Annotated in this window: 147 protein-coding genes, 4 pseudogenes and 3 riboswitches (1 of these 154 running past the window's edge); of the genes and pseudogenes, 69 read left to right on the forward strand and 82 right to left on the reverse strand. The window is 70.0% G+C overall.

The window, feature by feature from the left end:
• Positions 1 to 1,776 carry the 5' portion of a SpoIIE family protein phosphatase gene (locus ACHBTE_RS14605; RefSeq protein ID WP_394724222.1) on the reverse strand. It extends 1,002 nt beyond the left edge of the window, so 1,776 of the gene's 2,778 nt are visible here — the first part of the coding sequence; it begins with the start codon at positions 1,774 to 1,776; its stop codon lies beyond the left edge, outside the window.
• Positions 1,777 to 2,118: 342 nt separating this feature from the next.
• Entirely contained in the window at positions 2,119 to 4,659 is a 2,541-nt protein-coding gene (locus ACHBTE_RS14610) for a SpoIIE family protein phosphatase (RefSeq protein WP_394724223.1), read from the reverse strand.
• Positions 4,660 to 5,033: 374 nt separating this feature from the next.
• On the opposite strand from ACHBTE_RS14610, the gene ACHBTE_RS14615 reads away from it, so the two are divergent.
• Positions 5,034 to 6,716, forward strand: coding sequence for a tetratricopeptide repeat protein (locus tag ACHBTE_RS14615; RefSeq protein ID WP_394724224.1), 1,683 nt, complete (start codon positions 5,034 to 5,036; stop codon positions 6,714 to 6,716).
• Between the two features lie 12 nt (positions 6,717 to 6,728).
• Here the strand turns inward: ACHBTE_RS14615 and ACHBTE_RS14620 are convergent, their stop codons facing one another.
• The 3 genes from ACHBTE_RS14620 to ACHBTE_RS14630 are packed head-to-tail and all read right to left on the reverse strand — an operon-like array spanning position 6,729 to position 9,921.
• Positions 6,729 to 8,012: a sugar ABC transporter permease gene (locus tag ACHBTE_RS14620; protein ID WP_394724225.1), complete on the reverse strand. Its 1,284-nt coding sequence runs from the start codon at positions 8,010 to 8,012 to the stop codon at positions 6,729 to 6,731.
• Positions 8,006 to 8,779 carry an ATP-binding cassette domain-containing protein gene (locus tag ACHBTE_RS14625; RefSeq protein WP_394724226.1) on the reverse strand — a complete coding sequence of 258 codons (774 nt, stop codon included), beginning with the start codon at positions 8,777 to 8,779 and terminating at the stop codon, positions 8,006 to 8,008. Before ACHBTE_RS14625 ends, ACHBTE_RS14620 begins: the two co-directional genes overlap by 7 nt.
• Positions 8,780 to 8,829: 50 nt before the next feature.
• Positions 8,830 to 9,921 (reverse strand): substrate-binding domain-containing protein, encoded by a 1,092-nt coding sequence (locus ACHBTE_RS14630; RefSeq protein ID WP_394724227.1) that lies wholly within the window; start codon positions 9,919 to 9,921, stop codon positions 8,830 to 8,832.
• 271 nt (positions 9,922 to 10,192) lie between these two features.
• Between ACHBTE_RS14630 and ACHBTE_RS14635 the strand changes: the two genes are divergently transcribed.
• The 3 genes from ACHBTE_RS14635 (at position 10,193) to ACHBTE_RS14645 (ending at position 15,239) form a co-directional block, all read left to right on the forward strand.
• Complete coding sequence (locus ACHBTE_RS14635; RefSeq protein WP_394724228.1) at positions 10,193 to 12,724, forward strand: SpoIIE family protein phosphatase; 2,532 nt, start codon at positions 10,193 to 10,195, stop codon at positions 12,722 to 12,724.
• Entirely contained in the window at positions 12,721 to 13,809 is a 1,089-nt protein-coding gene (locus ACHBTE_RS14640) for a substrate-binding domain-containing protein (RefSeq protein ID WP_394724229.1), read from the forward strand. The genes ACHBTE_RS14635 and ACHBTE_RS14640 overlap by 4 nt, the downstream gene beginning before the upstream one ends.
• Before the next feature lie 137 nt (positions 13,810 to 13,946).
• The gene (locus ACHBTE_RS14645) at positions 13,947 to 15,239 is read left to right on the forward strand and encodes a hypothetical protein (protein WP_394724230.1); all 1,293 of its coding nucleotides are present in this window, start codon (positions 13,947 to 13,949) and stop codon (positions 15,237 to 15,239) included.
• An 85-nt stretch (positions 15,240 to 15,324) separates the two neighbouring features.
• Here the strand turns inward: ACHBTE_RS14645 and ACHBTE_RS14650 are convergent, their stop codons facing one another.
• Both ACHBTE_RS14650 and ACHBTE_RS14655 read right to left on the reverse strand, forming a co-directional pair.
• Positions 15,325 to 17,160, reverse strand: a complete 1,836-nt coding sequence (locus tag ACHBTE_RS14650) for an ABC transporter ATP-binding protein (protein WP_394724231.1) — start codon at positions 17,158 to 17,160, stop codon at positions 15,325 to 15,327.
• A 333-nt stretch (positions 17,161 to 17,493) separates the two neighbouring features.
• On the reverse strand, positions 17,494 to 18,420 hold the full coding sequence (locus tag ACHBTE_RS14655) for a GNAT family N-acetyltransferase (protein ID WP_394724364.1): 927 nt from the start codon (positions 18,418 to 18,420) through the stop codon (positions 17,494 to 17,496).
• Between the two features lie 107 nt (positions 18,421 to 18,527).
• Between ACHBTE_RS14655 and ACHBTE_RS14660 the strand changes: the two genes are divergently transcribed.
• Complete coding sequence (locus ACHBTE_RS14660; RefSeq protein ID WP_394724232.1) at positions 18,528 to 19,352, forward strand: DUF817 domain-containing protein; 825 nt, start codon at positions 18,528 to 18,530, stop codon at positions 19,350 to 19,352.
• Between the two features lie 2 nt (positions 19,353 to 19,354).
• On the opposite strand, the gene ACHBTE_RS14665 is transcribed toward ACHBTE_RS14660, so the two are convergent.
• The 5 genes from ACHBTE_RS14665 to ACHBTE_RS14685 all read right to left on the reverse strand — a co-directional run bounded on the left by ACHBTE_RS14665 (position 19,355) and on the right by ACHBTE_RS14685 (position 24,170).
• The gene (locus tag ACHBTE_RS14665; protein ID WP_394724233.1) at positions 19,355 to 19,645 is read right to left on the reverse strand and encodes a hypothetical protein; all 291 of its coding nucleotides are present in this window, start codon (positions 19,643 to 19,645) and stop codon (positions 19,355 to 19,357) included.
• Between the two features lie 136 nt (positions 19,646 to 19,781).
• Positions 19,782 to 20,111 (reverse strand): antibiotic biosynthesis monooxygenase family protein, encoded by a 330-nt coding sequence (locus tag ACHBTE_RS14670; protein ID WP_394724234.1) that lies wholly within the window; start codon positions 20,109 to 20,111, stop codon positions 19,782 to 19,784.
• 127 nt (positions 20,112 to 20,238) lie between these two features.
• Positions 20,239 to 21,399 (reverse strand): S1 family peptidase, encoded by a 1,161-nt coding sequence (locus ACHBTE_RS14675; RefSeq protein ID WP_394724235.1) that lies wholly within the window; start codon positions 21,397 to 21,399, stop codon positions 20,239 to 20,241.
• A 206-nt stretch (positions 21,400 to 21,605) separates the two neighbouring features.
• The gene (gene mgrA, locus ACHBTE_RS14680) at positions 21,606 to 22,649 is read right to left on the reverse strand and encodes an L-glyceraldehyde 3-phosphate reductase (RefSeq protein ID WP_394724236.1); all 1,044 of its coding nucleotides are present in this window, start codon (positions 22,647 to 22,649) and stop codon (positions 21,606 to 21,608) included.
• 168 nt (positions 22,650 to 22,817) lie between these two features.
• Positions 22,818 to 24,170: a cytochrome P450 gene (locus ACHBTE_RS14685; protein WP_394724237.1), complete on the reverse strand. Its 1,353-nt coding sequence runs from the start codon at positions 24,168 to 24,170 to the stop codon at positions 22,818 to 22,820.
• Between the two features lie 465 nt (positions 24,171 to 24,635).
• Here ACHBTE_RS14685 and ACHBTE_RS14690 point away from each other — a divergent pair, with 465 nt between their 5' ends.
• Positions 24,636 to 26,477, forward strand: a complete 1,842-nt coding sequence (locus ACHBTE_RS14690) for a protein kinase (RefSeq protein ID WP_394724238.1) — start codon at positions 24,636 to 24,638, stop codon at positions 26,475 to 26,477.
• A 159-nt stretch (positions 26,478 to 26,636) separates the two neighbouring features.
• Here ACHBTE_RS14690 and abc-f read toward each other — a convergent pair whose 3' ends face one another.
• Positions 26,637 to 28,292, reverse strand: coding sequence for a ribosomal protection-like ABC-F family protein (gene abc-f, locus ACHBTE_RS14695; protein WP_394724239.1), 1,656 nt, complete (start codon positions 28,290 to 28,292; stop codon positions 26,637 to 26,639).
• A gap of 210 nt (positions 28,293 to 28,502) precedes the next feature.
• On the opposite strand from abc-f, the gene ACHBTE_RS14700 reads away from it, so the two are divergent.
• The 5 genes from ACHBTE_RS14700 to ACHBTE_RS14720 all read left to right on the forward strand — a co-directional run bounded on the left by ACHBTE_RS14700 (position 28,503) and on the right by ACHBTE_RS14720 (position 34,004).
• Positions 28,503 to 28,892, forward strand: coding sequence for a VOC family protein (locus ACHBTE_RS14700; protein WP_394724365.1), 390 nt, complete (start codon positions 28,503 to 28,505; stop codon positions 28,890 to 28,892).
• A gap of 119 nt (positions 28,893 to 29,011) precedes the next feature.
• Positions 29,012 to 29,839: a polysaccharide deacetylase family protein gene (locus ACHBTE_RS14705; RefSeq protein ID WP_394724240.1), complete on the forward strand. Its 828-nt coding sequence runs from the start codon at positions 29,012 to 29,014 to the stop codon at positions 29,837 to 29,839.
• Between the two features lie 135 nt (positions 29,840 to 29,974).
• On the forward strand, positions 29,975 to 30,691 hold the full coding sequence (locus ACHBTE_RS14710) for a FadR/GntR family transcriptional regulator (RefSeq protein ID WP_394724241.1): 717 nt from the start codon (positions 29,975 to 29,977) through the stop codon (positions 30,689 to 30,691).
• Positions 30,688 to 32,085, forward strand: a complete 1,398-nt coding sequence (locus ACHBTE_RS14715) for a hypothetical protein (protein ID WP_394724242.1) — start codon at positions 30,688 to 30,690, stop codon at positions 32,083 to 32,085. The genes ACHBTE_RS14710 and ACHBTE_RS14715 overlap by 4 nt, the downstream gene beginning before the upstream one ends.
• Positions 32,082 to 34,004, forward strand: coding sequence for a GMC family oxidoreductase N-terminal domain-containing protein (locus ACHBTE_RS14720; protein ID WP_394724243.1), 1,923 nt, complete (start codon positions 32,082 to 32,084; stop codon positions 34,002 to 34,004). The genes ACHBTE_RS14715 and ACHBTE_RS14720 overlap by 4 nt, the downstream gene beginning before the upstream one ends.
• A 63-nt stretch (positions 34,005 to 34,067) precedes the next feature.
• Here ACHBTE_RS14720 and ACHBTE_RS14725 read toward each other — a convergent pair whose 3' ends face one another.
• Positions 34,068 to 34,628 carry a PaaI family thioesterase gene (locus ACHBTE_RS14725; RefSeq protein WP_394724244.1) on the reverse strand — a complete coding sequence of 187 codons (561 nt, stop codon included), beginning with the start codon at positions 34,626 to 34,628 and terminating at the stop codon, positions 34,068 to 34,070.
• Positions 34,629 to 34,712: 84 nt separating this feature from the next.
• Entirely contained in the window at positions 34,713 to 35,012 is a 300-nt protein-coding gene (locus ACHBTE_RS14730) for a putative quinol monooxygenase (protein ID WP_394724245.1), read from the reverse strand.
• 143 nt (positions 35,013 to 35,155) lie between these two features.
• On the opposite strand from ACHBTE_RS14730, the gene ACHBTE_RS14735 reads away from it, so the two are divergent.
• From ACHBTE_RS14735 to ACHBTE_RS14760, 6 genes are all read left to right on the forward strand, one after another.
• Positions 35,156 to 36,115 (forward strand): GlxA family transcriptional regulator, encoded by a 960-nt coding sequence (locus tag ACHBTE_RS14735; protein WP_394724246.1) that lies wholly within the window; start codon positions 35,156 to 35,158, stop codon positions 36,113 to 36,115.
• A 168-nt stretch (positions 36,116 to 36,283) separates the two neighbouring features.
• Positions 36,284 to 37,699 (forward strand): MFS transporter, encoded by a 1,416-nt coding sequence (locus ACHBTE_RS14740; protein ID WP_394724247.1) that lies wholly within the window; start codon positions 36,284 to 36,286, stop codon positions 37,697 to 37,699.
• On the forward strand, positions 37,696 to 38,868 hold the full coding sequence (locus tag ACHBTE_RS14745; RefSeq protein WP_394724248.1) for a PP2C family protein-serine/threonine phosphatase: 1,173 nt from the start codon (positions 37,696 to 37,698) through the stop codon (positions 38,866 to 38,868). Before ACHBTE_RS14740 ends, ACHBTE_RS14745 begins: the two co-directional genes overlap by 4 nt.
• Before the next feature lie 162 nt (positions 38,869 to 39,030).
• Positions 39,031 to 39,702 carry a hypothetical protein gene (locus ACHBTE_RS14750; protein WP_394724249.1) on the forward strand — a complete coding sequence of 224 codons (672 nt, stop codon included), beginning with the start codon at positions 39,031 to 39,033 and terminating at the stop codon, positions 39,700 to 39,702.
• A gap of 200 nt (positions 39,703 to 39,902) precedes the next feature.
• On the forward strand, positions 39,903 to 41,108 hold the full coding sequence (locus tag ACHBTE_RS14755) for a glycoside hydrolase family 64 protein (RefSeq protein WP_394724250.1): 1,206 nt from the start codon (positions 39,903 to 39,905) through the stop codon (positions 41,106 to 41,108).
• A 187-nt stretch (positions 41,109 to 41,295) separates the two neighbouring features.
• The gene (locus ACHBTE_RS14760) at positions 41,296 to 42,447 is read left to right on the forward strand and encodes a ferritin-like protein (RefSeq protein ID WP_394724251.1); all 1,152 of its coding nucleotides are present in this window, start codon (positions 41,296 to 41,298) and stop codon (positions 42,445 to 42,447) included.
• 132 nt (positions 42,448 to 42,579) lie between these two features.
• Here the strand turns inward: ACHBTE_RS14760 and ACHBTE_RS14765 are convergent, their stop codons facing one another.
• Entirely contained in the window at positions 42,580 to 43,167 is a 588-nt protein-coding gene (locus ACHBTE_RS14765; RefSeq protein ID WP_394724252.1) for a dienelactone hydrolase family protein, read from the reverse strand.
• A 58-nt stretch (positions 43,168 to 43,225) separates the two neighbouring features.
• On the opposite strand from ACHBTE_RS14765, the gene ACHBTE_RS14770 reads away from it, so the two are divergent.
• The gene (locus tag ACHBTE_RS14770; protein ID WP_394724253.1) at positions 43,226 to 43,819 is read left to right on the forward strand and encodes an ArsR/SmtB family transcription factor; all 594 of its coding nucleotides are present in this window, start codon (positions 43,226 to 43,228) and stop codon (positions 43,817 to 43,819) included.
• A gap of 60 nt (positions 43,820 to 43,879) precedes the next feature.
• Positions 43,880 to 46,012: an NAD-dependent DNA ligase LigA gene (ligA, locus tag ACHBTE_RS14775; RefSeq protein WP_394724254.1), complete on the forward strand. Its 2,133-nt coding sequence runs from the start codon at positions 43,880 to 43,882 to the stop codon at positions 46,010 to 46,012.
• Positions 46,013 to 46,145: 133 nt separating this feature from the next.
• On the opposite strand, the gene ACHBTE_RS14780 is transcribed toward ligA, so the two are convergent.
• Positions 46,146 to 46,418, reverse strand: a complete 273-nt coding sequence (locus tag ACHBTE_RS14780) for a DUF6355 family natural product biosynthesis protein (protein WP_394724366.1) — start codon at positions 46,416 to 46,418, stop codon at positions 46,146 to 46,148.
• A 212-nt stretch (positions 46,419 to 46,630) separates the two neighbouring features.
• Here ACHBTE_RS14780 and ACHBTE_RS14785 point away from each other — a divergent pair, with 212 nt between their 5' ends.
• Positions 46,631 to 47,230 carry a 2'-5' RNA ligase family protein gene (locus ACHBTE_RS14785; protein WP_394724255.1) on the forward strand — a complete coding sequence of 200 codons (600 nt, stop codon included), beginning with the start codon at positions 46,631 to 46,633 and terminating at the stop codon, positions 47,228 to 47,230.
• 54 nt (positions 47,231 to 47,284) lie between these two features.
• Here ACHBTE_RS14785 and ACHBTE_RS14790 read toward each other — a convergent pair whose 3' ends face one another.
• The 3 genes from ACHBTE_RS14790 to ACHBTE_RS14800 all read right to left on the reverse strand — a co-directional run bounded on the left by ACHBTE_RS14790 (position 47,285) and on the right by ACHBTE_RS14800 (position 50,014).
• Complete coding sequence (locus ACHBTE_RS14790) at positions 47,285 to 48,280, reverse strand: BtrH N-terminal domain-containing protein (RefSeq protein ID WP_394724256.1); 996 nt, start codon at positions 48,278 to 48,280, stop codon at positions 47,285 to 47,287.
• On the reverse strand, positions 48,277 to 49,116 hold the full coding sequence (locus tag ACHBTE_RS14795) for a MerR family transcriptional regulator (protein WP_394724257.1): 840 nt from the start codon (positions 49,114 to 49,116) through the stop codon (positions 48,277 to 48,279). Before ACHBTE_RS14795 ends, ACHBTE_RS14790 begins: the two co-directional genes overlap by 4 nt.
• Positions 49,117 to 49,180: 64 nt before the next feature.
• Positions 49,181 to 50,014 carry an alpha/beta fold hydrolase gene (locus tag ACHBTE_RS14800; protein WP_394724258.1) on the reverse strand — a complete coding sequence of 278 codons (834 nt, stop codon included), beginning with the start codon at positions 50,012 to 50,014 and terminating at the stop codon, positions 49,181 to 49,183.
• 184 nt (positions 50,015 to 50,198) lie between these two features.
• Between ACHBTE_RS14800 and ACHBTE_RS14805 the strand changes: the two genes are divergently transcribed.
• Positions 50,199 to 50,993 carry an SDR family NAD(P)-dependent oxidoreductase gene (locus ACHBTE_RS14805; RefSeq protein ID WP_394724259.1) on the forward strand — a complete coding sequence of 265 codons (795 nt, stop codon included), beginning with the start codon at positions 50,199 to 50,201 and terminating at the stop codon, positions 50,991 to 50,993.
• A 34-nt stretch (positions 50,994 to 51,027) separates the two neighbouring features.
• Here ACHBTE_RS14805 and ACHBTE_RS14810 read toward each other — a convergent pair whose 3' ends face one another.
• Positions 51,028 to 51,507 (reverse strand): hypothetical protein, encoded by a 480-nt coding sequence (locus ACHBTE_RS14810; protein WP_394724260.1) that lies wholly within the window; start codon positions 51,505 to 51,507, stop codon positions 51,028 to 51,030.
• A 131-nt stretch (positions 51,508 to 51,638) separates the two neighbouring features.
• Here ACHBTE_RS14810 and ACHBTE_RS14815 point away from each other — a divergent pair, with 131 nt between their 5' ends.
• The gene (locus ACHBTE_RS14815) at positions 51,639 to 53,255 is read left to right on the forward strand and encodes a phospholipase D family protein (RefSeq protein WP_394724261.1); all 1,617 of its coding nucleotides are present in this window, start codon (positions 51,639 to 51,641) and stop codon (positions 53,253 to 53,255) included.
• 12 nt (positions 53,256 to 53,267) lie between these two features.
• Here the strand turns inward: ACHBTE_RS14815 and ACHBTE_RS14820 are convergent, their stop codons facing one another.
• Together ACHBTE_RS14820 and ACHBTE_RS14825 are read right to left on the reverse strand one after the other, a co-directional pair.
• Positions 53,268 to 53,813 carry a hypothetical protein gene (locus ACHBTE_RS14820; protein WP_394724262.1) on the reverse strand — a complete coding sequence of 182 codons (546 nt, stop codon included), beginning with the start codon at positions 53,811 to 53,813 and terminating at the stop codon, positions 53,268 to 53,270.
• Between the two features lie 416 nt (positions 53,814 to 54,229).
• Positions 54,230 to 55,846 (reverse strand): FAD-binding oxidoreductase, encoded by a 1,617-nt coding sequence (locus ACHBTE_RS14825; RefSeq protein WP_394724263.1) that lies wholly within the window; start codon positions 55,844 to 55,846, stop codon positions 54,230 to 54,232.
• Positions 55,847 to 55,986: 140 nt separating this feature from the next.
• Here ACHBTE_RS14825 and ACHBTE_RS14830 point away from each other — a divergent pair, with 140 nt between their 5' ends.
• The 3 genes and pseudogenes from ACHBTE_RS14830 to ACHBTE_RS14840 form a co-directional block, all read left to right on the forward strand.
• Entirely contained in the window at positions 55,987 to 56,589 is a 603-nt protein-coding gene (locus ACHBTE_RS14830) for a TetR/AcrR family transcriptional regulator (RefSeq protein ID WP_394724264.1), read from the forward strand.
• 270 nt (positions 56,590 to 56,859) lie between these two features.
• Positions 56,860 to 57,140: pseudogene (locus ACHBTE_RS14835) on the forward strand (ATP-binding protein); the annotation flags it as partial.
• Between the two features lie 21 nt (positions 57,141 to 57,161).
• Positions 57,162 to 57,610: pseudogene (locus ACHBTE_RS14840) on the forward strand (LuxR C-terminal-related transcriptional regulator); the annotation flags it as partial.
• Positions 57,611 to 57,766: 156 nt separating this feature from the next.
• Here the strand turns inward: ACHBTE_RS14840 and ACHBTE_RS14845 are convergent.
• The 3 genes from ACHBTE_RS14845 to ACHBTE_RS14855 all read right to left on the reverse strand — a co-directional run bounded on the left by ACHBTE_RS14845 (position 57,767) and on the right by ACHBTE_RS14855 (position 59,907).
• Positions 57,767 to 58,213: a subtilase-type protease inhibitor gene (locus ACHBTE_RS14845; protein ID WP_394724265.1), complete on the reverse strand. Its 447-nt coding sequence runs from the start codon at positions 58,211 to 58,213 to the stop codon at positions 57,767 to 57,769.
• Between the two features lie 388 nt (positions 58,214 to 58,601).
• Positions 58,602 to 59,039: a hypothetical protein gene (locus ACHBTE_RS14850; RefSeq protein ID WP_394724266.1), complete on the reverse strand. Its 438-nt coding sequence runs from the start codon at positions 59,037 to 59,039 to the stop codon at positions 58,602 to 58,604.
• Between the two features lie 28 nt (positions 59,040 to 59,067).
• The gene (locus ACHBTE_RS14855) at positions 59,068 to 59,907 is read right to left on the reverse strand and encodes a DUF1206 domain-containing protein (RefSeq protein WP_394724267.1); all 840 of its coding nucleotides are present in this window, start codon (positions 59,905 to 59,907) and stop codon (positions 59,068 to 59,070) included.
• Between the two features lie 255 nt (positions 59,908 to 60,162).
• On the opposite strand from ACHBTE_RS14855, the gene ACHBTE_RS14860 reads away from it, so the two are divergent.
• Complete coding sequence (locus ACHBTE_RS14860) at positions 60,163 to 60,906, forward strand: class I SAM-dependent methyltransferase (protein WP_394724268.1); 744 nt, start codon at positions 60,163 to 60,165, stop codon at positions 60,904 to 60,906.
• 178 nt (positions 60,907 to 61,084) lie between these two features.
• Here the strand turns inward: ACHBTE_RS14860 and ACHBTE_RS14865 are convergent, their stop codons facing one another.
• A complete protein-coding gene (locus tag ACHBTE_RS14865) occupies positions 61,085 to 64,459 on the reverse strand; it encodes a BTAD domain-containing putative transcriptional regulator (RefSeq protein WP_394724269.1) in 3,375 nt (1,124 codons plus the stop codon).
• Between the two features lie 199 nt (positions 64,460 to 64,658).
• Here ACHBTE_RS14865 and ACHBTE_RS14870 point away from each other — a divergent pair, with 199 nt between their 5' ends.
• Positions 64,659 to 65,546: an NAD(P)-dependent oxidoreductase gene (locus ACHBTE_RS14870; protein WP_394724270.1), complete on the forward strand. Its 888-nt coding sequence runs from the start codon at positions 64,659 to 64,661 to the stop codon at positions 65,544 to 65,546.
• A 136-nt stretch (positions 65,547 to 65,682) separates the two neighbouring features.
• On the opposite strand, the gene ACHBTE_RS14875 is transcribed toward ACHBTE_RS14870, so the two are convergent.
• The gene (locus ACHBTE_RS14875) at positions 65,683 to 67,107 is read right to left on the reverse strand and encodes a Gfo/Idh/MocA family protein (protein WP_394724271.1); all 1,425 of its coding nucleotides are present in this window, start codon (positions 67,105 to 67,107) and stop codon (positions 65,683 to 65,685) included.
• 468 nt (positions 67,108 to 67,575) lie between these two features.
• Here ACHBTE_RS14875 and ACHBTE_RS14880 point away from each other — a divergent pair, with 468 nt between their 5' ends.
• Positions 67,576 to 68,034 carry an SRPBCC family protein gene (locus ACHBTE_RS14880; RefSeq protein ID WP_394724272.1) on the forward strand — a complete coding sequence of 153 codons (459 nt, stop codon included), beginning with the start codon at positions 67,576 to 67,578 and terminating at the stop codon, positions 68,032 to 68,034.
• A 12-nt stretch (positions 68,035 to 68,046) separates the two neighbouring features.
• Here the strand turns inward: ACHBTE_RS14880 and ACHBTE_RS14885 are convergent, their stop codons facing one another.
• Positions 68,047 to 68,277: a hypothetical protein gene (locus ACHBTE_RS14885; protein WP_394724273.1), complete on the reverse strand. Its 231-nt coding sequence runs from the start codon at positions 68,275 to 68,277 to the stop codon at positions 68,047 to 68,049.
• Between the two features lie 236 nt (positions 68,278 to 68,513).
• On the opposite strand from ACHBTE_RS14885, the gene ACHBTE_RS14890 reads away from it, so the two are divergent.
• The 6 genes from ACHBTE_RS14890 (at position 68,514) to ACHBTE_RS14915 (ending at position 74,699) form a co-directional block, all read left to right on the forward strand.
• Complete coding sequence (locus tag ACHBTE_RS14890) at positions 68,514 to 69,677, forward strand: hypothetical protein (RefSeq protein ID WP_394724274.1); 1,164 nt, start codon at positions 68,514 to 68,516, stop codon at positions 69,675 to 69,677.
• Positions 69,678 to 69,879: 202 nt separating this feature from the next.
• A complete protein-coding gene (locus ACHBTE_RS14895; RefSeq protein WP_394724275.1) occupies positions 69,880 to 70,665 on the forward strand; it encodes a thioesterase II family protein in 786 nt (261 codons plus the stop codon).
• Complete coding sequence (locus ACHBTE_RS14900) at positions 70,662 to 72,251, forward strand: MFS transporter (RefSeq protein ID WP_394724276.1); 1,590 nt, start codon at positions 70,662 to 70,664, stop codon at positions 72,249 to 72,251. The genes ACHBTE_RS14895 and ACHBTE_RS14900 overlap by 4 nt, the downstream gene beginning before the upstream one ends.
• A gap of 41 nt (positions 72,252 to 72,292) precedes the next feature.
• Complete coding sequence (locus ACHBTE_RS14905) at positions 72,293 to 72,667, forward strand: acyl carrier protein (RefSeq protein WP_394724277.1); 375 nt, start codon at positions 72,293 to 72,295, stop codon at positions 72,665 to 72,667.
• The gene (locus ACHBTE_RS14910; protein ID WP_394724278.1) at positions 72,664 to 73,878 is read left to right on the forward strand and encodes a beta-ketoacyl-[acyl-carrier-protein] synthase family protein; all 1,215 of its coding nucleotides are present in this window, start codon (positions 72,664 to 72,666) and stop codon (positions 73,876 to 73,878) included. Before ACHBTE_RS14905 ends, ACHBTE_RS14910 begins: the two co-directional genes overlap by 4 nt.
• A 119-nt stretch (positions 73,879 to 73,997) precedes the next feature.
• Positions 73,998 to 74,699 (forward strand): bleomycin resistance protein, encoded by a 702-nt coding sequence (locus ACHBTE_RS14915; RefSeq protein WP_394724279.1) that lies wholly within the window; start codon positions 73,998 to 74,000, stop codon positions 74,697 to 74,699.
• Positions 74,700 to 74,964: 265 nt separating this feature from the next.
• On the opposite strand, the gene ACHBTE_RS14920 is transcribed toward ACHBTE_RS14915, so the two are convergent.
• Together ACHBTE_RS14920 and ACHBTE_RS14925 are read right to left on the reverse strand one after the other, a co-directional pair.
• Entirely contained in the window at positions 74,965 to 76,320 is a 1,356-nt protein-coding gene (locus tag ACHBTE_RS14920) for an MFS transporter (RefSeq protein WP_394724280.1), read from the reverse strand.
• Between the two features lie 321 nt (positions 76,321 to 76,641).
• Positions 76,642 to 77,418, reverse strand: coding sequence for a DeoR/GlpR family DNA-binding transcription regulator (locus ACHBTE_RS14925; RefSeq protein WP_394724281.1), 777 nt, complete (start codon positions 77,416 to 77,418; stop codon positions 76,642 to 76,644).
• Between the two features lie 323 nt (positions 77,419 to 77,741).
• Between ACHBTE_RS14925 and ACHBTE_RS14930 the strand changes: the two genes are divergently transcribed.
• From ACHBTE_RS14930 to ACHBTE_RS14940, 3 genes are read left to right on the forward strand one after another with little or no spacing between them, the layout of a single operon-like run.
• Positions 77,742 to 80,837, forward strand: a complete 3,096-nt coding sequence (locus ACHBTE_RS14930; protein ID WP_394724282.1) for an FGGY family carbohydrate kinase — start codon at positions 77,742 to 77,744, stop codon at positions 80,835 to 80,837.
• The gene (locus ACHBTE_RS14935; RefSeq protein WP_394724283.1) at positions 80,834 to 81,448 is read left to right on the forward strand and encodes a histidine phosphatase family protein; all 615 of its coding nucleotides are present in this window, start codon (positions 80,834 to 80,836) and stop codon (positions 81,446 to 81,448) included. Before ACHBTE_RS14930 ends, ACHBTE_RS14935 begins: the two co-directional genes overlap by 4 nt.
• 21 nt (positions 81,449 to 81,469) lie before the next feature.
• A complete protein-coding gene (locus ACHBTE_RS14940; protein ID WP_394724284.1) occupies positions 81,470 to 82,519 on the forward strand; it encodes a 2-hydroxyacid dehydrogenase in 1,050 nt (349 codons plus the stop codon).
• Positions 82,520 to 82,591: 72 nt separating this feature from the next.
• Here ACHBTE_RS14940 and ACHBTE_RS14945 read toward each other — a convergent pair.
• From ACHBTE_RS14945 to ACHBTE_RS14965, 5 genes and pseudogenes are all read right to left on the reverse strand, one after another.
• A pseudogene (locus ACHBTE_RS14945) lies at positions 82,592 to 82,786 on the reverse strand (diadenosine tetraphosphate hydrolase); the annotation flags it as partial.
• 33 nt (positions 82,787 to 82,819) lie between these two features.
• Positions 82,820 to 83,656: a carbohydrate ABC transporter permease gene (locus tag ACHBTE_RS14950; RefSeq protein ID WP_394724285.1), complete on the reverse strand. Its 837-nt coding sequence runs from the start codon at positions 83,654 to 83,656 to the stop codon at positions 82,820 to 82,822.
• Entirely contained in the window at positions 83,653 to 84,648 is a 996-nt protein-coding gene (locus ACHBTE_RS14955; RefSeq protein WP_394724286.1) for a carbohydrate ABC transporter permease, read from the reverse strand. The genes ACHBTE_RS14950 and ACHBTE_RS14955 overlap by 4 nt, the downstream gene beginning before the upstream one ends.
• Positions 84,649 to 84,650: 2 nt before the next feature.
• Positions 84,651 to 85,952 carry an ABC transporter substrate-binding protein gene (locus ACHBTE_RS14960; RefSeq protein ID WP_394724287.1) on the reverse strand — a complete coding sequence of 434 codons (1,302 nt, stop codon included), beginning with the start codon at positions 85,950 to 85,952 and terminating at the stop codon, positions 84,651 to 84,653.
• On the reverse strand, positions 85,949 to 87,190 hold the full coding sequence (locus tag ACHBTE_RS14965) for an aminotransferase class V-fold PLP-dependent enzyme (RefSeq protein ID WP_394724288.1): 1,242 nt from the start codon (positions 87,188 to 87,190) through the stop codon (positions 85,949 to 85,951). The genes ACHBTE_RS14960 and ACHBTE_RS14965 overlap by 4 nt, the downstream gene beginning before the upstream one ends.
• Positions 87,191 to 87,428: 238 nt before the next feature.
• Between ACHBTE_RS14965 and ACHBTE_RS14970 the strand changes: the two genes are divergently transcribed.
• Complete coding sequence (locus tag ACHBTE_RS14970; protein WP_394724289.1) at positions 87,429 to 88,130, forward strand: FadR/GntR family transcriptional regulator; 702 nt, start codon at positions 87,429 to 87,431, stop codon at positions 88,128 to 88,130.
• A 95-nt stretch (positions 88,131 to 88,225) separates the two neighbouring features.
• On the opposite strand, the gene ACHBTE_RS14975 is transcribed toward ACHBTE_RS14970, so the two are convergent.
• From ACHBTE_RS14975 to ACHBTE_RS14985, 3 genes are all read right to left on the reverse strand, one after another.
• Positions 88,226 to 88,666, reverse strand: coding sequence for an SRPBCC family protein (locus ACHBTE_RS14975; RefSeq protein WP_394724290.1), 441 nt, complete (start codon positions 88,664 to 88,666; stop codon positions 88,226 to 88,228).
• Between the two features lie 141 nt (positions 88,667 to 88,807).
• Positions 88,808 to 90,151 (reverse strand): carotenoid oxygenase family protein, encoded by a 1,344-nt coding sequence (locus tag ACHBTE_RS14980; RefSeq protein WP_394724291.1) that lies wholly within the window; start codon positions 90,149 to 90,151, stop codon positions 88,808 to 88,810.
• The gene (locus ACHBTE_RS14985) at positions 90,148 to 91,494 is read right to left on the reverse strand and encodes an MFS transporter (protein WP_394724292.1); all 1,347 of its coding nucleotides are present in this window, start codon (positions 91,492 to 91,494) and stop codon (positions 90,148 to 90,150) included. Before ACHBTE_RS14985 ends, ACHBTE_RS14980 begins: the two co-directional genes overlap by 4 nt.
• A gap of 152 nt (positions 91,495 to 91,646) precedes the next feature.
• Here ACHBTE_RS14985 and ACHBTE_RS14990 point away from each other — a divergent pair, with 152 nt between their 5' ends.
• Positions 91,647 to 94,433 carry an AAA family ATPase gene (locus ACHBTE_RS14990; RefSeq protein WP_394724293.1) on the forward strand — a complete coding sequence of 929 codons (2,787 nt, stop codon included), beginning with the start codon at positions 91,647 to 91,649 and terminating at the stop codon, positions 94,431 to 94,433.
• Here the strand turns inward: ACHBTE_RS14990 and ACHBTE_RS14995 are convergent.
• Positions 94,430 to 94,630: a hypothetical protein gene (locus ACHBTE_RS14995; protein WP_394724294.1), complete on the reverse strand. Its 201-nt coding sequence runs from the start codon at positions 94,628 to 94,630 to the stop codon at positions 94,430 to 94,432. The two genes, ACHBTE_RS14990 and ACHBTE_RS14995, sit on opposite strands and share 4 nt — an antisense overlap.
• A 245-nt stretch (positions 94,631 to 94,875) precedes the next feature.
• Here ACHBTE_RS14995 and ACHBTE_RS15000 point away from each other — a divergent pair, with 245 nt between their 5' ends.
• Positions 94,876 to 96,204 (forward strand): PP2C family protein-serine/threonine phosphatase, encoded by a 1,329-nt coding sequence (locus ACHBTE_RS15000; RefSeq protein WP_394724295.1) that lies wholly within the window; start codon positions 94,876 to 94,878, stop codon positions 96,202 to 96,204.
• 59 nt (positions 96,205 to 96,263) lie between these two features.
• On the opposite strand, the gene ACHBTE_RS15005 is transcribed toward ACHBTE_RS15000, so the two are convergent.
• Positions 96,264 to 97,073, reverse strand: coding sequence for a universal stress protein (locus ACHBTE_RS15005; protein ID WP_394724296.1), 810 nt, complete (start codon positions 97,071 to 97,073; stop codon positions 96,264 to 96,266).
• A 297-nt stretch (positions 97,074 to 97,370) separates the two neighbouring features.
• Here ACHBTE_RS15005 and ACHBTE_RS15010 point away from each other — a divergent pair, with 297 nt between their 5' ends.
• Positions 97,371 to 98,711 carry a ferric reductase-like transmembrane domain-containing protein gene (locus ACHBTE_RS15010; RefSeq protein ID WP_394724297.1) on the forward strand — a complete coding sequence of 447 codons (1,341 nt, stop codon included), beginning with the start codon at positions 97,371 to 97,373 and terminating at the stop codon, positions 98,709 to 98,711.
• Between the two features lie 43 nt (positions 98,712 to 98,754).
• Here the strand turns inward: ACHBTE_RS15010 and ACHBTE_RS15015 are convergent, their stop codons facing one another.
• Positions 98,755 to 100,266, reverse strand: coding sequence for a SpoIIE family protein phosphatase (locus ACHBTE_RS15015; protein WP_394724298.1), 1,512 nt, complete (start codon positions 100,264 to 100,266; stop codon positions 98,755 to 98,757).
• A 270-nt stretch (positions 100,267 to 100,536) separates the two neighbouring features.
• Between ACHBTE_RS15015 and ACHBTE_RS15020 the strand changes: the two genes are divergently transcribed.
• Together ACHBTE_RS15020 and ACHBTE_RS15025 are read left to right on the forward strand one after the other, a co-directional pair.
• Positions 100,537 to 101,091, forward strand: coding sequence for an ATP-binding protein (locus tag ACHBTE_RS15020; protein ID WP_394724299.1), 555 nt, complete (start codon positions 100,537 to 100,539; stop codon positions 101,089 to 101,091).
• Between the two features lie 36 nt (positions 101,092 to 101,127).
• Positions 101,128 to 101,496: a hypothetical protein gene (locus ACHBTE_RS15025; protein WP_394724300.1), complete on the forward strand. Its 369-nt coding sequence runs from the start codon at positions 101,128 to 101,130 to the stop codon at positions 101,494 to 101,496.
• Positions 101,497 to 101,516: 20 nt separating this feature from the next.
• Here the strand turns inward: ACHBTE_RS15025 and ACHBTE_RS15030 are convergent, their stop codons facing one another.
• The 3 genes from ACHBTE_RS15030 to ACHBTE_RS15040 form a co-directional block, all read right to left on the reverse strand.
• Complete coding sequence (locus ACHBTE_RS15030) at positions 101,517 to 102,416, reverse strand: NAD-dependent protein deacetylase (protein ID WP_394724301.1); 900 nt, start codon at positions 102,414 to 102,416, stop codon at positions 101,517 to 101,519.
• 34 nt (positions 102,417 to 102,450) lie between these two features.
• Positions 102,451 to 104,430 carry an NPCBM/NEW2 domain-containing protein gene (locus ACHBTE_RS15035; RefSeq protein ID WP_394724302.1) on the reverse strand — a complete coding sequence of 660 codons (1,980 nt, stop codon included), beginning with the start codon at positions 104,428 to 104,430 and terminating at the stop codon, positions 102,451 to 102,453.
• A gap of 387 nt (positions 104,431 to 104,817) precedes the next feature.
• The gene (locus ACHBTE_RS15040) at positions 104,818 to 105,858 is read right to left on the reverse strand and encodes a vWA domain-containing protein (protein WP_394724303.1); all 1,041 of its coding nucleotides are present in this window, start codon (positions 105,856 to 105,858) and stop codon (positions 104,818 to 104,820) included.
• A 326-nt stretch (positions 105,859 to 106,184) separates the two neighbouring features.
• On the opposite strand from ACHBTE_RS15040, the gene ACHBTE_RS15045 reads away from it, so the two are divergent.
• The 7 genes from ACHBTE_RS15045 to ACHBTE_RS15075 all read left to right on the forward strand — a co-directional run bounded on the left by ACHBTE_RS15045 (position 106,185) and on the right by ACHBTE_RS15075 (position 116,637).
• On the forward strand, positions 106,185 to 107,411 hold the full coding sequence (locus ACHBTE_RS15045; protein WP_394724304.1) for a Rieske 2Fe-2S domain-containing protein: 1,227 nt from the start codon (positions 106,185 to 106,187) through the stop codon (positions 107,409 to 107,411).
• A 122-nt stretch (positions 107,412 to 107,533) separates the two neighbouring features.
• Positions 107,534 to 110,047 (forward strand): Pls/PosA family non-ribosomal peptide synthetase, encoded by a 2,514-nt coding sequence (locus ACHBTE_RS15050; protein WP_394724305.1) that lies wholly within the window; start codon positions 107,534 to 107,536, stop codon positions 110,045 to 110,047.
• On the forward strand, positions 110,047 to 112,605 hold the full coding sequence (locus ACHBTE_RS15055; RefSeq protein ID WP_394724306.1) for an amino acid adenylation domain-containing protein: 2,559 nt from the start codon (positions 110,047 to 110,049) through the stop codon (positions 112,603 to 112,605). The genes ACHBTE_RS15050 and ACHBTE_RS15055 overlap by 1 nt, the downstream gene beginning before the upstream one ends.
• Before the next feature lie 18 nt (positions 112,606 to 112,623).
• The gene (locus tag ACHBTE_RS15060) at positions 112,624 to 113,661 is read left to right on the forward strand and encodes a TauD/TfdA family dioxygenase (RefSeq protein ID WP_394724307.1); all 1,038 of its coding nucleotides are present in this window, start codon (positions 112,624 to 112,626) and stop codon (positions 113,659 to 113,661) included.
• On the forward strand, positions 113,658 to 114,734 hold the full coding sequence (gene sbnB, locus ACHBTE_RS15065; RefSeq protein ID WP_394724308.1) for a 2,3-diaminopropionate biosynthesis protein SbnB: 1,077 nt from the start codon (positions 113,658 to 113,660) through the stop codon (positions 114,732 to 114,734). The genes ACHBTE_RS15060 and sbnB overlap by 4 nt, the downstream gene beginning before the upstream one ends.
• Positions 114,735 to 114,793: 59 nt before the next feature.
• Positions 114,794 to 115,810, forward strand: a complete 1,017-nt coding sequence (sbnA, locus tag ACHBTE_RS15070) for a 2,3-diaminopropionate biosynthesis protein SbnA (protein ID WP_394724309.1) — start codon at positions 114,794 to 114,796, stop codon at positions 115,808 to 115,810.
• Between the two features lie 194 nt (positions 115,811 to 116,004).
• Positions 116,005 to 116,637 (forward strand): 4'-phosphopantetheinyl transferase family protein, encoded by a 633-nt coding sequence (locus ACHBTE_RS15075; RefSeq protein ID WP_394724310.1) that lies wholly within the window; start codon positions 116,005 to 116,007, stop codon positions 116,635 to 116,637.
• Here the strand turns inward: ACHBTE_RS15075 and ACHBTE_RS15080 are convergent.
• Complete coding sequence (locus tag ACHBTE_RS15080) at positions 116,618 to 117,391, reverse strand: anti-sigma factor (protein WP_394724311.1); 774 nt, start codon at positions 117,389 to 117,391, stop codon at positions 116,618 to 116,620. The genes ACHBTE_RS15075 and ACHBTE_RS15080 overlap by 20 nt on opposite strands.
• Positions 117,388 to 117,999: an ECF RNA polymerase sigma factor SigK gene (gene sigK / locus ACHBTE_RS15085; RefSeq protein ID WP_394724312.1), complete on the reverse strand. Its 612-nt coding sequence runs from the start codon at positions 117,997 to 117,999 to the stop codon at positions 117,388 to 117,390. Before sigK ends, ACHBTE_RS15080 begins: the two co-directional genes overlap by 4 nt.
• Positions 118,000 to 118,203: 204 nt before the next feature.
• A riboswitch (cobalamin riboswitch) is annotated at positions 118,204 to 118,325 on the forward strand.
• Between the two features lie 59 nt (positions 118,326 to 118,384).
• On the opposite strand from sigK, the gene ACHBTE_RS15090 reads away from it, so the two are divergent.
• Positions 118,385 to 118,792, forward strand: coding sequence for a (2Fe-2S) ferredoxin domain-containing protein (locus tag ACHBTE_RS15090; protein WP_394724313.1), 408 nt, complete (start codon positions 118,385 to 118,387; stop codon positions 118,790 to 118,792).
• Between the two features lie 323 nt (positions 118,793 to 119,115).
• Here the strand turns inward: ACHBTE_RS15090 and ACHBTE_RS15095 are convergent, their stop codons facing one another.
• The 9 genes from ACHBTE_RS15095 to ACHBTE_RS15135 form a co-directional block, all read right to left on the reverse strand.
• Complete coding sequence (locus ACHBTE_RS15095) at positions 119,116 to 120,132, reverse strand: TerC family protein (protein ID WP_394724314.1); 1,017 nt, start codon at positions 120,130 to 120,132, stop codon at positions 119,116 to 119,118.
• 118 nt (positions 120,133 to 120,250) lie between these two features.
• Positions 120,251 to 121,075 carry an ABC transporter ATP-binding protein gene (locus tag ACHBTE_RS15100; protein ID WP_394724315.1) on the reverse strand — a complete coding sequence of 275 codons (825 nt, stop codon included), beginning with the start codon at positions 121,073 to 121,075 and terminating at the stop codon, positions 120,251 to 120,253.
• Complete coding sequence (locus tag ACHBTE_RS15105; RefSeq protein WP_394724316.1) at positions 121,072 to 122,187, reverse strand: FecCD family ABC transporter permease; 1,116 nt, start codon at positions 122,185 to 122,187, stop codon at positions 121,072 to 121,074. Before ACHBTE_RS15105 ends, ACHBTE_RS15100 begins: the two co-directional genes overlap by 4 nt.
• Positions 122,184 to 123,224, reverse strand: a complete 1,041-nt coding sequence (locus tag ACHBTE_RS15110; RefSeq protein ID WP_394724317.1) for an ABC transporter substrate-binding protein — start codon at positions 123,222 to 123,224, stop codon at positions 122,184 to 122,186. The genes ACHBTE_RS15105 and ACHBTE_RS15110 overlap by 4 nt, the downstream gene beginning before the upstream one ends.
• A 29-nt stretch (positions 123,225 to 123,253) precedes the next feature.
• A riboswitch (cobalamin riboswitch) is annotated at positions 123,254 to 123,437 on the reverse strand.
• Between the two features lie 90 nt (positions 123,438 to 123,527).
• A complete protein-coding gene (locus ACHBTE_RS15115; protein ID WP_394724318.1) occupies positions 123,528 to 124,277 on the reverse strand; it encodes a methyltransferase domain-containing protein in 750 nt (249 codons plus the stop codon).
• Positions 124,246 to 125,538 carry an MDR family MFS transporter gene (locus ACHBTE_RS15120; RefSeq protein WP_394724367.1) on the reverse strand — a complete coding sequence of 431 codons (1,293 nt, stop codon included), beginning with the start codon at positions 125,536 to 125,538 and terminating at the stop codon, positions 124,246 to 124,248. Before ACHBTE_RS15120 ends, ACHBTE_RS15115 begins: the two co-directional genes overlap by 32 nt.
• A gap of 34 nt (positions 125,539 to 125,572) precedes the next feature.
• The gene (locus ACHBTE_RS15125; protein ID WP_394724319.1) at positions 125,573 to 126,832 is read right to left on the reverse strand and encodes an ATP-grasp domain-containing protein; all 1,260 of its coding nucleotides are present in this window, start codon (positions 126,830 to 126,832) and stop codon (positions 125,573 to 125,575) included.
• Positions 126,829 to 127,851 (reverse strand): cysteine synthase family protein, encoded by a 1,023-nt coding sequence (locus tag ACHBTE_RS15130; RefSeq protein ID WP_394724320.1) that lies wholly within the window; start codon positions 127,849 to 127,851, stop codon positions 126,829 to 126,831. The genes ACHBTE_RS15125 and ACHBTE_RS15130 overlap by 4 nt, the downstream gene beginning before the upstream one ends.
• Positions 127,848 to 128,756: a hypothetical protein gene (locus ACHBTE_RS15135; RefSeq protein ID WP_394724321.1), complete on the reverse strand. Its 909-nt coding sequence runs from the start codon at positions 128,754 to 128,756 to the stop codon at positions 127,848 to 127,850. Before ACHBTE_RS15135 ends, ACHBTE_RS15130 begins: the two co-directional genes overlap by 4 nt.
• Positions 128,757 to 128,871: 115 nt before the next feature.
• Positions 128,872 to 129,077, reverse strand: a riboswitch (cobalamin riboswitch).
• Positions 129,078 to 129,336: 259 nt separating this feature from the next.
• Here ACHBTE_RS15135 and ACHBTE_RS15140 point away from each other — a divergent pair.
• Positions 129,337 to 130,323: a ferric reductase-like transmembrane domain-containing protein gene (locus ACHBTE_RS15140; RefSeq protein WP_394724322.1), complete on the forward strand. Its 987-nt coding sequence runs from the start codon at positions 129,337 to 129,339 to the stop codon at positions 130,321 to 130,323.
• A gap of 121 nt (positions 130,324 to 130,444) precedes the next feature.
• Positions 130,445 to 131,404 carry an RICIN domain-containing protein gene (locus tag ACHBTE_RS15145; RefSeq protein ID WP_394724323.1) on the forward strand — a complete coding sequence of 320 codons (960 nt, stop codon included), beginning with the start codon at positions 130,445 to 130,447 and terminating at the stop codon, positions 131,402 to 131,404.
• Positions 131,405 to 131,450: 46 nt separating this feature from the next.
• On the opposite strand, the gene lepB is transcribed toward ACHBTE_RS15145, so the two are convergent.
• The 7 genes from lepB to ACHBTE_RS15180 form a co-directional block, all read right to left on the reverse strand.
• Positions 131,451 to 132,110, reverse strand: coding sequence for a signal peptidase I (gene lepB / locus ACHBTE_RS15150; protein ID WP_394724324.1), 660 nt, complete (start codon positions 132,108 to 132,110; stop codon positions 131,451 to 131,453).
• Positions 132,107 to 134,050, reverse strand: a complete 1,944-nt coding sequence (locus ACHBTE_RS15155; RefSeq protein WP_394724325.1) for an ABC transporter ATP-binding protein — start codon at positions 134,048 to 134,050, stop codon at positions 132,107 to 132,109. The genes lepB and ACHBTE_RS15155 overlap by 4 nt, the downstream gene beginning before the upstream one ends.
• Positions 134,047 to 134,598, reverse strand: coding sequence for a thioredoxin domain-containing protein (locus ACHBTE_RS15160; protein ID WP_394724326.1), 552 nt, complete (start codon positions 134,596 to 134,598; stop codon positions 134,047 to 134,049). Before ACHBTE_RS15160 ends, ACHBTE_RS15155 begins: the two co-directional genes overlap by 4 nt.
• 114 nt (positions 134,599 to 134,712) lie before the next feature.
• Positions 134,713 to 135,249 carry a MauE/DoxX family redox-associated membrane protein gene (locus ACHBTE_RS15165; RefSeq protein WP_394724327.1) on the reverse strand — a complete coding sequence of 179 codons (537 nt, stop codon included), beginning with the start codon at positions 135,247 to 135,249 and terminating at the stop codon, positions 134,713 to 134,715.
• A 636-nt stretch (positions 135,250 to 135,885) separates the two neighbouring features.
• A complete protein-coding gene (locus ACHBTE_RS15170; RefSeq protein WP_394724328.1) occupies positions 135,886 to 139,953 on the reverse strand; it encodes a CHAT domain-containing protein in 4,068 nt (1,355 codons plus the stop codon).
• A gap of 152 nt (positions 139,954 to 140,105) precedes the next feature.
• On the reverse strand, positions 140,106 to 140,588 hold the full coding sequence (locus ACHBTE_RS15175) for a DUF488 family protein (RefSeq protein ID WP_394724329.1): 483 nt from the start codon (positions 140,586 to 140,588) through the stop codon (positions 140,106 to 140,108).
• Positions 140,589 to 140,661: 73 nt separating this feature from the next.
• Positions 140,662 to 141,057, reverse strand: a complete 396-nt coding sequence (locus ACHBTE_RS15180; protein ID WP_394724368.1) for a RidA family protein — start codon at positions 141,055 to 141,057, stop codon at positions 140,662 to 140,664.
• Between the two features lie 142 nt (positions 141,058 to 141,199).
• Here ACHBTE_RS15180 and ACHBTE_RS15185 point away from each other — a divergent pair, with 142 nt between their 5' ends.
• Positions 141,200 to 142,168 carry a helix-turn-helix transcriptional regulator gene (locus ACHBTE_RS15185; RefSeq protein WP_394724330.1) on the forward strand — a complete coding sequence of 323 codons (969 nt, stop codon included), beginning with the start codon at positions 141,200 to 141,202 and terminating at the stop codon, positions 142,166 to 142,168.
• Positions 142,169 to 143,229: 1,061 nt separating this feature from the next.
• Here the strand turns inward: ACHBTE_RS15185 and ACHBTE_RS15190 are convergent.
• Positions 143,230 to 144,048: an SAM-dependent methyltransferase gene (locus ACHBTE_RS15190; protein ID WP_394724331.1), complete on the reverse strand. Its 819-nt coding sequence runs from the start codon at positions 144,046 to 144,048 to the stop codon at positions 143,230 to 143,232.
• A gap of 256 nt (positions 144,049 to 144,304) precedes the next feature.
• Here ACHBTE_RS15190 and ACHBTE_RS15195 point away from each other — a divergent pair, with 256 nt between their 5' ends.
• Positions 144,305 to 144,940, forward strand: a complete 636-nt coding sequence (locus ACHBTE_RS15195) for a GNAT family N-acetyltransferase (RefSeq protein ID WP_394724332.1) — start codon at positions 144,305 to 144,307, stop codon at positions 144,938 to 144,940.
• Positions 144,941 to 145,645: 705 nt separating this feature from the next.
• The gene (locus tag ACHBTE_RS15200) at positions 145,646 to 147,706 is read left to right on the forward strand and encodes an RICIN domain-containing protein (protein ID WP_394724333.1); all 2,061 of its coding nucleotides are present in this window, start codon (positions 145,646 to 145,648) and stop codon (positions 147,704 to 147,706) included.
• A 453-nt stretch (positions 147,707 to 148,159) separates the two neighbouring features.
• On the opposite strand, the gene ACHBTE_RS15205 is transcribed toward ACHBTE_RS15200, so the two are convergent.
• Positions 148,160 to 149,452, reverse strand: coding sequence for a hypothetical protein (locus ACHBTE_RS15205; RefSeq protein WP_394724369.1), 1,293 nt, complete (start codon positions 149,450 to 149,452; stop codon positions 148,160 to 148,162).
• Positions 149,453 to 149,536: 84 nt separating this feature from the next.
• A pseudogene (locus tag ACHBTE_RS15210) lies at positions 149,537 to 149,914 on the reverse strand (hypothetical protein); the annotation flags it as partial.
• A gap of 1,586 nt (positions 149,915 to 151,500) precedes the next feature.
• Here ACHBTE_RS15210 and ACHBTE_RS15215 point away from each other — a divergent pair.
• A complete protein-coding gene (locus ACHBTE_RS15215; RefSeq protein WP_394724334.1) occupies positions 151,501 to 151,899 on the forward strand; it encodes a carbohydrate-binding protein in 399 nt (132 codons plus the stop codon).
• A gap of 206 nt (positions 151,900 to 152,105) precedes the next feature.
• Positions 152,106 to 152,921, forward strand: a complete 816-nt coding sequence (locus ACHBTE_RS15220) for a hypothetical protein (protein ID WP_394724335.1) — start codon at positions 152,106 to 152,108, stop codon at positions 152,919 to 152,921.
• Between the two features lie 323 nt (positions 152,922 to 153,244).
• On the opposite strand, the gene ACHBTE_RS15225 is transcribed toward ACHBTE_RS15220, so the two are convergent.
• Positions 153,245 to 154,237, reverse strand: a complete 993-nt coding sequence (locus ACHBTE_RS15225; protein ID WP_394724336.1) for a trypsin-like serine protease — start codon at positions 154,235 to 154,237, stop codon at positions 153,245 to 153,247.
• 494 nt (positions 154,238 to 154,731) lie between these two features.
• On the opposite strand from ACHBTE_RS15225, the gene ACHBTE_RS15230 reads away from it, so the two are divergent.
• A complete protein-coding gene (locus ACHBTE_RS15230) occupies positions 154,732 to 156,957 on the forward strand; it encodes a SpoIIE family protein phosphatase (RefSeq protein ID WP_394724337.1) in 2,226 nt (741 codons plus the stop codon).
• Here ACHBTE_RS15230 and ACHBTE_RS15235 read toward each other — a convergent pair.
• Positions 156,908 to 158,359, reverse strand: coding sequence for a hypothetical protein (locus ACHBTE_RS15235; RefSeq protein WP_394724338.1), 1,452 nt, complete (start codon positions 158,357 to 158,359; stop codon positions 156,908 to 156,910). The two genes, ACHBTE_RS15230 and ACHBTE_RS15235, sit on opposite strands and share 50 nt — an antisense overlap.
• A 731-nt stretch (positions 158,360 to 159,090) precedes the next feature.
• Between ACHBTE_RS15235 and ACHBTE_RS15240 the strand changes: the two genes are divergently transcribed.
• Together ACHBTE_RS15240 and ACHBTE_RS15245 are read left to right on the forward strand one after the other, a co-directional pair.
• Positions 159,091 to 161,175 (forward strand): MMPL family transporter, encoded by a 2,085-nt coding sequence (locus tag ACHBTE_RS15240; RefSeq protein WP_394724339.1) that lies wholly within the window; start codon positions 159,091 to 159,093, stop codon positions 161,173 to 161,175.
• A gap of 297 nt (positions 161,176 to 161,472) precedes the next feature.
• On the forward strand, positions 161,473 to 162,708 hold the full coding sequence (locus ACHBTE_RS15245; protein WP_394724340.1) for a helix-turn-helix domain-containing protein: 1,236 nt from the start codon (positions 161,473 to 161,475) through the stop codon (positions 162,706 to 162,708).
• 2 nt (positions 162,709 to 162,710) lie between these two features.
• On the opposite strand, the gene ACHBTE_RS15250 is transcribed toward ACHBTE_RS15245, so the two are convergent.
• Complete coding sequence (locus ACHBTE_RS15250; RefSeq protein ID WP_394724341.1) at positions 162,711 to 163,547, reverse strand: sulfurtransferase; 837 nt, start codon at positions 163,545 to 163,547, stop codon at positions 162,711 to 162,713.
• A 107-nt stretch (positions 163,548 to 163,654) separates the two neighbouring features.
• Positions 163,655 to 166,582 (reverse strand): AAA family ATPase, encoded by a 2,928-nt coding sequence (locus tag ACHBTE_RS15255; RefSeq protein WP_394724342.1) that lies wholly within the window; start codon positions 166,580 to 166,582, stop codon positions 163,655 to 163,657.
• A 166-nt stretch (positions 166,583 to 166,748) separates the two neighbouring features.
• On the opposite strand from ACHBTE_RS15255, the gene ACHBTE_RS15260 reads away from it, so the two are divergent.
• Positions 166,749 to 169,643: an ATP-binding protein gene (locus ACHBTE_RS15260; protein WP_394724343.1), complete on the forward strand. Its 2,895-nt coding sequence runs from the start codon at positions 166,749 to 166,751 to the stop codon at positions 169,641 to 169,643.
• On the opposite strand, the gene ACHBTE_RS15265 is transcribed toward ACHBTE_RS15260, so the two are convergent.
• The 5 genes from ACHBTE_RS15265 to ACHBTE_RS15285 all read right to left on the reverse strand — a co-directional run bounded on the left by ACHBTE_RS15265 (position 169,631) and on the right by ACHBTE_RS15285 (position 173,895).
• Positions 169,631 to 170,017 carry a recombinase family protein gene (locus ACHBTE_RS15265; RefSeq protein ID WP_394724344.1) on the reverse strand — a complete coding sequence of 129 codons (387 nt, stop codon included), beginning with the start codon at positions 170,015 to 170,017 and terminating at the stop codon, positions 169,631 to 169,633. The two genes, ACHBTE_RS15260 and ACHBTE_RS15265, sit on opposite strands and share 13 nt — an antisense overlap.
• An 86-nt stretch (positions 170,018 to 170,103) precedes the next feature.
• Complete coding sequence (locus ACHBTE_RS15270) at positions 170,104 to 171,888, reverse strand: sigma-70 family RNA polymerase sigma factor (RefSeq protein ID WP_394724345.1); 1,785 nt, start codon at positions 171,886 to 171,888, stop codon at positions 170,104 to 170,106.
• 210 nt (positions 171,889 to 172,098) lie between these two features.
• Complete coding sequence (locus ACHBTE_RS15275) at positions 172,099 to 172,365, reverse strand: hypothetical protein (RefSeq protein WP_394724346.1); 267 nt, start codon at positions 172,363 to 172,365, stop codon at positions 172,099 to 172,101.
• 235 nt (positions 172,366 to 172,600) lie between these two features.
• Positions 172,601 to 173,413, reverse strand: a complete 813-nt coding sequence (locus ACHBTE_RS15280) for a gamma-glutamyl-gamma-aminobutyrate hydrolase family protein (protein WP_394724347.1) — start codon at positions 173,411 to 173,413, stop codon at positions 172,601 to 172,603.
• A 110-nt stretch (positions 173,414 to 173,523) separates the two neighbouring features.
• A complete protein-coding gene (locus tag ACHBTE_RS15285) occupies positions 173,524 to 173,895 on the reverse strand; it encodes a roadblock/LC7 domain-containing protein (protein WP_394724348.1) in 372 nt (123 codons plus the stop codon).
• Between the two features lie 949 nt (positions 173,896 to 174,844).
• On the opposite strand from ACHBTE_RS15285, the gene ACHBTE_RS15290 reads away from it, so the two are divergent.
• Positions 174,845 to 176,485, forward strand: a complete 1,641-nt coding sequence (locus ACHBTE_RS15290) for a sigma-70 family RNA polymerase sigma factor (protein WP_394724349.1) — start codon at positions 174,845 to 174,847, stop codon at positions 176,483 to 176,485.
• 64 nt (positions 176,486 to 176,549) lie between these two features.
• On the opposite strand, the gene ACHBTE_RS15295 is transcribed toward ACHBTE_RS15290, so the two are convergent.
• The 5 genes from ACHBTE_RS15295 to ACHBTE_RS15315 all read right to left on the reverse strand — a co-directional run bounded on the left by ACHBTE_RS15295 (position 176,550) and on the right by ACHBTE_RS15315 (position 183,306).
• Entirely contained in the window at positions 176,550 to 177,926 is a 1,377-nt protein-coding gene (locus tag ACHBTE_RS15295) for a thioester domain-containing protein (protein ID WP_394724350.1), read from the reverse strand.
• Positions 177,927 to 178,067: 141 nt separating this feature from the next.
• Positions 178,068 to 179,111 (reverse strand): hypothetical protein, encoded by a 1,044-nt coding sequence (locus tag ACHBTE_RS15300; protein WP_394724351.1) that lies wholly within the window; start codon positions 179,109 to 179,111, stop codon positions 178,068 to 178,070.
• 278 nt (positions 179,112 to 179,389) lie between these two features.
• The gene (locus ACHBTE_RS15305; RefSeq protein ID WP_394724370.1) at positions 179,390 to 180,868 is read right to left on the reverse strand and encodes a S1 family peptidase; all 1,479 of its coding nucleotides are present in this window, start codon (positions 180,866 to 180,868) and stop codon (positions 179,390 to 179,392) included.
• A 397-nt stretch (positions 180,869 to 181,265) separates the two neighbouring features.
• Positions 181,266 to 181,493, reverse strand: coding sequence for a peptidoglycan-binding protein (locus ACHBTE_RS15310; protein ID WP_394724352.1), 228 nt, complete (start codon positions 181,491 to 181,493; stop codon positions 181,266 to 181,268).
• A 1,372-nt stretch (positions 181,494 to 182,865) separates the two neighbouring features.
• Positions 182,866 to 183,306, reverse strand: a complete 441-nt coding sequence (locus ACHBTE_RS15315) for an ATP-binding protein (RefSeq protein ID WP_394724353.1) — start codon at positions 183,304 to 183,306, stop codon at positions 182,866 to 182,868.
• A 1,248-nt stretch (positions 183,307 to 184,554) separates the two neighbouring features.
• Here ACHBTE_RS15315 and ACHBTE_RS15320 point away from each other — a divergent pair.
• Positions 184,555 to 186,807: an ATP-binding protein gene (locus ACHBTE_RS15320; protein WP_394724354.1), complete on the forward strand. Its 2,253-nt coding sequence runs from the start codon at positions 184,555 to 184,557 to the stop codon at positions 186,805 to 186,807.
• A 216-nt stretch (positions 186,808 to 187,023) separates the two neighbouring features.
• Positions 187,024 to 188,040, forward strand: a complete 1,017-nt coding sequence (locus tag ACHBTE_RS15325; protein WP_394724355.1) for a hypothetical protein — start codon at positions 187,024 to 187,026, stop codon at positions 188,038 to 188,040.
• Positions 188,041 to 188,263: 223 nt separating this feature from the next.
• On the opposite strand, the gene ACHBTE_RS15330 is transcribed toward ACHBTE_RS15325, so the two are convergent.
• Together ACHBTE_RS15330 and ACHBTE_RS15335 are read right to left on the reverse strand one after the other, a co-directional pair.
• Positions 188,264 to 188,761: a hypothetical protein gene (locus ACHBTE_RS15330; RefSeq protein WP_394724356.1), complete on the reverse strand. Its 498-nt coding sequence runs from the start codon at positions 188,759 to 188,761 to the stop codon at positions 188,264 to 188,266.
• A gap of 22 nt (positions 188,762 to 188,783) precedes the next feature.
• Complete coding sequence (locus tag ACHBTE_RS15335) at positions 188,784 to 189,194, reverse strand: hypothetical protein (protein WP_394724357.1); 411 nt, start codon at positions 189,192 to 189,194, stop codon at positions 188,784 to 188,786.
• Positions 189,195 to 189,946: 752 nt separating this feature from the next.
• On the opposite strand from ACHBTE_RS15335, the gene ACHBTE_RS15340 reads away from it, so the two are divergent.
• The 4 genes from ACHBTE_RS15340 (at position 189,947) to ACHBTE_RS15355 (ending at position 195,126) form a co-directional block, all read left to right on the forward strand.
• Positions 189,947 to 191,617 (forward strand): phosphodiester glycosidase family protein, encoded by a 1,671-nt coding sequence (locus tag ACHBTE_RS15340; protein WP_394724358.1) that lies wholly within the window; start codon positions 189,947 to 189,949, stop codon positions 191,615 to 191,617.
• 362 nt (positions 191,618 to 191,979) lie between these two features.
• A complete protein-coding gene (locus ACHBTE_RS15345; protein ID WP_394724359.1) occupies positions 191,980 to 193,224 on the forward strand; it encodes an ABC transporter substrate-binding protein in 1,245 nt (414 codons plus the stop codon).
• A 73-nt stretch (positions 193,225 to 193,297) separates the two neighbouring features.
• The gene (locus ACHBTE_RS15350; protein ID WP_394724360.1) at positions 193,298 to 194,257 is read left to right on the forward strand and encodes a carbohydrate ABC transporter permease; all 960 of its coding nucleotides are present in this window, start codon (positions 193,298 to 193,300) and stop codon (positions 194,255 to 194,257) included.
• Positions 194,258 to 194,340: 83 nt separating this feature from the next.
• Complete coding sequence (locus ACHBTE_RS15355) at positions 194,341 to 195,126, forward strand: carbohydrate ABC transporter permease (RefSeq protein WP_394724361.1); 786 nt, start codon at positions 194,341 to 194,343, stop codon at positions 195,124 to 195,126.
• Positions 195,127 to 195,220: the final 94 nt, after the last annotated feature.

Raw genomic sequence — 195,220 nt, forward strand, 5'->3', positions numbered from 1 at the left:
GGCCTGCGCCGGCAGATAGCGGTAGGCGATGTCCAGGGCGTTCTGCTCGGGCAGGCTGCGCGGCAGCAGACTGCGCTGGAGAGTCACCGCCATGCTGTGCTCGCGGGTGTACCGGCGGGCGTTGTCGATGGACACCGCGGCCCGGGCGACCAGCTCCTCGGCGAGCGCGACCTCGTCGGACTCGAACGGCTCGCCCTTCTGCGACCGCCAGAAACTCACCACGCCCAGCACCTGCGACCCGGCCCGCAGCGGCGCGGCGATCAGCGAGTGGATGCCGAACTGGACCACCTGCGCCGACCGCTCCAGGTCCTGGGCCTGCCAGCCCGGCGCCTCGGCCAGCCGCGGCTCGATGACCGCCTGCCCGCCGCGCAGCGCGCGGGACTGCGGAGAGGAGTCGACCAGCCGGATCTGCTGGCCCACCGGGTACAGCGGCGCGTCCTTGCGGACCCCGCTGGACGCCGTGCGCCGCAGCCGGGTCACCGACTCCGGCTGCCCGCCCGCGAGGACCGCGTCGAACAGGTCGACGGTGGCGTAGTCCGCGAAGCGCGGTACCGCCAGCTCCGCCAGTTCCTCCGCGGTACGGGTGACGTCCAGGCTGGTGCCGATGCCGACACCGGCGTCGTACAGCATGTTCAGCCGTTCGCGGGCCTCCTCGGCGCGGCCGGACAGGGCCCGCAGTTCCGTGGAGTCGCGCAGGGTGGCGACGCTGCCGGTCCGGCGGCCCCGCAGATGGGTGGGGCGCTGGTTGACCGCCAGCAGCCGGTCCTTGACGAGGTGCACCTCGTCCGTGGCCGTCCGGCCGGAGTCCAGCAGTTCGGCGGTGTCGGGGGCCAGGCCGAGGTCCAGGACGGGGCGGCCCTCGGCGTCGTCGGGCAGGTCGAGCAGACGGTGCGCCTCGTCGTTGGCGAGCAGCAGCCGCTGCTCGTCGCCGACGATGATGACGCCCTCCCGGACGGCGTGCAGGACGGCGTCGTGGTGCTCGTACATCCGGGTCATCTCGTCCGGGCCCAGGCCGTGCGTCTGCCGCAGCAGGCGCCTGCTGACCAGGGCGGTGCCGGCGGTGGCCAGGGCGAGCGCCGCCGCCGCGGCGGTCAGCAGCAGCGGCAGCTGCCGGTTGGCGGTGCCGCCCACGGTGGCCTTGGTGACGCCGGCCGACACCAGTCCGACGACCTTGCCGTCGGGGTCCTTGATCGGTACGACCGCTTGCACCAGCGGTCCGATGGTGCCGGTGATCTCCTCGGTGACCACCTTTCCGTTCAGCGCGGGTTCGATGGTGCCGACGAACTGCTTGCCGATGCGGTCCGGCTTGGGGTGGGAGTAGCGGATGCCCTCGGTGTTCATGACGACGATGAAATCCACGCCGGTCGCCTCGCGCGCCGCCTCGGCCCGCGGTTGCAGCACGGCGCTCGGATCCGGGTCGTCCAGCGCCTGGCGGGTGCCGGGCGCGTTCGCGAACGCCTCGGCGACCGCGACCGAACGATTGCGGGCCTCCTGCGTGGTGTCGAACCGCACTTGGAGCACCAGCGCCACGACCGCGGCGACGACCAGCAGCAGCACGATCACGACCTGGAACAGGAAGACCTGCCCAGCGAGGCTGCGCCCGCCCAGCGTCGAGCGCAGCCTCGCGAGCCTGCTGGTGCGGCGTCTCTCGGCGAGCACCCCGCCCGGCAGGGCCCGTTCGGCCACCGAGACATCGCCGTCTGGCGCACGGCGAGCACGCAGACCGCCGGGACGGCGGGCCGACCGGGCCCCGGATCGACCCCATAGTCGGACCATGTGCCCATGTCTACACTGCCGGGCCGCAGGAGGCGAGAGACGCCACAGACCGTGACAGGACCCACCCTCACTCCCACGGCACGATCACACACCGGAGCCATCTGGCCCCGGCAACTCCCGTCCCCGCAACAGGGTTACGACACATGCGGCACCTCCCGGCACACACCGACAGCCGCGTGACCGGGAGCCGTGGGGCGGGGCGAACGAGTGGGCCGACGTCACGCGCGGACGGGCGTGGGGGAGGGGGTGGGGAGGTGTGGGGGAGGGAGTGGGGAGGTGGGGGACGACCCGGATCCCTTCCGGCGTCCCGGCCGGTTGCCCGCGCGCCCGCCGGGCCGGGGCTCACTTCCGGTGCAGGGGGGTCGCGCGGCGGGTCGCGAGGAGGAGGGCGATGTCGTCGGGGCGGTCCGCCGTGTGCCGGGCCTTCGCGGTGAGCCGGTCGGCCACGCTCGCCAGTGAGCGCGCTCCCGCTCGGGCCGCGGGCGAGCCGGCCCTCGCCAGCGCCACCCGCAGCGCGCTGATGCCGTCGTCGATGTCGAAGCCGGGACGCTCCACCAGCCCGTCCGTGTACAGCGCCAGCACCGCACCGGCCTCCATGCGCAGTTCCGCCACCGGGTACTGCGCCTGCGGATCCACGCCCAGCACCACTCCGCCGGGCAGGTCGACGACGTGTGTGCGGCCGTCCGGGCGGCGCAGCAACGGCCTCGGGTGTCCGGCCACCGCGGCCTGCGCCAGCCCGGTCGCGGGGTCGAGCCGGATGTAGCAGCAGCTCGCGAACAGGCCGCTGTCGAGGTCGATGAGAAGACGATTGGTGCCGCTCATGACCTCGTCGGGCGGCCGGTCGCCGAGGGCGAAGGCCCGCACGGCGCTGCGCAGCTGACCCATGGTCGCCGCGGCCTGCACGCCGTGCCCCTGCACATCGCCGATGACCAGGGCCAGTCCGTCTCCGGCGGCGACGACGTCGTACCAGTCCCCACCCACCTCCATGCCCTGCGTGCCGGGCAGATACCGGCCCGCCGTCTCCATCAGCGGATGCTGGGGCAGCCGGCGGGGCAGCAGCACCTGCTGGAGCCCACGGGCCAGCGCGGCCTCGCTCTCGTAGCGCCGTGCCTTCTCCATGGCGTGCGCGATCAGCCCGGCCATGGCGGTCAGCACCGTCTGCTCCTCGGTGCTGAAGCTGCGCGGCCGGTCGAAGCCGAGGATGCAGGAGCCGACGGGCCGCCCGGAGGCGATCAGGGGCAGGAAGGCGCGGGCTCCTTCCGTCGCGTCGAGGGCGATGCCGGGATAGGCGTCGGAGAGCTGCTGCATCGAGTCGAAGAAGAGCGGACGCCCGCTGGTGAGCGTCTCCACGCCGGGCAGCCGCTCGTGCAGGCCCACACCCTCGAAGGGGGCGAGGAATCCTTTCGGGAAGCCGGTCTCCCAGGCCAGGAACAGATGCCGCTCCTGGAGCAGATAGATGGCCAGCCGACGGCCGCCGAACGCGGGTAGCAGCTCCCGCATCACCACGGCGGACACCTGACGGGCGGTGACCGCCTCCGTCAGCGCGATGGCGAGGACGATGGGCCGGTACAGGGGGGAGAGCGAGGGCGCGCCGGCCTGTTCCGGCTGCGCGTCCGGGAGCCCGGACGAGGTGTCCGCCACGTGATGCCCGGGGCGCAGTGTGCAGGTCAGCAGGTCCGGTCCGGGATACACGGACATGGCGAGCAGGTCGCCGTCGAGTGAGCTCCCGGCGGGCTCCCGGCCGGGCGTGGACGGTCTTCGGACATGGAAGTGCACCGGGTCCGGTGACAGCAGGGCCCCGCGCAGATGATCCTCGAAGGTCGGCTGGTTGAGCCAGGGGACGCCCTCCCACAGGGTCCGGCCGAGCAGTTCGCTGCGGGGCCGGCGCAGCAGCGCCGCCGCGCGCGGGTTGGCGTAGACGACCGTCCCCAGCCGGTCCAGGCAGAACACCCCCTCCGGCAGCAGATCGGCCGCCGAGTCCGCCACCGTCCCCGGACCCGGCTCCAGCACGGCACCCCGGACCGTCCCCCGGCCGGGGAGAGCCGCTTCTGCGGCCTGGGCCGAGTCGTCGTACGGCCCCCAGACCTCGACCAGCCGCAGCGCACCGTCCGCGGCGTGCACGCACAGCGGCAGGGCCGGAGGCCGACCGCCCGCCGCTTCCCGCAGCGCGGCCAGGATGCCTTCCGCGTCCCCCGGAGAGACGGCTCGCGCGAACCCCTCGACGGTGTCGCCGGCCGCTCCCGCTGCGGGGCCGAGGACGAGCTTCAGCCGCTCGTCGGTCGTCACCGTGCCCGTCACCGGATCCCACACGAATCTGCCCAGACGCCCGGTGGGCGGGCGGCTGGCCGGGGGCCGGACACAGACGGGTCCGCCTTCCCAGGACACCGCCGACGGCTCCTCGCCGTCCTGGAGCTTCTCCAGCGCCGCCCCCAGCTCCTCGGCCAGGCGCGCGAGGCGTTCGCGCACGGGCAGCAGCTCCGTGGCGTCCGGCGCCGGGGGCAGGAGCACGGTCAGGACACCGAAGACGCCCGAGTCGCCCGCGACCGGGATGTGCAGCGACCCGAACTGGAACGGCAGTCCGGCCGCGAACTGCGGATAGCGGCGCATCGTCTCCGTTGCGTTCGGCAGCGCGACCTCCACGCCGAGCCGATAGGCGTCCGCGACGGGGAACGGCCGGTCCACGTGCAGCCGCCACCATGGCCGGAACAGTGGTCCGGGCAGCCCCTCCAGCACCGCCAGACGCAGCAGTCCGGGCGTGCGTGAGCGCAGGTAGACCCCTCCGGCGTGACCACCGGCCGCGCTGATCGCCTCCGCCGAGGCATCGATCAGCAGCGCCGCCAGCCTGCCGGGCATCCGCTCTGCGCCCTCGGCGCTCCCAGTCATCGGCCCTACCTCGTTCGTACGCCCTCACGCGTGCGACACAGCAAGAATGCGCCACGAGGCACCTTGCCCGCACCCGGGGCAGCTTGACCAGAGGTGTGCGCGCCCCACGAAAACCGCCGCACGGCCGGCCGGGGCGTGCGCGGATCCCGCCGGCCGCCCCGCAAAACCGCCGATCCACCAGGCCACCGCCCGAGCGAACCCCTCGCCCGCACCGGCGGCCGTGCCCGACCGCGTACCCATTGCTCCGGCACCACCGCTCCCGGCCCCGGACCGCAACCGCACGACGGCCCACCCCGTTGTCGATGCGAGACCCCATGCTCTCGGGAAGACTCGGGAGCAGACACGCGGGCACTGCACAGGCAGGAGACAACGCGATGGACTACTACGATCTCGGCACCTATTCCCGCCCCGTGACCACGTCCTCCGTCCAGGCCCAACTCTGGTTCGACCGGGGGCTGATGTGGACGTACGCCTTCAACCACGAGGAGGCCGTCGCCTGCTACGAGGCCGCCGCCGCGGCCGACCCGGACTGCGCCATGGCCCACTGGGGCATCGCCTACGCGCTCGGGCCGAACTACAACAAACCCTGGGAGTTCTTCGACGAGCAGGACCTGACCCGGACCGTCGACCGCACCCACGCCGCCGTGGAACTGGCCCACGACAAGGCGGCCGGCGCCACCCCCGTCGAACGGGCGCTGATCGGCGCGCTGCGCGCCCGCTACCCGCAGGCCAAGCCCGTCGCGGACTGCTCGGTCTGGAACCCGCCCTACGCCGACGCCATGCGCGCGGTCTACGAGCTCGCCCCCGACGACCCGGACATCGCCACCCTGTACGCCGACGCCCTGATGAACCTCACCCCCTGGCAGCTGTGGGACCTGGGAAGCGGACTTCCGGCCCCTGACGCGCGCACGGTGGAGGCCAAGGCGGTCCTCGAGAAGGCCCTCGCCACCGATGCCGGGCGCGACCACGCGGGCGTGGTGCACATGTACATCCACCTGATGGAGATGTCCCCGACCCCCGAGGCGGCCCTGGCCGTCGCGGACCGGCTGCGCGGGCTGATGCCCGACGCCGGACACCTCCTGCACATGCCCTCCCACCTGGAGGTGCTCTGCGGCGACTACCGGCGGGTCGTCTCGGACAACACCGCGGCGATCGCGGCCGACGAGAAGTACCACCTGCGGGCCGGGGCGATGAACTTCTACACCCTGTACCGCTCGCACAACTACCACTTCAAGATCTACGGCGCGATGTTCCTCGGCCAGTCCGAGGTGGCCCTGCGGACCGCGACCGAGCTGGAGGCGTCCATCCCGGAGGACCTGCTGCGGCTGCCGAGCCCGCCCATGGCCGACTGGCTCGAGGCGTTCGTGGCGATGCGGGTGCACGTCCTGATCCGCTTCGGCCGCTGGGCGGACATCCTGGAGCTGCCGCTGCCCGCCGATCCCGAGCTGTACTGCATGACGACCGCGATGCTCCACTACGCCCGCGGTGTCGCGCTCTCCGCCACACACCGCGTTCCTGAGGCGGAGGCCGAACGCCGGCTGTTCCACGAGGCCGTCGCCCGGGTCCCTCAGACCCGCATGCTGTTCAACAACACCTGCGCCGACATCCTCGCGATCGCCTCGGCGATGCTCGACGGCGAGCTGGAGTACCGCAAGGGCGACCACGAGGCCGCCTTCGCCGCGCTGGAACGCTCCATCGAACTCGACGACAACCTCCCCTACGACGAGCCCTGGGGCTGGATGCAGCCCACCCGGCACGCCTATGGCGCGCTGCTCCTCGAACAGGGGCGCGTGGCGGAGGCCGAAGCGGTCTACCGCGCCGACCTGGGGCTCGACGGCACCCTCCCGCGCGCCCTTCAGCACCCCGGGAACGTCTGGTCGCTGCACGGCCTGCACGAGTGCCTGACGCGCCTGGGCCGGACCGGGGAGGCACAGATGGTGGCCCAGCAGCTGCGGCTGGCCGCGGCGCTGGCGGACGTACCGATCGAGGCCTCGTGCTTCTGCCGGCTCGACCCGCACCATGGTGGCGCCGCCGAGGACGCCTGCTGCGCCGACTGAGCGCGGCAGGAGTCAGGCCCGCCCGTGGGTCTCCTGTGAGCGCCGTGCCAGCGCGTCGATCACCACGGCGCCGAAGAGCACTCCTCCGGTGATCATGAACTGGACGGCGGTGGGGGTGTCCGTGATCACCATGCCCGAGGCGATCGACTGGATGACCAGCATGCCGAGCACCGCCGACCACGTCGTGCCCCGCCCGCCGAACAGGCTGGTGCCGCCGATGACGGCCGCCGCGATGGCGTTCAGCAGCAGGATGCCCGAGCCCGCCCCCTGGCTCACCGAGGTGATGCGCGACGCCAGGAACAGACCGCCGAACGCGGCCATCGTGCCGGAGACGGCGAGCACCGCCGTCTGCACCCGCGTCACGCTGAGGCTGGCGCGACGGGCCGCCTCGATGCTGCCGCCGAGCGCGTAGACCTGCCGTCCGTAGCGGGTGCGGCGCAGGACGATGTCGAGCCCGGCCACCACCACGAGGAAGATCAGCAGGGCGAGCGGCAGCCCCTGGAACCGGTTGAGCAGATAGGCGGCCGTGAACGCCACCGCCGCGAGCACGACCGTGCGCAGGACGATCCCCCGCAGCGAGCGGTGCCGCATGCCCATGGCGTGCCGGCGCCGCCGCTCAAGCCAGGCGACGAGGAAGACCAGGCCCGTGGCGACGGCGGCCACGGCGTAGGCGGCGGCGTCATGGGAGAAGTAGTGACTGGTCAGCCGGGCGACCAGCCCGTTCTCGTCGAGGTTGATGGTGCCGCTGGTGCCGAGGATGTAGAGCATCAGGCCGTTCCAGGTCAGCAGCCCCGCCAAGGTGACGACGAAGGCGGGCACCCGGGTCTTGGCGACGGAGTAGCCCTGGACGGTCCCCGCGACGGTGCCGGCCAGCACCGCGACGATCAGCGCGAGCCACTCCGGTACGCCGCTCTTGACGTTCAGGACGGCGAAGACGGCGGCGGCGAGACCGCTGATCGACCCGACCGACAGGTCCAGTTCGCCGAGCAGCAGCACGAAGACGATGCCGACGGCGATGAGGCCGGTGCCGACGATGTCCACGCTGAGGTTGGACAGGTTCCGGGGCGAGAGGAAGCTGTCGTTGAGCGACTGGAAGGTGATCCACACCGCGGCGAGGACCAGGACCACCGGCAGCGAGCCGAGTTCTCCGGCGCTCAGCTTGCGCCGCAGGGCGGCGATGCCCTGCTCCAGCCACCGGGTGACGGCCGGCCCGGCGGTCGGTCCGCGGGCGTCGGTGGCGGGTTCGGCCGGTGCCGTCCGCGTGCTGTCGGCCTTGCCGCGCGTCTCTTTCACCACCCTGCCTCCCGGTGGGCCATCCGGGGCGGCACGTTCTCCGTGGCACCGGTGATGGAGGCGATGATCTGCTCCTGGGACGCGGTGTTCACGTCGAAGAAGCCGTTGTTGCGGCCGAGGCGCAGTACGGCGGCACGGTCCGCGAGAGCCTTCACATCGCCCAGGTTGTGACTGATGAGCAGCACCCCCATGCCCCGGTCGCGCAGCTGTTCCACGAGGTCCAGCACCTCACCGGTCTGCTCGATCCCCAGGGCGGCGGTCGGTTCGTCCAGCAGGAGGATACGCGGGTCGCCGAGGAGGGACCGGGCGATGGCGACCGTCTGCCGCTGGCCGCTGGACAGGGAGACGACGGGCGCGCGCAGATCGGGGATGCCCCGGGTCAGCCGGTCCAGCAGAGCGCTGGTGCGGCGCTCCATCTCGACCTCGTCGAGGAAGCCGTATCTGCGGATCTCCCGCCCGAGGAAGAGGTTGCCGACGACGTCGAGGTTCCCGCACAGCGCGAGGTCCTGGTAGACGGTGGCGATCCCGAGGTCCCGGGCGTCGTGGGGGCGCCTGATGTGGACGGCCCGGCCCTCCCATTCGATGACGCCCCGGTCCGCGGGGGCGACCCCGGAGATCACCTTGATCAGGGTGGACTTGCCGGCCCCGTTGTCGCCCAGCAGCGCGACGACCTCGCCCGCGCGGACCTCCAGCTCGATGTCGTCGAGGACCTCCACCACGCCGTAGCGCTTGCACACGCCACGCAGCGACAGCAAGGGGGGATTCCGCACGAACGACCACTCCTTCCCCTGACCGGGCGGGCCGGCGCGGGACCGGCCCGTCAGGTGAGTCCGGCGCTCTCGCAGTCGGCGGCGAGTTGCGGGGTGCAGATCTGCCGGGCGGTGAACAAGCCGTCCTTCACCACGGTGTCCTCGATGGTGTCGGCGGTCACGGCGACCGGGGTGAGCAGGACGGCCGGAACCGTGTGACCGCTCTCGGTGCGCACCGTGTCCTCGGCGACCCGGTCGAGGTCCTCGCCGCGGGCCGCGGCCACCGCCAGCGCCGCCCCGGCGGCGGCCTCCGGAGCGAACGGCTTGTAGACGGTCATGTACTGCTCGCCGGCCACGATGCGCCGCAGCGCGCCGAGTTCGGCGTCCTGGCCGGTGATGGGAGGCAGCGGTGCGACCTTGTTGGCCTTCAGCGCCGCGATGCTGCCGGCGGCGAGGCCGTCGTTGGCGGCGTAGACGCCGTCGATGTTCCCGGCGCCGAGCGCGGAGATGGCGCCGGACATGTTCATGTGGGCGACGTCCGGCCGCCACTGGCGGGTCTCGTACTCCTTGGCGATGTCGACCTTTCCCTCCAGCACCGACATGGCGCCCTTCTGGAAGGACACCGCGTTGGGGTCGGTGGGGTCACCGTTCATCATGACGATCCGGTTCGCGTCGGGCGTCCTTTCGCTCATGGCCTTCAGCAGCGCGCTGCCCTGGAGCCGGCCCACCTCCTCGCCGTCGAAGGAGGCGTAGGCCGAGATCGGGCCCTCGGCGAGGCGGTCGTAGGCGATCACGGGGACGCCGGCCTCGTCCGCCTTCTCGACCGTCGGGCGCATCGAGGTGGCGTCGACGGCCACGAGGAGGATGGCGTCGACGCCCTCGGCGATCATCGAGTTCATCTGCGCCTGCTGGATGGCGACCTCGTTCTTGGCGTTGGCGTGCTGCACCGTGCACTCGGGGCAGCGGTCCTTGATCTCCCGGTCCAGCTGCTGCCGGTCGCGGGTCTCCCAGCGGGCCGTGATGGAGTCCGGCAGCAGCACGCCGATCTTCAGCTGGTTCCCCCCGGCCGAATCCGTGGCCCCGTCCTCCGAGCAGGCCGCGAGTACCACGGCCGTGGCAGCCGCGGTCACAACGGCGAGCGCCCCCCGTACGCGGGCCTTCATGTGCGAGACCTCCCCACGGGCGCGAGGTCCGGACGTCGACGCCGTGCGCTCGCTCGGCAGCAACTGGATAAAGGCGGCAAAGCCGACTATGTCGTAAGTGTGGCACCGGCCGAGGTGAACTGCGAACGCGGCCGAGCCCCGGACCGGGGCGAGGGTGAGCGCGGCATTCTTACTGATCTGTCGGCTTCATCCGCATATGAGACGCTGGTAGCCGAGCGCCCCGATCTCAAGCCGGAGGCACCTGTGGCCCGGGCGGGAGGAAGGTGCGGACATGCCTCATGACGGCGGTGCCCGGGCCGGCGTCTCGCAGCTGCGGGCATCTCAGTCCGGCGCCACGGGCACCGGTTCAGCGTCTCCGGCGCGAGCGGCCGTACCGGGGGAGCGGGCCCTGGCGTTCGCCGGAGCGGCGGTGGTGGCTGTCTACGCGCCCTCAGCCGGACAGGAGGAGCTCCGGCTGACGGAGACGGCCCCACGCGCGGCCTCCCAGCACGGCCTGCCCGAGCGCCTGCCCCTGACCGGCGGCTCACCCGCCGTGCAGGCCTTCCGCACCGACCGGCCCCTGTGGCTGACCCCGGCCGCCCTCGCCTCCTACGAGGACTGGCCCGCGGCACCGGGAGGCCGGACCTCGCTGGCCGCGCTGCCCCTGACGGCGGACGGCATGCGGCTGGGCTGCCTCGTCGTCGTGGGCGCCTCCGGGGACGGATTCGAGGCCGAGCAACGGCGCTTCCTGGCCCGGTACGCCGACGCCGTCGCCGGCATGCTGCGAGCCGACGCCGACCGCCCCAGCACCACCTCCGTGCTGGGCCGGGCACTGCGCTCGCTGGGCGTCGGCTCGTTCGTCCTGGTGCCCGACACCGGAGTGATCGACGCGGACGAGACACTGCTCGAACTGGTCGGCCTCACACCCGAGGAGTTCGACGGCAAGGCGGACAGCCTGATCGCGAACGCCCTCCCGGAGGACATGCACGCCCTGATGTCGGTCCTGGAGCCGTCCGCCCCGGCCTTCGCCCGGCGGGAGCTGGAGTTCCGGGTCCGCTGCCCCACCGGTGAGATGCGCTGGCTGAGCCTGCGCTGCCGGGTGCCGGCGGGCCCCGGCGACCGGCCGGAGCAGGTCCTCGGCGTCGTGACCGCCACCGCGGTCCAGCGCCGTGGCACCGACGACGTGTCCCGGATCCAGTGGCTCACCGCAGCACTCGACGACGCCACGACCGTCCAGGACGTCGGCCGAGTGGTCGTCACCGCACTGCGCGAGCCGCTCGCCGCCGACCGCGTCGCCCTCGCCGAACTGCGCGAGGACCGGCTGATCGTCATCGTGCTCGACCCGCCGCAGCCCACCGCCTGGCCCGAGATCTGGCGCTCCGAATGGCGCTCCGAATGGCCCGACGCACCGGTCCGCGCCCTGCCCACCCTGCAACTGGCGCTGCGCGACGGCCGGATGGACCTGTGGCCCGCCGGCACCGCCCTCGAACCCGGACTCGCCGGCGTCGGCGCCGGAGGACTGGCCGTCATGCCGCTGCCCGCCAAGGGCGGGATCGTCGGGGTGTGCCTCGTCGGCTGGGACCAGCCGCACGAGTTCGCCACCGAGGAGCGGTCCGTGCTCACCGCGACCGCGGCGCTGATCGGACAGGCCCTGGAGCGTGCGCACGCCTACGACGCCGAGCAGGAGCTCGCGACCCTGCTCCAGCGCAGCCTCCTGCCCAGGCGTTTGCCCGAACTGCCCGGCGGGACGGCCGTCGCCCGCTATCTGCCCGCCCGGCGCGGACTCCAGGTGGGTGGCGACTGGTACGACGTCATCGTCATCTCCGAGGACCGCGTGGCCCTCGTCATCGGCGATGTGCAGGGCCACAGCGCCGCCGCCGCGACGATCATGGGCCAGATGCGCACCGCCGTCCGTGCCTACGCCGTGGAGGGCCACCCGCCGGACGTCGTCGTCTCCCACGCCAACCGGCTGCTCGTCGGCATGGAGACCGACCTCTTCGCCACCTGCTGCTACGTCGAACTGGACCTGGAGGAGGGCAACGCGCTCTTCGTGCGGGCCGGGCACCTCGCCCCGCTGCTGCGCCAACCCGACGGCACCACACGGGAGGTGGAGGTCGAGGGCGGGCTCCCGCTGGGCGTGCTCGCCGAGGCCGAGTTCCCCATGACCGCGGTGGCGCTGACCCCCGGCACGGTGCTCGCCCTGGTCACCGACGGCCTGGTCGAGGCCGCCGACCTGCCGCTGGACGAGGGGATGGCCCGTACCCGGGATGCCCTCGCCACCGCCGACCCGGCAGATGCCGGCCGGATGGCCGACGAACTGCTCGGCGACGCCGGCCGCCGCGAGGACGACGTGGCGCTGCTGCTGCTGCGCTACGACGGCATGACCGACCGGCCGATCCGGACCGGCTGGGTGGTGTGGCGGCTGCCCGACGCCGTCATGCACGCCCGCCGCTTCACCGCCCGCATTCTGCGCCGCTGGCAGGTCGCCGAAGCGGCCGACGGAGTCCTGCTGGTCGTGTCCGAACTGGTCACCAACGCGCTCGTGCACACCCAGGGACCGGTCCGGCTCGATCTGATCCTGCGCGGTGACCTGGTACGCGTCTGTGTCAGCGACGGCTCGCCGCGCGCGCCCGCCAAGCCGGTGATCGTCGACTGGGAGTCGACCGGTGGCCGTGGCCTGATGCTGGTCGAGGCCATGTCGGAGTCCTTCGGCTCGGTGCCGGTGGCCGGCGGCAAGCAGGTCTGGAGCGAGATCCGGGTGCCGCGCCGCGAACCGGCGGCCACGGCCGCGACGCCCCGAGCGTGGAGCGGGAGTCCACCATGAACACCCGGATCCGGGTACGGCATCTCGTCGCCGCGGTCCTTGCCGCGCTCATGACGCTGTCCCTGACTGCCTGTGCGGACGACGAGGCAGGGGACTCCGAAGGCTTCGCCGTCGGCCTGCTGCTGCCGAGCCGGGCGGTACCGCGCTGGGAGCACTCCGACAAGCCGCTCATCGAGCAGCGCATCAAGGAGCTGTGTCCCGCCTGCACGGTCCAGTACGCCAACGCCGAGAACGATGCGTCGCGGCAGCGGGATCAGATGACCTCCATGATCACCAAGGGTGTCCGGGTCGTGCTCCTGGACGCGGTGGACTACAGGGCGCTGCGGTCCTCGATCCAGGAGGCGGACCGGGCGGACATCCCCGTCATCGCCTACGACCGGCTCGCCCAGGGCCCCATCTCGGGCTTCGTCAGCTTCGACGGCGCCGAGGTCGGCAGGCTCCAGGGCGAGGCGCTGGTGGAAGCGATGCGGGAGAGGGGGGACAGGCGCCCCGTCGTCATGATGAACGGGGATCCGTCCAGCCCCAACGCGGACTGGTTCCGGCAGGGTGCGCTGTCCGCCCTCCGGGGCAAGGTCGAGATAGGCAGGTCGTACCAGACCCCCGGCTGGAGCACGGACAACGCCCACGCCAACATGGCCGCCGCCATCGCCGCCCTGGGCCCGGACGGGATCGGCGGCGTCCTGGTCGCCAACGACGCCATGGCCGCCGGCGTCATCGCGGCCCTGAAGAACGCGGGTGTGCGGCCCCTGCCCCCGATCACCGGGCAGGACGCCGACCTCGAGGCCGTACGGCGCATCGTCAAGGGCGAGCAGTACATGACGGTCTACAAGCCGTTCAAGGCACAGGCGGACGCCGCAGCCACCATGGCCGTCGCCATGGGCCACGGCGAGGACATCGACGACATCGCCCCGACGACGGTGGACAGCCCCACGACCGACGACATCCCCTCCGTGCTGCTCACTCCGCGCGCGGTCACGGCCGACACCATCGAGCAGACACTCGTCAAGGACGGCGTCTACACCGTCGGGCAGATCTGCACCCCGAGCCTCAGGCCCGCCTGTGAGCAGGACGGATTGCTGCCGTGACGGGCGGGTGAAGGGTCGATCCGAGTCAAGTTCCGTGTCGCGTGCAACCGTTCGGCCCCGACGGAAGTCTCCTGTGTGGGGACGCGCGTTCCCCCACAGTTCATGCGTTCGTCACCACCGTTCGATCAGAGGATCCCATGTCCCGACCCGCTTCCGGCCGCCGCGTGTTCCGACAGACCGCGGGCGCCGTCGGCGCCATCGCCCTGGTCTCGCTGGGTGCCACGCCCGCCGTCGCCGACGACCCCGCTTACGGACTCGTGCTGAGTGAGTTCGGCCCGTACGAGGGAGTGAAGCCGGGCAGCAGCCTCGACGTGCCCGGCAGTTTCACCAACACCGGCACCGAAGCCCTCGACAAGGTGTGGCTGACCTACACCGTCAGCCACGGGCTGGGCCAGGGCGAACTGCCCTCCAACTGCACCGCCTGGAAGATCTGGGGCTTCGACGAGATCCCGGTCAGCACCCAGGCGGTCTGCGCGTTCGACCAGACGGTGAAGCCGGGCGTCGTGTACGCCCCCGACGGCGGCCTGCCGGTGAAGGTGCTGAACAGCGCGCTGTACGAGAGCCTCATGGTCGCGGTGACCGACGTCGACAACCCGCCGTCGGACGAGGCAACCTCGGGCCCCGTGAAGGGAACCGGTCCCGCGCTGAAGCTGGTCGAGCGGCCCGACGCCACCCCGGCCGCCCCCGGCTCCGCCGACGAGAAATCCAATGCGCGGCGCGTGCCCGTGCAGGCCGCGAACACCGCCGACTTCCAGGTGACGGGCGATCGCCTCAAGGGCCGGGTCGGGGAGACCGTCGACCTGAAGGTCAAGTTCACCAACGCCGGGCCGGCTTGGGTGAACTCGGGGACGATGGGCACCCCGTCCACCCGCGTCGTGATCAAGATGCCCGCCGGCACGAAGGTGACCAAGGCCGCCGGCTACTGCAACAAGGTGTCGTCCGGGACCTACGGGTGCGGGACCAGCCAGGTCTGGGTCGACGAGGGCGAGAGCCAGACGTACACCTTCAAGCTGAAGATCGAAAAGGCGGTGGCGGGAGCCAAGGGCTCGGCCGCGCTGGAGGGCAAGCCCCGGCCGTTCGACAAGAACAAGGACAACGACAAGGCCGGCATCGCGCTCGAGGTCGTCGGCGCCGGCGGCTCCACGGGCGGCAGTGGCTCGGCGGGCGGCGGCTCGACCTCCGGCTCCTCGACCGGCGGTTCCGGCGCCACCGGCGGCTCCGACTCCACGGGTGGTTCGTCCACCGGTGGCGGTTCCTCCTCCGGCGGCACCTCGACGTCCGGTTCCACCGACTCCAACGCCGTCTCCGGCGACCTGGCGAACACCGGTTCCGACGCCGCCCTGCCCCTCGCGGGCGCAGCCGCCGCGGCCGTAGGCGTCGGCGCGGGCGCGGTGCTGCTGATGCGCCGTCGCCGCGCGGCACGTCAGTAGCGAACGCTCCTGGCACAGGGGCGGCGGACACCTCCGCCGCCCCTCGGTCACCCGGCCGCCCCTCAGTTACCCGGCCGCCCCTCGGTCACCCGGTCCGGTCCGTGGCCCGGGGCACCTCGGCGGGCGCGGCTGCGTCGTCCAGGAAGCCGCCCGACTGGTGCTGCCACAGCCTGGCGTACGCCCCGTCCAGCGCGAGGAGTTCCTCGTGGCTGCCCTGCTCGACGATGCGTCCCCGGTCGAGGACGACAAGCCGGTCCATGGTGGCGACGGTGCTCAGCCGGTGCGCCACCACCAGTGCCGTCCGCCCGTCCATGAGCCGCCACAGCGCCTCCTGCACCAGGATCTCGCTCTCCGAGTCCAGCGCGCTCGTCGCCTCGTCGAGCAGCAGGATCGGCGCGTCGCGCAGGATCGCCCGGGCGAGCGCGACGCGCTGGCGCTGACCGCCGGACAGCTTGACGCCGCGCTCGCCCACCAGGGTGTCGAAGCCGCTCGGCAGCGCGTCGGCGAACTCCGTGACATGCGCCGCCTCGGCCGCGCGGCGGATCTCGGCGTCCGTGGCGTCGGGCCGGGCGAACGCGATGTTGGCCCGCAGGGTGCGATGGAACATCGCCGGGTCCTGCGGCACATAGGCCAGCAGACCGCGCAGATCGGACTGGCGCAGTCCGCTGATGTCCTGACCACCGATCAGGATCCGGCCGGCGTCGATGTCCGCCATCCGCAGCAGCAGCCGGGTGAGCGTGGTCTTCCCGCCGCCCGACCGCCCGACGAGGCCGTACTTCGCCCCGGCGGGCACGGCCAGGTCCAGGCCCTCGAACAGGGGCCGGCCACCGGCGTGGGTGAAGCTCACCCCCTCGAAGCGGACATCTGCGGGCCCGGGCAGCAGCGGCTGAGGCGACGGCGGATCGAGCACGGTCGGCGGCGTCAGCAGCAACTCCGTGAACTGCGCGGCCTCCGTCATCGAGCTCTCCAGCCGACGGTAGATCTGGTTGAACTCGAACATGATCCGCGTCGCGTTGCTGTAGTACGTGAAGGCCACCACGATCGCCTCCACACCGTGCTCGCCCCCGCCGAGCGAGACCGCGAGCAGCAGACCCAGCGCATTGGTCAGCACGGACATCGGCGCGACGAACGTGTCGATGCGCAGATTGCCGTAGTCCCAGGACCGCAGGGTGAGCCGCCGTGACGTCGCGACACGGGCGCGGTGCTCGGCGGCCTCGCGTCCCTCGGCCGCGAACGCCCGCACCGTGTCCATGTTCATCAGGCTGTCGGCGACATGGCCCGACACCCGGGCGATCGCCTCCTCACGCTGGTCGACGAGCGCCTGACGGCGCCGGATCAACGGCACCACGCACACCGCGGTCAGCGCGATCATCACCAACAGCCCGACGACCAGCAGCGGTTCATAGCGCCACAGCACCACCGCCCCGAAGGCCAACGGCACGAAGCCGCCCACGATCTGGAACGTCAGCGTGTCGACGAACTGCTCGAAACGGGAAGCGAAGCTCAACACCCGCTTCGTCAGCGACCCGGCGAAATTGTCGTGGAAGAAGGCGGCGTCCTTGGCGAACAGCTCGTCCATCCCGACCACATACAGATGCTCGATGCCGAGGGCGTCCAGACGGTTCAGGCAGTGCAGCGCGATCCGCCACAGTGCCTCCGCGACCAGCAGCACACAGGCGAAGGCGACGACGTACGGCAGCGCCGAGGCGACCGTGACGTCCTCGTCGCCGGCCAGGTCGCCGACCAGCTTGGCGACGATCAGCGGCGCCACATAGTTGATCCCGATGTTGCCCAGCGCCGAGAACAGCATCGCGGACACCGTCAGCCGGCGAAGCCGCGCCAACTCCCGTCCGTAGTACCGAAGTGCGAGAAGCACCGAGCGTCTGCCCGGCAGCACCCTGCGAGACTCGGGCTTTCCCATCCCACCCCTGGTGTTGTCCTGCGGCAGCCCGCACCGCGTCACCGCGGGCAGGGGCCGGCACCGCAACGGCCGTGTGGATTTCGGTTCGGGTCCGGCAGTGTCCCGCGCCGACGAGTACGGCGTCCAAGCGTTTTCCGGCCGGGCTCGCACGGAATGCGGGGCTGCGTCGGACCAGACTCACCCGTCCCTGGGAGGACTTCGCGCGAACTCCCGCCCCGCTCGCTCCCCGGCTCGACCACGGCCGCCTTCACCATGGGCGTGTACCACGCACCGGCCGCCCGCGCCGACGCCGAGACCCCGGCCGTCACCTGAGCCGCCGTATCACGGCGGCCGTCACGTCAGGACGGCCTCCCAGGTGTCGACGGCATAGTGGACGGCCATCCCGTGACGGGCGTAGAGGGCCGGAGCCCCGGTGGTATTGGAGGTGTCCACACCGAGCCCCACCGTGTCACGGCCGCGCGCGGCGAAGGCGGCGAAGGCGTTGCGCAGCAGCAGCCCGCCGAGGCCAAGTCCGCGCCCCGCACGGACGACGCCGATGCTCCGGATCCACCCCATCGCCTCACGGTCGTCCCGGGCGAGGAGAAACCCCGCGTCGCCGAGCTCCTCGGTGCCGGCGATCCACACCAGCGACCAGTCGAGCGCATCGGCGTCGACGTCGTGCAGCCACTGCTCGTAGCCGCGGGGCTGGAAGTCGAAGTGCTCGGCGAAGCTCGACTGGTACAGCGCGTGCACACGCGCCCGGTCCGCCTCGTCGGCGCACGAGCGCAGCCGGACGCCGGACGGCAGCTCGGGCACCACGTCCTCGGCGGCATCCACCGGCCGGCGCAGTACGTGATAGCGGCGTACGACGCCCCAGCCCCGCTCCTCGATCAGACGTGTGTCGAGCGTCGGCTCCGTGTTCAGGTGCAGATGCACCACCGCCCTGCCCGCCCCGTTCCCGCGGGCCCTGTCCAGTGCGCGGGCCTCCATCGCGTCCAGCAGGAGCTGCCCGGCGTGCTGATGGTCGGGCAGCACATAGTGGTCGATGTCGATGCGCTCGCCGCCCGACTCGTCCCACAGCAGGCCGTACGCCACCAGCCGCTCGCCGTGGAACGCCAGCCAGGAGTCGCGGTCCAGATCGACGTCGGGCCGCTTCAGATCGGCTTCGACGGTGTGCAGATCGGTCTCGGGCCGGCCTATCTCGATCCGGTCGACCTCGTTGAGCAGATCGGTGACTACGGCCGCGTCGGTGAGGCCGGCGGGGCGAACGCGGTAGGGCATGGGCGTGGGCATGGGCACAGCGTCCGGGGGAGGGGAACGTGGCCGCAACGGATTTTCCGCCCCCGCCCGGCAACCGAGGAGACCGCTGAGCCGTCCTCGATCACATCATGGTCACCACAAGCATCGCAGGCCCTCTGGCCTCATCGGTTCGTCAGCTGCTCGACTTCGCCTGGACCCAGACGCGGGCGTGCGCGTTCGCCATCGCCCTGCTGTCCGGCGTGGCGGCGTCCGCCTTGCTGCCCGGTCTGCCCGTAGCCCGCTACGACCTCCTCGTCGCGTACGGGGTGCTGCTCACCCTGCTGTTCTGGCTGCGCGGCTGGGAGAACGGCCGGGACGTCGCCGTCATCGCGGTGTGCCATGTCATCGGCCTGGCCTTCGAGCTGGTGAAGGTGTCCCTCGGTTCGTGGAGCTACCCGGAGCCGGCCGTCCTGAAGTTCGCGGGCGTTCCCTTGTACGGCAGTTTTCTCTACGCGGCCGTCGGGAGCTACGTCTGCCGGGCCTGGCACCTGTTCGACCTGGAGCTGGTCCGCTACCGCCCCCGGCTGACGGCCCTGGTCGCCGCGGCCGTCTACATCAACTTCTTCAGCCACCACTGGCTTCCCGACGCCCGCTGGATCCTGGCCGGCCTGCTTCTGGTTGTCACCGCGGGTACCTCGGCGCATTTCACGGTGCGTGGCGTGCGCCGACGCATGCCGCTCGCGCTGTCGTTCTTCCTGATCGGCTTCTTCCTGTGGGTGGCGGAGAACCTCGCGACCTACTTGGGCGCCTGGCGCTATCCCTATCAGCTCGACGGCTGGCAGCCCGTCGGCATGGACAAGATCGGTGCTTGGTCGCTGCTGATCAGCGTCACCGTCGTCCTGGTGGCGGTGACCCGGCAGCAGCACGGCAGGCAGAAGACCGAGGACGCGGCGACGGTTGTCGAAGGCTGCTGAAACTACGTGCCGCCGTCCTGTCGGCGGATGCGCACCGTCCCGGCGTCCAGGTCGACCTGGACGGGCGGGTCCGCCGCCGGTCTGACGTTCTTGCGCACACGTTCCTGGTCCATGGACCGCTTGAGGGCCTGCGCCCCGGGAGAGATCTCCTGCACGAGGTCGGAGCCGATGGACGACAGGGTCTTGGTCCTGCGCCAGTAGACCCAGCCCCGGGCTTCCATCGCCAGCATCACGCGATCCACCAGAAACGCCAGAAGCCCCAGCGCGACGACCCCCGCGGCGACGAACAGCACGGCCCGCACGGTCAGGTGCTCCGGAACAGTAAGAAGACGTCCATGCGCATGATCCTACTTGTCGCCGGTGGGTGCCGGTGAGGCCGGCTCGGCCCGGCGACGAGCCGGCCGGCCTCCATCGGCCTGAACCGCCGCGTCAGTTGTTCGTCGGTGCCGCCTGCTGGACGACCTCGAAGGACCACAGGGTGGAGCCGCTCGCCGCCGGCTTCGGACGCTCCGCGCTGTCCGCGCCGCCACCCTGGTGTGCTGCCTTCATGGGGCCCTCCATCCAGGCCTGGAAGGACTCCTCGTCACGCCAGCGCGTGTAGACGAGATAGTTGTCGGTGCCCTCGACGGGGCGCAGGAGTTCGAACCACTCGAACCCGTCGGAGTTCTCCACCGCATGCGCACGGGAGGCGAACCGCTTCTCGAGCGTCTCGCGCTGCTCGGCCGGGACGGTGAGTACGTTGATCTTGACTACGCTCATGGCCCTCATCCTGCCGTACGGCCGTCGCCCCAGGGGCGGCGGCTCGTCCTTGTGGCCCGGCACGCGCGCGACGCGGTGGTGGCGCCCCCGGCCGGGAGCGCCACCGACTGCCTCCCCGAGCCCGCGCTCAGGCCGTGTGCAGCGTGAGTCCGTAGCGCGCGAGGATCTCGTTGACGGGCTGGAACCATGTCTCGCCACCGCTGGAGCAGTTGCCCCAGCCGCCCGAGGTGACGCCCTGCGCCTGCTCACCGCTGATGAAGGAGCCTCCGGAGTCACCGGGCTGGGCGCAGACGCTGGTCTTCGTCATCTGGTGCACGGCACCCTGGCTGTAGTTGACCGTCTCGTTCTTGGCCAGCACGGTGCCGCAGTGCCAGCGCGTGGTGGAGCCGGAGCGGCAGACGGAGGCACCGACGGGCGCCTCGGCCGAGCCGCGCACCAGGCGGTCCGGGACGGTGCCCCAGCCGAGCACCACCGGCACGGTCCACCAGCCACTGCCGACGCTCACCCACGCGTAGTCGTTGCCCGGGAACGACGAGCCCTGGAACGTGCCGATGTGACTCCCGTCCCAGCCCCGGACGCCGGCGCCGGTCCCGCCGCAGTGCCCCGCGGTGATGAAGCCGCCGTGCACCGAGAAGCCTATGGAGCAGCGGACGTTGCCGGTGTAGTACGGGTCGCCGCCCACCGTGCCCGCCGCGAAGGTGCGCGGGACGGCGGCGACGGTGTCGACGGTGACGGGTCCGGCTTCCCGGGCGCCCGTCAGGAATCGCCGGACATCGTTGTCGGCCTGCCGGCCCCGGACGACGTTCACGACGACGGTGTTGGCGACCGGATCGACATGCCAGCTGCTCACGCCCGACGGCGCGGAGAGCCGGTCGATCCGGGCCTTGGCCGCGTCGAGTTCCCGCGCGCTGTGCGTGACGGTGCGCACGGTCGCCCCGGCGGCGCGGACCTCCCGCACGGTCGCCGGCGGGGCGCCGGCGGTGACGGCCACGGTGAGCCGCTCGCTCCGCGCGTCGAACCACGAGCCGCCGTAGGCGGATCCGGCCGCCTTGCGTGCCTTCGGCGCGATGTCCATGGCGGTGCGTTCCGCGGCCAGCCGTGCCGCGGCCCGCTCCTCGGACAGGCCGAGGTCGCGCTGCATGGCCCGGAGCAGTCCGTCGGAGGCGGGCGCGGTGCCGGCCGCCGTGGGGGAGTCGTCCGCGGTGGCCTGCCCGGTCCCGGCCGCTGTCCAGCCGCCGAGCACGAGGAGTGCGGCGAGACCGGCGTACTTGAGTCTGTTGCGTCTCACGGGAGTTGCCCTTCGTCGTTCCAGCAAGGTGGGGTGGAACAACCGCATTCTGAGAGCGCTCTCACTGGGTCGGGCAGAGCATAGCCAGGGCGGCCTGACAGGTCCATACCAAAAACCGGACGGAATGGTCCACCGAAAACGCCGCGCGCACTCCGGATGCCCCATGGGGCGCCCGGAGTGCGCGGAGGGTGGTGTGCGGCCGTGCCTCAGCCGAGCTGACCGGTCCTGGCCTCCCGCCACAGATCGACGCCGCCGTCGGTGGCGTACTTGTCGATCTCGGTCAGTTCCTCGGCGGTGAAGTCGAGGTTCTCCAGCGCGGCCACGTTCTGCTCCAGCTGCTCGGTGCGCGAGGCGCCGATCACCAGCGAGGTCACCCGCCGGTCACGCAGGGCCCAGGCGAGCGCCATCTGGGCGAGGCTCTGACCGCGCCGGGCCGCGATGTCGGCGAGCGCGCGCAGCCTGCCCAGCATGTCGTCGGACAGCCATGTCTCGTCGAACGACTTGCCCTGCGTCGCCCGCGAGCCGGCCGGAACACCGTCCAGATAGCGCCCGGTCAGCAGCCCCTGGGCGAGCGCGGTGAACCCGATGACCCCGAAGCCCTCCTGCTCGGCGGCGTCCAGCAGCCCCTCGTTCTCGATCCACCGGTTGAGCATGCTGTACGACGGCTGGTGGATGAGCAGCGGGGTGCCCATCTCCCGCAGGACGGCGACCGCCTGCCGGGAGCGCTCCGCGTCGTAGGAGGAGATTCCGACGTACAGGGCCTTGCCCTGGCGTACGGCCGTGTCGAGGGCGCCCATGGTCTCCTCCAGCGGGGTGCTGGGGTCGAGCCGGTGGGAGTAGAAGATGTCGACGTACTCCAGCCCCATCCGCTTCAGCGACTGGTCGAGCGAGGCCAGCATGTACTTGCGGGAGCCGCCGCCCTGCCCGTAGGGCCCGGGCCACATGTCCCAGCCGGCCTTGGTGGAGATCACCAGCTCGTCCCGGTACGGCGCCAGGTCCTGCTTCATCAGGCGGCCGAAGTTGAGCTCGGCGGCGCCGTAGGGCGGGCCGTAGTTGTTGGCCAGGTCGTGGTGGGTGATGCCGAGGTCGAAGGCGCGCAGGGCGATCTCGCGCTGGCTCTCGAACGGCTTGTCGTCACCGAAGTTGTGCCAGTACCCCAGCGACAGCACGGGCAGGTCGAGTCCTGAGCGTCCGGTTCGCCGGTACCGCATGGTGCCGTTGTAGCGCTCGGGATCCGCGACGTGGTTCATCGAGTGGTCTCCGCAGGGTGCAGTCGGGGTGGTTCGGTCCTGGTGAGGACGTGTTCACTGTGCTCCTGCCTGATTCTGACGTCCAACGCATCCTGTTCATCGGATTCAGCGATGCCGTTTCTGAAAGCCTCCTTGCCTGTGCATGCCCGCGGCTCGGGCGCGGCCGGTTCAGGGGCGCGAAGGCCGCAGGGTGGCGGGCATGGGCCCGTCGGGACGGACGGTGATGCCGTACTGCGTCTTCTCGGGGAGGGCGGCGAAGACCGGCGTGTGGGCCGGCAGCAGACGCTCCAGCAGGACGGTCGATTCACGCAGTGCGAACTGCAGGCCCAGACAGGCGCGGGGGCCGATGCCGAAGGGGTAGTAGGCGCCCGCGTGGCTGGGGCGGCCGTTCGGGGTGGTGAAGCGCCAGGGGTCGAAGCGCTCCGGGTCCGCCCACAGTTCGGGGTCGCGGTGCGTGAGGTAGGGGCAGACCATGACGTCGGTGCCCGCCTTCACGGTGTAGCCGGCGAGGGTGTCGTCCTCGGCGGCGTGGCGGGCGAGCAACCAGGCGGAGGGGTAGAGCCGGAGCGTCTCGTGCACCAGGGCCCGGACGGCCTCACGGCTGTGCGCCGAGCCCTCCTGGCCTGCCGCCAGGGCTTGTTCGCGGGCGGCGGGGTGCCGGTCGAGGAGGAGGTAGAGCCAGCTCAGTGTGGTGGCGGTGGTCTCGTGCCCGGCCGTGAGCAGGGTGACCAGCTCGTCGCGGATCAGGCGGTCGGTGTACTCGGGGCGCTCGGCGGCGTCGATCAGGACATGCAGCAGGCCGGGACCGTCGGGGCCGACGTCCCCCGCGCGGGCGGCCTCGATGGCACGCAGGGCGACCGCGTCGATCCGGGCGAGATCGGCGGCCACGGCGGACTCGGCGTCGGTGGCGTCCGCGGGCAGCGTCGGCAGCGCGGCCCCGACGACCCCCACCGCCTCCAGTTCGCGCTCGGTCTCGTCATCGAGGGCGTGGCCGGTCAGCGAGCGCCAGATGGCGTCCAGGGCGAACCGGCGCATCTCCTGTCCGACGTCGAAGGTCTGCCCGGTTCGGGCGTACGACGCCCAGCGCTCGGCCGTGGTCCGGGCCGCCTCGGTGATGCGCCGGTCGTAGCGGCGCATCCCGGGGCCGGTGAACTGCGACTGCAGCAACCGGCGTTGCCGCTTCCACGCCGCACCGCTCGCGGACAGGACGCCGTCGCCCACCAGGAGGCGGGCGCGGTGCGAGCGCTTGACGTAGCGGTCCGGGTGCCGGGCGAGTACGTGCTGCACCGCGTCCGCATCGGTGACCAGGACGGTGGGGTTCGGCCCGAGGCGGAAGGCGGCGACGCCACCGATTCCGGCACGCACCTGCGTCAGCAGCTCGACCAGCTGTCCGCCCTCCGCATGCCACCGCTTCACAAGACCGGGCCCGGCTTCGGGGACCGGCCGCTCCGTTCCGGGAACGTCCGTGACGTCCGCTCCGGGGAGGGACGGGAGGGAGCCGAGGCCGGCTTCGGTTTCCATGTGTGATTTTCTCCTGGTCGGACGCGGGCGCGAGGCGCGGGCGTCGGTGCTGGTCCTGCACCGCCGGGCGTGCCAAGGGCCCGCCGCGACACGGCGCTCGTGCCACGGACTGTACGGGAGCGTGCAGGTCCGGTGGCAGTGCGCACGGCGGCCGGGCGGACGCGGTCGCGCGCCGTGCGGTACCCGCCCAACAAGCCTTCTGCGCATCCCTGTTGAACCGCCGGTACCGATTCGGTCCGTGCGGCTTCACCCGAAGGTAGGAGCAGCGCAGCGTAGGCAGCGTGCGCACCGATCGGGGACGGGCGAGGTCGGTACGGAAAACGTCCCCGGGACGACGGGGATCGCACGAACGCGGACGGGGAGCGCGGTAGCCGGAGGGCTCTCCGCGCCGTGCGGTGAGTGCGCCGGTCAGAGCCGGTCCCGGGGGTGCGAAGGGCGTCGGCGGGGGCGGCTAAGCTCCCGCCCATGAGTGAGGGTGACAGAGGTCCCGGCAGACGCGTCGTCGACGGGCGCTTCGAGTTGGAGTCCCGCCTCGGCGGCGGCGGGATGGGGACGGTCTGGCGGGCCAGGGACCTGGCCCTGCACAGGCTGGTGGCGGTCAAGGAGGTCCGCCCGCCCGACGTGGACCTCGCCGAATACGATCCCGACAGCGCGCGGATGCTGCGCGAGCGGGTGCTCCGCGAGGCCAGGGCCCTGGCGCGGATCGACCATCCCAACGTCGTCACCGTGCACCACATCGTCGACGGCGGTGAGGGCACCTACCCCTGGATCGTGATGGAGCTGGTCATCGGCGGCTCGCTGGCCGACCGGCTGGCCCAGGGGCCGATGCTCCCGGCCGAGGCGGCCCGGATCGGCAGGGGAGTGCTGGCCGCACTGACCGCCGCGCACGACGCCGGCATCCAGCACCGGGACGTCAAGCCCGCCAATGTCCTGCTGCGCCCCGACGGGCGCCCCGTACTCACCGACTTCGGCATAGCCGCGATACGCGAGTCCACCAGCCTCACCGCCACCGGGTCCATCATCGGCACGGCCGACTTCATGGCACCGGAGCGCATCTCGGGGCACGAGGGTGGCTCCGCCTCCGACCTGTGGTCGCTGGCGATGATGCTGTACACCGCCGTGGAGGGCCACCACCCGCTGCGCCGCGGCACCACCCTGGCCACCCTCGCCGCGGTCCTCCACGAGGACGTGCCGCCACCGGCGCGCGCCGGCGCGCTGGGCGACGTACTGATGAGCGTGCTCGTACGGGATGTGTCGGCGCGGCCGTCCGCCGCCGCACTGGACCTGCGGCTGGCCGAGATCGAGTCGGGGCCGCCCCCTGCGCGGATCGGCGAGGAGCCCACCTCCTATCCACTTGCCCCGCCCCCCACCACGGCCTCTTCGTCGACGCCCCCCACCACGGTCCCTTCGCCGGCGTCCGCCACCTTCGGCGCACCTACCGGCTCTTCCGTCGCTCCCGGCCCTGCTGCTGCCCCATGGCCCACGGCCACGCCCCCCGGGTTCGGCCCGCCGCCGGTCCACCCGGGGCCGGGGCAGTTCCCGCCGCACGCGGGAGGCCGTCCGGGGCTCGGGCAGTTTCCGCCGTATGCGGCGACCGCTCCCGTGCGATCGGCGGGCAGCGGCGCCCGGCGCCCGTCGGTCCTGCTGGGCGCCTCGGGTACCGCGCTCGCCGGCGTCGTGGCCCTGCTGTGGTGGCTGCTGCCCCTCGGGGGCGACCCGGGCGGCTCGGAAGACCCGGGTGGCTCGAACAAGGGGGCCGGCTCGGCCTCGTCGTCCTCCACCTCGGACAAGAAGCCCACCGACACACCGACCGACGCCACCCCGGCAGCCCAGCAGCCGAAGGAGGCGGACGGCGCGAGCATGCTCACCCCGGACCGTATTCGCACCGCCATCGAGGCGATCGAGAAGGAGACCGGCCGGGACAGGTTCGGGGACTTCAGCGTCTACGACGACTATGTGTCCGCCAACGTGATGGTCAAGGGCAGCGACACCAAGTACGACTCCTACACCTACCGCCCCGGACAAGGTGTGGAGAAGGGCATCATCAGCAGCGCCCTGTCGGGAGGCGATCAGCCTTTCACCCCCGACGACTTCGACTGGGACAGGATTCCGGCGCTTCTCGAGGAGGCGCAGAAGAAGCTCAACGTCGATGATCCGAAGCTGCGTTACGTGCTGGTGAACCAGCCCAACGACACCTTCGGAACCCCGGCCGGAATGGCCGTCTACCTGAGCGACGACTACGCGTCCGGCTTCCTGGAGACCGACATGAAGGGCAAGGTGACTCGCGTGGTGCCCGCCGAGGACTGACCGGACGACCGGACGGGAGTCGACGGGCGAGGACTACCCGGGCGAGGACTGCCCGGGCGAGGGCTTACGTGCCAAGACCGACGGGCCGAAGACCGGCCGACCGCGCCGAGGACTGCCCCGCGCCGAGGACCGGCCCGGGAAGTCCCCGAGGCGACCCGGTCAGCGCCGGCGGCCGTCGCGCAGCTCCAGTCGCTCGCCCTCGAAACGCCGCCGGAAGTCGCGGTCGTGCGAGACCGCGACGACCGCTCCCGGGTAGGCGGCGAGCGCCTTCTCAAGGTCCTCCACCAGGTCCAGCGCGATGTGGTTCGTCGGTTCGTCCAGGACGAGGAGGTCCGCGGGCCGGGTCGCCAGACGCGCGATCTGGAGCCGCCGTTGCTGCCCCGCGGACAGCGCCTCGACCGGAACGCGCAGGTCCTCCTCGCGGAACAGCCCCAGCAACAGGAGCTGTTCGGCGTGCTCCTCCGGCAGCCCGGGCCGCCCCGCCGCGAAGGCGGCGAGCAACGGCAGCCGGGTGGAGCGGACGGGCAGCTCCTGCGCCAGGTATCCGATCCGGGCGGGGCGGGACACCGTACCCGCGTCGGGTTCGAGGTCGCCCGCCAGGACCCGCAGCAGGGTCGTCTTGCCCGCGCCGTTCTCGCCCGTGACCAGCAGCCGCTGCCCGGGCGCGATGGTCAACCGGGCGTCCAGGCACAGCCGTTCGCCCACGGTGACGCCGTCCAGCGCGGCGATCGGACGGTCGCTGTCGGCGTGGTGCTCGCCACCGGAGGCCGAGAGAACCGCCGTGAACCGCAGTGGCTCCGGCGGCGCCGCCACGGGGTTGCGCCGCAGGTGGGCCAGCCGCTCCCGGACCGCCCGCACCTGTCCGCCGAGCTTCGCCTCGTGCGAACGGCGGTGCTTGCCGAAGCCCTGTCGCGGATCCTTGCCCGTACCGGCCAGCCGGCGCCCGGCGGCGTCCAGCAGCTCCTCGGTTCGCGCCACGTCCTCGACCCAGTCGGCGTACTCCTGCTCCGCGCGGCGTCGGGCGGCGGCCTTCGCGGCCCGGTAGCCGGCCCAGCCGTCGCCGTACCGGTGCACCGTGCGCGCATCCCGGTCCACCTCCAGGATCGTGGTGGCGATGCGTTCCAGGAAGCCGCGGTCGTGGGTGACCGCGACGACGGTGCCGCGATGCGCGCGCAGGCGCTCCTCCAGCCAGCGCACGGCCGTCACGTCGAGGTGGTTCGTCGGCTCGTCCAGCAGCAGCAGCTCAGGGGCGGCGGCCAGCACGCAGGCCAGCGCCAGCCGCGACTGCTCACCGCCGGAGAGGGAGCCCAGCAGGCGATCACGTGTGACCCCGGCCAGCCCGAGCCCGTGCAGGGCGGCGTCGACACGGGCGTCGGCCTCATAGCCGCCCCGCTCCTCGTACGCCAGCAACAGCTCGCCGTACGCCGTGAGCTCGCCCTCCGGCGCCTCGCCGAGCCCTTCCTCAGCCGCCCGCAGCCGGCGTTCCATGTCGCGCAGGTCGGCGAGGGCCAGATCGACGGCGTCCTGTACGGAGCAGTCCGGGTCGAGGTCGAGGGTCTGGGCGAGGTGGCCGACGCCACCGGGGAAGCTCACGGTGATCTCCCCGGCGTCCGGTGCCTCGGCGGCGGCCAGCAGCCGCAGCAGGGTGGACTTGCCGGAGCCGTTCTCACCGATGACGGCGGCCTTGTCACCCGGGCGGACGGTGAAGGAGACCTGGTCGAGGACGGTCCGGGTGCCGTAGGACTTGGTGACGCCCTTGACGGACAGCTGCGCCACGGCAGCAGCGGGCGTGGTGATGTGTGCGCGTTCGCGCATGGTGACTTTCCCTGGGGATGCGAAGGGTCTACGGGCGGCGGAAACGGCGGCGTCGGCCGCGCCCGGACTCAGAGAAAGTAGAAGAAGTCCATGCGTCGACTATAACAAGACGATCCGTATCGTCTCAAGCCCTGGCTGTGGAACGCCTCGCGCTCCAGGGAGCGCTTTAGGCCACGATCTGGCCCAAAGCGCTCCGTTCCTTGCATCAGCCTGTCCGACACCGCTGCCAGCCTGGCCTTCTACGGCAAGCTGGGCTTCGACGCGGACTCCAGCACCGCCCGCCCGGGGGACGACATCCACACGCTCCTCTACAAGGGGGAGTTCGCCGCCATGATCTACAGCAACACCGACCTCAAGCAGTGGCTGCCCGTCCTCCAGGACCAGCCCCTCGGGTTCGCGGGGATGTTCTACTTCGCCGTCGACGATCTCGACGCGTTCTGCGACCACGTCTTGAAGCATGCCGACGTGGTCAAGGAGAAGACCACGGACGAGACGGGCCAGTGCATGTTCTACATCCGCGACCTGGACGGCTATGTCATCGGCTTCAACGACAAGGCGGCCCTCCGGGCGAGCGAGGTCGGGGGCAAGTACGCCGAGTAGGCCGATGGCGCAAGTGTGGATCGACGGGGCTCAAGCAGGGGTGGCCGGACGCCGATGGCAGGGGCATGGAAAAACGTTCTTTCGTCGCCGCGGAGCGTCCTCTGCTCCGGCGGTCGATCTTGACAGCAACCGGAATGCTCGGCGTCCAGTGGGCCGTGGCGCCGGCGGCGTCGGCGATGCCGGGCGCGTCGGCGGTACCCGAGGCCCCGGGGCTCGGCACCGCGCCGGCCGAGGCGTACTCGCCGCACCGCGCGGTGCATGCGGGTGAGGAGGGGCTGCGGGCGCTGTTCGGGTCGGAGAACCGCCGGGTCCGTACGCAGGAGCGGGTCGTCGCGGTGACCTTCAACGCGGCCTGGAACGCCGCTGGCCTGGAGCGCATCCTCGAAGAGCTGGCCGTCCGCCGCGCGCCCGCCACCTTCTTCCCGACCGGCGATTTCGCCGACCGGCACCGCGAGGTGATCAGGAGGATCGCGACCGCGGGGCACGGTCTGGGCAACCACTCCTACAGCCACCCCCACTTCAGAGAGCTGACCGTGGCCGGCAGACGGCGCGAGGTGCGGGCGGCGGACCAGGCCCTGCGCGCCGCCGGGGCGGGAGGGGCTCTGACGCCGTTCTTCCGGTTCCCCTACGGCGAGACCGGCCCCGCCGAGATCAGCGAAGTCAACGCGCTGGGGTTCGCGGACATCGAGTTCACCACCGACACCAACGGCTGGATGGGCACCGAGGGTGGCATGACGGTGGACCGCGCGGTGCAACGGGCCCTGGACGTCCTGCGCCCGGGGGCGATCATCCAGATGCACCTCGGCGCCTCCGGGGGCCGCACCGAAGTGCTCGACGCCCACGCCCTCCCGTGGATCCTCGACGGCATCGCGACCCGCGGCTACCGCGTCATCGACCTCCGCACCCTGCTCACCACGTCGGCCCACCCGGCACGTTCCCCGCGGTGACGCGGCCCCCGGCCGTGGCGCCTTGACGCCCGCCCCGTCCCGTACGACTTATTGACCCACAGTCAACTCCAGTGGTTCAGTGGCTCAGTCACTGAACCACCGAATCACCGAATCACTGAGGGCTGGGGGCACCGTATGGGCGCACTGCCACGCGAGAGCATCGTCGACGTCCTGGAGCAACGACTGCGTGAGCAGATACTCGCCGGCCGGCACCCGGCCGGCAGTTATCTGCCGCCGGAACGCGAACTCGCGGACGAGTTCGGGGTCAACCGCACCACGCTCAAGCACGCCTTCGGCAGGCTGGCGCACGCGGGACTGCTGGAGACACGGCACGGCGTGGGCACCCGTGTGCGGGACTTCCTGCGTCTCGGCGGTGCGGATCTCCTGCCGATGCTGGTGCGGCACAGCCCGGACTGGATCGGCGAGATCTTCGAAGTGCGGCGCAGCATAGGAGCGTTGATCGCCGAACGTGCCGCTGCCCGTGCCACCACCGCCCAAGTGGTCGAACTCCAGCGGCTGATGGCGGCTGTCGGGGAGGCGGACGACGGCGAGGGGGTGCAGCTCGCGGACGCCGAGGTGCACCGGGCGCTCGCCCGCGCCACGGGCAACCGGGTGTACGTCCTGCTGACCAACACCCTGTTCAACGCCTACCTGCCGGTGCGCGCGGCCCTCGTCGGGCCCTTCACCGACGCCCGTGCCGCGCACGACCGGCTGGCACCGGTGGTCGAGGCCGTGGCCGCGAGGGACGAAGAGGCGGCGCGCACCGCCGCGGGCGCCTATCTGTCGGCCACCGAACGCATCATGCTCGAGGGACTGGCGGGCTCCCGCACACGCGGGGACGGTGCCTCATGACCGCACGCGGGACGGTGTTCCGGGAGACGTTGCTGGGCCGCGTGCGCATGACCGACGAGGAGCACGAGCGCCCCGTACGACTCGACCTCGTGGCCCGGGCCGACACCGTGCTGCTGCCCCACCGCACGACACCGGCGCGACTGACCGGACGCGTACGGATCGCGGGGCGGGCGGACGACGCCGAAGCGGAAGGGGAGTTGGAGGTCTCGCCGCTGGCCCGCCGCCGGATCCGCTACCGGATCACGTTCGCATCCGAGGGCCGCCGACTGGTGCTGGACGGCTGGAAGTCGCTCTCGCCCGCACGTCCGGTCGCCTCGACCACCGTCCTGCCCTACACCCTCTACGAGGACGGCGAACGCGTCGGCGAGGGCACCCTGCGTTTCCCCCTCGCCACCGGCCTGCTCCCCTTCCTGGCGAGCTTCCGCTTCCCGCGCACGGCCCCGCCCGACGCGGACCGGCAGCTGGAGCCGCGCTGGGACGGCAGCCCGGGGCGGACGGAGGTCTGGTACACGACCCTGACCGACCCGGCGACCGGCAGCGGAGTCTGGCTGCACCATGAAGTGGTCGCCCCCACGGACGGCTCCGGCGCCTACGCCCACGGCTGGATCGCCGTCTTCCCCAAGGACGGCCCCGCCCGGCACACCCGCTTCGGCCCCGAACCGTTCACCGGTGAGCGGCAAGGCTTCACCGCCGACGGCATCCGCGCCCACCCCGGCCTGCTGGCCGGCACCGCCGGCTCGTTCACCTGGTCCCTCACCGAGACACCCGAGGGCGTGCCGCTGCACACCTTCCCCCGCTGGTCCTGGCGCCGCCCCTGGCTGCCGGCCAGCCACATGCTGCCGTACGCCCGCTGCCGCTACAGCGGATTCGTGCGGTACGGCGACGGTGACGAGCTGCGGCTCGACGGGGCCGTCGGGGCGAGCGCCCGCATCTACGGCCACGGCAACGCGCGGCGCTGGGCCTGGCTCCACGCCGACCTGGGCGACGGAGACGTACTGGAGGTCGTGGCCGCCGTGTCCATGCGACCGGGGCTGAACAGACTGCCTCCACTGGTGTTCCTGCGTCTGCTGCGCGGCGGACGGACCTGGCCCACGCGGGCGGAACGCACCGCCGTCGGCTGGGCGGGCCTCGGCCGGTTCCGGGCGGACATCGGCCTGCCCGAGTGGCGGGTGACCGGCCGCGCTGGCCGCCGCCGCATCCGCGTCACCGTGACCCAGCCGCCGGAGCGGACCTTGGCACTCGACTACACCGACCCCGACGGCTCACCCGCCGTCTGCCGCAACAGCGAGACCGCGGACGCGGTCGTGGACCTGGAGCGATGGTGGGGACGATGGCGGCGGGAAGCCGTATGGCGGCTCTCGGGCACCGCACACGCGGAGGTCGGCGACCGATGACACCCGCTCCTGCCTCCGCCCTCGCGGCAGTCGCCGCCGCACTCCTCGCCGACGACGGCACGGCCGAATGGACACGCGCCGTGCCACGCCGCCTGGAGACGCTGCTGGACGCCATGCCGGCCTCCGCACGCACGGCGATACGCGGCGCTGCGACGGCGATCGACGCCTACGCCGTGACCCGCACGGGCCGCCGACTGAGCACGCTCGGCACCGCCGAACGGGAGCACGTGATGGCCGCACTCGCCGCCCGACGCGCTCTGTTGCCCCTCCTGGACGCGGTCAAGGTTCCGGTGCTGCTCGCGGCCGGCACGGAACGCATGATGCACCTCAAGGACCGCGTGCACCACGCCCCCGCCCTCACGTCCTCAGCCCCCGGACCCGCCGGGCCCTCCGCACCCACCGCCGCCGGACGCGTCGCCCCCGACGACCCGCCGCTGGACTGCACCCCCTCCCACAGCTGGCCGACGCGTTCCACCGCCGACGCCGTAGTCGTCGGTTCGGGGGCGGGCGGCGCGATGGCCGCGCGCACACTGGCCCGGGCGGGCCTGCGCGTCGTCATCGTCGAGGAGGGCGAGCACCACACCACCGAGTCCTTCCGGCGCAGAACCCCGCTCGACCGCTTCACCGACCTGTACCGGGACGGCGGTGCCACCATCGCCCTCGGCAACCCGCCACTGGTCCTGCCCGTCGGTCGCGCTGTCGGCGGCACCACCGTCGTCAACTCCGGTACCTGCTACCGCACTCCGGACCACGTCCGCTCCCGCTGGCGGAGCCACTACGGATTCGCCGCCGCCGAAGACCTCGACGCCCACCTCGACGAGGTGGAACGCACCCTGCGCGTGGCATCCCAGCCACTGGACGTCCTCGGCAACAACGGACTGCTCGCACTCGCCGGCGCGAAGGAGCTGGGCTGGGCCGCGGCGCCGCTGCGCCGCAACGCCCCGGGCTGCCGCGGCTCCTGCCAGTGCGTCGTGGGCTGCCCCACCGGCGCCAAGCAGAGCGTCCAGCTGTCCGTGCTGCCCGAGGCGTGCGCCTTCGGTGCCCGGATCGTGACGGGCGCCCGCGTCCGGCGCATCCTCACCGACCGCGACCGGCCCGGCGGCCCACGAGCCGCGGGCGTGGTCGTGAGCCGCCCGGACGGCAGCGAACTCGAGATCCTCAGCCCCGTCGTCGTGGTCGCCGCGGGAGCCCTTCTCACCCCGGCCCTGCTGCGCCGCTCCGGCCTGGGCGGCCACCCCCGGACCGGCCGAAACCTCAGCGTGCACCCGGCCATCAGCGTGGCGGGCCGCTTCAGCCGACCGGTCACCGGCTGGGAGGGCGTCCTCCAGAGCGTGGGAGTGGAGGAGCTGCGCTCGGACGGCATCCTGATCGAGGCCACCGCGGCACCCCCGGGCATGAGTTCGTTCGTGCTGCCGGGTGTCGGACGTGCCCTGCGCCGCGAACTCGAGGAGACGCAGCAACTGGCGACACTGGGCGCCATGGTCGCCGACCGGCCCTCGGGCCGTGTCCTCGGCCGGGACCGCACGCTGCTGCGCTACGCCCTGGCGCCGCGCGACGCCAGCCGCCTGCTGCGCGCCCAACGCGCCATGGGCCGCCTGCTGTTCGCCGCCGGCGCCGAGGAGGTCCTGACCGGCGTACCTCACGCACCGCGTGCGGGCACTCCCGGCCAACTGGAGGTGCTGCTGGACATGGTGACGGTACGTCAGCGGCACCTGTCGGCCTTCCACCCCACCGGCACGGCAGCCGCGGGGGCCGACCCCGAGCGGTCACCTGCCGATCCGGAGGGGCGCCTGCGCGGCGTCCACGGCGTGCTGATCGCCGATGGGTCCGTGCTGCCCAGCTGCCCACAGGTGAATCCGCAGCTGAGCATCATGGCGGCAGCCCTCGCCGTCACCGAACGCTTCGCGGCGCGTGCGTGAGAACCGGCGTCGGTCCGGGCGGGTCCGGACCGCTGGGATTCGGACACCCGTCAACCCGCCCCGTCAGCCCGCCTCGGGCAGGGCGAAGACGGCGCAGGTGGCGGTCCCGTGGGCGTACAGCCTGCCGTCGTCCGCTCCCACGAGACGGGCCTGCGCGGTCGCCGTCGTACGGCCGACATGGACGGCCCTGCCCTCGCAGCGCAGCGTCGGAGTCGTCGCCGACACCGGCCTGACCATGTTCACCCCCAGCTGAACGGTGGTGTAGGCGCGACCGGCGGGCAGTGCGGTCAGCACGGCGGTACCGAGTGCGGAATCGAGGAGGGTCGCCATGTACCCGCCGTGGACCGAGCCCATGGGATTGAAGAGGTGTTCCCCCGGCTCCCCCTCGAAGGCGGCCTCGCCTTCCCCGACCGCGACCAGACGAAAGCCGAGCGTCCCGCAGATCGGGGCCTCGGGCAGCCGGCCGTCCAGGCTCATGCGGGCCAGTTCGAGGCCGGTGTGAGCACCTATGTCCGCGTAGCTTTTCGGTGGCTGCCAGGTGTGGGTGCGCGAGCGGTGGTTGCCGTGCGGGGGCACGGCTTCGTCAGCGGTGATGCTGTGGTGGTGTGGGGTGGGCGGTGCCATGGCTCTGTTCGTCCTTTTCGGTTACGGGATGCCGGGAGGGCCGGGCGGCAGCGCGCAACGGTGCGCTGCCGCCCGGCCGTGGGATCAGGGGAGCTTGACTGCCAGGAGGTCGACCGGCCGGATGTCCGGTGCCTCGCTGAGCATGGTCTCGGCGGCCTCCATCAGCGCGGCGGCGATGCGGCCCCGCAGATGTCCCTGCCGCCCCTGCTCGTCCTCGAAGGTGTCGAAGACTCCGAAGGTGGTGGCGCTCTGCCGGAACGCGAACCAGGTGACGGTGTGCTCCTCCTGCTCCGCCGGCTGCGCCGCGTCCCGCAGCAGGGCCTCGACCTTCTCGGCGTACTCCGGCTTGGCCTCGATGCGGGCCAGCAGCCCCAGCTTCGTCATGGTGCGCTCCTCTGTCTGTGATCACCGAATGAATGGGCGGTGCCGGTACCGGGCACCGGATGTCGTCCGGACCTCACTGAACCTAGGCCGCCGCAGCCGGCGCGCACAGTGTCGGAAACGATGCTTTCGATATCGTTTCCGTCATGGATGTGGCTGTGCTGACGTACGACGGTGTGTTCGACTCCGGGCTTGCCGCCCTGCTCGACGTGCTCGACGGGGCGAACGCCATGCGCGAGGAGCTCCCCGAGCCCCCTCCCGCATGGAACGTGTCCACGATCGGCTTCCGCCGCCGGATCCGTACGGGAGCGGGGCACGTGGTCGAGACACAACCGGCCGACACGGCCGAGGACGCCGATCTGCTGCTGGTGCCCGCGCTGGCCGAGCGGCGGCCCGACGCGCTGGTCGCGCATGTCTCGGGCCCGGACGCCGCGCCGGTGCGGCGCCTGGTGGCCGAGACCCGTGAACGCCGCATCCCTGTCGCGTCCGCCTGCACGGGTACGTTCCTGCTGGCCGAGTCCGGGGTCCTCGACGGGCGCCGGGCCACCACGAGTTGGTGGCTCGCGCCCTGGTTCCGCAAGCGCTATCCGGCGGTGACCCTCGACCAGACCCGTATGGTCACCACCTCCAAGGGGGTGACCACGGCCGGCGCGGCGTTCGGGCACGTCGACCTCGCGCTCGCCGTCGTCCGCATGACCAGCCCCGCCCTCGCGGAACTCGTCGCCCGCTACCTGGTCGTCGACGAGCGCCCGTCGCAGGCGGCGTACACGATCTCCTCCGCCCTCGCGCAGAGTGACCCGACGCTCGCGGCGTTCGAGCGCTGGGCCCGGACGCATCTGGACGAGCCGCTCTCGATCGCCGACGCGGCGCGCGCCCTCGGCGTCAGCGAACGCACGCTCCAGCGTGCCGTGCGCCGCACCCTCGGCACCTCACCCGTCCGCTTCGTCCAGGACCTGCGCGTCGAGCGCGCCTCCCACCTGCTGCGCACCACGGACCTGCCGCTGGAGGTCATCGCCCGCAAGGTCGGCTACGAACACGCCAACACCCTGCGCATCCTGCTCCGCGAGCGCACCGGGGAGACGGCGAGCGCACTGCGGGGGCGTTGACCCGCCCGAACCGCGGTCGGCGTCGCGGCGGAGCAGGCTGTGGTCCGGCGTCGGGCGGTGATCCGGCGTCGGGCTGCGCTCCGTACCAGGTCGGCCGACAATGGCAGTGGTCGCACGTCCGGCCCGCCCACGACGCCGCGGCGGCGTCGGCCCGAGAGGAACGTGCACATGCGTGCTGAGTCTTCGCCGGCCGCGCGGACGGGAGCATTCATCGCGGTGGCGGTCGCCCTGTTCTGCATCCAGCTCGACTTCTTCGCGCTGAACCTCGCCGTACCCGGCATCGCCGACGAGTTCGGCGTCACCCCCTCGGCCGCCCAGTGGACGCTGTCCGCGTACATGCTCTCCATCGGCTGCTGCTTCATCGTGGGCGGACGCTACGGCGATGTCTTCGGACGCCGGGGCGCCCTGCTCGGCGGCACCGCGCTGTTCGCCGCCGGATCGGTCGGCTGCGCGCTCGCGCCGGGGCTGTGGCCGCTGGTCGGGGCGCGGATCGTGCAGGGCATCGGGGCGGGCTTCGTCTTCCCGGTGTCGGTCTCGGTGATCACCAACGCCTTCCCGGACGCGACCCGGGCACGTGCCCTGGGCGCGGTGTTCGGGATCGCGAACGTGGGCACGGCGCTGGGGCCGTTCGTCGGCGGAGGTTTCACGGAGGGGCCCGGCTGGCGCTGGATCTTCTGGCTCCTCGCCCCGCTGAGCGTGCTGGCTCTGCTCCTGGCCCTCGTGTGCGTCCCCGATTCCCGGGATCCCACGGCCCCTCGCCAGCTCGACCTGACCGGCTGTCTCACCGTCGTGTGCTGCCTGGCCGCGCTCACGCTGGCCGTGGAGCGGGGGAGCGTCTGGGGCTGGGACCACGCCCGCACCCTCACGCTGCTGGCCCTCGCCGCCGTCGCGGGCGTGCTGTTCGTACGGCGGGAGCGGCGCGCCCGGCACCCCCTCATCGATCTGCGGCTCTTCCGCAACACGCCCTACGTCCTGGTGACCGGCACCGGAACCGTCACCAACATGGGCTACGCCGTCACCGTCTTCGTCTCGACGCTGTACCTCCAGCAGGTGCGGGGGCTCTCACCGCTCGAGGCGGGCGTGGTGTTCCTGGCCCCCGCCGTTCTCGTGGCGCTCAGCGGGCCGCTCGGCGCCAGGCTGTCCCCGCACATGCGGCCGACGGCGGTGATGGCACTGGCCGGCACGATCGCCGGAACGGGCATGATCGCGCTCAGCCTTGTCACCGCCTGGTGGCTGTACGTCCCGGTGTTCGCCTGGTGCGGACTGGGCCTCGGCCTGGGCTGGACCTTCGCCAGCGTCGCCACCCAGCAGGTCGTGGCGCCCGAACGAGCCGGCGAGGCCTCGGGCGTGCTGCTGACGTTCCTGGTCACGCTCGGCGGAGTGGCGCTGGCGGGCGCCGCGGCTGCCATCACGGCGATGGTGCCGGAACGCTCCCCTCAGGCCGCTTACGACATGATCCTCCGCTTCGGAGGCGCCGTGATCCTCGCGGCTGCCGTCGTCGTCATGGCCCTGCGCCACCGGCGCGCGGTACCGGACAAGGTGCCGGTCGATTCCCGGTCGTCTCATGACGGGCGGGCGCCGTGAGAGAAAGGACAGATCTCCGCCGGAACCTCCGCTCCGAACTGCGGCCCCCCGATCCGCGCGGGTGGGTGTGGTGGCTGCCGTTGGTCGCCGTGCTCGTGGACGTGCTCGCCGAACTGATCGTCAGGGGCCGTGAACCGGTGAGCTTCCTGCTCATCGCCGTACCGCCGTTGGCGGCGGCGACCCGCGGCCCGCGCGGCACCGCTCTGTCGGCGGTGGTGTGCCTGGGCCTGCAGATGTGGATGGCGGCCCGGCGCCCCGGCCATTTCGACGAACAGCACCATGTCGCCGTCTACGCGGCGATGACGCTCATCGGCATCGCCAGCGTCGCGCTGGCCGAGCAGCGGGAGCGCACCCGCCGGCATCTGATCCGGGCCAACTCCGTCGCCGAGGCCATGCAGCGCACCCTGCTGCGCCCCGTGCCCCGCCGGCTCGGTCCGGTGCGCGCGGCCGGGTTCTATGAGGCGGGGGAGGGCGGCACTCTGGTTGGCGGGGATCTGTACGACGTCTGCGAGACGCCCTTCGGGGTGCGGGCGATCATCGGTGATGTCCGGGGCAAGGGGCTGGGCGCGGTCCAGACGGTCGCCGCGGTGCTGGGCAGTTTCCGGGTCTCGGCGCACGAGTGGCAGAGCCTGACCAGCCTGGCCCAGCGACTGGAACTCAGCATCGCCCGCAACAGCCCGGCCGGCGAGGACGGCGACCCCGAACTGTTCGTGACCGCCCTGGTGCTGGAGTTCCCGCCGGGCGGCGACGAGGTACGGATCGTCGACCGGGGCCACCCCCCTCCCGTGGCGGTCGGCCCGCAAGGTGCCCGGCGGCTCGACACGGCGCCCGGGCTGCCCCTGGGCCTCGGCGCACTGGGAGCGGACGGCGACGACACGACGGTGCACCGGCTCGCACCCTCGGAGGTGCTGGTCCTGCACACCGACGGCGTGAGCGAGGCGCGCGACGCAGCCGGTGTCTTCTACCCGGTCCTGGAACGCCTCGGCGAACGGTTCACCGGCGAGCGCGCCCCCGACCCGGAGGCGGTCGTCACCTTCGTACGGACCGACGCGGACCACTGGTCGGCGGACTCCGACAACGACGACCGGGCCGTCCTCGCCCTCGCCCTGCGGGCTCCGGAAGAACGCGCAGGCCGCAGCGGCAGAACCCGTCGTGGACAGGCAAGTTGAGCGTTCACCAGTTCTGGTAATCAAATACAACTTTGCGATTTCTTGGTGTAGCTCGGCCGACGATTACGTGAGCCTCATGGGCACCAGGCGGTGACCGCGGCCCCGCCAGAACCGAGGGCACCACGGTCACCGTCCCCCCATGTACGGTGAGAGGCACCAACGATGAACATGAACCGCGCGCTGCGGTACGGCGGCCGTACGCTGGCGCTCACGGCGACCGCTGTCGGGATGATCGCGACGGCAGTGCCCGCAGCGGCCGAGGAACAGCCCACGGCGGAGCAGATCCTGGCCGACTGCGCTTCCGGCGAAGGCAAGTGCTCCTTCAACTCCCCCCAGATCGGCAAGGCTTACCTCGGCGAACCCCGTCAGGTCTCGGAACTGCTCTTCAACTGCACCGAATCGGCCGCGTCCCAGTCGATGGCCTGGGCCGACACCGTGGGCTCCTCCCACTCGGTGGGAGCCTCTGTCACCGTCGGCGGCGGCATCGAGGGCATCATCACCGCCAGCGTGACCGCGACGTACAACTACACCTGGCAGAGCTCGCGCACGGAGACCAGCACCTTCACCGTGTCCGTGCAGCCGGGTGAGGTGGGCTGGATCTCCCGCGCCCAGGTGATGCAGCAGATATCCGGCACCTGGCAGACCCACTACGACGACCCCAAGTGGGGCCACTACTACTGGTTCGTCCCCGACGTCGTCACCGGCCCCGCCCCGAACGGCACGGACGGCGTGCACAACGCGGTCGTGGTCAAGTCCCGCAAGATGACGGCCGACGAGAAGAAGCTCTGCTCGACGGGCTCCACGAAGAACGAGGTCTTTACCCGGGCCGGCTGATCCGGCCGCGGCGCCCAGGCCGACGCGCCGCCGATCCCACCGGATGCGAACACAGGGGCCCCGCCGCCGAGGAGAGCGCGGCGGGGCCCTTCCTGTATTTCTGTTCGACGCTCAACTCATTGACAGGTCCGGACCAAAGTGCAACGCTGAGAGCGCTCTCAGAACTCCCTGAACCGGCCACCGTCGAACGGAGAAAGAGCATGTTACGAACACTCAGGCGCCGCGCCACCGCCGCGGGGGTGTCCCTCGTGACGGCCGTCGCCGGCTCCCTGCTCGCCACCGGCGTGGGCGCGCCGGCCCACGCCGCCGTCCCCGCGACGATCCCCCTGAAGATCACCAACAACTCCGCCCGTGGCGAGCAGGTGTACATCTACAACCTCGGCACGGAACTGTCGACCGGACGGCAGGGCTGGGCCGACGCCGGCGGCACCTTCCACCCCTGGCCCGCGGGCGGGAACCCGCCGACCCCCGCGCCCGACGCCGCGATCACCGGTCCGGCGGCGGGACAGTCGATGACGATCCGCATGCCGAAGTTCTCGGGCCGCGTGTACTTCTCCTACGGCCAGAAACTGGTCTTCAAGCTCACCACCGGGGGCCTGGTCCAGCCCGCGGTGCAGAACCCGACCGACCCCAACCGGAACATCCTGTTCAACTGGTCGGAGTACACCCTCAACGACTCCGGCCTATGGATCAACAGCACACAGGTCGACATGTTCTCCGCGCCCTACTCCGTAGGCGTGCAGCGGGGCGACGGCAGCACCGCGAGCACCGGCCGGCTCAAGCCCGGCGGCTACAACGGCTTCTTCAACGCCCTCAGAGGCCAGCCCGGAGGCTGGGCCAACCTGATCCAGACCCGCCCCGACGGCACCGTGCTGCGCGCCCTGTCACCGCTGTACGGACTGGAGACCGGCGCACTCCCGGCCGGCGTCATGGACGACTACATCAACCGCGTCTGGCAGAAGTACTCCACCTCGACCCTGACGGTCACCCCGTTCGCCGACCAGCCGGGCACCAAGTACTACGGACGCGTCCTAGGCGGCGTCATGAACTTCACCAACAGCGCCGGGACCACGGTCACCACCTTCCAGAAACCCGACGCCTCCTCGGTCTTCGGCTGTCACAGGAAGCTGGACGCGCCGAACGACCTGGTACGCGGCCCGATCTCACGCACTCTGTGCGCCGGCTTCAACCGCTCCACGCTCCTGGTCAACCCCAACCAGCCCGACACCTCCGCCGCCGGCTTCTACAAGGACGACGTCACCAACCACTACGCCCGCAAGATCCACGCCCAGACGGTCGACGGGAAGGCGTACGCGTTCGCCTTCGACGACGTCGGCCATCACGAGTCCCTCGTGCACGACGGCAACCCGCGCCAGGCCCACCTCACCCTCGACCCCTTCAGCTGACCGCCCGCCCACCGGCCACCCCCGCCTCACCCGTTGGACCGACAGGGTGGAGGTCGCCGTACCGCTCGGCTTGTATGCCCAGGTGGTGGTCATAGCGGCTGCTAGCTTCGCCTGCTGTTGACAGCATCCGGGTTTCTGTCCAGTCGTGGTGAACCCATGACTTCGAGCCGAGGCGAAGGTGACGGGTATGAGCGAAGAGTCGGACGGCTCCGCGGTTGCTCCTTTCAAGCGCAGGAGCTTTCTGGCATCGGCGGCCCTCGCGGCCGGCGCGCCCGCCGTGGGGGCCGGTGCCGGGGAGGCCACCGCGGCGCCGGCCACCGCCTCACAGGCCGCGCCCGGCCTCGGCTCCGTGGCGCGACTGCTGGCCGTCCCCGAGAACGACCGCGGGGTCGCCTGGCTCGCATCGGCGCTTCAGGTGGCCGTAGGGCTCGAACTCGCCACCATTCCACCGTACTTGTGCGGCTGGTGGTCCATCAGGGACCAGGGCAGCCAGGTGGCACGGATGATCCGGCGCATCGCCGCCGACGAGATGTACCACCTGGGCATCGTCTGCAACCTGCTCGTGGCGATCGGCGGCAGACCGCAGATCAAGGCCGCCGCGCCCGTCTTTCCCGGCCCGCTGCCCGGCGGCGTACGGGCCGGGGTGACGGTCTATCTGTCCGGGCTGACGAAACCGTTCGTCCGCGACGTGATGATGGCCATCGAAGCACCCGAGGAATCACTGGTCAGAAACGCGCAGACGTCCCCGACCGTCGGTGAGTTCTACACGGACATGCTCAAGGCGTTCCACGCAGTGCGCCCCCGACTCACGGTGCACGGACAGGTGTCCGAGCACGTCGCCGGCGATGACCTGCGACCTCTGGCCGACCTGGAAGACGTCGAGCGGGCCATCGAGATCATCAGGGAACAGGGCGAGGGCACTGCCGGTTCCCCCGCCGAGTCGTTCGAGGACGATCACCCCGCGCACTACTACGCCTTCGGCGAGATCTACCACGGCCGCGAACTGCGCCGGACCGACGAGGGCTGGCAGTACGTCGGCGCTCCCGTACCCTTCCCCGAGGTCCGCCCGATGGCCCCGGTCCCGGTGGGCGGCTGGCGCAACCCCCCGGCCCGTGTCGGACAGCTCCTGTTCCGTTTCGACGCCACCTACAGCACCGTCCTGGACAAGCTCGACGCTGCCTGGTCCGGCGGCGGCCACCGCGCCCTGAACGCGGCCCTCCACGCGATGCGCGCCCTGGAGGACCCGGCCGTGGAACTGATGGAAACCAAGATCCCCCACGCCCCGGGCAACTACGGCCCGCAGTTCCGCGCACTCCCCAGGCCGACTCACGCATCGTGACACCGGCGCCTGCGCCGAGGACTCCTTGCAGGGCGGCCCTCAGCCGACCGCGCGGCTCTCGGTGTGCTCGACGAGCTCCCGACTCCACGGTCACCGGCCGGGCCGGGTCGCGCCTCGGTACGGCCCGCCATGTCATGCCCCGCCGAGAACCTCGCGCGAGCCCAGGAACTCGATCGTCCGACGCGTCAGGAGCCCCGCGGCATCCGGATCGTGGGACGGCAGCGAACCGTCCGCGAACAGGTGCTGGTCCCCGGGGTACAGGAACAACTCCGCGTCGGCGCAATCGGAGACGAACGCGCGGGCAGCGCCGATGTCCTCGGCGAAGAACGGATCGGCCTCCTTCGCATGCACCTGCACCGGCACCCGAGCAGGCCATGCCGGGCCGAACTCCGAGACGGGGATGCAGGCGTGGAACAGGAGCGCGCCCCGCGCGCCCGCCCGCGTCTGCGCCAGTTTCTGCGCGGGCAGCACACCGAGTGAGAAGCCTGCGTAGACGACGTCCTGCGGCAGGTGGTCGGCCGCGCGAACGCCGCGCTCGGTCAACTCGCCGAAGCCGATCCGCTCGACGTAGCCCTGACCCTCTTCGAGGGAGGCGAAGGTGCGTCCGTCGAAGAGGTCTGGCGTGTGGACGGTGTGGCCGACCGCGCGCAACTCGTCGGCGAAAGCGGCGACTCCCGACGTCAGCCCCTGCGAGTGATGGAACAGTACGACCTCGGTCATGCTCAAACTCCTTGCCCGGCGCATAGCGAATGATCCGGAACTTTAGAATAATCGAAGAGTGTCGATCAATCACCGTTTCCCCAACTACGACCTCTCCGACATCACAGAGGTGACTGCCCCGGCGCAGCTCCGCGCGCTGGCCCACCCACTGCGCAACGCCATCCTCGAACTGCTCCTCGAACGCGCCGCGACGGTGAGCGAACTGGCCGCCGCGCTCGACCGCCCGAAGAGCACGGTCGCGCACCACGTGAGCGTCCTGGTCGACGCCCAGCTGCTGAGGGTCGTGCGGACCCGCCGGGTGCGGGCCATCGACGAGCGCTACTACGGCCGTACCGCGCGCATCTTCCGCGTGGGCACCGTCAGCCCCACCGAGGCGGGCGACGCGCCGTACTGCACCAACGATCTCGCCACGGCGGCGGCCGAGTCGGCCGCCGCACACCAGGCAGACCAACTGTCCTCGATCGTGCGGCATGTGCGGATCCCGCGGGAACAGGCCCGCGAGTTCTGGGCGCGGGTCCTGGAGCTCGCCGACGACTACGCGCAGCTGCCGCGCGGAGGCGATGTGGTGTACGGCTTCGCAGCCGGGCTCTACCCGACCGATGGTCCGGCGCTACCGGAGGCCGAGTCCGCGGCCGACCCGGACCGGCCCTAGAACGGCGGCGGGAGCAGGCGTCCGGGGGCATTGTCAGTGGTGGCAGGCAGGATGACAGGCATGACAACACCTGTTGCGCAGATCGTGGACGCCGCCGCCTATGCGCGGGCCGTCGAGGACGTCGTGCGGGCCGCTGCCGCCTATTACACGGACGGCACCTCGCCCTTGGACGACGACACCTACGACCGGATGGTGCGAGGCATCACCGCGTGGGAGGCCGATCACCCCGACCAGGTGCTCCCCGACTCGCCGACCGGGAAGGTCGCCGGCGGTGCCGTCGAGGGCGACATACCGCACACCATCGCGATGCTGAGCCTGGACAACGTGTTCTCGCCCGAGCAGTTCACCGCATGGACGGCATCGCTGGCCCGCCGCCTCGGGCACGCGGCCGAGCGATACAGCGTCGAACCGAAACTCGACGGCCTGGCGATCGCGGCCCGCTACACACAGGGCCGGCTGACACGGCTGATCACACGCGGCGACGGGACGGCCGGGGAGGACGTCTCGCACGCGATGGGCACCATCGAGGGCCTGCCCGAAACCCTGGCCGAACCGGTCAGCGTGGAGGTGCGCGGCGAAGTCCTCATGACAGGCACCCAGTTCGAGCATGCCAACGAGGTGCGCACCGCGCACGGCGGTCAGCCCTTCGCCAACCCACGCAACGCCGCCGCGGGCACCCTGCGCGCCAAGGAGCGGGCCTACACGGTCCCGATGACCTTCTTCGGCTACGCCCTGCTGCCGTTGCCCGACACCGACGACGCCCTGGCCGCACGGCTGGACGACCTCGCCCACAGCGAACTCATGGCACTCGCGGCCGAACTGGGCGTCGACACCACCGCCACCACCGTGGTGCCCGGTGTCACCGCGGCCACGACCGACGAGGTGCTGACCCGGGTGCGGCACATCGCCGCACTGCGCGCCGAGTTGCCGTTCGGCATCGACGGGATCGTCATCAAGGCCGACCTCGCCGCCGACCAGAAGGCGGCCGGATCCGGATCGAGAGCCCCGCGCTGGGCGATCGCCTACAAGCTGCCCGCCGTGGAGAAGATCACCCGGCTGCTGGAGGTCGAATGGAACGTGGGGCGCACCGGCATCATCGCCCCGCGAGGCGTTCTGGAACCGGTCGAGATCGACGGCTCCACCATCACCTACGCCACGCTGCACAACCCCGCCGACATCACCCGGCGTGACCTGCGTCTGGGCGACCAGGTGATGGTCCACCGCGCCGGCGATGTCATCCCGCGCATCGAGGCACCCGTCGCCCACCTGCGCACCGGTGCCGAGAAACCGATCGCCTTCCCCGAGGTGTGCCCGCGCTGCGGTTCGGCCATCGACACCGGCCAGGAACGCTGGCGGTGCGAGCAGGGCCGCAACTGCCATCTCGTCGCGTCCCTCTCCTACGCCGCGGGCCGCGACCAGCTCGACATAGAGGGCCTCGGCGCCACCCGCGTCGTGCAGCTCGTCGAGGCCGGACTGGTGGCCGATCTGGCCGACCTGTTCACCCTGACCCGGGAGCAACTCCTCGGTCTGGAGCGGATGGGCGAGACCAGCACCGACAATCTCCTGGCCGCCCTCAGCACCGCCAGGACCCGGCCCTTGTCACGTGTGCTGTGCGCCCTCGGCATCCGTGGCACGGGGCGCTCCATGTCCCGTCGTATCGCCAGACACTTCGCCACGATGGACAACATCCGTGCCGCCGACGCCGAGCAGATCCAGCAGGTCGAAGGCATCGGAGCCGAGAAGGCACCCGCCATCGTCGCCGAACTCGCGGAACTCGCCGGGCTGATCGACAAGCTCGCGGCGGCCGGAGTGAACATGACCGAGCCCGGCGCCGTCCACGCACCGGTGGACGCCACCGATGCGGAGACCGAAGCCGGCACCGCCCTCACCGTGACCGCCTCCGAGCCCCCCGCGGGCCCCCTCGCCGGCATGGCCGTCGTGGTCACCGGGGCGATGACCGGCTCGCTCGAGAAACTGACCCGCAACGAGATGAACGAACTCATCGAACGGGCAGGCGGTCGCGCCTCCTCCAGCGTGTCCAGGAAGACCAGCCTCGTCGTCGCCGGGGAAGGCGCCGGATCCAAGCGCACGAAGGCGGAGAACCTCGGCATTCGCCTCGTCACGCCCGACGAGTTCGCCATCCTGACAGCCGACTACGTCGACCACGCCGACCACGCCGAACAGGCCGGCTAGGCCAACCACGCCGACTCATCCGTACGGACGGCGTATAGACGGTGGACCTCCGTCGGCAGGACGCCGAGGCCCGAGCATCCGCACTCGGGTCCCGGCGTCTCGAAGGCGTTCAGGCGGCCGGCGCGAGTTGCTGTCAGCAGGTGCGGCCGACGTAATGCGCACCCTGGATCTTGTCAGCCGAGCCCAGCCAGGTCCTGCCGGGTGCGACACACCGCTCGTAGTCGGCCGCGTAGGCGACCCTGACATGGATGACCACCCGTGAGCCGTCCGAGGTGCAGTGGTTGTAGTAGGCGTCGGCGCTCGTCTCGTAGAAGCCGCACGGGTCGGCTGCCGCGGGGCTGGACTGGGCGGTCACCGCGCCGAGGGAGGTGAGCACGAGGGCGGCGGAACCGAGCGCGCCGGTCACGATACGACGAAGACTCAAGGGGAACTCCTTTGCCGATCAGGTCGGTTGCAGGCACCAGAATGACCGCGCCCGCCCCTCGCGACTGAGCGAAGATCATGCCGTTCACCTGGTGAATCGTTCGCTCTGTAGGTCGTAGGGATGATCTTGCTCGGGTTGTGGGGCCGGCCTGAACCCGACCGTGTAGAGCCGTCCTGATTTGCGACGATGACCCTGTGGACAGCAACCCGGATTTCGGCGCGGACTGGCCGCAGGAGGTGTTCGACGCGGCGCCGACGCCCCGCTCGGCGGTGGCGTGGCTACCGCCGCCCGCGCTCTGGCCGCCCATCCAGGAGATCCGCTGGGAGCACGATCCGCAGGTACGGCGGTGGCCTCCGCATGTGAACCTGCTGTTCGGCTTCGTGCCGGAGGAGACGTTCGAGCGTGCCCTGCCGCTGCTCGCGGCCGGGGCCGCGGCGAGCAGCCCGTTCACGGCGCGTCTCTCCGGTGTGCGGTACTTCCGGCACCGGCACTACTCGACGGTCTGGCTCGATCCGGCCGCGGCGGAACTCGCACCGTGGACCCGGCTCCAGCGAGAGCTCCAGCTTCGCTTCCCCCTCTGCCGCGGCCGGGGTGGCCTCTTCACCCCGCATCTGTCCCTCGGCCGCACCCTCGACCCGAAGGGTCTGGCAGCCGAGTGCGCCGCACGGCTCGGCACGCTGTCGGCGGCGGTCGACGAGGTGGTCCTGCTCTCCCGCCGGGGTGAGGAACCGATGAGGCCCCGGGCCGTGATCGGACTGGGCACGGGAGAGGTCCGCCCTCCGCCCACGACCTGACAGAACGCGACCTGGCAGAACCCGGCCTGGCCGAACTCGACCTGACAGAAGCGGTCACGAGCCTCCCCCCAGGCGGCTGAGCACCTCCATGGCCTCGCGCTCCATGCGTGCGAGCTCGCCCAGCAAGTCCCCGGCCTCTTCGAGGCACCGGGCATCGCCTGATTCACCGGTGTTGGCGATCAGTGCCGCCACTTCCGTCCACAGGGTCGCTGCCTCGGCGTACAGCCTGTGCCCTGTGCGTAGATGCCCGCTGTCGAGCTGCTGGGCGCACTCGGCGAGGAAGTCGCGGTAGAGGTTGCGGAACAGGGCGCCGCCGGTCCCGGCCTTCTCCATCAGCCGAGCGGCCTGGGGCAGATCCCGCTGCGGGGCGTCGGTCCGCTGGAGCCAGGTACGTACGAGCTTGCCGGCCTTCTGGATGCCGCGGTGGCCGAGATTGGCGATGGGCGGGTCGAGAAACGCCTCGGCGCAGGCGGTGACGGCGGGAACGATCTGCTCGTACGGCTTGGGCGGGTTCCGCGGCGCGGTGAGGGTGAAGGACCGATGTCTGGCGGTCATCGGGCCGCGCGCGGCTCTGGCGTCGGCGAGGCTGTCCAGGCGGGTGGAGACCGCGCCGCCCTGCTGCTCGGTGTCCACCAGATACGCGTCCTGGTCGCCATAGCCGTACAGGGCGACGAAGTGACCGCCGAAGTGCACCTTCGAGGTGAAGTAGTCCAGGTGAAAGCTGTCGAGCTGAAGTCCGACGGGGCGGCCTGTGTCGATGGCGGCTGACACGTCCTCCCACGCCTTTCGGCGAGAGGTGGTCTCCCGGACCACGAGCTCGACCCCCAGCCTCGCGGCCGAGTTCTTCGTGAGCTGGAACGGCTTGACCCGGCCGCCCAGGAACGGGAAGTCCAGCTGCTTGCTGTCCCAGTAGACGAAGGACAGACCGGAGCCGAGCCCGAAGAGCATGGCCTCGGACAGGTCGATTCCTCGGTGCCGCAGCAGCACCCCCAGGGCTGTCGTCTCGCAGTGCTGTCCGCCGCGGGCGTCGATGCCCGGTACTCGTGTCATGCCGAGCCTTCCTCGATGGGAATGACCAGCCGGGTCATCAGCTCTTCCTGCGTGGCTTCGGCCGGCCCGACGAGATAGGACTCGCGGACGGGCGACCGCGGACGCAGCCCCCGCTCGTGGATGGCGGCGAAGAGCGCGTGGTAGGCCAGGGGCAGCTGAGTGTAGGGCCCGATGTGCACGGTCACGGCCACCGGCCCGCCGGGCAGTGCCGCGATGTCCACCGGCCCGCCGGGCAGCGCCTCGCCGTCCAGGCCAGGCAGTCCCTGCCCCTGCGGTGTCTGCGCGCCGACGGCGAACTCCAGCGGGTCCTGAAGATCCAGCGGGTAGAGCGCCCACAGCGGCGGCTCCCACGCCACCCCGGCCTCGCCCAGCGCGGGCAGCAGCCGGCCCACGCATTCCCCCACCCGTGCCCCGATCTCCCCGGGGGCGCAGACCGTGCGTACGACGGCCAGCCGCCGCTCAGGCTCCTGACCGAACGTCACGTCGTAGCCGGGCAGGCCGCCGCCCTTCGCCAGGCGTTCCAGCATCTCCATGCGCGCCTGGTCCTTGCTGACCCGTTCGGCCAACCGGTCCCGCTCGGCGCGAAGGATCTTCGCCCTCGAACCGGGCCCGGCGGCCAGGGCTTCGGCGATCACCGCCAAGGGGAGATCCATGTCGCGCAGCAGGGCGATGGTCAGGGCCTCGCGTGCCTGCTCGGGCGCGTAGTAGCGATAGCCGGTGCTCGCGTCCACATGGGCCGGCGCGAGCAGCCCCGTCTCGTCGTAGTGCCGTAGCTGTTTCACACTGAGCCGGCACAGTCGGGCGAAGCGTCCGATGGTGAGAAGTTCGTCGTGCACGCCTTCATGGTGGACTCTCCCACCGCGGGAGAGTCCAGTACCGTCGGGCAGGCTCCGAGTCGGTTCAGCGCTGCTGGTGCAGGAAGGCCATCAGCGCGGCCGTGAGTTCGGCAGGCGCGTCCTCCTGTACGAGGTGGCCCGCACCGGCGATCGGGTGCAGACGCGCGCCCGGGATACGGGTGACGAGCTCGCGCCCTTTCGCCAGGGGGATCCAGGTGTCGTGCTCGCCCCAGCACACCAAGGTCGGGAAGCCGATCTCGCCGTACCGGTCCTGCACTTCGTCGGTGTGACACTGGTCGGCCTGGGCGATCTGCCGGTAGAACGCAGCCTGGCCGAGCTCGCCGAGCCAGGGCTGGGTGAGCCGGTCGAGTACGGCGGGGTGCAGGCCGGGGCTGCTGGCGGAGCTCACGTACTCGCGCACCAGAGCGCGGTGCAGAGCGGGCGGCAGCTGTTCGAACACTGCGCTGTGCTCACCGACGAGCCGGAAGAAGGGCGACCCCCACGGGGCCAGCGCGACCGGGTCGACGAGGGCGAGCGCGCGGTAGCGAGCGCCGTGCAGCAGATGTGCGCGCAGGGAGACGGCACCGCCGAAGTCATGGGCGACCACCAGCGGTTGGTCAAGATCCCAGTGCGACAGGAGCTCGCTGAAGACCCGGGCCTGGGCGGCGAGGGAGACATCCTGGCTGGCGGACTTCTCCGAGGTGCCGTAGCCGGGCATGTCCCACACGAACACCTGGTGGCTCCCGGCGATCGCGCGGGCGACGGCCCGCCAGACGTACGACGAGAAAGGGGTGCCGTGCAGCAGCACGACCGTATCCCGGCCGGGCGTTCCGAGGCTGCCCCAGCGGACATCCCCGGACGTGCTGTGGAAGGTGTCGGTCAGGTGCCAATCACTCATGGGTGCTGTTCCTCCGGCAGTGCTCGAAGGGCGAGAGACCCCCACCGGCATCCTAATGCTTGCGCACATCCAATTCAGGCGAATGCGTGTAAGGCGCGTGTGCAACTGGTTGAGAGGGTACCTGTCGAGTCACATCCATAGGCGAATCCACAGGCGCATCCCATGCTTGAAAGGGGCTGTCGGCATGCAGATCGATCTGAACGGCCGTACCGCACTGGTCACCGGTTCCACCCAGGGGATCGGCGCGGCGATCGCCGCCGGTCTGGCCCGCGCCGGGGCCCGCGTGGGCGTCAACGGGCGTGACTCGAGGCGTGTGGAGCAGGGCGTCGCCGAGCTGGCCAAGGCGGTGCCCGGCGCCGAGTGGGTACCGGTCCCGGCGGACGTGAGCACATCGGAGGGCGCCGACCGGGTCGTCGAGAGGTTGCCGGACGTGGACATCCTCGTCAACAACCTCGGCGTTTTCGGCGCCGCGGACCCCCTGGAGATCAGTGACGACGAGTGGCGGCGCTACTTCGAGGTGAACGTGCTGTCCGCCGTACGGCTGACACGGCTGTTCCTGCCGGGCATGACCGAACGCGGCTGGGGTCGCGTGCAGTACATCGCCAGTGACTCGGCGATCGTCACCCCGGCCGAGATGATCCACTACGGCATGTCCAAGACGGCGCTGCTCGCGGTGAGCCGGGGGTTCGCCAAGCAGGCGGCCGGAACCGGCGTGACGGTGAACTCCGTCATCGCGGGGCCGACCCACACCGGGGGAGTGGAGGACTTCGTCTATGAACTGGTCGACCGTGACCTCCCGTGGGACGAGGCCCAGCGCGCCTTCATGCGGGAACACCGCCCGCAGAGCCTTCTGCAACGGCTGATCGAACCGGAGGAGATCGCCCACATGGTTGTCTACCTCGGCTCCGACTACGCCTCGGCCACCACCGGCGGCGCGCTGCGCGTGGACGGCGGATACGTCGACTCGATCCTGCCGTGACCGGCCTGACGGGTCGACAGGCGCCAGGACGCGGTCACTGTGAGCGTTCCAACTGGTCCAGACGAAGCCGGGCGGCGTGCCGGACGCGACGGGTCCTGCCCTCCTCGGCGAGCAGCCGTAGGGCATCGGATGAGGTGACCGCCGGTGTGGCGGAGGCCGCGCGCTGGAACCAGTCGGAGGCCCCGGTGAGCTCCCCGGCCGTCCATGGCTCGCCCAGGGCGACGGCTCTCAACAAGGTCCACTCGCGCAGCCGACGAGTGAGGAAGGCCCGCGCGTCGATCACCTCGGACATGGCCCGGGCCCAGGAGGTGAACCGGGGACCGGTCAGCAACTGAGCGGCCCTGCGGTCCAGATGACGTCCCACCGCGCCGTCCGCCATCACCGCGTCCTGGTCGGCCAGCACCGCGGCCACCAGGCCGGCCTCGTCCTCCTCGGCCACCGCTTCCAGCGCGCGCAGGTACTCGGCAAAACGCCGGTGTTCCGCCGGCTCTTCGTCCGGCCGGGAGCCGGTCATGCGGTCGTCCCTCCCGGCCGACGGCGTGCCGCCGGCCCGCTCGATGAGCACAAGTCCATCACCCGGACGGTACGCCGTTAAATGACAGGGACCGAACTGGGTACCCGTGCGCTGTCAGGAGGAGCGGTGCCGTGGAACTCACCGACTGGATGTTGACCTCGGACGAACGCGGCAACAGCGCCACCCGGCTGGACAGCCGCCGATCGGACCGAGCTGCTTGGTCGCACGGAAACCTGGTGCGCCCTCTCGTCCACGGCGCGACGTATTTCTCCGCGCTGCTCGACGCGATCCGTGCCCAGCGCGCCGGTGACCTGCTGCTGTTCACCGACTGGCGGGGCGACCCCGACGAGCGCCTGGACGGACCGGGCAGTCAGATCGGCACCGTCCTCAAGGAGGCCGCCGAGCGCGGAGTGATCGTCAAGGGGCTGCTGTGGCGCTCCCATCTGGACCGCTTCCAGTTCAGCGAGGCCGAGAACCGCCACCTCGGAGAGTCGGTCGAGGCCGGGGGCGGCGAGTGCCTGCTGGACATGCGGGTCCGGCCCGGCGGATCGCACCACCAAAAGCTCGTCGTGCTCCGCCACCGCGACCGCCCGGAACTCGACGTCGCGTTCGTCGGCGGGATCGACCTGTGCCACAACCGCAATGACGACGCGGCGCACCACGGCGACTCGCAGTCACTGCGCATCGCCGCCGCGTACGGACCGCACCCACCCTGGCACGACGTCCAGCTGGCCATCCGCGGCCCGGCCGTCGGCGACATCGAGGCCGGTTTCCGCGAACGCTGGGAAGACCCGGCGCCGCTCACCCGCAGCCCCCTGGTCCGCCTGCGCGAACTCGCCCACGGCGAGGACACCCACGCGGACTCGCTGCCACCCCAGGCACCCGACCCCGCGCCGTGCGGCACACACAGCGTCCAGGTCCTGCGCACCTATCCCAACCGCCTGCTGCGCGGCTACGACTTCGCTCCCGACGGCGAGCGCAGCATCGCGCGCGGCTACCGCAAGGCGCTGCGCCGGGCCCGGGCCCTGATCTATCTGGAGGACCAGTACCTGTGGTCCCCGCACGTGGTCGAATGCTTCGCCGAGGCCCTGACCGCCAACCCGGGCCTGCGCCTGATCGCGGTCATCCCCTCCGTCCCCGAGCAGGACGGCCGGATCACCCTGCCGATGAACCTGATCGGCCGGATCACGGCCCTGGACAGGCTGCGCCACGCCGGCGGGGGACGCGTCGCGGTGTACGGCCTCGAGAACCACGCCGGGACACCGGTGTACGTCCACGCCAAGGTGTGCGTGATCGACGACGTATGGGCCTCGGTCGGGTCGGACAACATCAACCTGCGCTCCTGGACCCATGACTCCGAACTCACCTGCGCCGTACTGGACGAGGCAACGGACCCGCGCGAACCGCGCGACCCCGGCGGTCTCGGGGACGGCGCGCGCGGCTTCGCGAGGGATCTGCGCCTGGAACTGGCACGCGAGCACCTGGACCTGGAGGCTCCCCGGGCTCCGCACGACCCCGACCCGCTCTGCGACCCGCTGAAGGCATTCGAAGCCTTCGCCTCGAGCGCCGCCGCACTGGACGCCTGGCACGACAACGGCCGCCACGGCCCCAGACCGCCCGGGCGCCTGCGTACATATCGCCGCCCGAGACTCTCGCGCACGGCCAGGACGCTGTACGCGCCGCTGCATCGGCTGCTCGTCGATCCGGACGGCCGCCCCTTCGTGCTGCGGCGTCGCAACGACTACTGACGGCTCGCGTGCCTACGGTCCGTCGCGGTGGGCGCCAGGGTGTGTGTCGTGGTGGGCGGTTGCCTCCGCGACCTGCTTGAGCCCCGACGTCGTGGCAGGGTCACCCACCTTGGCGGGCTGATCGTGCCTGCCGTTCTCGGCATGGTCGGGCTGGAAATGGGAGGGGGCCAGCCGATCGCCGGGGCCCTGGTCCTCCGCCGGGACGTCCGGGGATCTCAGGGAGGTGGAGGGGGATTCCGCGGCGCCGGGCCGGGGCCTGTCCCGGCCCGGTCCGTCCTGTTCCGCTTGCGCGCCCCGCTGGGGGCTCGGCTGGGTCAGCCAGGCCACGGCCGCCCCGGCGAGGGCCACGGGCCACTCGACCACGCCTGCCACGCCGAGCACTCCGGCTCCGGTGTAGACCGCGATCCGCCGGCCGCGGGGAGAGACCGCGCCGATCCGGTCCAGCGCCCCGTCGGCGACCTTGCTCACCTGGCCCGCTCCGGGCAGGCGGCGGAGTCCGGCGCCCAGGAACCGCAGCGGCTGAGGAAGCTCCGAAGACTTCGTCCTGACCTGGCTCATTTCGTACTCCCTCCGCGCGGACGACCTGGCGCGCGTCACCGACGGCCCTCGTCCGGGTTTCCCCTGACACGGCACATATGCGCTGTTCGTCAGCCGTACACCGATACGGCCGCTCGGAACACCTGGAAGCGGATCAGCCCGGCGAGGGACCCGAGGTGGCCGCGGCGCGGGAGCCGATGACGAAGCCGCCCGCCGGGTCTCGCGTGGCGGGCGGCTCAAGTCGTGGATGTTCAGAGATCGAGGTCGGCGACGGCACTGTAGGCGTCCTGGGCCGCTGGACGACACCGGCATGGCACCGGCGACGGGATTCGAACCCGCGTTACCCGCTTGAGAGGCGAAGTAGCCGCAGCCTGCGCACCTGAACAAGGCTCACCGTAGTCGAGGTTCCCGGGGACCGGCATCCGGTTTTCGGCGCCTCAGCGCGACGGCAGCAGCACCCCGGGATTGAGGACGCCGGCCGGGTCGAGGGCGGACTTGGCCGCGGTGAGCGCGGCGGCGAAGGGGGCCGGGCGCTGGCGGTCGTACCAAGGACGGTGATCGCGGCCGACGGCGTGATGGTGGGTGATCGTGCCGCCGCTCGCTTCGATCGCCTCCGACACCGCCGCCTTGATGTGGTCCCACTGGCCGACGATGCCGTCCCAGCGGCCGGGCGCGTACACGCTGAAGTACGGCGCCGGTCCGTCCGGGTAGACATGGGTGAAGCGGCAGGCGACCACCCCCGCCCCGGCCACCTCGTCGATGGCCCGCCGCGCCGCCTCGGTGACCGCGCGATGCAGTGCGCCGAACCGGTCCCAGGTGCAGGCCGTCTCGAAGGTCTCGGCGATCACCGAGTGGCGGGCCAACGCGTCCCGCTGATAAGGCATCCGCAGGAACGACGAGCGCCATGTCTCGGCGGCGGACCCGCCGCGGGTGCCGCCGTCCGACTCGCCTCCATCGTGGCCGTCGGACTCCGCCGCCGCATCGGCGGACGGCTCGCCGCCGTGGTCCCGGCACAGTTCCACCGCCCGTTCCAGGCCGGCCCGCACCGGGTGGTCCGCCGACTCGAAGGCGAGGACGAGGAGGCCGCCGCCGACGCTCACGCCCGCGTTGATCAGCGCCTCGGTCGCGTCCAGCAGACGGCAGTTCGCCGGGTTCAGCCCGCTCTGCGCGACGGCACGAGTGGCGGCCACCGCCGAGTCGTAGTCACTGAACCGCACGGACGTACCGGCACGCCAGCGCGGGCGCTCCCGCAGACGCATCCATGCCTCGGTGATGACGCCCAGCGTGCCCTCGCTGCCCAGGAAGAGCCGGTCCGGTGACGGACCGGCGCCCGAGCCCGGCAGCCGCCGTGACTCGCTGATCCCGACGGGCGTCACCACCCGCATCGATTCGAGCAGGTCGTCGATGTGGGTGTACAGCGTCGCGTAGTGCCCGCCCGCACGGGTCGCGAGCCAGCCGCCGAGCGTGGAGAACTCGAAGGACTGCGGGAAGTGACGCAAGGTCAGGCCGTGCGGCCTGAGCTGGTCCTCCAGGTGCGGGCCGAACACTCCCGCCTGGATCCGGGCCGCGCGGCTCGTGGTGTCGATCTCCAGGACCCTGTCCAGACGCTCGAGGTCGAGGGCGACGACGGCCCGGTGGTCGTCGCCCCGAACCTCGACACCGCCGACCACGGAACTGCCGCCGCCGAACGGGACCACCGCGATGCTCTCGCGTGAGCACCAGTCGAGCAGATCGGTCACATCGCGCTCATGGCGCGGGCGTGCGACAAGGTCCGGCACCTGCCGCAGGTCCCCGTGCAGATTGCGCACGACGTCACGGAACGCCTTGCCGTGTGCGTGCGCCGCCCGGTCGGCAGGATCGGCGGAGCACAGGGCGGCCAGGGAGGCCGGGGGAGTCGCCCGCGGACCGGGCAGATCCAACGAGGCGATGCTCGGCGGTTCGTGATCCGTCAACTCGCCCGGCATCACGGCCCGCACCCGCCCCAGCAGCGCGTCGAGCTCCGCGCCGCCGACCGCGTCCTCGACGTTGCCCCATCCCCACCACGATCGCGTCATGCCGCCCGCTCTCCCGTCGTCCGTCCGTCGTCAGCACGTGTCCGGCGTGCGTCTGCCCCGGGCTCACCCACGGAACTGACTCATGGAATTGACCTATGGGTAAATTACTGCCTGGTCATATGTTGGCTAGGATGGGGCGCATGGGCAAGGCCGGAACCAAAGGTGTCTCCCGAGCCGACCGGGAGCGGCAGATCATCGACGTGGCCGTGGAGGAGTTCGGCCGACATGGCTACGCAGGCGTGTCCGTCGCCGCCGTCGCCCGGCGCGCGGGGATCTCCAAGCCGCTGATCTACAGCTACTTCGACTCCAAGGACGGCCTGTACCTCGCCTGCGTCCACCATGTCGGCGCGCTCCTGGTGAACTCGGTGGCCGCCGCCCGGACCCGCAGTGGATCGGCCGCTCATGCCGTCGACACCCTCACGGCGATCTTCACCGCCGTCGAGGACTGCCGGTACGCCTGGTCCGTCCTGTACGACCCGGCTCTGCCGCCCGCCGGGGAGATGCGTGACGCCGTGAATTCCTACCGTGAGCGTCTCGCCGCCATGGGCGCCGCCGGTGCCGCGCAGCTGCTGGCCGGTTCTGGAGACGGCGATCCGCTCGACCACGACCTGCTCAACCATGTGTGGCAGTACACCGTCACAGCCGTCATGCGCTGGTGGTTCGAGCACCCGGACCAGAACACGTCCCAGATGGCAGCCCGTTGCTCCCGCCTCCTCCTGGCCCTCGGCACCGACAGGGCCTAGGGGGTGTTTCGAAAGTCCCGCACAGCACCCACGGCGCCCGGCACGCACCCTCGCCGCACCGGCCAAAGGCCCAAGTACGTCCAGTACGAGGGCCTTCGTCCGGCACGCCGAGGGCACGCACCGGACACCGCGGGCACCGCACGAGACTTTCGAAACACCCCCTAGCTGTATCGACCCGGAGCGTTGTTCACGCGGCTGATGGGTGGCCGGCCTGCGAGTGCGGTGTGGCAGCGGTGGTGGTTGACGCCGGTGTCGTCCGACCCGCGCGAGCTGCGCATCGCCCAGGGAGCCCTGGCCAACGTCCGCGAGCACGCCGCCGCCGACCACGCCGCCCTCACCCTCACCCTCCTCGACGACGCCGTCGTCCTGGACGTCACCGACGACGGCCACGGCTTCGACCCGCCGCGCCTGCCGACGCCCCCGGCGCGGAACGGGGCCACGGCCTGCCCGCGATGCGGGCCCGCCTACGTGCCCTCGGCGGCTCCCTGACCGTGGAGTCCGCTCCCGGCGAGGGCAGCGTCCTGTCCGCCGCCGTCCCCCTGGAGGCGCCCGATGAGCCCCGACCGCGTTCCCGGGGCATCGACGGCGTGGAAACCACCCGCCGCCTCACCGCCGCCCCGGCCCCGCCGCCCATGTCCTGGTCCTGACCACCTACGACACCGACGCCGACATCACCCGCGCCACCGAGGCGGGCGCCACCGGTTACCTGCTCAAGGCCGAGCGCCCCGACGAGCTCTTCGCCGCGATCCACGCCGCCGCCGAGGGGCGTACCGCCCTGTCGGCACCGGTCGCCGGCCGCGTCATGGCCGACCTGCGTCGGCCCCGCCCCGCCCTGACCGGCCGCGAATACGACATCCTCGCCCAGCTCGCCCGGGGCATCGGCAACCGCGACATCGCCCGCGCCCTGTTCATCAGCGAGGCCACGGTCAAGACCCATCTGCGGCGCATCTACGACAAACTCGGCGTCGACACGCGCGCGGGCGCGGTGGCGGTCGCGAAGGAGCGACGGCTGCTGCCGTGACCCGTGGTCCGCGGAGCCGGCACGGAGCTGCGCATACGGAAGGGGCGGGCCGCCCCAGAAGTGCGTCCCGCCCCATCGAAGTGCGGCTCTACCTTCGGCCGTGAAAGCTCATGTGATGAGTCGCATGATGCATCACGTGATGCCTCACATGATGCCTCAGAAGGAAAATGCCGCAGCCGCCTGAGTTTCCTTGATGCAAGGATTGGCGAAGGTGTGCTCGTAGTTTATCCGTGTACCACGCCATACACCCTGGACGGTGACGACAATGGGGCGGTATTCCCTGGTGCAGGGCTGCCCCGCGTCATTCCCCCGGAGTGTGGCCAGACGGTCGAGCTCGCCGTTCACGCGGTCCAGGTCCGCACAGGCCTGGCGCGGGTCGGGGTGCGTCCCCGTGGTGGTGTACGCGCAGTTCAGCGTCACCGCGCGCGCCGGTGCGGTGGTGGCCGCACGTTCCCCGTGGCCGGTGGTCATGACCAGCGCCGACGGGGCGTACAGGGAGGCGGGTGCGGAGGCGGGGGCGCTGTGTGCGGGCATGCTCAGGGGGCCCGCGACGGCCGTGGTGACCAGGGCTCCTGTCATTGCCCAGCGTGTCATAGGTCGCATGGTGTAACTCCCTTCTGTTTGCGGTGTTCGATGCCTCGAAGTACCCGCCTTGTTGCTGTCGTACCAGGACGTTAGAGCGGAATTCTGTGCCGCCATTGGAATTCGGACCCTATTGCCTGTTCAAGCAGTGGCCTGATCGGGGGAGTGGTTCTCATGGTCGAGGAGGTGAGAGGACTTTCATCGCATGCGCCGGTGCAAGGCGTGGCCGATGTGCCTGGGGTATGAAATGGCCTGATATTTGTGAGTGCAATTTCAGCCCCGACGTATGTCGCGGGGAGGGCTCGTGGGGGCCCGTGGGCGTCGCTGGACAGCATCAGGCCCTGGCCGTGGGGCCAGGGCCTGAGACTCGATGGGGTCGGGGAACGCGGTCGCTCGGGACCGCTGTGGCTCAGAAGTCGGTGGGCATGCCGCTCACCTCGGCTATGCCCCGTAGCTCTTCGGTCTCCCTGTGTCGTTCCTTGATGTAGTCGGCGATGGCGGCGAGCCGGTCGGGATCGGACGCGGTGGTCGCGTCCGTGACGATCCTGACCGGTCCGGAGTCGTCGTCGACGTCGAGTTCGATCACTTCGTTGTCCATGCGGCCGGTGACGGCGGTGGCGATGACGAGGGCGGCCTCGTCACGTACCTCCTGGGGGGTCTCGTCGTCGGCTCCTGGGTCGAGCGCGAGGTCGAGGCTGGAGAGGCGCTCCTCTTCGATCGCCTTGAGAACCGGTTCCACCATGCGCAGCAGAAGGCGGTAGTCCTCCGTCTCCATCCGGATGCGCAGGAGGTCCAGGTACACGTCCACGGGCCGGCCGTCGCCATTCGGAATCTCGGATTCGCTCATCCGCACCGTGTTCCCCCTGTGCGGCCACTCAGACCCTTCGCCAGCGAGCCATGGCGAACGAGAACAGTCCGAACAGCACCAGCCCGGCCGCGACGCAGACCAGCAGCCATGGCCCGAGCGGCGTGTCCGCGAATGTACGCAGCGTGTCGTCCAGCCCCTTGGCCTGCTCGGGTTCGTAGTCGATGGCCGCGCGGACGGCGAAGACGCCGGCTACGGCGAATACCAGTCCACGGGCGGCGCCACCGGCGACGCCGGTGACATCCACGAGCTGCCGGGTCCGATGGCTCATCTGACCGAGCCGGAGCTTGTCGTGGTACTTGCGCAGCACGGCCCGTACGCCGATCCAGCCGCCGGCCACGACGATGGCGATCCCTGCCGCCCCGACAATCCACTGACCAGCGGGTATCTCCAGTGCCCGGGCGGTCGCGTCCCGGGACTGCCGGTCGCTGGATCCACCGCCGCTCTGGTTCCGGCTCGCCGCGAACGAAATCACCGAATATGCGACAAACACGTAGAAACTGAAACGAACGAGCGCCAGCAGCCGCTTGCGCGCGCTGCGGCCGTCCTTGCCGACCGATCCGAAGACCGCCTCGGACAGCCGCCACAGCGCCATGCCGACGAGTCCGATGCCCAGTGCCCACAGCAGCACCGCGCCGAACGGCTTCTGCGCCAGTTCCTCCAGGGCACCGCCACGGTCCGCCTGCTTGTTGTTGTCGCCGAAGGCGATCTGCAGTGCCAGCGCACCGACGAGCAGGTAGATCACACCCCGGGCGGCCAGCCCGGCCCGCGCCGCCCCCTCCGTCACCGAACCCCGCGCCGCTCTGCGCGCCCGGAACCGGCCGGTCCGTGTCAATGCACTCGTGTCCATGAAGACCTCCCGGCAATCCGGATGCCCCGGCTCGGCCGCCACACACTCGGGCCCGCCGACCCGAGGACCGGTTCCGACAACACACACTGTTGGTCGATGAGAGGTGCCTAAGCCGACTTCTCTGTGTCATCTGCCAGTACGCCCCGCGAGAGCGGGCGGTAAAGACTCACTGCCGCGACCACAGCCGGCGTGCTCCGTTCCCGGAGTTCCGGCATGTGGCGCGTACGGGAGACGAAGCACAGAAGGGGGCGTCACATGAGCGTGCAGCAGTACGACCAGATCGGTGAGGCGTTCGAGGGATTCAAGTCCCTGCCGCTGATGCGTTACGGGGAGGTGCCGAGCTTCCTGGCCATGGTGGGCGATGTGCGCGGCAAGTCCGTTCTCGACCTGGCGTGCGGCACCGGTTTCTACAGCAGGGAGTTCAAGCGGCGCGGCGCCACGGATGTCTTCGGCGTCGACATCTCCGTCGAAATGATCGCCGCCGCGCGGGAGATCGAGGCACGCGACCCGCTGGGTGTGCGCTACGAGGTCGGCGACGTGACCGAACTGCGGTCTCTCGACCGGCTTTTCGATGTCGCGTTGGGAGTGCAGTGTCTCAACTACGCCGCGGACATCGCGGAGATGGAGCGGATGTGCGGCAACATCCACCGCAGCCTGGTGCCGGGCGGCGAGTTCTTCGTGCTGGCCCAGAAGCCTGACTACCAGTTCGACTGCCCATCCCTGGACAAGTACGGCTTCATCTGCGAGCCGACCGGGGAGGAGATCGAGACGGGTCCCCGCGTACGTGTCACGGCCCTGCTCGATCCGCAGCCCATCAGCATCGTCAGCTCTGCCCCGCGCCGCGAGGTCTACGAGCAGTGCCTGCGGGCGACAGGGTTCAGTGAGGTGGAGTGGGTGCCGCTACGGGTGTCCGAAGCCGGCATCCGCGAGTACGGCGAGGACTTCTGGGCGGACGTCCTCAAGAGCCCGCCGCTGGAGCTGCTCCGCTGCCGCGCCTGACCGGGCGACGGCCGGGGTGACGGCCGGGGTGACGAGCCGGGCGAGGGCCTCGGGGTCGGCGGCCGGGCGACGGGGCCGCCGACTGGCCCCGTCCGACGGGCCGGGTGACAGGGTGGGGCGACACACATGTGCGGTCCGTGGCCGGCTGGAGCCACCGCAGGAGTGAGCGCCCCGCCCTTCATCGACCGCCGGGCACCCCGGTCGCCGGGCGGACCGCGAGCAGCGCCTCCGCCCTCGCCACGGCCTCGTGGTCCGACTCGGCGCCCAGCGCGAACTCGCGGGCGTAGACGGCCTCGCCGACCCTGTCGCGCAGTCGGGCGGAGATGCGCTCGACGTCGCCCCGCTCCGCACGGGGGTGCGCGGCACCGGCCCGTGCCCTGGTCGCCGCCGCCGTACCGAGCAGGCGGATCGCCCGTTGCGCGCGCCCGGTCAGGGAGTAGGCCCCCGCCAGACCTTCGAGCGCGAGCGCGATCGAGCGGGGGTCCTTGGTCGTCATGGCGGCCTGGACACCCTCCCGGTGGTGGGCCAGGGCGCGCTCGGCGTCGCCGCTCTGTTCGGCGATGAAGCCCAGCTCGGCCAGTACCAGCGCCAGGCCGGGGCCGTCGTCGTGCCGCCGGTTCCAGGCGAGCCAGGGCCGCAGCCACTCCTCGGCGGCGGCCGGCCGGCCCTGGCGTCGGGCGCTCAGCGCGAGGCCCAGCGCGGCGAACTGCTCCGCCGGCTGGTTGCCCTGCTCGACCGCGAGCCGCTGAGCGCGTGTGTGCAGCTCATCGGCCTCGTCGTAACGCCGGCCGAGCAGGGCGATCCTGCCGAGCCCCGACAGCTTCACCGACATCTCGGGCCATGTCTCCAGGGCCTGGGTGATCCGCAGGCCCTCCTTGTGCAACCGGGCAGCCAGGTCGTAGTCGCCGTTGATCTCGGCGAGCCTGCCGAGCAGGTCGGCCGTCTTCAGCCGACCCCACAGGTCGCCCAGTTCCGCGAAGTGGGCTCGGGCCTCCTCGGCGTCCGCGCGCACCCCCTCCAGGTCACCGCGGGCCAGAGCGAAGCAGGCTCGTGTGGTCAGCGAGGCGGCCGTTCCCCACGCGTCGCGCAAGGTGCGGAAGCGCACCAGAACCTGCTCGAGCCGCCGCTCGCCCTCGGCGAGCGCCCCGACCGTCCACTGGGCGTGCGCCAGGAACCAGTGGGCCCGGGCGAACTCCGGGCCGGATACGGGCAGGTGCCCCTCCACGGCATGGTCTTCCAGTGCGTCGCGTTGCGCGGCGTCGCGCTCCAGGGCGCCGTACCTTGAAGTGGCGCACTCCAGATCGTGCTCGCCGAGCAGCAGGCGGATGCCCGAGTACCAGAGCTCCGCCTCCACGCGCTCCTCCGGTGCGGCGTCGCCCGGTGTGTCCAGGGCCGTGGCCAGCGCCCTGCGGGCCTCGGCCAGCCGACCCCGGACGTACCAGTACCAGGTCAGTGAGTTGACCAGGCGCAACGCTTCCCGCGCGGCACCGGTCCGGGCGGCCTCGGTGAGCGCGCGCTGCACATTGGCCGCCTCCGAGTCGAGGTCCTGAAACCACCGGGCCTGCTCCCGCTCGTGCAGATGCGGCCGGGCAAGCTCGGCGAGGCGCACACAGTGGCGCAGATGCCGCGCGGCGGTCTCGGCGTACTCGCCGGACTCCACCAGCCTGTCACGCGCGTAGACCGCCACGGACTCCAGCAGCCGGTAGCGCGAACCCCGCGCTCCCTCGGTGCGGACGGTCAAAGAGCGCTCCACGAGCAGGCTCAGCGCGTCCAGGACGTCGCCCGAGGACATGGCGCCCCCGGAGCACACCTCCTCGGCGGCCTGGAGACCACACCCCTCACTGAACACCGACAGTCTGCGCAGCACTGTCTGCTCCCGGACGTCGAGCAGGCCCCAGCTCCAGTCGAGGGTGGCCTGGAGCGTCCGATGCCGTGAAGGCGCGTCCCGGTAGCCGCTGTTGAGCACGCGGAAGCGGTCGTCGAGACGGTCGTGCAGCTCCCTGAGGCCCAGCGACCGTACGCGTGTGGCGGCCAGTTCCAGCGCGAGCGGAATGCCGTCCAGGCGCCGGCACACGTCCGCGACGAGAGGGGCGGTGGTGGCGTCGAGCACGAACGAGGGGTCCATCGCGGTGGCCCGGTCCACGAAGAGCCGCACGGCGCCCGCGCCGGCCAGCGTGTCGAGGTCCGGCCCGGCCTTCGAGGCACCCGTCGGGGGCAGTGACAGCGGCGCCACCGGATACACCGTCTCGTCCCGGGTGCGCAGCGGTTCCTGACTGGTGGTCAGAATGCGCAGGTGCGGCGTCCGGCCCAGCAGCACGGCGGCCAACTGTGCGACGCCCTCCACGACATGCTCGCAGTTGTCCAGCACGAGCAGCAGCCGCCGTCCGGCCAGCACGCTCGCCAGCCGGTCCGTCGGACGCGTGAAGTCGCTGTCCGAGAGGTTCTCCCGGATCCCCAACGTCGCCATGACCCGCTCGGCCGACGACTCCACGCCGGCGAACCGCTCCGGGCGCCCGCCGTCCGCGAACTCCACCAGCCAAGTGCCCTCTTCGAAGGCATCGGCGAGGCTCTGCGCCACGGTCTGGGCGAGCCGGGTCTTGCCGACCCCTCCCGGACCGGTGAGCGTCACCAGTCGGCGCTCGGTCAGCAGCGTCCGGATGGCCCGGACGTCCTGGTCACGGCCGACCAGCGGCGTCGGCGAAGCCGGACCGGTCAGTCCCGGCGCCGGGCCCGTCCCCGGTCCCGGTCCCAGCCCCGGCGGCCCTCCCGCGCCCGGCTGCGCGGGTGGCTTCGGCCGGGCAGCCAGGACCGGGTCGTGACGAAGGATGGCCTGTTGCAGTGCCGCCAGCTGCGGGCCGGGCGTGAGCCCCAGCTCCTCGTCGAGCCGGCGCCGCACTTCGTCGAAGTGGTCGAGCGCGTCGGAGGAGCGGCCCGCCCGGTACAGGGCCCGCATCAGCGCGCCCCGCAGGCCCTCCCGCAGGGGGTGCTGCTCCACCAACTCGGTCAGCTCACCCAGCACCAGATGGTGTTCGCCCAACTCCAGCCGTACGTCGGTGAGTTCCTCCACGGCGGTCAGGCGCTCCTCCTCCAGGCCCGCCGCCGTCGGCAGCACACCCGGCCGGTCCGCGAACTCGGGGAAGGCGGGGCCGCGCCACAGCGCCAGCGCCTGGATGTACAAGTCGGCCCGCGCCACCGGGGCCTCGACCGCCCTGGCCCGGGCGACCAGTTCGCGGAACCGGCCGGCGTCCGACGCGCCTGCGGGGATGTCCAGGACGTATCCGGGCGGCCGGTGCACGACCAGTTCGCGGCTGCCGGGCTCCGCGTCCTCCAGCGCGCGCCGCAGCTGGGACACCTTGGCCTGGAGCGACGCCGCCGGCCGTGCCGTGAACGTCGACCCGCCCCACAGATCCTCGATGAGCCGCTCTGCCGGAACGACCTGCCCCTGATGGGCGAGCAGGTCCGCGAGAAGCAACCGGACCTTGACTTCGGGGACCCGAACCACACTTCCCTCTGCCGTGCTCACCTCCAGCGGCCCCAGCACCCCGAATTCCATGATCTCAGCGTAACCGGCCGTCGGACGAGGCGATGTGCGGCGAGAGGCCCGCTCACCGGGCGCCGACCCGGGCGCTCGCGCAAGGCCCCGCAGCGCGCCCGAAGTCGTCCGAAGCGAATCCGAAGCGCGACCTGCCAGCCTTCCTCGAAAGGCTCAACTGCGAAAAACGGCACCGCCGTTGTACTGGAGGAATTGATTCATGGGTGACAACCACACTTCGGTGTCGGTGCTCGGCCTCGGCCTGATGGGGCAGGCGCTGGCCGCCGCCTTCCTGAAGGCGGGTCACACCACCACCGTGTGGAACCGTTCGGCGGACAAGGCCGACGGCCTCGTCACGGACGGCGCGGTCCTGGCGCCGAGCCCCGCCGACGCCGTCGCCGCGAGCGACCTCGTGGTGGTGTGCGTGTCGACGTACGACGTGGTGCACGACGTCATCGGCCCGCTGGGTGACGCCCTGCACGGCAAGACCGTCGTCAACCTGACCACGGGCTCCTCCGAGCAGGCCCGGCAGGCCGCCGAGTGGGCGGACAGGAACGGCGCTCGATACCTCGACGGCGCCATCATGATCACCCCGCCCGGCATCGGCGCCGAGACCTCCGTCCTCTTCTACGCCGGCGACAAGGCTGTCTTCGACACGCACGAGCCGGTGCTGAAGCTTCTCGGAGGCGGCACCACGTACCTCGGCACCGACCACGGCAAGCCGGCCCTGTTCGACGTCTCGCTGCTCGGCCTGATGTGGGGTGCCCTCAACAGCTTCCTGCACGGCGTCGCCATCGTGGAGACCGGCGGCGTGAAGGCGCAGGAGTTCCTGCCGTGGGCGCACATGTGGCTCGACGCCATCAAGATGTTCACGGCCGACTACGCGGCACAGATCGATGCCGGCGACGACGAGTTCCCGGCCAACGACGCCACCCTCGAGACGCACCTGGGCGCGCTCAAGCACCTCGTCGAGGAGAGCCAGGCGCTCGGGGTCGACAGCGAACTGCCCAGGTATTCCGAGGCGTTGATGGAGGCCGTCATCGCCCAGGGCCATGCCAAGAACAGCTACGCAAGCGTCGTGAAGGCATATCGCCGCGCCGACCAGTGACAGGGTGCCGTGTGCGCGGTACCCCCTGACGAAGGGGCAGGGACCGAATCGCGGTTCGGAACCGGCCCCTTCCGCGTGCCTGTCGAAATCCACCCCCCGGGGGCCCCGAGGTTTCGGTGGTGCAGCGCGGCAGTGCTCAGCCGACGGGCGGCATGTCCGTGGGGGTGGAGTCGAGGCCGGGCCGTTTGCCGGCCCAGTTGCCGCGGGTGAAGTCCGGGATCTCGACCGGCCGGCCCTTCCTGGCCAGGGACGCGGCGCTCAGCGGGACCGCCGAGCACCAGGCGGCCGAGTCGTACACGTCGATGTCGGGCACCAGCCCGGCCCGCATCAGCTGGACCGTGCGCCATTGCAGGACGTAGTCCATGCCGCCGTGCCCGCCGTTGTTCGCGGCGTCGTCTCCGACCTTCTCCCACAGCCAGTGGTCGTACTCCTTGCGGTAGTCGGCGAAGTCGCGCCAGCTGTGGCCGCCGTGGTCCGGTTCGAGATAGACACGCGCGCCGGTCGGGCCGGGTCCGGTGTAGTCCTCGACGATCCCGCGGCTGCCGGCGAGGGTGTTGATCCTGCTGTACGGCCGGGGCGAACTCACCTCGTGCTCCGCCCGTATGACCCTGCCGCGCTCGGTCTCGATGAGGCAGGTGACCAGATCGCCGTTGATGTACGTCTCCTTCCAGGACGGGTGGTCCCGCGGGATGAAACGCTCGCGGTAGTCCGCCAGTCCCTTCGGGGCCGTCGCGGTCGCGCGCAGCGTGGTCATCCGGTCGCCCCGGTTGACGTCCATGGCGGCAGCGATCGGGGCCAGTCCGTGCATGGGGTACAGCGACGCCGTGCTGCGGGTGTGCCACAGCCGTCGCCAGGAGTCGGTGTAGTACGTGTCGGAGAAAAGAAGTTCACGCAGGTCGTGGAGGTAGCCGCCGTGGCCGTTGGTGATGTCGCCGAACAGACCGGCGTGGGCCATCCGCAGCATCGCCAGTTCGTTGCGACCGTAGCTGCAGTTCTCGGCGAGGAGCAGATGCCTACGGGTGCGTTCGGAGGTGTCGACGAGGTCCCACAGCTGGCGCAGCTCGGTCGCGATCGGGAGTTCCACCACGGCGTGCCTGCCGCTGCGCAGCGCGGCTCTGCCGTGTTCGTAATGGAACTCCCACGGCGTCGCGACGTACACCAGGTCGATGTCGTCGCGCTGGAGCATCCGGGCGTAGGAGTCGGCTGATCCGCCGTATTCGGCAGGACGGGGCTCGCCCTTGCTCACCAGCCGGTCGGCGGCGCGTCGGGCGCGGTCGGCGCGGATGTCGCAGACGGCGGTCACGGTGCAGCCGGGCACGGCGGCCCAGCCCGTGACCATGCCTCCGCCACGGTTGCCCAGGCCGATGACAGCGACGCGGACGGTTCTGTGGACGTCGAACGGCACACCGATCATCGACTTCTGTCCGGGGCGGCGGCGCGGCGCCTGCCCGGTCGCGGCGGACGCGTCCGGGGCGGCGGCGGTCATTCCGGCCGCGATCGCGCCGGTGGCGACGGCTCCGCCGAGGAGCAGTCGGCGTGAGACAGCGGGTGTTTCGGACATGACGGCAACACTCCTCGTGGGGTGGCTTGCATCACTGCCGGGGCACTGTCGGGACTGGCGGGACTTTCGGGGCATGACTCTGCGGGCTTCGACGCGTGCGTGTCAATACGTGCTCGATAGATAGCTGTTTCGAGCAGGATCGAGCATCTAGGATCAGCGGGCGGGGCGGCTGACGGCTCGAGGTGATGGGGACTCGCAGTGACGGTGCGGGAGCTGACGCTTCGACAATCCCGCGCCCCGGCCCCGTTCGGGTGATACGGCGGGACGCTCACCGCCGCGCCGTCCGTCTCGCCGGACGCCCGGCCGTTCCCTAGAGTCCGAGGTGCCCCTGCGCCGACACGGGCGGCGCGGCTCCTCGCGCGCTCACGAGGCGTTCCGCCGTCCATGGCTCAGCCATGTCGGTGGATGTCGTGCGACGGGGTCGGGGGCGCGCTGTGACTCTGCGGCTCAAGCGATCGAGGAGTGCTCATGTCAGGACAGTTCGAAGCGACGGTCGACATCGATCGGCCTGTCGAGGCCGTGTTCGACTACTTGGCCGACGGACGCAACGACCCGCAGTTCAGCCCCCGCGTGCTCGGGATCGAGAGGGTGCCGGACGCCCCGACCGCCGTCGGCACCGTCTTCCGGAGCACGGTCAAGGACGCCGGGATGAAGACGGCCAGGGAGTTCCGCATCACCGAACTCCAAGCCCCGGTGAGGATCCGGTGGGCCGAGGTGTCCAAGAACAGCGTCACGGCCGACGAAGGCGGGTACGACCTGGAGTCGCTGGCCGACGGCAGGACTCGCGTCCGGATCTTCAACGTCCTGGAGGGCCACGGCCTGGGCAAACTCATCGTCGGACTGGCTCTCACCGCCGCCCGCAAGGACGCTCCGAACTTCGGCGCCCGGATCAAGGCGGCGGCGGAAGCAGCGATCGACAAGGGCTGACACGGCCGGGCCTCACCGCCGGATGCAGAGGGCGACGATGCCGGCGAGGGCGGCGAGCGCGCTCATGACGGCGGCTCCTACGCCCAGGGGCTGGGCGAGTTCCGGGTGTGCGTGGGCGAGGTAGACGGACGCGCCGGTGATCAGCAGCCCCACGACCAGGGCGAGGAGGAGCACTGCCAGGCGCAGTTGCGTGTGGTCGGGGCCCTGGGGGCGGGGCGCGTCCGTGTCCGTGTCCGTGGTCATGAGTGGTGAGGTCCTTCGTCGGCCGGGTGTTGAAAGTCCGACGTCAGGTGCTGAAATCCGACGTCTCGCCGTTGAAACGGCGGCGGCATGCCATCTGGTTGCCCTGCGTTGCCATTGCGTTGCCGGCGCTGCCTCCGCACCGCCATTCCAGCGGACGCCTACCACAGCGACCGGACAAAGGTCGGGGGGTTCCAAAGCCGGTCCGTCTCGACCGCGGGCGCCGCTAGCTTCGCGCCATGCCCTCCAGCGACGGCCCCAGCGCGGCCGACCAGCAGCTCATCGATCACGCGGCGGCCCACGGCTGCACCGTCACGGCCAAGCAACTCGCCGGCTGGCGCCGGGCCGGCCTCCTGCCCGGAAACATCCCCGGCGGAGGGCTCGGCAGGGGCCGGGGCAGCACCTCCACGCCGCGGCCCGAGAGCTTCGAACTGGTCGTGGCGCTCGCCCGACTCGCCGGGCGTGGAAAGCGGCCCACCGACTTGGCGCTGCTTCTGTTCGCCGACGGGCTCCCGGTACCGGAGGCCACGGTCCGATCCGCTTTCCGTACCGCCGTGGACGCGGTGGCCCTCCCCGATGAGCGCGACGGCACCGAGGCCGCGACGGACCGGGAGGAGCGGCTGGACAACCTCTCCCACCGTCTCCGTGGCAGCGATCGAACCATGACCCTGGTCCCGGCCCGGGCGCGCCGCATCGACGAGGCGATCGCCGGTGTACTCGGTGAACTGCCCGCCGAACTCGCTGAGTTGGATGCGAACGACGCGCCGTCACGGCTCACACCGCAGGACGCCTCGCTGACCGCGGTGACGGCGATGCTCGGCGGGTCCGTCTCCGTTCAGGACATCGGGGCTCTGCTGCGAGCCATGAGCCCCGCGATGCCGTCCCATCCGATCGCTTCCCTCGTCGAGACCACGCGCGAGGACGTCCCGGAGGTCGCCGACCAGGTCCTCGACGACGGGGACTCACTCACGTTGATCCCGACGACCGACGCTCGCGATCTCTTGCGCGGCATGGCCGACACGGCGCCAATGGAAGACCTTGCCGCCGGCTGGCGTACGGCACAGCGGGTACATGAGTGGGCGCTGGACCTGTGCCGACGCGTGGAGGACGAGCTGGCGTCCGGCGAGATCGGTGAGGCCGTCTCGGAGTGGCTGCACGGCAGGCAGCTGCTGTCCGGGCTGTCCGTCCTGGAAGCCCTGCGCGAGCGTCGCTGGGCGCCGTCGAGCCACGCGCTCTCGACCCTGACCTTGCTGTTCCAGCGGCAGGTTCTCGCCTTGCTCGACGGTGCGGTGCCGGGCTGCCAATGGCTCGTTCTGGAGATGCCGGGGGTGCTGCCGCCGCCCATGCGCGCTCTGATCCTCGACGGCGTGACGCGCTCGGGTGGACCGGTGGGGCGATCCTGACGGACGCGGGTCGCAGCCGGGAGGCGAGGCGTCGGGTGTGACGATGCCTCATTTCAGTGAATGTCGTCCGGCCCGCGGCGCGCTGGTCGTCCGTTCGTATTGTCATGCGGAACGATGAATTCCGACTTCCGCCTCCCGACTTCCAGACGCAGCGCCTGGGCGGAGATCGCGCGTGTACGGCGAGCGGATGTGGACGGTTGGCGTGGCTGGTGAACTGACGCGGGTTGTACTGCGGGAGCGTCCCAGGGCGGCGGTGCGGCTGTACTGCCTGCCGCCTGCGGGGGCCGGAGCGGGGTTCTTCGCGCCATGGGCCGAACTGCTGCCCGAGTGGGTGGAGGCGTGCTCGGTGAGCATGCCGGGCCGGGGAAGCCGGGCGCAGGAGCCGTCGCTGACGGACACGGCCGCGGTGGCCGCACTGGTCGCGGGGATGGTGGACGACGAGGCCGACCCGCGGCCGTTCGCTGTGTTCGGGCACAGTGTCGGGGCTCTCGTGGCCTTCGCGGCCGTACGCCATCTGCGGGCCTGCGGTGGTCGTCTTCCGTCGTGGGTGGGGATTTCGGCACTGTGCGGTCCGCAGGACGACGCGTACGCGAAAGGCATGGTGCCGCTGCTGGCGGGGGGCCTGGACGGGCTGGGGCAGCTGGTGGGTGGCCCCATCCCGCAACGGCTGCTCCAGGACCCGGTGTCGATGGCAACGGCATGCACACCGCTGCTCGCCGACTGCCTGCTGCTGTTGCACCACCGGCACCGCGACGAGCGGCCCCTGGACGTACCGCTGGCCCTGTACGGCGGCGCGCAGGACCCCACTACGAGCGTGCGGCAGCTGCTCGGATGGAACGAGCTGTTCGCCTGCGCCCCGAGCATGCCGGCGCAGCCGCGGCTGTTCGAGGGCGGCCACATGTACCTGCACGGGCAGTTGGAGGCGCTGGTGCGCCAAGTGGTGGCCGACCTCGGCTCGGTGGTCAGAGAGGCGGTGCCCGCCGCATGACGGCACGCACCGGTGAGCAGGCGGATCCCCGGGTCCGACGGGTATGGGCGGCGGGCGTGGTGTGCCTCGGGCTGTTCATGCTCGGCATGGACCTGACCGTCCTGAACGTGGCCGTGCCGCAGTTGCGCGAGGCCCTCGGGGCCACCACGGCCCAGGTGCAATGGATCGTCGACGGTTACGCGCTGATGCTGGGCGGCAGTGTCCTGGCCGTCGGAGCGGTGACCGACCGGTGGGGGCGACGGCGGTGCTTCGTCCTCGGCCTGGCCGTGTGCGGTGCCTCCTCGGTGGGCGGGGCGCTGGCCGGCGAGGCGTGGCAGGTGATCGCGGCCCGGTGCGGCATGGGGGCCGGGGCGGCGTTGCTGATGCCGGCGACCCTGGGCGCGCTGCACCACATGTTTCCCGAGCCCGAGTTGCGGCGCCGTGCGATCGCCGTGTGGGCGGCGGTGGGCGGGCTGGGCGGGCTGAGCGGTCCGGTGATCGGGGGCTGGCTGGTCGAGCACGCCTCGTGGCGGGCCGCGTTCTGGATCAACCTGCCGCTGACCGCCGTGATCATCGCCGCGGCCTGCCTGGTGGTGCCCGAGTCGCGCGGACATCGGTCCGCCGCCTTCGACGCCGTCGGCGCGCTGCTGTCGACCGCGGGGCTGCTGGCCCTGGTCTGGGCGATCATCGAGGGCCCCCACCAGGGCTGGACCAGCGGGCCGGTCGTGACGGGCTTCGCGCTCGCCGCGCTGGTGCTGGCCGCGTTTCTCGCCTGGGAGCGGCATGTGCGGGCGCCGATGCTGCCGTTGCGCCTGCTGGCGCGGCCCGGCATCGGAGTCGCCGCGGCGGCATTGGCACTGATGTCCTTCGCCCTGTTCGGAGCCTTGTTCGTCCTCACTCTCTACTTGCAGGGTGTGCTCGGATACAGCCCGGTCGAGGCAGGGGTGCGCACCTTGCCGCTGCCGGCCGGTCTGGCCGTGGGGGCGGCGGTGGCCGTCGTGGTCCAGCGCAGGCTGGGCATCAGGATCACCGTGGTGAGCGGACTGCTCGTCGTCGCCGTCGCGTTCGGGATCTGGGCCACCACCACGGACCAGTCGGGCTACGGGCATTGCGCGCTGTTCCAGGCGGTCGCGGGCGTTGGCGCCGGACTCGTGGCGGCGGCGGGCACCGAGTCGGTGATGGAGTCGGTACCCACCGAGCTGGCCGGTCTGGGCTCCGCCATCAACGACGCGACCCGGCAGGTCGGCTCCGCTCTCGGCGTAGCCGTACAAGGCTCCCTCCTCACGGCCCTGTTCACCTCCCGCTTCCTCGAGACGCCCGCCGTCACGGGCACCGTGCCCGCGGTGGCCGAGGCCGCACGGCACAGCCTCCTCTCCGTGCCGGACCAAGCCGGCTTCCTGCCGCCGGCCGAGCGCATCGCCGTACTCTCGGCGGCCCGTCACGCATTCGTCGACGCCATGACGCTCACCGCGTCGACAGCGGCGGCCGTCGTACTGCTGACCGCCGCGGTCACCGCCCGCTGGCTCGCCCCACGCCCGGCGCCGCTGCTGCGACCGCGCACCCACCCGGGACCGCTCACGGAGACGGGTACGCCGCTTTCCGACTGACCACCCACCCCGCTGACCCCCACACGCTTCTGGAGGCACGCATGGCGACGACCCTGGACACCATCACCGAGGTGCTCACGCAGACCTTCCCGATCGACGCCGCGGACATCACCCCCGAGCGGACCTTCGAGGACCTCGGCCTCGACTCGCTGGCCCTGCTGGAGATGGGCCTGGCGGTGCAGGAGAGCACCGGAATCACGCTCAACGACACAGAGCTGCCGAAGACGGTCGGCCAGTTGGTCACCCTGCTGGACGCCGCGCGGGCGCACGTCGAGGACGCGGGTGCCGGGCACGCGGGCGCCGGGCATGCGGAGGTGGGGCATGCAGAGGTTGGGCATTCAGACACGGCGCCGTCGGCCGCCACCCCGCCGCAGGCCCGTACGGCTGCCCTGTCGGCTGCGGACACCGACGCATGACCCGTATCGCGGTCACCGGCCTGGGGATCGTCAGCCCGGGTGGCCTCGATGCGCAGAGCACCTGGCAGACCCTGCTCCAAGGAACCTCGACCGCGACGTACGACGAAGAACTGGCCGGACTGCCCGTCGACATCTCCTGCCGGGTACCCGACTTCGACGCCCGCCGCCTCGTCGGCTCGTCCGCCTGGCGGCTGGACCGGTTCACGGCCATGGGCCTCCTGGCCGCCCGCGAGGCCCTTGCCGACGCCCGCCTGGATCCTCGGACATGGGAGCCGCCGCGGGTCGGCGTCGTGATCGGTTCGGGCACCGCCAGCATGGAACGCTACGCCCTCGAATTCGCCAAACTCGCCGACAACCGCCCCCTGGACATCTCCCCCCTCGCCATCCCGCGCAGCGTGCCGAACATGTCCGCCGCGGAGATCGGCCTCGACACCGGTGCCCGTGGACCGAACTTCACCGTGTCCACCGCATGCGCGTCCGGAGCCACCGCCATCGGCACCGCCCGCGACCTGCTCCTCGCCGGGACGTGCGACATCGTGCTCGCGGGCGGCGCGGAATCCGTACGCCACCCCATCCCCGCGGCCTGCTTCCACCGGATGGGCGCTCTCTCCCAGCGCACCGAGGACCCGGCCCGGGCCAGCCGTCCCTTCGATTCGTCCCGCGACGGATTCGTCCTGTCCGAAGGCGCGGCCGTACTCGTCCTCGAACGATCCGAACACGCCCGCGCCCGCGGCCTCCAGCCACGCGCCTACCTCGCCGGCTACGCGGCAAGCTGCGACGCCCACCACTACGCGGCCCCCCATCCGCAGGGCCGGGGCGCGGCCGAGGCGCTCACCGCCGCCCTCGCCGATGCCGCCCTGGAGCCCGTCGACATCGGACACGTCAACGCCCACGGCACCGCCACCCGTCTCAACGACCTGGCCGAAGCCCGCGCCCTCAACGCCGTGTTCGGGACGCCCCCGGCCGTCACATCGCTCAAGGGGGCGCTCGGCCACGCGATCGGTGCCGCGGGCGCGATCGAGGCGGCCGTCACCGTCCTGACCCTCCAGCACGGACTGATCCCGCCGACGGCCAACCACGAGGACACGGCTCTCGACATCGACCTGGATGTCGTCGCCAAGGCCCCCCGCACGACGCACGCCAGGGCCGCGGCCAGCACCTCCTACGGTTTCGGCGGCCAGAACGCCGCCCTGGTGTTCACAACGGGCTGACCCACCGCACCCCGACGAATCGCACCGCCTGCGCCTGCGTCTTCGCCTTCATCTGCGCCCGCGTCCGCAACACACACCCTTACCCCCCTTACTATTCAACTTTGACTAGACTGACGGCCATGGGCGAGAAAACAATTCCGATGCTGCCGTGCCAGACCCTTCAGCCTGTACTCGACTTCTACACCGTCCTCGGCTTCGAGGTGACCTTCCAGCAGAAGAGTCCCAATCCGTATGCCGTCGTGGAGCGCGGAGGCATCCAGCTCCACTTCTTCGGGATGAAGCAGTACGAGCCGACGGAGTCCTACAGCAGCTGCTACATCCGCACCGACGACGTCGATGGCCTGCACCAGACCTTCCGATCCCGCCTCAAGGCGGCGTACGGAAGAATCCCGAGCCGCGGGCTGCCCCGCATAGGGCCGCTGAAGCACACCTCGCACGGCGTACGCCAGTTCCTCCTGACCGATCCAGGGGGCAATTGTCTGCGCATCGGGCAGCAGACCAGTCAGGACCCCCACCACCGGCCCGCACCCGAGGACACCTTCTCCCGAGCCCTGCATCACGCCTCCCTCTTCGCGGACTCGAGGGACGACCCGGCCGCGGCTGCGAAGGTCATCGACCGAGTGCTGCGCATCGAGGACGAGCGGCCCACGCCAGTGCAGCTGTTCCGCCTCCTGGCACTCCGAGCGGACGTCGCCGACCGCCTCGGAGACGCGGCCACCGCGACCACCGCGCTCGCCCGTGCCACCGCGGTCCGACTCACCACACAGGAGCGCGACTCGGTCCGCGACGACCTCGAACGCCTGGGGGAGTTGAGGGGTTGACCCAACCAACTGAGGAGTTCACCAGTGCGGTCGAAGTCGTCGGGGTGGATCTCCTGCCGACTGGTAAGAGCCCAAGTGGCGAACGGCGTCCTCTGCCTGCGAACCAGGGTCGAGACAAGTGCGCCGCTCACCTTGGATGCCTCGCCGCTCATGCGGTTCCAAGTCGACCTGGAAAAGCCGGCCTGCGCGGGTGAGCGCGGGCCGGCTTCGTCTGCCACGGTCGATCAGCCGTACTCGAGGAAGTGATCCCCGTCGGATGCGGCCGTCATGACTGATGCTCGGCAGTCCGCCTCTCGGTGATTTCCGCAGCACTTCTCTCGGACGGCGGCTCGTGCGGCCCCGTCCTCGGCGCGTCGCCCCGGGGTAGGGTGAGGAAGACCGTCATCAGCGCGCTCGCCAGGTAGAGCAGGGCGAAGGCCCACATCACACCTTGGACGCCGAAGGGGCCGAGAAGGAGACCGACCACGGCCGGGCCGAGGAAGGTGCTGGCGCCGGCGCCGAGGTTGAGGGCCGACATGGCCTGGCCCTTGTGCCGAGGCGCGAGCGACGGCATCAGGGCGGACAGCGGTACGTAACCGGCGAGGGTGGCGCCGAAGAGGCTGACCAGCAGCAGGGCGAGGGGGTAGTTGTGGCCTGCGGCCATGGTTCCGTAGTAGAGCAGCAGTGTGGTCACCGCACAGCCCACTCCGCCGCACCAGGCGACCGTGCGCTGCCAGCCGATGCGGTCGCCGAGGAGGCCGAAGAGCAGGTTGAAGAAGATGTTGGTGGCGAACATCGCCGAGAGGAGTTGCAGCCACTCGGTGAGGGAGAAGCCGAGGGTGTCCGTGAAGAAGACCGGCAGGAAGACCAGGAACCCGAACTGCGCCGCGGTGTTGATCGCGCGGACCACGGCGCCGACTCCGATGCGCGGGTTGCGCCAGACGATCGTGAGCGATCCGAGCAGAGTGGCCACCGGGCGTTCACCCGCGGGCGCGAGGCGCCTGCGCCCCGTCGGCTCGCGCACCAGGATCAGCGCGATGAGCCCGCCGACCACGACCAGTGCGAGTGAACTCCACAGAGTGGAGTAGGCGCCGATCTGCGGAATGGTGACGCTGGCGAACAGGGAGCCGAGGGTGGGCAGGCCTCCGGTGAAGGCGAACCAGAACCAGCCGACCGCCGAGCCGAGCCGGTGTTTGGGGGTCACAGCGGAAACCCAGACCAGGAAGCCGTAGGCGAAGAGCGGGTAGCCGAAGCCGCGCAGGCCGTAACTGACCAGCAGTAGGTTCATGTCGGCGGTGGGTACGGCGGCTGTGAGGAACAGGACCTGGAAGGCCGCCCAGATGCCGAGGCCGAGCATCATCACGCGTCGGGGGCCCCAGAGGTCGGACAGGGCGCCGGAGAACCAGGCGGCGATGCTGGCTGTCAAGCCGTAGACGGTGAACAGCAGCGCCACTTGGTCTCGGGCGATGCCTTGATCGATGAGGTAGGGGGAGAGGAATCCGGACTCCACACCGTCACCGATCATGAAGATCAGGACGCCCAGAAACCCCCAGGCGAGCGTTTTTGGAATGCCGATGCGTTCCAGCGACAGGCGGGACCGGGTTTTCTCGGGCGGGGCGGATGCATTCGGGGTGACGGTCACGGCGAACCACCTTCTCGGGGACGGGGAAGTCGAGTGCCGTAGGGCGTCACGATGAAAAGGCCGTGCAGGAAGGCGGTCAATCCGTCGGTGCGAAGACCTCGCGGAGCCGGTGAGTCACTGTGTGAAGTCGGAAGGGGCTGAATTCGGCCACGAAGTGGGATGGGAGCTGTCTGAGCAGGTCACAGGGGGTGTGCGTGGGAAGTCGTCGGCATCACGCTCGGGTGAAATCGATGCGATGTTCACGTGACGTGATGAGCGCTGGGCGGGGTTCCTGGGAGTTCGTGGCGGCTCGCAGTAATGGCCCTGGGGGAGAGTGGCTGGTCACCGCGGGACGACGCGCACATTGACGCCGCGCTCGCGCAGCTTGTGCACCTCCCCGGCCGGTGCCGAGTCGTCCACCAGGACCAGGTCGAAATCGGTGAGAGGGGCCAGGGCGTACAGGCCCTGGTTGGCGAACTTCGTGTGGTCGATGAGGAGCACACGGCGTGCCGCAGCCGCCATCATCGCCTGCTTGACCTGCACTGTTTCGGGCGACATGTGGTAGCAGCGGCCCGCGGTGACAGCGGTCGTGGACATGAACAGCACATCGGCGCGGAAGGCGGCCATGCTGTGTGCCGTGTGCGGACCCATGAACGCGTCGTACGCCGGGAAGTAGGCGCCGCCGAGGGCCACCAGAGCCACTCCCGGCTCCCTGGCGAGGGCGGTGACGGCGGGCAGCGAGTTGGTGATCACGGTGATCGGTGTGTGGGCGGGCAGGTACTGGGTCAGGCCCAGGCAGGTCGTGGAGTCGTCGACGACCACCACTTGGCCGGGCGCCAGCTCTTCGGCCGCCGCCCGAGCCAGCCGCTGTTTGACCTGTGTCATCGTCGTCATGCGCTCGCCGACACTGCCGTGGAACTGCGTCGACGGCAGGCAACTCGCGCCGCCCCGCACCTTGCGCAGCCAGCCCTGCGCCTGGAGCGCGTCCAGATCGCGGTGGACGGTCATCACGCTCACGTCGAACTCGGCCGCCAAGTCGGAGGTGCGCACGAACCCCTTCGTCGTCACCAGTTCGCGCAACTGGCGGCGTCGCTCCTCCTGCCCCTCCACACGGGTCATGACCGACGGCCCCTTCCGCTTCCCCGCACCGGCGCTGTCGTCCGACGGGCGCCGGCATGCGACATACGCATGTGAAACTCACACGAACATAACACGCTGACGGCAAGCCACATCCCATGTGCGCAGGGCAGGTGTCCAGCGAGATCGCACGATGCCATGAGCCGGTTGCGGGATATTTCGCGGCCCCGATTGACGCGGCTTTCTTCCGGGCGATTCGCTGGGTCCGTTGGCGCAGAAGTTCCAGCCGACGGCGCCGGCGCAGCGGAATCCATTCCGCGAGGACGCCACGCTGCGGCCTTGGTGAAAGAGCAGGTATCCCGGTCATGTCGGTTCTCACTGTCGATGTCGGCACCTCGGTCATCAAGTCGGTCGTGTTCGACGCCGAGGGCAGGGAAGTGGCGGTCTCCCGCATCGGAACCGAGGTCCTGCGACCGCAGCCCGGTTGGGCCGAGCAGGACATGGAAGCGGTGTGGAACGGGGTTGTCTTCACCGTGCGCAGCGCTCTGTCGCACATGGGTCCCGACACTGAACCGGTGTGGCTGGTCGCGTTCACCGCCCAGGGGGACGGCTGCTGGCTGGTCGACGACGACGGCAGGCCCACCGGGCCGGCGGTCCTGTGGTCCGACGGGCGCACCGGTGATCTGCTCGCGCGCTGGCAGAGCGACGGTGTGCTGGAGCAGGCGTACCGCCGCAACGGCTCCCTCACCTGCACGGGCATGCCCAACGCGGTGCTCACCTGGCTCGCCGAGCATGACCCCGAGCGGCTGGAACACTCCCGTGCCGCGCTCACCGCCGCGGGCTGGCTGTTCCTGAAGCTCACCGGAGTCACGGCGATCGACGCCTCCGACGCGTCGGCGCCCTTCCTCGACCACGCCACGGGCGACTACGACCCGGAGATCGTGGACCTGTTCGAACTGTCGTGGGCGCGTCGCCTGCTGCCGCGCGTCCTGGGCCACGACGAGTGCATCGCCGAGATCACTCGGCACGCGGCAGGCGAACTGGGCCTGCCCGCCGGTCTCCCCGTCGTGATGGCGCCGTACGACATCGCCGCCACGGCCCGCGGGGTCGGCGTCGTCGATCCGGGGCAGGCGTGCGCCATCCTCGGAACCACCCTGTGCACCGAGGTCGTCCGCCCGAACGTCGACACCTCCGGTGAGCCGTCCGGCATCAACATCGCCTTCGGTGGCCCGGACCGCCTGCTGCGTGCCCTTCCCACCCTGTCGGGCACCGAGGTACTGGACTGGGCCTGCCGGACGCTCGCCGTCGAGGGCCCCGCTGCCCTGGGGGACCTCGCCTCCGCGTCCCGGCCGGGCGCCGCCGGGCTGGGCTTCCTGCCGTATCTGTCGCCCGCCGGAGAACGCGCACCGTTCCTCGACCCGAGGGCCCGCGGCACCTTCTGGGGCCTGTCACTCGATCACACACCCGCGGACATGGCCCGAGCCGTCTTCGAGGGCCTCTCCCTGGTCGTGCGGGACTGCCTGCGGGCTTCCGCCACCGAGGTGCACGAGCTCCGGCTCTGCGGCGGCGGCGCCACCAGCGACCGGTGGTGCCGGCTGATCGCCGACACCACCGGCGTCCCGACCGCACGCAGCACCGACACCGAACTGGGCGCAAAGGGCGCCTTCCTGACCGGACTGGTCCTCACCGGAGCCGAGAAGGACCTGCGCCAGGCTGCCGCCAAGTACGTTCGGATGGGCTCCAGTTGGGAGCCGGACCCGATCCGGGCGGCTCTGTACGACGAACTGTCCGCGGCACACCTGGCCTGGCGGGACGCGGCTCGATCCCTGGGCTGGTCACCACTCCGTACGCCCACACCCCCACCCGCCACCGCTGAGCAACCCCCCGCCCACCCCCTGCGGGAGCACCGGGGTCCACCGCCCCGGCACCTGCTGCCACCCCCCGCCGCAACGACACCCGTCCGGAAGACTCGCATGCCTGACGCCCTCAGCCCCGACGCCGTCCACCTCGGTCTCGATCTCGGTACGCAAAGCGTGCGCGCGATCGCCATGGACGGCACCGGACAGCTGCTCGCCGCGGCCTCCCGCCCACTGACCAGCCACCGCGACGGCCTCCGGCATGAACAGGACCCCGACCAGTGGTGGTCCGCTCTGAGCGACGCCTGCCGCGAGGCACTGGACGGCATCGACACCCGTCGGGTGCGGGGCCTGGCGGTGGACGCCACCTCCGGGACCATCCTGCTCGCCGACCCCTCCGGCACCCCCCTCACACCGGCCCTGATGTACGACGACGGGCGCGCCGCCCGACACGCGGAACGGGTCAACACCGTCGGCGCAGCCGTATGGGAAAAGCTCGGATACCGCACCATGCAGCCGTCCTGGGCCCTGCCCAAACTGCTCTGGCTCCTCCAGCACACCGAAGCGCCGCGGGGAACCCGGCTGCTGCACCAAGCCGACCTGATCACCTGGCGGCTCACCGGACGCCGTACCCCCACCGACTCCAGCCACGCTCTGAAGACCGGCTACGACCTGCTCGCCGAGCGCTGGCCCGTCGAGGAACTGACCGCCCTCGGCGTCCCCGACGACCTGCTGCCCGACGTCGTACGGCCCGGCACCGTCATCGGCAATGTCTGCGCACAAGCCGCAGCGGCCACCGGCATCCCTCCCGGCGTACCCGTCGTCGCGGGCATGACCGACGGCTGCGCGGCACAGATCGGCGCGGGCGCTCTCACCCCCGGCGCCTGGAACTCGGTGCTCGGTACCACCCTCGTGCTCAAGGGCGCCAGCCTCCGCCCCGTGCACGACCCCGCGGGGGTGGTCTACTGCCACCTCGGGCCCGGCGGCACCTGGCTGCCCGGCGGAGCATCCAGCAGCGGCGCCGGCGTCCTCTCCCGCCGGTTCCCCGGCGCCGACCTCGATGCCCTCACCGAGCAGGCCGCCACCACCGATTCCACGGCGGTCGTCTACCCGCTCGCCGGTGCACGAGGTGAGCGGTTCCCGTTCCGCGCCCCCGACGCACACTCCTTCGTACTCGGCGAACCGACCGGCACGGCGGAGGAGTTCCACGCCTGCCTGCTGGGCGTGGCCTGCCTCGAACGGCTCTGCCTCGACCACCTGGACCACATCGGCGCCCCCGTCGACGGCCCGCTCAGCCTCACCGGCGGCGGCGCCCGCAACCGGTACTGGTCGCAGCTGCGCGCCGACCTGCTCGGCCGGCGGGTGACCCTGCCGGAGCAGGCCGAGAGCGCCGCCGGCATGGCCGTGCTCGCGGCCACCGCCTGCGGCGTGCCGCTGGAGCAGGCCGCGGCCGCCATGGTGCGATCCGGGACCGAACTGCACCCCGACTCCTCCCGCACCCGACGACTCCTTCCCCGCTACCTCGGCTTCGTCGACGAACTGACCCGCCGGGGCTGGCTGGATCCGCAGGTGGCCACCCACGCCCACAGAAAGGCCCAGCAGTGACCGACTTCGTCCTCGTACGGCACGGAGAGACAGAGTGGCACGCGGAGAACCGCTATGCCGGCCGCTCCGACGTGCAGCTCACCGAGCGCGGGCACAAGCAGGCCGCCGCACTCGGCGCCTGGGCGGCCGGCCGGCAACTGGACGCGGTGCTCAGCTCACCGCTCTCCCGTGCCCGGCTCACCGCCGAGCCCACCGCCAACGGCCTCGGCCTGCCGTTGCGTATCGACGAGCGACTCCGCGAAGTCGACTTCGGGCACGGCGAGGGACTCACCCGAGCAGAGATGCGGGAACGGTTCCCGGCCGAACTGGCAGCCTTCCTCACGGATCCGGTCGCCCACCACCTGCCCGGAGGCGAGGACCCGGCAGCAGCCGCCGCTCGCGCCATCGCATGCCTCACCGACGTCGAACAGGACCTGCCCCACGGCCGCGTCCTGGTCGTCGCCCACTCCACCCTCGTCCGCCTCGTCCTGTGCAGGCTGCTCGGCATCCCCCTCGCCCACTACCGCCAGGTGTTTCCCAAGCTGGACAACGGCGCGCTCACCGAACTACGCCTCCAGGCCGGACGAGCATCACTCCTGCGACTCAACGTCCCCACGCTGACCACCGACTGATTCACTTCCCGGAGAACCACCGTGCCCACCACAGTCCTCGCCGCGGGCGATCACTTCGTGCTGCCCCGGCTGCTCACCCAAGAGCTGCGCGACGCCGTACCCGAGCCGGCCGCGCTCGACATCCGCGAACTGCAACTGCCCTGGCCGCACACACCGTTCGGCAAGGTCGCCGAGGTCGACGAGGCATCCGGCAGCGAAGACGACATCATCGAGGCACTGCGCGGGAAGCAGATCTGCGTCACCCAGATGGCGCCGCTCACCGAACGTATCCTCACCGCCTGCCCCGACCTCGAACTGTTCTGCGTCAGCCGCGGCGGACCGGTCAACGCCAACCTGGACGCCGCCACCCGCCACGGTGTCGCCGTCTGCTACGCCCCCGGCCGCAATGCCGTGGCCACCGCCGAACACACCCTCGCGCTCATCCTCGCCGCGGCCCGCGGCATCGGCGACGTCCACGCGGACCTCAAGCAGGGCGCCTGGCGCGGCGACTACTACGACTACGCCAACTGCGGCATCGAGATCGACGGCTCGACCATCGGACTCGTCGGCTTCGGCGCCATCGGCTCCCGCGTCGCACGCGTACTCGCGGCCATGGGCGCCACCATCCTCGTCCACGACCCCTATGTACGCCCCGAGGCGGTGCGGGGCCTGGCCCAGCTCGTGACCCTGGAGGAACTGCTCGACCGCTCCCGCATCGTCTCCCTGCACGCCCGGGTCACCGACGAAACCCGCGGCATGATCGGCCGCGCCCAGATCGCCTCCATGCCCCGCGGTGCGGTGCTGGTCAACTGCGCGCGCGGCGCCCTCCTCGACTACGACGCGGTGTGCGACGCCCTGAACGACGGGCACTTGGGCGGCGCCGGGTTCGATGTCTACCCCGACGAGCCCGTACCGGCCGGGTCCCGGCTGCTGTCCGCACCCGGTGTCGTCCTGACTCCGCACATCGCCGGGGCCAGCCGTGAAGTCGCCCACAAGGCGGCCCGGATCGTGGCAGCGGAAGTGGCCCGCTACCTGCGCGGCGAACCCCTCACCCACTGCGCCAACCCGGAGGCCGTGCGTACGCGAAGGTGACACACGCGGGCACGGCCGAGCCGAGGACGCCTGCGAGTCCACGGCGGTGTGCTCGCTCCGTCAAGCCGTCGAATACGACAGCCGCTTCGCCTTCGGCAGGTCGGTCAGTCGCTCGATGCCGGGTTCGTCCACGAGGAGAACCGAGTAACCCGGCAGGAATTGAACATCGCCGAGCACCGCGAACCCGGACCCGAGCCGCCGCAGCACGGTCGGGTTCTCGCCTCGCAGCGCAGCCCCGATTCGGTCCGTTCTCCAGTCACCAGTCATGCCCCCAACCTAGCCAGGCACCGTGCGCCGATCTCAGCCCTTCACCGCGCCCGAAGTGAGCCCCTGGACGATGTGGCGGCTGGCGAAGGCGAACAGGAGCATCGTGGGCAGGATCGTCAGTACGGCTGCCGCGGACATCGAGCCCCAGTCGATGTTGAAGCTGGAGATGAAGCCGTTCAGGGCGGTGGGGACGGTCTTGTTGCTGTCGCTGTTCATGAGCGTCACCGACAGGAACAGTTCGTTCCAGCAGTTGACGAAGTTGAAGATGAACGCGGCGATGATGCCGGGGGGCATCACCGGCAACAGCACCCGGAACAGCGCCGCGAAGCGGGACAGGCCGTCGATCATGGCGGCCTCCTCCAGCGCGTCAGGGATGTTCTCGAAGAACCCGCGCAGCATCACCGTGCAGAAGGGGATGCACACCGCGATGTAGACGAGGATCAGGCCGAAGCGGTTGTCGACCAGCTTCAGGTCGGTCATCAGAAGGTAGAGCGGGCCCAGGGCGATGAACGACGGGATCATCTGGGTGACCAGCGCGGCCATCAGCAGAGCGGACTTGGTGCGGAACTCGAAGCGCGCCAGTACGTACGCCGAGAGCATCGAGATCGCGGTGGCCGTCACGCCGGCCAGCGTGGAGACGATGAGGCTGTTGGTGAGGTAGGTACCGAAGTCGGCGGTGCCGAACAGGCCGCTGTAGTTCTCCAGCGAGAAACGTTCGGGCCAGTACGCCAGCGGGAACTGGAAGATGTCGCCGGGGGCCTTGAGCGAGGTGACGGCGATCCAGTAGAGCGGGAAGACGGTGAAGAGCAGCCATATGCCGAGGAAGGTGAACTTCACGGCCCGGCCGGCCCGGGTCTCCTTGCCGGTCACGTCCTCACCCCTTTCTTCTCGCGCTTCTTCTCGCGCGTGGCCATCAGGAAGAACACCGCGAACACCAGCAGTGCGGCCACCACGAGGAGGCCGAGCGTGGAGGCTCTGCCGTAGTCGCCCTGCTGAGTGATCTTGATCATCCAGGTGGTCACGATGTGCGTCTCGTTGTTCGGTCCGCCGCCGGTCATGCCGAAGATCAGGTCCGGGAAGTTGAAGATCCAGATCACCCGCAGCAGTACGGTCAGCGCCAGTGTGGTCCGGATGTACGGGATGGTGATCTGGAAGAGTGTGCGGGCCTTGCCCGCGCCGTCCAGCGCCGCCGCCTCGTAGAGCTCGTCGGGGATCGACTGGAGCGCCGCCAGAATCATGATCGCGAAGAAGGTGACGCCGTACCAGATGTTGGCGATGAGGACGGCCACCATCGCCGTCTTCGGATCGGCCAGCCAGGCGATCGGTTCGTCGATCAGGCCGGCCTTCTGGAGCAGGTCGTTCACGACGCCGAACTCGCTGTTGAACAGCCAGCGGAACAGGATGCCGATCAGGAACCCGGAGATCGCCCAGGGAAAGAAGATCAGCGCCTGGTACAGGCCGCGCAGTCGGAAGCGGCGGCGCAGCCACAGGGCGAGCGCGAAGCCGACCACCAGCTGGGGGACGATCGAGCCGACCACCCAGATGCCGGTGTTGCTCAGGACCGTCCCCCAGGCGGGGTCGGCGAAGACATCGCCGAAGTTCCTCAGACCGACCCATGAGGTGTCGGTCAGGTCGGTCAACTTCCAGTTGCGGAAGGCCATCTGGCCGCCCGCGATCATGGGGTAGTAGGTGAAGACCGCCACGAAGACCGCAGCCGGCGCCATGAAGGCGGCGATGCTGAGGCCACGCCTGGTGGTGAACTCCCGCTTGCGCCTGCCCCCTTGGGGGAGACCTCGCTCACGGGAGGCCTCCCCGGTGCCCGGCGCCGTCGTCTTCGACGTCGTTGTGGACGTGACGGACATGTCTACTGCTCCTGCCGCCACTTCTCGGTCCAGTACGCGTCCCAGCCCGCGAGCAGCTCCTTGGGCGTCGTCCTGCCGAGGATCAGCTTCTGCACATCGGCGTCGGCCCGCTGCTGCCACTCGGCCCACCAGCTGACGCCGCGCGGCTGGGTGACGACCAGGTACTTGTCCGGCTGCTCGGTCATGGTGACGTAACTCGACCAGGGTCCGGACTTGTAGAAGGGGTCGCCGGCCGCGGACTTGAGGATGGGTACCAGGCTGTTCTTCTTCGTGAACGACGTCGACGCCTCGCCCTGCGACAGGAACTCGACGAGCCGCACGGCCTCGGCCTTGTGGTCGCTGCCCTTGGCCACGCCCCACCCGGCGGTGGCCAGCGGCTGCACCGTCTTGCCGCCCGGCCCGGCCACCAGCGGCGCGGTGCCCCACTGGTCCTTGGATATCGACTTCGACTCCGAGACCGTGGCGATCACCTCGGGGTCCTGGAGGAGGAAGGCCGTGGAGCCGTTGGAGAACGCCTCCACCATCTCCGGGTAGCCCCAGGAGACGGACGACTTCGGGGACGCCTGCTCGAAGAGCTCGAGATAGTTCTCGATGGCGTCCTCGGCCTCGGGGGCGGAGAAGATCGTACGGCCGTTCTTGAGCTTGAAGCCGTTCGCCGGGTCGACCTGGTCGGCGAGGTAGGCCTCGATGGCGGCGGTGGCGTTGCTGTGGGAGTTGGCGCCACCACGGAAGGCGTAGCCGTAGCGGCGCTCACCCGGATCGTGGACGGCGGACGCCTGCTCCAGCAGCTCCTGCCAGGTGGCCGGCGGCTTGTCGAAGCCCGCCTTCCCGATGAGGTCGGTGCGGTAGAAGAGGCTCAGACCGTAGAAGCCGTACGGAACGAAGTAGGTGCGGCCCTTGGTGTCCTTCGAGGCGTTGACCGCGTTCTCCGTCATCGCCTCCCAGCCCTTCCAGCCGTCGAGGTCCTTCTTCATGTCGTACAGCCAGCCGTTGTTCGACCAGGGTCCGACGGTGATGTCCCGGACCTCCAGGACGTCCACCCCGCTACCGGACTGGAGCATCTGCTGGAGCTTCTGGTCGGCCTGCTCGGTGGGCGGGGAGACCAGATTGACCTTGATCTTGGGGTGCTGCTGCTCGAAGTCGGCTATGAGGTCCTTGAGCAGGTCGGTGCGGGTCGGGTTCGTCAGACTCTCGACCAAGTTGAGGGTGACCGTTCCGCTCGCCTCGGGGCTCATGGTGGAACAGCCGGTCACTACCATCGCGGCGGCGGTGCCGAGTGCGAGAGCTGCCGTCCTTCTTCTCATCGTGCTGACCTCTTCCCTGAGTCTTCTCGGGCCCATGTGCCGAGGACGGGAACGCATTCCTCGGCGAAGTACTCGTAGTCGGCGGCGGTGTTGTAGACATGGGCGGACAGACGCATGTAGCCGATGCCGTCGAAGCTGGTGAAGGCCGCCTCCACGCCCAGCTCGCGGGCCACCCGGTCGCGCAGCGCGTCGGCCTCGACGCGGTCGGCGGCCAGGCCGTCCGGCAGGCGCACCAGGCGCATCCCTGGGACGGGCATGCCGACATCGACCGCGGTGTCCAGGTCGGCCGCTCCGGCGAAGGCGGCGCCGATGACACGGGCGGCGTAGTCGGCCAGGTCGTCCATGTAGCGGCGGGCGGCGGGCCAGCCCCAGGTGCGGTCGATGAACGCGAGGGACACCGGTGCGGCCAGGTAGGAGGTGGCGTCGACCGTGCCCTGCTGGTCGAAACGGTTGGGGAAGGGGTCGGCCGCCGCCCAGGAGTCGATAAGGGGGTGGAGCCGGTCGCGCAAGGGGCCCCGGGCGACCAACGCCGCGGTACCGCGGGGAGCGCAGCCCCATTTGTGCAGGTTGCCGGTCCAGAAGTCGTACGTCGCACCTGCGAGCGGCGCGTCGAGCAGGCCGGGCGCGTGGGCGCCGTCGACCAGGACGGGGATACCGCGCCGGCGGGCCTGCGCCCCGATGCGCTCCACCGGCAGCCGGCGTGCGGTCGCCGAGGTGATCTGGTCGACGACGACCAGGTCGGTGGCGTCGCCGAACTCGGCGACCACGGCGTCGTACGCCTGATCCTCGTCCGCCTCCAACGGCACCCGGGCGGTACGGACCCGGCCGCCCCAGCGACGTGCCATCCGCTCGGCCCCCATCGTCACGGCCCCGTAGCCGTGGTCGGTCACCACGATCTCCCCGCCGGGGCGCAACGTGAGGGCGGCGTAGACGACACTCGCGCCGGCGCTGGCGTTCGGCACCAGGGCGAGATCCCCGGCGCTCACGTGCAGGAACTCGGCCAGCTCGACCCGCGCGGCGGCGAGCCGCCCCGGAAGTGCCGGGAACCACACCACGGGTGAGCGTTCCATCTCCACCCGCAGCAGTTCCTGCCGCTCCTGAGCCACCAGAGGAACGGCCCCGAAAGAGCCGTGGTTCAGGTGCTTGAGGGCAGGATCCAGCGACCAGGCCCGGTCTGCGGGCCTACCGTCCGCCAGCAGCAGCGGGCGCGGTGCGGTGGTCACCTCGGTCTCGCTCACAGGACTCCACATCTGGGCAGGGTGGTCCTACGGAAGAGCAGACTCCGCTCGGACACATCTGATGACTCGGCATCCTGCACACCTTCCGCGGCGGAAACAAGGGTCGTACAGTGAAAGTCATCAGATGACTTCTAGGTGACCTGCGTACGGCACATCTGATGAACCGCTACACCTCGCTACAGTGCTCCGAGCGAACCGCGGCGTGCCCGCGGCCCGTCAGGGGAGGAAGAGGGGACGGATGTCCGCAGTCGAGAAGGCGTTCCACGGCCTACGGCACATGATCGGGACCGGACGCCTCGGACCGGGCGAGCGCATTCCGCCCGAGGGCGAGCTCTGTGAGGAACTGGGCGTCTCGCGCGGGTCGCTGCGCGAGGCCGTACGGATGCTCGCCGCGCTCGGCGTCATCGAGCCGCGGCACGGTTCGGGCACGTATGTCTCACAGCTGAGGCCCGAGGACGTGATCGGCAGCCTCTCCCTGACGCTCGAACTCCTCCCGCTGTCGGGCCTGTTGGAGGTCTACGAGATCCGGCGCGTCCTCGAGGCCCACGTGGCCGCACAGGCGGCGGCCCGCTGCACTCCGGAGACGGTGGACACGCTCTTCTCCCTCATCGAGGACATGGAGGCCACGACCGACCCCACCAAGGCATCCGAACTCGACCACCGCTTCCACGCGGAGATCGCCCGCGTTGGCGGCAACCCCACCCTGGCCACCCTCCTGGCGGTCTTCCGCGCCCGCTCCCGCAAGTACCAGGTCTTCACCCTGCCCGAAGGCCCGGAACTGCGCAGGAAGAGCGACGACGACCACCGGATCCTGGCCACTGCCATCGCCGACCGTGACCCGGTCGCCGCGGCCGGCGCGGCACAGGCGCACGTCGCCCAGACCGAGCGGTGGCTGCGCGCGTTCATGCCGCCGGTCGAAGAGACCGGCGGCACGGACTGAGGCGGCACCATCGCGAGCGGCGGTATGAGGCGGAGTCGACCCGGTGCGGAGCCCGATTCGGAGTTGAGGCGCTCGGTGCGACGGGCGAGCGGCGGTTACTCCGCCGCCTTCTTCAGGGCGTCGAGCCAGCCGATGAGCGAATCGCTCAGCGCCGCGGCGAGGTTGTCCCGGTCGGCGTCGACCGGCGCGCCCGCCCAGGACTCCCGGGTGCGGACCACGACACCGTCGCCGGTTTCGGTGAAGGTCCACTCGTGCACACCGGTGATGCCATGCGCCGGACCGCCCCACAGGATGCGGTGCGGGGCGTCGACCGCGTAGACGGTGGAGTCGATGCTCAGGCCCGCGGTCATCCAGTGGAAGGTGGTGCCAGGGGCGACGGGGCCGTCGATCCGGGCCTCGGTGATGGCGTGCTGCCAGGCGGGCCAGGAGCCGATACCGGTGTGCAGCTGCCAGACCCGCTCCAGGGGAGCGGCGATCCGGATGGTGTGGTCGGCGACGACGGGGGCGTTCTCGTCGATGGTCGTGAGGTAGGTCATGGCGACTCCTCGGTGTCGGGGTGCCCGGTCCGCCGTTGAGGGGGGGCAGCGGCGGACCGGACGGCTGGGGTGGGGCGGGCGGTCATCGCCGGGGCCGGGCCCGGCGATCGGGATCCCGGACGGTTTCCGTGCCCGGCTGGGTCAGGCGGACAACTCGAGGTCGGGGATCCAATGGCCGTGGATGCCGGCGGGCACCCTGCGGGGAAGTTCGACGGCGGCCACCGTGCTCAAGTCGCTCGCGTCCAGGACGAGCAGCTCCGAGGCGTCGGCACCGAGGTCGCTGACGAGCGTGAGCAGATAGCCGTCGTCCTCGCCGGTGCCACCCTCGGCGGGGACGAAGACGGCCTCGCCCGGCATCCGGCCCGCTCCGTGCGCGAGCAGCGTCTCGCGGCCGGTCTCCGTGTCGAACTTGACCGTGTGGTAGCCCTCCAGGCCCGCTCCGGGGAACGCGATGGCATAGCTGTAGCGGTGAGCCGAACCGGTGTGGGCGTCGTTGATCGACGGGAATTCGGTGGCCAGGTCGTTGAGGGACTCGGTGGTGACCCTGCCCGTGGCCGGGTCGATGATCCACCGGTGCAGGGTCGAGCCGGCGTCGGGGCTGGTGCCGTATCCGGGGGCACCGACCCACCACTTCCACGAGCTCTCCCACGCGGAACGGTCGAAGCGCGGCGCTTCGAGGACGATCCGCCCCCGGGCGTCGGTGTGGGCGTTGGCGACATGCAGCAGCGCCGCCTGGTCGGCCACCTCGAACCAGGTGGCCTCGCCCCCGGCCCGCGGCATCACACCGATGCGCAGCGGGACGTCGTCGTGCCAGCGGTAAGGGATGCCGGAGTGCTCGGAATGGTCGAAGACCACGGGCGAGTTGATGAAGACCACGTGTTCACTGGTGATGGCGAAGTCGTGCATGAGGGAGGGGCCGGAGCCGTCGACGACCTGCGACCTGACGATGTCTCCGGAGGCGTCGGCCACGTAGTACGTCAGATACGGCGGGAACGGGCTGTAGCTGAAGAAGTGCAGCTCGCCGGTCTCCGGGTCCTCCTTGGGGTGGGCGGTCATCGCGCTCTTGAGCTTGCCGCCGAAGTCGTGAACGCCGATCGTGTCCAGGTCGGCGCTCACCTCCCAGGGCAGGTTGGCCTCCTGAAGGGCCAGGTAGCGGCCCCCGTGGAAGATGATGTTGGTTGCGGCGGCGCTGACTTCGAGTTCCGTCCCGGTGAACGGCACACCGTCCAGGAAGGGTGTGCGCACCCAGCGGTTGCGGTACCACTCGGCCCGGCCGCCCCTGAGACGGACTCCGTGGATCATGCCCTCGCCGCGGAACCAGTGGGTCGGTGTGATGCCCGGCTTGGGGTTGTGGCCGTTGCGGAAATAGCGGCCGTTCAGCTCGGGCGGGAGCGTGCCGCGCACCTTCAGCTCGTGGCCGGTGATCTCGTCGATGACGGGCGTGAAGTGGCCGCTGAGGTACGGCTTGTCCAGAGTCACGGTCATGCCTTTCGGGTGGAGAGAGCCGAGACGAGCAGGGTCAGGGCGGCGCAGGCCGCGAAGGCCGCGCCGGGGGAGGGGAGCAGGGTGAGGAAGGACAGGCCGATGGCTCCGCCGAGCTGCCGGGAGGCGTTGACCAGCCCGCCGGCCAGGCCGTTGTCGGTGGCCGCGACGCCGGTGGAGGCCAGCGCGGTGAGACGGACGAAGGCCACCCCCAGCCCGAGGCCGATGAGGAGGGTCGGGCCGAGCAGGTCCACGGGGAAGCTGCCGTCGGGCGGGGTCCTGGACAGCCAGGCCAGTCCGGCCGCGAGGACGGCCAGGCCCACGGGGAGCACTGGGCGGCCGGAGATCTTGCCGGTGACCCACGAGGAGAGGGTGATCATGAGGGCGAGGGGAAGCTGGGTCAGCCCGGCCGCCAAGGGCGAGTAGCCGAGGGTGCGTTGCTGATAGAGCGGCAGGAAGTAGAACAGGCCGAGCCAGACCGCGCCGAGCAGCGCCATCAGCACGTTGGGCACCGCCACCACGCTCATCCTGGCCGGCAGCAGCGGGTCGGCGGAGCGGCGCTGGAGCACCACGAACACGCCGAGCAGCGCCAGACCCAGCACGGCGATCGGCCAGGGACCTGACAGGCCGTAGGTGAGCGCCACCAGCCCTGCCGTCACCGTCACCGTGCCCGGCGCGTCCAGGCTTCCGCTGCGCGGCCGGTCAGCGGATGCCTGGCTTCCGTCGCGCGGCCGGTCAGCGGATGCCTGGCTTCCGCCGCGCGGCCGGTCGGCGCCGACCAGCAGCCATGTGGCCACCAGGACGACCAGGGCCAACGGCACCATCACGACGAACACCGCACGCCACCCGTACAGACTGGTGAGCAGTCCGCTCAGCAGTACGCCCGCCGCTCCGCCGGCACCGGAGACGGCGCCCCACACCCCGAGGGCGACGCCGCGCCGGCGCCCGGCCGGGTAGAGCGTGAGCACCAGGGCCAGCGCCGTGGGCGCCAGCAGCGCGGCGCCGATTCCCTGCACGGCTCTGCACACGATCAGCACGACCGCCGTGGGCGCCAGGGCCGCGCCCAGGGCGGAGAGGGCGAACAGGCCGGTGCCGAACAGAAAGACGCGGCGCAGACCGTGGACGTCGCCCGCGCGCCCGCCCGGCAGCAGCAGCGCTCCGAAGACCAGTACGTACGCGTTGACCGTCCACGCCTGTCCCGTGTCCGACAGATCGAGCCCGGTCCGGATGCCGGGCAGCGCGACGTTCACGATCGACGTGCTCAGCACGACCAGGAACTGGGCCGTGGCCAGGGCCGCCAGCGGCGTCCAGCCGAGGGGGGTCCGTTGCGGTGCGGTGCGGGTCATGACTCGACACTCGCAGCGGGCGCCCACCGCTCGCGTCGGTAGTCATCACCTACTTCACCGGCATCGCCGTACGACGTGCCGGGGCAACCCCTGGGCGACCGGGAGTCGTTGCCTGATGCCCCTCGGGTGTCGGACCGCATAGGTTGTCGGGCATGCCCGCGACACACACGGATGCGCTGATCGGCCGTCAGGACGAGATACGCCGGCTCGACACCTTGCTCCGAGCGGCCCGGCAGGGTCAGGGCGGCGCCCTGGTCCTGCGCGGCGAGCCGGGCATCGGCAAGAGCGCGCTGCTACGGCATCTGCACGAGATGGCCACCGGGTTCCTGGTCGTACGGGCCTCCGGCGCGGAGTTCGAGATGGAGCTGCCGTACGCCGCGCTGCACCAACTGCTCGCGCCCCTCACCGAACGGCTGACGGAGCTCCCCGCCCCGCACCGCGCAGCGCTGGAGATCGCGTTCGGTCTCGACACCGGCACACCCGATCCGTTCCTGGTCGGCGTCGCGTCGCTGGGCCTGCTGGTGGAGAGCGTCGAAGAGCGCCCGCTCCTGTGCGTCGTCGACGACGCACAGTGGCTGGACCAGGCATCCGCCAAGGCGCTGGCCTTCCTGGCCCGCCGGGTCTCGGCCGAGTCGATCGCCCTCGTGTTCGCGGCGCGCCGAACGAGCCGGATGCCCGAACTGGACGCGCTTCCCGGCCACTTGCTGGCGGGCCTCGGCGAGTCGGATGCCCGCGCACTGCTGACCGCGGCGGTCCGCGCACCGTTGGACGAGCGGGTACGCGACCGCATCCTGGCCGAGGCGCGCGGCAACCCCCTGGCGCTGGTGGAGCTTCCCCGGACCGCCGGACTCGCCGGGATGGCGGGCGGATTCACGCAACCCGACTCGGTGCCCGACGTGATCGAGCAGAGCTTCCGGTCCCGGCTGGAGCTTCTGCCGCCGGAGGCCCGGCTGTTGGTGACGCTCGCCGCCGCCGAGCCGATCGGCGACCCCGGTCTGCTGTGGCGCGCGGCCGGGCACCTGGGCATCGACGCCGCTGCCGCCGCCCAGTCGGTCCCGCTGGTGGAGTTCGGCAGCCGGATCCGGTTCAGCCACCCCCTCGCCCGCTCGGCCGCCTACCACGCCGCCGCCGAGTCGGAGCGGCGCAGGGCGCACGAGGCGCTGGCCCGCGTGACCGACCCGGCCGCCGACCCCGACCGGCGGGCATGGCACCGTGCCCAGGCCAGTGCCGGCCCGGACGAGCAGGTGGCAGCAGAGCTCGAAGCCTCCGCCACCCGCGCCCAGGAACGCGGCGGCGTCGCGGCGGCAGCGGCCTTCCTCGAACGCTCGGCGGCGCTCACGATCGACACGAAGCAGCGCGCCGAGCGGGTTCTGGCCGCGGTCGACGCCAAGCTCTCGGAGGGCGACTTCGACGCCGCCGCCGACCTGCTCACCACCGTCCCCACTGACGAACCCGCCCAGGCCGCCAGAGCCGACAGGCTGCGCGGCAGACTGTCGTTCGTCCGCCGCCGGGGCGACGAGAACCCGACGGCGTATCTGCTGCGAGCCGCCGCCCGGCGCGCGACCGCCGAGCCCGCCTGGTCGCGGGAGTGCTGCCTGGACGCCCTCGAGATGGGCCTCCTGCTGGGCAACCTCGACCAAGTCGTGGAGACCGCCCGCAGCGCGGCTCCGCCGTCCGCCGAGGTGGACTCCGAGGTGCCGGATCCCGATGCACCGCCATCCGACGAACGGCGTTCCGACGCACCGCCATGCAACGAACGGCGTTCCGACGCGCCGGGAGCTGACGAACGGCATTCCGGCGAACCGGATTCCGGGGCGGCGGCGGTCCTGACGGGCCTGATCAGCCTGGTCGGCGACGGGCATACGGCCGCGGGGGCCACCCTCCGACCGGTGATCGACGACGCCGACGCCGAGGTGTGGGCCAGGCGGCCGTCCCTGGGCTTCATGGTGGCCACCGAGCTGTGGCACTTCGACGCGCTGCAAGGCATCGCCACCCGTGCCGTCGCCGCGGGCCGGGAGTCGGGCTCCTTCCACGCGCTGCCCATCGCCCTGGCCATGCAAGCCACCGCGGCCGTGCACCAGGGCGCCTTCGGGCTCGCGATGGAACGGATCTCCGAGGAGGAGGCCATCGCCGACGCCACCGGCGCCGCCCCGCTCGTCTACCCCCGCCTGCACCTCGCCGCCCTGCGCGGGCGGCGCAAGGAGGCCGCCGACCTGTTCGCGACCGTCGATCACCGCATGAGCCTCAGCGTGCCGTGGGCGACGGCCGTCCTCAACAACGGCCTGGCCGACTACCCCGCCGCACTCGAAGCGGCGCGCCGGGCGGTGGAGTACGGCGCCGTCGGCACCGCGGGCCTGGCCCTGCCCGAACTCATCGAGGCGGCCATGCGCTGCGGCGAACCCGGCGTCGCCGCCTCGGCCCTCGCCCTGCTCGAAGAGCGCACCCGAGCGGGAAGCCACGCATGGGGACTTGGCGTAGCGGCCTATGCGCGAGCCCTGGTCACCGAGGACGAATTTGCCTACCAGGACGCGATCGACCTGCTCGACGGCAGCGCCCTGGTCGTCTACCGCGCCCGGGCGCGACTGCTGTACGGGGAGTGGCTGCGCCGCCGGGGCCGACGGCGTGACGCCCGGTCCGTACTGCGGCCGGCCCAGGAGGCGCTGTCCGGCCTCGGCATGGAGGGGTTCGCCGAGCGCGCCGCCGGCGAGCTGCGGGCCACGGGGCAGCAGGCCCGCAGCCGTACGTCGAAGGCGTCGGACCAGCTGACGATGCAGGAGGTGCACATCGCCCGCCTGGTCGCCGACGGAGCCACTTCCAAGGAGGTGGCCGCGAAGCTGTTCCTGAGCCCCCGGACGGTCGACGCGCATCTGCGCAACATCTTCCGCAAGCTCGGCCTCACCTCACGCAGACAGCTGCGGGATCTGCCCGACATTCGTTAGCCGCGGTTCGCCAGCCGCATGGTGGTGGCCGCCGCCTCGGGACCGTTCATCGACTCCACGGGACCGGGCCAACGCAGCCCGTACTTGGCCCGGTAGGCACCGCAGGCGCGCTCGACGAGCCCGGCGTCCGCGACCGGCTCGAGAGCGACGGCCGGCCGCACCCCAGTTGCCGCGCCGCCCGAAAGCCGAGCGGACATACGCCTCCCCGTCGACCACCGCCACCCAGAGGGTCCTGCCCGTCCAAAGACCGTTCGCGGGCCGTACCCACAACACGATCTCTCGGGCGTGACGCTGTGGTGTGGACATGCCGCGTTCGGAGTAATGGGCTGGTCGAACCCACTGCGCTGCGTCAACCTGTGCGGGTTGACCACCGTCCCGTCAAAGGGTGGCGCATGACCTTCGACAAGAGCACCGAAGCCGCCCAGACCGTCGGACATGTGTGATGGCGGGAGACGAGCAAGAACCCGAACGGCCGCCTCATACCGGCCCGACGCCACTGCCGGACGCCCAGCTGGAAGAGATCGCCGGCCGGCTGCGGGATCTGACCACCGCCAAGGACCGACTGCAGGGCCTGCTGAACGCCGTGCTGGCGATCAGCCAGGAAACGCATCTGCCCGCGGTGCTGCACCGCATCGTCACCACGGCCATGGAGCTGGTCGGCGCCCGCTACGGGGCGCTGGGGGTGCTGGACGAGTCAGGGGAGCGGTTGGGGCAGTTCATCACGGCCGGCCTGTCGGACACCGAGCGGGCGGACCTGTCGGGGGTCGAGTTCCCGCGAGGCCGCGGCGTTCTGGGTCATCTGATCCGCCACCCCGAGCCCTTGCGCGTCGACGACATCCCCTCCCATCCGGCATCCGCCGGATTCCCGCCCGGCCATCCGCCCATGCGCACCCTCCTGGGCGTTGCCATCGGCGTCCGCGGCACCATCTACGGAGACCTCTACCTCTCCGAACGCCTGGACAGCCGGCCGTTCGACCGCGACGACCAGGACGTCGTCGTCGCCCTGGCCGGCGCCGCCGGCGTCGCGATCGAGAACGTACGGCTGTACGAACAGGTGCGCGACAGTGCCGAAAACTTCCAGCGTCTCCTCCTGCCCACGCTGCCTGACCTGCACCCTTTCACCGCCGCGGCCATCTACCGCCCCGCCCTCACCCCCGGCCACCTGGGCGGAGACTGGTACGACGCCCTCTGGCTGCCGGACAACGCATGCGCCGTCGTGATCGGCGACGTCGTGGGCCACGACATGCGCGCGGCCGCCGCCATGGCCCAGACCCGCAGCATGCTCCGCGCCCTGCTCTTCGACCGCCTCAACCCGCCCAGCAGCGTTCTCACCCAACTGGACCGCGCTCTGGACGCCATCACCGATCTGCCCGTCACCACCGCCTGCCTCGCCCGTATCGAGTCCGCCGAAGACGGGCTGCGGCTGCACTGGAGCACGGCCGGCCACCTCCCGCCGCTGCTGATCACCCCCGACCGGCAGACGGAGTATCTCGACGCCGAGCCGGGCCTGCCCCTCGGAGTCGACACCGAACAGCACCGACCCGACCACACTCACCTCGTGCCGCCCGGGTCCACGGTGGTCGTCTTCACCGACGGGCTCGTCGAGCACCCCGACCACCCCATCGACCAGGGCCTCGCCCGGCTCGCCGAACTCGCCGCGGCGAACGTCCAGTTGCCGCTGGACGACTTCGTGCGCTTCCTCGCCGACCACCACCCCAGCGACGGCCACGACGACATGGCCCTCCTGGCCCTGCGCACCCCGGGCGACTGAGAAGCGGGTGACAACAGAGTGAGATCAGGGGCCGTGCGGGCGGGCGGCACCGCCCCGCCTCAGGCATCGCCGCGGACGACGGTCACCGGACAGTGGGCGTGGTGCAGCACCGCCTGGCTCACCGAGCCCAGAAGCAGCCCGGCGAAGCCGCCGCGCCCTCTCGCTCCGACGACCATGAGCTGGGCGTTCCTGCTCGCCTCGACCAACGTCTCCCGGACTTCGCCGCTGAGCACCTCCTGTCTGACCACCACGTCCGGATACCGCTCCGCGAATCCGGCGAGTGCCTGGGCCAGCAGACGCTCCGCGGTCTCCACGCCCGTACCGGGCGGTACGTAGTCCGGCTGCCACGCGTGTACGGCGAGGATCTCAGCCTTGCGCAACGCCGCCTCGGCGAAGGCGAACTCCACGGCTGCCTCGCCCACCGGCGATCCGTCGACACCGAGCACCACAGGCCCCGCCTCGGCCGGCTCACCGCGGACCACCAGCACCGGACACCGGGCGTGCGCGGCCAGCGACACGGCCGTCGAACCCAGCAGCATCCCCACGAAACCACCGACGCCCCGGGCGCCGACGACCACCAGGTCCGCGCTCCGTGACTCGGCACCCAGCACCTCCACCGCACCGCCCGTCACCACCTCATCGGTGACCTCCACGTCAGGCGCCAAGTCCCGGGCGTGCTCAGCCGCCTCCGCGGTCAGCTCAGCCAGCGGCGCCGGATCCACCTGCGCATACCTCGGCCTGGCCGGCCGGCTGAAGGCATGCACCACCCGCAGCCGCGCACCACGCCGCCCGGCCTCACGGGCAGCCGTCTCCACCGCGGCACGACAGGACGACGAGCCATCCACGCCCACGACGACCAGCTTCCCCACCGGGCCTCCTCCATGATCGGAACACCACCCACGCCGGTCCAGGATCACTCCGCCCCCGCCCCGCTGCCACCGGGCCGTCGGCCCGCCCCGGCCCGCTGCCGTCCGTCAGGGTGATTTCCGTGCCGCCGAGCGGGGCGCCGGGCGCGGCCGGATTGGTCGCTCCGGGCCTGAACGAATCGCGCCCGCGGGCCGTATCCTTACCCGATCGAGGTGCGTATTCGGCCGAATTCCTTGGGCTTCATGGGATTTGTGTACACGGGCTGCGACTGCTGCGGCCTCGGGGGATGAGAGGCAACCATGACGGCTGCGAGCAACACGGTGCGCTCGGGCACCATGCTTCCGGTGGACGCGGCGCGATGGGTGATGTGGACGTTCGTCGCCGTCAATGTGGTGATCGTCGAAGCACTGTTCCTCGGTGCGGGGGCGGGCAAGAACGGGGTGCTCACCGTCGCCAAGTTCTTCGGACTGCACGCGGCGCTGCTGATGCTGTTCCAACTGCTGCTGGTGGCCCGGCTGCCGTGGCTGGACCGCCGTATCGGGATGGACCGGCTCACGGTGTGGCACCGCTGGGTCGGCTTCGGCCTGCTGTGGACCGTCCTGACCCATGCGACCCTCGTGGTGCTCGGTTACGCGACCCTCGACGACACGTCCATGGGCAGGACGTTCGTCGCACTGAGCGGGGTCCCGGCCTCCCTGCTGGGCATGCTCGCGGCGGCCGTCATCGTCCTGATCGGCGTGACCTCCACCCGTGTCCTGCGGCGAAGGATGCGGTACGAGGTCTGGCACGGCCTGCACCTGCTGCTCTACGTGGCCCTGGGCCTGGCGTTCGTCCACCAGTTGCAGGAGACGACGACGTTCGCGTCCTCCGCCTTTGCCACGGCTTACTGGTGGCTCCTGTGGCTGTTCGCCTTCGGCGCGCTGCTGACCGGCCGGGTCGCGATGCCGCTGTGGCGCAACGCCTACCACCGGTTCCGTGTCACGGCCGTGGTGCCGGAGTCGGACAACGTGGTCTCCGTGTACGTGACCGGCCGGCACCTCGACAAACTCCCCGCCCGGGCCGGTCAGTTCTGCATCTGGCGGTTCCCGGGACACAACCACTGGTGGCTGGCCAACCCCTTCTCCCTGTCTGCGGCGCCAGGCGGGCAGGGACTGCGCCTCACGGCGAAGGCGGCGGGCACGACCAGCGCCGGCCTGCGGAACATCCCCGTCGGCAGCCGAGCCTTCGTCGAGGGACCCTACGGGGCGTTCACCTCGTTGCACCGGACCCGGCCCGGCGCCCTGCTGATCGCCGGCGGCGTGGGCATCACGCCCGTGCGGGCCCTGCTGGAGGAACAGACGACCGGGGATGTCGTCGTCGTGTACCGGGTCCGGAGCGAGGCCGACGCCGTGCTGCTGAACGAGGTGCGTCACCTCGTCGCGCTACGAGGCGGACGGCTGCACCTGCTCACCGGCAGGACCGGCGAGCACGGCACCCCGCCGTTCGGGCCCGGCAGCCTGCACCAACTGGTCCCCGACATCACCGAACGCGACGTGTACGTCTGCGGCCCGCCCGCCATGACCGCGGCGGTGCTGGCGGGCCTACGGGAGCTCCGGGTCCCGGGACGACAGGTCCACGCCGAGAAGTTCAGCCTGGCCTGACGTCTCGGCAGGGGGTGTGACCCGGCAAGGGGCACGGAAGCGCTCACGACCTGCCGGCCCTGTCTACGTCGGGGCCGGCCCGGGCGATGAGTAGGGCCACGTCGTCGCGATCGCCGTCCTCCCGCAGGCTGTGCAGGAGGAGGTCGCAGGTGGCGTCGAGGGAGCGGCCGGGGTCGTCCAGAACGTCGAGGAGAGCGTCCAGGCGTACGTCGATCGGCTGGTCCCGGGTCTCGATGAGGCCGTCGGTGTACAGGACGAGTTGGTCCCCGCGTGTGAAGCCGATGGAGGCGGAGTCGAAGGAGATGCCGCAGCCGCCCAAGGGGGCACCGGTGGGGAGGTCGAGCAGCTCGCGGGTGCCGTCCGGGCGCAGGAGAACGGGCGGCAGGTGGCCGGCGAGGGAGATGTGGCACTGCGCGGCATGCGGATCGAAGACGACGTAGACGCAGGTCGCGATGGTGTCGACGTCCTCGGTGATGTGGTCGAGGTGGTGCATCACCTGGTCGGGGGGCAGATCCAGGTCGGCCAGTGTTCTGGTGGCGGTGCGCAGCTGCCCCATGGCAGCCGCGGCTGTCACGCCGCTGCCCATGACGTCGCCGACGACGAGGGCGGTCTTGTCGCCGTCGAGGGGGATGACGTCGAACCAGTCGCCACCGATCTCGATCGTCGCCTGCGCCGGACGGTAACGGAAGGCGACCTCGAGACCGGGTCGCTGCGGAGGCGGGTGGGGCAGCAGGCTGTGCTGGAGGGTGAGGGCGGTGCGGCGCTGTTCCTCCACGGCGTGATGCCGGTCGGTGACATCGACGCTGGAGGTGGCCACGCCCAGCACCTTCCCGTTGGGGGACTCCAGCCGGTAGAACGAGATCGACCAGGCGTGATCGTTGTCCGGGTCGGCCGCCGTACGGCCGACGGTGTACTGGTCCACGATCGGCTTCCCGGAGGCCAGAACCTCCCGCATGGTGTCTTCGAAGGACTCATCCAGGAAGGGCAGCACCTCATGGACATGCCGGCCTATGTGCTCGGCGGCCGGCACCCCGTTCATCCGTTCCTCCGCGGGGTTGACGGAGATGTACCGGAGATCGGTGTCCAGCATGCCCAGCCCTATCGGTGACTGGGAGACCAACTGGGCGGACAGAGCCAGGCTCCGCTCCACGTGCCGCAGTGTCACCTGGTCCGTGGCCAGACCCAGCGCCCAGTAGTCGCGCTGGGCGTCCTGCAACCGCATGGTGCGGAACTCCACCGTCCGCGTGCTGCCGTCCTTGTGCCGGACGGGAAAGACTCCGGCCCAGCTCCTGCCGTCCTGCATGACCTGGGCGAACAGGGGCAGGACCGCGTCGAGGTGGTCCTTGTCGATCAGCAGCCCGCCCGCGTACCGGCCTAGAGCCTCCTCGGCGGTGTAGCCGAAGAGCATCTCCGCCTGCGGGCTCCACAGATCGATTCTGCCCTCGGCGTCGACGAGGACGGCGGCCACGCTCAGCACATCCAGCAGCCCACCCGGCCTGGACGCAACCCCATCCGCCGTACCGGGATCACCCCGGAGGGGTTCGGTCGCACCCATACCCTGGGCTCCTTTCGGCCGCAGATCAGGCTGCCGCCCGCCGGGGGTCGGCATGGGCCGGGGCCAGCGGCCTGGCCATCCCATCGTCCTCCACCACCACCCGCTCGCGCGCGCCGACGCCGGTGACGCCCGAGAGCGTCGTCGTGCCGGTCGACGCCCTCGTGCATGTCGGCGTCCTCGCGGATGTCGACGTCCTCAGGCCTGCCGGGGCGGGAGCCGGGTACACGAGTCGTGCACGCTGCGTGAGGGCGAGGAGAGGTGGTCGGGGCAGTGTCCGTGAAGGCGATGGGGTGGGCGCATTCGTTCCCCATGGGCAAGGGGGTGCGCGCCGGGAGGGAGTGGACACGCCGGCGTCTGGAGTCCCTGCCATGGTCCGCTGACGAGCCGGACACGGTGGACGCCATCGTGCTGGCGGTCTCCGAGCTGATCACCAATGCGCACATCCATGCGCACAGCGACGCGCACCTGGTCCTCACCTGGGACGGAGACTGCCTTCGTGTGAGCGTCCACGACGAGGACCCGACGCTGCCGCGCCGACGTGAAGCACGGCCCGGGGAGGCGTCCGGCCGCGGCGTGGCGATCGTGCACAAGCTCGCCGACGGGTGGGAGATCAGGTGCCAGCGGCACGGCAAGACGGTGACGGCCTGCTTCTGCCCCGCCGACGCCTCCCGCGACGACCGCTTCGCCGCCGATACCGACACCCGTACCGATACCGACACCCGTACCGGTGGCGACACGCATACCGATGGCGACACCTATACCGATGGCGATGCCGAAACCGATGGCGATGCCGGCACCGGCCGAGACGGCCGCAGCAGCAGTTGAGTCCCGCTCACCGATGAGCGCACCCCTGGAGGAGAAGTGTCGCCGTACCTGGCAGCAAGAACGAGCGATGACCCCTACGCCTGGCTCTGGGTGCTGGGCGCTATCGGGCTGTACGCGCTGATCAGCTACGGCCTGACGTACCGCGCCCGCGTCCGGCGCGGTTCCGCACATCCCGCCCAGGACGCCCTGCACGACCTCAAGGACCGGGAGGATCCCCAGCCGCCCGAGTCCCGGTTCACCAGCCGAATGATCATGCTGGGCGGAGGGGGACTCACCGGTCTGGTCGCCTTCCTGACCAGCGGCGTCGTGCGGGCCCTGGCGGTCGGGCTCACCGCCCTGGTGGCGGTGACCGTCTGGGCGTACTACGACCATCGCACGGCGGGGCGGGCCTCCGCGCAGCGATGAGGGCAGCCTGACCGTGTCTCTCAGGCGGGCGCCCGCCCGTCGACGGGGATGCCCAGCCGCTCAGCGACGGTAGTGAGCGCTGTTCCCAGCGGGAGCCCGACCCTGGTGACCGCGAGCCGGTCGCCGCGGGTCGGACCCTGGTTGACAATGAGCACCGGCTTCCCGGCCTGCGCCGCCTGGCGCACGAATCTGAGCCCGGACATCACCGTCAGGGACGAGCCCAGGACCAGCAGCGTGACCGCGTCACGGACCAGCGTGCGGCAGTGCTCCACCCGCTGCGGCGGAACGTTCTCGCCGAAGAACACGACGTCCGGCTTGAGGATGCCGCCACAGACCAGGCAGGGCACCACTCGGAAGTCGGCCACCTGATCGTCGGTGAGGTCGGCGTCACCGTCCGGATTGATGGCCGCGGCCACCGGCTCGAAGCCCGGGTTGGCCTCCTCCAGCCGCTTCGCCAGTTCACCTCGCCTGCCGACGGCTCCACAGGACAGGCACAGGACCCGCTCCAGGCTTCCGTGCAGTTCCACGACGCCCTCGCTGCCGGCGGCCTGGTGCAAGCCGTCGACATTCTGGGTGACCACACCCGAGAGCAGACCGTGCCGCCCCAACGCGGCCACGGCCCTGTGCCCGGCATTGGGACGGGCACGGGCGAAGGTGCGCCGGCCGAGGTGGCTGCGTGCCCAGTACCGACGCCGTGCCCGGGCGCCGGCGACGAACTCCTGATAGGTCATCGGCGTGTGTCGATTCAGGCTCCCGCCCTCGCCCCGGTAGTCGGGGATGCCGGACTCGGTGGAGATTCCCGCGCCGCTGAGCACCAGCACTCCGCCGGCGCTCAGGGTCTCGGCGACCGGCTCCAGATCCGTGGTACCCGGGGGCAGGTCCTCGGTCGGGGTCCAGGCCAGGGTCGGGCGCATGCGCATGCCGCAAGGGTACGCAACAGCCGCATCCGGTCGTTCAGCCGCAAGTGACCCGAAGGTCGGCCCAGTCCGCGTGGTCGTAGTCGATGCCGTCACCCGCGTCCGTGACCACCAGGCGGACGACGTCCGCCCCGGACACGTCCGCGGAGACGGCGCGGGCCGGGTCCGTCTGGGTCAGCGTGCCGGTGGCCGCGGCCCTGGTCCCGTCCGCCCAGATCTCGAACGTCACGCTTCCCTTGTCGACCGTCTCGTCGTCCACGCCGACCTGGGCGGTGACGGTGGTGCAGGCGCCGCCGAGGTAGTACTCCACGCTGCTCGCGGCGTGCACGCCGAGTCCCTTGGCGAACCGATCGCCGCCGATGGTGATCGGTCGGCCGTCACCGGAGCCGGCCTCGCCGACGCTCCGGTCCCGCTCGATCGGGCCCCAGCCGTTGGCGGACCCGAGTGGCTCGGCGTCCGACAGCGCGGACTCACCCGGAGGCAGGGGGACACCGACGCGCACCGTCACAGGCACCGTCGAAGTCAGCCAAGTCCCGGAGCGCGTACGTTGCTTCGCGGTCAGCTGCACCACATGGTCGCCCGCGGCTGTTCCCGTCGGCACCTCGACGTGCCAATCGGTGGCCAGCGTCCCGCCGGGTTGCAGGGCGCGGACGGATGTCGCGGACTTCGGGGTGATGCGCCAGCCCTCCGGCCCGGTAAGTACGGCGCTCACCGAACGGGCCGCGTTGCCGCCCAGATCGGTGACTTCGGAGGTGACCGGAGCGATGTGGCCGGCCTGGGTCACGGTGTCCTGGGCACGGACGTCCAGGGCGGGCGGATACTGCGCCCAGTTCCTGTCGGCGTGCACGCGCACCAGCAGGGTGCCGTGCGCGGGTACGGTCGCCGCGATGGTGCCCGCTGTGTTCGTGTCGCTGTGCTTCCACAGGTCCCGCATCGTGTAGCCCCGCGCCTGTGGCAGACCCACGGCCTTCGCCGTCGTCTCGATCCGCTGCGCTCGTGAGCCTTCGTTGAACAGCGCGACCGCGCGGCTGCCGTCCGCCATCTCCTTCGACACGACCCACCGGCCGCCTTCTGAGGAGACGACCTCGCCCTGCTTGCCCAGCGGGTCCTGGTCGACGGCGATGACCTCGCGGTTGGTGAGGATGTCGAAGGCCGACTCGGGTGCCGTGCGCAGGTCGACGCCGATCAGCAGGGGCGCTGCCATGACCGACCACATGGAGAAGTGCGTGCGGTACTCGGTGTCCGTCATGCCGCCGTTGCCGACCTCCAGCATGTCGGGGTCGTTCCACCCGCCCGGGTGTGCGTACGGGGCGAGTTCGAGGTTGGCTTTCATGATCGACGACATCGAGTTCCAGTTGTCGCTGATGTCGCCGGTGGTGCGCCACAGGTGCCCCAGGCCGCCGGCCCACGTCCAGGGCTTGTTCTCGCCCCATTCGCAGATGCTGTAGACCATGGGCCGGCCGGTCGCCTTCAGCGCGTCGCGCATGGTGGTGTAGCGCTTCTTCGCGTCGACTCCCTGGTTGTTGCAGTTGTCGTACTTGAGATAGTCGACCCCCCAGTCGGCGAACTGCCGGGCATCGCTGTACTCGTGGCCCAGGGCACCGGGAAAGCCGATGTCACTGCACGTCTTGGTGCCGGCGCTGGTGTAGATGCCGAACTTCAGTCCCTTGGAGTGAACATAGTCGGCGACGGCCTTGATCCCGTTCGGGAAGCGCTTCGGGTCGGGCACCAGCTTGCCGTTCTCGTCGCGCTGCGGCAGGGCCCAGCAGTCGTCGAGGTTGACGTACTCGTAGCCGGCGTCCTTCAGGCCGCGTTCGACGAAGACATCGGCGACGCCCTTGACCATCGACTCGTTGAACTCCGCCCGGCAGTGTGTCGAGTTCCAGTTGTTGAAGCCCATGGGCGGTGTGGGGGCCAGGTCTTGGGGGGCGGACGGGGACTGGTGTGACGCGACGGCGGCCGGCGTGACGGTCGGGGCGGCCTGCGCGGGCGTCCCCAGACCGCCCGCGGCCAACATTAAGGCGCCCAGTACGCACGGTACGCCCAGCGCTCTGCGCCCGGTCGGGCGCGGGGTGCGTGGGAGGCGCAGGAGGCGTGGGACGCGCGGGATAAGCGGGCTGCGTGAGAAGCGTGGTGGACCCGAGGGATGGTGGCGCATCGGTTCTTCCTCCAAGAGGGTTCGCGAGGCGGTGCGTTGGCGGACCGGCACGGCCAACGCGCGCTCACCGTAGGGGTGTTCGTGCGTGATGGAAAGAGAGCGGTCGTGGTGATTTCTGATTTCCTTTCAAGTTCCTGTGCCAGCACCAGGGCACGCCACGTCATCGTCAGGCCGCCGCACAACCGGGCCTCGGGGAGTCCGCCGTGGCATCCACCGAGGCCCGGTGCAGTTCAGGGGTGTGCGCAATCAGAGCATGAGCAGCAGTCGAGTGTTCGCGACCAGTTTCCGGTTCACACTGGTGCTCTGTACGAAGATGGTGAAGTCGTCGTTGTGGTCGGGCTTGACGCGGATCTCCGTGTCCGGCAGGCCCAGCAGGGCTCGGGCCTGGGGGCCGGTGTAGACCCGGTCCGTCTTCTTCTCCAGCACCGCTATCTGCTTCCGCGCCTGGATCTTCTCCGACTTGCTCAGCTGGTAGTAGGCGCCGCCGGTGCGGTAGGTGTGCCCGCATTCGGTGACCCACTCCCGGATCCCCGCGTCCCGAGCGACCGGAATCAGCTGATACTGCGACGGCTCCACCGGCGTGAGTCCGGCTGCCTCGATGGTGTCCTTGTTGACCGCCTGGGCGCCGGTGGAGAACACCGTCCGTGATCCACGGATGCCCTGGGTGCGGCCCACCATGAAGTTCTCGGTGGCCTGCCGGATGACCTGGCCGGCCTCTTCCAGGCCTTGGGTGCTGGTGGCGTCCCAGATGGCGATGTTGTCCTTGGGAAAGCCGCACTGCATGGCCTCGCGCTTGCCCATCTGGTCCGGCACGAGGACGGCCAGCGTCCAGTTGTCCTGCTGGGTGGCGATCATCTCCGCCACGGCCTTGACCAGTTCACGCGGATCCCGGTGCGGGGCATCCGGGCACCGGTGACTCGCGTTCTCCTGTCCGTCGGTGAGCACGAACGTCAGGAAGCTGTGGTCGCCGTACAGTTGGGCGGTCTGGGCCAGCTCCCGCTGCGAGGTGAGAGTGGCCGCGAGCAGCGCCGTCATTCCACCGGCCCGGTACATCTGCTTCAGGGACGGCATGCGCAGCACGTCCTTGTCGTAGATGACGCATTCCACCTTGTCCGCGAAGACGTACACCGTGACGCGGGTTTCCTGGTCCAACTCCTGTGACCGGCGGGCCAGATAGGCGATCTGCTGGTCGGCGACGTCGACGACCTTGCGGCTCAGGTGCGACATGGACGAACTGGCATCCAGCACCAGCGCGACGTGATTGATGTAGTTCTGGTTTCCGGACATGACGGCGTCCCCCTCGTTCCGACTCGATGTCCCGGCTCGATGTATCGATCTTCTCACCCGCCACTGACAATCGATCTTGGTCCGGAAGTGGGTGAGAGTGGGTGAGGTGCCGCGGACCGCACCCCGAGGACCAGCTGAGCGACCCGACTGGCGGTCGGTTTACCCGTCCGGACGCGCTCAGCGGGGCATGTCGGCCCGGGGTGACGAGGATGGAGGGGTGCGGGGGCCTCTCTCGCATGGGACGACGGGAATGGCGGCCGGCGAGCCCGGCTCGACGCGCGGCTGTCCCGTGGCCGGTTCTCAGTGTGTGGCAGGAGAGGAGAGGTATGGCCGAGACCGACTCGGAGCGAGACGCGCCACCCGCCGGGGCCCGTGGGCCTTCAGGAGAGGGTGCTCCACGTTCTGACACAGTCGATCTGCGGCGCGTCGGGGCGAACCCCGACTACTGGTATCCGATCGCCCTGTCCAGGAACATCCGCCGCGGCCGGGTGACGGCGTCGGCGTTCGCCGGGGAGCGCATCGCGCTCTATCGCGGGAAGAGCGGCCGTGTCCATGCGCTGGAGGACCGGTGTGCCCACCGGCAGGTGCCGCTGAGCATGGGCGTCGTGGAAGGTGACGTCCTGCGCTGCTGCTATCACGCCTGGGCCTATCGCGGGGACGGACGCATCTCGCAGATCCCGTACCTGGCCAAAGGGCACGGCCGTCCGCCGCGCGGGGTGCGCGGCTATCCGGTCCGGGAGGCGTACGGGCTGGTGTTCGTCTTTCCGGGCGCGCCGGAGAAGGCGGATGCCACGCCGTTGCCGGAGCTTCCGGCCTTCGGCTCACCGCGCTACAAGACGATGACGTTCTCGAGGACGGTGCGCTGCCACTACTCGTTCATGCACGAGAACCTGCTCGACATGAACCACCAGTTCCTCCACCGGGGCGTCGTCGGCAGACTCCACCCCGAGCTGCTGACCCGGCACACCGACGCCACGTCGGTGGAGGCCCGCTACCTGTTCACCCACACCGGAGGAAAGCGGAACCGCGGTGCCAGCCTGCTCGCCGCCGAGGGCCTCGGGGGCAGCGACTCCAGCGACGTCATGACCATCCGGACCCAGTACCCGTACCAGACCCTGGACCTCGTGCCCGAGAACGCGGAGCGCCCGGCATTCTCCCTCTGGGCCGTGTACGTACCCGAAGACGTCGAGCAGCGCTCGTGCCACGCCTACGGTCTGCTCATGATCGAGAAACCCAGGATGCGTGGCACCCTTCACCTGGCCTGGCCGTTCATCAGACGCTTCACCGAGCGTGTCTTCGCCGAGGACCGCATGGCCGTCGAAGCGGAGCAGCGGGCGTGGGACGAGCAGGGCGAGGATCGCAATCACGAGGTCTTCCCGCTGATCCTGGACGTTCGCGAAGTGCTGCGCTCCAACGGGGTCCCACTGGAGTCCTCGGCCGCGGTTTCCGGCGGCTTCGGGCCGTGCGACCGTTCCGCGCTGTCGTCCTCGTTCCATCCGGCGGGACCGTGTGCGATCAAGGGGCCGGAAGGCTCCGCCGCACCGGGCCTGTGAGACGACGAGCCCCGACTCGATCGCAGAATCTCAGCAAAGCGCTCATCCCTCGCCGCCGTGGCAACGAATAAGGGGCAAAGAGGGACACACGGTCGACCGGTTCGGTAGGTCAGGGAGCGCTCATGAGGGGTCAGTCGCTCGAGGTGATGGACACCGGTTCACAGGACACGACCCGCCGTCGCGAAAGGCCGGCGGACCCCGCCGCCCCCGGCCTCGAAGAGACCTTCGCCCAGCTGCTCGCCGAGGTCGCACATCTGAAGAAGGTTCCCCTCGACAGTGACTTCTTCGCCGATCTGGGGGCCGATTCCCTGGTCATGGCGCATTTCTGCGCCCGCGTCAGGAAGCGCCCGGACCTTCCGTCGGTGTCGATGCGCGACATCTACCGCCACCCGACCATCAGCGACCTGGCCGCGGCCCTCGCCGAGAGTCCGTCCACGGCCCCCGAGGTAAGGGCACGGGTGCCTGCCGAGCCCACGGGCCGCCCCCACTACGTGCTGTGCGGTGTCCTGCAACTGCTGTGCTTTCTCGGTTACGCCCTTCTTCTCGCGGTCGTCGCGGCTCGGGGGTTCGACTGGATCTCCGCCGGGGGGACTCTGTTCGACGCCTATCTGCGGTCCGTCGTGTTCGGCGCCGCGACGATGGTCGTTCTGTGCACCCTGCCCGTGATCGCGAAGTGGCTGCTGATCGGCCGGTGGCGGCAGCAGCGGTTCCGCGTCTGGAGCCTGGCCTACGTCCGCTTCTGGCTGGTGAAGACGCTGATCAGGGCGAACCCGGTCGTCCTGTTCGTCGGTTCGCCCCTGTACCCGCTCTACCTCAGGGCGCTCGGTGCCCGCATCGGACGCGGAGTGACGATCCTGTCCCGCAGCGTGCCCGTGTGCACCGACCTGCTGGCGGTCGGTGACGGCACAGTCGTCCGCAAGGACTCACTGTTCAGCTGCTATCGGGCGCTCGACGGTGTGATCGAGACCGGCCCGGTCACTCTGGGCCGGGGCGCGGTCGTCAGCGAGTCGACGGTGCTGGACATCGGTACCTCCCTCGGCGACCGGTCCCAGCTCGGCCACGCGTCCTCCCTCCACACGGGCCAGGCGGTCCCGGACGGCGAGCACTGGCACGGTTCACCCGCCCAGCGCACGGACGCGGAGTTCCAGCCGGTGCCACCGGCACGGTGCGGCACCGCACGACGAGCGGTCAACGGGGTCCTGCTCCTGCTCACGGTGCTGCTGGTGTACGTGCCCCTGGCCGTGGGCTGTCTGGACGTGCTGATCTCGCGGATCCTCGAGGGGTCCACCGCACTGGCGGGAGCGCAGACCACCCCGGCCCACGGGGAGTTCTACGTCGACGTCCTCACGGTCACGGCCGTCGTCTTCGGCGGAGCGCTGCTCACCGGCCTCGTCCTCGTCGCCACCGTCCCACGCCTGCTCGGCCTGCTCGTCACCCCGGGCCGGACCTATCCGCTGTACGGTCTCCAGTACGCCGCCCACCGGACCACCGTCCTGCTGACCAACAGGAAATCCCTCACCCGTCTGTTCGGCGACAGCAGCTGCATCGTGCACTACCTGCGCTGGGTCGGCTACGACCTGTCCAGGGTGTTCCAGACCGGCTCGAACTTCGGCACCCAGGTCAAGCACGAGAGCCCCCTCATGAGCAGCGTCGGCACCGGCACCATGGTCGCGGACGGCCTGTCCCTGATGAACGCCGACTACTCCAGCACCTCCTTCCGCCTGTCACGGACCTCCATCGGAGCGCACAACTACCTCGGGAACCGGATCGCCTACCCCTCGCGCGGCAGGACCGGTGAGAACTGCCTTCTGGCCACCAAGGTGATGGTTCCCGTCGACGGCCCGCTCCGCCATGACGTGGGACTGCTCGGCTCCCCCTGCTTCGAGATACCGCGGTCGGTGCTGCGGGACAGCACCTTCGACGAGCTGCGCCAAGGAGAGGGGCTGGGGCGCCGCCTGGCGGCGAAGAACCGGCACAACGCCCTCACCATGGCCTGGCACCTGTTCACAGGGTGGCTGTACTTCTTCGGCATCGCCCTGCTGTTCGCGTGCGCCGCCAGCCTGTACCAGCAGTGGGGGACCGTGGTGATCGCACTGGCCAACGCCCTGACCCTGCCGTTCACCCTGCTGTACTTCGTCCTGGTCGAAAGGGCCGTCACGGCTGTCCGTCCGCCGGGACCCCTGTTCTGCTCGATCTACGACGTCCGCTTCTGGCGGCGCGAGCGGTACTGGAAGGTCCCCTCGGAGACGTACATGCACATTCTCGACGGCACGCCGTTCAAGGGGGCCGTGTGGCGGCTGCTCGGCGCCCGTGTCGGCACCAGGGTGTTCGACGACGGGTGCAGTCTGACCGAGCGATGCATGGTCACCATCGGGGACGGCTGCACGCTCAACGCCGGCAGCGTCCTGCAGTGCCACTCCCAGGAGGACGGCACGTTCAAGTCGGACCGCAGCGCCATCGGCGCCCGCTGCACCCTCGGTGTCGGAGCGTTCGTCCACTACGGCGTGACGATCGGCGACGATGCCGCCCTGGCGGCGGATGCCTTCCTGATGAAGGGCGAGACGGTCCCCGCCCATGCCCGCTGGGCGGGGAACCCGGCTCGCCCCGCACCCGACGGCAGCGGAGGTGGATGGTGATGGCGACGGCAATGACCGGTGGCCGAAATCCGGCGTACGGCCCGGTCGACGCGGCCGACACGCGCGACGCGTACGACGCCCGCACCGGCCCGCGGTCCCCGGCCGACGTCGGCCCGCCGACCGAGGGCGGCTTCACCCCCGCACCGCGATGGACCAGCACCCCCAAGCCAGGCGTAGCGGAGCACGTCCAGCCCGTACCCGGCGATGTCACCGCGGGTCTGCACCGGCGGGCCGGCGAGATCGGTGTGCCCTTCACCGCGATCCTGCTCGCGGCCCACGTGAAGGTGCTCGCCACGCTCTCCGGCGACCCAGTCGTCCGCAGCGGTTACCTCGCCCCCGCCGGCACCGCGCCGCTGCCCTTCCGGATCACGGTCGAGCCGGGCACTTGGCGCCGTCTGCTGCTGGCAGCCCACCGCGCCGAGTCGAGGCTGCTGATACCCGGGACCGCCCCGGCGGACCTACCGCCGACCGGTGCCCCCGAGCCGGGGCCAGAGGTCGTGTTCGACCCGACCGGCCACGGCGCCCGCGTCGCGGACGACGGCGTGCTCGGCGTGACGGCGCAGGAACAGAACGGCCGGCTCGCACTGCGCCTGCACCACCGGACCGACCTGCTGGACGCCGACTGCGCCGTCCGGATCGCCGGGTACCACCTCGCCGCCCTCGCACAGATCGCCGCCGACCCGGACGCCCCGCACGACCAGGGCACTCTGCTGTCCGCCGAGGAGGTCCGGTTCCAGATCGACGGGCTCGCCGGGCCGCGCCGGCGGCTGCCCGACCGTCGCTTCCACGAGCTGTTCGAAGACCGTGTGCGCAGCCATCCGGACGCTGTCGCGGCCGTGCACCGCGAGCGGCAGTGGACGTACCGCGAACTCGACCTGCGGGCCAACCGGTTGGCGCGCGCCCTGCTGGCGGAGGGTGTGCGGCCCGAGGACACGGTGGCCGTCGTGACCGGACGTGACCTGAACTGGATGGCCGGCGTGATCGCCGTCCTCAAGGCCGGGGCCGCGTACCTGCCCGTCGACCCGCACTACCCGCCCGGACGGATGACCGCCATGCTGACCCGCGCGGACTGCGCCCACGTGCTCACCGGGTTGGACGGCTCACCCAACCTGGACCGGGCGCTCGCGGCTCTGCCCGGCACGCACCGGCTCGTGATCCCGGACATCATCGAGCGGGCCACCGACGGGACAGACCTCCGGCTGCGAGTGACGGCCGGCCAACTCGCGTACGTGTTCTTCACCTCCGGCTCCACCGGCGAACCCAAGGGCGCCATGTGCGAGCACGCGGGCCTGCTCAACCACCTCTACGCCAAGATCGACGACCTGGGCATCGGCGAGGGCACGGTCGTGGCGCAGACCGCTTCGCAGTGCTTCGACATCTCACTGTGGCAGTTGCTCGCCGGCCTGCTGACCGGCGGGCGCACCCTGCTCGTCGAGCAGGACGCGGTCCTCGACCCCGACCGGTTCCTCGACACGATCGTCGCGGGCCGGGTCAACGTGTGCCAGATCGTGCCCTCCTACCTCGACGTCCTCCTGACCGCGCTCGAACGCGATCCACGCGACCTGCCGGACCTGCGGTGCGTGTCGGTCACCGGTGAGGCGCTCAAGTCAGAGCTCGTCGAGCGCTGGTTCGCCGCCGTGCCCGGGGTGCGCCTCGTCAACGCCTACGGGCTGACGGAGACGTCCGACGACACCAACCACGAGGTGATGGACCGGCCACCCGCCACCGGCCGGGTACCGCTCGGCCGGCCCGTCAACAACGTGCACATGTACGTCGTCGACGAGAACCTGGCGCTGGTCCCGCTCGGCGCCCCCGGGGCCATCGTCTTCTCCGGTGTCTGCGTCGGCCGCGGCTATGTCAACGACGCCGAGCGCACCCGGCTCGCCTACCTGACCGACCCCTACCGCCCGGGCCAACGGCTGTACCGGGGCGGTGACTTCGGGCGCTGGCGGCCCGACGGGAAACTGGAGTTCCTCGGCCGCAAGGACGCCCAGGTGAAGATCCGGGGGTTCCGCATCGAGATCGGCGAGATCGAGAGCGCGCTGCTGAGGGTCCCCGGCGTCCATGACGGCGCGGTCGTGGTGACCGGCCCGGAGGGGCACGGCCGGCAGCTCACCGCCTTCTGCACCGGCGCACACGCGCCGACCCCCGAAGACCTGCGCGAGCGCCTCGGCGACCAGCTCCCCGAGTACATGATCCCGGCCGCCTTCCACCAGCTGGAGCGCCTCCCGCTCACGCCCAACGGCAAGACCGACAGGAAGGCGCTGACGGCGCTCGCCGACGAACTCGGCACGGCCGCCCAGGACTCCCGCGGGCTCCCGAGGACGCCCACCGAGCGGCGGCTGGCCGCGGCCTGGGCAAGCGTCCTCGGCATCCCGGCCGACCGGATCGGCCGCGGCGAGAACTTCTTCGACCTGGGCGGCACTTCCCTGTCTGCCGTGCGGCTCGCCATCTCGCTGGACCGGGTGATCGCCCCGCGCGACCTCACCGGCCATCCGGTGCTGGCCCAGCTGGCGGGCCTGATCGACACACGGACATCGCCGCCGCGCGAGCCCTGAGACTTCGAGGAGAACGACATGCTGTCCGCACTGTTCCGCAAGCACGCGGCAACCTCCGCACCGGCTCCACCCACCGGAAGTACCGCAGAACCCGCTGCCCGGGACCTTCCGACACTGCGGGCCGAGTACACCCCGGACGCGGCGGCCTGGGTGGCCGGACGGCGAGACACCCTGCGCGCCCTCCTCGCCGAGCACGGAGCGCTCACCGTCCGCGGGCTCGCCCTGCACACCCCGGCCGACGTCGCCTCGGTGCTGCACCGACTCGCCGAGCGCCCGGCGACGGAACGGGAGGCGTTCGCCGCCCGCGACACCCACGCGGAAGGCGTCTACTCGTCGTCCGCGTGGCCCGCCAACCAGCCGATGTGCATGCACCATGAGCTCAGTTACGCCGTGGAGTGTCCCGGCCTGCTGATGTTCGCCTGCCTCCGGCCGCCCGCCGAGGGCGGCGCGACCGCCGTGGCCGACTCGGCCGCCGTACTCCAGTCGCTGCCCGCCGAACTCGTCGACCGCTTCGAGCGGGAGGGCTGGCTCCTCACCCGTACCTACAACGACGAGATCGGCGCCACGCTGACCCAGTCCTTCGGCACCGATGACCGCGGCGCCGTCGAAGCCTACTGCCGTGCCCACGCCATCGACTGGTCCTGGCAGCCGGACGGTTCGCTGCGGACCCGGCAGCACCGCAGCGCCGTCGTCCGCCACCCGGTCTCCGGCCGGCGCTGCTGGTTCAACCAGATCGCCTTCCTCAACGAGTGGACGATGGCCCCGGAAGTCCGGGAGTTCCTCGTCGAGGAGTACGGCCCCGACGGCCTGCCGTTCAACACCCGTCACGGCAACGGCGACCCGGTGCCCGCGGACGTCGTGGAGCAGATCAACAAGACCTACGAGGGGCACACCGTACGCCTGCCGTGGGAGGCCGGGGATCTGATGCTCGTCGACAACATCCGCACCGCACACAGCCGAGAGGCCTACCAGGGACCCCGGACCGTGGTGGTGGCGATGGGGGACCCCGTACGCCTCGACCACACCACGGCGCCCATGCGGAGGACAGAGACATGACCACCCTGCCGGCCGTTCACGAGGAGGTCGCCCGCGCGGACGCGGACGCTGCCTCCGTGCCGCCCTTCGCCGTCATCCCCGGGAGCCAGGTCCACGAAGTGCTCCGCGGACGGGAGAAGTCCGTGGTGGAGGTGGTCGAGAGGACCTACCGCATGCACGGCTCCGGCCGCTCGGTGAACCCGCCGTCGTCGTTCCTGCGCTTCCCCGACCGGCCGTCGGCGCGCATCATCGCGTTGCCCGCCTCACTGGGCGGCGACACCCGTGTGGACGGCCTGAAGTGGATCTCCAGTTTCCCCACGAACGTCGCGTCCGGCATTCCCAGGGCGTCCGCCGTGCTCATTCTCAACGACCCCGTCACGGGCTACCCCTTCGCATGCATGGAAAGCTCGATCATCAGCGCCGCGCGGACCGCCGCCTCCGCCACGGCGGCGGCCGACCGGCTCAGCAGGGGACGACCACGCCCCACGCGCCTGGGATTCGTCGGGGCCGGGCTGATAGCCCGCTACATCCACACCTACCTCCAGGGCACCGGCTGGTCCTTCGACGCCATAGGCGTGCACGACCTGTCCGCCGACAGCTCCGCGGGCCTGCGGATGTACCTGGAACAGGCGGGAGCGGTCGGCCGGGTCACCGTGCACCGCGGTGCCGAGGAACTGATCCGCCACAGCGACCTGATCGTGTTCGCCACCGTCGCCGACCGGCCGCACATCAGCGACCCGTCGTGGTTCCGCCACAACCCGGTGGTGCTGCACATCTCACTGCGCGACCTCGCACCCCAGGTGCTGCTGTCCGCCACCAACATCGTCGACGACATCGACCACTGTCTGAGGGCCTCCACCTCACCCCACCTCACCGAGCGCCTCACCGGCAACCGCGACTTCCTGCACGGCACGCTCGACGACGTGATGGCGGGACGGGTGACGGTGCCGGCCGACCGCCCGGCCGTCTTCTCACCGTTCGGCCTGGGCGTCCTCGACCTCGCCGTCGGCAAATACGTCTACGACGAAGTGGCCCTCTCCGGCCGCCTGCAGACCATTGACAACTTCTTCAGCGAACTGCGCCGGCACGGCTGAGGACGGCGGCCCACGCCATCGCCCGCGCCCGGTGTCCGGTCATGTACGAGGAGAGCATCGTGCCAGTCATCACCGTTCCTCACGCCTTCAACGAGGAGGACCTGTACGTCGACCTCGAGCCGATATCCGGACACCGCCTGTTCCTCAAGTGCGAGGGGTTCAACTTCGCCGGTTCGATCAAACTCAAGGCGGCGACCGAGATGGTGGAGTCCGCCGAACGCAGCGGGACCCTGACCCGGGACTCGATCCTGGTGGAGTCCTCCTCCGGCAATCTCGGCGTCGCCTTGAGCATGATCGCGGCGAGCAAGGGCTACCGCTTCGTCTGCGTGACCGACTCCCGCTGCAATCTGGCCACCCGGCTGATGATGGAAGCACTCGGCAGTCAAGTACATGTCGTCTCCGACGAGAACGCCGTCGGCGGCCTGCTCGGCGCACGGCTGGCGTATGTGCGCCGGCTCTGTGCGGACGACCGGTACGTGTGGCTCAGCCAGTACACCAACCCCGACAACTGGAAGGCACACTACTTCCGGACGGCGCCGGCCATCGCCCGCTGGTTCCCGCAGCTCGACGTCCTGTTCATCGGCGTCGGCACCACCGGAACCCTGATGGGCTGCGCGCGCTGGTTCCGCTCCTGGCACCGGCCGGTGCGGATCGTCGCCGTGGACAGCGTCGGCTCCGCCATCTTCGGCGACGCTCCGGGCCGCAGGATGATCCCGGGCCTGGGCATGAGCGTACGGCCGCCGCTGCTCGACGAGGGCTACGTGGACGAGGCGGTACGCGTCGACGAAGCCGACAGCATCCGCACCTGCCGTGAGCTCGCCAGGCACGGCTTCCTGTTCGGAGGGTCCACCGGCACCGTGGTCAGCGGTGCGATGCGCTGGCTGGGCAGCCACGACCGGCCCGGCCTCACCCCCGTGGCGATCGCCCCGGACCTCGGCGAGCGCTACCTCGACACGATCTACCAGGCCAACTGGGTGCAGGCGCTCTACGGCGACGACGCACTCGTGCCGCCCGCGTCACCCGGCGACCGGACACCGACCGGCGAATCCAGCACCGCCCACCACATGCACCCTTGACACCCCGTCACGCGCCCCTGCACACACGGAACAAGGAGGCGGCCGGCACCGTGCGCCCCAGGAACCCGCCCGAGCAACCGGCACCAACGGCTCCCCGGCCGACGCTGCGGCCCGAACCGGTCGGGCCCGGGGTCTGGGCGCGGCCCCTGACACCGCCGCGCCCCGGTCGGCGACCGCACCTGTGGCTGGCGCGAGTGAAGGACCTGCGCGATGTCATCGCCCCGTACGCCGACTCGGTCCTGGACCCCGGCGAGAGGGCGCGGGCGGCGGCGTTCCGGCGAGCGGCGGACCGCGACGGCTATCGGGTCGCCCACGTCGGGCTGCGCATGCTCCTGGGCGGCTACCTCGGCATCGCGCCCGCGGAGGTGCCGTTGGTGCGCCTGCCCTGCCCCGTCTGCCGGGCTCCGCACGGCCGTCCCGCCGTGCACGGTGCCGCGCTGCACTTCTCCCTCTCCCGCAGCGGCGGACTCTGCCTCCTCGCCTTCGCGGCCACCCCCGTGGGCACGGACGTCGAGCGGATCCCCGCGGGCGATCTCGTCACCGACCTCGGTGCCGCCCTGCACCCCCGGGAGGCCGCCGAGCTCGCCGCCTGCCCGCCGGAGCGGCTTCCCGCGGCCTTCGCCCGGGCCTGGACCCGTAAGGAGGCGTACCTGAAGGGCCTGGGCACCGGACTCGGACGTGACCTCCACATGGATCACCTCGGCACCTCGCCCCTGGCGCCCGCCCAGGTGCCGGGCTGGGCCGTCGACGACGTCGCCGTGGCGGAGGGCTACGCGGCCGCCGTCGCGGTCGAGGCGTCCCGGGAGCTCACGCGGGGACGGGAATGAGGCCCAGGGGGTCGGAGGTGGGCTGACGCGAACCTCCGGCGGGTTCCACGGTGACGCACACCGCGGTGGCCTCCGCGAGCGGTCCTTCGAGAACGCGGACCAACTCCCCGCCCCGGCCGGGCAGCAGACCGGCGGGCCGGAACGTGTCGGCGTCCGCGTACCAGAGTTCGTAGACCTGGTCGCCCGTCAGCGCCGGCAGGTCCGAGACGACGAACGCGGCCCGGTCCTGGGCGCGCGAGGTGATGACGCTCGCCGTCGCCCCGTTCGACAGCTGCTCCTTGCTGATCGTGGCGTCGGAGGCGGAGATGACCTCGGCGATGTTCTCGTAGCGGGAACGGGCCTCGGCGATCCGCTCGTTCGCGGTGTCGGCCTCCGAGTGCTGCCACCAGGCCACACCCCCCAGCCCCGCCGCCACCGCCACGGACGCCGCCAGCGCCCACCCGAGAGCCCGGTCCAGCCGGCGGCGACGGCCCCGCGCGACGGCGGCGGGCCGCTCCTGCCGTACCGTGCCGATCTGAGCGAGCACCCGGCGGCGCACGTTCGCGGACGGTGTACGAGCCTCGGCCGCGCCCAGCGCGGTGGCAGTCGTCGTCAGCTCATAGGCCTCGCGCCGGCAGGGCGCACAGCTCGCCAGATGATTCTCGAAGACGGCCTCCTCCGCGGGCGGCAGAGCGTGCAGCGCGTAGGCGCCGACATCGAGATGCGGGTCCTCGGGATGAGCGTCGTCCGGACGCGGGTCATCGCCGTGATTCACGATCCGGCCTCCAGACACTCGCGCAAGCGCCGCAGCCCCTGTCGCATCCGTGACTTGATGGTGCCCGGCGGAGTGTCGAGCGAATCGGCCACCTCGGCGTACGTCAGCCCTTCGTAGTAGGCCAGCACCAGAGGCAGCCTGAGCTGCCGGGCCAGCTCGGCCAGACAGCGAAGGACGAGGACCTGCTCCTCCCGTGTCTCGATCTCTTCGGCGACAGCGTCGAAGGCCCGCTGCTGTTCCTGAGCGGCCGAGCGCATCTCCCGGGCCCTGCTCGCGGTGACGGACCGTACCCGGTCCACCGCGCGGCGGTGCGCGAGCGTGAGCACCCAGCTGCGGGCCGCTCCCCGCTCCGGCCGGAAGCGGCCCGCGGTACGCCACACCTCCACCATGACGTCCTGCACCACCTCCTCCGCCTGCGCCTCGTCCTTCAGCACCCGCCACGCCAGCCCCATGACCGGCGGCGCCAGGGCGTCGTACATGCCTGCGAAGGCGCGTTCGTCGCCGGTGGCGGCACGAGCGAGCAGGTCGTCCACCCGGGCGTCGTCGGGCGACCGACTCCGCCGGGTCCGGGTGTCGCCTTCGGTGTGCGCGTCCGTTCCTCGTTCCATCGCCGCTCCTCACCTCAGCTCGACACTCGCTCCATTCCGCCGCGAGCGCACCTTGGTACGAAGTCGTCCGCTCGACAGAGGGCCCTTTCGGCGTGCAGCACCGCCGCGCACCGGGGGGCGTGGCGGTGTCCGGTCGTCGACGGCGGGCGTGAAGGGGTGGCCGACCGGATGCGATGATGACCGGCGACAAGGCGACGGCGGTCCGAGGAAGCCGGTGTGAATCCGGCGCGGTCCCGCCACTGTGATCGGCGAGCGGATCCTTATCGGCCACCGTCCCTGGGGGCGGGAAGGCCGGGACGAGCATCGACCCGAGAGCCAGGAGACTCACGCGGTCGCCTCCTCGACGGACCACCGGGGCGGATCTCCCCGGAGAGAGGAATGTGGCATGCGCACGACGCGCGCGGAGGAACCGTCCGGGGAGACGTGGGATCAGCGGCGGGCCACGGCATCGGCGCCGTGCCGGGTCGTCGTCTGCCGGGACTGCTGCTGCGGTACCGCGAAGGTGATCGGTGTCGACCACGCGGCGCAGACCGAACGGCTGCGGGCCGAGGTGCCCGTACGTATCTCCGCCTGCCTCGACGTCTGTGAACAGGCCAATGTCGTCGTCGTACAGCCATCGGCCGCCGCCCGGGCCGCCGGCGCACGGCCGGTGTGGCTGGGCCTGGTCAACGACCCGGACGCGACCGAGGACATCGCGGCCTGGGTGCGCGCCGGGGGCCCCGGGGTGGCTCCACTGCCGGAGATCCTCGACCTGTACACCTTCACGCCGCCGCGCCGCCGCGTCACGTCCTGAGCGCCGGCCGCGGATCGTGCTGTTCCTTCAGGATTCGGCCAGGTGTCGCCGCGTGCCCGAGCGGGTCCCGCCCGGTTCGGCCACGGACTCCTGGCAACGGGGGTTGTGACAGGGGCCCGCCGTCCACACGGGGACGTACATGCCCATCGTCTTGTGTCGTTCCACGACGGTCTCCACCGGCTGCTTGCATCGGGGGCAGACGTGGGAAGACGGCGCAGCCGCGTTTGATTTCCGCTCACCGTTCATGCGGGTATTTTACGACCGCTTTGCACAGTTTTGGGAGTCGTTTGGCGTGATCGTCGCGTGTGCTCTCCGCTCGCGGATCATGGCTCACGCTGGGCATCGTCGACGGGTCCGCGCTGGTCCGACGGGTCGGCGTCCCCGGCCGGTGGCCCCTCGACGTCCCCCCGCGGCGGGCGCAGCATGCTGAGGGCGATGGAGACGGCCAGGATGGTGGCGATCACGGCGAGGCTGACCGGCGAGGGAATCTCCGGGATGTCTTCGCTGATCATTTTGTGGGAGGCCTGGAGGATCAGCTTGACGGCGATGAAGGAGAGGATCAGTGCCAGGCCCTTGCTCAGGTAATGGAAGCGGTCGAGCAGACCGGCGAGCATGAAGTACAGGGCGCGCAGGCCCAGGATGGCGAACGCGTTGCTGGTGTAGACGATGAAGGCGTCGCTGCTGACGGCCAGGACGGCAGGCACGCTGTCGACGGCGAAGACGAGGTCGGCGGCCTCGATCGCGGCGACGACGGCGAGCAGCGGGGTCGCGACGCGTTTCCCGGCTTCCTTGACGAAGAAGTGGGGGCCCGCGTACTCGTCCCGCACCGGGACGATCTTGCGCAGCAGCCGCACGGCGATGCTCTTGCCGGGGTCGAAGCTGTCCTCCTCCTCTTTGAGGATCTTGTACGTGCTGTAGAAGAGGATCGCGGCGAAGACGAACAGCACGGCGGTGAAGCGGCTGACCACCGCCACACCGGCGGCGAGGAAGACGCCCCTGAAGACCAGGGCGCCCAGGACGCCTAGGAACAGCACACGGTGCTGGTAGGCGCGGGGCACCTTGAAATAGCTGAAGATCAGCGCGAAGACGAAGAGGTTGTCGACCGACAGGCTCTTCTCCAGCAGCCATGCGGTGGTGTACTCCACGCCGGCACTCGTGCCGACCACGAGGAACACCACGGCGCCGAAGACGACGGCAAGGCCCACCCAGACCCCGCTCCAGGCGGCGGCCTCCCGGAAGCCGATGACATGCGCCTGCCGGTGCGCGAGCAGATCCACCGCCAGCGACACCAGCACGGTGACCGCGAAGACCATCCACAGCCAGAACGGCACGTCATGCACAGGCCCGGCCCCTCACCCGATCGACCGGCACTCTCCTCCTTCCGAGTCTGGAGCATGCGGCAGGGAGTTGCCTCCCCGGCGGCGCGCACGCAAGCGTCCGCCGAAGGAGGGGCGCCCGTCATGTGACGGGCTGGTCCGCCTCGACCGCCAGCTGTGTGCCCGCCGGCGACTCTGAGGGGAGGAAGGTCACCTGGGGAGCGCCCGTGCTGGGATGGACGGCCACCTCGCTCGCCACCCCGTACACCTCCGCCAGCAGGCGGGGCGTGAGGATCTCGGAGGGCGGACCCGAGGCGGCGACCCGGCCGGCCCGCAGCAGGTAGAGCCGGTCGCAGTAGTACGCGGCCAGGTTGAGGTCGTGCAGGGCCACCACAACCGTGGCCGGCAGACGGCGCAGCGTGCCGAGGACCTCCAGTTGATGGCGTATGTCGAGGTGGTTGGTGGGCTCGTCGAGGACCAGGAGGGAGGGCTGCTGGGCGAGCGCGCGGGCGATGAGCGCCCGCTGGCGTTCACCGCCGGAGAGGCGGTCGAAGGGACGGTCGGCCAGATCGGCGGCGTCCACGGCCGTGAGCGCCCTGTCTATGAGCTCGGCGTCCTCGGGGGTGTCTCCGTCGAGGAGGCGCTTGTGGGGTGTGCGGCCCATGGCGACGACCTCGCGGACCGTCAGGTCGAAGTCGGCACCCGGTTCCTGGACCACCGCCGCCACGGTGCGGGCCAGTTGCCGTACGGGAAGCCGCCAGGCGTCGGTGCCGTCGACCAGGACCTGGCCGCCGGCGGGGCGAAGGACGCGGTAGACGGCGCGCAGCAGGCTGGACTTGCCGCTGCCGTTGGGGCCGACCAGACCGATCACCTCGCCCGGCCGGGCCACGAGCGAGACGTCCCGCACGAGGCGGTGCGCGCCGGCGGTGAGCGTGAGGCCGTCGACGACGAGTTCGGTCGCGGTCATGCCACTCCTCGGTCGGTGGCCCGCCGGGCGTCCCGGCGCATCAGCCACAGGAAGAACGGCCCGCCGCACAGCGCGGTGAGCACGCCCACAGGGATCTCGACGGGTGCGGCGACGGTGCGTGCGGCGATGTCGGCCCAGATGAGGAAGACCGCACCACCGAGCGCCGCCGTCGGCAGGACGCGGCGGTGATCGCCGCCGACGAACAGGCGCACGATGTGCGGCAGCATCAGGCCGACGAAGCCGATCGGCCCGGCCGCCGCGACCAGCACGCCGGTGACCAGGGAGAGCAGCACGAACATACGACCGCGGAACCGGGCCACGTCCAGTCCCATGGTGGTGGCGGCCTCCTCGCCCGCCAGCAGCAGGTTCAGATTGCGGGCCTGTACGAGAAGGACGCCGATGCCCAGCAGCATGGCCGCGCTCGGCAGCCACAGCGTGCCCCAGTTCACGCCGCCGAGTCCGCCCAGCGTCCAGGCGAGGACGGCGCGGGCCTCGTTGCCCCGGTCGGTCGTGAGCAGCAGCAGGTCCAGCACCGCGGTGAGCACCGCAGCGATCGCCACGCCGGACAGCACCAGACGCACGGACGTGATCCGGCCGCCGGTACGCGCGGTGGCGTAGACGAGCATCAGTGCCCCCAGCGCGCCGACGAACGCGGCCACCGACAGGGACACGGGCCCGAACAGCGAGGCTCCGAACACGATCACCGAGACCGCGCCGAGGGACGCCCCGGAGGACACCCCCAGCAGATAGGGCTCCGCGAGCGGATTGCGGATCAGCGCCTGCATGGCGGTGCCGACCACCGCGAGCCCGGCACCGGTCACCGCCCCGAGCAGGACGCGCGGGGCGCGCACGTCCAGCACGATGGTCTCGCGCGCCCGGGACCAGTCCGGCTCCGTCCATCCGGCGCCCAGCGTGTGTGTCACGATGCCCCACACCTGGCCGGGCGGTACCTGAACCGACCCGATGGCGAGGCCGGCGGTGGCGGACAGGACGAGCAGGGCGGCGAGCACCACCACGGCGACGGTCATGCTCCCCCGGCCCGCCCCCTTGCCGCCCCGCGGGGGGCGGCCGACGAGCGGGCCGGAGGGTGTGCTCTTCGTCGGTGCCGTCACCGGAAGCTCTCGGGGTGCAGCCCGCGGGCCAGGTCCTCGACCGCGTAGGCGGACCGGACGCCGACCAGGGTCGCGGTCAGCGGCAGCACCACGAACCGCTTGTTCTTGACGGCCGGCACATCCGCCAGGGCGGGCTGGGAGAGCAGGAACTTCTTCTTCTGCTCGACGCTGCCGGCGTCGGCGTAGTCGTAGATGGCGATGACTTCGGGCTTTCGTTCGACGACCTGCTCCCAGGAGACGTCGCCGAAGACGTCGTCGAGGTCGGCGAAGACGTTGTTGCCGCCGGCCAGCCGGATCAGTTCGGTGCCCAGGCTCTTGCCGCCCGCGGTGAAGGCCGTCTTGTCGCCGCTGTCGTACACGAAGACGGGCACGTCGCTCTCGCCCTCGACGGCCGTGGACGCCTTGTCCACCTCGCTCTTCAGGTCGGTCACCAGCTTGTCGGCGCGCTCGGAGATGCCGAAGATACGGCCGATGGTGCGGATCTCGTCATAGGTGTCCTTCATCGTCACCTGCTTCTTGCCGCAGTACTCGCGGTTGAGATAGGTGTCGATGCCCGCGTCGGCGAACGCCTTGCGGGAGCGGCCCTCGTTCTCGTCGAAGGCGCTGCCGTAGCCGCCGTAGACCAGGTCGGGCTCGGCGTCCAGGAGCTTCTCGAACGACGGTTCCTTCGCGGCCAGTTCGGGGATCGCCGCGAAGTCCTTCTGCCATCGGGGCAGGACGGCCGAGTCGGGGAAGGCGGTGCCCACCATGCGGTCCTTCAGACCGAGAGCGAGCATCAGTTCCGCCGGGTGCTGATGGATCGTGACGACCCGGGAGGGCGGCTTGTCGTACGTCGTCTCGACGCCGCAGTTGTCGATGGTGACGGGGAAGCCCGCCGCCGACGGTGCGGTCTTCGGATCCTGGGCCGCCTCGCCGGACGAGCCGCAGCCGGCCGTCAGCAGGGTCGCCGCCAGGGCGACGGCCGCGGCCGTGGCGCGCAGGGCGTGGCGTCGGCGGGCAGGGGTGAACAGCGGGGGACGGGTCGTACCGTCGTACACGTAGAGCCTCCTGGGGAGTCCGCGCTCCTCGGATCGGGCCCGCGACAGGCCAGTTTCCTGACTCCCGGATCGCTGTTCCCCCTGCCTTCCCACGCAGTGCGCAGTGGCGTGCGGAAGGGGTGCACTCCCCGGTCACAGTGGCGGGACCGTGCCGGATTCGCACCGGCTTCCTGATGTCCCGTCGCGGCGATGACCTGGTGATAGTACGTTCCCCGCCGTCGGCGTCAAAAGGGCGTGCGCGCCCGCCCGCACGCCCCGCGCCTCTTCACACCCCTCGAGCCGCCCGCACGCCCCCATCAGCGGTCATGTCTCGCGGACCGCCCGAAGCACCAGCCGCTCGGCGTCCGCGTCATAGGGGCGGCCGTCGAATCCGCCGAAGACCTCCACCCGGCCGAACCCCGCCTCCCGCACCATCCGCCGCAGTTCCACTGCGCTGTACACGAACCACACGAGCGTGGCCCGGGTGACCCGCTCGCCACGCACCAGCACCCAGTCGCTGCGCAACCGGGCCCAGTCGTCCAGCACGGTGTCGGTCTGCACCAGCACATCATCCCCCTGGCGCACCACCTTCGGCGGCGTCACCCTGCGGGCCAGCAGCTCCTTGCCCGCGAGGTCCAGCACGAGAGTGCCGCCGGGGGCCAGGCAGGTGTGCATGGTGCGCAGCACCCGCGCGTTGTCGGCGGGGTCCTCGAAATAGCCGAAGGAGGTGAACAGGTTGAGGACGACGTCGAAGGCGCCCGGCGCCTCGAACTCCCGCGCGTCGGCCTGCACATACGTGACCTGCGCACCGAGGTCGGCGGACCGCTTGCGTGCACGGTCCAGCATGGCCGGGCTCAGGTCGACCCCGGTCACCTCGTGACCGAGACGGGCGAGCGGCACGGTGAACACCCCCGGCCCGCAGCACAGATCCAGCACCCGCGACGCGGCCGGGAAGGACAGCAGGGGAGAGGTGCCCAGCAGTTGCTCGGCCTGCTCGTGGCGCTGTGCCGAGAACAGGAAGTCGTGGAACTCCGTCCAGAAGTCATCGTCCTGGAACCCGCCCGTTCGTGTCACGCCGCTTGATTTCGTGCCGCTTCGTGTCGTGTCGCTCTGTGTCATGCCGCGTCAGTGCTCCTTGGTCGTCGCCGGGTCGGCCGCTGAGTTCGTCACCGTGGGAGTCGGACCGCCGTGCTGTGCGGCGGCACAGTGGCAGCAGCAGAGGGGGCAGCAGGACGCACTGCGCGGCGGCCAGCAGCCAGAACCAGCCGGTGTTCCCGGCGCGTTCACAGACGCCGTACACCTGCCCGCCCAGCACGCCGCTCGCGCAGGCTCCGAGCCCGGCGGCGAGCCGTTGCCGGCCGAAGACCACGGCGTCGGAGCACGGGCTGCGGCGCAGCGCCTCCAGGTCGTTCTTGAGGAACAGCACGATGTCGCCGAGGGTGATGAGGGCCCCGCCCGCCAGCAGGGCCGGCCGTGTGCCGATCGCCAGGACGGCCAGCCCGGCGCCCAGGCCCGTGAAGCCGACCGCGAGGGCCAGGGCGTACGGCATGCGCCGGATCAGCCCGGACGCGGGCGGCTGTACGGCGATGACCAGCGCGAAGCAGAGCAGCAGCACGAGGCTGTAGAACTCGCTGGAGGCCCGTTCGACGGCGTACACCGCCACATAGTGCTGGAAGTGGAAGTACAGGTAGAACGCGAGCGCGTTCGCGGCGAAGGGCAGGACCGCCACACCGGTCCACAGGCCGCGCCCGGCTGCCCCTTCGTCCGCCCGCCCCTCCCCGGCGGCAGCCGGCAGCCGGGCGTGGCCCGCGGTGACGAGGACGAACAGCGCCGTCACGGCCACGAACAGCCAGCCGGGCGAGGACAGTACGAACGGCCCGGCGACCAACGGCCCCACCGCCATGCCCGCGTTGAGCGCGGCGTTGCCGGCCGACAGGAACGCCGGGCGGTGTTCTTCGCCCACACCGTGCACCAGATACGCCTTGTTGGCGGGCAGGTACAGGGCGGCGCCGCAGCACGTGAGGATCAGTGCCGCGACGGCCAGGGGCGGCCAGCGCAGCGCCAGCAGCAGGCCCGTGAAACCGGCCGTGCGCACGATCAGCGCCCACAGCATCGTGCGGCGCAGTCCGATCCTGTCCGCGAGGGCGCCGCCGACGATGCCACCGGAGAACTGCACGAGGGACGCCGCCGCCAGTACGACGCCTACCGCACCCAGACCCATGCCGAGCCGTTCGTGCAGGAACACGGACATGAACGGCAGGACCATGAAACTGCCGAGCGGAATCAGGAACGAGCTGAGCAGCAGGAAGCGCAACGGACCGTCGAGCATGGCCATCGCGGACCGCAGTCCCGTCCCGCCCTCGACGCGGTCAGCCACAGAGGGGCTGCCCGTCTGCCGGGGCGGGGAGCACGAACGGCTCGGTGCGCACGCGCACGGTGTTGGCGGCGGCCACGGCGCGGTGCGTGGCCAGTTCCGCGGTCTCCGCCTCCGCGTAGACGATGCCCGCGTAGCCTCGGCTGTCCGTCAGATGCTCGATGGGCTCGCCCACCCGCTTGACCGGATACCAGGCCGGTGACCCCGGCAGATCCGCCATGCGCTCCAGCCCGTCGACACCGGTGAACACGCCGGGCGCGGCCGGGTATCCGAGCACGAAGGCCACGGCCGGGCCACCGGGCGGTTCGGCGTCCATCAGGCGGGGCCGGCGGCCGAGCGCGGTCTCGATCATCGCCTCGTACACGTTGACTCCGAGCGCTCGGCACAGGCCCTCGCCCACCAGGGCGCCTCCGATCCGAGGGTTGATCTCCACCACCTCGGGGCCGTCGGCGCCCAGCACGAACTCCACGTGTGCGAAACGGTCGGTGTACCCGATGGCGGCGAGCACCTCGCCCAGCCACCGCTCCAGAAAGGCCCGCCGAGCGTCCGGGAAGGCCACCGGGAACGCGGTGATCTCCTCCCGGAAGTACGGCTCCGGCGACATCAGCCGGCTGGAGACTCCCAGCAACCGCGTCCACCCCGCCCATGTCAGGGTCTCCGCGCTGTACACCGGTCCGGCGAAGTACGGCTCCGCGAACAGCCTCCCCGTCAGGCGCCGTCCGGCCGTCTCCTCCAGGGCGGCGTCCAGCTCCGTTTCCGTCCGCACGAGCCAGACGTTCTGGCTGCCGGTGCCCGCGGTGTCCTTCAGGACCGCGGGCAACCCTGCCTCCTTGAGCACCGGTTCCCGCCGCTCGGCTCCGAGGCCGGTCACCTCGACGGCCCGCCCGCGCGTCAGCCCGGCCGCGTGCAGCCGGTTGCGCACGGCCGCCTTGTCCCGGGTCAGCCGCAGGACGTCCGCGTCGAGGCCGGGCAGCCCGAAGCGGGCCGTGAGATCGGCACCGACCAGGGTCCAGGTGTCGGTGGAGCTGATCAGACCGTGCAGGCGAGGGATCCGGTGCAGCCGGCCGGCGACGCCTTCCGCGTCGAACGTGTCGGTCTCGACGACGTCCAGGGCGTCGGTGGGCAGCCGCTGCAACTCGTAGGCGTAGTAGGAGGGGTCACGGGTCAGCAGGACCAGTCGTTCGCCGAGCGCGTCCGCGGCGCGTACCAGGTGTCCGAGTCCGAAGGTGAGCGACTCCAGGCAGACCACACTCACGCCGCACGCTCCTGCCACTCGGCCGGGCAGGGGGTGCGTCGCCATGACATGGTCGACCAGGGCATGGTCATCTCCTCGGGGCCGGACACCTCGACCGGCTTGAGCCCGGCCGGGTCCAGGGCCTCCGCGTGCCGGGCGAAGACGCGCTCCACATAGCGGTGCCCGGTGTCGGCGCCGATCACCAGGTGCAGCCGGTCGGGGTGGCGGCGGGACTCGTGGGCAGCGGCCAGGTACCCGGTGCCGGTGGACAGCCCGGCGAAGACGGCGTGGTCGCGCAGCAGGGCTACGGCGCCGGACATCGCGTGGGTGAAGTCCATCCAGTGCAGGGCGTCGTAGAGGTGGTGGCGGACGTTGTCGAACACGATGGACGAGCCGATACCGGCGATGATCGCCTCCGGGTCGTGGTGGTCCTGGCTGCCGAAGGTGACGCTGCCGAACGGCTGCACACCCACCAGCCGCACCGACGGGTCCGTGCCCCGCAGACGCTCCACGATGCCGCCCGTGGAGGCTCCGGATCCCACGCCGCCGACCACCGTCAGTGCCTGACCCGGGAACGCGGCCAGGATCCGGTCCGCGACCGCGTGATAGCCGAGGTAGTGGATGTCGTCGTGATATTGGCGCATCCAGTGGCAGTCGGGACGCGCGGCGAGGATCTCCTTCACGCGCCGGACCCGTAACTCCTGGTCCAGTTTGAGGTTCCGGGACGGTTCGACCTGCTCCACGGTGGCGCCGAGGATCTCCAGCTGGGCGCGGGTCGTGGTGTCCACGGTGGTGGAGGCGACGATGTGGCAGCGCATGCCGTAGCGGTGGCAGGCCAGCGCCAGGGCGTAGGCGTAGATGCCGCTGGAGCTGTCGAGAAGGGTCTGGCCGGGTCGGATCGTGCCCCGGTCGAGGAGATGGCGGACGGCGGCGAGCGCGGAGTAGACCTTCATCGACTCGAACCGGACGAGGACCATGCCGTCGGTGAGCCGGACGAGGTCGGGAGTCTTCAGGGCGTCGGCGATGTGGGGGTGAATCACCCGTAGCCTCCTTGGGCGAATGAGCACTGGTGGCCGAGCGAGTGGAAGAAGGCGGACAGGTCGGACTTGACGTCGGGGCCGGGCCGGCGGCAGAAGAGGTAGCCGATCAGACAGCCCGTGTGGGCGACGAAGATGCCGTCGGCGCCGAAACGTTCGCGGTGGTCGAGCAGGTCGTCGAAGGTCTCCTTGGGCAGCACTTCCTGGGAGAGCGTGGCGCTGGTGGTCGCCGCCCGGGCGACGGCGGCCGGGTCGCCGGACGCGAAGCCCTTCAGCAGATCCGACAGACAACGCGCGTACTCCTCTCCGCGCCGCCGGTAGTGCTCCAGCAGCAGCGGGGTGACGGCCGCGGTGTCCACCGTGCCGGGCTCGGTGACGAACGCGGTGTGGAAGGCGATGTCCGTGCCGAGCCGGCGCACCACCCGGTGGCGGTTGCTGAGGTGCAGCGCGAACTCGTCCAGGAACACGCTGTCCGCCCGCTCGATGGTGGCCAGGACGCCGAGCACGACGTCGGTGTCGTAGGGGAGGGCGAACAGCCGGAACAGGCAGCGCAGCGTCGCCACGATGTCGGCCGTCGAGCTGGCCATGCCCACGCCCACCCGCAGGTCGGAGTGCGTGCTCCAGCGGCCCGGCGGCAGCGTCAGCCCGTAGTGATCCAGAAAGAGCCGGGCCGCCGTCGCGGACTTCTCGCCGAGACCGTATGTGTTCGCAGGGCCGGTCCCCGGGATGAAATGCACCCAGGAATGGCGGTCCACCGGAAAGGAGACCAGCGCGATGTCCGGATCAGGTCCCGCACCCACCGGGCCCTGGAACAACTCGCCCAGCGTGCCGTGGCAGACCCCGGAAACGGTACGCACCGGTGGATGCCGCGTCTCGCGAGCATCCCCGGCGAGCGTGGTCACGAACACGCCCTCCTCCTGATCCGGTCGCTGCGACCGGGAAGGAGGCATGGCGAAGCGTGCGGCTTGCAGCATGTCCGTACCGCCAACCCAGTCCTCGAGGTCACCGTGCACAGCCCGTACGGTCACATACGGGCGCAGTGGCAGGTCTTCGGACTCGTGGGCACGCCCACCACAAACCGGCGGACACCTACCGGCCGTCGCTTCCCCGACCCGCGGGGCGGGCCCAGTGCTGTTGACGGCGTTCGTTCCCACTCACCGCTGCGGGACAGTCCCGGATTCCCACCGGGTTCCCTCTTGCGTCGCGCCACCGGACAAGGTCCGTCGGACCGGAGGCACGAACCGACTGCACGCACGAGGATAGGCATGCCCGCCGCTCCCACGGCAGAGGGCGTGTCTCCGGTTGTCCTGATGTGGTGGGTACACCGGCCGGTCACGGCGGTCGCGCCCACCCGCGCCACCTGCCCCATCCGCCCCGAGGCGATCACTCTGGCCGGATGTGACCTCGGTAATTGCGGCCTGCTGAACGACACTTGTCACTCCCGCACCACCCGCACATCGCCCGCCACGGCCGTCCCGGGAGGCCAGGATGCTGCCAGAGACGACGCCGGCGGACGACGGAACGACTCCGCCGCCCGCCCGCGAACTGCGTCCGGCCGACCGCGTCAACCTGCGCGCCGACCTGCGGGCCGCCGTGCCCGACGCGAGCGCCGCCGTCCTCGTGACGGTCGCGGTGTTCATGTTCTTCTACCTGCGCATGGAGTCGGGCGACTCGGCGACGGTCGCGGTCATGCCGTTCATGGACGACCCCGACACCTACTGGATGTATCTGTTGAGCCAGGCGTTCGGGTGGTCGGGTCTGCTGTGGGCGTGGGGCACGGTGCTGCTCGGACTGCTGCTGTCGGGGCCCGGGCCCGCCCGGCTGCCGGTCTCCCGGCAGGTCCTGGAACGCTGGCACCGCACCACCAGCCTGACCACCATGGCCCTGATGTTCGCCCACGCGCTGATGTTCGCGGCCGAACTCGTGCGTTACGAGACTCAGTTGGCGTGGGCCGAACGACTCCGGGCGGGTGTCGCGGACACCTTCGTACCCGGCTGGTACGACTCCGGCACCGGCAGGATCGCCATCCCGCTCGGCCAGGGCGCCCTGTACCTGGCCATCCCCCTGGGCCTGCTGTTCTACGTCCGCCACCGCATCGGCGCGAACACCTGGCGCCGGCTGCACCGGCTCGTGATCGCCGTGTACGTGCTCAGCGTCTGGCACACCCTGCTGTACGGCACGAACGTCTGGTACGGCGAATGGCCCCGCACCACCCTGTGGCTGCTCCAACTCCCGCTCGCCGTCCTCCTGCTGCTCCGGCTGCTGCACCCGGCCAGACGAGCGGAACGACTGACCGCCCCGGGTCGACGCGAAGGCGTGTCGCTGCCGTACTGGACACTGCGGACTGCGGGCAGGGTCGCTGCGGCTGCCGTCGTCGTGGGGCTCCTCGTCGTGGTGGCGTCCGGCCACGACGGGGGGAGGGACCGGCCCGCGGAGCCTGCGCCGACGGGGCAGCACACACACGGCACGGACTGACACCGGCGCCGAGAATGGCCAGGATGTCCGTTGCCGTGGCTTCGGCCCCGAGATCAGCATCAGTCACATGGATGCCAAGGGAGGTTGTGAACCCAGTGAGGTCCAAGACATTCCCGGATTCATGGAGTCGCTGCGCCGTCTGAAGGAGCAGTCCGGACTGTCCTTCCGCCGGCTCGAGGAGCGGGCGGCGGCCGTGGGGGACGTACTGCCGCGCAGCACCGTGGCCGCGATGCTGTCCAATGGCGTACCACCGCGCAAGGAAGTACTCGTGGCGTTCGTGCGCGCGTGCGGCGACGGTTGCCGGGAGGTGGAATGGCTCGCCGCCTGCGATCGAGCCGCCGCTCGCCCACGGCCGGTCCCGCAGCGGACACGTTCCGCTGAGGAAGAGGGAGCGGAAGCGGAAGCGGGCAGTGGTGGCGGCGCGGCGGAACCGGACCGTGATGGCGCCGCCATCACCACCCGGGGCGAGTCGGGCAGGCGGGACCGGGGCCGGTTCACCGCGGTCGTCCTCGGTGTCGTGATTCTGGCTGCGAGCACCGCCGCGGCCACCACCACGACGCTCTTCCGTGCCGGTGACGACGGAGAGAGAAGGCCGGGTGCGGCAGCCGTGTCCAGCGGACCGGCCCCCTCGATGCCCCGCGGCTGGGTGACGATACGGCCTGCCGACGACCCCGGACTCTGCCTGACCGACGGACGCGTGCGGGACTGGCGCCACACACCCTTGGTGGCCGTCCAACGGCCATGTGACGAAGCCGCGCCCCAGAGCACCATGCTCGAGCTGGTCAGCGAGAACCTGTACCGGGTCCAGTGGCACCACCCCGACTACGGCAAGGGGTGCCTCAAGGCCCTCACCAGCGGGACGGGCGCCGGACTGCTGGAACCCTGGGACGCATGCCAGGAAGCCAGCCTGTTCCGCGTCGAGCCTTCCGGTCCGCTCGCCGAAGGGCGGTTCGTGCTGCGCGTGGAGGGTGGCGGCTGCGTGGGCATCAAGGACTCCAGCTCCGTCGTCGGCGCCGAGGCGGTGCTGCAGACATGCAACGGAAAGGGGCGCCAGGTCTTCCTCATCCGCCCCGCGCAGTGACGGGCCGCCGCGCATGCCCCCGTGCCTCACAGCCGACCTGCCCCGGTCAGCGGTGGGTGACGACGGTCCCGAGTACCCGTGTCGCGGGGAAGTACCCCACGTGCCGGGAGTCGTAGCTCTCCGCCGCGTTGTCACCGAGGAGGATCAGCATGCCCGGCGGCACCACGGTGTCAGGCGGCGCTTCGGACGTTGGGTCGGACGTCGCGACTGACGCGGGCAGCGCGCCCGTCGGCACGGCGTCCCCGGCAACCGCCGCCACCCTCTTGATCACCCACTGCCGGTCGTACACGACGTGCGCGGCGGCGGCAGCCGCCACCGGCGGATCGGGCCACGGCGACTCGAACGGCGGCCGTTCCACGACCACCACGCACCCCGGTACGGGGACGGCCCCCCGCCGGACCATGACCCGGTCCCCGTCGTGGTGGGCCGGTTCCATGCTGCCGCCGTACACGGTCACCACGACGAATCTGCGCCCGAGCGTGCGAGCGATCCACATGACCAGGATCAACAGCAGGCCGGACGCACCGCAGGGCACCCACCAGCGGGGGGCGGCACCGGCCGAGACCAGGGCCGCCGCCGCCGTCCACAGCAGCACCACCGAGGCCCACCGCACACCCCGCAGCAGCAGCGCCCGGCGTGCTCGGCACCGTGCCCGACGGAGGGCGTTCTCCGCCCTGCTGCTCCCGCGCCGTCGGTCCGTGCTCATGGCATGCTCGCTTCCGGTGCCGCCGGCGGCACCGCGGTCCCCCCGGACCGATAGCCGGACGCCTGCAACGCGTAGAGTCGCGCGTACTCCCCACCGGCCGCGACGAGTTCGTCATGGCTGCCCCGCTCCACGAGCCGCCCGTGCCTCAGGACGGCTATCACGTCCGCCTCGCGTACCGCGCCGAGCCGGTGCGAGACGAGCAGACTCGTGCAGCCCTTCCGGTGGGCACGGAGGGAGGAGTGGATGCCGTACTCGGCCGCCGCGTCCAGCCCCGCAGACGGCTCGTCGAGGATCATCAGGTCCCGCTCCTCACGCACGAACGCCCTGGCCAGCGCCAGTCGTTGGCTCTGTCCACCTGACAGCGTCACCCCGGTGTGCGGGTCGTGTCCGTCCGCGTCCGCGAAGAACATGCGTGACAGGAGCGTGTCGTAGCCGTTCGGGAGTGCGGCCACCACGTCGTGCACCCCTGCCCGCACCGCCGCCCCGTGCACGCGTCCCGGCTCGTCGAGCGCGGTGAGATCGCCCTGCGCGATGCTCTCGGCGGCCGTCATGTCGTAGTCCATGTAGTCCTGGAAAACCGCGCTGATCCGTTCCCGCAGCGCACGGACGTCGACGTCACGGATGTCCACGCCGTCCCAGAGGATCGCCCCACGTGTCGGATCGTAGAACCGGCACAGCAGTTTGATGAGGGTCGACTTCCCCGATCCGTTGAGCCCGACGAGCGCGAGCGCCTCCCCTCGGGGGATCCGCAGGTTGATGCCCCGCAGAACCCACCTGTGCTGCGGCGAATAGCGGAACCACACGTCGCGCAACTCGATGCCGTGGCGCAGCGGCGGCAAGGGGCGTGGTGCCGCGGCGGCCGGCAGCTCCGGCCCGGCGGAAACGATCGCCTCGTAGTGGCCGAAGAGCAGCGAGGCGTGATGCGTCTGGGCGATGTCACCGGCCATGGTGGCGAGGGCCACCTGCACCCCGGCGACGGCCGCCAGGAAGACGGTCACGTCACCGGGCGTGAGTCCGCCGTTCTTCGCGGCCCCCACGGTCCACAGGAGACCGGCGCCCGATACCGCGGCTGCGAGCAGGCCAAGCCCCGCCCGCAGCCGGACCTCCCGGCGATCGACCCTCCTGCGGGCCTCGTCCGAGGTGCGCCTGCTGGCGAGCATGCGCCCGCGGAGGTAACCGCCGGTACCGAAGAGCCGGATCTCCTTGGCCGCTTCCACGTTGGCCAACAGGCCCATGTAGAAGAACTGGCGGCGCTCCTCGGGCCCGATCCGCCAGACCGTGGCGGCACGTTGGCGTGACAGCAGGAGTTCGGCCACCAGCGACGGCACGGCGGCCAGCAGCACCAGCCACATGGTGGGTGGACTGATCACCAGGAGGGTGCCGAGGAAGCCGGTGACGGTGAACCCGGCACGGACGACGCCGAGGACTCCGTCGACCACCTGGTTGGCGACGGGGGACGCGACGACGGTCTGCTGGGCGAGCCTGAGCCGGTCGAGTACCTCAGGGTTCTCGAACGGCGCGAGCCCGGTGAACCGGTCCACGGCTCGAAAGAGCTCGTCCTGCGCGAAGACGCCCACCCTGCGGTCCAGTTCGGTCCGCAGATAGTGGATGAGGTGCTGGGTGAATCCGGTCGCCGCCAACGTGGCGACCAGGACCAATGCGGGCACGAGCAGGTCGCGTGCCGTCCCGCCGGCGGCAAGGGTGTCGATGACCAGCTTGGTGGACCAGGCGGTGACGACCGGGAACGCCCCCGCGGCGAGACTGGGCGCCGCGTACAGCGCGAGCCTGACCGGAGCCGCCTTCGCGACCAGCCGCCCCGCGCCCAGGGCGCGGGAGGCTGAAGGGGCCCTGCACGACGCGTGGCCCTGGCGGACACGACGACCACGACCGCCTTGCTCCGTCGCCGCCATGTCGTGTGCCGCGGCTGTCCGGCCGTTCATACCGATGCGACGGCCGGACGGTCGACGTCGACTTGATCCGTCATCACGAGCAGTCGGCCGTCAGTGCTCCGGTTCACCTTGAGGATCACCGGGAAGCCCTGCACCTTGCAGGCTTCGGCCAACTGTTCCGCGTCCTCGCCCGCGAGCACCCGGGCCACCGGAGCCAGGGCCGACACCATGGGTTCGGCGGCTGCGGCGTCGTCGCGGTCGGCGGCCACCGCGGCCAGGACCCGGTCACGCCCCCCGGGTACGGTACGGGCGTATTCCACGAACTTCGGCAGCTTCTCCTTGCACGGCCCGCACGTCGGGGAGAAGAAGGCCACCACCGTCTCCGTGTCGATCACGCGGTGGTCGACCGGCTCACCTTCGACGGTGCGCGAGGAGAATTCCCCGACCTGGTCACCCGGAGCAAGCGACAACCGGCCGCCGCCCCGCTCGGCCAACAGGTCGGTGTGCTCGCGCAGCCGCTTGATGACGCCGACGGTGAGCACCAGATTCAGGGCGCAGAGCAGCCCGACAAGCACGAAGGTGGCGATGACGACAGGCAAGAGACGACTCCATTCTCGTTGGGCTGATCTCGTTGGGCTGATCTCGTCGGGTTGATCTCGTCGGGTTGATCGACACCGCTACCCGTCTGCGGCCGTGGTCTCGACCTCACGTCCTCACGTCCTCGAGCGGACGGGCTGGAACAGATCGACGATGCTGTCGAGCGCGACCACGAGCCCACCGGCCAGCAGTCCGGCCACGGCCGCCACGGCCGATCCCGCCGGGTGGACGGAACCGGTGGTCTGCGCCGCGGCTGTACCGGCCGCGGCACATCCGGCGAGCGCCACGTTGCGGACGATGTGGCGCACACCGAGTGGGACGGTGGATCCGCCGAAGCAGCGACATGGCGTCCGCGCACCGGCGACGACGGCCCGCGCGATGACCAGGGCGAAGACGACGAGCATCAGCGCCGCGCACCCGAATCCGACGACGCCCGCGGTCGGCACCGGCACCACGAGCAGCAGGCACACGACACCCTCCGCGCAGACCACGGCGAGCGCTGCCGTCCCACTCAGCGCGGGAGGGAGCACACGCAACGCGCTGATCGAGCCGGCGAATGCGGGCAGGGCATGCCGCCCCGCCAGTTTGCTGATCGCTGCCGCCAGGAACACCGTTCCGATGAGGCAGCGCATACCGATGTCCAGGTACTGCACCGAATCCTCCCGCAGGGGACGCCGGTGTCCGCGGGGCCTCTCACCGGACGGCCGGCCGCGCACACAGGCGTCCCCGCTCACGTCACGGAATCAGCAAGACGGGCACGAGCGCCAGCAGTTGATCGAGCCGCAGTAGGTGTTCACGCAGCAGGCGCTGCGAGCGCACTGCCAGCACGAGTTGAAGCACTGACAGGCCCTCACGGACGCGGCTGCCTCCACCTTGGGCACGAACAGGCCGAGGAGCCTGCCGCCCATGGATTCCAGCATCTTCGACATGGAAATCCTCCCTTTCCAGAGTCACTTCGGACCGGCCTCGATGGAGACCGCTTCACCGCAGCGGAGGGACTCAGGCGCGTCGGGCGAACCGGCTTTCGGCAACCGGTTCCGCGCCGCCTGCCCCCCGAGCGATCCGCACGCTACCGACCGGCAAGGCACCGCACAGCAGGTCAGCCGTCCGGGACACGTCCGGGACACGTCCGGGACACGGCGCCTGGCCCGCGCCTGCTCGGTGCGAGGGTCGCCTCGGCCGGCGAAGGCGCAGGCAGGCACAGGCACAGGCAGGCAAAGGCATAGGCACAGGCACATGCGGCGAGCGCATGGCCCCGTGCCTCTACACCGCAGGAATGATCGGGTGGGTCACGGCCCGATGTGGATCAGACCGGCCCACAGGGAGGGTTGGTGCGGGTGATGCTCGCGCAGCTGTCGAACGGCTGCCGCCGCGGCTTTCGGTGCGGTGCCGTTCTGGGCGAGCCGGCTGTAGAAGTAGTCCGCGGCCCGGGCCGCGACGTCGTCACGGACGTACCACAAGGTGGCGACCGTGTGCCGGAAGCCCGCCAGTTGCAGTGCCGCGGCCAGATGGATGCTCTCGTCGGGCAGTTGGGGGCTTCCCGTGGCGGTGCTGCAGGCGGAGAGGAAACACAGTTCGGCGTCCCGCAACTGCAGTTGCGCGATGTCCACGACGGTCAGTGTTCCGTCGTGGAGCACTACGCCGGACCGCGCGGGGGCGTCAGGTCGCTGTCGGCCATGGCAGGCAAAGTGCACCGAGGTGGCGTCGAGCAGCGCAGCGCCCACATTCGCCCTGGTCGCCTCCTCACCGTCGAGGCGGGTGAGCTGTGGAACAGCGAGCCGTTGCACGATCGCTTCGGCTTCCTCGGTCACGTGGCCGAGGTCGGGGTGCCCAGGAGTGCCGGCCAGGGACACGAGGAGCAGGTGGCCTCGGTCCACGGCTGCGGTCCTCGCGCCGTCACGGCGGCGGTGCAGTGCTCGTAGCGTGGGGGTGTAGGACGGAACGACGCGGTCCAGTACGCCCGTTGCGCCGGTCTCGGCCCTGCACTGGGCGGCGTGCAGCGGAAGGAGGGCGAGGGGGCCGGTGGGGCACCACCACAGCCGGGTGACGGGGTCCTCCACGGGCGTCGACAGCCCGAGCCGGTTCAGCACGGGGTCAGCGATGCTCTCCCACAGCCAGGTCAGTGTTGCGGTGATGGTCGCTTGCAGGGACACATCTCGCGCGAAGGTGGACGCATGGCCGGAGCCGGAGCCGGAGCCGTACGCGTGCAGGGCGAGGAGGAATTCGTTGGCCCGGGCCACAGCGCTCTGTGAGGTCAGTCCGGGCAGCGGGATGATCAGCGGCTCGCCGGGACGTACGACCAGGGCGTCGCACCTGTTCGTGGCCACGTTGACGATGACGACCGGGTCATGGCCCGCGAGATCGGCCAGCTCGGCGTAGGAGGGCCGGCCGAAGGGATCCTTTCCGTCGAGGACGCCTCGGGCCTCGTCGACCAGATCGTCCCAGGTCCGGCCGAGAGCAACGAGACGGTCGATCCCGGCCACGTCCTGACCCGCCGGATCGCCGGCACCCGCGGCTTCCAGTGCGGCACCGACCTCGCGCAGCCGTGCGGCGAGTTCGGGTGCCCGGGCGTCGAGTGGGGCTGCTTCGTCGCGGGTCTGCAGTGTCTGGGACCACAGGATCGACCGACCTTGCTCGAGGAACTCGACGGCGCGTGCCGGCCGGCCTGCCCGGATGGCGCACTCCGCGGCCTGTGAGGCGAGACCGGACCAGCGTGCGAGGCGGGCCTCGCGGTCGGCCCGCGGCAGGCCACGCCACGCGGCTTGGCCGAGTAGTTCGATCGCCGTCGACCATGGGGTCAGTGCCTGTTCGGCACCGCCGAAGGAATCGGTGAGGGTGCTCCAGTCGACGGCCGCGTCGACACGCTCCTGGAGCGGGGCCGTGCTCGCCCTCACATAGCGTTCGAGCAGTCCGATGGCTTCCTTGCTCGCTTCCGGTCCCCGGTCGGTTTCCGGGAGGGCCAGCAGGCCCCCGGCCAGGATCCGGGCACAGAGCAACTGCCCGACCTCCCAATGCTCCTCGGTGGCCGGCGGTAGCTCACCGCGCAGGAGGACGATCGCCTCTCGTACGTCCTCTGCTCCTCGTACGTCGTTGGCTTCTTGTACGTCCTCTGCTTCGTGTACGTCCTCGGCTCGTTGTACGTCCTCGGCTCGGCCGGGTGTCCTTCCCCGGGCGATCAGCGCCCGGGCCAGGGTGGCGATACGCGCCGGGCGCACCGGGGAGCGCGGAGCAGTGCCTTCGATGGCGCGGCGGTAGTGCTCGATGCCTTCGTCGAGGGAGCCTTTGCCCTCCGCGGTGGCGTGGATCAGGCACGAGCCGAGGTTGAAGACGTACTGCGACCAGAGCAGGTCGCCGGTGTCGGTCACCTCGACGGCCCGCCGTAGAGCGGTCAGGGCGTCGTCGATGTCCGCTGCGTCACCCCGCAGCCTGTGACGCAGGCGGTAGGTTCCCGCGAGGTTGCTCAGCGCGAGGCCGAGTTCCCCGTGGCCCTCAGGTGTCGCGTCGACCGCCCGAACGCCCAGGGCCACGGCCTCGTCGATCTCCGACACGGTGCCCAGGGACTCGATTCGCAGGGTGACCTTGCTGACCAGATTGGTCAGCCGGGACGGCAGATACGGATCGTCGGCCGGGGTGAGGGCGACGGACTCTCGCATCACCATGACGGACTCGTCGAGGTCGGACGGCACGCCCGTGCGGCCGAATCGCCATGCGAGTGCTCCGGAGAGCTGCGAGCAGATGCGAGCCCGCCCCGCCGGGTCGCGCGGGCGGGTGCGCTCCTCCTTCAGCAGAAGGACGGCCTCGGAGAGTTCTTCGAGCGACGCGGTCCTCCGATAGCCGCCCATCAGCGCGTCGGCCAGGACGGCCACGGTGTCACGACCGCCGCCCTGTCGTGCGCGTTCGGCTGCCGCGCGCAGGCAGCCGAGACAGCGCTTGTGGTCCTCCGGTTCTCCGTCGGCGATGAACCGCTCGTACAGGAGATACCCGAGCCCCACCAGAGCGCGCTCGGCGCCGGAGCCCAGATCGGCCTCGAAGACCGAGTGCGCGGTCCAGGCAGCCACCGGTTCGTGAAGTCGCAGCAGGCGCTGCAGATCCGCTTCCCGGCCAGGGTCGAGGTCCGCCGTGAGGGCGAGGGCGGCCGTGGCATACCGTTCGTAGAGATACCCGTCGACCGACTTGGCGTACCTGTCGGAGAACTGGGAGAGCCAGTCGGCCTCCGGGGCAGGGTCGGCAGGGCGTGCCGAACCGGGCTCGGGGAGAAGCCCTGCCGCAGCGTGCCAGTCGTCCTCCGAAAGGTTCATGGCGGCGCGGGTGAACAGCGCGGCGCAGAGGGCGTTGCCCACCATGGCCTGCTCACCGGGGAAGGACGCTGGGAGGGAACGGGCCGACCGGAACTCGTCGATGGCCGCGTCCAGATCGCCCTCCGTCCCGAACGCCTGGTGGCGACCCATCCTCGCGTTTCCGGACGCGACCAGGAGGAGGGCCTGCGGTGGATCGGTATCGGCGACGAGGTCGGCATAGGCATCGACGGACGCGTCGGCATGCTCGCGGGACGGTGAGCGATTGGCCCGCATGAAGTACAGCGACGCGAGGCGGGCCCGCAGAAGGTAGGCGGCGGCGTCTCCGACGGGACGAGCGGCCTGGAGGGCGAGGTCCCGGCAGGGCTCGACGATGTCGACCACCTCCTGCACCTCGTGGGCGGTGATCTCCGCCGGGCGCTGCGCCCACAGCAGTCCCGTTCGCGCCAGCAGCACGAGGACCGCGGGCAGCGGCAGGGGGCGTCCCGGCAGCGGAGCGCCCGGCTCTGCGTCACCCTCGCGGGTGTGCCGGGCGGTATGGGCGAGGATGCCCAAGACCTGAATGAAGCATGAGTGACTCATGCGAGGGTCTTTCGCCGCCTCCTCGCCCACCGCGGCCCACACCTGCGCGAAGTGCGCCGCCGGTTCCCACTTCCCGGGGCCGGACACCCCTTCGTCGTGCAGGTCGAGCACCGCACGCAGATCCTCCACGTCCCTCGTCGTCACGAACTGTGCGGTGAGCAGGCCGGTCAGAGCTTCGCATGCCGCCCTGCGCTCCTCGGCCGCATCGATCCGGCCAAGGATCCTCTGCACCTCCGCCGAGGTGGCACCGGCGGATTCGGGAGAGCCGGACCGCAGGCGGAGGGCCATGTTGATGAGAAGCCCGCGATAAGCGGACCCGGCCAGCACCTCGGGCTCCGGTGGTGGACCCCAAGGCAGAACGGGCGGTGCGAGCACCATCGCTTCCAGCAGCGCCCCGATGGCCGCATACAGATCCGCGGCGGATTCCGTGGCCTGCCGCCGGAGCAACAGCTGCCGCGCCAAGCGGTCCAGAACGCGCACGCGATCCGCGCCGGTGCAGCCGCTGTCACTCAACTCGCGTTGCAAGTCTGGTATTTCGTCCTGTTCGTCCCCCCGTGTCATGTCTTTCATGCTTCCACAGGCGAAGCGACTCGGGGACGAAACGGCTGAGACCGGCGAGGGCTCGCCCATCCTCACGGGCGCAGATGCTCGATGGTGACGTCATGCCGTTCGGCCAGCCGTCGGGCGATCAGCGAGCGGTGGCATGCCTCTGGGTCGCGCTCGACACACAGCAGCGCCGCGGTCCCGCCGCGCGACAACGCCGACAGGACCGGTGTGAGGTCGGCGCCGTCGAGGATCTCGGTGGTGTAGCGCCGGATGTACTCGGCGGCGAGCTCGCGGCGTGTGCGCTTGCCGACCCCGCGGCGGTCGTCCTCCGCGTACTGCAACTGGCGCAGCTCGGTGGTCGGGGCGAGCTCGGGGTGGTGCTCGTAGGCGATGCCGGCGTCGGCGAGGGCCGCCTGGAGGCGCAGTGAGTTCGCCCAGGCGTACTCGGGTCCGCGGACACCGCGGCGTTGACGTACGTCGAGCACAAGGCGGACGTCCGCGTGCCGCAGTCGTTGCAGGAAGGACTCGCCGTCGAAGCCGTAGACGCCGATGGTCGCCAAGTGGAGCACGGTAGATCACCCATCTGCCCGCCGCTGTCCCGCCGGTCGAAGCCGGCATGAGCAGCGGCGGGCGGCCAGGCCGTCACGCGACGGCGGTTCCCTCGAGCTCGACAAGCTGCCCGGGGATCGCCAGCCGGCTCACCCCGAGCATCGTGGTGGCCGGCGCGACCCCGGCGGCGCCCAGCCGTGATGCCAGCACGCCGTAGTGCGCAAACAGTAGATCGACGTCGGTGGTATAGACGTTGAGCCGCACGAGGTCGGCCAACGACATGTCGGCCTCACCGAGTACGGCCTCCAGGTTGTCCAGGCTGAGCGCCACTTGCGCCGCCATGTCACCGTCGTGCAGGGGTTTGCCGTCACTGCCCATCGCGGTCTGTCCGGAGCAGTACAGCGTCCGGGTCTGACCGCTGACGACCTCACCCTGGTTGAATCCCAACTCCACCGACCACGGCACCGGGTTCACGGCCGTTCGTTGCACTGCCACGTCAGCTCCATTCACTCTTCGATGCGCGGGGGAGCAGGTACGCCCCGCCTGCGCAGCCGCCATCGTCGACGTCGGTGCTGACGAGGCTGCCAACAAAACATGACACCCTTGGTCATGTATTCGATAGGGTTCCCGAATGCGCGCCGATCGGCTGGTCTCCCTGGTGCTGCTGCGTCAGCGGGGCCGGCTGACCGCGGACACGCTCGCCCGCGAGCTGGAGGTGTCCACCCGTACGGTGTTGCGCGACATCGAGGCTCTCTCGGCGGCCGGTGTCCCGGTCTACGCCGAACGCGGCCGGCACGGCGGCTTCGCGTTGCTGCCTGGTTTCCACACCGAGCTCACCGGGCTGAACCACGACGAGGCCCTCGCCTTGCTGACCACCGGACCGGGGCCAGGAAAGCAGGCATTCGGCCTCGGCCCGGCCCGCGCCTCCGCCCTGCGCAAACTGGTCGACGCACTGCCCGAACGCCATCGGGCCACCGCGGACGACGCGGCCCGACGATTCCTCGTCGAGCCCGAAACCGACCTGCTCTCACGCCGGGAGGCCACCGACCAGGTACCCGACGCGACCATGGTCGAGATCCGGCGCGCGGTACTGGACGGCCACAGACTGCGCATCCACTACGCGGCCACGGGCCAGACACCGCAGTGGCGCACGGTCGACCCGATCGGCCTGGTCACCGTCCGTGACCGGGGCTACCTCCTGGCCACGCGATCCGGCGCGGACCGCACCTACCGGCTGTCGCGGATATCGGCCGCACAGGAACTGCCCGAGCCGGCACAGCGACCCGGTGAGGTGGACCTGGACCTGCTCTGGCGGGAGCGCTGCGCGCAGTTCCTGTCCGGCGACCACATCGCCGTACTGGTCCGAGTGAAGACCCAACGGCGGGACGACCTGTTGAACACCGCGACAGCCGTCCGCACCGCACAACCCGACACGGACGGCTGGCTGCGGCTGGAAGTGACCTTCCAGGACCTGAGGCACGCGGAGTGGGCCTTGTGGCAGCTCAGCACGGACGCGGAGGCCCTGGCCCCCCAGTCGCTGCGGACCCTGCTGCACCACCGCGCCACTGTGCTCGCCTCCCGCTACACGGGCACCTCCTGAGCTCTACATGCATCCGGTTCGGCGCGGTTTCGCGCCTACCTTGGGCTGGGCGCCGACTGAACCCTTCGCCGGTGGCAAGCACTCTGCCCTCGTCATGACGGGTGGCTCGGCATGCGGCTTTTCGAACCCGGTGGCCGACCGGGGGCGATACGGATTCGGTGCACGGGTGGGAGAACCGGCCTTCGCGGACAGGTTCCTGAACCCTCTTCGAACGCGTGCAGGTGCCAGTTCGTTCGGCCCGGCCGGGTTCTCCCAGGGCCGTCGGGGGTCGATGGTCCGCGGGCGGGCGAGCCGAAGAGGAGAGTAGGCGGTGTCGGCAGCGACTACTGAGATCCAGCGCATCACGGGACACCTTCCTCCGCCCCCCAACAGAGCTGACTGATGCAGCAGTTGGACGACAGACTGAGTGAGAGGGGGAGGTTGCCCAGCTGGGCCGTTGCGGCTGGTAGCCAACGTCTCCCAGCCGTGGGTTGAACGGTGAGCGCGAACCCCGCCGCCCGGCCCCGGCCGACCGCCCGGCGCCCCGAACGGACGCTCGACACGTCGCTTCGCCATGCGCACAACCGTCCGCCGCGACAAGGCCTCTGTCGCGGCGGACGGTTGAGAGAGCAGGGAACGGGCTCAGTTCGAAGGGACGGGCGCGCAGACCTCGAACACGTCAAGGGTGGTCGAAGCGTCGCCGCCGTTGAATACGTTTCCCGTCCAGCCGGTCGACGAAAGGGGCGCCTTCAGAGGCAACGTCTCGACCAACCTCAGGTCGTCGCCCGCGCTGACTCCGCCGCCGAGCGGCCTCTTGCCCGCGGGACGGTCCCCTGCCGCGCTCGACGTGGTTCCGACGGCCACCGGCACGTTGGCGGCACGACGCCGGCCCGTCGCGCAGCAAGCGTCACGACCACCCGCAGTCGGCGGTTGTTCGGCGACCCGGGCAGCCTGGCTCGCTGCGAGGGTCCGAGGTCCCGCCTGGCTCCGTCGCCACATCAGCGACCGTCGCAATGGTCGGCCGGTTGGTCGGACCAGGCACCGTGAGTCGTCCTGCGGTCGTCGAGCCCGGCCGTGGATGATCAGGCTTTGCGTCCCACCCCGCCGAACATGGCTACTTCGGCGGGCAGACCGCTCTCGCCGTCATCCGCTCGCCAGTGGTTGCAGGACACCACGCCCGGGTCGAGGAGCTCCAGCCCGTCGAAAAAGCGGGCGATGTCGGCCGGCGTGCGCTGAGTGAGCTTCGGCGTGCCGTGCTCGTTCCAGAACGCCACCGCCGCGTCGACGTCCGGCATGTCGGGCCGCGTGATCGTATGCGAGAGGACGAGGTGACTGCCCGAGGGCAGCCGGTTCATCAGACGACGCACGATCCCGTGGGACTCCTCGTCGTCCTCGATGAAGATGACGACGCCGAGCAGCATCAACGCCACGGGCTCACCGAAGTCCAGGGTTCGCGCTGCCTGCTCCAGGATCGTGTCGACGTTGCGCAGATCCTCGTCGAGGTAGTCGGTGCGACCCTCTCGCGTGGAGGTCAGCAGGGCTTCGGCGTGAGCCAGCACGATGGGGTCGTTGTCGACGTAGACGATGCGGGACTCCGGCGCGACCCGCTGAGCGACCTCGTGGGTGTTGTCGGCTGTCGGCAGGCCGGTGCCGATGTCGAGGAACTGCCGTATCCCGCACTCGCCGGCAAGGTACTGCACGGCGCGGCCGAGGAACTGTCGATCGGCGAGGGCGTAGTCGCCGATGCCCGGGTGCAACGAGCGGATCTGGTCTCCGGCAGCCTGGTCGACCTCGTAGTTGTCCTTGCCGCCAAGCCAGTAGTTCCAGATCCGGGCCGTGTGTGGCTGGTCGGTCTTGATTCGCTTGCGCACCTCGTTCGACGCAGCGGGAATCTCAGTCACGCGATGTCCTCCAGATCAGCCCGGTCAGGGTCAAGGAGCAACCTAGCGGCAGGACTTGGGGAGGGCGACTTGGGTGGGCAGGGGCGAAGCACCTGAGCGCACGAGTACCTCGACGATTTCGATGTCCGGCTCGTCGCACGTCTTCCCGTCACCTGGTGATGCGCCGCCCATGGCCGTGAACAGCGGCCCCTCAGGTGTGTCCGCAACCGGCAGAAATGGATGGCGGCAAATCCCGCTGAAGGGATAGGAAAGACGCATGAGCATCTCCGGCCACCACAACCCCACCGACGGCGACCAGCGGACCTTCCACCGCACCACGCTGGACTTGGGCGACATGCTGCTGCATCCGTGGGGCCGGGCGAGCGACGAGCCGGACACGCTGCTGACCGGTCTGACCGTCGCGGCAGCGGACCCCCTGATCGCCCTGTGGAATCCCCTCACGACATCCGACCGCAGCGAGGCCCAAGCCTGGCTGGAAGCTCGCCAGGACGGCTGGGACCGCGGGGTCAGCGCCGCCTTCGCCGCGCGGAACGCCACGGACGACGCCCTGCTGGGCAGCGTCACCGTACGTTGGGTCGACCGCGCCGACGGCCTGGCGATGATCGGCTACTGGACACTGCCGAACGCCCGCGGCCGGGGCGTGGCGACTCGGGCGACGAGCGCGGTGACGACCTGGGCCTTCCGGACGGCCGGTGCCCGTCGCATCGAGATCGCCCATGCAGTCGGCAACAAGGCATCCTGCCGGGTGGCCCACCGCTGCGGCTACCTCCCCGAAGGCACCCTGCGCGACTCCCACCGCTTCGGCGACGGCGCGTACCACGACGAGCACCTGCACGCTCGCCTGGCCACAGACCCGGAACCGGCCAAGCCCGCAAAGTGCCCGACGTCCTAGGGGGCCTCCGGGTTCCCCCAACGCCATGCCGGTGCGGCAGACGGCACCACCGTGCCGCCGACTGGGCTGCCGCCTTGGGAATGCCCGTGTGGTGATACGGCGTCAGGCACCGTACGCGACGAGGTGTCCGCCGCGCACAGCCAGGCAGCCGCCCTTTTCCGGGGGTCTCGGGACGCCGTCAACCAACGCACCGTCTGAACGACCTGCCGATCAACACCGCCGCCCAGGAAGCGACAGTACGGGCGAGGCACGACGAGGCACGGTCTCGCCCGCACCGCACCTACCGGCCTCGGATGGTGTCAGCGGCGTGTCAAGAAGCATTTGGCCACACTGACTTGTTCGTTTGCGCGCAAATCTGTGCGTCCTTGCGATGTTATGTAGCTGTGTCTATTGTCTCGTCTTCCAAGTCACCGTAATCTCCCATCACTCCAGCAAACTCGCGACCCGAAGCACCAGCAGCAGAGGGCAGAGCAGTCGGACGGATCGCCCGGCCGGCAGCCTGGGCGGGCGTCGAATGCTGTCTCGAAGGGTGCGCCCGACCAAGCGATCCGGGCCTTATCTGTGGCCTTTGCTCCGCCGATCACATCCAACGCCCGCACCGCGGGCAAGAAGCAGCGCTGACCGAGTCGACACTGCATGCGGGGGCAGTGGGCCGTCCGGCGTACTGACACTACATATGCGTCCCCAGGGAGCAGTTTCCTACCGGTGACAGCTCCCCTCACGAGCCGGGAGTTCCGAGTGACTGTTTGCCGAAAACGTCTGTTCGGCGTCCTCGTCGCCATGGCGGTTGCCCTGTCAAGCACTGGCGCACTGTCCGCCCTGCCCTCGACTGAAGGAGCCGAGACCGAGACCACGTACACCGTCACCGTCGGATCGAAGGGTTCGTGGACACGCCCGGACGACACCCCGGCCGGCACGTACATCGACAAGGACGGAACCTTCTGGTTCCAACAGGCGCACGCGCTGTATGGGGCGACGGAGAAACGTGAATGGAAGTTCTACACCGGACGCGATTTCGACACAGCGACCCCCGCGACGTCGGTCAACAACGCGGCTGATCCCGAGAACCCGAAGCACAGCAACCGTGACACCACCTGGCGGTGCAACCACAGCCCCACCGGTTTGAAGTCCACGGAGGCACCGGCCCCGTCACCCTACTCACAGCGCAACTACTGCGACCTGGTCGGCGTTTGGGTCGATCCGGATACCGGTGACTGGCACGGGCTTGTGCACAACGAGTTCACCCCACAACCGTTCAAGGACGGTGTCCACTACGACGGCATCGACTACGCCGTGTCGAAGAACCAGGGCCGAACCTGGACGATCAAGGATCATGTCCTTACGTCGCCGTACAGTACGGAGCGGGAGGACACCTCCGCTTTCCCCCACCAGACCTACCACTACGGCGTAGGTGACCCGCGCCTGTACGTGGATGCGGCGTCAGGCTACTTCTACGCCTTCTACGGCTCCCGCATAGTGAACAAGGGTGGTGGCTGGAAGGCCTTTCACGCCCATGTCGCCCGGGCTCCCCTCTCCGGCAAGATGGCCCCCGGGACCTGGCAGAAGTGGTACGACGGCTCTTGGTCCGAACCGGGTGTCGGAGGCCGGGAGAGCAACATGGTGCCTGTCGACAAGGCAGGCGGCACCGGGTACACCGATGTTGCCGACGAGTACGACCCGCAGAACCAGGGAGACGTCGAGGAGCAGGTCGAGCAGGGCAAGATGCCGCCGACCTCACCTTTGTTCGTCATGGACATCACCTACAACGCGCACCTGGGCCTCTATATCGGCCAGCCCCAAGCCGTCGACCAGAGCAAGAACGCGCCGCAGCAGTACTACGCAACGGACAACCTGGCCACGCAGAAATGGTTCCTGCTCGGCGACACCGGCAAGTACACCAACGCCTCGTGGTACCGCTGGTTCCTCGACGACGTCAACAAAACGAGCTCCGCGATCGTGGGCAAGAGTTTCCGCTCCTATTGCTCGTTCGGCTGTTCCGGCAAGTCGAGCAGCGAGTACATCAATCTGACCATCGACTCCTCGTCGCCCGCGGCGCCGGTCGACACCTCGAAGGCATATCGGATCACCAGCGCCGACGATCGCGTTCTTTCCCAGGTCCCCGGCAGCTCCTCCACCACATCCGTCGAAGCCGACGCAGCCGACGCTGACACGTGGACCTTCACTTCCAACGGCGACGGTTCCTACCGCATCACCAACACCGGCTCCAGGATGTTGCTGGGCGTCGCTTCCGGCGCCCCGGCCACTCGGGCATGGGGCACCAAACCCACTGTCACGGCTGGCCGAGCCCAGGGACCGTCCGTGGGCCAGCAGTGGTTCGTCATGCCCAACACTTCCCCGCAGACCGGTGGCCCGTCAGGTACCTTCCGCATCGTCAACCGCTACAGCGGACTGGTGATCGGCCTTTCCGACAGCCCCGGCAGGTTCTCCGAAACCATCCCTGTTCGTCACTGGACCGACAGCACGGGCAATGACGTGGGAGGGAAGCGCACGGCGGGGGAGCAGGCACTGAGACTGATACCGGCGGGGAAGGCAACCGCCGAGACACCAGCGTCACCGGGCTCGTGTACGGCCCCGCCATGGGACCGCAACGCCACTTACCGCGGAGGAGAGGTCGTCTCACTCAAAGGGCGGGAATGGAAGGCCAAGTGGTGGCCCAACGTCGGTGACGAACCGGGCACAGCGGGGCGCTACCAGCAGTATCGGAGGCTGGAAGAGGCAGTCTGGAAGGACTTGGGGGCCTGCTGATCGCCGAGAGTTCCACCAAAGGGCCGCCCACTTGTGGCCGTGGCGGGAGACGGTACTCCAGGCCGCGTAGGCAGGCCCAGTAGCCGCACTCGGTCCACCCGGCCGGGCCGGAGCGTTTCACGGTCTTCCGGGAGCGGCGGTACTCCATCGGCATGGAGTAACCGCCGCTCACATATCGTCCGTCCACGACCACGAGCAGTCGCACGACCTGCTGGATCAGCTCGGCCGCTTGACGGCGCCGTTTGCTTCCGCCGATCGAACTACTCCGTCCACGACACCGTCGCAGCTACAAGACCACGTCCTGGGACAAGACGATCCGCCGTGCCACCACGACCGGCAATACGCACGGCATCACCAGCGGACTGAGAAGAGCCGCGCCCAAGCGGTCTTCCCTCGGGCGTCCAGAAATGGCCGGCGGATCATGCGCGGAGCGCGGCGACCCCTCGCCACGCGTTACGACCATGACTCCTCCCTGGTGGACGTTGCGCATTCGAGAAACTTGCTCGTGGTCTCTACGACGCTTCTGCGTTCGGACTGATAGATGCCCCAGTCCCGTTTCAGTCGGAGGAACACGTCGAAAGTGCGGGTGTCTCCGTGTCCACCCTCGGGGCGCTGCCAGTCAGGCGACCTTCGGTCCAAGACAGGGTAGGTGCGTTCCTCCCCGTCTCGGGATCTCACGACGACGCGGGTCTCGGCTGGAAGCTGCGCATCCGGTGTCTCCCAGGTGATGTCCATGAGCGTCTTCCAGGTGGTGCAGTTCGTCTGCGTCTTCAGCGTCGGCATGTCCGCGACAGCGCCAGCCGGCAGGTGTGCGGGCGGGCCGGTTCGGAAATGCGGGAAAAGACCAGAGATCGCCTCGACGAGCTGCTCGACAAGGATCGCTGTATCCACCAGTTCGCCCACCACTGGTATCGCCTGTGCAGCGACGAGCGCCGCCAGTGAGATCGCGTTGACTGCAATGGTTTCGGCGTCCCGGTGCTGTACTCCATCGGCGATGCCCAAGGCCTGACCGATACCTGGTACGACCGACATGGTGACGCTCACCTTGTCGAGCGTCGTCGCGTTCTGGTCGGAGAATGTCTGTGCCATGCCCGCTGCCCACAGCGCGACCCCCGCAGCCCCCGCACTGATATGGGCACCGTTGCGAGCGGTGATCTTCGCCTTGGTCTGCTCGACTACCCTCGTCAGCTCTTCTTGGCCCAGTCCTTCGGAATTGCGCTGTGGAAGGGACTTGGTGTGCTCTGCGTCCGTGAGTACATCAGTGACGGTCTGCTTCGCACGCTCCCGGACCTTGTCCCACTCGACGATGCCGCAACCGGAGTCAGTGCTGGTGGAGCGCTTGGAACGGTTTCCCGCTCCATCACAGACACGAGGCACCGCGTGTTCTCGCGCCTCGGTTTCGGCCATCCCGCGGTCGGCCCGGTTGTCGGTGGCGGTGAAGAGCGTGACCGCGTCGCTCCACCCGGACGACGGATCCTCATACGGGTCGTACCCGCGCGCGCCTTTGGTGTACTGGGGATTTTCCCACGTATCGACTTTCTTGAACGGAGCGTCCAGGCTGGTGATCAACCCATTCTTGTCGGCCGGGAACTCCCGCTTGTACTTGGTGGCGCGGATGATGTTCTCCGCGTTGATCTTCCGCACCGCGACCCATTCCGCGGTTGCCTCGGTCATTCGCGCCTGATGTTCGTTTCGGGCTTCCTTGGCGAAAGAGATGACGTTTCCAGTCGGCTCAATCTCGTACACCCATCCTTCAACTACTCTTCTCGGGCTCCAAAACCATGACGTCTGGAGCTCGGACCGGCCCACGGGAGCAGCGAATGTTCGTGCCACGTCGTATCGCTCCGACGTGCTGACCCACCCGGACCCGCTTCGGTCCTCTACATGCCCGAGCAGGTGGTCGACGAACGCACCATAGTTTGTCCCTTGCGAGACAAAGCCGCCCTTTTCCAGGATCGTCTCGGGTGCCCTGCTATCACCCCGATACAGGACTTGGGGCGGGGATGCCGGCTCCCGAGACTGCCGCAGTTCTGGGTGCGTGATGCCAACGGCCTGTGGCGGTGCGGCCGTCCCTACAGAGGGAAGGATGCCGGCCACCAGCCCGGCAAGGGATACCCCAATGAGTCCTCTCAAGGAAAGAGAGAGGCGTCGTTTACGCGGATTTTTTTCGAGGCTCACTAAACGGGACATGGGGTGCCTACCCTTCATGAGATGCTTATGGGACAACTCGACCACCGTCCTCGCCCCGGAATTTTGACAGCCACGGTGGGAAACAGCGAACGGCGGAAGCGGCCTGATTCAAAGTGATGACCGTTCGTCATCCGTATTGGGCGCAGCAGCTTCAGTGGCTGATCCTGGCACGGCTGATGGGCCTGTCCCCGCAAAGGTGTGATCCGACGAGAAGAGCGAGACGTCGATTTGTAGCCGGGGGTACAAGATCCTCACGGCCGCTGTGGTGAATGAGGCCGGAGTCCTTCTTGATCTTCCGTCTCCGCAGGGGCATCACCAGGGCGTCCTGGGGTAGTTCAGTCCGCATGTGGTTCGCCACCTGCCAGACGGCGATCATCCACGAGTACACGTCCAGAACGAACACCACCTCCGGGTGCCACCCTCCGTTCTGCTGGTGATGGTAATGACTAGGCAAAGAACCGGGCTCCCGCGGCGCTCCCAGAGTCTCTATCGGCCACAAGGGTTCGGGTCAGTTGCCCTGCGTGTACTGGCCCAGACCTGCCGAGACGGGCGAGGAGAAGGAAGAGGGGTCCGAATGAAGCACCGACGGCCCAGGCAGAGGCGTGCCTGGAAGCGCGGGGGGCAGTTCGCCGGCGCCGCGCTGGCGGCAGTTGGCATCGGGCTTGCTGCTGGCGGGACGAGCCACGCCAGCGACTGCGATCAAAGGAGTCAATTCACTCTGGGCCAGGCGGCGCAGACACAGGTCGGCGATGGAGAGGAAGACTGTCAGTGTGCGGATTGCCTTGCGGAGCGACTCAGTTGGTCCAGGGAGGCCGACGAGCCCTGCCCGTACGGCCAGGGTGGCGATGACTGCCAGTGTGAGAACTGCCTTGCGGGTCAGTCGGGTTGGTCCAGGGAGGCCGACGAGTCAAACCTGTACGACCAGGGTGGCGACGGCTGCCAGTGTGGGGATTGTCTTGCGGCGGCACAGTACGGTTGGTACGACCAGGCTGCCGAGAGCATCGACTACGACACGGACTATCAAGTGGCCTACTGAGCACTGAAGCCAGGTAACCGGCCGCCCTGACAGGCCCCCCGCCGGGGGCACGCACTGCCTCCCACCGCGCCGCGCCGGCCGAGTGCCTGCGGCGCGGTGTTGACGGCTGCCGACAGGCGACCCCCGCTCTTTCCGCGGCGTGCGCGTACGCCGTTCCTCGCCGCACGCGCACTTGTCATGGTCGCCCCCCACGCCGCCTGCGCCCGCAAGTGTTGGTTGAACTGAACCTGCGGGGAAGTTCGTACGGCTGCTCCTGCTGGACGGAGCAGAAGTGCGCGGCCAATCCCCACATCAGTCGGATCGCGGCACCGCACTGCCGAGCCATGGCCTCCCGAAGGAGTCACACTTGCGTCACGCCAGAAGACCGCGCCGCCCCTCTCCGGACTTCCGGCTTGTGGGCGTTGCCGCGGCGGCCAGTCTCATTGTCGGCTCCTTCGTAGCCGTCTCCCTGGTCCAGGACGAGCAGACGCCGCCTTCCAGACCTCTGGCATCGGCCCCCACCACCGAGCAGGGCGGGACCCCGCAGCATCTGAGAACCGGAGAGAGTACGCCCTCGACGGGAGAGGGCGTGTACCGCAGCACGCCTGGCGGCAACGAGACGCCCGCTGCCCCGAATTCGCTGCCCTCGATCGGCGCGACGCCGAGTGATGGCGCCGACTCGGCGAGCTCCGCGTCGCAAGGTTCCAGTCCTGCCGACGGCTCAGCCAGTATCGGCAAGGCCAATGGCACTTCGCCCGGCGCGGCGCCAAGCGCCGGCGTAGCAGCCAGTGGCGCGGCCGGTGAAGGAGCGACCGGCAGCAGCGGCGCATGTGCCGCCCCTGCCTGGGAGCGCTCCAAGGAATACAGGACCAAGGGGATCGTCATCTCCCACAACGGCCGCCAATGGAAGTCGCGGTGGTGGACCCGGGGCAACGAACCGGGGGGACGTACGGCATACGGGGCTTGGAGCGATCTCGGTTCATGCTGATACGGGACAACCCCCACGGCCTCTGACGGTATGCCCCAGTCCGATCCTCGGATTCGGGGCATACCGGTTTGTATTGCGTTCCTCATGGCCGTCTCCGCACGCTCCAGCCACATTTGGGTCGCACCGCTGTGCGCATCTTCGTAGGATCTGCGCGCGAGGCGGTGCCGCAATGGCTGAACGCTCGCCCAAGACCTTCGGAGAAACCTGTGCGCCGTCCTCTCGTGCTCACCGCCGCCGCCGCGCTGCTGTGTACCGGCTGCTCGACAGCCGACGCCGGAAGCGGCGACAAGCCGGCGTCCGCGTCACAGTCACCGGATTCCACATCGCCGTCCGGCCCCCGCTCCGACGTACGGGCGGCCGTCGCAGCTCTCCGCGAGGACAGCGCCGGCTTCCGTCAGGAGATCGAACTGGAGGGTGAGGGCCAGGAGTACGGCCTCACCGTCACGGGCGGATTCGACTTCGCCGCGGACAGGGGCCACCTGGCCGTCGACCTTCCCGGCGGTGCCATCGACCACAGCGACCAGGTCTTCGCGGACGGCAAGATCTACATCAGCGACGCCCAGGGGATCGGCGAGGACGCTTGGGGGGTCATGCCCCGGGACCAGGCGCAGGCCCACTACCTGCTGCGGGCCCCGCTCAACGACCCCGAGCACGTCCTGGAGCAGATCGCCGCAATGCACAAGATCTCCAGGGAGGGCGAGGAGAACGTCCAGGGCGTGCGCGCAGTGCGCTACCGCGGCATCCTCGACCACCGGACCGTCACCCTGCGCATGACCCCGGATGTTCGCACGAAGACGGATCAAGCCCGCGACGCCCTGGGCAGCGATCTCCCGGTCTTCGCGGACGCGTGGGTCGACGGCCGGGGGCGCCTGGTGCAGACCCGCATGAGCGTCAACATCTCCGGCGCGCGGGTGACGCAGACCATGGCCCTGTCGGACATCGGTGAGCCGGTCCGCGTGACGGTTCCGCGGGCCGCGGACACGATCCCCGTCACCGAGGTGGGCGGCATCCTGAACGGCTGAGCCGGACGGTCGGCTGACAGCCCGGCCGGCGCGCGGGCGGGGAAACACTCCTGCACCGACGCCCGGGCCGCCTGATCAGTCGAATTATGACCACGCACCATGAACAGACCGACTCACCAACCGCTTTGCGGTCTCGACCAAGGTCGTCACTACGCCGGAGTTGCACCGAGCCGTCAGACACGAGCGTGCGGAGCTTGACGCCGAGATGCCATCGATGACGGGGGCGCCGTCGCCTGAGCAGCAGCCGGCGGCATCGCCGTATGGTCTCGCTCCCCGCCCGGCGCAGGATCGGCCGCTCTGGGCAGCCGGATTTGAGAGAGGTATCAGCAGGGGGACGCGTTCTGCCATGCGCCGTACGCCGTGGGGCTTCCCGGTTCGTTGTTTCGGGTCCACCACTTGGCCTGCCACCTGCGACCGCTGTGGAGAACGACGTCCCCGTTCGTGTAGATGCCCCTACGATCCCAAGCCGGTGCCGTGCATGGGCCGCCGTTTGTGGCCCCGCTGCTCCCAGATGCGTCGCCGCCGGCGGTCGTTGCTCCGGCGTCGGCTTCGGCCGGCGCGGTGTCGTTCGGTGAGGTGTCCTCAGGTGCTGTGTCGTTCGTTGCGGGAGCGCCGGTTGAGGCGTCGCCGTTCAGGTCCAGCCCGGTGGTCTGCTCGATCCACGGCAGTGCGTTGGCCACGCTGGCGTAACTTGCGCGGCTGACCCCTCCGGTTGAAGTGACTCCGACCTGCTTACCGTCGACCATCAAGGGACCGCCCGAGTCTCCGGGCCGAGCCATGCCGGTGACCTGAGTGACACACACAGCCGGGGCGCGGTCACCGTCGGCGAGGTCCACGCAGGTTCCGCCCACCTTGGTGACCCTGACCTGAGCGGTCTTCAACTCGCGAGCGGACCCCTTCCCGGTGCCGCCCCAGCCGAAAATGTCACCGACGGCGTCGACGGCCGGGTCGGTATCGGCCAGAGTCACCGGGGCGGCTTCCGCTGGACTGCTCAGTTCCAGCAGCCGGATGTCGGCCTGGGGGTGAGCGTGCGAGGCCCTTACGCCGAGGACGGTGCCCTGCCCCCGCGTCAGGCTGCCGGTGCGGATGGTCATCTTCTTGACATCGCCGCCTCCCTTGCAGTGCGCGGCGGTGAGGACCCACTTGGTGTGAATGAGGGTGCCTCCGCAACCGCCATTGAAATGCACCATTCCGGCCGGTGCACTTTCAGTGGTGGCGTTTTCCCCTGCTTCGATCCCGTACACCGAACCTGTTACAGCTGCGAGCACGACGAAACCGGCTGTGATACCGGTGGCGATTCCAATACGACGACGCACGACATTCCTTCCTGTAGGCATTTGGCTGACCGCGAAAAGACGCCTGGGACGCCCCGGGAACGGCCGTGATCGCCTGAGCGGCTGTCGGCTCGGCCCACAGCCCGGCCTCGGGGGCCGCCGTCCTCGCGTATGCCAGTGATGTTCGTCAGTAGAAGGAGGGCGTTGCCGCGGTGACGTCCCGCCGGCGACGCGTCGAGTGCATCTGGGTACGCGCTACGTCCAGGTTCTTGTGGCTTGAATGACAAAACTACGGACCGTTATGGACCTGCTACGAGTTGCCCACGCGTGCGATTTCGGATCATGCGCGGACGGGTTAACATTACGAGATGGCGGGTCTGAGCTGGACTGTCTCCGGACTACGCCACTCAGGCGCCGCCAGCAGGCCACGCAAACGCTGTTTGCAGGTCCGTAGGACTATGGCCCCCGTGCATCCGGGGTGGACGCTTGACGGGCCTTCTCACATTCCTGGCCCCACCACGAAGAGGCTGAGCGTCATGAACGCCGTTGCTCATCCACAGCCTTCCGCCGAAGCCGACAGCGGGACGGAACAGGACCTCTGGGCCCTCTTCGGACACTCGACAGCCGTCTTCGCCACGCTGAGCGGTCCATCGCACACCTTGGAGGCGGCCAACGCCGCGTTCCTCGCCGCGATCGGCCCGGGAGCGCGCGCCAGGACCTCAGTGCCGATCGGTGATCTGATGCCCGGACTTGCGGAGCAGGGCATCCTCGCACTGCTGGACCGGGTCTACCGGACCGGAAAGCGGCACACCGGTACGGACGCCAGGGTCGTGCTCGGCAGTGGAACCAACGCGCGCGAGGCGTTCTTCGACTTCACCTACGAACCCCGCGTCGACGAGTCCGGCACCGTCACCGGTGTGTATGTGATCGGGTTCGAGACCACGCAGGTCAAGCATGCGCAGCGGCTGACGGCCGAGCATCGTGCGCTGCTGGAGCAGATTGCCCGGCAGGCCCCTCTGGAGCAGGTACTGGAAGGCATGGCGCGGGCCATCGAGGAGCTCTCGCCCGAGGAGGTCCTCGTCTCCGTACTGCTTGTCGACGACGAGGGTCGGCATCTGCGGCACGGCGCGGCGCCCAGCCTGCCCGATTTCTACAATCAGGCGATCGACGGCACCCCCATAGGGGACGGGGTCGGTTCCTGCGGTACTGCCGCGTTTCGACGGCAGATGGTCATCGTGGACGACATAGCCACCCACCCGTACTGGGACGGCTTCCAAGACCTCGCCGCGGCGGCAGGCGTGGCGTCCTGCTGGTCCACCCCGATCCTGGCCAGGGACGGGGCCCTCCTCGGCACCTTCGCGATGTACCATCCATCGCCCCGCGCCCCCCAGGACTTCGACCTCGTATTGGCTCGTCTGTTCGCCGACACAGCCGCCCTGGCCATCGAGCGTCACCAGGCGGAGCAGGCGCGACTGGCCGCCGAAACGCGGGAGAAGGCAGCCCGCGACGACTTGGCCTTTTTGCTGGAGGCCAGTACGTCACTGTCGGCCGGACTGGACTACATCCCGACGCTGCAACGGCTGGCCGCCTGCTGCGTCCGGGGTGTGGCGCCGCTGTGCGCGATAGATGTCGTCGAAGGGGGGCGCGTGCGCCGCATTGCCGCCGCCGCCACGACCCGCGATGCGGAGGAACAGCTCCTCGACTCGCGCTTTCCGGCGCAGAACGCAGGCGAGGACGTGATCGCCCGCGTCCTTGCCTCCGGAAAGAGTGAGATCGCCCGGGCTCCCCAGCGCCCCGGTCCCTGGCATGACGCGGGTGTGACGGGCTATCTGTGCATCCCGCTGCTGGACCGCGGGCGTCCCTTCGGCACACTGACCGCGCTGACCAGCGGTGCGGGCACCCTCGACGGTCACGCCATCGCCCTGGCAGAGGAGCTGGCTCGCCGTGCTGCGGCGGCTGCCCTCAACGCCCGCCAGTTCACCGAGCGCGTGGCCCTCGCCCGTGACCTGCAAGCCGGCCTTCTTGTGCCCACGATCCCGCCCCTGCCCGGTGCCACGGCAGCCGCCTTCTACCATCCCGCCGGCGAGGGACTCGACATCGGCGGCGACTTCTACGACGTGTTCCCGTTGCCGGACGGCACCTGGGCGTTCGTACTAGGCGATGTGTGCGGGCGTGGGGCCATCGCGGCCACGACCACCGGACTGGTCCGGCACACCGCCCGCGCCGTCGCTCCTCTTCTGCCCGGGCCCGTCAGCGTGGTCCAGGCCATCAACACGGCCTTGCTGGATCGCCCCGAAAGCCACGGAACCGGCTTTGTGAGTCTTGTGTACGGGCAGTTCGCCGACACTCGCGACGGCCTCGACATCGCCCTGGTCCGGGCCGGTCACACCCTTCCCGTCCTCATCGACACCCGACACGTGGCCCGTGCCGTCGAGACGGATGGCCTGCTCCTCGGGATCAGCGAGGACGCCGAGCTGACCGAGCGCCGCATGCGGCTGAAGCCGTTGGAGAGCCTGCTGCTCTACACCGACGGAATCACCGAAGCCCGCAACGCCGAAGGGGAGCAGTTCGGGGATGAGCGCCTGACTGACACATTGACCGGGAGGCTCAAGGGCTCGTACTCCGCCGAGGACGTCATCAGCACTCTGATCAACGAGGTACGTGCCTTCACCGGACTGGCCGGGGTGGATGACGACCAAGCCGCTCTCGTCCTCACCGCGACCGGGGCGGCGAGCCACCTTGCGGCTGCGGAAACGGACTGAGCGGGGTGGGCAGGACCCGCTCAATGCCCGTTTCCCACTCCCGTCCCGACAGACGCACCACGCCGTCCACCACCCCCTCGGCTCCGAGAGCCCGTCGGAGCGCCTGCGGCCACGCGGTGGAGCAGCATCCGCTGTTCGAGGCGTCCATGGCACCGGCCATGGGGGAGGCGGTCGTTGCCTCTGTGTCCTTGGGCATCGGGGACGGCGACGTCGTCTCTGTGTCTTCGGGTACGGGGGAGGGGGAGGGAGCTGTCCCCTCCGTGGCCTGAGGGGCCGGTGACGGAGCCGTCGACGCCGTTGCCTCGGTGTCCTCCGGGACCGGAGCCGGTGACGCCCTGGGAGGTCGTTCGTCGTCGGCGTAACGCTGATGTGACCGGCTCAAGGCGGCAGCTGCCCCGACCGTGACGAGAGCCAGTGCGGTGACCGTGGCGGCCGTCTTGACGGACGGGATCGCCGCCGTCCTGCGGGCGTGGCGAGCCGACCGCCGTAGGTCTTGACCAAAGCCATGGCGGGCCGCGGGTGCTGTGTGGGTCGGTCGAATCAGTGGTGGCGGGGCGACGAGTACCGTCCTGCCGATCTTGAGATAGGCGGCCGGTGCCCACGGCAGGACTGCTTCTGCCAGCAGAATGTCGGGTCGGCGGAAGAGGCGGGTGAGGTGCTCGTGGGCGGTCGCGCAGGCCGAACAGCGTGCCAGATGCTCATCCACACAGGCGATGCGATACGTCGCTGCGCCAGGGCGTGTGGTCACGTCCAGCAGTTTCGTCAGATTCCGGCATGACGCGTCCGTACGTGTGGTGTGCTGGAGGAGGTAGGCGCTGCGTAGGCGATGCAACAGCTCGTCCCGCCGTCCCGAGAGGCAACGGGGCGTCAGACCCAGCATTGCTGCGGTGTTCTGCGGGTCCGCCGCCTCGATGACGATGTACCACAGCAACGACCGGGTCCGCGGAGGCAGCGTGTACACGGCCCATCGGACAGGGTCGCTGTCCTCCTCCGACGAGGCCGCCCGTTCATGTCCCAGGGGCCCGTGATCGCGGCGGTCCTGCGCGGCCTGTTGGTCGATCCACTGGACGAATTCCCGTTTCAGAATGGCGCGGTGGCCCTTGACGGCCCAGCGCTGCGCGGCTTGCGTCACGGTGAGCAACAGTTGCAGTCGCAGGGCGTCCTCCGGCTCGAAGACGCGGATGCCGCGCTCGGAGCGTCGGAACGCGTCAGCCGCCAGGACCTGGGCATAGGAGTCTTCGACGCACAGTCCGGCGTACGCGGCCATCGCCGGCAGATGGCGCCGCCGCAGTTCCCGCAGGGGCTGCGACGCGTCGACCGCCGTGCCCGGAGCATATGGCTGGGGGAGCGCCCAGTCCGGGGCCGTGCTCCGTATGCGCCGGATGAGGTCCGCGTCCGACAAGGTGTGCCACTGCCGTGACCTGTGCTCGGGTCCGGGGCCCCACCCCTGCGGACCGGGCGCCGTGGCAACTCTGCCCGTCGTCGCGCAAGCGTTTCCACAAGCGACATGCTCTTTGCATGAGCAGTCTTTGCTGTCAGCGCAGCACAGCACTGTTCCTCCCCCTCTGTATTGGGACCTCGTTCGTGTCCTGTCCAGAAAAGGCAGCGCCTGGTGCCGGCGCGTTCCGCGGCATGAGTGATGTGGACACGCACCCGTCCCCTGCCGTGCACGTGCGGTGTGGTCCGCCATGCCCCGGCACCGTAACGCGGTGCCGAACAGCCGCTGCGCATGCTGTGACCAGGGAGAGAGGTGGAGGGGCCGGATTTGTCACGACGGTTCGTACTTCCGTGCGCCAGGCGGCCGGCTGGTCGATCACGCCTGCAGTTCTGGGGTTAAGTAAGGCCCTGCGTCGTCATGTGCGCCCTTGGTCGGTTCCGGCGGACCGGGCCTGCGTGAGCGTCGCACCCAGTGAAGGAGCAGGAGCGACTCGTAGGTCAATGCTTGCATAAGCAAATTGACTGTCGCTGCTTGATGGTGCAGTGCCTCAATGGTCGACAGGGGTCAATCGGATGTCACGTCATCGCCGCTCGAGCGGGTCTCGGGGCGGCCTCGGCTGGGTTGCCAGGCTGGCGTACAAGCGCTCCAGGGTCGTTCTCACGGCCACAGTGCTGTTGCTGGGTGCTGCCGGATTCATGGGGCACGGCGTCGCAGACCATCTGAGCCACGGTGGCGATGACGACCCCGGTTCCGAGTCCTCGTACGCGGCCCGCACCCTGGACCGGCAATTTCCCGGCGGGCGACCCGACCTGATCCTCATGGCCGCCACCACGAACGGCGTCGATCACACTGTCGCCGCGCAGCAGGGGCGCGCTCTGGCTGGTCGGCTCGCCAAGGAGCGCGGCGTCCTCGGCGTCACCTCCTACTGGAGCACACACTCGAAGGCGATGCGTTCGGGCGACGGGCGGTACGCCCTGGTCACGGCGCGCCTGAAAGGGGACGCGCGGGCCGTTCAGGAAACCGTCGCGCGCATCGCACCGCGATATCGCCGGTCTCAGGGCGTCCTGCACGTCACCATCGGTGGCGCAGCGGCGGTCCGTCACGAGACGCAGACGATGGTGACCGAGGACCTGACCCGGGCGGAGGCGATATCGGTCCCCGTCACGCTGGCCATCCTGGTGCTCGTCTTCGGCAGCGTGCCCGCGGCCTTCCTGCCGGTGTGTGTAGGGATGGTCGCCATCGTGGGGTCCCAAGCGGTGCTGCGCGGGCTGACCGCCGTCACCGACATTTCGCTCTTCGCCCTCAATCTGACGACAGCACTGGGGTTCGGGCTGGCGGTCGACTACGCCCTTTTGATGGTCCGTCGCTACCGGGAGGAGCTCACCACAGGAGCGGAGCGGCACACGGCCACCGTGATCACCTCGAACACCGCAGGCCGCACGGTGCTGTTCTCCGCCGTGACGGTAGCGCTGTGTCTCGCGGCTCTGCTGGTGTTCCCGCACCGATTTCTGCGGTCGATGGCTTATGCCGGCATCAGTGTCGTCCTGCTGTCCGCGAGCGCGTCGCTCGTCGTCCTTCCCGCTCTGCTGCGTCTGCTGGGTCCGCACATCGACTCCTGGGACATGCGTTCGCGCTTGCCTCCCCGGCGTCGTGCCAGGCGTCACGCCACTGCCCGACGCGACGCAGGGTGGGTCCGGCTCACCAGGCTGGTGATGCGCCGGGCACCCTTCTTCGCCGCCGGGACGACGGGCCTCCTGCTTCTGCTCGGCCTGCCCTTCCTCGGCGTCCACTTCGGGCATCCGGGCGAACGGCAGCTGCCCGTCGACGCAGAGGCCCGCGTGGTCCAGCAGCACCTTCGTGAGCGCTTCGGCTCGGGCGGGGCGGGGGAGGCACAGATACTGGCGCGCGACGCCGGACCCGCCGATCTGGCTGCGTACAGCGGGCGGTTGTCCGCGCTGCCGGGGGTCCGACGGGTCGACGGACCGAGCGGTACGTATGCGGCCGGAGAGTGGAAGAAGCCGGGGGCGCCGACCCGATCCAGCGCCGGCGACTCCTGGCTCACCGTGGTGACCCACGCCGATGACACGCCCGAGGCGGCCGAGAGTCTCGTTCTGGCGGTGCGGAACACCGAGGCCCCCTTCCACACGTACGTCACGGGGCCGGCCGCCCAGGCGCTGGACAGCCGCCACGCCATCGAGTCCCGTCTCCCCCTGGCGGGCGCCCTGGTCGCCACTACGACCGTGTTGCTGCTCCTCCTGCTGACCGGCAGCTTTCTGGTGCCGCTGCAAGCCCTGGTCCTCAACGCGCTGAGTCTGACCGCGATGTTCGGAACCGTCGTGTGGGTGTTCCAGGAAGGGCACCTGTCGGGTCTCCTGGGCTTCACGCCGACCGGGGTGATCGAGGCGACATTGCCGGTCCTCATGTCCTTCCTGGCCCTGGGACTGTCGATGGACTACGGAGTGTTTCTGCTCTCCCGGGTACGGGAGGAAGTGTTACGAGCCGGAGACCACCGGACGGGCGTGGTCGAGGGGATGCGAAGAACCGGGGGGATCATCACCGCTGCGGTACTGATCCTGACCGTGGTGCTGATGTCCGTCGGTGCCTCGCGGACGGTCGGAGCCAAGATGCTGGGCGTGGGCCTCGCCGTGGCCGTCCTGATGGACGCATTCGTGGTCCGTGCCCTGTTGGTACCGGCGGTCCTGGCTCTCACGGGGCGGGCGACATGGCATGGACCCGCGTGGCTGCGCTCGCGTCGCGAGGCGAGCGGTGAAGGTAAATAGAAGGCAAAAGCGCGGGCTTTGGGGATCATCCATCCCCTCCTCACGCGCATGGAGGCCAGTGACCTGGATGCCGATGGCAATCGCAGTGCGGACGGTGCGTCGCCCTCAGCGGCGGTGCCGGGGCATGAGGAGCGCCGTCGTCGGCGAACACCGGCCCGGAAGAACTCGACCCACATCCCACATCACATGCCTGACCAGAGATGGAAGGACCATCAGCCCATGCAAGCCAGAAGGGGCGACAGCGCTCCGGCGATCGAGCCCCCGAGGCATGTCCTTCCCGATGAATTGGTCCTGTCGATGGAGAAGGAACTTCCTTCCCTCGCCGGGGAAACCGTCCGCATCGTGAGGGCGCAGATACCGGCGCTCGCCCACTCCCTGGAGGAGCCTTGCAGAGCGCGAATACAAGCGGGCGTGGAGCGGGCTCTTCGTGAGTTCGTGAACCGGCTGTCGGGGCGATCGGCGCGCCTGGGGGAGGAGACCGCGCACGACTGTCGAGAGCTCGGAAAGAACGAGATGCGAAGGGGACGCAACCTGGAAGCACTCCAGGCCGCGTTCCGACTGGCTGCACGGCTTGCCTGGCGTCGGTGCGTGGACATCGGCAGTCGGAAAGGCATCGAGCCTCATCTGCTGTATTCGGTGGCGGAGAGCTTGTTCGCCTACATCGATGAGCTTGTCGCGCACTGTGCGGAAGGCTTCTCCAAGGCTCAGTTGCACGCGGCCGGGGAAATCCGGCTCAGGCGCCAGCGCCTGCTGCAAGTACTCACTTCCGATCCGCCCGCGCCCGCGCAGACGGTGACGGAACTGGCGCTTGCCGCCGCGTGGAGGCTTCCGCAGTCCGTTCAGGTGGTGGCGCTCTCGTCCATCAAGCAGGGCCGTCGAAGGGCTGTTCCTCCGGCGTCGATTCTCGAAGGCATCGACGTCTTGGCGGACTTCAGTGGGCCCGATCCGCTCTTGCTGATCCCCGAGCCGAGCCCCGAACACCGGCCGGTCCTGGAGAGGTTCCTGGACGGGCGGACGGCCGTCGTGGGTCCGCCGGTGGCGCTGGAACACGCGGCGGTGTCACTCCGGTGGGCGCGCAGACTGCTGGCGCTCGACGCACGCGGCCTGGGCGGACCCAATCACTCCATCTTGTACTGCGCCGACAATCTCCTGGCGCTGCTGCTGCTCCAGGACCAAGTCCTCATACACACACTCACGGCGCGCAGACTCGCCCCGCTCGCGCACCTGACCGCCAAGCAGCACGAGCGCATGACTCGCACTCTGCTGGCCTGGCTCCAGTGCTCGGGCAACACCATCGAGGCCGCGCGGAGGATAGGTGTTCATCCGCAGACCGTGCGCTACCGGCTGCGCCAGATCGAGGAACTGTTCGGTCCCGCGCTGCGTGATCCTGACGTCCGTTTCGAGCTGGAGGTGGCGCTCCGGGCCCAGGAGATGCTCTCCGCGATGGAAGCCCGCCGCAGACGCAGCGCGTCCCGGGCCGACCATCCGCGGCCCGGGAACCGGTACAAGGGTCGCGATCCGTCCCGTCGGTAGCGTCAGCCGGGCTCGGGGCCTGTGGCTGCGGGACGGGTCGGATCGGTGCTCCAGTCGCTCCAGGACCCCACATACAGCCCCGACGGGATCCCCGCTCGTTCCAGGGCGAGGACCTGCTGGGAGCCCCGGACGCCGGACCCGCAGTACGTGGCCACCTCGGGCGCCGTATCGGCACCGAGTGAGGCGAAGCGCTCCCGCAGTGCCGAGGGCGGCAGGAAGAGACCCCGCTCGTCGACGTTGTACGCGGCCGGTGCGCTCACGGCACCCGGGATGTGCCCGGCCACCGGATCGTAGGGTTCGAATTCGCCTCGGTATCGTTCCCCTACGCGTGCATCCAGGAGCAGACCGCTCCGAGCCACCACTGCCGCCTGCTCCGCGTCAAGCACGTCCATTCCGCCGGGACGGACGACGAAGTCGCCCCGCCTCCCGGGAGGATCGGGATCGGCCACGACGTGATGTCCGGCCGCGCTGTAGTCGCGCATACCGCCATCGAGCACCCGTACGTTCTCGTGCCCGGCCCAGCGCAGCGTCCACCAGGCGCGGGCCGCGGCGACCGCTGCGGAGTAACCGGGGTCGTACACGACGACAGGGCGATCCATGGAGACCCCGATCTCGCGCATCGCGGCTTCGAAGTCGTCGGGCGCGGGAAGCGGGTTCCGGCCGCCCGGCCCGGCCGGTCCTGCGAATACCTTGGCGAGGTCGACCACGTGGGCGCCAGGGATGTGCCCGCGTGGACCTACGCGAGGGTCCTCACGGTCCCAGCGCACTTCCACGACGGTCGGCGGGGCCGGCCCCCGAAGCTCCTCCGCCAGCAGCATCGAGTCGATGACAGGATCCATGAATTCCACGCTAGTTTCCGATTCGTATTGTCGCAAGCCGAGGTTCTGTGAGCCTGAGTTATTGCGGCTTTGAGAAGTGGTATGCACGTCCAATTTTAATTCTCCAGTCATTCATGGACGGAGCCGCCGGAGGGGTGTTCCCTTCGAAGCGCATCACGGACAGCGTCCCGTGATTTCACGCCCAGTTTCGTCAGTGTCCGAGCCACATGGTGTTCGACTGTGCGCGGGGAAAGGAAAAGAGCCCGGGCGATGTCCTTGTTGCTGGCGCCCCTTGCCAGGAACTGAGCCACTTCCCGCTCGCGAGGCGAGAGGTCATCTCCGTAGCCAGGGCGTCCACGTGTCGACGGCTGGGTCAGGCCCAGGGTCCGCAGCCGGTCCTGGCAGCGGGCGGCATCGTAGGTGGCACCGAGCCGCGTGTAGATCTCGGCCGCCGCGGTGAGGCCGGCAGCCGCTTGGTCGGGCTCCGAGCCGATCAGGACGGCCGCGGAGGATTCCGCGGCCCCTGCCTCCTCATAGGGCCGTCCGATCGACTGATAGATCAGACGAGCCTGGTCGAAGTGCCCTGCGGCTGAGGCCGGTTCGGCGTCCCGTCGGAGACTGCCACGGCACAGGTGCAGTTCGGCCGTGGCCGCCGGTGCGTCCCGCCCCACCAGGCCCCGCTCCATCTCGTCGGTCAGCTCCGAGGCACGCCTGTGGCGGCCGGACGCGACAGCGGCCTCCACCGCCACGGGCAGGAGATTGACGGCCCAGACCCACGCCTGCCGGCGCCGCACGACATCCAGCGCCGGCTCGGCCACGGACCACGCGGCCTCGGCATCCCCATCGGCGAGCCTGACCCGGGCCATCCCCACGACGGTGATGCACATCAGGACGCCGCCGCGCTTGCTCCAGGCCTCGGCGACGGTGGCGAATTCCTCCGCGGCCTTGGTGATCTGTCCGCGCGCCGCTGCCAGTCTGCCGCACACCAGTGCCTTTTGCGTATCCAGGAATGGCATGTCCGGGAATTCGGCTCGCAGCTCCGAGTACTTCCCTTCGAGCCCCGCCCAGTCTCCGGCCAAATAGGAGCACACCAAAAGGGTGCTGCGGGCATAGCAGTCGAGAAGCAGGCTGTCGACATGCCGGGCGAGCCTGTTGCACTCTCCCAGCAGCGCTGCCGCCCGTGCGTCGTGACCCACGAGCAGCGCCCCTTCGGCCGCGTTGTAGAGCGCCCGGGCCGTCTGCCGGATGATCTCGGGGTCGTCGGCTTCCCTGGGTAGCTCGTCCAGGTGCCGCCACACCTGCGGGTCGCCCATGTACGCGTCCAGCGAGAGGCGACTCGCCTGCACCGCGGCGCGGGCGCCGGCGTCCCCGCTGAAGGCGATGGTCCGCTCGGCCCTCTCCAGCCAGGCCAAGGACTCGGCGACCGGCTCGTCCCCCTCGCGCAAGGCCATGGCCGCCATGGCGCGGGCGGCCAGCTCCGGCCGCTGCTCCTCCAACTCCGCAATGGCCTGATCCACCTCGTGGAGCCCCTCGACGTGACCGGCCTGGTTGAACATGAGCAGCCCGAGGTTCAGCCGGATCTCACCGCGTGTGGTGGGATGCAGCTGCGGGTCGGCGACGATACGCCGCAACGCAGCCACACTGGCCGCGTAGTCGACTCGGTGCACCGCGATGCGGCTGAGCTTCAAGGCCGCACGCGAGCGAAGTTGGGAGTCCAGGCTCAACTCGGCGAGCATGTCGTGCAGGATGCCCGCGGCCGTGCCCTCGTCGCCGAGCGCGATGGCCTGGTCCGCCGCCGCGTCCGCCTGTTGGATCCAGGCCTGCCGGTCGCCCAGCGCCCGTGTGTGGTGCGCGATTTCCACCAGCGGTGGAATGTCCTGCGTCCAGAGGGCTTTGATGGCCCTGCGATGCAGTTGCAGTCGTTGTGGTCCCACCACTCCCCGGTACACCGCCTGCTGGGCCAGGGCATGCCGGAAGCCGTAGAGAGCGGGTGCGGACTCCAGAAGCACCGCGGAACGCAGGGCTTCCAGCAATCCCTGCGTCGCCTTTTCCGGGTCGCAGTCGGCGACCTGCCCGAGCAGCGCCTCCGTGGCCGGCACCGCCAGCACGGCCGCGGCCTGGACCACGGCTATACCTGCCTCCGATAGCCCCGCGATGCGCTCCGACACGGCCTCCCGCAGTCCGCGAGGCACATCCGAACTCTCCAGCCCGGCCACATCGTCATGGCCGCCTTGTTCGCCGCTGGTCAGCACACTGGAAGATCGCCCCCGTTCGAGGAGGGTGATGAGATCCTCCTCGGCGACGATCGGCAGCCCGGCGCTGCGCTCGAAGAGCACGCGCACCAGACGAGGCGTGGCCCGCGGGCCCAGTGCCGCAGTGGCCATCTGCCGCATATCACTTTCGGTGAGCGGCTTCAGATGAAGCTCCGCCCCACTGACCCCGGGGGGTCGCCGGTACGCCGACCCCAGAACGGGTACGCCCCGCCGACGGTTCTCCCGCCGATAGGCGAGCACGAGGGCCAGCCCCTTCGGCGGGTCCCGGGCGAGAAGCAGAAGGAGGTCGCGAGTGGCCTCGTCCGCCCACTGCAGGTCCTCCACCACCAGCACCACAGGACCAACGGCCTCCAGGAGCGCGCGTACCGCCTGCATACGGCAGACCCGCTCCGTACGGGCATCCCCCGCAGCGGAACTCGGCGGGGGCAGGTGTCCGGCCAACTCGGGCAGAAGCGGCAGCAGCTCCCCGGTGATGGGGGTGAGGGTCTGCGGTGGCGGCAGCCACCCCCGGGCTTGCCGGAGCGCGTCCAGCACCGGACCGAAGGGGAACGGGGCGCGCAACGGGTGGCACGCTGTCATCAGGACTCGTTCGTCTTGCGCCTGCTCGGCCGCCGTCATCTCCCGCAGCAGACGGGACTTGCCGATCCCTGCTTCGCCGTCCACCATGATCACCGCGGGTCGGCGGCGCAGGGCGCCGGTGAGGACGTTGAGCTCCGGGTCCCGCCCGACGAAGAGAAATCCGCTGCCGGGAACAGCGGCTTCATGATCGAGTTCGCAGACCATGACACCTGCCGTTCTGCTGCTCCGTGGATGGTGAGCAACGAATGATCGTGCCTTTTCCCGGAGCTGGACTTTCAACGCTACCTCTGCCCCCGAGTGCGGGCAATGCGGGTTGTCAGGGCCTGGACTAATATTGACATTCGGCCCGCAGCCGACGTGAGGCCCGGTTATGTCACTGGATGAGCGCGGCACTTTCCCTTCCACCACCGAATTTCCATTGGTAGGACGTCAGCCCGAACTGGAGACGCTAATCAGCGTGGTGCGGCGTCGCCCGTCCGTGGTCTTCGTGGAGGGTGAAGCCGGAATCGGAAAATCGCGCCTGGTTGTCGAGGCCATGGCACAGGCGGCAGAAGAGGGGATGAAGGTCCTGTGGGGGGCATGTCATCCGTTGCGGGAGCCCATGCCGTACGGGCCGGTACTCGACGCGCTGCGCGGCATCCGAGCAGGCCCGCTCGTCGATGTGGAGCCGTCGGCCGGTGTTCTCAGGGAATGGCTGCCGGAACTCGACGACATCCTGCCGCCCGCGCCCTCGGAGGCGAGTGAGGGAAGGCCCGAGGGCTACCGCATGGTGCAGGGAGTGCGCGCCGTACTGCTGGCCGCGGCCCCCGATGTGCTCGTGATCGAGGACGTGCAGTGGGCCGATGAGGTCACCCGTGAGCTCCTGCTGATGCTCGCCAGGGATCTTCCCGAGTCGACGGCCCTGATCGTCACGTACGACAGGGAGGAACTGCGAGACGACACGCCGGTCCTCGGAGCGCCGTACCAGCGGCCACCGGGTGTATCGGGCGCCGAGATCTGTCTTCGGCCACTGACCGAGGCGGATGTCTGCGGCCTCGCCGATGCCGTTCTGGGAAGCGGGGCCTGCCGGCGGCTCGGACGGCTGTTGCACGAGCGCAGCAGCGGGCTGCCGCTCGTCGTCGAGGAGGACCTGATCACCCTCGGGCAGCGGGAGCAGCGCGCACCGCTTCTGACGACCGGTTCCGAGAGCGACTGGTCCGTGGTGCTGGACGAGGCGGAGTTCCCGCGTGGTCTGCGGGACGCGGTGCTGGAGCGGGTGGAAAGCCTGGGGGCGCCCGGTGCGGCGCTGGTGGAGGCGGCCTCGGTGCTGACGGTCCCCTCCTCCGCCTCGTTGCTGGGGGACGTGGCCGGTCTTGACCCCGAAGAGGCCGAGGCGGGATTGGTGGACGCGCTGCGGGCGAGTGTGCTGCGCGAGAGCCAGCCGGACCGCTATGGATTCCGCCACTCACTCGCCCGGCAGGTGGTCTACGGCCATCTGCTGGGGCCGCAGCGCCAGCACTTGCACCGACGGGCCATGCAGACGCTGTGGGCACAGCCGGTTCCGCCACTGGTACAGATCGCTTACCACACCAAGGCCACGGGCGACCGCAAGGCGTGGCTGCACCAGGCGCAGGCCGCCGCTGACCAGGCCATCGGGCTGGGGGACGACGGGACCGGCGCCGGCATCCTCCACGAGATCCTCGCCGAACCCCGGTTGGAAGCCCGTCTGCGGTCGCGCGCCGCGCTGAGCCTCAGCCGGATCGCTTACAACCGCATCGGTTTCAGCTCCACGGTGGCGGCGCTGCGCCGGATTCTCGCCGATCCGCAGCTGCCCCCGGTCACCCGTGGCGAGATCCGCCTGAACCTCGGCCTCATACTGCGCAACCAGGGTCTCGACATGAGAGGACACCGGGAGATCGAGAAGGCGATCCCCGCGCTGGAGGAGTCATGTCCGGAACTCGCCGCTCGCGGTATGGCCGCGCTGGCCATGGTGGAGGACGATCGTCCCCTGACGGAGGCTCTGCGATGGATGGATCGTGCTGAGCGGACCATAGCCCGGAGCAAGGATGAAGCCGCCCGCGCCGCGGTCCGGGCCAACCGGCTCACCGTCATGGCCGACATCGGCGACGGCGGGGTGTGGGAGCTGCTCGACGCGCTGCCCCGAACCGCCGAGAACCCCGAGATCCTCCGCCAGACCAGTCGTGCCTTGTTCAACTGTGGCATGTACGGGCTGCGGCTGGGACACGACGAACGGGCCGTCGCGCTCCTGAAGGAAAGCGCGAAGATGGCCAATCTCGCGGGGAGCCCGTTCCTGGACTGTCTCACGCAGCTCTATCTACTGGTCGCAGAGTGGCTCGCCGGCCGATGGGAAGGCATCGAAGAGCGCTTCGGCTCATTGACCGCGGACTTCCCTGACATGCCCCAGACCCACACCCTGGAGGCTTATGTCAGCGGAAGCATCATGGCCGCGCGCGGCAGGCTCGCGCAGGCATGGGAACAGTTCGCCTCCGTCAACTCTGCCTTCAACAAGGGCAATGAGGTGCTGTGGCTGTACCTGGGAGCAGCAGGCGGCGCTCGGGTCCGTATGGCTCAGGGCGATCCGCGAGCCGCATGGGCCACGGTTGTCCCCGCCCTCGATGTTCTGCGCCGGGGAGGCCGCTGGACGTGGGGGACGGGTCTGGTACCGGTGGCCGTCGAGGCGGCGCTGGCCACCGGCCTACGAGCCGAGGCCGAAGTGCTCACCGCGGAGGTCGAGCGGGGCATCGCCGGCCGCGACACCCCCGCCGCCTCCGCCGAGTTGCAGATCTGCCGTGGCCTGCTCGCATTCGACGTCGAACCCTCCAGGGCGCGGGAGCAGTACGGCCTTGCCCGCGCCGCCTGGGAACGTATCGGCCGCCCCTATCTGATGACCAGGGCTGCGGAACGAGCAGCCGGCGCCCTGATACCCAGCGATCCCCAGGCAGCCGGCCGGGAACTGACGAGCGCAGCTGACGACTACGCCCGACTCGGCGCCACCTCGGACGCCGCCCGCTGTCAGCAGGCGCTGCGATCGCTCGGGCTGGCACAGCCTTCCCCGCAGGGACGCCGGGGATACGGAGGAAGACTTTCCCCCCGGGAGCGCGAGGTCGCCCATCTCCTGGCCGGCGGTGCCACCAACCGAGACATCGCGCAGGCGCTGTTCCTGTCCCCCCGCACGGTCGAACACCATGTGGCCAGCGTTCTCAAGAAATTGGGAACCACTGATCGAAAGGCCGTTCAGTCGGCTCTGGCCGGCTACGAGGCGTGACGCGAGACGTCAGCCGCGGGCTTCCTGGTGCGCCGTTCGGGGAGCGCGAGCGTCTTAACCTGGCAGCCGCGCGTGCTCAGCCGGGCGGACAGATCCTGCGCCTCGGCCGGGCAGGTGGACAACGCTTCCAGGTTGGGGATGAAGATCACCTGATACAGGCCGCTCTGGACGTGCCGGACGAGACGGGTGAGCTCTGGCCGGGATGCCCCTGAAGCACATCCGTTGTCCACGTAGAAGACCAGTTCGGGCAGACTCAGTCGGTGAGCCCAACGGCGTATCCGCTGGCGGTCGATGATCGGTCGCAGGTCGTCGCGGGGGTAGTAGCGCAGGTATACGGCGGTGATCCTGGAACGCCGTGCTGTGGTGGTCTTCATCACCGGTTCTCCTAGCTGGTCGGATGGCTGGTCTACTGGTTCGGTCGTAGGTGAGAGCGGCCCATGCCTGCCTCGACCGGGACCCGTCAGTCACCGGCTGGATCCCTGCCGGTCAGGGAGATTTCGGCCACGCTCGACCATGGCCCGCGGACGCCCGCTTCGGTGAGGGCGACCAACCGCACGTAGCGGCCGGTTTTGGCGGCGAAGGAAACGGACTGCTCAGCCGATGTGTCGGAGAACGCGCCGTTGGTCACGGCCTCGCCCCACTTCTCGTGCGAAGTAGAGACGTAGATCTTGTAGTCCCCGATCGTGCCGTTCGGGTTCCCGTCCTGGCGCGGCAGGTAGGTGAGGCCTTCCAGCTCGTACGTGGCGCCCAGGTCGATCTGAATCTCGTGCGGCAACTCGTCGTTGGAGTAATACCAGGCGGTGTGCCAAATGGTGTTCGGGTCACTGTCGAAGGCGTTGCTCGCCGCGCCCGCTTCGCCGTAGAACTCCTCGCTGTCCGCGTACAGCAGCGACCAGCTCGTCTTGGGGATGGTGAACAAGGGCCCCGGAGCCTGGGGCGGCGAGGTCACCGGTGACGGGGTATCCGAAGGCGAGGACGAGGAGGAGCGGGAGGGGGACGAGGAGCGTCTGGTTGCGGGAGTCTCGGTGCCAGGCGGCTGAGGATCCAGGGGCCGACGTGTCGTCGCCTCGGTGATCGGGTTCCGTGACGCCGCGGGCACGGGGGGATTTCGCTCGTCGGAGCCCGTTGTGGCCGCGGCGGCGGCGGTGGCGGTGCGCCCTGCGTCCGGCGACACGATGGCACCGGAGGGGCGGTCGGACGCGAGCAAGGATCCCGAGGTGATGATCGCGGCGGTGACGAGCCCGGCGATTCCTGCGGCTGCCGCGCGGGATGCGGCGGTCGGGGGGCGCTTCGGGTGAGAGTGAGAGGCTGCTGCAGGAGCAGCCTCGTCACGGGCGTCGTCGCCGGGAGCACCGGTCTCGTCCGGTGGCGTGCTGGAAGTGTTGTCCTGGTCGACACGGCCGCCTTCCAGCCGGTCGCGCAGCTCGGTGTTCGACGCGGCGGGAGCCGCTGTCCCGGGCGCTCGCGCCCCCTGCTCGGGCGTGGGCGTGTAGCCAGGGCCCCAGAGCGCGAGCCCGGCAGGCAGTGCCGAACCCAGCCGATCATTGATATCGGTCAGCTCGGCCAGCGCACTCGCGCAGGACGGGCACTCGGCGACATGCCTTTCGAACGCCCTGCTGCGGCGAACTCCGCTGCGCCGCACCGCGGCTGCGAGGAGTCCGGAGAAGGGCCGGCAGACCTCGTTGTCCATGCGAGCCAGATGCGCTTGCAGATAGGCCTCGCGCAGCCCCTCGCGCGCTCGTTGGGCCAACGAGGAGACCCCGGAGGGGGTGATCCCGAGCAGAGTCCCGACGGCCTCGGCCGACTCACGTTCGACTTCCGTGTGCCACAGCACGAGTTGCCAGCGCTCCGGCAGGCCGTGGAAGGCGCGGAGAACCAGCGAGCGGTCCTCGGATTCGAGCAGGACCTGCTCGACATTGCTGCCGGGCGCCGGGAGGCGTTCCGCCCAGGCGTGGAAGTCCTGCGACAGTTCGACGCGGCGGCTGGTGGACATCCACTGAGCGGCGGTGTGCCGCACGACGCTCAACAGATAGGGCCGCCACGTGGCGTTGGGTCCGGCGCCGGCCTGTACGGCACGCAGCGTCTGGGTGAATGCCTCGGCTGTCAGGTCTTCGGCAGTATGGGGATCGCGACAGCAGGCGCGAGCATAGGCCAGAACCGCTCCCCGATGGCGACGGTACATCTCGGCGAACGCCTCGCCGGCGGCCCGCTCGACGGCAGTGGTCCGCGGGCGGAGCAGGCGCATGGTCTGACGGCCGGCGGGTGGCTGAGCGGACGCTTGCTGGTCGACGAGGGGGAGTTCGGAGGGGACGCCGGCCTTGATGGCACGACCGAGCTCGGCATCCGACGCGGACTCCCAGTGCGGCACCGGGGAGCCTTGCTTAGCAACCATGAAGAGCCCTCGCGTTGTTCGCAGAGACAGGTTGGATGTGCGTCGGGTCGGCCCCTGACGGCGTCATGGGCCGGGTGGCAGATGCAGGGTTCGCACCCGTCGACGCATGGCCACCGGGTCGGGCCGCGGCTCCCTGCGCAGGCCGAGCTCCTCGCATGCCACGACGTGCCGGGACGTCGTGTGGGTCAGGGTGCCGCGTTTGTCGATGACACTGAGGACGTCGCACCGGTGGGACGTCTCGGCGGACGACACCCGCCCCACCATCCCCGTGTCCAGGGTGACGATGTGCCCCACCCAGGTTTGCCATGCGGGATCGCTCTGATGTCTCATCGGCCACGCTCCAGTTCTGTGTGGAAGCCGCTGGGGGAGGTGTTGTCGAGCGGCATGACTTCTCCTGGGCCATCAAGAAACCTGCTGTGCACGGCACTGACGGCGCTTCACTTACAGACAAACTCCAGCGGTGGGGCGTAACAATGCGGGGTGGCCGACAGATAAGTGCCGTACGGCGGTGCCCGCATTGCGTACCGGTAGGGGTGGATGGGGGACACAGCGCCTGGTGGGTGTCTCATCGGTTGGTGCTGGCGGCGACGAAGGCCTCGAAGAGGCGGCTGTCGTCCGGGTCGGCCTCCGGCTGCCACTGCACGCCGAGGACGCACCGGCGGGTGGGTAGCTCGATCGCCTCGACCATCTCGTCCTGACTCCAGGCCGTGGGCAGAAGCCCGGATCCGAGCTGGGCCACTCCTTGGTGGTGGCAGCAGCGCACGGGCGTCACATTGCTGAGGATCATGCTCAGCAGACTCCGGGTCCTGCATCGGACGATATGCGGGACGAAGGTCGCTTGCTGCGGTTGATGTCGTCCTCTGGACCGGTCGGGCAGATGCTGGAGCAGCGTCCCCCCGAAGGCAATGTTGATCATGTGCATGCCGCGGGACACCCCCAGGACCGGCAGGTCGCGCATCAAGGCCTCGCGGAGAAGGGCGAACTCCCAGGCGTCCTGAGCGCGATCCGGGCGCCCGGTCATGGGGTGGGCCTCGGCGCCGTAGCGCATCGGGTCGACGTCGGGCCCCGCGGGGATCAGCAGACCGTCGACGGAGTCCAGTGTGAACCAGGCGCTGTGCCCCCAGGGCGGCAGCAGGGCTGCTGCGGCCCCGGCACGCGAGAGGCCGTCTATGTACGGCCGTAGGGCCACGGCGGCCGGGGGCCTCGCGCCATGGCCTGTCGCCTCGTCCGGATAGCAGCTGATCCCGATCACCGGGCGGGTGCGTCCCGCTCCGACAGGCCAGGCGGCGTAGCCGGTATCGACCTGCGGCCACGGTGAGCCCGTGCCGGCGGCCGGTGAGGGTGGGTACGGGTTCGGCATTCCCGCTGTCCAGCTCATTTTCCCTCCTCAGCGTGGCCGCGCACGGGTTCCATGAGGTGTGGTCGTCGGTTTTCACCGGCATGCCCTTTCCGCTGGGCCTGTCACCCGTCCGCTGGCGCGTTCGGTTCCTACGGGTCCTGGCTGCCCCGTGGTCGGGGGATTCCGTACGGAACGGCGATGCGTTCGAGCACCAGCGTCATCTCGTAGCCGATGCGGTGGACGTCCGCCCGGGTATCGCTGACCACCGCCAGCGAGCGGCCGAAGGGGGCTGCGGCGATGGCGAAGAAGGCGTGGCTCGTCTCGACCATGATGTGCAGGACGGCGCCGGCCCGGGACACGCGTCCCAGCTCTCCGGCGACGGCGCGCAGGCCGTGCGCGGCGCAGGCCAGAGACTCGACCTCGCCGCCGGACAGGCCGCTCGAGGCCGCGATCGGTCTGGCGTCGCGCGAGATCAGGATTGCGTGGCGGATCCCCTCGACGCGGCCGGCCAGTTCGGTCATGCACCTGTCGAGAAGTCGCTCGTCGTGTGGTTCGCGTGCGTTCAACGACGATTCCTTTCCGGGGGCGTGCGCCAAGTACCGTCGCGTGCAGTCGGCTCGTGTTCGACCGGCTCGCCAGGTGCCGAACGACGTCAGACGAGTTGTGTCGCCGCGATCATGAGGCGGCGGCAGCACATGAGCAGTCGGGTTACTCGCCGGTACAGATACCTTCGGTAACCGATGCGGACGTTTCGGTCGGCCGGACCGGCTGCTCGCCGATCACGGAGCCGGCGTGTGTCCGGGTCGGCCTTCGCACGCCGCTCGGCGGTCCCGTGCGGGTGGCACGCGCGGGCTCGCTGTGGACCGTTGCCGGTCCTGTTCCCCGACCACGGACCGCGCGGAGGCGTGCTGGAGTCGTTGTGCGTGCAGCGGGCCACAGGCTGGGCCGGAGCCGGGAGCCCGAGGAGCGGGCCTCGCTTTCCTGCCTGTGTGCGGACGCGGCCCGCGGTGCATTGGGAGCAGACCAGCTGAAGGGAATTTCCTGCACTGAACGAGGGGCGGAGTCGGTGAGGCATGTCGGGTCCTCTCCAGACGAGATTGCTTACACGTCCACGGAAGATCGTGTGAGTGTCCCGATCAATGCGTGGTGACCCCTAATTCCGCCCCTCGAGTCGTAGGGGGACGCTGACGGGTCCTACGAAAACACCTGGCGAGCGGCCGAACGCCCGCCCCCGCATCGACTGGCCGACCGACTCGGAACATAACACTCAGGTAACGGGACGGGATGTTTCCGTGGCCACCCGCTCTTGAGGACTGTCTCCGCGGGCCGCCGACCAGGTGTTGCCACGGGGATGGGGGGTTTCGCTCTTGGGCTTCGACGAGATCCAGGTGCCCGGCACTAAGCCACTGGCCACATCCGGCACCGGTCGCATCGTCGCCGGCCGCATGCGCCAGACGGAGGGGAGACGCTGTGCCATTCAGCGAGCCGGAGGATCTCGCGTCCCGCTCCGACGCGGAACTGACTGCCGAGGTGAGGAATTCGGCGGCGGACGCCGAGCTCTCCGAACTGTACAGACGCCACCACGCGGCCGTGTGGTCCTACGCCCGCACATGCTGCCGGGAGTGGCACATCGCCGAGGAGCTCACGGCTGAGGCCTTCGCACGGACCATTAAGGCAGTCCGCAAAGGCCATGGCCCGGAACAGGCTTGGCGCCCCTACCTTCTGACCGTCGTCCGGCGCATCGCCGCCGACTGGGGTGCAACGGCTCGTCGTACCGACCTTTCACCCGACTTCGAGAACTGGCTCAGCGAAGCAGCCGGTGCCGAACCCGTGGAGACGGGGGAGGAGCGGATGCTGAGGCTCGAGGAGAGCGATCTGGTACTGCAAGCCTTCCATTCACTGCCGGAACGCTGGCAAGGGGTCCTGTGGCACACGCTGGTGGAGGGCGAAAGCACCGCGAAGGTGGGTGAGTTGCTGGGACTGAGTGCCAGCGGCGTCGCCTCACTGGCCGCGCGTGCCCGTGAAGGTCTGCGCGAGGCGTATCTGGCGGTGATCGCCGGAGCCGGCACGGAAGGCGAATGCCGCCACTACATCGGCCTGTTGGCCGCGACGGTCCGGGGGGCGGGACGCCGGTCGAGCAAGAGCCTCCAGCGCCACCTCTCCGGCTGTGAACGGTGCAGCAGGGCGATGGCCGATCTCAAACGACTCAACGAGCAGCTGCCCTCCGCTCTGTCCGTCGGTGTGCTCCTGTGGGGCGGGACCGCCTACGCCGCCTCGCGTGCCTGCATGACCGAGGTGACCGCGTCACTGGCGGCGCAGCAGACCGGCCTCGCGACAATCGGTCCGGCCGGCCCCACGGCCAAATCGCAGGCGGCTGTCTTCGGTGTCGGAGGCACAGCCGGAGCCATAGCGATGGCCATCGCCATCGGTACGACCTTGCTGGGCCCCGGGGACGGAGGTAAGAACGCGGAACCGCCGCCGCACCGGCCACCAGCAACGGTCGTACCCTCGCGCTTCACCTCACCGCCCGTCTCGCCGTCCCTGTCCCCGGAACACCGATCGCGACCACGCGAGTCGAAGTCGGCGCCGGTCAAGTCTCGACGTGCGGTGCAACGGCCCAGCCCTTCGACCGGTCCCACCCACGTGCCCGTCTGGGCTCCGGAGGCCGATATGCGCACCCAACTGCGCATCGTGCCGACCGACGCATGCCTGACGATCGAGGGGGGCAGCCGTTCGGAGGGAGCGAGGCCGCGTCAGGCCGACTGCGACGGTTCGACGGCTCAGTTGTGGGATCTGGTGTCCGTGGACAGCGAGAACCATGGCCATACGCGCCTCCGTAACGTCGCGAGTGGGCTTTGCCTCACCGCTTCGGGGAGTACCGAGGACGGGTCTTTGGTGCAGCAGCGTCCGTGTGACCCCTCAGACGACAGCCAGGAGTGGTTGCGGTGTGAGGACCCGTCGGACGCGGGCGTGAACTTCATCGACGAGACCGGTGAGATGTACCTCATCCTGGACGACTGGGCAGAGGGCGACGGGATGCACGAGGACACCTTCGGAACCAGCCACATGTATGTGGACTCCCCGCCGTTCGGCTTCCGCTTGGACCACTGACAGACATGGAAGGAGGGCCACCGTCTCTGGTGGCCCTCCTTCCATGAGGAGCTCACGGCGAGGGTCAGTGTCTCGGAGTCCTTTCGGACCGACCAGCCCCGGGTGTGCGGAAGACACGGTGGCGGACCACCAGGAGCAGGGATCCGCCGAGAATCGCCGCACTTCCGACCAGGGCGAGGAGGACAGACGCGGAGCCGCCTCCCGTCTGGGCGAGTACGCCCGTCCCTGTGCTGCCCTTCGGACCCGGCTCAGCACCTGGAGCCTTTGGCTGGAACGTCGAGCTCGTGCACTTCAGTGCGCCCTCGAATCTCTTCGAGAATCCTCCAGGCCCGGCAACCTCTATGTCGTACGTGTCACCGTCGCGCACCTTCACCAGGACGTCGGTGCTGCCTCCCGCGTCCACGACGGCATGTTGACCACCGACCTGCGTGCTCCAGGATTCGTCACCCGAGTTCTCCAGCGTGACAAGTACCCCCTCCTTGTCGCAGCGTTCCTCCGCGTTGGCGGCCGGAATCACGTCGTTCGAGGCACCGGCCCACTCCACGGTCGCCTCGGCCGTGACGGGCACGGCAGCCGAGCCCGCGAGAATGAGTGTCTGACTCGTGCCGTCCACCGCTTTGAACACACGTCCCAGGGAGGGTGCGCTCAGGGCGGTCGCCGTCAGCCGGGCGCTACCCGGTGCGGCCCCCGTCGGTACGGAGAAGAACACCTCTTCGCCGTTGTGTGCCGAGGTGACCGGCTGTCCTTGCGCATTGACGATCCGCGCACCGTCGGGGGCGCCACTCACTCGCAGTTCGACGCTGGTGGCGCTCGTGGTCACGGTGATCGGACCGATCTTCTCACCGCTCTTCCCGGCGACGCTCGACGAGGAGAGCTGCAAAGTGGGCCGCGGTTCGTCGACGGCGACGGCATGGGACGTGAGCCATTCGGTGAGCTGTGCAGCCGCCTCATCGCGTGGTGTGGCATCGACCTGATCGGAGAAGCGCCAGATGGCAGCCTGGGTCGCCGCTGCCGCCGTATCCGGATTCAGCCCGTCGATCCCCGTTTCCTGAGCCAGGTTTTCCACGTCCAGGTGCGGATACGAGTGGCTGAGGATCCAGGCGATCTTGCCTGCCTCGTGATTGTCCGAAAGCGTCGAGTTGCTCCAGCCGGTTTCCGCGTACGACGCTCCTTCGACGGTTCCATGATGGAGATCGACGCAATACACCTGGAGTTCCTGGCCGTTGAGAGTCAGGGCCTGCGTACCGGCCGTGAGTTCGTACCCGTCTCCGTCCCTCACCTCGATGACGTCCCCATGGACGGTGCCGCCCAGTGTCGCCACTGCTGCGTTCTCCTCGGCACCTGCGATCCCTGCGCGTGCGGCCACGCCCCAAAGTGCGCCGACGCTCACCAGCAATGCGGCGCACAAGACGGTACGGGTGTTTCTTCGTGCACGTCCCATTCGATCCACCTTCGTAGTCAAGCCGCACGGCAGGCGGCCCGGCCCAGAGGCCACGAGGATGACCACCACCGGCGATGGCGGCTGTTCTGCTTGACTGGAGAGGGAGTTGGAGCCCAGGTGTCCTGGGGTTTTATAGCTTCTTTATCTGGGATCGGGTCGATGGGTGACCGCGTGCCCGCAGTCCGGGGCGGGAAGCTCTTGTTCCAGGGGCGGAGGAGCCTGACTCACGTCAGGTACGGCGGTGGTGGCCTCCGGAGGGGAGGGGGACGCGGGGTCGGCCGAGTAGAGGGAGGCGGGCGTCGGCAGGGCACGTACGAGGAGGATGACCATCAACAGACCTGCGGGTACCGCCACGTGGGGTTTGGCGCACCCCTGGACGAGGGCACGGATCCGCCCGTGGGTGGGTGCCGCGCGCGATGGTGCCTCCGGCTCCTCATGACCGCGGGAGACGAGAGCCGCGCCGCCCCAGGGCAGCAGGCCGCCGGCCAGAACCCGGGCAGGGTGCTCGTTGAGGTCGAGGAGATCGCGACGGGCAAGGGTGCAGGGGGAGCATTCCGTCATGTGCTGTTCGAGGTCGCAGCTGTGCGTCAGACCGTTCCTGTGGGTCGCGAGGTCGAGAAGGGGAGCGAAGAGCCCGCAGAGCTCGTCCTGGTGACGGTCGGCGAACGTGTCGAGGTATGCGCGGCGGAAATCCTCCAGTGCCCTTTCGCCGAGCGCCGGCACGGTGACGGGCTCGACGCCGAGCAGCCGGCCCGTCGTCGCCATGTCGTTCTGCCGGACCACCGCGTGCCACACCGCTGCCCGGGTCACCTCGGGCAGCCGCAGGAACGCCGTGCCGACGGTGCTGTCATTCGCCGGGAACTCCGATGCCGTGGGGATCCAACCCGGTGGCTGCTGCGCGGTCAGCCACGACCGCAGCCCTGAGGACAGACGGTCGGGGAGGCCGGCGGCGGCCCATTCCACGGCGATTCGGTGCACGAGGCGCAACAAGTGGTACTGCCACGGTGTCCGATCCGGCGGGACATCCGATTCCTGGAGCGCTCGGTCGAATGCCTCGGTCGCGAGGGCCCGAGCGAACGCCTCGTCCGCACACAGCCGGGCGTAGGCGAGCATCGCGGGGAAGTGGCGCCGTCGCAGCTCCGCGGCAGCGATCTGTGCGGGGCCCGCGACGCCCGCGGTACTCACGGCCGACGCACCCCACACGGACAGGAGCGCACTGTCAGGCAGATCAGCCCACGGAACGAGTCCCGGCGTCACGTCCGCTTCATATGTGGACGGAGAACGAGACTCCTTGGATCGCCTTCTCCGGGGCACGTCTACGTCTCCTTTCGGCAGGGTGGCAGGCAATGGTGCAGACGGTGCATTTGCGCAGGCCAGGTACGGTGGAGGCCGGGATGGTCAGCGAGCGGCGAGCCGGCGAGGGGCCACGGCCTGAACCGTGACCCCATCCGCTTTGGACGTGCCTACTCTGTTTTCCGATAGGCGACGGGGGGATCGATCGACTCGTCGTATGACGGCGGGTAGGGGGCCCCTGCTCCGTCCTCGTACTCCGGCGGGTAGTAGCCGGCGTCTGCCGGGTGGTCACCCCAATCTGCGCCGTCGTCGTGGCTCGGGGGATAACCGCTGCCCCAGTCGTCCGAACCATCGTCGTGACCGGGACCGTCCGGGCCCCCCACGATGGCCTCCTCCCAGCAGTCCTCCTCTCCGATTCCGCTGCCTCCACCTGCGTCGATACCTTCGCTGTCTCCACCGGTGACGGGACCGTCGTCGCTGCCGCCCGACCCTGTGCCGATCGCGTCACCGGCGCCTCCGGCCACGGAGCCGCCTGCTCCGCCTGCACCGCCGCCACTGCCGTCGCTCTGCCCGAGCAAGGCGCCGGTTGCCTGCAGCGCCGTGGTGACGGGCTGGAAGAGCGTCTCGCCCCCCGAACTGCAGTCGCCGTTGCCGCCGGAGGTCAGGCCGACGGCAGCGGTGCCGGAGTAGAGCGGGCCGCCACTGTCGCCCTCCTCAGCGCACACATCCGTTCCGATCAGTCCGGAGACCGGCCCGTCGCCGTAGTTCGCCGTGACATCCAGTGCCGTCACGGTGCCGCCATGCACGCCGGACGCGCCGCCGCTGCGCAGCACCTTCATGCCGACGACGGCTGGGACGGCCTGAGTGATCTGCTGAGTACCACCGTTGTGGAGATCCACCGAACTGGGCGGGCTCGTCTGCGAATCGACGTATTGCACGAGCGCGTAGTCGCTGCCGGGATACCGACGGGCCGCGACGGTGCCTTCGCCTGCCTCGGTGTGCCAGGGCCCCTCACCGCAGTGGCCTGCGGTGAGAAATGCCGCCGCGCCCCGGTAAGTGACGTTGAAGCCGAGGGAACACAACGACCCGCCGCTGGATATCTCGTCACCCCCGTCCGCCGCGAACTTCTTCAGCGTCCCGGCCGACCGCTCAACGGTGACCGCGTCCCCCAATGCCTCCGTTGCCGATGCCAGTTGGCGCCACTTCGTCCCCACAACCGTCTTGTCCGCCGTGATCGAGATCTTGTTGGTCCTGGTATCGACGGACCAGTAGGTGCCCGGAATCGCGGCCTTGCTCCTCAACTTTTCATTCACGTCGTCGAGTTGCGCCGCGCTGTACTTCACCACCCTGGCGACGGCCCCGTCCTGCGTGACCCTTGCTGCGGCGTCGTGATCAACTACGTTGACCACGAGCTTGCCGGTGGAGCCCTCGTAGTACCAGCCGGCCGACTTCTGCTTCCCCAGGTCGCCCGCGAGTGAGTACCCGAGCCGCGCGGCTACTTGGAGAGTGAGAGCCTTATGGGTCGGTGCTGGTTCCGAATCGGCCAAGGCCGCGGGGAGCAGGGTGGCTGCCGCGCCAATGCTGAGTACGGCGCCGGCGAGGATGACGCCGGTCTGCTTTCGTTTACGTCTGTGGTCCAACTTGCCCATCTCCAACGGACCGGCTGTCGAGGTGGCTGGTCCTGCCACCGGGGGCGGTGAACGCCTTCCCGTTCATGGATGAGATCAGATGAAGGGCGCGGACAGAGGTGACCGGCGCGGCCCCCTTCGGGCTCGCCCGGAGATCCAGCGACTGCGTCCCTGGTGCCGTTCCTCGCAACGGACGTCATGGAGGAGCGGCAAAATCTGCGACCAAGCCCGCTGCTTTACCTTTTCTTTGCTGATGTGCGGCTACGGGAGGCGGGGAGGGCGCCGATGCCAGTGAGGTGATGGGCAGGGGGAGTCAGCCCCATGGCCCGCGCTCTACTCCATTGCTTGACCAAGCGCAGACGCAGGCGCGCACATTTCGTGTCCACATGGGCTCTTCGTGGCCAGTGGAGAGCCGACCTCAGGAGGTCTCGGCCTCCAGGGCGCGCCGCGTGTTGATCCCGTACACACCGTTCGCGTCGCCCTCCACCTTGCGGCTGGCCTGGTACGAACTGACCGCGCGCGTGACGTTCCTGTCGTACACGCCGTTCACGGGGCCCAGGAGATAGCACAGACACAGGGATCTCTTGAGACGTCGTTGCAGGTCCTCTACCTCCGGGCCCCTGGCCCCTTCGCTGAGCACGGACACACCCCGGCTCCCGCCTTCCGCGCTGCCCGCACTCGACTTCTCGGCCGCTGTGGAGGGTACGGAGGGTGCCGCTTCGCCCTCCTTGGTGCCGCGCTCAGCAGGGCGGGCTCCGCCTCTGGCAGCTCCGTCGGGTGATGCCGCGCTGCCGGGGCTTCTGCGCGCGCCTACTGAATCCTCATCGGCAGCGGCGGAGTCCTCCAGGGGTGGCCTGCCTCCCGGCGTCCGGGACGGCTCACCCATGTCGGCCGGTGGACTCGTGGCCTGGACGGTCGGCGCGGGGCTGGTGGGCGAGCTGTCACGGGTGCTTCCGGGGCCCCAGAGCGCGCAGACGACAAGGGCACCTGTACTCGCAAGTGCGGCGGCGGCGACCCTTTCGTTCTTGCCTCGCCAGTCGAGGCGGAAACGGCGCCGACGCCGCAGGTCGGCCTCCACGACATCGTCGGGGCCCGTGTCCCAGACCATGGGGGTGTCCCGCGGCGAGTCGGAGTCAGCCGAACCACATTCTCCATGGCTGGGTGAGTCGTCGTCGTGTCCCTGCTGTGCCGCGCCGCCGACGATCGGCTTGTGCTCCGCATGCGGCGATGCCGGGAGGTCCGGGGGGCCCGGATCAGGGCGGTCGGGCAGGGAGGGGGCGTTCCCAGGTTCGGCCGTAGTGGCCTCGGGCCTGGAGGGGCCCTCATCGGGGGCGTGTGCCGATGTCAGCGTGCCGAGTACCGACTCGAAGGCAGCCCGTACCGCGTCCTCCGGACTGAGCGCCGGGCATAGATGTGTGCGTTTCGGATCGAGGGCCGTGCCGCAGGTGGTGCACTGCTTTGTCGCCACTGGCAATACTCCTTGAGGGGTGCCCCTAGGGATGCGCACACTCGATCGCCCGGGGCCGGAACCGGCGGAGACCGTCGCTGCCACACGTGTGCCGCGAGGGTTGCCTGCCCCGTGCTTGGTCCGGATGAGGCGCGGGCATGGTGAGGTCCGCCGATGCCCGAGAAAAGGGCCTCCCGGGGGGATCTGGATCTCGCATCCATCTCTCCACTCGGAAGGCCCTCGCGCCCCGGCGGAGGCGGTCGCCCTGAGGTGACCACGACCGCGCGGTTTGGCGGCGTCCCCGCCTGCGCAGATGTCGGCGGTCATGCCCTCGTCGATGCGCCCGCTACGTCAGCCGAAGCCGGCGGCGCTCTGCGTTTTGGTTTCTGTCGCGGCGTGGTGAGTCGCGGTGTCGTGACGAGAAGTGCGGTTGCACATCGGGTGCTCCTCAGAATCGCAATTACGGTGCGGATCGATGATGGCGGAAATTCGTGCCGAGGATATTTCCGGTTGCCTTTTGTGCTCCGGGGGGCTGCGAGCTTCACGAGCGAAAGCATTCATGGGGGGTCTGCTATCCGGGGAGTCTCAGCGTGAACCAGACCTTCTTGCCGCCTTGCATCGGCTCGGCACCCCACTTGTCAGCGAGTGCCTGAAGCAGTGCCATGCCGCGGCCGTTCTCGTCATCGCTGGCGGCCTGGCGCATACAAGGCAGATGCTCGTCCGGATCCCCGACCTCGATGAGGAGCTTGCCGCATGTGAGGGAAACGGTCAGTCGCAGCGTGGGAGCCGAGTCCTCGTGCCCGGTGCCGCGAGCGTGCTCGACCGCATTGCCCAGCACCTCTGAGGCGAGCAGCCCGGCGGTGTCCGTCAGTGACTCCAGGCCCCAGGCATTGAGGGCGACCTCCAGACGGTGCCGCAAATTGTGGACCGAGGCAGGGCCGGCATTCGGAGCGGTGATTCGCAGTCGCGTGCATTCCTCGCGTTGCCTGCGCATCATAACGTTCGTGATCATCTCCTGCTACCCTTCCCGAGTAATGGAAGCGGTACATCGAATGTCATCCGAATCCAGGCAAAGAAACATCCGTAGGCCCTACCTACCGACTACGCAATCGAGCGACTAGGTAGCCGTGGACCCCAGGACCACAGGTAGGGGACAGGCACCTGTTGTTACGGTAGGTAATTGTTTGATGACGGAAACCCCACTGCGCTCGAGGGCGTCCGTCGGCCGCGTGGTCAGGCGCGCGAGTCTTGCCCGGCTGCCCGTATCGGCAGGTTCGGCTGTGCGCCGCGGCTCCGGCGAGCGCCCATGTCAGCGGTTCCTGACGGCGCGCACGCAGAGGCGCCAGGCGTCCGCACCGGTCCAGCTGCCGAGGTCCTGAAGAAGCCACCTCGGCATGGGCGGCCACGCGCTTGCAGGAGGGAGACCGCGCCCCCCGCCCGGCAATCAACCACTCGTTGCCGATTCGAATGGTGCGCCAGCGTTTCTCGTACTTGAATCACAAACATTCGACGCCGGGGCACCGACCGGCCCAAAGGCCGGCGCTCGGTCGGGAGAGCTGCGGAGAGCACCACTGGGCACGCCTCGGCGTGAAAGTTTGTGACACGTACGCAGAACGAACCCCGATATTCGGCATCCCGGTTCGTATTAAGCGACGGTGGCCAAGATCGGAGCCTCAGCCACTGCTAGACAGGGAGCCGCGCCGCCGCCCGGACAAGGAGCGCGGAGCGGAATCCGGTGACTCCCCCAGTCGGCGGCCCGGACAGGCCTCATCGCGCAGCCTGTCCGTAGCGGCCGAGCGTCGGATACGTGGAATCCGCACCCCGGTCCTGGCGGCGGCGTCCATACGCCCATATCCCGCCGGTGGACTCGGGATGGGCGAGGCGACAGACCACGAACACGGAGGCGACGGTGGATCCCCAGAGCCGCGGAGTTGAAGATGACGGCGCCGGACGCCCCACTTTGGCAGGCTCCCGGTACGGGACGCCACAGTCCGCCTCCGAAGTCGAGGAGACCGAACCCACCGACGTCGTCCAACTTGTCTGTGGACGCTTCCAGCTCACCCTCGATCCGGTCAGCGGAAGCGAGGTCGAGCTGCGTCATCCGAGCGCGAACATACCTGACACACCGCACAGGACCTCAGGCTTGCCTCGGGCCGACGATGGACCTGACGGAATCGACTTCAGGATTCGCCAGGCGCCGTTCCTGGGACGCCGGGAGGAGCGGGAACGACTGCGGCGGTTGCTCACGCACGGGCGTTCCGTGCGCCTCACCGGGCCCAACGGCTCGGGCCGTACGGCTCTGCTCGAGGCTGTGGCCCGCGACTGTGCCGGCATCATGCACGACGGAGCAATACGCGTCTGTGGCCGTGGCCGGAAACCGGACGAGCTGTTGCACACGCTCTTCATGGCCGTCTTCGACTCCCCGTCGTACCGGCCGGACGATGTCACCCTCCGGGCCAAGATGTGTGACATCCAAGCGATCGTCGTCGTCGACGACCTGGAGTTCGGCGGCGACGCGCTCGAAGGGCTGCTCGCGGCGACGCCCGAGTGCACCTATGTGCTCGCCGCCACACCGGACGTTCCTGCGCCGTCCGCCGACTCGCGTCTGGAAGAGATGTTCCTGTGCGGCCTCGACCGGCACTCAGCGCTGGAGTTGCTGCATTGGATCATGGATCGCCCGCTCACCCCTGAAGAGAGCACATGGGCGGGGGACGTCTGGTTCCAGAGCGAGGGCTTGCCACGGCTGCTGGTGCAAGCAGGTGCAGTACTGCGGCAGCGTGACGTGTTGCGGGGGCGGCTCCGGGACTGTGGCCGGACTGAGGCCCCCACTCGCGGTGCGGGACACACCCGGTTGCCGAACCCCCTGCACGGCCCGGCCCTCGCCGCTCAGCTCACGTCACGGCTGAGCGATGCAGCATGTGAAGCGCTGCGCTTCGTCGTGGCCCTGGGCGGTGAGGCACCGAGCCAGGCCCAGCTTCCGAGTCTCATGCAGCAGGCCGGCACCGGCGGGGCACTGGGGGAGCTGGTGAGCTGCGGGCTCCTCACGCCCGTCGGTCTCGGCTACCGACTGTCCGAATCCGTCGCTGCTCAGTTGGGATACGGGCATGCGATGCGGTCCGTGGCGCATGCGGATGTCGCCGCCCGCCACTACGCCCTGTGGGCCCGGATTCCCTCGGTCGATCCCCCGCGGGTAGCGGCGGAGGCGGAGGCCATGCTGGGAGCCCTGAAGACTCTCACGCAGGCCGGCGATCCCAGTTACGCCACGACAGCCGTACGCCTGGCCCGATCCGCCGCGCCGGCCCTGGCGGCGAGTCTGCACTGGGACTTCTGGGAACGTGTGCTGCGGTCCGGTCAGGACGCCGCACGGCTGACGGGCGAGGCCGAGCACAGGGCGTACTTCCTTCATGAACTCGGGGTTCTGGCGCTGTGCCGTGGAGATGTGGACCAGGCATGCGCCGACCTCGAGACAGCTCGCGAAATCCGCAGTGCCCTCGGCGACGCCCCCGGCACGATCACCACGCTTCGGGTGCTCGCCCTGGTAGCGGATCTCGCAGCCCGTGATGCTGGTCCCCTCCGGGATTCAGGGCAGGGCGGCCACCATGCGGACCGTGTCCAGGAGCCGACCCCGTTCCCTGGGGAGGACGGTGATCCTCTCCCGCTGGACCGCCACCCGGAAGAGCCGCTCACCACGTGGGCCGCACCACAAGTTTCCCCACCTGTCTCCGCCGCTGAGGGTGAGGTGCCCGGCCGGCCCGCCGGTGGGGCCCGGCGCAAGGGTCTTGCCTGGGGGCTGGGTGCGCTCTTGGTGGTCGTGGTGACCACTGGCTACGTGCTCTCGGTGACGTCGGACAGTGGTGGCTCACGTGAGAGCGGTACGACGGATCAGCCGAGGGACCAGGACCTGGGCGGGTTCCCTGGTCTCGATCCGGGCGGGCCGGCGGACAGCCCGCCCGGGTGGCCCGGGCCTGTTGGTGGCCGGGGAGGGCTGTCCGGCACGCCGCAGGGCACGACACAACCGGGCGACGGCGACATGGCCGACCCGTCAGCCACTGACCCGAGTCAAGAGGCCATGAGCGGCACGTCGGGGCCGTCCGAGGCGGGGTCCTCGCAGTCACGGCCGTCATCGAGCAGCGGTACGAGTACAGGTGGGTCACCTGGCGGCGGGGGTGCGGCCGGAGGCAGCGGTGGGGCCGGCGCCACCGGAGGCGCTGAACCGGGCGGTACGGGCACGGGTGGGGCGATCACCGGTGGAACCGACTCTGGTGGCACGGCCATCGGTGGCACTGACTCAGGTGGCGCTGACTCAGGCGGTACTGAGTCGGGAGGTACTGACTCAGGGGGCTCTGACTCCGGCGGTACGGAGTCCGGCGGCACCGTCATCGGTGGTCTGGACGTCGGCGGCACCGACACGGGCGGTGGTGACCTCGGTGGCGCCGATGGAGGCGGGATGAACCTCATGTCTGGTCTGTTCCATGGGCCGGCTGCCGCATGCCTCGGGCTGTTCGGCAGATGACTTGACTTGGATCACGAACACCCTGAGCCCGCTGTGTGCGATCCAGCGCGGTGAACTCAGGCACGTGTCGTCGTCCGAAGAGAATCACCTCGTGGCCCGTCCGCCGGCGATGCCTGCCCACGCACAGGCCGCCCGACATGGCAGGTCAGGGGTGTGTACCGGCGCGGCTGACAGCAGTCGACGCCAAAGTTGAGAGAGGAAGGAACGCACATGGCAATGGCATGCATCACCACCGATCGAGGTCGCGGGGACGGCAGAACCGTGACGGCCGTAGTCGTCACCGCCTTACTTTCCTGCGTGTCCCTGATCGGTTCCGCCATCCCCGCAAGCGCCGACGGTCAGCGGGCTGTCGTCGTCGACGACATGTACGAGACGAACGCAGATGTCTACGCCGCGATGGAGACGTGGACGCCCCTGAACACCGCGGAAAGCGTCATGGGCTACCCGAAGGGCCTGGACAGGGACGCGAGCGGCGGCGTCAAGGCCGTCCACCTGGCGGACGTGAGCAAGACCTATGACCCCGAACAGGCGATCAGGGACGCCATGAACGCGGCGCAGCAGTACGCCGTCGATGTGAGAAACCCCGAGCACCTGCGCGTGAGCGCCCAAAGGCTCGTCGACGGGTGGCCTGGAGGTACGAAGCACTCGCAACACGACATCCGCCGCCACACCAAGGACGACATCGTCCCGTCGGGCGGACAGACGGCTGAGCAGTACTGCGGCATGACGAACACCGACGCGAACCATCCCGCGTACGGGCAGACTGCGCCGTGCGTCTTCGTCGGAAAGCTGGATGAGCGGTATCCCGTGCGGGGAGCCAGCGTTGCCATGGCGGGACAGGGAGAGCTCACCTACAAGGTCGCCGCTGCCGTCACCGACGAGAAGAGCGTGACGGAGGGCTGGTCGGCAGGCGGCGCGATCACACCCAAGCTCATCAGCAAGGACCAGGCGGAGATCGGGGCCGAGGCGAGCTTCACCTACAGCTACGCCTCCACCTCGGTCACCCGGTTGCAGAGCACCCTGGAGACGTCAGTGAAGATCAACGTCCCTCCAGGCAAGCGCGGCTACTTGGAAGGCCGGGCCAACGGCGCCTACTACACCGGGTACATCGTGCTCCGTGACATCGATGCCGACAACCACGAAGCCACGGCGGCCATACCGGCGCGAGTGTATGTTCAGGCGCCCTTCACGACCACGCCGGTCACCTGGTTCAAGCGGCTGACGTCCGCGTAACGGCCCGACAGGGCCTGCGCGTTCATGAGGTGGCTGCCGGCATGCGACCCCCGGCAGCCGTTCGATGATTTGGAGGCCGCTCGCCGCTTCCACAAGCGCCTTGTCGCCGCTCACCAGGTGGGCGGCGGCAAGCGGGCCGGCCCCCGCGTACACCTCCCTCTTCGGCCTGCCTCGATTGCCGGGCCTGTCGCGGCCCTCGCCTCGATCCTGGTGGCGTCGCATCTCAGGGCCGATCTGTCGACCAAGGCGCCCAGTCGCGCAGGGACCGATGGGAGCCCCAGAGGTAGGTAGCCGCATCGACGAGCATCACGCTGTGGTTCGAGGCCGGATCGACACATACGTGCACTGTGCTCTCCTGCATCTCGTCCGCCGTAGCCGACCCGACGCCCTCCATCAGTAGTGTCAGGGACCGTGGTGTCTGCACGACGGCGACAGTGATCCAGAGTTCCTCGGTCGAGTTCTCGGCGCTGGAGGCCAATGGTGGCGGGTCGGTCACGAGCTCACATACCAACAGTTCAGTGGTGTCGGACAGTGGGGTGCACGCATTCCACTCCTTCAACACCGTCCGAAGGGTGTGGCGGATGTGCGGCACGGCATCGAGCGAGGTGCGAAATGATACGAGCACACAATCGCGAGGACCTGAGTCCCATCCCGGGGGCGATACCTCTATGTGCGAAACCGCTTCGCCCAGAACCATTTTGGGCGGGACGTCCACAGGCATGGCGACTCCTTCGTGCCGCGGCTCAGTAGGGTCTGTGTCCGAAGTCAGCCGCGCGGGCGCCGAGATGGCCGCGATGTACCTGGCGGTCGATACGAGGTGAGGCCGTCTCCCATATGCCGCAGCATCCACGCGACAGCCGTTGAGCCGTGCTGCGAGCTACTTGCTCGTCCAGGGAGAACACCCAAGGTCCAGGAATCATCACGACTAGAAACAGTCCTGCGTCAACGGCTTCGATGAGTTCTTCCAGCCGCGGTTTCGCCGCGCGGGAGGGGCAGTCATTGTCCAGGTAGATGAAGGGTTCGGGCATGCCCGCGCTGCGGGCACAGTTCCGCATCACGATCCGGTTCTCCGCCATGTCGGTCGGGTCATGCGGATAACAGCGGAGGTATCCGGCCACCTTCGGCAGAAATACAGGGGCGATGAAGGCTGTCATGGTCTGCACGCTCCGTCCGGACGCATTCGCCTGTCCGTGACATTCCCCCGTCACCACCTGAAAGGGGGATCTCAAGGTATACATCAGTGACCTTTGGAAGTGGAAGGTATTTGGACGCCGGGCTCACGACCGTGGGTGTGCACCGATTCTGAAGGTCCAGGACTGCCTGTCCCCCTCGCGTCTCCCCGTACGCGAAGCAGGAGCGAGTGACCGCTCGCGGGTCGAGATTCGTCCTGCCTGCCGTTGGGTGCCAAGGCTAGTGCGCCTGGTCCGACCCAGGAGATCGACCGTCCCCGGACAGGCCGAGCAAGTGATTTGACCACCTGCGTGAACGCGGCCTCGGGGTCGATCCCGTGTACCGGGTGCTGGACCTGTCACAGCCGACGTACCTCGCCCGCAAGAAGAGGCCCAAGCCCGCCCGCACCAGGCCCCTTGTTGATCCGGAGCCTGGTTGCAGAGGAGCGCGCGGTCGGGTGCTTCAGAAAGTCAGCTGTCGAAGACGTCACCGCCCGAAGCCGCCTCCACGGTGGGACCTGTCACGGGCGTACGCAATCAAGGCGCACAAGCCTCATCTGCGAGTGAACTGCGCACGGCGGCGGGACCGGCCTGCCTCATGCCGCTCTCAAGCCTCTAGCCGCTGCTGCACCACGGAACACGCGTCCGGCATCGGCCTGCGGAGAGTCACAGAAGCGCCGGCCCGGCGAGGCCCACGCGGCCCCTGCCCGGACACGCCGATGACCTGAGGAGCAGGTATGCGCCGCATCACTCGACCGACCACATACAAGGCTGCCGCCATCGCCGTGCTGGTCACAGCCTCACTCATCGCCTCTGCACAAGTGCACGGTGAGGAAGTAGACATGGAGGTTCCTGCGGTACTCAAGACCTACACGCATCGGTCTGTCGCCGAGGGCGTCGACCTCTACGAGAAGGTGGTCGCCCGGAAAGACGGCGATCCGGGGTCGGGTCTCGACATCAAGGTCGCCATCGTCGAGCCCGGCTTCAAGGGCGCGTTGAAGGCAAGTTACGGCAGCACCGTCGCCAAGGCCGAGAAGGTGACCGAGACGGCGAAGGCGGAGAACGCCCTCCTGGCGATAAACACAAGCTTCTTCGTGTACCACAACACTGCGGGCTTTGAAGGAGTGCCCGTGGGGATCGCAGCCTATGACGGGGAGCTTCAGAGCGCCGCGCGAGATGGGCAACCCGTCGCGATCATTGGCGCCGGGGGGCCTCTCGGTGTCGAGTTCAAACGACTCCGCACCGAGATCACCGTTGCGTCGGATGAAGGTTCCAGCAGGGCGACGGCGGGCCGCACTCCAGCATTGAGAGCCATCGACGGAATCAACCGCTATCCGGGCATCAGTCGTAACTGCGAGGGGGTGGAGCACCCGACCCAGACCAGCGTCAACATTGTGTGCGACCGGAGCGATGACCTCGTCGTCCTGACCGACAAGCTGAAAGCCTCCCCTGAAGACTTCCAGCACAGGGGCAAGCTCAGCGGCAAGGAGATGGTCGAGGTGCTCCTCGATTCGTCGAGCAAGGTAGTGACGCTGAGCAAGGTAGTGACGCTGACCAAGACCCCGACGTGGGATGTGCCGGCAGGATCGACGCGACTCGTCGGTGTGGGCGCCGGCGCGGCATGGCTGACGTCCCACGCCAAACCCGGGTCACGCCTGAAGATCGACACCAAGATCATCGACATGGACTGTCACCCTCATGAAGGCGGAGCCCCTGCCTGCGAGCCAGAAGTCAAGCTCGGCAAGGGCATGGGCATGGTGAGTGGCGCCCCGATGCTGGTCCGTGACGGGAAGGTGGACATCGACTACAGCAGCTCCGCCAAGATGAAGAAGGACTGGGAGACAGCGCGACACCCACGCACCTTCCTGGGGGTCGACAAGGACAAACGTGTTCTGCTGGCAACCGTGACCGGGGATCGCGAGAGCAGCAGAAACGGCTACGGGCTCCAGGAGGCCGCCGAACTCATGCGGGATCTCGGGGCCGTGAACGCGATCAACTTCGACGGAGGCGGCTCGACGGCGATGGCGCTGGAAGGGAAAATGATCACCAAGCCCTACCTTGGGATCGAGCGGCCGGTCGGCGATGTGCTTCTGCTCACCGAGGAAACGGAGAGCGGATCGACCTCGACGGCACCGGTGCCTTCCGCCCCATCTTCGCCTGGGGTCACCGGCGGTCTGGCGGTCGCGGTTCCTGAACCGGATGGCAGTTCTCAAGACAGCGCAACGTGCAGTGCTCCCGCATGGGACGCGCAGGGCATCTACATAGGTGGCCAAGCTGTCTCGCACAACGGCAGCACATGGCGCGCCAAGTGGTGGACCCGAGGCGATGAGCCGGGGGCCACTGTGGACAGGTGGGGTAACAGGAACGATCCCGAATGGGGGGTCTGGCAGAGAACCGGTTCCTGCTGAGGATCCGACGCCCGAGGCGCCTCGGGCGTGGATGAGGACCGAACAGCCTCAGGCCCAGGAGCGTGCGTCCTCGTCACGGCCACCGCGATGCGTGGCTTACGAGTCAAAGTTGTGTGTCAGGTACAGATCCGTGTCGCGACTCGCGAATACGTAGACGTGTTCGTCGCCAGACGCAGCGATGAATGTGAACGCTCTGCGATAGTCCCGCGCAGCAGGGCTGAACTGTCCGTGCGGCGCACCGAGGGCGAGGGGAAGCCGGCCTCAGGAATGGACCTGAACCCACTCGAAATTTCAAGTGGATGACATCAAGGGGAATGATGAAGAGAACATTTCGCCGTGCGGTGGGGGCGGTCGGTACAGCCATGCTCGTGCTCGCCGGATGCTCGGCCGGGTCGGATGCAGACGATGCAGACGGCCCGGTGACCATGACCTTCTGGGGGTGGGCCGGCGGATACGCCGAGGCCGTGAAGGAATTCAACAGGACCCACCCCGACATGAAGGTCGAGTTCCAGCAGGTGGTTCCTGGAGTCAAGGGCGGCTACCAGAAGATGCTGAACGCGGTGCAGGCCGGTGACGCCCCGTGCCTCGCCCAGGTCGGATACGAGTCCTTGCCCAGCTTCGCGGCCCAGGGCGCTCTCACAGACGTGTCCACGTACGCGAGTGCCGACAAGGGCGACTTCCAGTCAGCGGCTTGGCAGTCGGTCTCACTGGGCGAAGCGGTCTACGGCGCACCGGTGGATGTGGGACCCATGGCCATGTTCTACAACAAGAAGGTGTTCGATTCACTCGGGCTGAAGCCCGCGAAAACCTGGGCCGAGTACAAGAAGCAGGCGAAGAAGATTCGCGACTCAAAGCCCGGCAGATTCATCTCCTCGCCCTACCTGAACTACGACTACGCAGGGTTGGCGTGGCAAGGCGACGCAGGCTGGTTCGCCACCCAGGGGGACGCCTGGAAAGTGACGATGGATTCCAAGGCCAATGAAGGGGTGGCAGATTACTGGCAAGGCTTGACGGATGACGGTTTGATGGGGAAGGCGCCCATGTACGACCAGTCCTGGTACCGGGGCCTGGGAGACGGAAGCATCGTCACCGTCGTCGGCGCGGCCTGGCAGGCGGGCGTCATCAAGGGCGGCGCGAAGGACGGAGCGGGTGACTGGGCCGTCGCGCCCCTGCCGCAGTGGAAGGCCGGTGAGGAGCGGGTGGGCAACGCCGGCGGATCCTCCACCGCGGTCCTCAAGGGCTGCAAGTCACCCGAGTCCGCCTGGACGTTCGCACACTGGTTGAGTACCGACAAGAAGGCTTGGGACGGGCTGATCACCAAAGCCTCGCTGTATCCAGCCGCGAAGGATCTGCTCAGCCTTCCGCAACTCAACGCGCCTGACCCGTACTTCGGGGGTCAGAACATTCACCGTGTGTTCGCCGAGGCAGCCCCGAAGGTAGGTACCGACTGGACCTGGGGGCCGGTGATGGCCAAAACGGTAGCCGACTTGGACGACGGGCTTTCCAGGGCCTGGGCCGGCAAGGGAACCATCCCTGACGCGCTGCGGACCGCGCAGGAGAAGACGCTTGCGGAAATGAAGAGTCAGGGCCTGAGGACGAGCGAATAGAGCTCTCGCAGAGGTGGGCCTGCCGCGTTCGAGGCAGGCCCACCTCCGGCCGTACCGAGGAGAAAGAACATCTGTGACGACACAGCACTTGGCGGAAAGTGCGACCGCCGGACCACACGACAGTCGGCGGTCGAGCCGACCTGAGCAGGGCATCGCACGCACCAGACGCACAGCGCTCCTGTTCTGCGCGCCGTTCGGCCTGTTCTTCCTGGCGATGTACGTCGCTCCGATCGTCTACGCGATAGTGAGCAGCCTCTACGCCGTCAAGCGCACAGGGCTTGGGCTGACGCCCCCTGCGCGGGTGTTCGAACCATGGACCAACTTCACTCAGGCTTTCGCCGACAAGGCTTTTCTGGCATCGCTTGGGCGCGTCGCCCTGTTCGCCGTGGTCCAGGTTCCCCTCATGCTGCTGCTCGCGCTGGGGCTCGCGCTGCTGATCGACTCCGGTTCGGCCCGCGGCGGAGCGTTCTTCCGCCTCGCGGCCTTCATGCCCTACGCGGTTCCAGGAGTCAGCGCCGCACTGATCTGGTCCTTCATGTACTCGCGCGAGTCGAGCCCCATCAACCGTCTGCTCGAGCCGTTGACAGTGCAGATTCCGTTCTTCGACGACGGGGTCGTCCTGTGGTCCGTGGCCAACATCGTCACTTGGAGCTGGACCGGCTACAACATGATCATCATATACGCCTCGCTTCAGGCGATCCCCCGCGAGATCCTGGAAGCCGCCAGGATGGACGGCGCCTCGCCGCTTCGCATCGCATGGAGCATCAAGGTTCCGGCCGTCAAAAGCTCCCTCGCCCTCACAGCGATCTTCTCCATCATCGGTTCAGCCCAGCTCTACAACGAGCCCGCTGTGTTGCAGCCCGTTTCCAGCGGGTCGGTGTCCTCGACCTTCACACCGATCATGTCGGCCCAGGCAGCCGTCGCCGCGGGCAACTACCCCTATGCGGCGGCGCAGTCGGTCATTCTCGCCGCGCTGGTGGGAGTGCTCTCATTCGCTTTTCTCAAGCTGACTCGCAGAGGTGAGGTCACGTGACCGCGCACAGAGACACACCTCCCTCGCGGAGCCGGCTCGATGCCAGGGCAGCGAGCCCAGGTGTCGTCATCGGACTCCTCGTGATGTCGACCGCCTACTTCCTTCTCCCTCTCTGGTGGCTCGTGGTCTCGGCGACCAAGCCGTTCGGGGAGCAATTCAGCGGCAGTGGGCTGTGGTTCGACGGCTTCGAGCTCTTCCACAACATCACCCGGCTCACGGAGCAGCAGGGCGGAATCTTCTGGCGCTGGATGTTCAACAGCCTCATGTACTGCGGTGTCGGAGCCGCACTGGGAACCCTTCTGTCCGCCGTGACAGGCTACGCCCTGGCCAAGTACCGATTCCCGGGACGCAACGCCATATTCGGGGCGGTCCTCGCCGCCGTGCTGGTGCCGAAGATTCTTTTCACGCTGCCGCTCTACCTGATGTTCTCGGGCATCGGCTTGATCAACAATCCACTCGCCGTGCTGCTCCCCAGCATGGTGAGCCCTTTCGGGGTCTACATCGCGCGCGTGTTCGCGGAACAGTCGATACCCGATGAGATCATCGAAGCGGGTCGGATGGACGGCGCCGGCGAGGTCCGTATTCTTCGCAGCATCAGTTTGCCGACCATGCTCCCCGTACTGGTCACCATTTTCCTCTTTCAGTTCGTCGAGATCTGGAGCAACTACCTTCTGCCGGCCATGGTCCTCAGCGACGACTGGTTGCAGCCGGTCGCCGTCGGGCTGGTCGGCTGGAACGCCAGCCACATCGCGGTACCACCGGCCCTGGTCGTCACCGGGTCACTGGTCTCCGTGGTCCCCCTGGTCGTGGCATTCATCGCCCTTCAGCGGTTCTGGCGTGCGGGCATGACAACGGGCGCGGTGAAGTGACTGATCGTCCGACATGTGTGTGGGGGGATGACTCATGACGTCGACGCCGACGGGCGCCCGGCAGAACTCCGACCCGTCTCAGACCACCCAGCTC

The organism is Streptomyces sp. M41 (genome assembly GCF_043673425.1).
GTDB lineage: Bacteria > Actinomycetota > Actinomycetes > Streptomycetales > Streptomycetaceae > Streptomyces.

Bases quoted from the DNA above. Each gene is read 5' to 3' on its own strand.
- ACHBTE_RS14885 (WP_394724273.1), bottom strand. From the start codon at position 68,277: ATGACCACGGACACGGACACGGACGCGCCCCGCCCCCAGGGCCCCGAC.
- ACHBTE_RS14735 (WP_394724246.1), top strand. From the start codon at position 35,156: ATGGATGTGGCTGTGCTGACGTACGACGGTGTGTTCGACTCCGGGCTT.
- ACHBTE_RS15260 (WP_394724343.1), top strand. From the start codon at position 166,749: ATGTCACTGGATGAGCGCGGCACTTTCCCTTCCACCACCGAATTTCCA.
- ACHBTE_RS14850 (WP_394724266.1), bottom strand. From the start codon at position 59,039: ATGAGCGAATCCGAGATTCCGAATGGCGACGGCCGGCCCGTGGACGTG.
- ACHBTE_RS15335 (WP_394724357.1), bottom strand. From the start codon at position 189,194: ATGACAGCCTTCATCGCCCCTGTATTTCTGCCGAAGGTGGCCGGATAC.
- ACHBTE_RS14830 (WP_394724264.1), top strand. From the start codon at position 55,987: ATGGGCAAGGCCGGAACCAAAGGTGTCTCCCGAGCCGACCGGGAGCGG.
- sigK (WP_394724312.1), bottom strand. From the start codon at position 117,999: ATGGAACGAGGAACGGACGCGCACACCGAAGGCGACACCCGGACCCGG.
- ACHBTE_RS15035 (WP_394724302.1), bottom strand. From the start codon at position 104,430: ATGTTGGCCGCGGGCGGTCTGGGGACGCCCGCGCAGGCCGCCCCGACC.
- ACHBTE_RS15060 (WP_394724307.1), top strand. From the start codon at position 112,624: ATGCTGTCCGCACTGTTCCGCAAGCACGCGGCAACCTCCGCACCGGCT.
- ACHBTE_RS15055 (WP_394724306.1), top strand. From the start codon at position 110,047: ATGGCGACGGCAATGACCGGTGGCCGAAATCCGGCGTACGGCCCGGTC.
- ACHBTE_RS14710 (WP_394724241.1), top strand. From the start codon at position 29,975: ATGGGCGCACTGCCACGCGAGAGCATCGTCGACGTCCTGGAGCAACGA.
- ACHBTE_RS14670 (WP_394724234.1), bottom strand. From the start codon at position 20,111: ATGAGCGTAGTCAAGATCAACGTACTCACCGTCCCGGCCGAGCAGCGC.
- ACHBTE_RS14655 (WP_394724364.1), bottom strand. From the start codon at position 18,420: ATGCCCTACCGCGTTCGCCCCGCCGGCCTCACCGACGCGGCCGTAGTC.
- ACHBTE_RS15270 (WP_394724345.1), bottom strand. From the start codon at position 171,888: ATGCGCCTGCTCCGCCCGCGGACCACTGCCGTCGAGCGGGCCGCCGGC.
- ACHBTE_RS14905 (WP_394724277.1), top strand. From the start codon at position 72,293: ATGGCGACGACCCTGGACACCATCACCGAGGTGCTCACGCAGACCTTC.
- ACHBTE_RS14635 (WP_394724228.1), top strand. From the start codon at position 10,193: ATGCCTCATGACGGCGGTGCCCGGGCCGGCGTCTCGCAGCTGCGGGCA.
- ACHBTE_RS15275 (WP_394724346.1), bottom strand. From the start codon at position 172,365: ATGAGACATCAGAGCGATCCCGCATGGCAAACCTGGGTGGGGCACATC.
- ACHBTE_RS14970 (WP_394724289.1), top strand. From the start codon at position 87,429: ATGTCCGCAGTCGAGAAGGCGTTCCACGGCCTACGGCACATGATCGGG.
- ACHBTE_RS14725 (WP_394724244.1), bottom strand. From the start codon at position 34,628: ATGGCACCGCCCACCCCACACCACCACAGCATCACCGCTGACGAAGCC.
- ACHBTE_RS15295 (WP_394724350.1), bottom strand. From the start codon at position 177,926: ATGGGACGTGCACGAAGAAACACCCGTACCGTCTTGTGCGCCGCATTG.
- ACHBTE_RS15330 (WP_394724356.1), bottom strand. From the start codon at position 188,761: ATGCCTGTGGACGTCCCGCCCAAAATGGTTCTGGGCGAAGCGGTTTCG.
- ACHBTE_RS14990 (WP_394724293.1), top strand. From the start codon at position 91,647: ATGCCCGCGACACACACGGATGCGCTGATCGGCCGTCAGGACGAGATA.
- ACHBTE_RS14755 (WP_394724250.1), top strand. From the start codon at position 39,903: ATGTTACGAACACTCAGGCGCCGCGCCACCGCCGCGGGGGTGTCCCTC.
- ACHBTE_RS15240 (WP_394724339.1), top strand. From the start codon at position 159,091: ATGGGGCACGGCGTCGCAGACCATCTGAGCCACGGTGGCGATGACGAC.
- ACHBTE_RS14845 (WP_394724265.1), bottom strand. From the start codon at position 58,213: ATGCGACCTATGACACGCTGGGCAATGACAGGAGCCCTGGTCACCACG.
- ACHBTE_RS14740 (WP_394724247.1), top strand. From the start codon at position 36,284: ATGCGTGCTGAGTCTTCGCCGGCCGCGCGGACGGGAGCATTCATCGCG.
- ACHBTE_RS15355 (WP_394724361.1), top strand. From the start codon at position 194,341: ATGTCGACCGCCTACTTCCTTCTCCCTCTCTGGTGGCTCGTGGTCTCG.
- ACHBTE_RS15245 (WP_394724340.1), top strand. From the start codon at position 161,473: ATGGAGAAGGAACTTCCTTCCCTCGCCGGGGAAACCGTCCGCATCGTG.
- ACHBTE_RS14870 (WP_394724270.1), top strand. From the start codon at position 64,659: ATGGGTGACAACCACACTTCGGTGTCGGTGCTCGGCCTCGGCCTGATG.
- mgrA (WP_394724236.1), bottom strand. From the start codon at position 22,649: ATGAACCACGTCGCGGATCCCGAGCGCTACAACGGCACCATGCGGTAC.
- ACHBTE_RS14930 (WP_394724282.1), top strand. From the start codon at position 77,742: ATGTCGGTTCTCACTGTCGATGTCGGCACCTCGGTCATCAAGTCGGTC.
- ACHBTE_RS15280 (WP_394724347.1), bottom strand. From the start codon at position 173,413: ATGAGCTGGACAGCGGGAATGCCGAACCCGTACCCACCCTCACCGGCC.
- sbnB (WP_394724308.1), top strand. From the start codon at position 113,658: ATGACCACCCTGCCGGCCGTTCACGAGGAGGTCGCCCGCGCGGACGCG.
- ACHBTE_RS15230 (WP_394724337.1), top strand. From the start codon at position 154,732: ATGAACGCCGTTGCTCATCCACAGCCTTCCGCCGAAGCCGACAGCGGG.
- ACHBTE_RS14820 (WP_394724262.1), bottom strand. From the start codon at position 53,813: ATGAGCCAGGTCAGGACGAAGTCTTCGGAGCTTCCTCAGCCGCTGCGG.
- ACHBTE_RS15345 (WP_394724359.1), top strand. From the start codon at position 191,980: ATGCTCGTGCTCGCCGGATGCTCGGCCGGGTCGGATGCAGACGATGCA.
- ACHBTE_RS15010 (WP_394724297.1), top strand. From the start codon at position 97,371: ATGACGGCTGCGAGCAACACGGTGCGCTCGGGCACCATGCTTCCGGTG.
- ACHBTE_RS14730 (WP_394724245.1), bottom strand. From the start codon at position 35,012: ATGACGAAGCTGGGGCTGCTGGCCCGCATCGAGGCCAAGCCGGAGTAC.
- ACHBTE_RS15305 (WP_394724370.1), bottom strand. From the start codon at position 180,868: ATGGGCAAGTTGGACCACAGACGTAAACGAAAGCAGACCGGCGTCATC.
- ACHBTE_RS14985 (WP_394724292.1), bottom strand. From the start codon at position 91,494: ATGACCCGCACCGCACCGCAACGGACCCCCCTCGGCTGGACGCCGCTG.
- ACHBTE_RS14685 (WP_394724237.1), bottom strand. From the start codon at position 24,170: ATGGAAACCGAAGCCGGCCTCGGCTCCCTCCCGTCCCTCCCCGGAGCG.
- ACHBTE_RS15250 (WP_394724341.1), bottom strand. From the start codon at position 163,547: ATGGATCCTGTCATCGACTCGATGCTGCTGGCGGAGGAGCTTCGGGGG.
- ACHBTE_RS14650 (WP_394724231.1), bottom strand. From the start codon at position 17,160: ATGGGAAAGCCCGAGTCTCGCAGGGTGCTGCCGGGCAGACGCTCGGTG.
- ACHBTE_RS14720 (WP_394724243.1), top strand. From the start codon at position 32,082: ATGACACCCGCTCCTGCCTCCGCCCTCGCGGCAGTCGCCGCCGCACTC.
- ACHBTE_RS14760 (WP_394724251.1), top strand. From the start codon at position 41,296: ATGAGCGAAGAGTCGGACGGCTCCGCGGTTGCTCCTTTCAAGCGCAGG.
- ACHBTE_RS15145 (WP_394724323.1), top strand. From the start codon at position 130,445: ATGGAGTCGCTGCGCCGTCTGAAGGAGCAGTCCGGACTGTCCTTCCGC.
- ACHBTE_RS14890 (WP_394724274.1), top strand. From the start codon at position 68,514: ATGCCCTCCAGCGACGGCCCCAGCGCGGCCGACCAGCAGCTCATCGAT.
- ACHBTE_RS14715 (WP_394724242.1), top strand. From the start codon at position 30,688: ATGACCGCACGCGGGACGGTGTTCCGGGAGACGTTGCTGGGCCGCGTG.
- ACHBTE_RS14800 (WP_394724258.1), bottom strand. From the start codon at position 50,014: ATGAGTGATTGGCACCTGACCGACACCTTCCACAGCACGTCCGGGGAT.
- ACHBTE_RS14955 (WP_394724286.1), bottom strand. From the start codon at position 84,648: ATGTCCGTCACGTCCACAACGACGTCGAAGACGACGGCGCCGGGCACC.
- ACHBTE_RS15090 (WP_394724313.1), top strand. From the start codon at position 118,385: ATGCGCACGACGCGCGCGGAGGAACCGTCCGGGGAGACGTGGGATCAG.
- ACHBTE_RS14645 (WP_394724230.1), top strand. From the start codon at position 13,947: ATGTCCCGACCCGCTTCCGGCCGCCGCGTGTTCCGACAGACCGCGGGC.
- ACHBTE_RS14855 (WP_394724267.1), bottom strand. From the start codon at position 59,907: ATGGACACGAGTGCATTGACACGGACCGGCCGGTTCCGGGCGCGCAGA.
- ACHBTE_RS15195 (WP_394724332.1), top strand. From the start codon at position 144,305: ATGAGCATCTCCGGCCACCACAACCCCACCGACGGCGACCAGCGGACC.
- lepB (WP_394724324.1), bottom strand. From the start codon at position 132,110: ATGAGCACGGACCGACGGCGCGGGAGCAGCAGGGCGGAGAACGCCCTC.
- ACHBTE_RS15050 (WP_394724305.1), top strand. From the start codon at position 107,534: ATGAGGGGTCAGTCGCTCGAGGTGATGGACACCGGTTCACAGGACACG.
- ACHBTE_RS15155 (WP_394724325.1), bottom strand. From the start codon at position 134,050: ATGAACGGCCGGACAGCCGCGGCACACGACATGGCGGCGACGGAGCAA.
- ACHBTE_RS14790 (WP_394724256.1), bottom strand. From the start codon at position 48,280: ATGACACGAGTACCGGGCATCGACGCCCGCGGCGGACAGCACTGCGAG.
- ACHBTE_RS14865 (WP_394724269.1), bottom strand. From the start codon at position 64,459: ATGGAATTCGGGGTGCTGGGGCCGCTGGAGGTGAGCACGGCAGAGGGA.
- ACHBTE_RS14995 (WP_394724294.1), bottom strand. From the start codon at position 94,630: ATGTCCGCTCGGCTTTCGGGCGGCGCGGCAACTGGGGTGCGGCCGGCC.
- ACHBTE_RS14975 (WP_394724290.1), bottom strand. From the start codon at position 88,666: ATGACCTACCTCACGACCATCGACGAGAACGCCCCCGTCGTCGCCGAC.
- ACHBTE_RS14825 (WP_394724263.1), bottom strand. From the start codon at position 55,846: ATGACGCGATCGTGGTGGGGATGGGGCAACGTCGAGGACGCGGTCGGC.
- ACHBTE_RS14805 (WP_394724259.1), top strand. From the start codon at position 50,199: ATGCAGATCGATCTGAACGGCCGTACCGCACTGGTCACCGGTTCCACC.
- ACHBTE_RS14765 (WP_394724252.1), bottom strand. From the start codon at position 43,167: ATGACCGAGGTCGTACTGTTCCATCACTCGCAGGGGCTGACGTCGGGA.
- ACHBTE_RS14925 (WP_394724281.1), bottom strand. From the start codon at position 77,418: ATGACCCGTGTGGAGGGGCAGGAGGAGCGACGCCGCCAGTTGCGCGAA.
- abc-f (WP_394724239.1), bottom strand. From the start codon at position 28,292: ATGCGCGAACGCGCACACATCACCACGCCCGCTGCTGCCGTGGCGCAG.
- ACHBTE_RS15340 (WP_394724358.1), top strand. From the start codon at position 189,947: ATGCGCCGCATCACTCGACCGACCACATACAAGGCTGCCGCCATCGCC.
- ACHBTE_RS15325 (WP_394724355.1), top strand. From the start codon at position 187,024: ATGGCATGCATCACCACCGATCGAGGTCGCGGGGACGGCAGAACCGTG.
- ACHBTE_RS15255 (WP_394724342.1), bottom strand. From the start codon at position 166,582: ATGGTCTGCGAACTCGATCATGAAGCCGCTGTTCCCGGCAGCGGATTT.
- ACHBTE_RS14915 (WP_394724279.1), top strand. From the start codon at position 73,998: ATGGGCGAGAAAACAATTCCGATGCTGCCGTGCCAGACCCTTCAGCCT.
- ACHBTE_RS15030 (WP_394724301.1), bottom strand. From the start codon at position 102,416: ATGCGCATGCGCCCGACCCTGGCCTGGACCCCGACCGAGGACCTGCCC.
- ACHBTE_RS15315 (WP_394724353.1), bottom strand. From the start codon at position 183,306: ATGATCACGAACGTTATGATGCGCAGGCAACGCGAGGAATGCACGCGA.
- ACHBTE_RS14810 (WP_394724260.1), bottom strand. From the start codon at position 51,507: ATGACCGGCTCCCGGCCGGACGAAGAGCCGGCGGAACACCGGCGTTTT.
- ACHBTE_RS15040 (WP_394724303.1), bottom strand. From the start codon at position 105,858: ATGTCCGGAAACCAGAACTACATCAATCACGTCGCGCTGGTGCTGGAT.
- ACHBTE_RS14860 (WP_394724268.1), top strand. From the start codon at position 60,163: ATGAGCGTGCAGCAGTACGACCAGATCGGTGAGGCGTTCGAGGGATTC.
- ACHBTE_RS14640 (WP_394724229.1), top strand. From the start codon at position 12,721: ATGAACACCCGGATCCGGGTACGGCATCTCGTCGCCGCGGTCCTTGCC.
- ACHBTE_RS14630 (WP_394724227.1), bottom strand. From the start codon at position 9,921: ATGAAGGCCCGCGTACGGGGGGCGCTCGCCGTTGTGACCGCGGCTGCC.
- ACHBTE_RS15100 (WP_394724315.1), bottom strand. From the start codon at position 121,075: ATGACCGCGACCGAACTCGTCGTCGACGGCCTCACGCTCACCGCCGGC.
- ACHBTE_RS14690 (WP_394724238.1), top strand. From the start codon at position 24,636: ATGAGTGAGGGTGACAGAGGTCCCGGCAGACGCGTCGTCGACGGGCGC.
- ACHBTE_RS15285 (WP_394724348.1), bottom strand. From the start codon at position 173,895: ATGACCGAACTGGCCGGCCGCGTCGAGGGGATCCGCCACGCAATCCTG.
- ACHBTE_RS14910 (WP_394724278.1), top strand. From the start codon at position 72,664: ATGACCCGTATCGCGGTCACCGGCCTGGGGATCGTCAGCCCGGGTGGC.
- ACHBTE_RS14875 (WP_394724271.1), bottom strand. From the start codon at position 67,107: ATGTCCGAAACACCCGCTGTCTCACGCCGACTGCTCCTCGGCGGAGCC.
- ACHBTE_RS15120 (WP_394724367.1), bottom strand. From the start codon at position 125,538: ATGGCCATGCTCGACGGTCCGTTGCGCTTCCTGCTGCTCAGCTCGTTC.
- ACHBTE_RS15140 (WP_394724322.1), top strand. From the start codon at position 129,337: ATGCTGCCAGAGACGACGCCGGCGGACGACGGAACGACTCCGCCGCCC.
- ACHBTE_RS14615 (WP_394724224.1), top strand. From the start codon at position 5,034: ATGGACTACTACGATCTCGGCACCTATTCCCGCCCCGTGACCACGTCC.
- ACHBTE_RS15045 (WP_394724304.1), top strand. From the start codon at position 106,185: ATGGCCGAGACCGACTCGGAGCGAGACGCGCCACCCGCCGGGGCCCGT.
- ACHBTE_RS14660 (WP_394724232.1), top strand. From the start codon at position 18,528: ATGGTCACCACAAGCATCGCAGGCCCTCTGGCCTCATCGGTTCGTCAG.
- ACHBTE_RS15185 (WP_394724330.1), top strand. From the start codon at position 141,200: ATGCGCGCCGATCGGCTGGTCTCCCTGGTGCTGCTGCGTCAGCGGGGC.
- ACHBTE_RS14900 (WP_394724276.1), top strand. From the start codon at position 70,662: ATGACGGCACGCACCGGTGAGCAGGCGGATCCCCGGGTCCGACGGGTA.
- ACHBTE_RS15265 (WP_394724344.1), bottom strand. From the start codon at position 170,017: ATGAAGACCACCACAGCACGGCGTTCCAGGATCACCGCCGTATACCTG.
- ligA (WP_394724254.1), top strand. From the start codon at position 43,880: ATGACAACACCTGTTGCGCAGATCGTGGACGCCGCCGCCTATGCGCGG.
- ACHBTE_RS14610 (WP_394724223.1), bottom strand. From the start codon at position 4,659: ATGACTGGGAGCGCCGAGGGCGCAGAGCGGATGCCCGGCAGGCTGGCG.
- ACHBTE_RS15015 (WP_394724298.1), bottom strand. From the start codon at position 100,266: ATGGGTGCGACCGAACCCCTCCGGGGTGATCCCGGTACGGCGGATGGG.
- ACHBTE_RS14880 (WP_394724272.1), top strand. From the start codon at position 67,576: ATGTCAGGACAGTTCGAAGCGACGGTCGACATCGATCGGCCTGTCGAG.
- ACHBTE_RS14750 (WP_394724249.1), top strand. From the start codon at position 39,031: ATGAACATGAACCGCGCGCTGCGGTACGGCGGCCGTACGCTGGCGCTC.
- ACHBTE_RS14960 (WP_394724287.1), bottom strand. From the start codon at position 85,952: ATGAGAAGAAGGACGGCAGCTCTCGCACTCGGCACCGCCGCCGCGATG.
- ACHBTE_RS15000 (WP_394724295.1), top strand. From the start codon at position 94,876: ATGGCGGGAGACGAGCAAGAACCCGAACGGCCGCCTCATACCGGCCCG.
- ACHBTE_RS14980 (WP_394724291.1), bottom strand. From the start codon at position 90,151: ATGACCGTGACTCTGGACAAGCCGTACCTCAGCGGCCACTTCACGCCC.